This is a genomic window from Streptomyces sp. O3, from assembly GCF_054788135.1.
On sequence record NZ_JBTVYK010000004.1, the window covers coordinates 1 to 188,063 of the forward strand.

At 70.0% G+C, this 188,063-nt stretch carries 169 protein-coding genes, 1 tRNA gene and 3 pseudogenes; 105 read left to right on the forward strand and 68 right to left on the reverse strand.

Annotated elements, in window-relative coordinates; all coding sequences use genetic code 11:
• Window positions 1-78 precede the first annotated feature (78 nt).
• The 39 genes and pseudogenes from ACX6XY_RS03360 to ACX6XY_RS03550 all read left to right on the forward strand — a co-directional run.
• Window positions 79-1,131 (forward strand): annotated as a pseudogene (locus tag ACX6XY_RS03360) (dihydrolipoamide acetyltransferase family protein); the annotation flags it as partial.
• A gap of 47 nt (window positions 1,132-1,178) precedes the next feature.
• Window positions 1,179-2,075 carry an NTP transferase domain-containing protein gene (locus tag ACX6XY_RS03365; protein ID WP_460326134.1) on the forward strand — a complete coding sequence of 299 codons (897 nt, stop codon included), beginning with the start codon at window positions 1,179-1,181 and terminating at the stop codon, window positions 2,073-2,075.
• A 698-nt stretch (window positions 2,076-2,773) separates the two neighbouring features.
• Complete coding sequence (locus ACX6XY_RS03370; RefSeq protein ID WP_460326456.1) at window positions 2,774-4,090, forward strand: molybdopterin molybdotransferase MoeA; 1,317 nt, start codon at window positions 2,774-2,776, stop codon at window positions 4,088-4,090.
• Window positions 4,091-4,139: 49 nt separating this feature from the next.
• Window positions 4,140-5,240, forward strand: a complete 1,101-nt coding sequence (locus ACX6XY_RS03375; RefSeq protein WP_460326136.1) for a potassium channel family protein — start codon at window positions 4,140-4,142, stop codon at window positions 5,238-5,240.
• Between the two features lie 68 nt (window positions 5,241-5,308).
• Window positions 5,309-5,695 (forward strand): annotated as a pseudogene (locus tag ACX6XY_RS03380) (alcohol dehydrogenase catalytic domain-containing protein); the annotation flags it as partial.
• 100 nt (window positions 5,696-5,795) lie between these two features.
• Entirely contained in the window at window positions 5,796-7,562 is a 1,767-nt protein-coding gene (locus ACX6XY_RS03385; RefSeq protein WP_460326138.1) for a recombinase family protein, read from the forward strand.
• A 618-nt stretch (window positions 7,563-8,180) separates the two neighbouring features.
• Window positions 8,181-8,255 (forward strand) — tRNA-Leu (locus ACX6XY_RS03390).
• Between the two features lie 73 nt (window positions 8,256-8,328).
• Window positions 8,329-8,676, forward strand: coding sequence for an HNH endonuclease (locus ACX6XY_RS03395; protein ID WP_460326140.1), 348 nt, complete (start codon window positions 8,329-8,331; stop codon window positions 8,674-8,676).
• Between the two features lie 296 nt (window positions 8,677-8,972).
• On the forward strand, window positions 8,973-9,317 hold the full coding sequence (locus ACX6XY_RS03400; protein ID WP_460326459.1) for a phage terminase small subunit P27 family: 345 nt from the start codon (window positions 8,973-8,975) through the stop codon (window positions 9,315-9,317).
• A gap of 110 nt (window positions 9,318-9,427) precedes the next feature.
• Window positions 9,428-10,909: a terminase large subunit domain-containing protein gene (locus tag ACX6XY_RS03405; RefSeq protein ID WP_460326142.1), complete on the forward strand. Its 1,482-nt coding sequence runs from the start codon at window positions 9,428-9,430 to the stop codon at window positions 10,907-10,909.
• Window positions 10,910-10,977: 68 nt separating this feature from the next.
• Window positions 10,978-12,342, forward strand: a complete 1,365-nt coding sequence (locus ACX6XY_RS03410; protein ID WP_460326145.1) for a phage portal protein — start codon at window positions 10,978-10,980, stop codon at window positions 12,340-12,342.
• Window positions 12,305-12,922 carry an HK97 family phage prohead protease gene (locus tag ACX6XY_RS03415; RefSeq protein WP_460326147.1) on the forward strand — a complete coding sequence of 206 codons (618 nt, stop codon included), beginning with the start codon at window positions 12,305-12,307 and terminating at the stop codon, window positions 12,920-12,922. Before ACX6XY_RS03410 ends, ACX6XY_RS03415 begins: the two co-directional genes overlap by 38 nt.
• The gene (locus tag ACX6XY_RS03420; RefSeq protein ID WP_460326149.1) at window positions 12,922-14,097 is read left to right on the forward strand and encodes a phage major capsid protein; all 1,176 of its coding nucleotides are present in this window, start codon (window positions 12,922-12,924) and stop codon (window positions 14,095-14,097) included. The genes ACX6XY_RS03415 and ACX6XY_RS03420 overlap by 1 nt, the downstream gene beginning before the upstream one ends.
• Before the next feature lie 67 nt (window positions 14,098-14,164).
• Window positions 14,165-14,530 carry a hypothetical protein gene (locus ACX6XY_RS03425; protein WP_460326151.1) on the forward strand — a complete coding sequence of 122 codons (366 nt, stop codon included), beginning with the start codon at window positions 14,165-14,167 and terminating at the stop codon, window positions 14,528-14,530.
• Between the two features lie 9 nt (window positions 14,531-14,539).
• A complete protein-coding gene (locus ACX6XY_RS03430) occupies window positions 14,540-14,971 on the forward strand; it encodes a hypothetical protein (RefSeq protein WP_460326152.1) in 432 nt (143 codons plus the stop codon).
• Window positions 14,972-14,979: 8 nt separating this feature from the next.
• A complete protein-coding gene (locus tag ACX6XY_RS03435) occupies window positions 14,980-15,981 on the forward strand; it encodes a phage tail tube protein (protein ID WP_460326154.1) in 1,002 nt (333 codons plus the stop codon).
• A 42-nt stretch (window positions 15,982-16,023) separates the two neighbouring features.
• Window positions 16,024-16,452: an HK97-gp10 family putative phage morphogenesis protein gene (locus tag ACX6XY_RS03440; RefSeq protein WP_460326156.1), complete on the forward strand. Its 429-nt coding sequence runs from the start codon at window positions 16,024-16,026 to the stop codon at window positions 16,450-16,452.
• Window positions 16,453-16,454: 2 nt separating this feature from the next.
• On the forward strand, window positions 16,455-16,733 hold the full coding sequence (locus tag ACX6XY_RS03445) for a hypothetical protein (RefSeq protein WP_460326158.1): 279 nt from the start codon (window positions 16,455-16,457) through the stop codon (window positions 16,731-16,733).
• Window positions 16,734-17,009: 276 nt separating this feature from the next.
• Window positions 17,010-19,346, forward strand: a complete 2,337-nt coding sequence (locus ACX6XY_RS03450; RefSeq protein ID WP_460326160.1) for a phage tail tape measure protein — start codon at window positions 17,010-17,012, stop codon at window positions 19,344-19,346.
• Window positions 19,347-19,395: 49 nt separating this feature from the next.
• Window positions 19,396-20,193, forward strand: a complete 798-nt coding sequence (locus ACX6XY_RS03455; RefSeq protein ID WP_460326163.1) for a hypothetical protein — start codon at window positions 19,396-19,398, stop codon at window positions 20,191-20,193.
• A complete protein-coding gene (locus tag ACX6XY_RS03460; protein ID WP_460326165.1) occupies window positions 20,172-21,263 on the forward strand; it encodes a hypothetical protein in 1,092 nt (363 codons plus the stop codon). Before ACX6XY_RS03455 ends, ACX6XY_RS03460 begins: the two co-directional genes overlap by 22 nt.
• A 4-nt stretch (window positions 21,264-21,267) precedes the next feature.
• Window positions 21,268-22,074 carry a hypothetical protein gene (locus tag ACX6XY_RS03465; RefSeq protein WP_460326167.1) on the forward strand — a complete coding sequence of 269 codons (807 nt, stop codon included), beginning with the start codon at window positions 21,268-21,270 and terminating at the stop codon, window positions 22,072-22,074.
• 11 nt (window positions 22,075-22,085) lie between these two features.
• Window positions 22,086-22,328 (forward strand): hypothetical protein, encoded by a 243-nt coding sequence (locus tag ACX6XY_RS03470; RefSeq protein WP_460326169.1) that lies wholly within the window; start codon window positions 22,086-22,088, stop codon window positions 22,326-22,328.
• A 66-nt stretch (window positions 22,329-22,394) separates the two neighbouring features.
• Window positions 22,395-23,966 (forward strand): hypothetical protein, encoded by a 1,572-nt coding sequence (locus tag ACX6XY_RS03475; RefSeq protein ID WP_460326171.1) that lies wholly within the window; start codon window positions 22,395-22,397, stop codon window positions 23,964-23,966.
• A gap of 82 nt (window positions 23,967-24,048) precedes the next feature.
• A complete protein-coding gene (locus ACX6XY_RS03480; RefSeq protein WP_460326173.1) occupies window positions 24,049-24,969 on the forward strand; it encodes a peptidoglycan-binding protein in 921 nt (306 codons plus the stop codon).
• A 105-nt stretch (window positions 24,970-25,074) separates the two neighbouring features.
• The gene (locus ACX6XY_RS03485) at window positions 25,075-25,293 is read left to right on the forward strand and encodes a hypothetical protein (protein WP_460326175.1); all 219 of its coding nucleotides are present in this window, start codon (window positions 25,075-25,077) and stop codon (window positions 25,291-25,293) included.
• A gap of 61 nt (window positions 25,294-25,354) precedes the next feature.
• Entirely contained in the window at window positions 25,355-25,918 is a 564-nt protein-coding gene (locus tag ACX6XY_RS03490) for a deoxynucleotide monophosphate kinase family protein (RefSeq protein ID WP_460326177.1), read from the forward strand.
• Window positions 25,919-26,096: 178 nt separating this feature from the next.
• Complete coding sequence (locus tag ACX6XY_RS03495) at window positions 26,097-27,482, forward strand: hypothetical protein (RefSeq protein WP_460326179.1); 1,386 nt, start codon at window positions 26,097-26,099, stop codon at window positions 27,480-27,482.
• 292 nt (window positions 27,483-27,774) lie between these two features.
• Window positions 27,775-28,614 carry a hypothetical protein gene (locus ACX6XY_RS03500; protein WP_460326181.1) on the forward strand — a complete coding sequence of 280 codons (840 nt, stop codon included), beginning with the start codon at window positions 27,775-27,777 and terminating at the stop codon, window positions 28,612-28,614.
• Between the two features lie 58 nt (window positions 28,615-28,672).
• Entirely contained in the window at window positions 28,673-29,347 is a 675-nt protein-coding gene (locus tag ACX6XY_RS03505; protein ID WP_460326183.1) for a BRO-N domain-containing protein, read from the forward strand.
• A gap of 137 nt (window positions 29,348-29,484) precedes the next feature.
• Entirely contained in the window at window positions 29,485-30,198 is a 714-nt protein-coding gene (locus tag ACX6XY_RS03510) for a recombination directionality factor (RefSeq protein ID WP_460326185.1), read from the forward strand.
• 269 nt (window positions 30,199-30,467) lie between these two features.
• The gene (locus ACX6XY_RS03515) at window positions 30,468-30,653 is read left to right on the forward strand and encodes a hypothetical protein (RefSeq protein ID WP_460326187.1); all 186 of its coding nucleotides are present in this window, start codon (window positions 30,468-30,470) and stop codon (window positions 30,651-30,653) included.
• Between the two features lie 389 nt (window positions 30,654-31,042).
• Window positions 31,043-31,552 (forward strand): hypothetical protein, encoded by a 510-nt coding sequence (locus ACX6XY_RS03520; RefSeq protein WP_460326189.1) that lies wholly within the window; start codon window positions 31,043-31,045, stop codon window positions 31,550-31,552.
• 139 nt (window positions 31,553-31,691) lie between these two features.
• Window positions 31,692-34,124: a phage/plasmid primase, P4 family gene (locus ACX6XY_RS03525; RefSeq protein WP_460326191.1), complete on the forward strand. Its 2,433-nt coding sequence runs from the start codon at window positions 31,692-31,694 to the stop codon at window positions 34,122-34,124.
• Window positions 34,125-34,197: 73 nt separating this feature from the next.
• Entirely contained in the window at window positions 34,198-36,054 is a 1,857-nt protein-coding gene (locus ACX6XY_RS03530) for a DNA polymerase (protein ID WP_460326193.1), read from the forward strand.
• Window positions 36,055-36,456: 402 nt separating this feature from the next.
• On the forward strand, window positions 36,457-37,272 hold the full coding sequence (locus ACX6XY_RS03535; protein ID WP_460326195.1) for an RNA polymerase sigma factor: 816 nt from the start codon (window positions 36,457-36,459) through the stop codon (window positions 37,270-37,272).
• A gap of 305 nt (window positions 37,273-37,577) precedes the next feature.
• The gene (locus ACX6XY_RS03540; RefSeq protein ID WP_460326197.1) at window positions 37,578-37,832 is read left to right on the forward strand and encodes a hypothetical protein; all 255 of its coding nucleotides are present in this window, start codon (window positions 37,578-37,580) and stop codon (window positions 37,830-37,832) included.
• 675 nt (window positions 37,833-38,507) lie between these two features.
• On the forward strand, window positions 38,508-38,744 hold the full coding sequence (locus tag ACX6XY_RS03545; protein WP_460326199.1) for a hypothetical protein: 237 nt from the start codon (window positions 38,508-38,510) through the stop codon (window positions 38,742-38,744).
• A gap of 508 nt (window positions 38,745-39,252) precedes the next feature.
• Window positions 39,253-39,633 carry a hypothetical protein gene (locus tag ACX6XY_RS03550; protein ID WP_460326201.1) on the forward strand — a complete coding sequence of 127 codons (381 nt, stop codon included), beginning with the start codon at window positions 39,253-39,255 and terminating at the stop codon, window positions 39,631-39,633.
• A 570-nt stretch (window positions 39,634-40,203) separates the two neighbouring features.
• On the opposite strand, the gene ACX6XY_RS03555 is transcribed toward ACX6XY_RS03550, so the two are convergent.
• Entirely contained in the window at window positions 40,204-40,413 is a 210-nt protein-coding gene (locus ACX6XY_RS03555) for a DUF397 domain-containing protein (RefSeq protein WP_460326203.1), read from the reverse strand.
• Window positions 40,410-41,240: a helix-turn-helix domain-containing protein gene (locus tag ACX6XY_RS03560; RefSeq protein ID WP_460326205.1), complete on the reverse strand. Its 831-nt coding sequence runs from the start codon at window positions 41,238-41,240 to the stop codon at window positions 40,410-40,412. The genes ACX6XY_RS03555 and ACX6XY_RS03560 overlap by 4 nt, the downstream gene beginning before the upstream one ends.
• A gap of 418 nt (window positions 41,241-41,658) precedes the next feature.
• Between ACX6XY_RS03560 and ACX6XY_RS03565 the strand changes: the two genes are divergently transcribed.
• The 9 genes from ACX6XY_RS03565 (at window position 41,659) to ACX6XY_RS03605 (ending at window position 46,721) form a co-directional block, all read left to right on the forward strand.
• Window positions 41,659-41,871 (forward strand): hypothetical protein, encoded by a 213-nt coding sequence (locus ACX6XY_RS03565; protein WP_460326207.1) that lies wholly within the window; start codon window positions 41,659-41,661, stop codon window positions 41,869-41,871.
• The gene (locus ACX6XY_RS03570; protein ID WP_460326209.1) at window positions 41,868-42,101 is read left to right on the forward strand and encodes a hypothetical protein; all 234 of its coding nucleotides are present in this window, start codon (window positions 41,868-41,870) and stop codon (window positions 42,099-42,101) included. Before ACX6XY_RS03565 ends, ACX6XY_RS03570 begins: the two co-directional genes overlap by 4 nt.
• On the forward strand, window positions 42,091-42,300 hold the full coding sequence (locus ACX6XY_RS03575) for a hypothetical protein (protein ID WP_460326211.1): 210 nt from the start codon (window positions 42,091-42,093) through the stop codon (window positions 42,298-42,300). The genes ACX6XY_RS03570 and ACX6XY_RS03575 overlap by 11 nt, the downstream gene beginning before the upstream one ends.
• A 402-nt stretch (window positions 42,301-42,702) precedes the next feature.
• A complete protein-coding gene (locus tag ACX6XY_RS03580; RefSeq protein ID WP_460326213.1) occupies window positions 42,703-43,185 on the forward strand; it encodes a hypothetical protein in 483 nt (160 codons plus the stop codon).
• Between the two features lie 120 nt (window positions 43,186-43,305).
• A complete protein-coding gene (locus ACX6XY_RS03585; protein WP_460326215.1) occupies window positions 43,306-43,440 on the forward strand; it encodes a hypothetical protein in 135 nt (44 codons plus the stop codon).
• A gap of 89 nt (window positions 43,441-43,529) precedes the next feature.
• Window positions 43,530-44,282: a hypothetical protein gene (locus ACX6XY_RS03590; RefSeq protein WP_460326217.1), complete on the forward strand. Its 753-nt coding sequence runs from the start codon at window positions 43,530-43,532 to the stop codon at window positions 44,280-44,282.
• A 76-nt stretch (window positions 44,283-44,358) separates the two neighbouring features.
• Window positions 44,359-45,375, forward strand: coding sequence for an NAD(P)H-quinone oxidoreductase (locus tag ACX6XY_RS03595; protein WP_460326219.1), 1,017 nt, complete (start codon window positions 44,359-44,361; stop codon window positions 45,373-45,375).
• Between the two features lie 219 nt (window positions 45,376-45,594).
• The gene (locus tag ACX6XY_RS03600; RefSeq protein WP_460326221.1) at window positions 45,595-46,098 is read left to right on the forward strand and encodes a hypothetical protein; all 504 of its coding nucleotides are present in this window, start codon (window positions 45,595-45,597) and stop codon (window positions 46,096-46,098) included.
• Between the two features lie 68 nt (window positions 46,099-46,166).
• Complete coding sequence (locus ACX6XY_RS03605) at window positions 46,167-46,721, forward strand: bacterial proteasome activator family protein (RefSeq protein ID WP_460326224.1); 555 nt, start codon at window positions 46,167-46,169, stop codon at window positions 46,719-46,721.
• Between the two features lie 192 nt (window positions 46,722-46,913).
• On the opposite strand, the gene ACX6XY_RS03610 is transcribed toward ACX6XY_RS03605, so the two are convergent.
• On the reverse strand, window positions 46,914-48,599 hold the full coding sequence (locus ACX6XY_RS03610; RefSeq protein ID WP_460326225.1) for a protein kinase domain-containing protein: 1,686 nt from the start codon (window positions 48,597-48,599) through the stop codon (window positions 46,914-46,916).
• A 356-nt stretch (window positions 48,600-48,955) separates the two neighbouring features.
• Here ACX6XY_RS03610 and ACX6XY_RS03615 point away from each other — a divergent pair, with 356 nt between their 5' ends.
• Window positions 48,956-50,731 (forward strand): protein kinase domain-containing protein, encoded by a 1,776-nt coding sequence (locus ACX6XY_RS03615; protein ID WP_460326226.1) that lies wholly within the window; start codon window positions 48,956-48,958, stop codon window positions 50,729-50,731.
• A 58-nt stretch (window positions 50,732-50,789) separates the two neighbouring features.
• Here ACX6XY_RS03615 and ACX6XY_RS03620 read toward each other — a convergent pair whose 3' ends face one another.
• Window positions 50,790-51,206 carry a pyridoxamine 5'-phosphate oxidase family protein gene (locus ACX6XY_RS03620; RefSeq protein WP_460326461.1) on the reverse strand — a complete coding sequence of 139 codons (417 nt, stop codon included), beginning with the start codon at window positions 51,204-51,206 and terminating at the stop codon, window positions 50,790-50,792.
• A 226-nt stretch (window positions 51,207-51,432) separates the two neighbouring features.
• Window positions 51,433-52,092: a response regulator gene (locus ACX6XY_RS03625; protein ID WP_460326228.1), complete on the reverse strand. Its 660-nt coding sequence runs from the start codon at window positions 52,090-52,092 to the stop codon at window positions 51,433-51,435.
• 325 nt (window positions 52,093-52,417) lie between these two features.
• Between ACX6XY_RS03625 and pdhA the strand changes: the two genes are divergently transcribed.
• From pdhA to ACX6XY_RS03640, 3 genes are read left to right on the forward strand one after another with little or no spacing between them, the layout of a single operon-like run.
• Window positions 52,418-53,692: a pyruvate dehydrogenase (acetyl-transferring) E1 component subunit alpha gene (pdhA, locus tag ACX6XY_RS03630; protein ID WP_460326230.1), complete on the forward strand. Its 1,275-nt coding sequence runs from the start codon at window positions 52,418-52,420 to the stop codon at window positions 53,690-53,692.
• Window positions 53,693-53,694: 2 nt separating this feature from the next.
• Window positions 53,695-54,675 carry an alpha-ketoacid dehydrogenase subunit beta gene (locus ACX6XY_RS03635; protein ID WP_460326232.1) on the forward strand — a complete coding sequence of 327 codons (981 nt, stop codon included), beginning with the start codon at window positions 53,695-53,697 and terminating at the stop codon, window positions 54,673-54,675.
• A 31-nt stretch (window positions 54,676-54,706) separates the two neighbouring features.
• Complete coding sequence (locus tag ACX6XY_RS03640; protein ID WP_460326462.1) at window positions 54,707-56,191, forward strand: dihydrolipoamide acetyltransferase family protein; 1,485 nt, start codon at window positions 54,707-54,709, stop codon at window positions 56,189-56,191.
• A gap of 99 nt (window positions 56,192-56,290) precedes the next feature.
• On the opposite strand, the gene ACX6XY_RS03645 is transcribed toward ACX6XY_RS03640, so the two are convergent.
• Both ACX6XY_RS03645 and ACX6XY_RS03650 read right to left on the reverse strand, forming a co-directional pair.
• Window positions 56,291-57,124: a hypothetical protein gene (locus ACX6XY_RS03645; protein WP_460326234.1), complete on the reverse strand. Its 834-nt coding sequence runs from the start codon at window positions 57,122-57,124 to the stop codon at window positions 56,291-56,293.
• 206 nt (window positions 57,125-57,330) lie between these two features.
• Window positions 57,331-57,792, reverse strand: a complete 462-nt coding sequence (locus tag ACX6XY_RS03650) for an ATP-binding protein (RefSeq protein ID WP_460326236.1) — start codon at window positions 57,790-57,792, stop codon at window positions 57,331-57,333.
• A gap of 252 nt (window positions 57,793-58,044) precedes the next feature.
• Here ACX6XY_RS03650 and ACX6XY_RS03655 point away from each other — a divergent pair, with 252 nt between their 5' ends.
• Window positions 58,045-58,926 carry a helix-turn-helix domain-containing protein gene (locus tag ACX6XY_RS03655; RefSeq protein ID WP_460326239.1) on the forward strand — a complete coding sequence of 294 codons (882 nt, stop codon included), beginning with the start codon at window positions 58,045-58,047 and terminating at the stop codon, window positions 58,924-58,926.
• Window positions 58,927-58,930: 4 nt separating this feature from the next.
• The gene (locus ACX6XY_RS03660; protein ID WP_460326241.1) at window positions 58,931-59,122 is read left to right on the forward strand and encodes a DUF397 domain-containing protein; all 192 of its coding nucleotides are present in this window, start codon (window positions 58,931-58,933) and stop codon (window positions 59,120-59,122) included.
• A gap of 22 nt (window positions 59,123-59,144) precedes the next feature.
• On the opposite strand, the gene ACX6XY_RS03665 is transcribed toward ACX6XY_RS03660, so the two are convergent.
• On the reverse strand, window positions 59,145-60,440 hold the full coding sequence (locus ACX6XY_RS03665) for a helix-turn-helix domain-containing protein (RefSeq protein WP_460326243.1): 1,296 nt from the start codon (window positions 60,438-60,440) through the stop codon (window positions 59,145-59,147).
• A gap of 96 nt (window positions 60,441-60,536) precedes the next feature.
• Here ACX6XY_RS03665 and ACX6XY_RS03670 point away from each other — a divergent pair, with 96 nt between their 5' ends.
• Together ACX6XY_RS03670 and ACX6XY_RS03675 are read left to right on the forward strand one after the other, a co-directional pair.
• Entirely contained in the window at window positions 60,537-61,073 is a 537-nt protein-coding gene (locus tag ACX6XY_RS03670) for a glycine-rich domain-containing protein (RefSeq protein ID WP_460326246.1), read from the forward strand.
• 170 nt (window positions 61,074-61,243) lie between these two features.
• Window positions 61,244-61,921 carry a class I SAM-dependent methyltransferase gene (locus ACX6XY_RS03675; RefSeq protein ID WP_460326248.1) on the forward strand — a complete coding sequence of 226 codons (678 nt, stop codon included), beginning with the start codon at window positions 61,244-61,246 and terminating at the stop codon, window positions 61,919-61,921.
• A 264-nt stretch (window positions 61,922-62,185) separates the two neighbouring features.
• On the opposite strand, the gene ACX6XY_RS03680 is transcribed toward ACX6XY_RS03675, so the two are convergent.
• Window positions 62,186-62,614: a MarR family winged helix-turn-helix transcriptional regulator gene (locus ACX6XY_RS03680; RefSeq protein WP_460326464.1), complete on the reverse strand. Its 429-nt coding sequence runs from the start codon at window positions 62,612-62,614 to the stop codon at window positions 62,186-62,188.
• Between the two features lie 212 nt (window positions 62,615-62,826).
• Here ACX6XY_RS03680 and ACX6XY_RS03685 point away from each other — a divergent pair, with 212 nt between their 5' ends.
• On the forward strand, window positions 62,827-63,864 hold the full coding sequence (locus ACX6XY_RS03685; protein ID WP_460326250.1) for a hypothetical protein: 1,038 nt from the start codon (window positions 62,827-62,829) through the stop codon (window positions 63,862-63,864).
• 42 nt (window positions 63,865-63,906) lie between these two features.
• On the opposite strand, the gene ACX6XY_RS03690 is transcribed toward ACX6XY_RS03685, so the two are convergent.
• Window positions 63,907-65,322 (reverse strand): glycoside hydrolase family 5 protein, encoded by a 1,416-nt coding sequence (locus ACX6XY_RS03690; protein ID WP_460326466.1) that lies wholly within the window; start codon window positions 65,320-65,322, stop codon window positions 63,907-63,909.
• A 241-nt stretch (window positions 65,323-65,563) separates the two neighbouring features.
• Here ACX6XY_RS03690 and ACX6XY_RS03695 point away from each other — a divergent pair, with 241 nt between their 5' ends.
• Both ACX6XY_RS03695 and ACX6XY_RS03700 read left to right on the forward strand, forming a co-directional pair.
• Entirely contained in the window at window positions 65,564-66,256 is a 693-nt protein-coding gene (locus tag ACX6XY_RS03695) for a GntR family transcriptional regulator (protein WP_460326468.1), read from the forward strand.
• 101 nt (window positions 66,257-66,357) lie between these two features.
• On the forward strand, window positions 66,358-67,617 hold the full coding sequence (locus ACX6XY_RS03700; RefSeq protein WP_460326470.1) for an MFS transporter: 1,260 nt from the start codon (window positions 66,358-66,360) through the stop codon (window positions 67,615-67,617).
• Between the two features lie 77 nt (window positions 67,618-67,694).
• On the opposite strand, the gene ACX6XY_RS03705 is transcribed toward ACX6XY_RS03700, so the two are convergent.
• The gene (locus ACX6XY_RS03705) at window positions 67,695-68,519 is read right to left on the reverse strand and encodes a maleylpyruvate isomerase family mycothiol-dependent enzyme (RefSeq protein ID WP_460326252.1); all 825 of its coding nucleotides are present in this window, start codon (window positions 68,517-68,519) and stop codon (window positions 67,695-67,697) included.
• A 197-nt stretch (window positions 68,520-68,716) separates the two neighbouring features.
• On the opposite strand from ACX6XY_RS03705, the gene ACX6XY_RS03710 reads away from it, so the two are divergent.
• Window positions 68,717-69,526, forward strand: a complete 810-nt coding sequence (locus ACX6XY_RS03710; RefSeq protein WP_460326254.1) for a carbon-nitrogen family hydrolase — start codon at window positions 68,717-68,719, stop codon at window positions 69,524-69,526.
• 23 nt (window positions 69,527-69,549) lie between these two features.
• Here the strand turns inward: ACX6XY_RS03710 and ACX6XY_RS03715 are convergent, their stop codons facing one another.
• Window positions 69,550-70,041, reverse strand: a complete 492-nt coding sequence (locus ACX6XY_RS03715; protein WP_460326256.1) for an LURP-one-related/scramblase family protein — start codon at window positions 70,039-70,041, stop codon at window positions 69,550-69,552.
• A 42-nt stretch (window positions 70,042-70,083) separates the two neighbouring features.
• Between ACX6XY_RS03715 and ACX6XY_RS03720 the strand changes: the two genes are divergently transcribed.
• Window positions 70,084-71,883, forward strand: a complete 1,800-nt coding sequence (locus tag ACX6XY_RS03720) for an NHL domain-containing thioredoxin family protein (RefSeq protein WP_460326258.1) — start codon at window positions 70,084-70,086, stop codon at window positions 71,881-71,883.
• A gap of 23 nt (window positions 71,884-71,906) precedes the next feature.
• Here the strand turns inward: ACX6XY_RS03720 and ACX6XY_RS03725 are convergent, their stop codons facing one another.
• Complete coding sequence (locus tag ACX6XY_RS03725; RefSeq protein WP_460326260.1) at window positions 71,907-72,752, reverse strand: class I SAM-dependent methyltransferase; 846 nt, start codon at window positions 72,750-72,752, stop codon at window positions 71,907-71,909.
• Window positions 72,753-72,936: 184 nt separating this feature from the next.
• Here ACX6XY_RS03725 and ACX6XY_RS03730 point away from each other — a divergent pair, with 184 nt between their 5' ends.
• Window positions 72,937-73,542, forward strand: coding sequence for a TetR family transcriptional regulator (locus tag ACX6XY_RS03730; RefSeq protein WP_460326262.1), 606 nt, complete (start codon window positions 72,937-72,939; stop codon window positions 73,540-73,542).
• 310 nt (window positions 73,543-73,852) lie between these two features.
• On the opposite strand, the gene ACX6XY_RS03735 is transcribed toward ACX6XY_RS03730, so the two are convergent.
• The 3 genes from ACX6XY_RS03735 to ACX6XY_RS03745 are packed head-to-tail and all read right to left on the reverse strand — an operon-like array spanning window position 73,853 to window position 75,441.
• Complete coding sequence (locus ACX6XY_RS03735) at window positions 73,853-74,362, reverse strand: DinB family protein (protein WP_460326264.1); 510 nt, start codon at window positions 74,360-74,362, stop codon at window positions 73,853-73,855.
• 20 nt (window positions 74,363-74,382) lie between these two features.
• Window positions 74,383-74,580, reverse strand: a complete 198-nt coding sequence (locus ACX6XY_RS03740) for a DUF397 domain-containing protein (protein ID WP_460326266.1) — start codon at window positions 74,578-74,580, stop codon at window positions 74,383-74,385.
• A 9-nt stretch (window positions 74,581-74,589) separates the two neighbouring features.
• On the reverse strand, window positions 74,590-75,441 hold the full coding sequence (locus tag ACX6XY_RS03745; RefSeq protein ID WP_460326269.1) for a helix-turn-helix domain-containing protein: 852 nt from the start codon (window positions 75,439-75,441) through the stop codon (window positions 74,590-74,592).
• A 233-nt stretch (window positions 75,442-75,674) separates the two neighbouring features.
• Here ACX6XY_RS03745 and ACX6XY_RS03750 point away from each other — a divergent pair, with 233 nt between their 5' ends.
• Complete coding sequence (locus tag ACX6XY_RS03750) at window positions 75,675-76,109, forward strand: ATP-binding protein (RefSeq protein WP_460326271.1); 435 nt, start codon at window positions 75,675-75,677, stop codon at window positions 76,107-76,109.
• Between the two features lie 169 nt (window positions 76,110-76,278).
• Here ACX6XY_RS03750 and ACX6XY_RS03755 read toward each other — a convergent pair whose 3' ends face one another.
• The 5 genes from ACX6XY_RS03755 to ACX6XY_RS03775 form a co-directional block, all read right to left on the reverse strand.
• Window positions 76,279-77,583 carry a M18 family aminopeptidase gene (locus ACX6XY_RS03755; protein ID WP_460326273.1) on the reverse strand — a complete coding sequence of 435 codons (1,305 nt, stop codon included), beginning with the start codon at window positions 77,581-77,583 and terminating at the stop codon, window positions 76,279-76,281.
• Between the two features lie 338 nt (window positions 77,584-77,921).
• Window positions 77,922-79,748, reverse strand: coding sequence for an acyl-CoA dehydrogenase (locus tag ACX6XY_RS03760; RefSeq protein WP_460326275.1), 1,827 nt, complete (start codon window positions 79,746-79,748; stop codon window positions 77,922-77,924).
• A gap of 211 nt (window positions 79,749-79,959) precedes the next feature.
• The gene (locus ACX6XY_RS03765; protein ID WP_460326277.1) at window positions 79,960-80,910 is read right to left on the reverse strand and encodes a pirin family protein; all 951 of its coding nucleotides are present in this window, start codon (window positions 80,908-80,910) and stop codon (window positions 79,960-79,962) included.
• A 154-nt stretch (window positions 80,911-81,064) separates the two neighbouring features.
• A complete protein-coding gene (locus ACX6XY_RS03770; RefSeq protein ID WP_460326279.1) occupies window positions 81,065-81,550 on the reverse strand; it encodes an SseB family protein in 486 nt (161 codons plus the stop codon).
• A 107-nt stretch (window positions 81,551-81,657) separates the two neighbouring features.
• A complete protein-coding gene (locus ACX6XY_RS03775; protein ID WP_460326480.1) occupies window positions 81,658-81,927 on the reverse strand; it encodes a hypothetical protein in 270 nt (89 codons plus the stop codon).
• Between ACX6XY_RS03775 and ACX6XY_RS03780 the strand changes: the two genes are divergently transcribed.
• Window positions 81,860-82,849, forward strand: a complete 990-nt coding sequence (locus ACX6XY_RS03780; RefSeq protein WP_460326473.1) for an AI-2E family transporter — start codon at window positions 81,860-81,862, stop codon at window positions 82,847-82,849. The genes ACX6XY_RS03775 and ACX6XY_RS03780 overlap by 68 nt on opposite strands.
• On the opposite strand, the gene ACX6XY_RS03785 is transcribed toward ACX6XY_RS03780, so the two are convergent.
• Window positions 82,825-85,311 (reverse strand): ATP-binding SpoIIE family protein phosphatase, encoded by a 2,487-nt coding sequence (locus tag ACX6XY_RS03785; RefSeq protein WP_460326282.1) that lies wholly within the window; start codon window positions 85,309-85,311, stop codon window positions 82,825-82,827. The genes ACX6XY_RS03780 and ACX6XY_RS03785 overlap by 25 nt on opposite strands.
• Before the next feature lie 164 nt (window positions 85,312-85,475).
• On the opposite strand from ACX6XY_RS03785, the gene aspS reads away from it, so the two are divergent.
• The gene (gene aspS / locus ACX6XY_RS03790; RefSeq protein WP_460326284.1) at window positions 85,476-87,254 is read left to right on the forward strand and encodes an aspartate--tRNA ligase; all 1,779 of its coding nucleotides are present in this window, start codon (window positions 85,476-85,478) and stop codon (window positions 87,252-87,254) included.
• 147 nt (window positions 87,255-87,401) lie between these two features.
• Here aspS and snpA read toward each other — a convergent pair whose 3' ends face one another.
• On the reverse strand, window positions 87,402-88,046 hold the full coding sequence (snpA, locus tag ACX6XY_RS03795; protein WP_460326286.1) for a snapalysin: 645 nt from the start codon (window positions 88,044-88,046) through the stop codon (window positions 87,402-87,404).
• 232 nt (window positions 88,047-88,278) lie between these two features.
• On the opposite strand from snpA, the gene ACX6XY_RS03800 reads away from it, so the two are divergent.
• A complete protein-coding gene (locus ACX6XY_RS03800; RefSeq protein ID WP_460326288.1) occupies window positions 88,279-89,232 on the forward strand; it encodes a LysR family transcriptional regulator in 954 nt (317 codons plus the stop codon).
• 187 nt (window positions 89,233-89,419) lie between these two features.
• Entirely contained in the window at window positions 89,420-90,118 is a 699-nt protein-coding gene (locus ACX6XY_RS03805; RefSeq protein ID WP_460326291.1) for a hypothetical protein, read from the forward strand.
• Between the two features lie 79 nt (window positions 90,119-90,197).
• Here the strand turns inward: ACX6XY_RS03805 and ACX6XY_RS03810 are convergent, their stop codons facing one another.
• Window positions 90,198-92,300 (reverse strand): PhoX family protein, encoded by a 2,103-nt coding sequence (locus tag ACX6XY_RS03810; RefSeq protein ID WP_460326293.1) that lies wholly within the window; start codon window positions 92,298-92,300, stop codon window positions 90,198-90,200.
• 348 nt (window positions 92,301-92,648) lie between these two features.
• Here ACX6XY_RS03810 and ACX6XY_RS03815 point away from each other — a divergent pair, with 348 nt between their 5' ends.
• The 3 genes from ACX6XY_RS03815 (at window position 92,649) to ACX6XY_RS03825 (ending at window position 97,357) form a co-directional block, all read left to right on the forward strand.
• On the forward strand, window positions 92,649-94,067 hold the full coding sequence (locus tag ACX6XY_RS03815) for a VWA domain-containing protein (RefSeq protein WP_460326296.1): 1,419 nt from the start codon (window positions 92,649-92,651) through the stop codon (window positions 94,065-94,067).
• A gap of 185 nt (window positions 94,068-94,252) precedes the next feature.
• On the forward strand, window positions 94,253-95,983 hold the full coding sequence (gene metG / locus ACX6XY_RS03820; RefSeq protein ID WP_460326298.1) for a methionine--tRNA ligase: 1,731 nt from the start codon (window positions 94,253-94,255) through the stop codon (window positions 95,981-95,983).
• Between the two features lie 36 nt (window positions 95,984-96,019).
• Window positions 96,020-97,357, forward strand: coding sequence for a hypothetical protein (locus tag ACX6XY_RS03825; protein ID WP_460326300.1), 1,338 nt, complete (start codon window positions 96,020-96,022; stop codon window positions 97,355-97,357).
• A 6-nt stretch (window positions 97,358-97,363) separates the two neighbouring features.
• Here ACX6XY_RS03825 and ACX6XY_RS03830 read toward each other — a convergent pair whose 3' ends face one another.
• From ACX6XY_RS03830 to ACX6XY_RS03865, 8 genes are all read right to left on the reverse strand, one after another.
• The gene (locus ACX6XY_RS03830) at window positions 97,364-99,349 is read right to left on the reverse strand and encodes an FUSC family protein (protein ID WP_460326302.1); all 1,986 of its coding nucleotides are present in this window, start codon (window positions 99,347-99,349) and stop codon (window positions 97,364-97,366) included.
• Between the two features lie 113 nt (window positions 99,350-99,462).
• On the reverse strand, window positions 99,463-100,353 hold the full coding sequence (locus tag ACX6XY_RS03835) for an endonuclease/exonuclease/phosphatase family protein (RefSeq protein WP_460326304.1): 891 nt from the start codon (window positions 100,351-100,353) through the stop codon (window positions 99,463-99,465).
• A 310-nt stretch (window positions 100,354-100,663) separates the two neighbouring features.
• Window positions 100,664-101,314: a lipoprotein gene (locus ACX6XY_RS03840; protein ID WP_460326306.1), complete on the reverse strand. Its 651-nt coding sequence runs from the start codon at window positions 101,312-101,314 to the stop codon at window positions 100,664-100,666.
• Window positions 101,315-101,393: 79 nt separating this feature from the next.
• Window positions 101,394-102,245: an ABC transporter permease gene (locus tag ACX6XY_RS03845; protein ID WP_460326309.1), complete on the reverse strand. Its 852-nt coding sequence runs from the start codon at window positions 102,243-102,245 to the stop codon at window positions 101,394-101,396.
• Window positions 102,242-103,288, reverse strand: a complete 1,047-nt coding sequence (locus tag ACX6XY_RS03850; protein WP_460326310.1) for an ATP-binding cassette domain-containing protein — start codon at window positions 103,286-103,288, stop codon at window positions 102,242-102,244. The genes ACX6XY_RS03845 and ACX6XY_RS03850 overlap by 4 nt, the downstream gene beginning before the upstream one ends.
• 69 nt (window positions 103,289-103,357) lie before the next feature.
• Window positions 103,358-104,017, reverse strand: coding sequence for an NADPH-dependent FMN reductase (locus tag ACX6XY_RS03855; protein ID WP_460326312.1), 660 nt, complete (start codon window positions 104,015-104,017; stop codon window positions 103,358-103,360).
• Between the two features lie 98 nt (window positions 104,018-104,115).
• A complete protein-coding gene (locus tag ACX6XY_RS03860) occupies window positions 104,116-104,502 on the reverse strand; it encodes a hypothetical protein (RefSeq protein ID WP_460326314.1) in 387 nt (128 codons plus the stop codon).
• A gap of 83 nt (window positions 104,503-104,585) precedes the next feature.
• The gene (locus ACX6XY_RS03865; RefSeq protein ID WP_460326316.1) at window positions 104,586-107,927 is read right to left on the reverse strand and encodes an ATP-binding protein; all 3,342 of its coding nucleotides are present in this window, start codon (window positions 107,925-107,927) and stop codon (window positions 104,586-104,588) included.
• Window positions 107,928-108,048: 121 nt separating this feature from the next.
• Between ACX6XY_RS03865 and crcB (ACX6XY_RS03870) the strand changes: the two genes are divergently transcribed.
• From crcB (ACX6XY_RS03870) to ACX6XY_RS03895, 6 genes are all read left to right on the forward strand, one after another.
• Complete coding sequence (gene crcB / locus ACX6XY_RS03870; protein ID WP_460326318.1) at window positions 108,049-108,573, forward strand: fluoride efflux transporter CrcB; 525 nt, start codon at window positions 108,049-108,051, stop codon at window positions 108,571-108,573.
• Window positions 108,561-108,923, forward strand: coding sequence for a DUF190 domain-containing protein (locus ACX6XY_RS03875; protein ID WP_460326320.1), 363 nt, complete (start codon window positions 108,561-108,563; stop codon window positions 108,921-108,923). Before crcB (ACX6XY_RS03870) ends, ACX6XY_RS03875 begins: the two co-directional genes overlap by 13 nt.
• Window positions 108,920-109,294, forward strand: a complete 375-nt coding sequence (gene crcB, locus ACX6XY_RS03880) for a fluoride efflux transporter CrcB (RefSeq protein ID WP_460326322.1) — start codon at window positions 108,920-108,922, stop codon at window positions 109,292-109,294. The genes ACX6XY_RS03875 and crcB (ACX6XY_RS03880) overlap by 4 nt, the downstream gene beginning before the upstream one ends.
• 174 nt (window positions 109,295-109,468) lie before the next feature.
• Complete coding sequence (locus ACX6XY_RS03885) at window positions 109,469-111,202, forward strand: SLC13 family permease (protein WP_460326324.1); 1,734 nt, start codon at window positions 109,469-109,471, stop codon at window positions 111,200-111,202.
• An 83-nt stretch (window positions 111,203-111,285) separates the two neighbouring features.
• Complete coding sequence (locus ACX6XY_RS03890) at window positions 111,286-112,893, forward strand: sensor histidine kinase (RefSeq protein ID WP_460326326.1); 1,608 nt, start codon at window positions 111,286-111,288, stop codon at window positions 112,891-112,893.
• A complete protein-coding gene (locus tag ACX6XY_RS03895; RefSeq protein ID WP_460326328.1) occupies window positions 112,890-113,690 on the forward strand; it encodes a response regulator in 801 nt (266 codons plus the stop codon). Before ACX6XY_RS03890 ends, ACX6XY_RS03895 begins: the two co-directional genes overlap by 4 nt.
• A 1-nt stretch (window position 113,691) precedes the next feature.
• Here ACX6XY_RS03895 and ACX6XY_RS03900 read toward each other — a convergent pair whose 3' ends face one another.
• Together ACX6XY_RS03900 and ACX6XY_RS03905 are read right to left on the reverse strand one after the other, a co-directional pair.
• Window positions 113,692-114,150 carry an SPW repeat protein gene (locus ACX6XY_RS03900; protein ID WP_460326330.1) on the reverse strand — a complete coding sequence of 153 codons (459 nt, stop codon included), beginning with the start codon at window positions 114,148-114,150 and terminating at the stop codon, window positions 113,692-113,694.
• A 136-nt stretch (window positions 114,151-114,286) separates the two neighbouring features.
• Window positions 114,287-115,453: a PucR family transcriptional regulator gene (locus ACX6XY_RS03905; protein WP_460326332.1), complete on the reverse strand. Its 1,167-nt coding sequence runs from the start codon at window positions 115,451-115,453 to the stop codon at window positions 114,287-114,289.
• Window positions 115,454-116,059: 606 nt separating this feature from the next.
• Here ACX6XY_RS03905 and ACX6XY_RS03910 point away from each other — a divergent pair.
• The 3 genes from ACX6XY_RS03910 (at window position 116,060) to ACX6XY_RS03920 (ending at window position 118,425) form a co-directional block, all read left to right on the forward strand.
• A complete protein-coding gene (locus tag ACX6XY_RS03910) occupies window positions 116,060-116,776 on the forward strand; it encodes a DUF4097 family beta strand repeat-containing protein (RefSeq protein ID WP_460326334.1) in 717 nt (238 codons plus the stop codon).
• A 179-nt stretch (window positions 116,777-116,955) separates the two neighbouring features.
• On the forward strand, window positions 116,956-117,552 hold the full coding sequence (locus ACX6XY_RS03915) for a redoxin domain-containing protein (protein WP_460326337.1): 597 nt from the start codon (window positions 116,956-116,958) through the stop codon (window positions 117,550-117,552).
• A 12-nt stretch (window positions 117,553-117,564) separates the two neighbouring features.
• Window positions 117,565-118,425, forward strand: coding sequence for a cytochrome c biogenesis CcdA family protein (locus ACX6XY_RS03920; RefSeq protein WP_460326339.1), 861 nt, complete (start codon window positions 117,565-117,567; stop codon window positions 118,423-118,425).
• 15 nt (window positions 118,426-118,440) lie between these two features.
• On the opposite strand, the pseudogene ACX6XY_RS03925 reads toward ACX6XY_RS03920, so the two are convergent.
• Together ACX6XY_RS03925 and ACX6XY_RS03930 are read right to left on the reverse strand one after the other, a co-directional pair.
• A pseudogene (locus ACX6XY_RS03925) lies at window positions 118,441-118,750 on the reverse strand (hypothetical protein).
• Complete coding sequence (locus ACX6XY_RS03930; RefSeq protein ID WP_460326341.1) at window positions 118,747-119,286, reverse strand: hypothetical protein; 540 nt, start codon at window positions 119,284-119,286, stop codon at window positions 118,747-118,749. The pseudogene ACX6XY_RS03925 and the gene ACX6XY_RS03930 overlap by 4 nt, the downstream one beginning before the upstream one ends.
• Window positions 119,287-119,598: 312 nt before the next feature.
• Here ACX6XY_RS03930 and ACX6XY_RS03935 point away from each other — a divergent pair, with 312 nt between their 5' ends.
• On the forward strand, window positions 119,599-121,260 hold the full coding sequence (locus ACX6XY_RS03935) for a peptide chain release factor 3 (protein ID WP_460326343.1): 1,662 nt from the start codon (window positions 119,599-119,601) through the stop codon (window positions 121,258-121,260).
• A 306-nt stretch (window positions 121,261-121,566) separates the two neighbouring features.
• On the opposite strand, the gene ACX6XY_RS03940 is transcribed toward ACX6XY_RS03935, so the two are convergent.
• Window positions 121,567-121,947: a MerR family transcriptional regulator gene (locus tag ACX6XY_RS03940; protein ID WP_460326475.1), complete on the reverse strand. Its 381-nt coding sequence runs from the start codon at window positions 121,945-121,947 to the stop codon at window positions 121,567-121,569.
• 438 nt (window positions 121,948-122,385) lie between these two features.
• Between ACX6XY_RS03940 and ACX6XY_RS03945 the strand changes: the two genes are divergently transcribed.
• Window positions 122,386-123,882, forward strand: coding sequence for a SulP family inorganic anion transporter (locus ACX6XY_RS03945; protein WP_460326345.1), 1,497 nt, complete (start codon window positions 122,386-122,388; stop codon window positions 123,880-123,882).
• Between the two features lie 148 nt (window positions 123,883-124,030).
• Here ACX6XY_RS03945 and ACX6XY_RS03950 read toward each other — a convergent pair whose 3' ends face one another.
• Together ACX6XY_RS03950 and ACX6XY_RS03955 are read right to left on the reverse strand one after the other, a co-directional pair.
• Window positions 124,031-124,243: a DUF397 domain-containing protein gene (locus ACX6XY_RS03950; RefSeq protein ID WP_460326347.1), complete on the reverse strand. Its 213-nt coding sequence runs from the start codon at window positions 124,241-124,243 to the stop codon at window positions 124,031-124,033.
• On the reverse strand, window positions 124,222-125,067 hold the full coding sequence (locus ACX6XY_RS03955; protein ID WP_460326349.1) for a helix-turn-helix domain-containing protein: 846 nt from the start codon (window positions 125,065-125,067) through the stop codon (window positions 124,222-124,224). Before ACX6XY_RS03955 ends, ACX6XY_RS03950 begins: the two co-directional genes overlap by 22 nt.
• Before the next feature lie 136 nt (window positions 125,068-125,203).
• On the opposite strand from ACX6XY_RS03955, the gene ACX6XY_RS03960 reads away from it, so the two are divergent.
• Window positions 125,204-125,473 (forward strand): hypothetical protein, encoded by a 270-nt coding sequence (locus ACX6XY_RS03960; protein ID WP_460326351.1) that lies wholly within the window; start codon window positions 125,204-125,206, stop codon window positions 125,471-125,473.
• A 45-nt stretch (window positions 125,474-125,518) separates the two neighbouring features.
• On the opposite strand, the gene ACX6XY_RS03965 is transcribed toward ACX6XY_RS03960, so the two are convergent.
• A complete protein-coding gene (locus ACX6XY_RS03965) occupies window positions 125,519-126,298 on the reverse strand; it encodes a bestrophin-like domain (RefSeq protein ID WP_460326353.1) in 780 nt (259 codons plus the stop codon).
• Window positions 126,295-126,429 (reverse strand): hypothetical protein, encoded by a 135-nt coding sequence (locus ACX6XY_RS03970; protein ID WP_460326355.1) that lies wholly within the window; start codon window positions 126,427-126,429, stop codon window positions 126,295-126,297. The genes ACX6XY_RS03965 and ACX6XY_RS03970 overlap by 4 nt, the downstream gene beginning before the upstream one ends.
• Window positions 126,430-127,815: 1,386 nt before the next feature.
• Between ACX6XY_RS03970 and ACX6XY_RS03975 the strand changes: the two genes are divergently transcribed.
• A complete protein-coding gene (locus tag ACX6XY_RS03975) occupies window positions 127,816-128,277 on the forward strand; it encodes a DUF7144 family membrane protein (RefSeq protein ID WP_460326357.1) in 462 nt (153 codons plus the stop codon).
• An 18-nt stretch (window positions 128,278-128,295) separates the two neighbouring features.
• On the opposite strand, the gene ACX6XY_RS03980 is transcribed toward ACX6XY_RS03975, so the two are convergent.
• The 5 genes from ACX6XY_RS03980 to ACX6XY_RS04000 form a co-directional block, all read right to left on the reverse strand.
• Window positions 128,296-129,171 carry a geranyl diphosphate 2-C-methyltransferase gene (locus ACX6XY_RS03980; RefSeq protein WP_460326359.1) on the reverse strand — a complete coding sequence of 292 codons (876 nt, stop codon included), beginning with the start codon at window positions 129,169-129,171 and terminating at the stop codon, window positions 128,296-128,298.
• Window positions 129,172-129,216: 45 nt separating this feature from the next.
• Complete coding sequence (locus tag ACX6XY_RS03985) at window positions 129,217-129,342, reverse strand: hypothetical protein (protein WP_460326361.1); 126 nt, start codon at window positions 129,340-129,342, stop codon at window positions 129,217-129,219.
• Between the two features lie 293 nt (window positions 129,343-129,635).
• Entirely contained in the window at window positions 129,636-131,051 is a 1,416-nt protein-coding gene (locus tag ACX6XY_RS03990) for a family 2B encapsulin nanocompartment shell protein (RefSeq protein WP_460326363.1), read from the reverse strand.
• A 313-nt stretch (window positions 131,052-131,364) separates the two neighbouring features.
• On the reverse strand, window positions 131,365-131,538 hold the full coding sequence (locus ACX6XY_RS03995) for a DUF1272 domain-containing protein (protein WP_460326365.1): 174 nt from the start codon (window positions 131,536-131,538) through the stop codon (window positions 131,365-131,367).
• A 153-nt stretch (window positions 131,539-131,691) separates the two neighbouring features.
• Entirely contained in the window at window positions 131,692-132,711 is a 1,020-nt protein-coding gene (locus tag ACX6XY_RS04000; protein ID WP_460326367.1) for a rod shape-determining protein, read from the reverse strand.
• Between the two features lie 190 nt (window positions 132,712-132,901).
• On the opposite strand from ACX6XY_RS04000, the gene ACX6XY_RS04005 reads away from it, so the two are divergent.
• Entirely contained in the window at window positions 132,902-133,930 is a 1,029-nt protein-coding gene (locus ACX6XY_RS04005; RefSeq protein WP_460326369.1) for a DUF3533 domain-containing protein, read from the forward strand.
• A gap of 183 nt (window positions 133,931-134,113) precedes the next feature.
• On the forward strand, window positions 134,114-136,177 hold the full coding sequence (locus ACX6XY_RS04010) for a TerD family protein (protein WP_460326371.1): 2,064 nt from the start codon (window positions 134,114-134,116) through the stop codon (window positions 136,175-136,177).
• A 72-nt stretch (window positions 136,178-136,249) separates the two neighbouring features.
• On the opposite strand, the gene cpt is transcribed toward ACX6XY_RS04010, so the two are convergent.
• The 4 genes from cpt to ACX6XY_RS04030 all read right to left on the reverse strand — a co-directional run bounded on the left by cpt (window position 136,250) and on the right by ACX6XY_RS04030 (window position 139,813).
• Entirely contained in the window at window positions 136,250-136,783 is a 534-nt protein-coding gene (gene cpt, locus ACX6XY_RS04015; protein ID WP_460326373.1) for a chloramphenicol phosphotransferase CPT, read from the reverse strand.
• Between the two features lie 61 nt (window positions 136,784-136,844).
• The gene (locus ACX6XY_RS04020) at window positions 136,845-137,696 is read right to left on the reverse strand and encodes an ABC transporter permease (protein WP_460326375.1); all 852 of its coding nucleotides are present in this window, start codon (window positions 137,694-137,696) and stop codon (window positions 136,845-136,847) included.
• The gene (locus ACX6XY_RS04025; RefSeq protein ID WP_460326376.1) at window positions 137,693-138,637 is read right to left on the reverse strand and encodes an ABC transporter ATP-binding protein; all 945 of its coding nucleotides are present in this window, start codon (window positions 138,635-138,637) and stop codon (window positions 137,693-137,695) included. Before ACX6XY_RS04025 ends, ACX6XY_RS04020 begins: the two co-directional genes overlap by 4 nt.
• 180 nt (window positions 138,638-138,817) lie before the next feature.
• The gene (locus ACX6XY_RS04030; RefSeq protein WP_460326378.1) at window positions 138,818-139,813 is read right to left on the reverse strand and encodes a LuxR C-terminal-related transcriptional regulator; all 996 of its coding nucleotides are present in this window, start codon (window positions 139,811-139,813) and stop codon (window positions 138,818-138,820) included.
• Between the two features lie 289 nt (window positions 139,814-140,102).
• On the opposite strand from ACX6XY_RS04030, the gene ACX6XY_RS04035 reads away from it, so the two are divergent.
• Window positions 140,103-141,149: a LysR substrate-binding domain-containing protein gene (locus tag ACX6XY_RS04035; RefSeq protein ID WP_460326380.1), complete on the forward strand. Its 1,047-nt coding sequence runs from the start codon at window positions 140,103-140,105 to the stop codon at window positions 141,147-141,149.
• Here ACX6XY_RS04035 and ddaH read toward each other — a convergent pair.
• Together ddaH and ACX6XY_RS04045 are read right to left on the reverse strand one after the other, a co-directional pair.
• The gene (ddaH, locus tag ACX6XY_RS04040) at window positions 141,068-141,973 is read right to left on the reverse strand and encodes a dimethylargininase (RefSeq protein WP_460326382.1); all 906 of its coding nucleotides are present in this window, start codon (window positions 141,971-141,973) and stop codon (window positions 141,068-141,070) included. The two genes, ACX6XY_RS04035 and ddaH, sit on opposite strands and share 82 nt — an antisense overlap.
• Before the next feature lie 54 nt (window positions 141,974-142,027).
• The gene (locus ACX6XY_RS04045) at window positions 142,028-143,239 is read right to left on the reverse strand and encodes an AMP-binding protein (protein ID WP_460326384.1); all 1,212 of its coding nucleotides are present in this window, start codon (window positions 143,237-143,239) and stop codon (window positions 142,028-142,030) included.
• A gap of 188 nt (window positions 143,240-143,427) precedes the next feature.
• Between ACX6XY_RS04045 and ACX6XY_RS04050 the strand changes: the two genes are divergently transcribed.
• From ACX6XY_RS04050 to ACX6XY_RS04110, 13 genes are all read left to right on the forward strand, one after another.
• A complete protein-coding gene (locus ACX6XY_RS04050) occupies window positions 143,428-144,744 on the forward strand; it encodes a phenylacetate--CoA ligase family protein (protein WP_460326386.1) in 1,317 nt (438 codons plus the stop codon).
• Window positions 144,741-146,468, forward strand: a complete 1,728-nt coding sequence (locus ACX6XY_RS04055) for a prenyltransferase/squalene oxidase repeat-containing protein (protein WP_460326389.1) — start codon at window positions 144,741-144,743, stop codon at window positions 146,466-146,468. The genes ACX6XY_RS04050 and ACX6XY_RS04055 overlap by 4 nt, the downstream gene beginning before the upstream one ends.
• 96 nt (window positions 146,469-146,564) lie before the next feature.
• Entirely contained in the window at window positions 146,565-146,972 is a 408-nt protein-coding gene (locus tag ACX6XY_RS04060) for a hypothetical protein (protein ID WP_460326392.1), read from the forward strand.
• On the forward strand, window positions 146,969-147,265 hold the full coding sequence (locus tag ACX6XY_RS04065) for an acyl carrier protein (RefSeq protein ID WP_460326394.1): 297 nt from the start codon (window positions 146,969-146,971) through the stop codon (window positions 147,263-147,265). The genes ACX6XY_RS04060 and ACX6XY_RS04065 overlap by 4 nt, the downstream gene beginning before the upstream one ends.
• Window positions 147,262-148,278 carry a class I adenylate-forming enzyme family protein gene (locus ACX6XY_RS04070; protein ID WP_460326397.1) on the forward strand — a complete coding sequence of 339 codons (1,017 nt, stop codon included), beginning with the start codon at window positions 147,262-147,264 and terminating at the stop codon, window positions 148,276-148,278. The genes ACX6XY_RS04065 and ACX6XY_RS04070 overlap by 4 nt, the downstream gene beginning before the upstream one ends.
• Complete coding sequence (locus tag ACX6XY_RS04075) at window positions 148,275-149,777, forward strand: aromatic amino acid lyase (protein ID WP_460326399.1); 1,503 nt, start codon at window positions 148,275-148,277, stop codon at window positions 149,775-149,777. Before ACX6XY_RS04070 ends, ACX6XY_RS04075 begins: the two co-directional genes overlap by 4 nt.
• Window positions 149,774-150,997, forward strand: coding sequence for a 3-deoxy-7-phosphoheptulonate synthase (locus ACX6XY_RS04080; protein WP_460326401.1), 1,224 nt, complete (start codon window positions 149,774-149,776; stop codon window positions 150,995-150,997). Before ACX6XY_RS04075 ends, ACX6XY_RS04080 begins: the two co-directional genes overlap by 4 nt.
• Window positions 150,994-152,235 carry an ATP-grasp domain-containing protein gene (locus ACX6XY_RS04085; protein ID WP_460326403.1) on the forward strand — a complete coding sequence of 414 codons (1,242 nt, stop codon included), beginning with the start codon at window positions 150,994-150,996 and terminating at the stop codon, window positions 152,233-152,235. Before ACX6XY_RS04080 ends, ACX6XY_RS04085 begins: the two co-directional genes overlap by 4 nt.
• A gap of 95 nt (window positions 152,236-152,330) precedes the next feature.
• Window positions 152,331-153,578, forward strand: a complete 1,248-nt coding sequence (locus ACX6XY_RS04090) for an ATP-grasp domain-containing protein (RefSeq protein ID WP_460326405.1) — start codon at window positions 152,331-152,333, stop codon at window positions 153,576-153,578.
• A 5-nt stretch (window positions 153,579-153,583) separates the two neighbouring features.
• Entirely contained in the window at window positions 153,584-155,017 is a 1,434-nt protein-coding gene (locus ACX6XY_RS04095; RefSeq protein WP_460326407.1) for an amidase family protein, read from the forward strand.
• Between the two features lie 10 nt (window positions 155,018-155,027).
• The gene (locus tag ACX6XY_RS04100; protein ID WP_460326409.1) at window positions 155,028-156,302 is read left to right on the forward strand and encodes an MFS transporter; all 1,275 of its coding nucleotides are present in this window, start codon (window positions 155,028-155,030) and stop codon (window positions 156,300-156,302) included.
• Window positions 156,303-156,411: 109 nt separating this feature from the next.
• Window positions 156,412-158,007, forward strand: a complete 1,596-nt coding sequence (locus tag ACX6XY_RS04105; RefSeq protein WP_460326411.1) for an APC family permease — start codon at window positions 156,412-156,414, stop codon at window positions 158,005-158,007.
• Between the two features lies 1 nt (window position 158,008).
• Window positions 158,009-158,782: an SDR family NAD(P)-dependent oxidoreductase gene (locus tag ACX6XY_RS04110; RefSeq protein WP_460326413.1), complete on the forward strand. Its 774-nt coding sequence runs from the start codon at window positions 158,009-158,011 to the stop codon at window positions 158,780-158,782.
• Window positions 158,783-158,883: 101 nt separating this feature from the next.
• Here ACX6XY_RS04110 and ACX6XY_RS04115 read toward each other — a convergent pair whose 3' ends face one another.
• The 5 genes from ACX6XY_RS04115 to ACX6XY_RS04135 form a co-directional block, all read right to left on the reverse strand.
• Entirely contained in the window at window positions 158,884-160,860 is a 1,977-nt protein-coding gene (locus ACX6XY_RS04115) for an AfsR/SARP family transcriptional regulator (protein WP_460326415.1), read from the reverse strand.
• A gap of 188 nt (window positions 160,861-161,048) precedes the next feature.
• Entirely contained in the window at window positions 161,049-164,117 is a 3,069-nt protein-coding gene (locus ACX6XY_RS04120; RefSeq protein WP_460326417.1) for a helix-turn-helix transcriptional regulator, read from the reverse strand.
• A 140-nt stretch (window positions 164,118-164,257) separates the two neighbouring features.
• Window positions 164,258-164,449, reverse strand: a complete 192-nt coding sequence (locus ACX6XY_RS04125) for a hypothetical protein (protein WP_460326419.1) — start codon at window positions 164,447-164,449, stop codon at window positions 164,258-164,260.
• Window positions 164,450-164,518: 69 nt separating this feature from the next.
• A complete protein-coding gene (locus tag ACX6XY_RS04130; RefSeq protein WP_460326421.1) occupies window positions 164,519-167,668 on the reverse strand; it encodes a type 2 lanthipeptide synthetase LanM family protein in 3,150 nt (1,049 codons plus the stop codon).
• 175 nt (window positions 167,669-167,843) lie between these two features.
• Entirely contained in the window at window positions 167,844-168,995 is a 1,152-nt protein-coding gene (locus ACX6XY_RS04135) for a GDSL-type esterase/lipase family protein (RefSeq protein ID WP_460326423.1), read from the reverse strand.
• Window positions 168,996-169,279: 284 nt separating this feature from the next.
• Between ACX6XY_RS04135 and ACX6XY_RS04140 the strand changes: the two genes are divergently transcribed.
• The 6 genes from ACX6XY_RS04140 (at window position 169,280) to ACX6XY_RS04165 (ending at window position 176,160) form a co-directional block, all read left to right on the forward strand.
• Window positions 169,280-170,539, forward strand: a complete 1,260-nt coding sequence (locus ACX6XY_RS04140) for an NAD(P)/FAD-dependent oxidoreductase (protein ID WP_460326425.1) — start codon at window positions 169,280-169,282, stop codon at window positions 170,537-170,539.
• A 26-nt stretch (window positions 170,540-170,565) separates the two neighbouring features.
• Window positions 170,566-170,880 (forward strand): (2Fe-2S)-binding protein, encoded by a 315-nt coding sequence (locus tag ACX6XY_RS04145; protein WP_460326427.1) that lies wholly within the window; start codon window positions 170,566-170,568, stop codon window positions 170,878-170,880.
• Window positions 170,861-172,438, forward strand: a complete 1,578-nt coding sequence (locus ACX6XY_RS04150) for an FAD-dependent oxidoreductase (RefSeq protein WP_460326429.1) — start codon at window positions 170,861-170,863, stop codon at window positions 172,436-172,438. The genes ACX6XY_RS04145 and ACX6XY_RS04150 overlap by 20 nt, the downstream gene beginning before the upstream one ends.
• Window positions 172,439-172,628: 190 nt before the next feature.
• Entirely contained in the window at window positions 172,629-173,492 is an 864-nt protein-coding gene (locus ACX6XY_RS04155; RefSeq protein ID WP_460326476.1) for a dihydrodipicolinate synthase family protein, read from the forward strand.
• Window positions 173,493-173,593: 101 nt separating this feature from the next.
• Window positions 173,594-174,691 (forward strand): proline racemase family protein, encoded by a 1,098-nt coding sequence (locus ACX6XY_RS04160; RefSeq protein WP_460326431.1) that lies wholly within the window; start codon window positions 173,594-173,596, stop codon window positions 174,689-174,691.
• Window positions 174,692-174,756: 65 nt separating this feature from the next.
• Window positions 174,757-176,160 carry an aldehyde dehydrogenase family protein gene (locus ACX6XY_RS04165; protein WP_460326433.1) on the forward strand — a complete coding sequence of 468 codons (1,404 nt, stop codon included), beginning with the start codon at window positions 174,757-174,759 and terminating at the stop codon, window positions 176,158-176,160.
• A gap of 1,413 nt (window positions 176,161-177,573) precedes the next feature.
• On the opposite strand, the gene ACX6XY_RS04170 is transcribed toward ACX6XY_RS04165, so the two are convergent.
• From ACX6XY_RS04170 to ACX6XY_RS04220, 11 genes are all read right to left on the reverse strand, one after another.
• Complete coding sequence (locus ACX6XY_RS04170) at window positions 177,574-178,422, reverse strand: DUF6282 family protein (protein ID WP_460326478.1); 849 nt, start codon at window positions 178,420-178,422, stop codon at window positions 177,574-177,576.
• 1 nt (window position 178,423) lies between these two features.
• Window positions 178,424-179,134 carry an RraA family protein gene (locus ACX6XY_RS04175; RefSeq protein ID WP_460326435.1) on the reverse strand — a complete coding sequence of 237 codons (711 nt, stop codon included), beginning with the start codon at window positions 179,132-179,134 and terminating at the stop codon, window positions 178,424-178,426.
• The gene (locus tag ACX6XY_RS04180; protein ID WP_460326437.1) at window positions 179,131-180,267 is read right to left on the reverse strand and encodes an isocitrate/isopropylmalate dehydrogenase family protein; all 1,137 of its coding nucleotides are present in this window, start codon (window positions 180,265-180,267) and stop codon (window positions 179,131-179,133) included. Before ACX6XY_RS04180 ends, ACX6XY_RS04175 begins: the two co-directional genes overlap by 4 nt.
• Window positions 180,264-181,082, reverse strand: coding sequence for an alpha/beta fold hydrolase (locus ACX6XY_RS04185; RefSeq protein ID WP_460326439.1), 819 nt, complete (start codon window positions 181,080-181,082; stop codon window positions 180,264-180,266). Before ACX6XY_RS04185 ends, ACX6XY_RS04180 begins: the two co-directional genes overlap by 4 nt.
• A complete protein-coding gene (locus ACX6XY_RS04190; protein WP_460326442.1) occupies window positions 181,079-182,008 on the reverse strand; it encodes a beta/alpha barrel domain-containing protein in 930 nt (309 codons plus the stop codon). The genes ACX6XY_RS04185 and ACX6XY_RS04190 overlap by 4 nt, the downstream gene beginning before the upstream one ends.
• Window positions 182,009-182,040: 32 nt before the next feature.
• Window positions 182,041-183,492: an FAD-binding protein gene (locus tag ACX6XY_RS04195; protein WP_460326444.1), complete on the reverse strand. Its 1,452-nt coding sequence runs from the start codon at window positions 183,490-183,492 to the stop codon at window positions 182,041-182,043.
• A 66-nt stretch (window positions 183,493-183,558) separates the two neighbouring features.
• The gene (locus tag ACX6XY_RS04200; protein WP_460326446.1) at window positions 183,559-184,149 is read right to left on the reverse strand and encodes an antibiotic biosynthesis monooxygenase; all 591 of its coding nucleotides are present in this window, start codon (window positions 184,147-184,149) and stop codon (window positions 183,559-183,561) included.
• A 131-nt stretch (window positions 184,150-184,280) separates the two neighbouring features.
• Window positions 184,281-185,261 carry an NAD(P)H-dependent flavin oxidoreductase gene (locus ACX6XY_RS04205; RefSeq protein WP_460326448.1) on the reverse strand — a complete coding sequence of 327 codons (981 nt, stop codon included), beginning with the start codon at window positions 185,259-185,261 and terminating at the stop codon, window positions 184,281-184,283.
• A 165-nt stretch (window positions 185,262-185,426) separates the two neighbouring features.
• Window positions 185,427-186,440, reverse strand: coding sequence for a LysR family transcriptional regulator (locus tag ACX6XY_RS04210; RefSeq protein WP_460326450.1), 1,014 nt, complete (start codon window positions 186,438-186,440; stop codon window positions 185,427-185,429).
• 90 nt (window positions 186,441-186,530) lie between these two features.
• On the reverse strand, window positions 186,531-187,145 hold the full coding sequence (locus tag ACX6XY_RS04215; protein ID WP_460326452.1) for a TetR family transcriptional regulator: 615 nt from the start codon (window positions 187,143-187,145) through the stop codon (window positions 186,531-186,533).
• A gap of 151 nt (window positions 187,146-187,296) precedes the next feature.
• On the reverse strand, window positions 187,297-188,063 hold a 767-nt coding region (locus tag ACX6XY_RS04220), incomplete at its 5' end, for an HAD family hydrolase (RefSeq protein WP_460326454.1).

A 188,063-nucleotide genomic window follows, 5' to 3' on the forward strand; every position in this document is an offset into this window, starting at 1 on the left:
ATTTAAAGCACACGACGCAATACGAGATGACGTGTCGCGTGTCGTGGGCGCGGATTTGTGACACAGCGACCGGCCCCCGCGCGGGGCGCACCGGCCGCGCGGCCGGACGCCGGGCCGTCCGCACCGGCCGGACGGCCGGGCGCAGGGCCGGGCGCACTGGCCCGGCGGGACGCTGGAGCGGAGCGTCTCGACCAGGAGGGGCCGGTGCCGGTCATCTCGCCGCTGGTGCGCAGACTGGCTCGGGAGAACGGCCTCGACCTGCGCGAGCTGGCGGGCTCGGGGCCCGACGGGCTGATCCTGCGCGCCGACGTCGAGTACGCGCTGCGGGCGGCCCAGACGCCTCAGCCCGCCGGGACGCGCGCGGCGCGGCGGATGGAGCCCGCGGTCACCGGAACCGAGCCCGCCAGGGTTGAGCCCACCGTCGCGGCGGTCACCGCCGCGTCCGGGGAGCGGATTCCGCTGCGCGGTGTGCGGGGCGCCGTCGCCGACAAGCTCTCCCGCAGCCGCCGCGAGATCCCCGACGCGACCTGCTGGGTGGACGCCGACGCCACGGAGCTCATGAACACCCGCGCGGCCATGAACGCCGCGGGCGGCCCCAAGATCTCCGTACTCGCCCTGCTCGCCCGGATCTGCACCGCCGCGCTGGCCCGCTACCCGGAGCTCAACTCCACGGTCGACACGGCCGCCCGCGAGGTCATACGCCCTACCGAGGTGCACCTAGGCTTCGCCGCGCAGACCGAGCGCGGCCTGGTCGTCCCCGTCGTACGCGACGCCCAGGCACGCGACGCGGAGTCCCTCAGCGCCGAGTTCGGCCGCCTGACCGAGGTGGCCAGGGCCGGGCGGCTCACCCCGGCCGACCTGACCGGAGGAACCTTCACGCTGAACAACTACGGCGTGTTCGGCGTCGACGGCTCCACGCCGATCATCAACCACCCCGAGGCCGCCATGCTCGGAGTGGGCCGGATCGTCCCCAAGCCGTGGGTGCATCAGGGGGAGTTGGCGATACGCCAGGTCGTGCAGCTCTCCCTCACCTTCGACCACCGGGTGTGCGACGGCGGGACGGCGGGCGGGTTCCTTCGCTATGTGGCGGACTGCGTCGAACAGCCCGCGGTGCTCTTGCGCACCCTGTAGGCCGGACGGCTCCACACGGCCGCCCGCCCTGGGCCCATACTCGGGGGATGACCCCGTATGACGCCGTAGTGCTGGCAGGAGGCGCCGCCAGACGGCTCGGCGGCGTGCACAAGCCCGGTGTGCGGGTGGGTGGCCGGTCTCTGCTCGACCGGGTGCTGGCCGCCTGCGCGGATGCCGCCGCCACGGTCGTGGTGGCGGACCGCGGGCCCACCGCCAGGGCCGTGCGGTGGGCCCGCGAGGACCCGCCCGGCGGCGGGCCGCTCGCCGCGCTCGACGCCGGGCTGCGCGGAACGACCGCCGCGTACGTGCTCGTCCTCTCCGCGGACCTGCCCTTTCTGGGCGAGCCGACCGTCCGGCGGCTGCTGGCCACGCTTGACGCCGAGCCGGTCGACGGGGCGCTGCTCGTCGACGCGGAGGGCCGTGACCAGCCGCTGGTCGCGGCGTACCGGAGCGCGCCGCTACGCCGCGCGATCGCCGGGATCGCCGCCAGGCACAATGGTCTGACCGGGTTGCCGCTGCGCCTGCTCACCGCCGAGCTCGCGCTCGCCAGGGTCACCGGACCCGACGACTCCCGTGCCGCATTCGACTGCGACACCTGGGAGGACATCGCCGAAGCCCGCGCGCGGATCAGGGAGCATGAGCACGTGCTGAATGAATGGGTTGCCGCAGTCAAGAACGAACTGGACATCGACCTCGACGTGGACACCGCCGGGCTGCTCGACCTGGCGCGCGACGCGGCACACGGCGTGGCCAGGCCAGCCGCCCCGCTGACCACGTTCCTCGTCGGGTACGCCGCCGCGCGGGCCCAGGACGGCGGGCCCGAGGCCGTCGCCGACGCGGCCCGCAAGGCCGCGGCGCTCGCGGCGCGCTGGGCCGACGAGGCGGGCACAGCCGAGGGCGACAAGGCCGGAGCCCCGTCCGAGACGGGGCCGGACGCGAGATGACCGGGTACGACGCGCCGGACCACGGCCCCGCGGCAGCCGCCCGCCAGGCCAGCCAGCCCGCCCAGGACACCCCGGACGGCCGGGCTCCCCTTGACGGCAGCGGCCCCCGAGCCGGAAGGGACCCCTGGACCACGGACGACGGGAACGTCTGGGATGACGGGGACCCCTGGGACGGCCAGGACGGCGGGGGCCCCAGGGAGGACAGGGACGGCACGAGCCCCCGAGGGGGCAGGGACGGCCAGGACGTCTGGGACGGCAGGGGTAGCCAGGACGGCAGAGGCGGCAGAGGCGGCCAGGACCGCGCGGACCGCCGAGCCTCCCGAGACGGCAGGGACGGCAGGGACGGCAGGGACGATCAGGAGCTGGCCGTAGACGACGCCCTGGCCCTGGTCAGGGAGGCGCGCGCGGACGCCGAGCGGGCGCACCGCGCGTCGCGCGGCGGCCCCGGCCCACGCCCAGTCGACCAGCACATCAGCGCCCAGGACCCCCAGGCGCAGCGGAGTCGAGTCCAGGACCAGGACGCCCAGGGCCGCCGGCCTCAGGGCCACCGGCCCCAGGACGATCACGTTCAGGCCCACCGCGCCCAGGCCCACCGAACCCAGGACGACCCTGCTCACGGCCACCGAACCCAGACCCACCGAACCCAGACGCACCGCGCCCAGAGCCAGCCAGCTTCGCGTCAGCAGGGGGCGGCCAGCGTGCCCGCCCCCGCCTCTGCCCCCGCCTCCGGCCACCAGCACACACACCGCTCGCACGCCACCGGCACCTCCTGGCCCGAGGCCCGTAGCCGTGCCGCGGCAGCCGTACGAGCCGCCCGCGCCGCCGCACGCCCCACACCGGCACCCACCCCCACAGGGGAACCCGCACCCGCACCCGCACAGACGCCGGGACCGGGTCCGGGCGGGGGCACGCTGGTCCCCCTGGACAGCGCACTCGGCCTGGTGCTCGCCGCCCCGCTCACCGCGCTCACCGACCTGCCGTCCTTCGACACCTCCGCGATGGACGGCTGGGCCGTCGCGGGCCCAGGCCCCTGGACCGTACGCGCTGACGGCGTCCTCGCCGGGCACGCGCTCCCCGAGCCGCTCGCCGACGGCGAAGCCATCCGTATCGCCACCGGCGCTCGCGTCCCGCAGGACGCCACCGGCGTACTCCGCAGCGAGTACGGCCGCGCCGACGGCAACGGCAGACTGCACGCCCAGCGCGAGGTCGTACCCGGCCAGGACATCCGGCCGCGCGGCCAGGAGTGCCGCAGCGGCGACCAGCTGCTCCCCGCACGGACGCCCGTCACCCCCGCCGCACTCGGTCTCGCCGCGGCCGCGGGCTATGACGCGCTGCCCGTCTACCCCCGCCCCCGCGTGGAAGTCCTCGTACTCGGCGATGAGTTGCTCACCCAGGGCCGTCCGCGCGACGGCCTGATCCGGGACGCGCTCGGCCCCATGCTGCCCCCCTGGCTGCGCGCGCTCGGCGCCGAAGTCACCGCCGTCCAGCGGCTCGGCGACGACGCGAAGGCCCTGCGCCGGGCGCTCACGGACTCCACGGCCGACCTGGTGATCACGACCGGCGGCACCGCCGCGGGCCCCGTCGATCACGTGCACCCCACGCTGCGCGCCCTGGGTGCCGAACTCCTGGTGGACGGCGTCCAGGTACGCCCCGGACACCCCATGCTGCTGGCCCGCCTCGACGGCGACCGGCATCTGGTCGGCCTGCCGGGCAACCCGCTCGCCGCCGTCTCCGGCCTGCTCACGCTGGCCGAACCCCTGCTCCGTACGCTGTCCGGCGGCCGTGCGCCCGCGCCGCTGTGCACCCCCACCAGAGACGAGATCCAGGGGCATCCGTACGATACCCGGCTGGTGCCCGTCGCCCTCCGGGCCGATGAGGCCGTGCCCCTGCGCTTCAACGGTCCGGCGATGCTCCGCGGAGTCGCGGTCGCCGACGGCCTGGCGATCGTACCGCCCGGCGGGGCGCTGCAGGGCCAGGAACTGGAGATTCTGGAACTGCCCTGGGGAATGTGGTGAAGGTGCAGAACGAGGTGCGAGGCACGGCGATGAACGAGGAGCGTTTCACGTGAAACTCCCCGGCCATGATGCGATCGCGCGTCAAGCCGACGAGCACCTGACGACCTACAAGGTGAAGCTGCCGCGCCGGATCATGACGCACCCGCTGCGCCAGGTGGGCACCCGGCTCGCGATGGCGATCCTGGTGCTGCTGACCGCGATGTTCGTCGTCTACCTCGACCGTGACGGATACCGGGACGCCAATGCCGAGGACGGCGAGGTCACCTTCCTCTCCATCGCGTACTACGTCACCGTCAGCCTCTCCACGACCGGTTACGGCGACATCGTCCCGGTCAGTGAATCGGCCCGACTCGTCAATATCCTGGTGATCACCCCACTGCGCGTGATCTTCCTGATCATCCTGGTCGGAACGACCCTTGAGGTGCTCACCGAGCGCACCCGCGAGGAGTTCCGGCTCAAACGCTGGAGGTCCCAGTTGCGTGACCACACGGTCGTCGTCGGCTTCGGCACCAAGGGCCGTTCCGCCGTCCAGACCATCCTGGCCACCGGCCTGAGCAAGGACAAGGTCGTCGTCGTCGACCCCAACGCCAAGGTCATCGACGCCGCCACGGCGGAGGGCTTCGCGGGCGTCGTCGGCGACGCGACCCGCAGCGACGTCCTGCTTCGCGCCGAGGCGCAGAAGGCCCGTCAGATCGTCATCGCCACCCAGCGCGACGACACCGCGGTACTGGTCGCGCTGACCGCACGACAGATGAACCGCCCCGCGAACATCGTCGCCGCCGTCCGTGAGGAGGAGAACGCCCCGCTGCTACGCCAGTCCGGCGCCGATGCCGTCATCACCAGCGCCAGCGCCGCCGGACGCCTGCTCGGTCTGTCCGTCCTCAGCCCCCGCGCGGGCAACGTCCTGGAGGACCTCATCCAGCACGGCAGCGGGCTCGACCTCGTCGAACGGCCGGTGATAAAGGCCGAGGTGGGCAAGAGCGTCCGGGAGACCGATGACCTCGTGGTGAGCGTGGTGCGCGGTCACCGGCTGCTCGGTTACGACGATCCACTGGCCAGCCCACTGCAGTTGACGGACCGTCTGATCACGATCGTACGGGTCACGCCGACGCCCCCGGTGGCCCCGATCCGCCCGCCGAAGGACCTCTGAGCCAGTGCGACGGGCGGCGCGGCGGGCGGCGGGGCGGGCGGCGCGGCGGGACGAGTAGCCTCGCCGCCATGCATGCGATCACGATCCCGGAACCCGGTGGACCCGACGCGCTCGTCTGGGCGGAGGTCCCCGACCCCGTACCCGGCGACGGCGAGGTCCTGGTCGAGGTGGCGGCCAGCGCCGTCAACCGCGCCGACCTGCTCCAGCGACAGGGCTTCTACGACCCGCCGCCCGGCTCGTCCCCGTATCCGGGACTTGAGTGCTCGGGCCGGATCGCCGCGCTCGGCCCCGGTGTGAGCGGCTGGTCGGTCGGGGACGAGGTGTGCGCCCTGCTGGTCGGCGGCGGCTACGCCGAGAAGGTGGCCGTGCCGACCGGACAGCTGCTGCCGCTGCCCGAGAACACCGACCTGGTGACGGCGGCCGCGCTCCCCGAGGTGACCGCGACGGTCTGGTCAAAAGAGCATGTGAAGTCTCCCCCAGGGGGAGCGCCCGACCCCGCGTAAGGAACCCTTGCGCTCCCCCTCCCTGTAACCAAGGAGAGGGAGACCCGACCGCATGTCACCGAAGACCCTGAACGGGCACGTAGCGAACGAAGCGGCCGACGACCGGCCCCGCGCGGTTCTGTACGCGCGTCAGAGCAAGCTCAACGAAGACGGCAGCGACGCAAGCCCCCTCATGCAGTGGGAGGCAGGGGAAGCGCTCTGCGCGGCACGCGGGTACCGGGTCGTAAAGCGGTTCCGGGACGTGGGCAAGTCCGGTTGGGACCCCAGCGTTCAGCGCGACGGCTTTGACGACATGATGCAGTGGGTACGCGACGGCAAGTGTGACGTGGTGGTCATATTCACCTTGTCCCGACTGACCCGGATGGGTGCTCAAGAGGCTTTCGCCATTGAGAAGGTCATGAGGGACAACGGCGTTTCCCTGGTGAGCGTCCGTGAACCGTACCTAGACACCAGCGACCCTATCGGCGCAGGAATCTTCGCGATCATCGCCGGACTCGCAAAGCAGGAGTCCGACACCAAGTCGGCGTTCATCGTGAACACTAAAGAGCTTGCCAGAAAGGCAGGCGGCCACGTTTCCGGCAATGCGCCTTTCTGGGGCGAGAACGTGAAGGAGTTCACTCCTGATGGCGTGAAATATGTCAAGATCACGCCGACGGAGAGCGGACGCGCAACTGTTCTCGCTATGCGGGAAATGGCGGAGAAGCAGGGGCTTACGCCGGGGAAGATTGCCGAGAAGTTGACGAATGACCCTGAGCACCCGGCCCCCGGATGGCGAACTCCGCAAGGTGTGGCCCGTGTAGCCGCTCGCCGGAAGCGCGGAAACTTCAAGCAGCACCCGGAACCGCGTTGGACTCCGCAAGCCGTGTTGCGCACCCTTCGCGACCCGCGAATAGCGGGCATGGCCGCGAACCGTGTCACGTCGGACAAGTGGGAGATCCGGCGCGACGACAACGGCGACCCCATCCACGTGCACGACCAGATCATTACCCCCGCTGAGTGGTACGTCTTGCAGACGGCCATTTCCACGGAAGGCAAGAAGCGTCGGCCGTACCACGGCGGAACCTATCTACTGACCGGCTGGCCGATCATGTTCTCCTACTGCGGGGCCACCACAAGTACGACGATGACTAACGGAGTCCCCCGCTACCGCACTAACCGGGACGGGAGCGGCGCAAAGCGAATGGGCGTGACCCGCGTGAGCGTCCGCGTGGACGAGACCGACGAATACGTTGCCCGCAAGGTGTGGGCACGGCTGGTGAACCTGGACCCCACCAACGAAGACGACATGACACTCATGGCCGCCGTCTCCGAGAGGTTCGCCCGGCAGCAAGACACGGCAGGCGTAGCGGTCGAGTGCAACGAACTTGAGGCCCAACTCAAGCACACGGAACAGAGCCTCTTGGAGATCTACGCCGACAAGAAAGCCGGTCTCTACAAGGGCAATGTGGGTCGGGCAGCCTTCACGGAAGCCGTTCAGTCCATGCAGCGGACCGAAGAGGCTTGCCGGGCACGCATCAAGGAGCTTCGGGCGCAGCAAGTCAAGGCCGTCAAGGTGCCGTTGGACGACTGGCGAAAGGGCACGCCGGACGAAGACCCGATTGGGCCGGGCTCGCTCTGGTCTCGGTGGGGACTGATCAAGCGCCGGGAGTTCCTGAGCTTCTGGATTGACCACGTCGAGATTGGGCCACGTACGACGGGCAAGCTCAGGGACATTGCCGACCGCGTAACGGTCCACTGGGCTAAGCCGGAACCCGAAGCGGACGACGAAGGCGACCAGGGCGAGAGCGAAGCAGCGAGCAAGGAGCTGGTGAGCGCGTAGCGCTGGGGTGCCCCGGCGTGCGGGTAACACGCCGGGACTCTCCCAGGGTCTCAGACGGCCCTAGAGCCCCGTAGGCAGCCCCGGCAGGGACGCGAACCCTGCCGGGGCTCTCTCGTGCCCGCACGCGGGCGCTGACGGCCTCCTGAGCCCCGACGCAGCCCCGGTGAAGCCTGACCTTGCGGGGCCGCCCCATGTCCGCACGTGCGTATCCAGACTTGTCATGGTCATGACTCTGCGGAGAGTGCCCGTACAGCTACCGTGTGTGTCGGGTGTGCCGCTACAGCGAGGGTGGTGTGACGCTGTGACGACTGAACAGCTTTTTTAGGTACCCCTATGAAAACTCATTAAAAAGCCAGAGAGAGCCCCTCAATCGTCACTTCGTCACAGGGGGGAGAATCCGGGTCGGATGGCCAGGAAACCCGTGCGCTCTAGGAAACCCTTGCGCTCTAGTAGTAGTGAGAGCGGGAGTTACCGCGCACCCTTCCGATGCGAAACGGCGGACTGAGTGACTCGCTCTCACTCATGGGGGTTGGTGTACGGCGCACCCTGGACCAGTACCCACGGCTGCCACCGTGGGGAACACTCCGGTAGGTCCGGTTCGATTCCGGACCCCCGCGCGCTCGCCTGGCCCAATCGGCAAGAGGCGTCGCCCTTAGAAGGCGAAGGTTCCCGGTTCAAATCCGGGGGCGAGCACCTGTTAGGGCAGTGACTCACGTGAGTCACTGGTCAGTTCGCAACGCAGGGGGGCACCCCGGATGGGGGTGTCATGCGTACCCGTTGCCTGGACTGTCGAGAATGGGCCACCCATAAGGGCCGGTGCCATGCGCACCACAAGGCGTACGAGAATGGCCGTTCGTATCGGTCGCACCGTAAGCGCCGTGAGGCTATCGCCCGTGGCCACAACGCCGCTGCCCTACTGCGTAAGGCCGTGCGTCGCGCCAGTGGTGGCCGGTGCCGCGTGTGCCTGGGGTGGTACCTGCCTAGTCAGGTGGACATTGACCACGTGATCCCGCTCGCGCTTGGTGGCGAAGACGTTGACGGCAACGTGCAAGTGCTGTGCAAGCGATGTCATCGAACCAAGACGTCATTGGACTTCGGTAAGCGGCCGTTCTGACCCTCCGGGGAGGGTGGGGCGCTTCGGAAGTTCCCGGAGCGAGCCCGCTGGCGATCCCGGCCCAAGCTCGGAAAACGCGCGCTAAGTGTGACGCCGTTTTGGGGTGACCGACCCTTGCGGCTACTGGTCAAGACCCTGTTTGGGCTCACGAGAAAGGCACCCGTTAAGGGGTCGGTAAGCCCCCGGAAGGTGGTGTCAACGTGGCCCGAAGCAAGAGCCCGGATCTCCGGACGGGGAACGCCAACGCTGCCGCTGAGGCTGCCGCCCCGGTAGTGCATGAAGGTCGCGCACCGCGCGTGCCGTCTCATCTCAGGTCGGTTGGCCGTGACGTATGGCGCGCGGTCTGGTCGGCCGGTGGCGGCGCGTACTCGCCGGACACTGACAGGAACATCATTCTGCGGTACGCGGAGCTTCACGACCGGCGCGCGGCCTTGCTCGCTGCCGTCGACAACGACGGGCTCATGACCGTGGGCTCAACCGGTCAGCCAGCCGTTCATCCCGCCATGCGCTATGTGGAATCCACGGAGCGCGAACTACGCGCGATAGAGACCGTGATCGGCTTCACGCCGGAAGCGCGTATGCGGCTGGGCATTGTGGCGGCGGAAGCGCGCCGCGTGGCTGCCGGGCCGGAAGACTTCTAGGGGCAGTGACTCACGTGAGTCACTGAGTGGGGGTGATGATGGCCAGTCTTGATCCTGTCATCGCTCGCCATGTTCCCGCTGACGCGCCGTTCCCTAGTGAGGGCTACCGCGTGGCGAACTGGATTGAGAACTTCTGCAACCTCACTGGTTCTTTCGCCGGTCAGCCGTTCCGGCTTCTCGACTGGCAGCGTCAGCTACTCATTGACGCTTACGAACTTCGGCAAGACGTGTTCGGCAGGTGGATTCGCAAACATCGTATGGCCGTGGTCTGCATTGCCAGGAAGAATGGCAAGAGCACGATTGCCGCCGCGATCATGCTGTACCACCTGATAGCCGACCGTGCCGACGCTCAGCGCCAGATCATCGCTGCGGCGAATGACCGCAATCAGGCGCGCATGGTTTTCGACGCTGCCAAGTCGATGGTGAACGCGAGTCCTAAGCTCTCTGCTGTCTGCGATGTTCAGCGCGACGTGATCCGCTTCAAAGACTCGACTTACCGCGTGGTCTCCGCTGACGCCGGACGGCAGCAAGGGCTAAACCCGTCTGCGGTCTCGCTGGACGAATACGCGTTCAGCAAGTCGGCCGACCTTTTCGACGCGCTCACGCTGGGCAGTGCCGCCCGCAACCAGCCCATGACATGGGTGGTCAGCACGGCCGGACCCGACCCGGACGGCCCCTTTGCCAAGCTCTGCGAGCAAGGCGAGCGGGTCAACTCCGGTGAGGCGAATGACCCGACCTTGTTCTATCGGTCGTGGGGTCCGCGCATCGGGGAACAGGTCGACCACCTAGACCCGGCAGTGTGGCGCGCATGCAACCCGTCTTTCGAGATCCTGAACGAAGAGGACTTCAAGGCTGCCGCCCATCGGAGCACGGAAGCTAGCTTCCGTATCTACCGTCTGAGTCAGTTCGTGCGTGGTGCGTCTACGTGGCTGCCTCACGGCCTCTGGGACTCCCTTGCGGTAGACGACACCCTGAACCCCGGTGACGCCGTGGTGTTGGGCTTTGACGGCTCTTGGAAGGGTGACAGTACGGCCCTGGTCGCTACCCGCGTGAGTGACCTTCGCGTGTTCGTGCTGGGGCACTGGGAGGCACCGGCCGACGATGCGCATTGGCGGGTGCCCATGGCCGACGTGCGTGACGCTCTGCGTTCCGCGCTGGACGCGTACACGGTGCGGAACCTGGTCGCGGACCCGTACCGCTGGGAAGAGACCCTAGACAATCTTGAGGCCGAAGGGTGGCCGGTCGAAGCGTTCCCGACCAACTCTCTCAAGCGTATGGTTCCGGCGACTCAGGTCGTCTACGACGCATGCCGAGACGGCCGCCTCTCGCATGACGGGGACCCAGCGCTTGCCCGGCACATCGGTAATGCCGTTCTCCGTGAGGACAAGAACGGCGCACGCGTCACCAAAGAGCACGCTTCGAGTCGCCGGAAGATTGACCTAGCCATTGCCATGATCCTCGCCGTTCACGGTGCGGTCATGTGGCGCGAGGAGAACCCCGGCTTGGTTGATGCTCCCGTTGTCGCCACATGGGAAGACGACGGGGCTGTATTCGCCTTCGGCGGTAGCGCCGAATTCTTTGACGATCTATAGCACGGCTCAAGACCAGTGACTCACGTGAGTCACTGGTCTGTTTTGTGAGTCGCTGGGGGTGTACTCACATGGGGTTTTGGCGTGCTCTCTTCCGGGGGCAGTCGCCCGAAGTCGAGAAGCGGGCAACGTGGGATGACGCTTCGGACCTGTTTCCCGTTCCGGGCGTCATGTCCGCTGCCGGTCAGCGGGTGGACTCCAATGCGGCGCTTCGGGTGTCGGCCGTCTTCGGGTGCGTGCGTCTACTGAGCGAGACGATAGCCACGCTGCCGGTTGCGATGTACTCGCGCCGTGGTGGGGTTCGGAAGGAAGTCAAGTCGCCTATGTGGCTTGACTATCCGACCGCTGAGCCGGGCGGGCTTGGCCGGATCGACTTGCTGAGTCAGATTGTCCTAAGCCTGTTGCTCGAAGGTAACGCGTACCTTGCCGTTGTCTGGGACGGGCCGAACATCGCCGGGCTTGAGGTGCTGGACCCGTCGCGCATCGACACGCACACGGTGGTTATCGACGGACGACGGCGCAAGATGTTTTACGCGTCCGACTATGACGACGACGGAAACGAAGTCGCCCTAGGCTGGTACACCACCCGTGAGGTTCTGCATATCCCCGGCATGATGCTGCCGGGCGAGTTCACCGGCGTTTCGCCTATCTCGTTCGCGCGTGAGTCCATTGGGCTCGCGCTCGCGTCGCAGACGTACGGGGCCAAGTTCTTCGCCAACGGGGCCATGCCTGGCGCGATTATCGAAGTGCCCGGCGCAATGTCCGAAGAGGGGCTAGCGCGCGCCCGCGAAGCGTGGCGGCTTGCGAACTCCGGGGCGGAGAACGCGCACCGCGTTGCACTGCTGACCGAAGGGGCCAAGTTCTCTAAGGTCACCCTTTCGCCGGACGAAGCACAGTTCTTGCAGACCCGCCAATTTCAGGTTCCGGAAATCGCCCGGATCTTCGGCGTTCCGCCGCACCTGATCAGCGACGCGACGAACTCAACTAGCTGGGGTAGCGGGCTCGCTGAGCAGAACCAAGCCTTTGCGATGTTCAGCCTTCGCCCGTGGCTTGAGCGCATCGAAGCGGGCTTCACTCGGCTGATCTTCGCGGAGACGGCTAACCGTCAGCTCTTCGTCAAGTTCAGCCTTGACGGTATCCAGCGTGGTGCCCCGGCTGAGCGCATGAGCATGTACTCAATCGGTCTGCAACAGGGCATTTACAGCATTGACGAAGTGCGCGCGTGGGAAGACCTGGAGCCCCTGCCGGACGGCAAGGGAGAAACGCACCGCGTGCCCATGAACCTTGCCGACGTAGCCGACGAAGAGCCCGTCAGGCCCGCTGCCATCGAGCCCCCGCCCGTGGACGACACCCCTGCACAAGACGGGGGCGACACCGACGAAGAGGGGGAAAAGAAGGATGACGCCGGAACGAAGGAACCTGGCTCTACCGGCTGAGGTCAGCACCGAAGGCGACACCGTGACCATGCGCGGGTACGCCTACCGCTTCAACGAACTGAGCCACAACCTAGGCGGATTCCGCGAACGGATCATCCCCGGTGCGGGTGCCGACTCGCTCAAGGCAAACGACGTGATCGCCACCTTTAACCACAACGTCAACAACGTCTTGGGCCGGGCGAGTTCAGGCACGCTGCGGACCGGCGAAGACGCCGAAGGCGGCTGGTACGAGATCGAACTACCCGACACCACGGTTGGCCGTGACCTTGCCGAACTCCTCAAGCGCGGGGACGTGCGCGGGAGTTCCTTCACATTCCGCGTGGATCAGGGAGGGCAGCGCCGGGCGGCCGACGATGACCCGGAGACCGGCCTACCGGTACGGGAGATCACCCGCATGGACGTGGTGGAACTAGGCCCGGTTCTGAATCCCGCCTACCCCACCACTGACGCGGCGCTCAGTCGCTCCGTGGCGCTGACTCTCGGCATTGAAGACGACCCCAGTGACTCACGTGAGTCACTGCCCATCCACCCTGCGCGCTATCGGTTCGCGCACTTCTACTACAAGGGGGGTGTCCAGTAATGGACGCAACGACTCTCAGCGCGAACTTTGAGGCGCGCGAGAAGGCAGCGAACGAACTTCGTGCACTCACGGAAGAGTTCGCCGGTAAGGAGATGGACGCCGACGCTCGCGCCAAGGAGTCCGCTCTACTCGACTCGATTGCCGACTATGACGGCCGCGTGAAGCGTGGCGTTGACGCGCTCAAGGCCACGGAGTCCGTACAGTCCCTCATGGCCGGACTCAAGGGCACCGGCAGCAAGCGTGAGACTCAGGACAAGCTATCGGCTGCCGCTGATCAGCTTCGGTCGCTTGAGCTGGGGGAGGCTGCCACCTTCGCCCCGGAGAAGCGCGCCGTTGACACGACCACGGGCAAGAACGTCATTCCGCGCACCCTGTTCGGTCAGCTACTCGCCGAAGCGGTTGAGCGGTCTACCGTCATGCGCAACGGCGCTTCGCGGCTGACCACTTCGGGTGGCGAGCCGATTGACTTCACGGTTGTCACGGGCCGTGCGTCCGCTTCCATCGTGGGCGAGAACGGCCCGATTCCGGAGAGCAACCCGACAACCGTTCAGCGGCCCATGGGTGCCTTCAAGTACGCCTATGCATCGGTCGTCAGCACGGAGTTCGTACAGGACCAGGCGCTAGACCTTGTGGGCTTCCTGGTCGGGGATGCGGGTCCGGCGTTGGGTCACGGCATGGGTGAGCACTTCCTAGCCGGTACCGGCACCGGTCAGCCCATGGGCATTCTGAACGCTGCCCCGACTGCCGTCGCCACATGGACCGATGGCGCGAAGGACAACACCGTTTCCGACGCGCTCATTGACCTGTTCTATGAGCTTCCGTCGTCTTACCGGGCCAACGCGGTGTTCGTCGTGTCCGACAAGACCGCTGCGACTATGCGCAAGTTGAAGGATGCCAATGGCCAGTACCTATGGCAGAGCGCGCTAACGGCCGGTGCCCCGGACACCTTCAACGGTAAGCCGGTCGCCACCGACGTTGCGGTTCCGGATGACCGCGTTCTCTTCGCTGACCTGAACAAGTACAAGGTCCGTCTTGCCGGTCCGCTACGCGTTGAGCGGTCCGTGGATGCGAAGTTCCTGAACGACCAGATTGTTTACCGGTTCGTCCAGCGGGCGGACGGCCTTCTAGTGGATGAACGCTCCGCAAAGGTACTGACGGTCACTCCGAAGGCGTAAGTACGTTGAGGGGCACAGGGGCAGTGACTCACGTGAGTCACTGCCCCGCCCCGGTTAAGGGGGGGGCATGTCATACGCGACGGTTGAAGATGTCCGGTCGCTGGACGGCCTGGACGACGTGGAACTCTTCCCGAATGAGACGCTGACGGACGCTATCGCGTACGCGATTGAGACAGTCGAAAGCTACTGCGGGCGGAAGTGGGAGGGCACCGAAGAGGTGCCAGAAACGATCCGCTGGTGTGTGCGCACTCTCGCCCGTCAGTACTGCCTTGACCTTGTGTCACGCATCCCGGACCGGGCGCTACAGCTTCAAAGCGAGTTCGGCTCAGTCCAGTTGGCTCAAGCCGGTGGGACGTGGCGGCCGACCAGCCTGCCGGAAGTGAACGCGCAACTGAACCGGTACCGCGTGCGGCTCCCGTTCATCTTTATCTGAGGGGGGTTCGTGGCGCTGGTTTTCGACGCCAAGTTGGTTCTGTTCGATGCCCTCAAGGCTGCCGTTCCGGTCGGGGTGCAATGCACCTTCGCGGAGACAGGCAAGAGCGACCGGCGTCAACAGGTGTGGCTAGGTGCCACGGGAGACGAAGAGCTTACGGCCGTCGCCATGCGGCAGGGGCCGCGCAAGCCTACGGCCGTCACAAGCTACGTGGACGTTCACGCCCTGGTCATCACGCCGGGCGACCCGATAGGCGCTGAGAGGGCCGTATACGGCCTTCGTGACGCCATTACAGAAGCCTGCCGCTCCGTCGTTCCTGCGCGCGTGCCGGGCCTGCTCGATGTACGGCCGGAATCCTCCGAGAGCGAGACGGCCGAAAGCACTGACGGCGCGTATGCCGCGCTGACTGTCCGCGTGAGGATTCGCGGCCGGATCACCTAGGGGGAAACATGGCGCTGGACGCTGCCATAGGCATTGGCGAAGAGACGACTTACGGCACCGCCGCAACGGCCATGCTGGGCTATGAGGGCAAGTCCGACAGTTGGAAGACCACGCGCGAGTTCATCGAAAGCGTGGGGTTCCGCGCTGGTATGCAGACAGCACGGGCCGACCGGCGAAACGTGATCAACATGGGCGGTGAAGGCGAACTAGAGATTGACATTCTGGACGCCGGGGCCGCTGCCGTTCTCTCCGCTGCTTTCGACGCGTACGACGGGGGAACCCCCAACGCGTCCACGGGGCTTACCACGCACGTCTTCGAGAGCGGCGCTGACAGTGCGTCCCCCTCGTTCACGGCTCAGATGATCCGGCCGACCACTGACGGCAAGTCGGTTGCTTACAAGCACGTCGGGTGCGTGGTCACTGAGTGGGAGCTGACCGCTGAGGTAGAGAATCCCGTGACGCTGACGGCTACGTTCGACTTTCAGGACGTGAGCCATTCGGACAAGCCCGCTGACGCGCTGCCGATCACGTACCCGGAAGAGGCGTACGTCTACGACTGGACCCGCGCGGCAATCGCGCTCACCATCGACGGCGCGGCCGTCACCGTGGACGCCAACAAGCTGGAGCTGACCGGCGACCGTGGCATGAAGGTTGACCGGCGCTTCCTTCGCGGCAATGCGCTCAAGAAGTCCCCCGTACGTGCGGCCATGCCGACGTATCAGGGCTCTCTAGAGGGAGAGTTCACGAGTGACACGCTCAAGGTGTATGAGGCGTTCATCGGCGGCACGGTGGCGTCACTGGCCGTGGACTTCACGGGCCTGGTCCCTGGCGCGTCTATGCGGGTCGAGTGCCCGGCAGTCCAGTTCACCGGGGAGAGCCCGGAAGCGTCCGTTGACGACGTGACGGCTACCTCGCTCCCGTTCCGTGTGCTGGACCCTGGAGACGGCCGCTCAGCGGTCAAGGTCACGTACGTCGCCCCAACCCCCGGTTTCGTTCCGTCCGGTGAGTGACGAAGGCAGTGACTCACGTGAGTCACTGCGTGAGGGGGAGGCATGGCGGGATCGCGCTTCTCGGTTCAGGTCGAAGGGCTGAACCGTCTGAAGAAGACCCTTCGGCAACTCAAGGACAAGGACCTTTCCAAGAAGGTCCGCGAAGTCAACAAAGAGGCGGCGGAGATAGTCAGGCCGGAAGCTCAGCGAGGGGTTCCGCAGCACAGCCGCACACCGAAGGACAACAAGAGGTACCGGCCCGGCAAACTCGCCAAGTCGGTCAAGGTGGTCGCGTCGGCCAATTCCGCGAAGATCAAGGCGGGAACGGCTTCGCGCTCCCCTTATGCCGGGGCGATTCACTTCGGTTACCCGAAGAGGGGTATCCGGCCGAACCGGTTCCTGTACCGGGCTATGGCTCGCAACAGCGAGAAGGTTTCCGAAACGTACGGGCGTGAGATTTCCGCCGTACTCAAAGACAAGTTGGAGAGCTGAACATGGGTGCCAAGAAGCACGCGAGCACGGGCGACCTGGGTGACGTGCTGTCCCTGGATATCGACAGCCTTTCCATTGATGAGATCGACATCATCGAAGACATCATTGACGGCCCGCTGGACGCGCTTGCCAAGCCGGGCGCGCGAAAGGCGAAGCTACTGCGGGCCATGGCCGTAGTCATCAAGCGGCGCGATGACCCGGACTTCTCGGCAAAGGACGCGGGCAAGCTCCGAATCCAGTTCAAGCAGAAGCCCAAGGACCCTACCGCGCTCAGCGAGTAGTCACGTGCGCGCGGCTGGTCGGCCACTTCCGGGGGCTCACGTGGTCGGACGTGCGCGCGCTCTCGCTGAGGGACTTCAACACGCTGACAGACCAGATGGTTGCCGACGTTGAGGCACGACAGAAGGAAGAGCGTCGCGCGTCGCGCGGTCGCTCCGGGGGGCCGGTGCCGGGGGAGCGCCGAACCCCCGTCATGACGTAACTGTCACTCTGCGTATATCAAAACCCCCCTCGCCGGCCACCGCGGGATATACGCAGCGTAACAACTGGGGGGTTCCGTGGCTAAGCCGATCACGATTACGTTGCTGGGTGATCTGGACGACTTGAGCCGTTCACTCGATGACGGTACGCGGGACGTAACGGCGTTCGCGGACCAGGTTGAGGACGCGCTACGGGCAGCCACCGAAGAGGCGGGGCGGCTGGGGGACGAAGTCGCCAAGGGCGCTGACGACGCGGGTGACTCGCTGGGCGGCTTTGCGGACAAGTTCGGCGGTTTCGCTGCCGCTGCCGGTCTGGCCGTTGGTGCGGGGCTGGTCGCCGGAATCGCAGAGGCCATGGACCGGGAGGCCAGTAACGACCTTCTTGCCGCTCAGCTAGGCGCTAATCCCGCTGAGGCGAAAAGGCTGGGGGAGGCTGCGGGGGCGGTCTATTCGGCCGGATACGGCGAATCCATCGCGGACGCCAATGAGGCGCTGAAAAGCCTATGGCAACAAGGTCTAGTTCCTGCGGGTGCGACGGCCGACGAAATGGCCAACATCAGCAAGAAGGCGATGGACGTTTCCGCCGTGCTGGGGGACGACGTAGGCCCCACCACGAACGCCGTTGCACAGATGCTCAAGACGAAGCTAGCCAAGAACGCGGAAGAAGCCTTTGACATCCTCACGGTTGGCGCACAGAACGGCGCTAACAAAGCTGAGGATCTGGCCGACACGTTCAACGAGTACTCCACTCAGTTCCGGCGCGTTGGCCTGGACGGCAAGACAGCCCTTGGGCTGATATCCCAGGGACTACAGGGGGGCGCGCGCGACGCGGACCAGGTCGCGGACGCTATCGGCCAATTCGGGGAACGTGCCCTTGCCGGGGGCACGGCCACGGCCGACGCGTACAAGAGCATCGGACTCAACGCGGACACCGTTGCCGAGAAGATCGGCAAGGGGGGCAAGTCCGCCGAAGAGGCGTTGACGATGACCCTTGACGCGCTCAAGGGCACGACCGATGAACAGACGAAGTTGAACGCTGCGGCGGCGCTATTCGGAGACCCGGCGAACGTCATGGGCGATGCGCTGTACGCGCTGGACCCGGCTACGGCGGCGGCATCCAACGGGCTGGAGAACGTTGACGGGGCCGCCAAGCGGGCGGGCGACGTGATGCACGACAACGCGTCTCAGAAGGTCACGGCCTTTTGGCGTGGTCTCCAGACGCTGGCCGTTGACGTGATCGGCGGAACCGTGATTCCCGCCGTTGAGGGGCTGGGCGAAAAGGTCCTTGCGCTCGCCGGTTGGGTGGACGAGAACAGGACTCCGATTCTCACCGTGGCCGGTGTGCTGACGGCCGTCATGTTGCCCGCACTGATTCAGTGGGGGGTTCAGTCGGTCATTGCCGGGGGCAAGGCGGTCGGGGCGTGGGTCACCACTGGGGCAACCGCCACGGGCTCAGCGCTGACTCAGGTTGCCGCATCGTGGTCTGTGGTGGGCGGATGGCTCAAGGCGGGGGCTCAGGCCGTCATCTCCGGCGCGATCGTGGTCGGGCAATGGGTGGCCGGTGCCGCCGCTGCCGTGCTCAACGGCGCGATCATGGTGGCTCAGTGGGTGCTCATGGGCGCTCAGGCCATGGTTCAGGCTGCCCGCATGGCTGCCGCGTGGCTCATTGCCATGGGACCCATTCCGCTGATCATCGCTGCGATTGTCGGGCTGGCTCTGCTGATCTGGCAGAACTGGGACAAGATCAAGGAATGGACCGGAGAGGCTTTTGAATGGGTCTGGGACAAGGTCAAGGGCATCTTTGACTGGCTGGTTGACCTCTTCCTGAACTTCACCGGACCGGGGCTCTTGATCAAGCATTGGGACACCATCAAGAAGAAGACCCGAGAAGCCTTTCAGGCCGTGGGGCGATTCGCGGGTGAAGGTGTCCGCCAAGTCATCGACTTCTTCAAGGGGCTGCCCGGCGCTATCGGGCGCACCGCCGGATCAATGGCGAGATCCGCTCTCGGTATCGGGCGCAGTCTTGTCGACGGACTCAAGAACGGAATGAGCAAGCTAGGCGGGTTCGCCGCTTCGCTGGGCCGTGTCGTCACCCGTGCCATGAAGGGTGCGATGAACGGGGTTGTTGACCTTCTGAACTGGGCGATACCCAACAAGCTGGGCTGGGGCCGCCTCTCTATCGACATCCCGGACAACCCCATTCCGAAGATCCGGGCCATGGGTGGTCCGGCATCCGGCCTGACCAGGGTTGGTGAGCGTGGCCCGGAAGAGGTCTACCTACCGCGCGGCGCAACGGTGATGCCCAACCATGCGACCAGTGAGCGCGAGGGAGTGACGGTCAACGTGACCAGCGGCGCGGACCCGCACGCGATCGGGCGTGAAGTGGCATGGGCGCTTCGGATCGCGCCCCGGTAAGGCAGTGACTCACGTGAGTCACTGGGTCGGTTCTCAGGGGGGGGCAGGAATGGCGGAGCTGGAAGACTGGGTGTGCGAGTTCGGGGGGCTGGTAATGGGCCGTCCCGACTCCGCCATTTCCCTTGTGGCCGTCGACGGCTTGCTGTCGCTTCCGGATATCCGCACGGCGGATCTGACCCTTGTTCAGCGGCACGGGCTGTATCCGGGTGACGACTACATGAACGGCCGTGCGGTGACGCTGACGCTTGAGGTGTACGGCAGCACGCCGCAAGAGTTCTCCGAAGCGCTGAGCGCCGTCTACGCGGCCTTTCGCCCGGCCCAACGGGAAAGGCCCCTGCGGTTCCGGTTTCCCGGCGTGGCGGGCGGCCGGACGGCCTTCGTGAACGCACGCACCCGCAAGCGAAGCGCACCGCTTGACCTCAACTTCGCGCATCGGGTCTGCAACGTGGTGGTGGAACTCTTCGCCACCGACCCCCACATATACGGGGATGCGCTGGTCTCGATGACCCTTGACAGTCCGTGGGAAGGGTCGGAGCCCAAGCTGAGGTTCACTCAGGCCGGGTCGGTTCCGGCGCTTCCCGTGATCGTGCTGGACAACGCCAAGAACATTGTTCTGACGGACGAAGTGACCGGCCGGACCTTCGGGCTTACCTATGGCGGAAACGCCACCGTCAACAGCGAAACGCAGCGGGTCACATCGGATGCGGGGACGGACTTCACCGACCGTGTGACCCCTGGTTCGTTCTGGCCGGAATTCGAGTACGGAGACCACCGGCTGACCCTTTCGAGTGAGGCAGTCACGCGCGCCACCACGGCGCGCATCACGTGGCGGAACAGGTGGGTTTAGTGACGGCCGCTTACTCCGTCGTTCAGACGGATCTCAAGACGGGCAATGTCGTTGCGGTGCTGCCGGTGACCGGCATCAGCTTTACGCACTCGCTGAACGCTGCGGGCTCAGCGACGATAGGTGTTCCCCTCTTCGCCCCGGAAGCCGACCCGGAGTCACTGAGCCCCGGACTGAGCGGGCTTGTCGTCGTGCGTGACGGCTTGCCCGTGTGGGGCGGGATTCTGTGGACCCTTGCCGCTGACATCGCGGCGGGAACGCTGACGCTCAACGCGTCCGGCTATCACTCGCACTACCAGGGGCGGCACTTCGTCAACGGCTGGACGGCCAAGACGAAGGAACAAGCAACGATTCTCAAGGACTGGTTCGCCTACTTCAACGCGGACAACGGCATTGGCACCGACACCAGCCAGGTTGCGAGCACGGGCCACAAGCGCACCACGGTATGGACCCGCTACGAACTCAAGAACGCTGCCGAAGCAGTCGAAGAGCTTGCCGACAATATCGGCGGTTTCAATTTCCGGTACGTGCCTTACTGGGTGACTGCGGGCAAGCGGGTCGGGCATCGCTTCGTCATATCCAGCCGTTCCGGCGCAGCCGTCTCGCACACGCTGACGCACCGCGCGAACTGCAACGTGACCGGCGTCAGTTACGACAGTACGGCGCTGTGTACCGTCGCCTACGCGACCGGCGCTGACAAGGGCAACGGGGAAAAGATCGTTGGCATCTTCGAGAACCCATCACTTGCCGACCGGATGCCTGAACGCGTAGCCGTGGGCTCATATTCAGACGTCAAGGAAACCCTTACGCTCCTAGACAAAGCACAAGCCACTATCAACGCCGGGGCCGTACCGGTCGCCATTCCTGAGCTGACCCTTTACCCCGACCTGTTCAGCCCCCTTGACTTCGTGCCGGGCGATTACGCGGCCGTGGAAGTCGATGCGGGGTACGTGGCGCTGTATGACGAATTCGTGGTCACGGAGTGCGGCACCACGATTGACGCGAACGGAACCGAAACCATCAAGCTCGCCCTTGCCAGTAAGGAACTGTGGAGCAATGCCAACCCAAGCTAACGTCGTGCCCCCGTCCCTGGTCAACGAACTCTCCGAACTCAAGCGGCGCATAGCGGCCATTGAGCGAGCCCCAGCACCCGTCAACAGCTTTGACCGGTATCCGGCCGTCGAGTGGGCCGCTCAGGGCCGACCGGCTGTCGGCGGGAACGTCTGGTCATCCGTGAGCATCGCGAATGCTACGGGCCTCACGTTCGACCGTGTGGAATGCAAGTTCATTACAGACTTCCTTTACACCGGTAAGCGGGAAGCCGAAGTGCGGCTAGCGGCATTCCGGCATACCGGCAAGGCAGAACGAGAGATCGTCAGCGCGTCCAGCGTCCTCAACCTGACAGGCCGGACCGAACGGCGTGTTGGCTCAGTGGTCCTGCGCTGGGTGCACGGCATTCCCTTCGGATGGGACTACGCCGACGACACCACCATTTACACCATCGAGCTACAGCACCGGTACAAGGCAGGCCCGGAGCCCTACGAGCGAAACCGACTGCAAGTGTTCGGCATGTGGAAGCGCGAGAAGGACGAGCCCGCTGACACCGAAGGTGCCTTTGCCATCTCCGACGGCAACGGCGGGTGGCGCTGGGTCACCTACCAGGCAGGGGACAACCGCTCACTTGTCGGGTACGTGACCATTCCCGACCAGCCCAGCGACAACGACCGTTACGGCTCTTACAGTCTCAGCTCCATGCAGTACTGCGTCGGACTGCCGCAGGACCGAATTCCGGAAGCGAGCCCCAAGGGCTGGGCATGGGTCAAGAACAGCGGCGCTTCCTGGGGTCGTGACCCGGACATCACAGAGCCGTATTTCAGTGTGTAAGGAATCACCCCATGGACTTCGCCCGACTCTACGGAGCGGCAGAAATCGCCATCCCCATTCTCGTCTTTCTGGCTATCTCGCTGCGGAAGTTCCGCGCGGGAATGGAAGCGTCATGGAAGGAAGAGGCGGAAGCCTACCGAAGCAAGTCGGAACGGCAGTCGGAAGAGCTTGCCAGTCTGCGCGAAGAGGTCCGCGCACTACGGCGCGAGAACGCGGAGCTTCGCTCTCAGATCGCTGAACTCCTGAGCCGGTAACTGAACACGCACACTCGCAGAGCAGTGACTCACGTGAGTCACTGCTCTGTCTCACTAGGGGGCTGTATGGCGCTTGCGCTTCCGGAAGGCATTCCAACCGTGGTGGTCCACGGCACGTATCTGGGGCCGGACGGCCGACCTCTCACCGGGACGGTCACGTTCTCCGCCCCCGCATTGCTCACCTTCCCGCAGTCCGACGTATTCGTTGCCGGTCCGGTCGTAGCGAACCTCACGGAGAACGGCCGCTTTGAGGTTCGCCTACCGGCAACCGATGCGCCGGACATGAACCCTTCCGGCTGGTCCTACGTCGTCAAGGAGAATCTTTCCGGCGTCATCGGGGGCCGCACCTTCTCCATGCTGCTACCGGCCAGCGTGCCGGAAGTCGACCTAGCGGATATCGCACCTGCCGACCCGACCACCCCCACTTGGGTACCGGTTCCCGGCCCCCAGGGCGAGACGGGGGAACAGGGTCCTACGGGGCCGGTGGGACCGGCCGGACCAGTCGGACCCGAAGGCCCGAAGGGCGACCCCGGAGACGGCAACGTCAACACGGTGAACGGCAAGCTAGGCCCGGATATCACGCTGAACGCTGCCGACGTCGAAGCAGTCGCCAACAGTGGCGGATATTCGCGCATGGACGGAATGCTGCACATCGTCTATGCGGGCTCTAGCGCAGATGTGTTCAAGGCGTCCAACGCGGACCAGACGCTCTACACCGCAATCCAAAAGAATGCCGGGCTTATCGCTACCGCACCGGCCACGTTCAACGATGCGCGCGTTGGGGGTGCTGGGGCATCCTTCGGCGGTGGCTCAGGCGGAGTCATGGCGTTCGGCAACGCGGCCGAACCCCCGACACTCAACCCCACCGGGGCCGTCTTGTGGGCAGAGGGGGGAGCGCTCAAGGTCCGGCAGAGCGACGGGGCTTCCTTCCCCCTCGTTGACGCCGTGCCGTCTGCCGCTAGGGGTGCCGCCAACGGCGTAGCCTCCCTGGACGGTTCGGGCAAGGTACCGGCCACACAGCTACCGGCTATCAGCGGTGGCGCGGCGAACACGTGGACTCCGCAAAGCCTGGGGTTTCAGGCGTGGTCGGTCGACCCTGCCGCAGTAGCCAACCCGTCCGCGAAGGCGGCCGTGGTCGGACGCGTCTACCTGTGCGGTATCAACATCACAGAGGCGACTCAGGTAAACCGCGTGGTCATCTTCGCCCGTGGCTGGGGCGGTTCAGACCTCATTCCGGGAGCGCGCTTCTACGCGGGCATCTACAGCGAAGCGGGCTCGCGCGTCGCGACTTCCGGTCAGGTGTCCAACCTTCCCGCTGCCGGTCAGCTCGCGGGCACCGCCCCCGGCGCGAAGAACAACCACATCGGGGCCGTGCCGGTTCCGCTGACCGCAACTGCCACGCTGCAACCGGGCCGGTACTGGGCCGCATTCCTGGTATCCGCAGGATCGGCCACTGACTTCTATTACATGCACATACAGAACGAAGCCCCGTCGAACCCCGGAAACTTCTTTCTCGGCAGCACCTTTCAGCGGCACTGGTGCATTCCGAGCGGCCGGACATCATTGCCGACCACCGTCAACCAGGCCACGGGCGAAGTCGGGCTAGACCCGGCAATCATGGCGCTCGCCATGCTCTAGCAGTGACTCACGTGAGTCACTGCCCCCTCGCTCCGCCGAGCACGCCGGGCGGAGCTTTTCACTTCCCAAGGAGGCAAACCCCATGAAGTTCGTCACGCGCGCACAGTGGGGCGCACGCAAGCCCCGTAACGGCCATAAGGCCGTACCCGGAAACCGGGGCGTCAAGATTCACTATCTCGGCACCCGGTACGACACGGACGACCATTCGACGTGCGCGGCGTACATGCGCAAACTTCAGCGCTCACACATGGACGGCAACGGATGGGCCGACTTCGCGTACAACCTCGCCGTCTGCGAGCACGGATACGTGTTTGAGGGGCGCGGCAAGAATGCGCAGAACGCAGCGAACGGGAACACGGCACTGAACCGGGGTCACTTTGCGGTTCTCGCGTTCGTCGGCTCTTCCGGACACAACAGCCCCACGGCGGACCAGGTGGCCGGACTCAAGGACGCGATTGCCTATCTGCGTCGCCATGGTGCCGGTAAGGAGGTCAGGGGGCATCGCGACGGATACGCGACCGCATGCCCCGGACCGGCGCTGTATGCCCTGGTCAAGTCCGGAGCGCTTGCGCCCGACAAGGGGGCGGGCGGGGGCGGGGCGTCCGGCACGTACACCGTGAAGCGGGGCGACACGCTCTCTTCCATCGGTTCCCGGCTTGGGGTCAAGTGGCGGACGCTCGCTGACCTCAACGGCGTTCGCGCCCCGTACCTGATCAAGCCGGGCCAGAGGCTCAAGACCAGCAAGCCCAAGCCCGCATACCAGCCGTTCCCCGGAACGTCCTGGTTCAAGCGGTACCCCCGGAGTCCGATCGTGACGGCCATGGGCAAGCGCCTTGCGGCTGAGGGGTGTTCCGCGTACCGGTCTGGTCCTGGTCCTCAGTGGACGGACGCTGACCGGCAGTCGTACGCCAAGTGGCAGCGCAGGCAGGGATACCGGGGTGCCGACGCTGACGGCTGGCCCGGCAAGACCACATGGGACGCGCTGAAGGTCCCCCGTTCGTAACTCTGGGTGCATCCCGCGGGCCGCAAGAATCCATAAGAAACGGACATTCGGGCGGCCGGTGAGCCCCAGAATCCATACGCACAGTAACCTAAAGGAGATTCGCTCATGACCTTCGTCAAGGACCACGCAACCCGCCTCTACGCCGTACTGGTCGCCGTGCTCGCCCTACTCGCGCACTACGTGCCGTCGCTTCCGTCCGCTCTCATCCTGGGTGTTGCTGCGGCCGTTCTCGGTACCGGTGAAGCTGTCCAGCGCGTTGAGAACGGCAAGACCCTGGACGCGCTTGAGACGGCCGGAATCGTCGCCCGTCACCGCAAGCCGTAACCAGGGAAACCCTTGCGCTCCCGTGGATAGGGACAGCCGCTATCCACGGGAGGCAAGCCCCATGGGCTACCCGCACATCGCCCTACTTGGCCGCGCACGCTCAGGGAAGGACACCGTTGCCGCACGGCTGGTAACCCGACACGCGTACACCCGCGTTGCCTTCGCTGACCCGCTCAAAGACATGAGCCTGAGCCTTGACCCCATCGTTGCCTACGAGCCGTCCGGGTACGGCCCCCTGCCAACACGACTGAGCGCCGTTGTCCAGCGCATCGGATGGGAGCGCGCCAAGGATGAGTTCCCGGAAGTCCGCCGCACGCTACAGCGGGCCGGGCAGTCCATGCGCGAGCATGACGCCGGACACTGGCTCAGTCTCGCGCTGGACAAAGTGGCCGTGGCCGACACATGGAACCTGCCCGTGGTGGTGACTGACTGCCGCTATCCGAACGAGGCTGCGGCGCTCAAGGCGCGCGGCTTCAAGCTGGTGAGAGTCACCCGTCCGGGTGTCAGCAGTGGGGCCGACTCGCACGAGAGCGAGACCGCGCTAGACGGCCATCCGGCCGACGTGTCCATTGCCAACGTCGGTACGCTCGATGACCTCAACTCCCTTGCCGACGCGCTGACCTGAACGAACGTCACCCAATCTTGAGAGCCCCTTGCCTGCATCGGTGCAGGTAGGGGGCTTTCTTGCGTTTGAGGCAGTGACTCACGTGAGTCACTGCCTTGCGTGCGCGTGTGCGCGTGTGCCACTGTTGGCCCCGCAAGGCACCGCACGGGGCGGGGCCGGGACCAAAGGGGTAGGGAACATGGCGGCTGCCAAGCTCAAGCTGAGTGAGGTTCGTGGGGACGTCACCATTGGTAGCACCGGGGCCTACTCGGGAACGCCGCACGCGCTTCGTCTGGTTGATGGCAAGTGGTCCCCCTACTGCCCGACCCGCGCCAAGAGCCCGTTCAAGTCCTGGGGTGCTGCGCACGAACAGAAGGCGACTCTTGAACTGTGCGTGAAGTGCAGCGCGCTTGTTCCTACCGGCCCCGTGACCGTGGCGCATGAAGAGGTTGAGATTCCTGGTCTTGGCCGCACTGTCACCGCGAAGGTTGTTAAGCCCGTTGAGGGCTCCGAAGGCACCACCGACAAGAAGGAAGATGCCGCAATGGCTCAGACTGCGACCGCCGAGAAGACCGACCCCCGTGACGCTCAGGTTGAGGAGATCCGGGCGAGCATTGAGCGCCTGCCATCGCTGATCATTGAGGGCAACGCCGAAGGGGCGGAAACCCTCAAGGCGGAGATTGAAGCCGCTGTCAGCGTACTCAAGGGCAAGGGTGTCGCTGCCCTCAAGGCTCAGCTCCGCAAGGAGCGTGGCGAGAAGATCGAAGCGGCGGAGAAGGAGCGCGACACGAAGGGGGCGGAAATCGCCACCCGAGAGACCAGCACCGAAGCGGCGGAAGCCGACGAAGAGATCAAGAAGCTGGTTGCTAAGGGAAGTCAGCGGGTCAAGGAACTCGCGGTCAACAAGTTCAAGGGTGGCCACGAGATCGCGGAATACATCTTCGACATCCGCCGCCGCATCACGACCGTGGACGGCGTCCTTGACCTGAACGCGGACACTGACGCGGGCCGTCAACTCTCCGGCCGGGTGTACGACTCGCTGACTGAGAACCTGCCCGAAGAGGGCGAAGACGAAGCGGCCGACGCGATCCGCGCTGAGATTGGCAGCATCCGGAAGAGCGCCCGTAACGCCATGGTGGACGTGCGCGCCCGTTACCTCAAGTCGCTGGACCACTCGCCGGAAGAGGCGAAGCACTGGCAGCACGCCTTGGACGCTCACCCGGACCTCAAGCCGTCCGAAGCGGTCGCCAAGTTCCACGGCTACGAACTCCGCACCCGTGCCGAGATCGCCAAGGAAGCCCGCGAAGCGAAGAAGGCTCTTGAGGACAAGCAGAAGGCACTTGCCGCCAAGGTTGAAGCGGGTGAACTGAGCAAGGAGGACGCGGAAAAGCAGCTCGCGGAAGAACTGTCCGACGGCGAGAAGAGCGGGAAGGAAAAGGCCACCGAAGCTATCGAGAAGATCAAGAAGAGCGCCATCCGGATCGCGAAGAGCGCCAAGAAGACCAAAGACGAAGTTGAGCGGGAAGAGATCCTTGACGCGCTGATCTCCGCGATTGCCGATATCCGCAAGGAAGCGAAGAGCTGACCGGCCAACCGGCCACACGGGAAGTCCCCGACTCGGCACAGCGAGGGTCGGGAACTTCCCCTTGGGGGTGGCAGTGACTCACGTGAGTCACTGGGGGAGGCGGCAACGGGGACACCTTGAAGCCCTGAGCGCCCACCTGAGCGCCTTCTAGCCCCGTCCGGCCCCGTGGTCGGGCGGGGCTCTCTCATGCCCGCAGACGGCTGCTCAGAGCCTTGCAGCGGTAAGCGCGGGTCGCGCGGGAAACCCTTGCGCTCCCCAGTAGGTGACAGACACCTACACGAAGGGGGTACGCGTGGGACGCGTACGCACAATCCAGCGCGGCGGCAGTCGCTTCTACGTCCACCCGGAGCGGCCGGAAATCAAGGTGCCCGGCGTTACCAGCGTGGTCGGGATGCTGCCTAAGCCATTCCTGATGTTCTGGGCCGCGAAGATGACGGCCGAACTCGCCGTTGACTCACTGCCGTTCGTCGCACAGATGGCAGAGCGCGACCGGCAAGGGGCCGTTGACTACCTCAAGGGTGCAAGCCGTAGGTACACGAAGATGCGCGCCGACGTGGGCAGCGACGCGCATGACCTCTTTGAACGGCTGATCCGGGGCGAGCACGTCGGCAGGGTCCACCCCGACCTTGAGCCCTACCGCAAGAACTTCGTTGACTTCCTTGACGCCGTGAACCCCCGCCTTGAGCGGGCGGAAGATGTGGCGTGGTCGGATGAGCACGGATACGCCGGTTCCTTTGATGCCGTACTCACGGTGTGGCTGGACGATGACGGGAAGCCGACCCCGGACCGGTCCGGTACTCCGCACCTGCTTATGGCGGACTGGAAAACCAGCAAGGACACGTACCCCGACGTTGCCTTGCAGATGAGTGCCTACGCGCACGCCGACCGGATCATTGCGCCGGACGGCACGTCAGAGCCCATGCCGGAATTCGACGGGGCGGCCGTACTCCACATCACGCCCGAACAGTGGGCATTCAAGCCGGTCCGCGTTGACCGTGACGTGTTCTCGTTCTTCCTGGCACTCAGGAAGGTGTTCACGTGGGACCGCGAAGTTTCCAGGACAGTCATTGGCCGCGCCATCGCGAAGAGTGTGGGGCAGCTCACAACAGGAACTCAGCGCCGTGCCCGGTGACAGGAAACCCTTGCGCTCCCAGGGAGGTAGAAGCCCAACTACCACCCGAGAGGCAAACATGAACGCGCTTGAGGTATTCGAGTTCAACGGCTCCGATGTCCGCACGCTGACGCGCGACGGAGAACCTTGGTTCGTCGCTTCTGATGTGGCGCGCGTGCTGGGGTACAGCAACCCAAGTGATGCCATCACAAAGCACGTAGATGCCGAGGATGTGACGCGGGCAACCCTCGCGGTTCGCGAGGGTTCGAGAGTCGTAAGCCGTCAGCGCGCAATGGTCAACGAATCCGGACTCTACGCGCTGATCTTCGGCAGCAAGCTTCCCGCCGCGCGGGAGTTCAAGCGCTGGGTAACGGGAACCGTGCTGCCATCAATCCGGCACACGGGCGGATACGTACGTGACGACGCCACGGCGGAACAGCTTGCGGCGCTGACGGAACAGATTGCCTACCTTCAGCGTGAGGCGATCCCTCCTATGGTCTCGTGGCGCACGGCGGAGGAATTCAGGGGTGGGTACCTGCTTTCCGATGTGGCGAAGGGAATGGGTATCGCCGTGGGGATTCTCCGGGCGGTCATGGTTGCAGACCGGTACCTGATTGCGGACGACGGCGGGGGTCGCCGCAAGTACAAACCCACTCAGGAGATGCGGCGGCGCGGATACCTGACCGTTGACCAGGCGGGGACGGTCCACGTGACGCGTGCCGGTGCTGAGTTCCTGCGGGGGGTCTACGCGTAGGCGGGAAACCGCTGCGCTCTAGGCCAAGTAGAAGGGGCGGACGGAAGGCGGGCGGGTTGCAGTGACTCACGTGAGTCACTGCCCCGGAACCTCTCCCGTTCGCCCCTCTTCAATCCCCGATTTGGAGAGATGCCCGCATGGCGCTGCTGACCATTTTCGACACCGACCCGAACGCCAAGCCCAAGCCCAAGCAGGCGTTCAGCGATGACACCGTGGGGCGCTTTCACTCCGGGCGACAGGTGGACAACCTTCCTGAAGCGCTCTCGGAGTGGCGGATCACCACGGGTGATCCTGTGGTTGCTCAGGCCGTCGCTCAGCTCTTCGGGGGCGAGCCCATCGAGACGGACAGCACGGGCGAGAATTTCATTGACGTTTTCACCGACCGTGAAACCGTGCCTATTGTGCTGGACGGCCCGAAGGCCATTTACGCGGACCTGAAGCTCTGGAACCGAAACAAGCTGGTTCATCACTGTGACGGTTCCGCGTTCCTTTCTCCGGACGAGAAGGCCGGGCGGCCGTGCCACTGCCCGGAACTCTTCGCGGAGCGGAAGCAGGCAGCGAAGGACTTTCTAGGGCCGTCCCCCTCTATCACGGTGACGTTCCGTCTCGCTGATGACCCGGAGCTTGGCAAGTTCAAGTTCCAGTCCGGTAGTTGGGTCATGGCAAGTGTTCTCCACGAATACGAGAACGATCTTTCTGCCATCGACGGCCCCGCGCTCGCTGAACTGACCCTTGAGCTTGTGGAGTACACCATCAAGAAGGGCAAGAACAAGGGGCTGAGCGTCAGCTACTACAAGCCCGTAATCAAGGTGCTCAAGTCGTACAACGACGCCATCGCGGATGAGCGGTAAGCCCGTGACGAAGCTAGACCAGGATGCCCCGTACAACTGGGCACGCGCACTTAAGGGGGCGACCGACGAAACCGTTGCGTCGCCCCTTTGGGGGTTCCCGCCCGAAGCGCGCAAGGCGGTTATCCATGAGCGCCGAAGGCGCTTCGGCGTGAACGATGACGAAGGGCTGGACATTGGCTAAGAGGGGCGTTGTTACGGACTATGCAGGGGAAGAGATATACCCCGGTGACCTCATCAACTACGCGGCCCGGCAGGGGAACCGCGTACGCGTGTCCGACGCGATCGTTGAGAAGGTGACGGCCGTTCTTGAGGGGGGCCGACTTCGCCCCATGCTCAAGGTTCAGCCGACTGGTACGGAATCCGGCTTCACGAAGCGCCGAACCATGCGCGCCGAATGGATCAGCGCGGAACACGCGCGGCTCATCATGGCCAACGCCACGGGCGACGACGACTGACACGGACGCCAGGGCCGGACGGTACCCACTGCGGGCCGTCCGGCCCTTTCTTGTTGGCAGTGACTCACGTGAGTCACTGCGGAAGGGGTGGCATGGACGAAAGGTTGACGGCTGGCACTGCCCCAGCGCTGGGGGATGTGCGGCAAATGAGGAGCGGTGACACGGTGCGGCTCGCGCCGGGGGTCGAGAAGCGGCCCGACTGGTCTAGGTATATCGACGCGATCGGCGGGGCCGTCTCGCGCGGCGCTGACGTTAGGTGGGTGCGGTAATGGGGTTCTGGATTCTGGTAGGGGCGATATGCGTTCTGTGGCTCGCGCTCGCCGTGCTGGTCCTGTACGTGATCGGTTGGGCCGTTGAGTTGCTGGTCCGGGCGCTCTGGCGGTGGCTGCGTGGCTAACCCCAACAAAGCCAAGGGGACACAGTGGGAATCGGACGTGCGCAACTACCTCAACAAAGCGCTAGGGCAGGTGGACGAATACGGCAAGTTCCTTGACCCGTATGACGCTTGCAACGTCCGGCGACCCGCTCAGGAAGGGTCGGCCGACGTAGGCGACGTGCACGCCGTGCCGTTCGTCCTTGAGGCCAAGAACGTGAAGCGCCCGGCAGTGCCAACCTTCCTGCGGCAAGCGGAAGTTGAGGCAGTAAACGCGGGCTTCCCCTATGGGGTCGCGGTGGTCAAGGTGCCCCGGTTGAACGTCCGTCGCGGCAAGGTGCATTTCAGTGTCCGCACGTGGACGCGTGTGCGGCTCGCGCTGGGGTTGCCGTCCCGCATGTTTGCGGAGCGGTACGCGTTCGCCGCTTCGCTGCGGGGGCTGGACACGGGGAAGTGGTACGTGACGACGGAGCTTGAGCACTTCGCGCGGCTGCTGGGGGACGTACGCGCCATTCGTCACACATAGTGAATTCCGCGGCCTCGCCGGCACCTGGCGTACGGGGGTGAAACGGACATGCCGGGCGCCGCGGTAAGTACGCAGCGTTACGGCGGGCGGCGGGAAACCTCTGCGCTCCCTGAGTTAGTGACGAAGGGAGCGACAACCTATGAAGTTCGCTGACGTGCTCGCCCGGTTCGCAGACGTGACCGAAGAGGCGGACGCGGGATATCTGGCCGTGTGCCCGGCACACCAGGATTCGCGCCCGTCCCTCCGTATCTGGCGGGGCGACGATGACAAGGTGCGGATCACCTGCCGGGCAGGCTGCCCCACTGAGAGCGTGGTCAAGGCGGCAAACCTCACGTGGTCCGACCTGTTCAACGCCACCGGCCCCGGCGCGACCGTGCCGCGCGAGCGGCCCGCACTGGTCGGACCCGGACCAACGGCCGCACTTGCCATGTACGTTGACCGGTCCGCAGCGTGGCTGCACGACCCCGTGTCTCAGGTCGGTGCCGACGCGCTTGCCTACGCTGCCGAACGCTTCGGCATCGACGACGACACAGCCCGTGACTTGTCCCTTGGCGCTGACGACGGTTTCAGCGCCCCCAACTTCCCTTACCGGCCACGGGCGTTCACCAGGTACCCCCGGCTGACCGTGCCCCTTCTCGACTTCGCAGGGATCGCCCGTGGCTTGCAGGGGCGCGACCTGAGCGGGGCATGCCCTGGTCGCTGGGTCTCGCTCCGCAACCCCGAAGGGCAGCGCTGGGCACCGTACGGCGTTTTCCGGGGGCAGGGTGGCTACGGGGTCACCCTGGTCACTGAGGGGCCGGGAGACGCGCTCACAGCCGTTGCCGTGGGCTATGACGCCGTTGCCGTGCGGGGCGCGTCGCTCGCCAGCAGCCCGGACCTTGCGGCCGAACTCGCTGCCGGGCTCAAGGGCTCGCACGTCATCGTGGCCGGTGACAACGACGCTGCCGGGCGGGGCTTCTCTCAGCGCCTTGCCGAAGGACTGGCCGACCACGGCGTTGCCGTTCACGTCCTGGCCGTGCCCCACGCCGGGGAAGACCTGACGGACTGGCGTACGCGCGACCCTGACCGCTTCCCCTACGAGCTGCACCGGGCGGTTAGGCTCGCGCGCCCGGCGCTGGACTCAGCGGAAGCCAAAGCCGAAGCGGTCTCGGCAGAGCTGACCGACCGGACCGGCGCTGACGCGGTGTCCCGTGACCAGGGCGCAGAGGCGGCACGCATCCTTGCCGGACTCATCAACCGGTACGGCGAGAGCGACGCCATGAACGCTCATGCACTGGTTGCGTGGTGCGGGGGCCGCATCAAGTTCGCGCCGGGGCTGGGCTTCTACGTGTGGAACGGCCATATATGGGAGCGCTCAGAAGTCAAGGTTCGTCAGGAGATTCACCGCATGGGGGCCGCGCTGGTTCTGTCCGGGGAAACTCAGAAGGCGCGCGGCTTCACGATGACTTCGCGGATTCACGCCCTGATGACGGAGCTTCGCAGCGTTCCGACCGTGCACGTGGACGCGTCGGAGTTCGACAACCGGCCGGACCTGTTGAGCTTCAAGAACGGCACCGTGGACCTTCGCACGGGCCGAATGCGTCCTCACGACAAGGGGGACATGCTGACGTACCGGCTTGACCTCAACTTCAACCCGCAAGCCGAATGCCCACGCTGGGAACAGTTCCTTGCGGAAATCTTCCCCGGTAACCCCGACTTGCCTGGCTACGTGCAACGGCTCATTGGTTACGGCATTACCGGCAGCACGGCAGAACAGTGCTTCTGCGTCTTGTGGGGGAAAGGGGCGAACGGTAAGAGCGTCCTGACCGACACCCTTACGGCCGTCTTCCGCAGTATCAGCAAGACGACACCGTTCGCGACGTTTGAAGAGAAGCCGTCGGGCGGCATCCCCAACGATGTTGCCGCGCTGCGGGCGGCACGTCTGGTCATGGCGTCCGAAGGCGAGTCCGGCAAACCCATGAGTGAGGCCGTACTCAAGCGGGTCACCGGTAAGGACATGATCAGCGCCCGGTTCCTGCGGCATGAGTTCTTCGAGTTCAAGCCGACGTTCCTTCTCATGCTCGCCACCAACCACAAACCCCGGTTTCGTGGCCAGGATGAGGGGCTTTGGCGACGGATCAAGATGCTCCCTTTCAAGCGCTGGTTCGCTCCGCACGAGCGGGACTACGACCTTGACTCGAAGCTGATGCAGGAAGCCGAAGGCATTGCCGCTTGGGCCGTGCGGGGGGCCGTCGAGTGGTACCGCGACGGACTCAAAGACCCTGCCGTCATCACGCGTGCCAGCAAGGAGTACCGCGAAACGTCGGACGCGTTGGCGGGCTTCTTTCCCGGAGTCCTTGAGGCGTGCGACGACTCGCACGCGATGAACGGAACCGAAGCGTTCAACCGGTACTTGGACTGGTGCGAGGTAGAGAACCTACCCGCCAAAGAACGCTGGACCCGCCGCGCCTTCTACGAAGCGATGGAAGAGCGAGGCGTGACACGCATGAAGACCCGCACAGGTATTGCCCTGATTGGCGTGCGTGAGCCCGCCGCGCCACCTGCCGAAGGCCCCGGCATCTTCGCCAAGTAGCCGCACCCGCACACCCGTTGACCCCAGTGACTCACGTGAGTCACTGGGGTTCTTGCGTTGGGAGAGACCGCAAGTGCTCAACTATCGACACCCGGTTGCCGGTGACACGGTGACCGTGCACGTACCGGCAACCCGCGAAGAGCTTGACACGTTCGTGAACTGGGCTCAGCGCGCGAACGAGCGGGGGCCGATCGCGCTGGACACGGAGACCACTGGTCTTGACGTGTTCAGCGACGGGTACCGCTTGCGCACCGTTCAGTTTGGCGACGCGCATGACGCATGGGTCATTCACTGGGAGCGCGGGGGCGAGTTCCGCCGTGCCGCTCTTCAAGTGCTGACGAAGGCTCGCCGGTTCCATATTCACAACGCTGCCTTTGACTGGCTCGTCCTGGACCAGCACGCGGGCATACCGCTTGAGGATCTAGCGCCCCGGACACGGGACACCAAAGTCATGGCGGCTTTGGTCGACCCCCGCCAGCCGCAGGAAGGCGGCATTGGGACGGGCCTCAAGCCTTTGTCGGCGTACTACGTGGACCGGACGGCCCCGGACACTCAGGGAGACCTCACAAGCGTCTTCCGGTCTCTGGGGCTCACGAAGGCGAACGGCTTTGCCCAGATCGACCTAGACCACCCCACTTACAACTTGTACGCGGGCTTGGACGTCATCTTGACTGCCCGGCTTGAACCGTGCCTGACGGACGCGCTGACGCGCCTAGAGGTACGCGAACGGCTGGTTGAGTACGAACACGAAATTGCGCGTATCTGCGCTCACATGCAGCGCAAGGGCATGGTCCTTGACGAAGAGTTCACGCGTGAGCTTGATTCGGCACTCAGCGAGGATGCCCGCGAGAACGCCGACCAGGCCGCCCGGTACGGCGTCGACTCCGTCAACTCCAACCGGCAGATATCCGAAGCGCTCATTGGTATGGGCGAGACACTGACGGAGCGCACGGCCGGGGGAGCGCTCAAGGTCGACAAGGCCGTACTGCTCGCGCTCGCGGACATGGACTTGCAATGGAAGCCCCTAGGCGTCCGTACGCCGAACCCTCTCGCCCTTGCGGTACTCCGCAGCAAGCGGGCCGGGAAATGGCGCTCAGCGTACGCTCAGACGTTTCTAGAGACCGTTGACCGGGGCGGCAGGGTCCACCCGAATGTTCAGTCTCTCGCGGCCCGCACGGGACGTATGAGTATCACGCGCCCGGCGCTTCAAACCCTCCCGTCGTCTGACCAGATGATCCGGCGTTGCCTTCTCGCTGACGAAGGTCACGTCATGGTGAGCACCGACTTTCAGGCCGTCGAAATGCGCGTACTTGCCGCGCTCGCTGACGTGCGCCGGATGAAAGACGGCTTTCAGTCCGGCAGCTCTGATTTCGACATCCACATGTTTACAGCTCAGCTCATCAAGGGTGAAGGGGCCACGGTCAGAGACCGAAAGCTCTTCAAGGGGGCGGGATTCGGAAAGGTCTACGGGGGCGGCATTTCAACGCTCGCCCGGCAGACCGGTGCCAGCGAGGAAGAGATCAGGCGAGCGGTCAACGCGTATGACCGGACGTTCCCGGAGATCCGGCGAGCGTCGGCACGCTGGCAGCGGGAAGCGCGGGCAACCGGAATGGTCACCGTGTCCGCCACCGGCAGGCGGATGCCTCTGGATCGCGACAGGGCCTATGCCGTCGTGAACTACCAATGCCAGTCAGCGGCAAGGGACTTGCTCGGGCAAGCCCTACTCAACGCCGAGAGTGCCGGTCTTCTCGACGCTGCGCGCTTGCCAATCCATGACGAAATCCTCGCGTCGGTACCGGCGCGCGAGGCGGAAGAGTTCGCGCGGGAGTTTGAGAAGGCCATGACGTTTGACCTCTTCGGCGTGCCCATCGTCAGCAAGGCGGACGTGGGGGGCCGGTCATGGGGGTCTCTGTACGGGGCGGACTTCTGACAGGTGGCCAGTGACTCACGTGAGTCACTGGCCCCGTTACCTTCCCGTTACCTGACTCCTTCTCAGTGAGGAGACTCAACGGCCCTTGTACTACCCGCTGACGAGTCCTGGTCTCGCCTTCGGAACTCTCTACAACTAACCAAAAGACCAACGGTCTACCCCACCACAAACGCCGTTGTTGCTGTCCGTTTCGCTGCCTAGGTTCATCGCCAACGCAACGACGAAGGCAATGCGCAAGCCCCGTTCGAGCGATCCCGGACGGGGCTTTGCCATGCCCCCGCACGTCCAGACGCTTCGGTGACTTGAGGTCACTTAGGACTTCGCGCGCTCTGCCCCCGTTCCGGGAAACCCTTGCGCTCCCCAAGGAGTGCAAGCACCCACGGAACACGCGGAGCACTCCTAATGATCGACCTTTCCGAAGCTCAGATTGCAGCGGCTCAGGACAACGACCTTGAGGCCGTCACAGCAGTCGTCAAAGCCACGGAAGAGCGCGTACAGCAACTCTCATGGCGATACGCCACCGGTTCCGGCCGGACGGACCAGGACCTTGCCGAAGACCTTGCCCAGACCGGACGCATAGCCGTATGGGAAGCGCTGAGCCGCTTCAAAGGCACCACGGTTGCGGAGTTCTTCACCTACATAGACCAGACCCTCAAAGGGGTCATGAGCGACACCCGCAAAGAACAGACCAGGCAAGGCGTATCGCGCTCCGTCGCTGCCGACTTTGAACGGGCACTGTCCATAGCAGCGGGGGACCCGTACGAAGCGGAATTCCTGGCAGCCACGAAGGAAGCCATGGGCGACCGGCGCATGAGTGAGGAAATGGCGTACGCCGCCCGCATGAGCTATCAGGGGATTGAGTACCTAGATGCCCCCGTGAAGCACGCCGGGGCGTACTCGGACGGCTACGACGCCGAAGTCACATTGATGAACCTTGTTGAGGAATCCGGAGTACCGGCCGACCTTCTCGAACCGTCCGACTATGCGCGAGCCCGCCGCAAGAACACCACCGAGAAGGTTCACGGCACCCTCAATCAGATGGGCGACCAGCAGCGAACCGTACTCATGGCACTCGCTGGAATCGAACCAGTCGGCTACTACGGCACCGAATACGACGACGACCTTTCGGCCGACTACGGAATACCGCGCTACCGGGTCAAGGTAGCCCGCAACAAAGGCAAGGTCCGGTTCGCTGAACTCTGGACGGCCGCCGCGTGATCCCTGCTGACCTTTCAGGGGCCGACCCTAGACGCCTGATGTACGCCACTGCCCTAATTGACGTTCAAATGACTAGCAGTCGGCGCGAAGAGTGGCGGAAGGCAAGGTTCTGGTGGGACGAGTTCGGCTTGTTCGTCCCACTCAGCGAGCAAGACTGCCCGGACGAATGGGAAGTCACAAAGGCTGGTTACGCACGATTCCGTGAACGCAAATCCCGCGCAGCGAAGGCGGCGAGCGAAGCATACTGGCGACGCGTCTATGCGCGGTTTGGCCTGAAGCATTAGACCACTGACAGGAGAACCCCAGTGCTGAACGTAACCCGAGAGACGAAGGCCACTCTTGCCGCACGCAACGGAGGACGCGTCATCGCGTGGCACAACGACAAAGAACGCGGCACGCTGAGCCTGGCCGTGCCGGGGGATCGCGCCAAGCTCACCCCGGTTGAGGCACGCAACCTTGCCGCGTGGCTCATTGACGCCGCGAAGGCCATAGAGACCCCGGACCGCTCGCCGTTGCGTACGGCCACACTCCGTACGGGTGAGCGGGTCGCATCGTGGTAGGCAGTGACTCACGTGAGTCACTGCCCTTGGGGGCGCAGCAAGGGGCAGGGCGCAGCAAGGCTATTGAGTCCGGGGGCGGGGGCAGGGTGCCACACGTGACCGTGAGCCGCCCCTACGAGCCCTAGCGGGCTCTGCGGGGTGAATTCCGGGCGCTTTCAGCGCGTTCACCGGAATTCAGTCTGCGCAAGCGCAGACCGCTTTTCCCTGCGTCTTCGACGCGCACCGGGAAAAGTCAAAGCCCCTGCCCCTTCGGGGCGCACCGAGGCTTTGAGCACTCGTCCCCGCGTAGCTCCCTGTCCCCGTCCCCGGACACTGCCGGGCGAAGTGAAGGGCATTTGTTGTGAACAAGAGACTTGCGACTCTCGCTGAGACGCTGAAGAGCGCTACCTCCGAGCGGGGGTGGAAGTACGTAGGGCGAAGCACCTTCGTCCGCAAAGTGGAACACAGCACCCCGGACGGCACTCCTGACAGTTGGTGGCCTTTCCCGACTTACGACAGCTACGAACACATATCCGTCGTAGCCGTCAAAGACCGGCCAATCTCAGTGTTCTACCGAACAACACGGACTCCGTGGGTTCAGTGCTCTGAGCACAAGCTCAGCGTGAAGCGGGCTCTTGAAGTGCTCAACGCGGATAGCGCCGACGTGCACGAAGGACACAAGGGGGATTCGGAGTAATGCGCCTGCAAGTCTGCGACGACACCAACAACCGGCACATGGGTGAAGAAGAACTTGACCCCAACGCGTTTATAGGCGTGCTGGACATGGCCGAAACGGCTGAACGGCTAGAGCGCGGGTACGCGTTCCAGTTCGACGACGGCACGGTCTATGAACTCCGTGTGTGGGATTACGACGACTGCATATGGCATCAGCGGTACACATACCGAGACGGCAAGCTCAACGCGATTGGGTAACAAGCAAAGATCAGCCCCCGTAACCGTTTGGTTACGGGGGCTTTTCGCGTGCCCGAAATCGACAGCCCTACGGGCTGAGTCGCCCCTATGTGGCCTACGGCCACGGGCGACAACAGCGGAAGGATTGCCCCCAAGCGCCTTCGGCGCGGGCAATCCAAACATGCCCTCCGGGCATGGCGCTTCGCGCCCGAGCCCTCTAAGCGCCTTCGGCGCGGGCTCGACCCCTACGGGGTCAAGGAAGCCGCTACGCGGCAATCAGGGGCAGTGACTCACGTGAGTCACTGCCTGTTGGGAGCCAAAGGGCATGCGCATGTCACGCTACGTAACGTGAGTGATCGTTCACGCGTGACGGGATTCACAAAGGTGCAAGATCGTTAGGGGAATACAAAATTGCAGGTGGGGGCCGGTGCAACCATCTGACTGACTGGTTGGTCTAGTTGGTTGGTGCATACCAATGCGGCCGGTATACGCGCTTCCGTTTCCCGAACGTATGTTCTAGGGTTACGAAATGGCTACGCACAGTGCAGGGGACGTACTGGTGTCGGTCTGGGTGCCAGAGCTGGGGGACAACCGCCTTGCTTGGCACCCGTGTGCCGACTTGCCGCAACCGATGGGGGAGGAACGCATCACAACGTGCGACGACACGGGGGCTCTGCTCAGGGCGCAGGGGTTGCTAGCCGCGCGCTTGCTGCCGAAGGGGAAGTACGACGGCTTCCGGCTGCTGGTCCGCGACCACGGCTCAGGGGACCTAGTGGGGTCTTCTGAGTGGTACGTCAGCCCGGAGACAGGCGCGTACCTCCCCTATCCGGGGGGTGTCTGGTCGGCGTGCGACTACGGCCAGCACAGCCACCGCCAGGACGACGAAGAGCCCGGCGCGCTCGCAGCGTGACCGGCACCGACGACCGCCACCGACTCACCACGGGAGAAGCCGACGCAACTAGCGCCGACTCGCACCACCGCACCACTCAGGGGGTTTCATGTTCCACCGCCAACCCGCCCGCTCCGCACTCGCGTTCACCGCGACGGCTGCCGTCTTCGGTCTGCTGTCCGCGCTGAGCACGCCTAGCCGCAGTCCCCAAAGAGCGAGCGCTGAGCCCGCCCCTGAGAGTGCCGCAACGGCTGACGTAGCCACCCGTCCGGCACCGCCAGGAACGGCCCGTCAGCGGCCGTCTGCGGCCCCCGTGGCCCCGGCTGCCTCCGCCGCCCCGGACGGCAGCGACCAGGGCCAGAGCGAGCCGCGCAAGGACGCCGGGCTTGCCCGTGCGCTTGCCTGCGTGCTGCCGCCGCTTCCGTTCGCCAGTTGATCACGCAGGGTAAAGCCGCGGTGCCCGGCATGTCCGTTTCGCCCCCCAGTATCGGTTGCCGGCTGAGCCTCAAATCTCACATAGGGTAACGAAGAGCCCCGCCGCTCCGAAGGGGGTGGAGTGGCGGGGCTCAGTAGGGGGTGCGTGTCGGCCGGTCAGCCGTGCGACTTGGCGAAGGTGACCAGACCGGCGAAGCCTTCGGCGGTGAGGGAGAGGTGAGGGCCGTTCGGGTCCTTGCTGTCACGGACCAGGAACTCACCCGTGGCACGCGCGTAGTTGGGTGCCCATTCAATGCACTCGCCGCCGTTGCTCTGGCTGTAGCTCGAACTCGTCCAGTCGGGGCCTTCGGGAAGGTTGTAGGTCATGAGTAACAGTCCTTCGCAATGGTGTTGATCATGTCTGCTGTCTCGTCCGGCGGTGCAGCCATGGCGGTCAGCAGATCATAGGCGTCTTGTGCCGCCGCAACTTCGGCTTCCTCAGCCAGGATGTACCCCCGTGGGAAGCCGTCCACATGTACGACGTCCGCGCCTTCCTTGAAGGCGAGTAGCCCGAAGGGGCTGACTACCAAGTTGTTCGCCTTGCGGCGGGGAACGAGCTGCACCCTGTGCCGGGGGGTCTCGGCTAGGTCCCGTAGGTGGCCAAGCTGCGCGCGCATGGTCTCTGCGTCCCCAACCGGGTTGCGCAAGGCGGCTTCGTTCAGCACCAGCCACAAGCGGGCGGGCTGCTCTTCGCGGGTAAGGATGCGCTGCCGCTCCATCCGCGCCGTAAGCAAGTCTTCAAGGTTGGTCGGCCGACCGGTCCGCAAGACCGCTTCGGCGTAGGGGCGGGTCTGCACAAGCCCCGGCAGAAGCGTTGGGTGGAACATGCGCACCACTGTCGCCTTCGCCTCAAGCTCCACGTAATGCCGGAACCAGGGCGGGAAGGCGTACCGAAGCGCCAACGGCCAGAGCCGCACGAAGCGCCCGTTGGAGTTCGGGAACACCCCGTCGCATGTCTCTGCGAACTCCAACCCCGGTACCCGCTCGCCCTTCTCGATCTTGGCCACAAGCGAGTAACCGCAGTGCGCTTCCTTGCCCAGCTCCTTGCGGGACATGCCTAGCCGCTCTCGCTCAATGCGAACTTCGTTGCCGAAGTGCACCAGGGGCGAGGCTGACGGGTCCGTCACGTCATCGCTTTCGTCTTCGACGCTCACCTGATCGAACCCCCTTTGATCGTTGGACAGTTGGCAGTGTCCAAGGTTCCTACCTGTCGAGCGTACGCGCGGAGCGCAACCCTTGGGGTACAGACGGTGATGCCCCAACAGGAGCGACGCGAGTAGCAAAGGTTTCCTCCGTGGTCAATACCCCCCGGCAGCCCCGGCCAGACCTACCGAAGCGCCCCCAGCGCGACGACGTGTCGGAGCTGGACGCGGCCATAGCTCAACGCGCGTTCTACCGGCTGACCCCGGAAGAGGTAGACGCCGCTCAGCGTGAGCGCTGGGAGGACACACCAGACGAAGCGTGGTTCTCCAAGTGGGCTCCGCTCGCCCCTGGTGTCTACCGGGGGCCGTACGCCAAACCGACGCGGGCAATCCTCCGAGACGTTGAGGCCGGACTACGAAGGCGGTTGCGGTGACCAGCGAGACGACGACGGCCCCGGCGCTCCCCATGCCGGACCTTGAACCCGTGGCGCATCCCGACTGCCGCGTCTGCTACGCGGCACACCGTGGACGCAGCGCCGCGCGGGTACAGGAAGCTGCCGAACGGGTCCGACACTTCAACGGGATCATCGGGGCGCACCCGCACCGCGCCGACCAGGACGACGGGCAGGGGGCGGACGAGTGAACGTCGATGACCCCACCCACGGCGAACCGCCGATCCGGTCGGCGTTGACGTTCCCGCCGTGCGACTGCGGACACCCGTTGTGCCCCGACACGGTGAGCCGCACGGCCGACGACCAGCCGAAGCGCCCCCAGCACGACGACCGGTCGTCCAGCCCGGCCATGCAGCGCCTTCGCCCCCTGGTCGAGAAGGAGAACCAGCGTGCGCGCGGAGGTGCCCCCGGTGACCGCTGAGACGGTCGAGAAGACCGACGTGGACCCCTTCGCCGGAACGGCGTACGAGAACTCTCCGCCCGGTTGGTGGGACCAGTACGGGGGAGCGCTGGACGTGGCCTCTGGCGTGGTCTTCCTGCCCGGCCCGTTCCATCCTCCGTCGCCGTTCCACGCGGACGACTGCCCCAACTGCCGACCTTTGAAGGAGTGGCACCGGTGAAGCTCCCAACGCGCGTACAGGACATCAGAGTTGGCATGGTCGTCTATGACAGGCGCTACGAGATGCCCGCACGCGTCACCGGCCTACAGGGGTCCTGGGTGTGTCTGGCCCGGCCTACGGGGCTCGCGTGGAAGTCGCTTCGCGTCTCTGTCCGGCCCGGCACGGAGCGGCACGCCCGGCAGCTTCACGCGCTTGCCCAACTCCACGTTCAGCGCCAACGGGGCATGAACACCCCCGCCTAATCTCCGCCCCCTGCCGGAAGACTCCGTTTCCGGTTCCCCCACCGTCGAAATGATCCCGGCAGGGGGCGGGCTCAACCCCCGTCCGGCTGTCTGCGTGACGGTCGGCAGCCGGACGGGTCGCAAGTGCAGTGCTCCACTCCAACAAGGAGGAACACAGCAGATGACCGCACCGACCATGGAGCGGGTGTCAGCCCGCTCGCTCATCTCGGCAGAGTTCTTCACTCGGCTGAGCGCCCGAGTGCAGAGCACAAACAACCTGACACCGGAAATGGCCGCCCGAGTCACGGACCAGGCACTTGCCTATCTCGCGACGTGCGCGCAGAAACCCGCTGGGGCACCCTCGCTCAACATGTCCCGCGCGGTCGACGCCGGATGGCATGCGTTCCTTGAGTACTCGGCGCAGTACGACCAATTCTTTGCGTCGTACGGCTGGCCCAAGGTCCACCACAACCCATGCGACGGGTGGGGCGGCGCTACCTACCCGCCCGCTTCGGAAGTGCTGCCCTTCACGGTCGCAGCGATCGAAGAGGCCGGGTACGCCGTAGATCCCGAGCTGTGGACCGCTCACACGGACTGTGGCGACACGTGCGGAGACGACGGCGGGGGCGGTAACCCGCTGCCCACGTGTGAGCACAGCGTCTAGCAAGACCAGCCAGAAACCCTCAGCCCCCGCTCTGGCGGATCACTTCGCCAGGACGGGTCAGCAAGTGCACGACGGTCCGGGGACAGTCCCCGGAGCGGACGACTTGAGGAGGCGACAGCCTTGACGCTCAAGGAAGCACTACAGCGAAAGGCCACCCTGCGTGGTGGTGGCGACGACGACGGCGGCCACGGGTCCGATGACACGGACATTGAGGACGGCGACGGCGGGGGCGGCAGCGGTTCCCCCGGCCACTGACCGACACTGACCGACGGTGCCCCCGGTTTCGGCCGGGGGCATTGCCGTTCCTCGCTACGCTGCCCCTACCCGAGGAGAGGTGACCTACCGTGCATCTGCTCGCCATTGACTGGGACTTTTTCTTTCCCACCCCCGACGCAGGGGCACCCAAGGGAAATCACCCAGAGCTGTACGGGTGGCCCGTAGCCGAAGACGAACACCACACCGAAGTGGTTTGGCTCGAACGTGCGGAGCGCTTCAAGGCGGCCGGTGTGCCACTGCCAACCGTGAGCGGGTGGCAAGGATTCTGGGACCGATTCACGTTCACGGAGCGCGCTCCGCTGATCTACGCCGACAGCAACGCGTGGGCAGGCCAACTGTGGCCGTCCAACGTCGGAGGTGACGGCGCTTGGGAATCTGTCCACCTGTACGACGCACACCATGACGCCGGATACCGGCAGAACCATTCGAGTTTCGAGCACTGGAAGACCAGCGGCGATGGCATCCGCTGTGAAAATTGGATGTTGGCGCACGCGTGGGCCGGGGCCTCTCTACACGTCCATTTCCCACCCTGGCGGGAATCCATGGACCGGCCCCACGAGTCCCCACTAGTCGACGTAGCCATGTCCATTGACGACGGCACGCCACCCCCTGTGGACTTCTCGGCGGTCTTCGTGTGCCGCTCCGGGGCTTGGGTGCCCCCATGGGCTGACGAAGCGTTCACGGCCTTTCTGAGGGCCGCACCAATGCGCGCTGACATGCACCCTGGGAACAAGTGGGTTCACCCCCGCCCCGACCCGCTACGCATGGGGGAGATGAAAGCGGCTCTGCATGAGAAGGTGAACGACCTCACGGCCGACTAGAGCCCCCAAGCCGCCCCGTCCGTCTGCGTCCCCCCGTCGCGGATGGGCGGGGCTTCCTTGTGTGTAGCGTCGAAGTATGAAGGCAATCACGATCACCGAACCTGGTGGGCCGGAAGTGCTCACGTGGTCCACCGTGCCGGACCCTGTACCGGGGCAGGGGGAAGTCCTCATTGAGGTGACGGCCAGTGCTGTCAACCGGGCCGATCTACTACAGCGGCAAGGCTTCTACGACCCCCCGCCCGGCGCATCCCCGTACCTGGGGCTTGAGTGCTCTGGGCACGTGGTGGGGCTGGGGCCGGGTGCAGTGGGCTGGGAAGTTGGCCAACCCGTGTGCGCCTTGCTCTCTGGCGGGGGCTACGCGGAGCGAGTGGCCGTTCCTGCTGGTCAGGTGCTTCCCGTGCCGGATGGGGTGAGCGTGGCGGACGCTGCCGCACTGCCCGAAGTGACGGCAACAGTCTGGTCAAACCTCTTCATGGGGCATGGGGGGACTTGCATAAACTCCAACGTCTTTCTCATCTCTCACCTCCGCCCCGGTGAGACGCTGTTGGTGCACGGAGGGGCGAGCGGCATCGGCACTATGGCGATCCAGCTGGCCAAGGCCGTCGGCGCCACGGTGGCGGTCACGGCGGGCGGCCCGGAGAAGCTCGCGCGCTGCGCGGAACTCGGCGCGGACATCCTCATCGACTACCGCGAACAGGACTTCGTCGACGAGATCCGCAAGGCCACGGACGGCGCGGGGGCCGACGTCATCCTCGACATCATGGGCGCCAAGTACCTGGACCGGAACGTGAAGGCGCTCGCCGTCAACGGCAGGCTCGCGATCATCGGCCTCCAGGGCGGCGTCAAGGGCGAACTGAACATCGCCGCGCTGCTGGGCAAGCGGGCCGCGATCACCGCGACCTCGCTGCGGGGCCGCCCCGAGGACGAGAAGGCCGCGATCGTCGCGGCGGTACGGGAGCACGTCTGGCCGCTGATCGGCGCGGGCCGGGTCCGCCCGGTCGTGGACCGTACGCTGCTGATGCCCGACGCGGCCGAGGCCCATCGCGTACTGGAGGCGAGCGGGCACGTCGGCAAGGTGCTGCTCACCAGGTAGCTCGCTCACCAAGCAGCTTGCGCACCCGGTGACCACGTACCCGGCAGGCCGCTCAGCTCAGCCGGTGGCCGCGCCCCGCCTGCGGAGCGGGACAGCGGGGACCGAGATGCCGGAATCGCCCCCTCATGTGACGCTATCGGTACGGATCTCGGCGACTCGGAGGTCCGGCGACTCAGAGGTCCGGCGACTCGGCGACGCGGCACGGGAGGGGGCATCGACGTGACTTCCCACTCCAGCCGATGCCGTGGCCGGCTCTTCCGCCGCCCGCTGGGTGCCGTGGTCCCCGTGTCGTTCCTCGCCGTACTGCTGGCGCTGGGCCCTGCGTCGCCCTCCTACGCCGACTACGCCGAGCCTCCGGGACCGCCCGCACCGGAGGCGTCGCTGGCCGGGAGCGTCGCTGGTGCGGGGCGCGAGCGGCCTGGACGCCCCGACTCGCCGCACTCAACGGGCCCGGCGGCTCTCCCGACCCCGGACGCCAGCGACCCCGCGCCGCCGTCCGCCAGCGCATCCCCGTCTAGCGCATCCCCGTCCAGCGCGCCCTCCCGTACGACCTCGATGAACCTGGCGAACTCGTCGCGCCCGCCGTACGAGTCGTACGAGCCATCCGAGCCGTCCGACGCCGCATCGGAGCCTGCCCCGCACGCCCTGTCCCTCGGCGCCGGCCTGATGCTCATCGGCCTCGGCCTGGCCTTTCTCGCCCTGCGGATGCGCCGGGCACGCTGAGCATGGTGGATCACCGGTGAACGGGGGCACCACCGTGATGTGATGCAGGCGTGCGAGAGAATGGCGGCATGGAGATGCCGAGGAACGACAGGCCGCAGGAGAAGTCGCAGGAGAACCCGCAAGTCCTGGTCGTGGGACAGGACGGAATGGCCCTCGGTGGCGGCGGAGACGACGATTCCCGCGAGGTTCCGGTGACCGACATGGTCGAGCAACCGGCCAAGGTCATGCGGATCGGCAGCATGATCAAGCAGCTGCTTGAGGAAGTGCGCGCGGCTCCTCTGGACGAGGCCAGCCGCGTCCGGCTCAAGGAGATCCACCACAGCTCGGTCAAGGAGCTGGAGGACGGTCTGGCCCCCGAGCTGGTCGAGGAGCTGGAGCGGCTCTCGCTGCCCTTCACGGAGGAGACGACGCCCAGCGACGCCGAGCTGCGGATCGCCCAGGCCCAGCTGGTCGGCTGGCTGGAGGGTCTGTTCCACGGCATCCAGACCACGCTGTTCGCCCAGCAGATGGCGGCCCGCGCCCAGCTCGAACAGATGCGCCGCGCGCTGCCGCCCGGCGTGGGCCACGACGAGGACGAGGAGCACGGCCACTCGGCGGGCCGTACCGGGGGCCCGTACCTCTGACAGGGGCGCGTACGGAGGGGCGCGTACGGAGGGGCCCGTACCTCTGACAAGCGGCAAGAGAGCGCACCCGCAAAGCGAAAGGGGCCCGGCACGCGGACGACATCCGCGCGCCGGGCCCTTCAGCGTGGCCCGCGTCGGGCCCCTCAGCGTGGCCGATCGCCCGGCGTGGCTACCGCCCGGCGTGGCCGCCCGTTACTCGGGCTCGCCGGTCGAGACGGTGAGGGTGATCCGCAGGTTGTCGGGATCGACGTCGGTTCCGGGGACCGGGTACTGCTCCATCACGGTGCCCTGGCCGTAGGTGTTCTCGTCCTTCTCCGTCTCGTTGTAGTTCCAGGTCCCCTTGCCCGCCTGGATGCACTCCTTGACCGACTCGATGTACTTCAGCCGGAAGTTGGGCATCTTGATCTTGTCCGCGTCGTGCTGCCCCACGTCCGGCTCGGAGCACTTGGTCTTCTCGATCGTCCGGGCCTTGTCCGGCCCCTTGAACCCCGTCCCCGGCTTCGGCTGCTGAGGCTGCTGCGTCTGCTGAGAGGTCTCGCCGCCCCCGGCGTTGTTGTTCTTGCCGCCGCCGTCGTCGTCGCCGAGCGAGTCAGCCACCAGGATCCCGCCCCCGACCAGCACGATCGCACCCACGATCGCGCCCACGAGCATCGGCATCCTGCTCTTCCCGCCCCCGGCGGCACCCCCGCGCCCAGCGGGCGCGTGGTGGTACGGCGGCGGGGTCTGGGCCCCCGGCTGTGCGGCCGCGTAGGGCGTCGGGGTCGGCGCGGGAGTCTGGTAGCCGGGCCCCGGCTGCTGCGGGTACCCGTAGCCCTGCGAGGGCGCCGGGGTGGGGGCGCCGCCGTACGGGCTCGGCTGGTACGGGGTCTGGACGCCGCCGGGCCCGGTGGGCGGCGCCTGGCCGGTCTGGTCGAGCGGCGGGAAGACGGTCGAGCCGACGCCCGCGCCGCTGGAGCCCTGCGCGCCCGGCACGATGCTCGGCGCGGCGGCCTGGAAGGACTGCGCGACGCGCAGGCACTCGTCGCGCATCGCCTCGGCGGTCGGGAAGCGTTCGTTCGGGTTCTTCTTCAGCGCGCGGGCGACGAGCGCGTCGATGGCGGGCGGCAGCGAGCGGTTGATGGAGGACGGCGCGACCGGCTCCTCCTGGACGTGCGCGTACGCGATGGCCAGCGGCGAGTCGGCCTCGAACGGCAGCCGCCCGGTGACCAGCTGGAACAGCATGATGCCGACCGAGTACAGGTCGGAGCGGGCGTCCACGCCACGGCCCAGGGCCTGCTCGGGCGACAGGTACTGCGGGGTGCCGACCACCATGCCGGTCTGCGTCATCGAGGTGACGCCCGACTGCATCGCACGGGCGATGCCGAAGTCCATGACCTTGACGACGTTGCGCTTGGTCATCATGACGTTGCCGGGCTTGATGTCCCGGTGGACCAGGCCCATCTCGTGGCTGATCTCCAGCGCCGCCAGCACATCCGCGGTGACCTTGAGCGCCTTGTCGCTGGGCATCGCGCCGTACTGCTGGACGTCCCGGTCCAGGACGGAGCCGAGCGGCTGGCCCTCGACGTACTCCATGACGATGTACGGCATGGTCGCGCCGTCGAGGGCTTCCTCGCCGGTGTCGAAGACCGACACGATGTTCGTGTGCGTGAGCTTGGCCACGGACTGGGCCTCGCGCCGGAAGCGCTCGCGGAAGGACTGCTCGCGGCCGAGTTCGGAGTGCAGGGTCTTGATGGCGACCTGCCGGTCGAGCACCGAGTCATACGCCAGGTGGACGGAGGCCATGCCGCCTTCGCCCAGGAGGTCCCGCAGCTGGTAGCGGCCACCGGCGAGCGTCTGCCCCGTGTAGCGGCCCTGTGCGCCGCCGTCCTGGCTGCTCATGTCTGTGCGTCCCCCATCGGCGCGATAATGCAGGTTCGTCTCGGCGTCTTCGGCTCGGCGTCGTGGTCCGGTGCGGCCGTGGGCCGCCGCGGCCGTGATCCGGTGCGTCCAGACCCGTAGATCCCGAGTATTCCCAGCCAAGTCTGCCCGAGGGCCCCGGCACGTCAAGCCAGGTGCCCGTTCCGTGACCGTACGCGCAACAAGCGTCTCGGAAGCGTTACGCGCTCGGCACCCGATTTGCTGGTAACCCCTGGTAACGGGTTTGATGGCCGGTCCGCCTCGGACCGGCCGGCCCCGCGGAGGCTGTAGCGTGGCCGGACGCTAGTAGTTACGACAGGAAACGACGGCGAGGACCGATGGACCAGCAGCGCGCCCAGGGCCCGTCCGACCCAGAGGCGAGTGGCGGCGGCGGGTCGTCAGACGCCCCTGAGCTGTGGGGCAACGGTGGGCTGGTCGGAGACGGCCGCTACCGGCTGACCCGCAGACTCGGCCGGGGCGGCATGGCCGAGGTCTTCGCCGCCGAGGACGTCCGGCTCGGCCGTACGGTCGCGGTGAAGCTGCTGCGCACCGACCTCGCCGAGGACCCGATCTCCAAGGCCAGATTCACCCGTGAGGCCCAGTCGGTCGCGGGCCTGAACCACCACGCGGTGGTCGCGGTCTACGACTCCGGTGAGGACGTCATCGGGGCCAACACCATCCCGTACATCGTGATGGAGCTGGTCGAGGGCCGGACGATCCGCGACCTGCTGATCAACGCCGAGGCGCCGGGCCCCGAGCAGGCGCTGATCATCGTCTCCGGCGTCCTGGAGGCCCTCGCCTACTCGCACCAGCACGGCATCGTGCACCGCGACATCAAGCCGGCGAACGTGATCATCACCGACGGCGGCGCGGTCAAGGTGATGGACTTCGGCATCGCCCGCGCGCTGCACGGCGCGTCCAACACGATGACCCAGACCGGCATGGTCATGGGCACCCCGCAGTACCTGTCCCCCGAGCAGGCGCTCGGCAAGGCCGTCGACCACCGCTCCGACCTGTACGCGACCGGCTGCCTGCTCTACGAGCTGCTCGCGCTGCGCCCTCCGTTCACCGGCGAGACCCCGCTGTCGGTCGTCTATCAGCACGTTCAGGACATGCCGGTCCCGCCGTCCGAGATGTCCGACGGGGCGCCGCCGGAGCTGGACGGCCTGGCCATGCGCTCGCTGGCCAAGGACCCGGACGACCGGTTCCAGAGCGCCGAGGAGATGCGCGGCCTGGTCCAGTACGGGTTGCAGATGCTCCAGGAGCAGGGCGGGCACACCGGCACCTGGAACACCGGCCCGGTGGAGATGCACGAGAGCGGCGGCACCCCGGCGATGGGCGTCGGCGGCGCGGCGCCCGGCCACGCGGGCGACAGCGGCACGGCGGCCCAGCCGATGCTTCACGCGCCGGGCGACGGCGGCGGCTACGGCGGCTATGACGGGGGCTACCCGAGTGGCGGCTACCAGAGCGGCGGTGGCGGCCGCGGCAAGATGTGGCTCGTCGCGGTACTCGCGGTACTCGCGATCGTGGCCGGGGTCGCCTGGGCGATGCAGGGCGTCGGAGGCGGTGACGGCGGCGGTGCGAAGACCGACAACTCGCCGACGACGACCTCCGAGCCGACCAAGGACGACGAGGACAAGGACAAGGTCAAGGACGAGGAGTCCAAGGAGCCGACGGACGACCCGTCCACGCACAACCCGACCAGGCCGGGCGGCAGCGTGACGGGCGGCGGCAACGGCGGCTGGACCCCGCCCAAGACCATGGACCCGACCGAGGACCCGACGGAGGATCCGACGGAGGATCCGACCGAGGACCCGACGGACGAGCCCACCGACCCGACCGAGCCGACGACGGGCGGTTCCGAGGGCGGCACCACCGAGGGCGATACGACGACGGGCGGTTCCGAGGGCGGCACCACCGGGGGCGATACGACGACGGGTGGCTCCGATGACGGCGGCACCACCACGACGGGTGGCTCCGGTGACGGCGGCACCACCACGACGGGTGGCTCCGGTGACGGCGGCACCGGCGACAGCACGACCGGGGGCGATACGACGACGGGCGGCTCCGAGGACGGCGGCGGCACCACCGGCGACAGCACGACCGGGGGCTGACCCACCAGCCGGACTCCGTCCGCGGCCAGACCGCGTTCCCGACCGGGACCCCGTCCGCCTACCGCGCGGAGCCGCCCTCCAGCCGGTGCACGGTGCCGACCTGCGGCTCGACGCGCAGATAGACCGGGTCGAAGGCCTCGCCGTCGGCGAAGCGCGGGGCGGGCCCGAGAAGCCCCAGCTCATCGGTGGTCGGCTCGACGGCCTCACAGGCCCCCACGCACTGCGCGGACCAGGCCCCGTCCCCGTCGTGGTTCAGGCTGTCCGCGCCGTACGCCACGACGCCGCCCTGGCAGGCCAGGTGGTAGCCGAAGCCCCGATGCATACGGAGCAGGATCCGGCCGTTCCGTACGATGTGCCGGGCGACGGCCAGGAACGGGAGCGCCCGCATGCTCGTCGCGACGCGGCCGTACTCGACCCGGCCGAGCAGCTCGATCGCTTCGACCGCGTCGGCCGCGCGGCCTTCTGCGGCGTACATGGCGGCGGATCGGTCGACGGGCCTGACGGTGGACGTACCAGCGGCGGGGGACATGTCTCCCACCGTCGGCCACCGGCACCACGCCGTAACAGGGCCGCTGGCCCCCAGAACTCGGGACGTAAGTCCCGCATAAACGCTCAGCCAGGTCCAGCCCGCACCCAGCCAGGTCCAGCCCGCACCCAGCCAGGTCCAGCCCGCACCCAGTCAGGCCCAGCCCGCACCCAGCTCAGTGCCGCTCCGCCTGCATCCGGGCCACATACGCGGCCGCCTGGCTGCGGCGCTCCATGCCCAGCTTGGCGAGCAGGCTGGAGACATAGTTCTTGATCGTCTTCTCGGCGAGGTGCAGCCGCTCGCCGATCGCGCGGTTGGTCAGCCCCTCGCCGATCAGGTCGAGAATCCTGCGCTCCTGCTCGGTGAGCTTGGCCAGCCGGTCGTCGCCCTTGCCGCGGTCGCCGTCCCGCAGCCGTTCCAGGACCCGAGCGGTGGCCACCGGGTCGAGCAGCGACTTGCCCGCCGCCACGTCCCGTACGGCCGAAAGCAGCTCGTTCCCCCGGATGGCCTTCAGGACATAACCGGACGCTCCGGCCATGATCGCGTCGAAGAGGGCCTCGTCGTCCGCGAACGAGGTGAGCATCAGGCACTTGATATCCGGGTTCTGCGAGCGGATCTCGCGGCACACCTCGACCCCGCTGCCGTCCGGCAGCCGGACGTCGAGCACGGCCACGTCAGGCCGGGCCGCGGGGATTCTGACCAGGGCGTCCGCGGCCGTACCGGCCTCTCCGACGACCTCGATGTCGTTCTCGACGGAGAGCATTTCATGGACGCCCCTGCGGACCACTTCATGGTCATCCAGCAGGAATACGGTGATATTTCCCTCTTCGCGCACAGTGTCAGTCTCACACATTGGCTCTTCCCGTGCCGTAGGGGACCGGGATAACGTGCCCGTGTTCCGGCCACCTGCAAGGCTGTGACCAGTACCTGTTCACGACTTTCTCGATTTACTTGGAAATCCAAGCAAAATCGCAGGTCAAATGGGGTTTCGCAGATATGTGATGCACTGGGTAACGTGCCTTTCGCAGGGTGCTCGCCGGGACACCTGTCACGCCTGTTCCCGTCCGAGCCGCACCCACCCCCGTGCGCGGGCACGGATTACAGGCGAGCCGCACTGGTTCCCGGTCGATCCCGGGGACCGGACCGACGGAGGAGCACACGTGACCGTGGAGAGCACCGCCCCGCGCAAGCCGCGCCGCAGCAGTAGCGGCGGCACCAATAGCACCAGTAGCACCAGTAGCGGCAAGCGCGCGACCGCCGAGAAGACGACCGCCAAGAAGACGGCGGCCAAGACGACCGCCAAGAAGACGGCGGCCAGGAAGACGGCGGCGAGCAAGGCGGCGGAGAACAGCGCACAGCCCGAGCTCGTACAGCTGCTGACCCCCGAGGGCAAGCGCGTCGAGCACCCCGAGTACTCCATCGACCTGACCCCGGAAGAGCTGCGCGGCCTGTACCGGGACATGGTCCTGACCCGCCGCTTCGACGCCGAGGCGACCTCGCTCCAGCGGCAGGGCGAACTGGGCCTGTGGGCCTCGCTGCTCGGCCAGGAGGCCGCGCAGATCGGCTCCGGGCGGGCCACCCGCGAGGACGACTATGTCTTCCCGACCTACCGCGAGCACGGCGTGGCCTGGTGCCGCGGGGTCGACCCGGCGAATCTGCTCGGCATGTTCCGCGGCGTCAACCACGGCGGCTGGGACCCCAACAGCAACAACTTCCACCTGTACACCATCGTCATCGGTTCGCAGACGCTGCACGCCACCGGCTACGCGATGGGCGTCGCCAAGGACGGCGCGGACTCCGCGGTCATCGCCTATTTCGGTGATGGTGCGTCAAGCCAGGGTGACGTCGCCGAGTCCTTCACGTTCTCCGCGGTCTACAACGCCCCGGTGGTGTTCTTCTGCCAGAACAACCAGTGGGCGATCTCCGAGCCCACCGAGCGCCAGACGCGGGTGCCGCTCTACCAGCGTGCGCAGGGCTTCGGCTTTCCGGGCGTCCGGGTCGACGGCAACGACGTACTGGCCTGTCTGGCCGTCACCAAGTCCGCGCTGGAGCGGGCCCGTCGGGGCGAGGGCCCGACCCTGGTCGAGGCGTTCACGTACCGGATGGGCGCGCACACCACGTCCGACGACCCGACCAAGTACCGCGCGGACGAGGAGCGGGAGGCCTGGGAGGCCAAGGACCCGATTCTGCGGCTGAGGGCCTACCTGGAGTCCGAAGGGGCCGCGGACGAGGCCTTCTTCACGGATCTGGACGCCGAGAGCGAGGCGCTCGGCAAGCGGGTGCGGGAGGCCGTTCGAGCGATGCCCGACCCTGACCTGATGGCGATCTTCGAGAATGTCTACGCCGACGGGAGCGCGCTGGTCGACGAGGAGCGCGCGCAGTTCGCCGCTTACCAGGCGTCCTTCGCGGACTCCGGCGCCGAGGAGGCTGAGTAACCATGGCAGCTGAGAAGATGGCGCTCGCGAAGGCGCTGAACGAGTCCCTCCGCAAGGCCCTCGACACCGACCCCAAGGTCCTGATCATGGGCGAGGACGTCGGCAAGCTCGGCGGTGTCTTCCGGGTCACGGACGGTCTGCAGAAGGACTTCGGCGAGGAGCGGGTCATCGACACCCCGCTGGCCGAGTCCGGCATCGTCGGCACGGCGATCGGGCTCGCGCTGCGCGGCTACCGCCCGGTGGTCGAGATCCAGTTCGACGGTTTCGTGTTCCCCGCGTACGACCAGATCGTCACGCAGCTCGCGAAGATGCACGCGCGTGCGCTCGGCAAGGTGAAGCTGCCGGTCGTCATCCGGATTCCGTACGGCGGCGGCATCGGCGCGGTCGAGCACCACTCGGAGTCGCCGGAGGCGCTGTTCGCGCATGTGGCGGGCCTGAAGTGCGTCTCGCCGTCGAACGCGTCGGACGCGTACTGGATGATGCAGCAGGCGATCCAGAGCGACGACCCGGTGATCTTCTTCGAGCCGAAGCGGCGCTACTGGGACAAGGCCGAGGTCGACACGCAGGCCATCCCCGGCCCGCTGCACACCGCGCGGACCGTGCGGGACGGCTCGGACCTGACGCTGGCGGCGTACGGCCCGATGGTGAAGGTCTGCCTGGAGGCGGCGGCCGCGGCGGCCGAGGAGGGCAAGTCGGTGGAGGTCGTGGACATCCGCTCGATGTCGCCGATCGACTTCGACGCGATCCAGGCGTCGGTCGAGAAGACCGGCCGTCTGGTGGTGGTGCATGAGGCGCCGGTCTTCTACGGGTCCGGCGCGGAGATCGCCGCTCGCATCACGGAGCGGTGCTTCTACCACCTGGAGGCGCCGGTGCTGCGGGTCGGCGGGTACCACGCGCCGTATCCGCCCGCGCGTCTGGAGGAGGAGTACCTGCCGGGACTTGACCGGGTGCTCGACGCCGTCGACCGCGCGCTGGCGTACTGAGGAGAGCATCGTGACGATCCGCGAATTCAAGATGCCCGACGTGGGCGAGGGCCTGACCGAGGCCGAGATCCTCAAGTGGTACGTCCAGCCCGGTGACACGGTGACCGACGGCCAGGCGGTGTGCGAGGTCGAGACGGCGAAGGCGGCGGTCGAGCTGCCGATCCCGTTCGACGGCGTCGTCCATGAGCTGCGTTTCCCCGAGGGGACGACGGTGGACGTGGGCGAGGTCATCATCTCGGTGAACGTGGCGCCGGGGGCGGGCGACGCGGCTGCCGCGCCTGCCGCGCCTGCCGCTGAGCCGGTCGCCGCGGCCGCTCCGGCTGAGGCTCCGGCGGCTCCGGCGCCGGCGGCTCCGACGGCGGAGCCCGAGGCCGAGGCTGAGGCCGAGCCGGAGGGCCGCCAGCCGGTCCTGGTCGGCTACGGCGTGGCCCAGAGCTCGACCAAGCGCCGCGCGCGGAAGCCGGAGGCGGCGCAGGCGCAGGCCGCCGCGGCGGTCCAGGGCGAGCTGAACGGCAGCGCGCCGGTCGCCCCTTCCGGCCCCGCCGCCGGTTCGGCCGCGGCTCAGGGCGTACGGCCGCTGGCCAAGCCCCCCGTCCGCAAGCTGGCCAAGGATCTCGGCGTCGACCTGGCCCTGGTCGTCCCGACGGGCCGCGAGGGCACGATCACCCGCGAGGACGTCCACGCGGCGGCCGCGGCCGCCGTACCGGCCCCGGCCGCGCCGGTGACCGCGCCCGCCGAGCCCGTGTCCGCGCCCGCCCCGCAGGCGGAGCCGCAGCCCGCGGCCGTGGCCGCGGGAGCCGAGGCGGCGGCGGAGGGCCGCGAGACCCGTATCCCCATCAAGGGTGTACGCAAGGCCACGGCGGCGGCGATGGTCGGCTCGGCGTTCACGGCCCCGCACGTCACGGAGTTCGTGACGGTCGACGTCACCCGCACCATGAAGCTGGTCGAGCAGCTCAAGCAGGATAAGGACATGGCGGGAGTACGGGTCAACCCGCTGCTCCTCATCGCCAAGGCCCTGCTGGTCGCGATCAAGCGGAACCCGGACGTGAACGCGGCCTGGGACGAGGCCAACCAGGAGATCGTCCAGAAGCACTACGTCAACCTGGGCATCGCGGCGGCCACGCCCCGTGGCCTGATCGTCCCGAACATCAAGGACGCGCACGCCAAGACCCTGCCCCAACTGGCAGCGGCCCTGGGCGAACTGGTCTCCACAGCCCGCGAGGGCAAGACCACCCCGGCCGCGATGCAGAACGGCACCGTCACCATCACCAACGTCGGCGTCTTCGGCGTCGACACCGGCACGCCGATCCTCAACCCCGGCGAGTCGGCGATCCTGGCGGTCGGCGCGATCAAGCTCCAGCCGTGGGTCCACAAGGGCAAGGTCAAGCCCCGTCAGGTGACGACCCTGGCCCTGTCCTTCGACCACCGCCTGGTCGACGGCGAGTTGGGCTCCAAGGTCCTCGCGGACGTGGCGGCGATCCTGGAACACCCCAAGCGCCTGATGACCTGGGCGTAACTCACCGCCAGGAGCCCCGCCGCAGCGCGCTCACGCGTGCGCGGCGGGGCTCCGGCCCGCGCGGCCGAGCTCCAGCAGGAGGTACTCAACGGTCCGGCCTCAGCTCCAACTCGGCGAGGGCATATGCGGCTGCCCCGCCGCCAGCGGACGGCCGGTGTGAGCATCGAGCAGGACGCGATCGCCGACCGGCCGATCCAGCCGTACTGTCACCTTCTTCAGATTCAGCCTGTCGGGGCAGGGGCCGCCCCTGGCCCCTTCGACGGAAGCGGAGAGCACCACGCTGCCGCTGTTCTCCAACGCGTCCACCACCGGGCCGTCGTCACAGGAACCCTGACGTGCCCACACCGTGACGGTCCGTCCGCCCCCGGTCAGCTCGGCCAGTCGGTCGACGGGGTTCAGCTGTGCGGCTGCCTCAGCGGGCTTGATCGGTGACTGCGGAAGCTTCGACGGGAGGACCGCCGCCCGCCTGAGAGGGGAGGCATAGCCCTCCAGCGTGAACAGCCAGGCGGGGACCGACGCCGACCCCCGACTCGTGATCAGCGTCATCTCCCCCAGCCGCACACCGGTCACCGTCAGATGCTCTCCATCGCCGGGGCTGAGAGCGACGGAATCGTACGCCTGTCGTGCTCCCATCAGCGGACGCGTGAGCGAAGCGCCGTTCTTCCACACGACCCGACCCTCGTTTGGCGTGGAGGCGGGGAACTCACCCCGCCAGACGAGATTCTGGGTCTGGTACGCGCATGTGTACGCCTCATTCCGCAGGCCGCCCTCCGGAAGCTGGACCACGTCGGCCATGGGGTGGTAGCCGGAGCGCCACGCCTTGGCGGCAGGGGATCCGTCCCAAGCCGCCGCCACCTGCTGGGCACGGTCGCTCGACGCCGTTCCGCCGTCGCCCGCCGCTTGTTCGCTGCCGCAGCCGACGGCGGCGGCCATGCCCGAGGCGGACAGGACCGCCACGGTAAGCAGGCTGACGGCGTTCGACGCCCTGACTGACATGCTGGCCTCCGGGAGCGACGACGGCTTCACACACTGTGCCGTGGGTTCGACGCGGCCGAGCGGCTGCGGGTTTCGTCAGATCCCCCCACGATCGACGCCGTAACGCGGCCACCCGGACGGCCCGGAGCCCCGCCGCAGCGCGCTCACGCACGCACGGCGGGGCTCCGGCCCGCGCGGCCGAGCTCCAGCTCGGCGAACACGGTCTTCCCGACGACCCTCGGCACGCACCCCCACCGACTGGCGACCAGCGCGACCACCCACAGCCCGCGTCCGTACGTGTCGTCGCCGTCCGGGGTACGAGCCTGCGGCCGCCGCTCCCCGCGCGGATCGCTCACCTCGATCCGCAGCACCGAGCCCGCGACCGCGACGCGCACCCGGAACAGCCGGTCCCGCAGGCACCCGTGCAGCAACGCGTTGGTCGCCAGCTCACTGGCCAACAACGCGGCGTCCCCCGCGACTTCGGGATATCCCCACTCGGCCACCAGCCGCGCGATTCGTCGCCGTACGAGCGGCACGCTGCCGGTGCGCGGCGTGTAGTCGAGACAGTCCTCGCGGAGCACGGGACCACCGGGGTCGGGCTGGGCCCCTTCTTGCGCTGCGGTCATGAACCACGCACCTCCTCGTGCGATCGGCTCACCTCATACGGCACCGGGTCGCCGGTGGCGGTGCCGCGTGCGCAGGGCAGCGCGGTGCACTTCCGCCAACTGGTGTCGCTGTGCGAGCGGTTGAGTACTTACGGTAGCTTTCATGCTCCATCGCATTCAAGTTAGCTGCAAGAAATATCTACTCGAACTTGCTTGTGTGTCCTGGCGAGACGCCTGCACACTGATCCAGCACGTAGAGGAAGGTGGGGCGCTGTGGTCTCAGACCGGGCAGACCGAGGTACATCGGTATCGACAGTCCTGGCACGGCGACTGGGCGGAGAGCTGCTGCGTATGCGCGAAGCCTGCGGCATGAAGCAGCCGCAGGCGGCAGAGGCGCTGGCCGCGTCCGTGGCGAAGGTCGCGAAGATGGAGCGCGGTTGGGTGCCTATGCGTGACCCGGACATCCGGGCGCTCTGCCAGCTCTACGGAGTGGATGAACCCAAGGTCATCGACCGGCTGTTGGGCTTGGCGAAAGCCGACCGTGGCCGACGCAAGAAGAAGGGGTGGTGGAATCAGTACCCCGAACTGCGCGCCCTGACGGAGTACGTGGCCTTGGAGGACCTGGCCACCTATGTGCGGACCTACCAAGTCAGCGTACTGCCAGGCCTGTTTCAGACGCCCGACTACGCGCGTGCACTGGCCGTGGGGTGTGGTGCATGGGACGACCCTGACGAGATCGAACGGTTCGTAGAAGCGCGGCTGACGCGCCAGGCCAGGCTATCGGGCGAGGCACCGATCCAGGTGTGGGCAGTGGTCAGCGAAGCTGCCTTGCGTCAAGAAGTCGGCGGCAGGGAAGTCATGCGTGACCAACTGAAGCACCTGCTTGAGCTGATGAGGCTGTCCAACGTGAAAGTACAGGTGCTGCCCTACCTCGCTGGCGCACACGCCGGGATGGCGGGTGCGTTCAATATCGTCTCGTTCGCGGAACCCGGCGCGGTCGACGTGGTGCACCTGGACACCCCCTCGTCTAGCCTGTGGTTGGAGAGTGAACAGGACTCGGCACGCCACGGCGTCATCTTCGACAGAGTCGCCCGGAGTTCCCTGGCTCAGGCGGGATCCCGTTCGCTCGTTGAGCGCATCATCGAGGGGATCTAGCACGGTGTCCAAGTACGAGTTCGTGAAGTCCAGTTACAGCACAGGTAACGGCGAGTGCGTCGAAGTCGCTCGCAATGTGTCTGGCACTGTGGCTGTCAGGGACTCCAAGATCCTGAACGGTCCGGTACTCCGCCTCGCTCCCACCGCCTGGTCCGCCTTCACCGAGGACCTGCCCGCGCTCAGTCGTCGCCGGTGACGGAGCGATCTCGCCGAGCTTGTCAGTTCCGTACGCCGACAGCCACGGCCAGCTCACGTACACCCGTCACGCGAGGGTGCCGTGTGCTCAGCTCGTGGGCGATCTCCCGAATCGCTGGGCGGTCGCGGACCTCGCCCGGCGAGACGCGGAGCGCGGCGAGCAGCTCAGCGGTCGTTTGTTCGGGCTTCCCCCACTGCCACCACGCGCGACCCAGGTCGGTGTGCATCCGGCCCTTGCGTTCGGCCGTGGTGAACAGGGACTCGTGAAGCCCCCGGCCCGCTTGCAAGGCGGTGCCGGCGTCGCCAAGTGCCCAGTGAATACCTACCTCGTAGAGGCTGACAGCGGCCGGAGTGATAGGGAACAGTCGACCACTCGGAGCCGTTTCCGGAAGCCGTCGTGCTGCCCGCGACGCTTCCCGAATCATGGCCACCGCCTGATCACGGTCCCCGGCCCGCGCCGCTGTGTACGAAGTCGTGCACAACATCTGAGCGTACGCCGATGCCTGGGCATCGGTGGCCAGTCCGGTCGCCTCCACCTTGTTCGAGGCGTTCATGATGAGCCGTTGCGCGGCCTCGGACTGGTCTTGGTGGCGTAGCACGATGCTCAGCTCCCGAGCGGCCGCGGCAGATACGAGCGGCGAGCCGGACAGGTCGGCGTAGATGGTCGCGCGGTCGGCGGTGAGCCGCGCGCGATCGTAGCGGCCGATCTTGACAAGTACCTGTGCGGCCAGGCTGTAGCAGGCGGAGAGGCGTGCATGGGCGAGGTCGGAGCGAGCTTGGGCCGCGTCGTGTGCGTCGCCGAGCAGTCCGGGGAGCGCCTCCAGCAGGGCTGCGTGCTTCCCGGCGTCGAAGAGAGCCCGCGCCCGTGCTAGCCGGGTGTCAAGAGGGACAGCCGAACAGGTCGGGGCGGGCACGTTCGCGAGGGCCTCATCCACATCGGCGAGCAGCAGATGCGCGGGTGCCGCCAGTCCAGCGGCCGCGAGCAGGGTCCGGCGGCGCATTGGGTCCTCCTCGACGCAACGTGGACCATCCGCCGCAACCTTAGTGGGTTGGAGGGGTACGAGCCCGAGTGCCGCCGCCAGGAGATCTGAAGGAACTCCGACCGCCTGGGCGGCTCTGTGCAAGAGGCGTAGGTCAGCCGTTCTGCCACGTTGCTCCATACGTGAAACCGTGGCGATCGAGCACCCGACGCGGCGGCCAAGGTCGGCTTGCCGCCACCCTCGGTTGCCACGCCCCACACGGATAAGCCCTCCGGCATCGCGACGAGCGACGAGTGCACGAACCTTGGCGGTATCCCACAGCGGATCTATGCCGCGCATCGTCCCTCCCACTGGCCGGGGCCGGGCTCACCTCACGGTATCTCTGGCCCGACGATGCGGCGACACGCTTTTCATGCTCTGCAAATCTCTTGCGGAGTGCGGGAGTTGATCACTTATGGCGCGCTGGCCGTGGTGTCTTTGAAACACGGGCCGAGTTTGGTGGCCGGCCCGAACGAGACCATGGAGGTCAGCATGACGACAGCGATGGAGACCCGTGTCCGAGACCCTCGGGACTTCGTATCCCCTCAGGTGTGGGACCGCGAGATCGCACTCCTCGTACGGGATCACCCGTTCGATGAGGTGATGGCGAACCGGCTGTTCGGTCAGGCCGTTGCCTACCTGATCACCGCGATGGAAAAGTGGGGTCAGGGCCTGGAGATGTGTTGCGGTCGACTCGTCGACATGGCCGTTCACACGTTCATCCTCGACACCAGGAACTACCGGGAGTTCTGTCACCGACACTTCGACGGCCGGTTCCTGGAGCACATCCCTGAGATCGAGTTCAAGCACGACGGGTCGGTGGAGCGCACCGCGCGGATACTCGCTGCCAACGGCTTTGAAGTCGACTGGAAGCTGTGGGAACGCGACTACTCGAAGTGCGGGCCTTGCCGACCTGGCGAGAATTGCCACTGACGCGGACCTGAACAGGCTCGGGAGCGCCGCACTGCGCTCCCGAGCCGCCGTCTGTCACTCGGAAGCCCTTGCGGATGAAAACGCGCCTTCCAGCAGTGATCACGTGAGACCGGTGGGTACGGTGTCCAGCCTGACGGACGCCCCGAACCTGTGCCTTCCGGAGGAGTCGCATGTCTCACTCGTCACGGAATCTCCCCGAATACTGGGACGCCTACAAGCCCCACAAGGGAGACGGCGAACCCTCTGCCCCGGAGGCCGATACCTTCGAGTGGACGCAGCACCCCGGCCACGGTCCCGCCGCCGATTTCCTGGGCGAGCCGCGTACCGTGCTGGAGCTCGGCTCGGCGGAGGGCAGGGAAGCCGCCTTTCTCGCTCGCAGGGGCGTTGACGTGACCGCGTTGGACTTTTCTCCTGCCCAGGTGGAACGGGCGCGTAAGTGGTGGGGCCGTGTCGAGCATCTGAGGTTCGTCCAGGCCGAGGCGACGGAATTCCTCGCCAGCACTGAGGCGACATACGACGCGGTCTTCTCGATCTGGGGCGCCGTCTGGTTCACCGACCCGGACGACCTCGTCCCGCTCGTCGCCAGGAGGCTCAACCCCGGCGGAGTCTTCGCGTTCAGCCAGGCCGAGCCCATCGAAGGCTATTACGGACCTCAAGCGATGTACGGCAACGGGCTCGCGGGGCGCAAGCTCACCGTCCTGCGCTGGAACTACGCCCCGGAGACGTGGGACGACACCCTCAAGCGCAACGGCTTCACCGACATCGACGCCCAGGTCCTGGAGGCTCCGGACCCTGCGGATGTGGGCACGCTCCTTGTGCGCGCTCGTATCGTCGGCGGGCCTGACTAGCGCTGTTCCGGGAGGCCCGCTGGGGGCGGTGGCTTTGGTGCTGGTGTGGCGCCGGGCTCGCCAACGCCGTGCCGGGAAGGGGCCCGTGGATGTTGCGTCCACCTGGCGCGTTCGCGCTGGGCCGTCAGGGGTACGGGGGCATCCCGGCCGGGTGGTGTCGATCTGCCAAGGTGCTGGAGGGGGAGGGCCTGACCGCCCAGGACTTCGGCGACACCGCCATCAAGCGGCAGGCCGGGATCATCAGCCAGAACGACGCGCCCGTAGTCAGGAATCGACCGCGCCGCTCGCGCGTACAGGCGTCTCGTCTTCCTCTTCCGCCCCGGCGTTGTACCGCAGCAGGTACTCCGCGAACCGCTCCAGGTCCGGCGCGCCCCACTCGGCGAGGCGTTCCCGGAACGCCGCTCTGCGGCTGTCCGTGACCTGGGCGAGGACCCCCGCGCCCCGCTCGGTGAGGTGGAGTACCTGGACCCGGTGGTCGTCCGGGTCCAGGCGGCGTTCCACGAGGTCCGCCTTCTCCAGGGCCGCGACCTGCCTGCTGATCGTCGACTTGTCCAGCGTGTAGTACGCGGCGAGGTCCGTGGCCCGGCAGCCCTGCTGGTGCTCCAGGTGGCTCAGCAGGGTGAAGGACACGAGGGAGAGCTCGGGGTGCATGCGCGCGGCGGTGGCGCGGGCGCGCCGGGCGAACGCGGTCATCTCGCGCTGGATGATCTCGATGTACTCGTCGCGGCCGACGGCCTCGACGGCCTCGACGGCGTCGGCCCCGACGGCCTCGTCGGCCGCGCTCCGGTCGGGTGCTTGCTCGGCCACGGCTCCGCCTCTCTCGCTCGGTTCTCGCCTCTCCCTCAGTGGTTGTATAGTACAACATAAGCGATGGGTTGTATTTGCCAACTATCTGGAGGGTCTGTATGACGTCCACCCCCCGTGGCCCCCTGGGTCATGTCCTCGTCCACCTGGTCACCCCCCTGCTGATGTGCCTGGGCATGGGCCTCGCGTACATGAGCGCCTTCGTCACGCCCGAGCCGCGCGACCTGCCGGTCGCCGTCGTCGGCGCGGACGCGCGGGCGCAGGACTTCGCCCAGTCCGTACGGGGCGCGGCGGGCGACGCCCTGGACGTCCGTACGCTCCCCTCCCGCGCCGAGGCCGTCAGCGACCTGAAGTCCCTCGACATCGCGGGCGCCTACATACCGGACGCCAAGACGCCCGAGCTGCTGGTGGCCTCCGCGGGCTCCGACATGAGCGCGCTCGCGGCGCAGAAGGTCTTCACGCCTCTGGCCGCCGCGCAGGGCGCGCCCCTGAAGGTCACCGACGTGGCCGCGCCGGTGCGGGACGACCCGACCGGCCAGGGCCTGTTCTTCCTGCTCGTCGCCGTGAGCATCGGCTCGTACGCCTCCGTCGCCGTGCTCGGGGCCGCGGGTGGGGCGCTGCGGATGCGGGCGCGCGCGGGGCTCGCCGTGGGCGTGTCCTTCGCCGTGAGCCTGATCGGCGCGGCGCTCGCCGGGCCCGTCTTCCACCTCGCGCACCACGGCCTGTGGGGCGTGTGGGGCATGGCCTGGCTGTACTCGGCGGGCATCCTGCTCATCGGCCTCGGCCTGCACACGTTCCTGAAGCGGTGGACGACGCTGGCGATGATGGTGCTGTTCGTGATGCTGAACTTCACCAGCTCCGGCGGGTTGTTCCGGCCCGAGCTCCAGAACGGCTTCTACGGCTCGCTGCACGCCTTCTGGAACGGCGCGGGCTTCGTCGAGGGCGTGCGGTCACACCTGTACTTCGACGGCCACGACCTCGGCCGCAGCGTGCTCACGCTGGCGGCGTGGCTGGCGGCGGGCCTGGCCCTCACCGCCGTCGCGGCTCTGGCGGAACGGCGCCGCCGCCCGGCTCCCGAGCCCGTACGGGAGGCCGACGCGGAGCTGGAAGAGGAGATGGAGGAGGCCGTCGGCGTATGAGGCGACTGCCGGGCCGCCGCCCGATGAGAGGGTGGACGATCTTCAGCGTGGGGTGGCGGTGACGCGTACGTGGGCGCCGGGGCGGGCGTGGACGCGTACCGTCGCGTGCTCGCCCGGTGGCACTGACGTGGTGTCCGGGCGGGCTCGGCCGGTGACCTTGATGCGCCAGCCGGTGGGGGACGGGGGGAGGGAGAGTTCGGTTCCGGCTCGGGCAGCGCGCGCTGGGCGGGCCTGGTAGGTCAAGCGGTAGGTCGCCGTGGCCGGTTGCCAGTGGTCGGTGCGGACGCGGCCCGCTACCGCCGGGGCGTACGGGGCGGCCGTCTGCTCCTTGTTCGTACGGAAGCGGCCCTCGGCGTCCACCGCGCAGTAGCCGCCGCCGTAGCACCAGACGTAGCCCGCCCAGCCTGAGCTGTAGCGGTTGAGGGAGGAGAGGGCGTCGCGGTAGAAGCGGCCCATGTTCGGGAGCGTGTTGTTCAGGGGGCCCCATTCGCCCACCACCACCGGGACGCGGTGGCGGGTCGGGTAGCGGACGACCGCCGCCTCGTACGCCTCGATCCAGCCCGCGGACGGGTCGTAGTCCTGGCCCGCCTCCATCGCCGTGTTGTAGAAGTGCGGCGAGTAGACCAGTTTCGGGTCCTTGACGCGGCCGAGGCCCGTCGGGACCGCCTCGCCCACGATCGGCGTCGGCTCGATGAACAGCCAGTTGTCCCGGTCGACCGCGCGGACGGCCTTCGCCAGGCGCTGGTACATGGGCGTGAGGTGGTCGCGTTCGATGCGGCGGGCCGCGGTGGGCAGGTCCTCGCCGGGGCGTAGTTCGCCCATGGGCTCGTTGATCAGGTCGTAGCCGAGCACCGCCGGGTGGCCGCCGACGCGGGCGGCCAGGACCCGCCACATCCCCGCCTGGGCGCGCTGGAGGTCCGGGTCTTCGTAGAGGTGGGTGAAGGCGCGCTGCACGGCGGGCTCGAAGTACTCGGAGAACCAGTCGTCGGGGCGTGGCGTGAAGGGCAGGCCGTCGGTGCGGGTGGCCCACGCGGGGATGCCGCGGTGGTTGAAGGCGGGGCCGAAGACGTCCTGGTGGGCGTCGATCAGTACATGGATGTCGTAGCGCTGGGCCCAGTCCAGGATCCGTTCGATCTTGCGCAGGTAGCGCTCGCTGTACTGGCCGCGCCGGGGCTCCAGGTCGTCCCAGAAGACCAGCAGACGGGCGAAGTTGAAGCCCTGCGCGCGCAGGTCGCGGAAGTGCCGTTCGGTGATCGCGGACAGGGCTTGGTCGCCTCGGTTGGCCTTGTCCTCCACGTTCCAGCCGCGGAGGGTGAGTACGCGGCCGTGGTCGTCGGTCAGTCGGGGCGGGGTCAGTCGGGGCGGGGCCTGGTGCTGCCCTGGCCGCGCCGCGCTGGCCGCGCTGGCCGCACCGGCCGGGGCGGTGAGTACGGTCAGTCCGGTCAGTCCGGTCAGCAGGGCGCAGCAGATGAGCGCGCCGAGGGCGGAGTGGTACGCGCGGCGGGCTTGGGACACGGGCGGCCTCCGGCACGGTGAGCGGTCTGAGCGGGCTGAGCGGGCTGAGCCGTCTGGAGTTGGCGGTGTACAGCCAATCGGGTGCCGGGGTCTGACGGCAAGGGGTCGTACTCGTCCGCATCCCGGACGGGGGAGCCTCTCGTACCCATGTTGTATCTATGCTGTGCGCATGCCAGTAGCCCCCATGTCCGCGCCTGCCTCTGCCTCCGTTTCCGCCTCCGCCTCCGCTTCCGCTTCCGTGAAGCAGCCGCCCGCCGCCGAACGCGTCTACCAGCACGTCAAGCAGGGTGTGCTGGACCGCCGCTACGAGGGCGGCACGCTGCTCACCGAGGGCGAACTGGCCGACGCGGTGGGGGTGTCCCGTACGCCCGTGCGTGAGGCGCTGCTCAAGCTGGAGGTCGAAGGGCTGCTGAAGCTCTACCCGAAGAAGGGCGCGCTGGTGCTCGCCGTCTCCGCGCAGGAGATCGCCGACGTGGTGGAAACCCGGCTGCTGGTCGAGGAGTTCGCGGCGCGGAAGGCGGTTCCGGCTCCGGCCGCGCTACTCGCCCGCCTTGAGGAGCTCGTGGCGGAGCAGCGGCGGCAGGCCGCGACCGGCGACCTGGCGGCGGTCGCCGTCACCGACCGCTGTTTCCACGCGGAGATCGTCCGCAACGGCGGGAACGAGATCCTCTCCCGGCTCTATGACCAGATGCGCGACCGGCAGTTGCGGATGGGCGTCGCGATGATGCACGCCCACCCCGACCGGGTCGCCAAGAACATCGTCGAGCACGCCGAGATCCTCGAAGCGCTCAAGGCGGGCGACGCGGAGCTCGCGGCCGCCCGTGTCCGCGATCACCTGGGCTGGGTCAAGGTGCTGGTCCGGGGTGAGGCCGGGTGAGCGCGTCAGCGGCTGACGATTCGGGGTCCGACGGCGCGACGGGCGACGGCGCGGCGGGCGACGGCGCGGCGGCGTATGACCCGCCTGGCGGGCGGCGGGCGGTGGCCGTCTGGGCGATCGGCGTCTCGGTCTACTTCGTGGCCGTGACCTTCCGTACCTCGCTCGGCGTCGCCGGACTGGACGCCGCCGACCGCTTCCAGGTCAACGCCTCGGCCCTGTCCACCTTCTCCATACTCCAACTGCTGGTCTACGCGGGCATGCAGATACCCGTCGGGCTGCTGGTCGACCGGCTCGGCACCAAGCGGGTGCTGACCCTCGGCATCGTCCTGTTCACGACCGGGCAGCTGGGCTTCGCGCTGTCGCCCTCGTACGAGATGGCGCTGGCGGCGCGGGCGCTGCTCGGCTGCGGCGACGCGATGACGTTCATCAGCGTGCTGCGGCTCGGCAACCGCTGGTTCCCGGCCCGGCGCGGCCCGCTGGTCGCCCAGCTGGCCGGGCTGATCGGGATGGGCGGCAACCTCGTCTCGACCCTGGTGCTGTCCCGGCTGCTGCACGAGGTCGGCTGGACCGCGGCGTTCGTCGGCAGCTCGGCGGCGGGCCTGTTCGTCCTCGTCCTGACGCTGCTGTTCCTCAGGGACCATCCGGGCGGACGGCACGCACCGCCGCCCGCGCCGTCGGCACGGGAGCGCGGGGCGGGATTCGTACGCCGTCAGATCGCCGACGCCTGGCGGGAACCCGGCACCCGGATGGGCCTCTGGACGCACTTCACCACGCAGTTCCCGATGATGGTGTTCACGCTGCTGTGGGGGATGCCGTACTTGGTCGAGGCGCAGGGTCTGTCCCGTACCGCCGCCGGTGAACTGCTCACGCTCACGGTGCTGTCCGGCATGGCCATCGGCTTGGTGTACGGGCAGGTCATCGCCCGGCACCACGCGGCGCGCACCCCGCTCGCGGTCGGCACGGTCGGCGTGACCGCGCTGGTGTGGGCGGTGACGCTCGGCTATCCGGCGGACACCGCCCCGATGTGGCTGCTCGTCACGCTGTGCGTGACGCTCGGCACCTGCGGCCCGGCCTCGATGATCGGCTTCGACTTCGCGCGCCCCGCCAATCCGCCCGAGCGGCAGGGCACGGCGTCGGGGATCGTCAACATGGGCGGCTTCACCGCCTCGATGACGACCCTCCTCGCCGTCGGGCTGCTCCTGGACGCGACCGGCGACGACTACCGCGTGGCCTTCTCCTCGGTGTTCGTCCTCCAGGCGCTCGGCATCACCCAGATCCTGCGGCTTCGCCGCCGGGCCGCGCTTCGGGAGCGGGAACGCCTGGTGGCCAGCCGCGTCGAGACGGCGCATGTGCCGGTCTAGGCCCTGGACAGACCCCAGGACCAGCGGTCAGGTCACAGCGACACCGCTCACAGCGACACCACTCAGAGCGACACCGCTCAGACCGACACCGCGAAGCTCCGCACGATGGTCTCCGCCAGGGCCGAGTCGCCCTCGGCCTTGACGCGTTCGGCGACCGCCGAGGGCTTCACCCGGCCGCAGGCCAGCCGGTAGTACGTCTCCCAGTCCAGGCTCAGCGTCACCGCAGGGCCGAGCGAGGGCGAGCCGTCCACCGTGCCGCGCCCGTCGGCGTCGACCCGTACCGTGCGCAGGAACTCCACCGGGCCGCTCACGTCGAAGACCACGGCCGAACCCGCGGGCGCGGCCGCCCGCTTGGCGACCACGATCGGCAGTGCCTGGATCAACAGGTCTCGGGTGACCAGCGCGCCGGGCGAGTCCAGGTTCCCCGGCTTGCTCAGCGCCGTACGCAGGTCCTGCTCGTGGACCCACACGTCGAACGCCCGCTTCCGGGTGGCCTCTTCGAGCGTCTCCTCGTTGCCCAGCGGGCCGCGCACCAGGGTCGACGGGTCGCGGGACTCGTTCCGCAGCTGCCGCGCGCGCCGGATGACGGTGTACTCCAGCTCCGCGGTCATCTCCGGAGCGGTGTGGTGCCGCCGTACGTCGACCTGGACCTCCATGTACCGCTGGAGCTCGTTGGTCACGTGGTAGAGGTCGCGCGGCAGGGTGTGGATCGGCCGCGGGTCGCCGAGCATCTCGCAGTCGAGGCCGATGACATGGGAGACGATGTCGCGCACCGACCAGCCAGGGCACGGGGTCGCCCAGTTCCACTCGCTCTCGGCGAGGGGCTGCACCAGCTCGGATATCGCCTCTACGGAGTGGTTCCAGGCATCGGCGTACGTTTGCAGGCTGGGATGGAGACTCACAGGACGGGACCCCTCGGGCGGTTCGTTGACGCGGGCGGTTCGTAGGCACTGGCGGCCGCTGGCGGATCAGCGGCCGGACGACCAGGCGGCGTGGGAGGCTCGACGCCTAAGTTACGCTGCCCCGCGGTCCACCGGCAGTGCTTTCGTGTGACGATCGTAGGCCGTGATGACCGCTCGAATGCCAGGACGGTGGTACTGTGCGCGCCTCGCTCATCCAGATCGACGTAAGCCCTGACGAACCGGTTGATTCCCGCCGAGAGCGGGTCGCTTCCCTGATCCGCGAACATGCGCGTGAGGCCGGGGCGGACCTGGTCGTCCTGCCCGAGCTGTGGACCACGGGCGCCTGGGCGTACGAGTCGTTCGCCGCCGAGGCGGAGCCGCTGCGGGGGCCGACGTACGAGGCGATGAGCAAGGCCGCGCGCGACGCGGGCGTCTGGCTGCACGCGGGGTCGTTCGTGGAGCGGGACGTGCCGGACGGCACTCTCTACAACACCTCGCTGGTGTTCGCGCCGGACGGCGAACTCGCCGCCTCCTACCGCAAGATCCACCGTTTCGGCTTCGACGAGGGCGAGGCCGCGATGATGGGCGCGGGCACGGAACCCGTCACGGTGTCACTCCCGGCCACCACGTTCGGCCTGGCCACCTGCTACGACCTGCGCTTCCCCGAACTGTTCCGCGCTCTCGTCGCCGCGGGCGCCGAGCTGCTGGTGATCCCCGCGGGCTGGCCGGAGCGCCGCCGCGGCCACTGGACGCTGCTCGCCAGGGCGCGCGCCGTCGAGAACCAGGCGTACGTCCTGGCCTGCGGCACCGCCGGAACGCACGGGGGCGTCGAACAGGCGGGGCACAGCATCGTGGTGGACCCGTGGGGCGAGGTGCTCGCCGAGGCGGGGCCGGGCGAGGAGGTGCTGACGGTCGAGCTCGACCCGGCGAAGGTCGCGACGACGCGCGAGCGGTTCCCCGTACTGCGGGACCGGGTGCTGGGCCTGGACCCGCCCCCGAGCCGCTGACGCCCAGCCGCCCTGTCCCGGCCCTATTCTTCGCGCTCCCGCTCCGACAGTCGGATCGCGCACACCGTCACCGCGATCAGCAGCGCCGGATCGACGTCCTCGCGCACGACGTTGACACCGTACGTCTCGCGCAGCCGCAGCCAGCGGCGCGAGACCTCGGCCAGGAGTTCGCCGTCGTACTCGATGGCGAACTCCCGGTCGAGCACCTTGCCGCTGACGTCCAGCTCGCTGCCGTCCGCGAGGGTGACCCGGTAGTGGTTGCGCAGCAGCGAGAGCCGCTTGCGCCGCACCTCGGCCAGCGGCTCGTCGCCCCGCTCGATCACCATCGTGTCGCGCAGGGCCAGCAGCTTCTTGCGGATGTCGATGAGCACCCGTCCCTGCGGGTCCTTCAGCTCGAACGTCTCGCGCAGCCGCATCGCCTTCCCGTCGACGAGGAAGGCCTTGCGGCCCTGCTCGTCCTCGATCCAGTAGTCGTCTCCGATGCCGAAGACCCGGTCGCGTACGAGGTACCTCATGGGGGATGAGCCCTCCTCCGTGCGGTGTGGTTGGCTTGGCCTATGGCTAAGCGTGCACGTGTCCGGGCCCCTGAGCTGGTAGGCCGGGGCGGATGGCTCAACACCGGCGGCGAGGAGCTGAGCCTCGCCAAGCTCCGCGGCCGGATCGTGATTCTCGACTTCTGGACGTTTTGCTGTGTGAACTGTCTGCATGTGCTCGATGAGCTGCGCGAGCTGGAGGAGAAGCACCGCGACACGGTGGTGATCATCGGGGTGCACTCGCCGAAGTTCGTGCACGAGGCCGAGCACCAGGCCGTCGTCGACGCCGTCGAGCGGTACGAGGTCCACCACCCCGTCCTCGACGACCCGGAGCTGGCCACCTGGAAGCAGTACGCCGTACGGGCCTGGCCCACGCTGGTCGTCATCGACCCGGAGGGGTACGTCGTCGCCCAGCACGCGGGCGAGGGGCACGCGCACGCCATCGAGCGGCTGGTCGCGGAGCTGGAGGCCGAGCACGCGGCGAAGGGCACGCTGCGGCGCGGCGACGGCCCGTATGTACCGCCGGAGCCGGAGGCGACCGATCTGCGCTTTCCCGGCAAGGCGCTGCTGCTGCCCTCCGGGAACTTCCTGGTCTCGGACTCCACCCGGCACCAGCTGGTGGAACTCGCGGCGGACGGCGAGACCGTGCTGCGCCGGGTCGGCAGCGGTGAACGCGGCTTCGGGCCCGACGCCTTCAGCGAGCCGCAGGGGCTGGCGGCGCTGCCGGACGGGCGGGTGATCGTCGCCGACACCGTGAACCACGCGCTGCGGACCTTTGACCCGGCCAGCGGCGCGGTCGAGACGGTCGCGGGCACCGGGCGGCAGTGGTGGCAGGGCTCGCGTACGTCCGGACCGGCCCTGGAGGTCGATCTGTCCTCGCCCTGGGACGTGGCGTACTTCGACGGCCTGGTGTGGATCGCGATGGCCGGGGTCCACCAGTTGTGGACGTACGACCCGGAGGCCGGGACGGTCGAGGTCGCGGCGGGTACGACGAACGAGGGCCTGGTCGACGGCCCGGCGCGGGAGGCGTGGTTCGCGCAGCCGTCCGGGCTCGCGGCCAGCGCCGACGGCGAGCGGCTGTGGATCGCCGACTCGGAGACCTCGGCGCTGCGCTGGATCGACCGCGACCGGCGGGTGCACACCGCCGTCGGCACCGGCCTCTTCGACTTCGGCCACCGCGACGGCGCGGCTCAGCAGGCGCTGCTCCAGCACCCGTTGGGGGTGACCGCCCTGCCCGACGGCTCGGTCGCGGTCAGCGACACGTACAACCACGCGCTGCGCCGCTACGACCCGGCGAGCGGCGAGGTCACCACGCTGGCAACGGACCTGCGGGAGCCGTCCGCCGCCGTCCTCGTCGAGGGCGACATCGTGGTCGTCGAGTCCGCCCGGCACCGGCTGACCCGGCTGCGGCTGCCGGATGAGGCGGTACGGGTCGAGGCGGTGGCCCACCGTACGCAGCGCGCCGCGACGGAGGTCGCGCCGGGCGCGCTGCGGCTCGACGTGGTGTTCCAGGCTCCGGCCGGGCAGAAGCTGGACACCCGGTACGGTCCGTCCACCAGGCTGCTGGTGTCGGCCACGCCGGAGGAGCTGCTCGCGTCGGGCGGCGGCGCGGGTACGGACCTCGCGCGCGAGCTGGAGCTGAACCCGGCCGTGGCGGAGGGCGTCCTGCACGTCTCCGCGATGGCGGCGTCCTGCGACGACGACCCGTCGGTCGAATACCCGGCCTGCCATGTGCACCAGCAGGACTGGGGCGTTCCGGTCCGCCTCATCGAGGGCGGCGCGGACCGGCTGCCGCTGGTGCTGGCGGGGCTGGACGAGGGCTGAGGGCTCCGCCGCCGCCGACCTCGTTACTCCGGGCGGCTGGCGGTCAGCAGCCAGGCGGTGCCGCGCATCCGCAGCGTGCCGTCCTGCTCGTACGCGCGCAGGGTGTCCGTCAGCCGCTGGCGGGCGCGGCGCCGGGCCTCCTCGCTGACCTGGCTGGCCGCGTGGTGTCCGGGCCCGGAGTTCAGCATGAACGCCGCCGCGTCGTCGGCGTCCCGCCCCCAGGTGCCGTACGCCGCCACATGCGCCGCGTCGACGTGCGTGAACCCGGCGTCGGCGAGGAGCGTCTGCGCCCTGCCGCGCTCGGCCAGCGAGAACATCCCCGGCCCGCCGGGCGCGCCGAAGCCCTTCAGGGGCAGGATGTCGCGGAGCGCGGTGAGCGCCTGGAGCCACTGGTTGCCCTCGGGCTCCGCCGCGCAGATGAACGCGACCCGGCCGCCGGGGCGCAGGGCGCGGCGGATGTTGGCGAAGGCGGCGACGGGGTCGGCGAAGAACATCATGCCGAAGCGGCTGATCGCGACGTCGAACGAGTCCCGCGGCAGGGGGTGTACCTGGGCGTCACCCTGCTCGAAGGACACGTTGCCGACGCCTTCGCGCTCCGCGCTCTCGCGGGCGCGCGCCAGCATCGGCCCCGACAGGTCGAGGCCCTGGGCGCGGCCGCTCCCGGCCCGGCGCGCGGCGAGCCGGGTCGTGTACCCGGCTCCGCAGCCGACGTCCAGGACCAGATCGCCGTCCTTGATCGCGGCGGCGGTGAACAGCGGCTCGTTGAAGCCCTCGTTCACGGCGTCCCAGCGGTCCTGGTTACGGGCCCAGTGGGCTCCCTCGTACCCGTTCCACGCCTGCGCCTGCTCGGTGTTGGCTGTGTGCTGCATGAGTGGGCCTACCTCCAGTGGTCGTCGGCAGAGGTGCGCGCCGAGGCGCTAGAATGGGCGCCTGCCCAAACAGTATGGGCAATCGCCCAAACTGGCAACCGCGACACCGCGACACCGCGACACCGCGACACTGCGGTCGCTCGCGGCCAACCACGGCCAATCGCCGACAACTCACGGAGAACCCATGTCACCGCGTGGAGTAGCAGTCCCCGACATTCGCGAGCGGCTGTTCGACGCCGCGGAGCGGGTGCTGGCCCGCGACGGCGCGTCCGCCCTGACCAGCAGGGCCGTCACGGGCGAGGCGGGCTGCGCCAAGGGGATGCTGCACGCGCACTTCGACGGCCTGGACGCGTTCGTCGCCGAGCTGGTCCTGGACCGGTTCGCCCGTGCGGCAGGGCAGGTCGCCGAGCTTCCCGGACGGGCGGGGCGCGCCACCGTGGCGGACAACCTCGTAGCGGCCGCGCTCGCGCTGCCCGACGCCCTGGATCCCAGGATCGTCGGCCTGGCCGTCACCCGCCCGGCCGCCGCCGCGAGGTTCCGTGAGGCGATGGAGGGCGGCGCGCCCGGCTTCACCGCGATCCAGGACGCGATCACCGCCTACCTGGACGCCGAACTCCGCCTCGGTCGCCTCCCGGACGGCACCGACACGGCCACGGTCGCCCTGGCCCTCGTCGGCACCGTCCACCACCTGCTGATGACCGACTGGTCCGGCGATGCGCCGGCCCCCCGCGAGCAGACGGAGCGCCTGGTCACACTGCTCGTGGGCGCTGTCACCGGCGCGCGGTCCTGACCGGGTCCGAGGACCGCGCGCCGAGGCGTTTCGTGTACGACCAGATGACCGCGGTCATCAGGGCCGGGACGGCGAGCAGCGGGGCGAAGGCGAGGGCCCAGACGACCTGTGGCGGGCCCAGCGCGGCGCGGGGGCGACGGTGAGGGCGGGGCGGGGTGCGATCGCTGTCGTCATACGCCCATGCTCGCCTCGGCCTTGGCGACCGCGCTTCGTCCGCGACGGCGGATCGTCTCCGTCCTGAGGGGGGAGGGCACGCCCGTACAGGGAGGATCTGAGCAGGATGCGCCTCCTGGCGGTGGGTCGTGCCGGGTCAGGCGCCTACGGTGCCGTCGACGCCCTCGCGCAGGAAGTCCGCGTGACCGTTGTGGCGGCCGTACTCCAGGAGTACGTGCACCATCACCATCCGCAGCGAGACCTTCTCGCCCCATCTCGGCTGGTACCCGGCCCGGTCCAGGGAATCGGCCTCCCGCTCGATGCGGCGCGAGTGCTCGACCTCGCGCTGCCAGGCTCCGAACGCCTCGGCCCTGGTGGACGCGCTCGCGTCGTACGCCGCCTGGAAGTCGACCTGGTCGGACCAGACCATGGGCGCGTCATGGTCCTCGAACACCCGGCGGAACCAAGCGCGTTCTACCTCCGCCAGGTGCCGCACTAGGCCGAGCAGCGAGAGGGCGGACGGCGGCATGGACTGCCGTCGCAGCTCCTCGTCGGTGAGCCCTTCGCACTTCATGGCGAGCGTCGCGCGGTGGTAGTCGAGGAAGGCCCGCAGTGTGTCGCGTTCACCGCCGATGCGGGGCGGTCCGACGCGGTGGTCGCTCGTCACCGGTGCGGCTCCTGGCTGGGCTAGCGGCGGTTGATCTCGCCGGACTTGAGGGTGCGGAGGAGGTGGGCGAGCCCGGTGGGGGAGGCGGCCAGCTCAGCCGTGGGGGTGTCGCTCTCGCGGAGGCGAATGCCGCCTTCAGCGGCGGTGAGCTCTACGCAGTCGTTGCCTTCACCGCCTCCGGAGAAGGACGACTTCTGCCATGCGGCTGGGGTGGTCATGACTGTGCCTCACAGTTCCTTTGCCATCCGGTGGATGATGTCACGGGACGCCTCGGGGTCGAGCGACGTATCCTCCACCCTACGGAACAGCGTTCGAAAGTGGCGCAGCTGGGCCTCGGCGTCAATGAAGCCCGTTCCGTGCGGGGCGTCGCGTACCACGGTGTCCAACTGGGGTACTGCTCCGCCCACGTAGGCCATCGCGCTTCCGGCACCCGCGAAGTTGTCCAGGCTGAAGGGGATGACCCGTACGGTCACGTGGTCCAGCTCAGACAGCTCCAGGATTCGGGTGAGTTGGGCCTTGGATTCTGAGCGACCGTTCACCTTGATGCGGAGAGCCGCCTCGTGGATCACGGTCTTGTACGCGATGGGATTCGGCTGCTCGATGACCTCTCGGCGCCGTGTTCGGTGGCTCACCCGAGGTTCTACTTCGCTTGCGGGCAGTTCTGGTGCCATGAACGAGAAAAGGGCACGAGCGTAGGCCTCGGTCTGGAGGAGTCCTGGCACGTGGATCACTGCTACGTCGTGCCGGAACCTCGCGTGGTGGTCCAGTTCGGAGAGGTCTAGGAAGGGGGCGGGCAGAATCCCTCGGTACTCCTCCCACCAGCCTCGCGTACGGTCTGTGGCCATGGCGACCAGGCCATTGATGAGAGCGTCGTCCGTGCAGGCGTAATGGGCCGCGAGGCGACGTACGCGCTCCTCGCTCACGCCCGCGATGCCCGACTCGATCTGGCTCATCTGAGCCGAGTCCGCCCCGAGCAGTGCTGCCGCTTCGCGTGCCTTGAGCCCTGCGGCGTCGCGCAGTTTGCGCAGCTCGGCCCCCAGTCGGATCTGGCGTGCGGTGGGGTTTCGCCTGGTAGCCATGCGTAGCTCCTTGGGCCAACTCTCGTGTGGGAATGCCCCGTTCGGGTGTCAGATTACGTGAACGGCTTGCAGGGTCAAAAATTTTAGGCGTACCGTCAGTGACGCGTCGCAAACGCTGCGAGACCGGGAGCCCGGAAGCGCACCACCCCGTCATGCCGTGACGGCCGTGACACTGCCACCGCCCGTCGACCGCCGCGAACTCCCTCCACCCTTCCACCACTCGGAGTTCCGCCATGCCGAAAACCGACGACGAGTACGACGAAACCTGGGAGTACACCCTTCATATCCCGCACGACCCGGTCGCGGTGACGGTCTGCCGTCACACCCTCCGGCTGGTGCTGGCCGCGCACGGCCTGGCTCACCTCACCGAGCTGGCCGAACTGCTCGCCACCGAGCTGATCGGCAACGCCGTACGGCACACCAGGGGCCCGGCCGCCCTGAGCGTGCACAGGGCCGGCGGCATCCTGCGGATCTGCGCGTGGGACGCCGACCCGACCCCGCCCGCGCCGCCGCTCGCCCTGGCCCTCGCGCCGGGCGCGGACGCGGACGCGGAGCAGGGCCGGGGGCTGGTCCTGGTGCGTACCTGCGCGGACGGCTGGGGCTGGCACCCGCTGTCGTCGAGCGGGGACACGGGCAAGCACGTGTGGTGCGAACTCGCCGCCGCCTAGCCCGTTGAGCACGTCACACGGAAAGCGCACGTTGGAGTGGCGCGGGGTCGAGGTGCCGGAAGCCGTGCGGGACCGCGTGCGCTCGGCCAGGGACCTGCGGGCGTACCAGGTTGACGACACCGCTGAGGGGTGAGGGCCTGGAGCCGTCGGCTCCGGGCCGGGGCTCGGGTCAGCCCTCCAGGAACGCCGTCAGCGCGTTCGCCAAGAGGTACGGGTCCTTCGCGCCGCAGAGTTCGCGGGCGCTGTGCATGGAGAGGATGGCCACGCCGATGTCGACCGTCCGGATGCCGTGGCGGGCCGCTGTGATCGGGCCGATCGTCGTGCCGCAGGGCATCGCGTTGTTGGACACGAAGGACTGGAAGGGGACTTCGGCCTTCTCGCAGGCCGCGGCGAAGACCGCGCGGCCCGTGCCGTCCGTCGCGTAGCGGTTGTTGACGTTCACCTTGAGGATCGGGCCGCCGCCCGCGCGCGGCTGGTGCGTCGGGTCGTGGCGCTCCGGGTAGTTGGGGTGTACGGCGTGGCCGGTGTCGGAGGAGAGGCAGACCGTACCGGCGAAGGCGCGGGCCCTGTCCTCGTACGAGCCGCCGCGGGCGAACACCGAGCGCTCCAGGACCGAGCCGAGCAGCGGGCCGTCCGCGCCGGTGTCGGACTGGGAGCCGTTCTCCTCGTGGTCGAAGGCGGCGAGCACTGGGATGCAGGGGAGGGCCGACCCCGTCGATCCCGTCGCCACCGCTGCCAGGGCCGCCGTGCCCGCGTGGACGGACAGGAGGTTGTCCATCCGGGGGCCCGCCAGGAGTTCCTGGTCGCGGCCCAGGTAGGCGGGGGGCTCGATGGAGTGGGTCATCAGGTCCCAGCCCGCTGCCTCGCCCGCGGGCAGGTCGTACTCCTGCTCCAGGAAGCGGATCAGATCGCCCTCGCGGGAGTCGCCGAGACCCCAGACGGGCTGGAGGTGGCGCTGCTTGTCGAGCTTCAGGCCGTCGGACGTCACGCCGCGGTCGAGGTGGATGGCGAGCTGGGGGACCCGGAGCAGCGGGCGGTCGACGTTCACCAGGCGGGTCGAGCCGTCCCGCAGGGTGAGGCGTCCGGCCAGGCCCAGGTCGCGGTCCAGCCAGGAGTTGAGCAGCGGCCCGCCGTAGATCTCGACGGCGACCTGCCGCCAGCCCGCGCCGCCGGTGTCGGGCAGCGGCTTGACCCGCAGGTTCGGGGAGTCGGTGTGGGCGCCGACGATGCGGAAGGGGGTGTGCGCCGCCGCGCCCTCGGGGACGTACCAGGCGATGATCGCGCCGCCGCGCAGCACGTACTTGCCGCCGCTCGCGCCGTCCCACGCGGCGGTCTCGTCGACCTGTTGGAAGCCCGCCTTCTCCAGTCGCTCGGCCGCGTTCGCCACGGCGTGGTACGGCGTGGGGCTCGCGGCCAGGAAGGGGATCAGGTCGTCGGTGTGACCGCGGTCGAAGCGGGCGGCTGCTGTGCTCATGAGTTCACCTTAACGACGTGCGCGCGTGTATTTCGCGGCGATCTTCCGGCGCGCTCCGGGGCCCGCTGTGGCGCTGAGCACATCGGACCGCGTTCGCACGACGCCGCCCCCGCCGGTCGGTGACCGGCGGGGGCGGCGCTGGGTGGGGACGGGGGCGGCGGGTGAGGACGTGCGGTGCGGTACTCACTGTGGTGGACGGGGCGGGGGAGCGGAACCTGGAGGAATCCAGGGTCGGTTGGGGAACCTGCGGGTGCGTGGGTGCTGGGTGCGTGGATACGGCGACGGCCCGCCCCCTGGTGGGGAGCGGGCCGTCGGAGACGTGCGGTACGGGGCCGGTCTTAGAACGCGGCCTCGTCGAGCTCCATCAGGTCCAGGTCGACGCCCTCGGCGAGGGAGCGCTGGACGGCCACGCCCGGCAGGATGTTCGCCGCGAAGAACTTCGCCGCGGCGATCTTGCCGGTGTAGAACGCCTTGTCCTTCGACGAGGCGTTCGGGAGCTTCTCGGCGGCCACGGCCGCGCCGCGCAGCAGCAGGTAGCCGACGATCACGTCACCCGAGGCCAGCAGCAGGCGGGTGGTGTTCAGGCCGACCTTGTAGATGGACTTGACGTCCTTCTCGGTGCCCGCGAGGTCGGTCAGCATCGCGCCGACGATCGCCTCCAGCTCGACGGCCGCCTTGGCGAGCGCCTCGCGCGCCTCGGCCAGCTCCTCGCCGCCGGTGTTGACCGCGAGGAACTTCTTGATCTCCTCGGAGAGCTGGTTCAGGGCCGCGCCCTGGTTGCGGACGATCTTCCGGAAGAAGAAGTCCTGACCCTGGATCGCCGTGGTGCCCTCGTACAGGGTGTCGATCTTGGCGTCCCGGATGTACTGCTCGATCGGGTACTCCTGGAGGAAGCCGGAGCCGCCGAAGGTCTGCAGCGACTGCGCCAGCTGCTCGTAGCCCTTCTCGGAGCCGTAGCCCTTGACGATCGGCAGCAGCAGGTCGTTGAGGGCCTCCAGCGCCTTGGCGTCCTCGCCCGCGATCTCCTTCAGGGCGATCTCGTCCTGGACGGACGCGGTGTGCAGGACGAGGGCGCGCATGCCCTCCGCGTACGCCTTCTGCGTCATCAGCGAGCGGCGCACGTCCGGGTGGTGTGTGATGGTGACCTTGGGCGCGGTCTTGTCCATGAAGTTCGCCAGGTCGGGGCCCTGCACGCGCTCCTTGGCGTACTCCAGGGCGTTCAGGTACCCAGTCGACAGGGTCGAGATGGCCTTTGTGCCGACCATCATGCGGGCGAACTCGATGATGCGGAACATCTGGCGGATGCCGTCGTGCTTGTCGCCGATCAGCCAGCCCTTGGCGGGGTGCTTGTCGCCGAACGTCATCTCGCAGGTGTTGGAGGCCTTGAGGCCCATCTTGTGCTCGACGTTGGTGGCGTAGACGCCGTTACGCTCGCCCAGCTCGCCGGTCTCGAAGTCGAAGTGGAACTTCGGGACGAGGAACAGGGACAGGCCCTTGGTGCCGGGGCCGTGGCCCTCGGGGCGGGCGAGGACGTAGTGGAGGATGTTCTCCTCCATGTCGTGCTCACCGGAGGTGATGAAGCGCTTCACGCCCTCGATGTGCCAGGAGCCGTCGTCCTGCTGTACGGCCTTGGCGCGGCCCGCGCCGACGTCCGAGCCCGCGTCGGGCTCGGTGAGCACCATCGTGGAGCCCCACTGCTTCTCGACCGCGATCTTCGCGATCTCCTTCTGCTGCTCGGTGCCCTCCTCGAAGAGGATGCGCGCGAACGCGGGGCCCGAGGAGTACATCCAGATCGCCGGGTTGGCGCCCAGGATCAGCTCGGCGTAGGCCCAGATCAGGGACGGCGGGGCGGTGGTGCCGCCGATCTCCTCGGGCAGGCCCAGGCGCCAGTACTCGGAGTCCATGAAGGCCTTGTAGCTCTTCTTGAAGGACGCCGGGACCGGCGCGGTGTTGGTCTCCGGGTCGAACACCGGCGGGTTGCGGTCGGCGTCGGCGAAGGACTCGGCGAGATCGTTCTCGGAGAGCTTGCAGAGCTCCTCAAGGATGGTCTTGGCGGTCTCGACGTCCATCTCCGCGAACGGGCCGGTGCCGTACAGCTTGTCGCGCCCGAGCACCTCGAAGAGGTTGAACTCGATGTCCCGGAGATTCGACTTGTAGTGCCCCATGGCAACGGCTCCGTTTGGTATCGGGAGGCAGGGTCCTCGTCATGCTGTGCTGCTGCTATCGCGGGCTGCTCGCCCATGCGTACCAGCAAGTAGCTACGATGATGCTACCCGTCGGTAATAAGAATCAACCCCTAACCGGCATCTGTGACGGGTCTCGCGCTCGCGGCGAGGCGTGAGCGGGCGTGAGCGCGAGACCCAGGGGGTGGCGCGGTCAGGCCGCGGCCGGGATGGTGCCCAGGCGGCCGGACTGGAAGTCGTCGAAGGCCTGCGCCAGCTCGGCGTGGCTGTTCATGACGAACGGGCCGTAGTGGGCCATCGGCTCCCGGATCGGGCGGCCGCCGAGCAGGACGACCTCCAGGTCGGGGGTGTGCGAGTCCTGCTTGCCGTCCGCGCGCACGGTGAGCGAGGAGCCGCTGCCGAAGACCGCGGTCTGCCCGGAGTGGATCGGGCGGCGGTCGGCGCCGCCCGCCCCGCGCCCCGCGAGCACGTACGCCAGGCCGTTGAAGTCCTCGCGCCAGGGCAGCGTGACCTCGGCGCCGGGGCGCAGCGTGGCGTGCACCATCGTGATCGGGGTGTGCGTGATGCCGGGCCCCTCGTGGCCGTCCAGCCCGCCCGCGATCACCCGGAGCAGCGCGCCGCCGTCGGGCGAGGTCAGCAGCCGTACGTGGCCGCCGCGGATGTCCTGGTAGCGGGGGTCCATCATCTTGTCCTTGGCGGGCAGGTTCACCCACAGCTGGAGGCCGTGGAAGAGGCCGCCGGACGTCACCAGCTCCTCCGGCGGGGCCTCGATGTGCAGCAGCCCGCTGCCCGCCGTCATCCACTGGGTGTCGCCGTTCTGGATGGTGCCTCCGCCGCCGTGGGAGTCCTGGTGCACGAAGGTGCCGTCGATCAGGTACGTGACGGTCTCGAAGCCGCGGTGCGGGTGCCAGGGGGTGCCTTTCGGCTCGCCGGGCGCGTAGTCCACCTCTCCCATCTGGTCCATCATGATGAACGGGTCGAGGTAGTCGTACTTGATCCCGGCGAACGCGCGGCGAACCGGGAAGCCCTCGCCCTCGAAGCCGCTCGGCGCGGTGGTCACGGCGAGCACGGGGCGCGCTGTGGCGTCGGCGGGCGCGGCCACTCGGGGCAGGGTCAGCGGGTTCTCGACGGTCACTGCGGGCATGGTCGGTACCTCCTTGTGGTCCGAGTTTAGTTGAATCTCGAACTTTCCGCTGAGGGTAACGCGAAGAGCCCGGAGGGCATTCCCTCCGGGCTCGGGTGCGGCGGACGCGCGTGCTGTTTCAGCCGTGCATGCGACTTCAGCCGTGCATGCGACTTCAGCCGTACATGCGACGCATGGCGAAGTCGACCATCTGTTCCACGGCCTTCGCGTCGAAGACCATCCGGTGCTCGCCCTCCATGTCCAGGACGAAGCCGTACCCGGTGGGGAGCAGGTCGATCACCTCGGCGCCGGTGATCACGAAGTACTTGGACTCCTTGCCCGCGTACCGGCGCAGCTCCTTGAGCGAGGTGAACATCGGGATCACCGGCTGCTGGGTGTTGTGCAGCGCGAGGAAGCCCGGATTGTCGCCGCGCGGGCAGTAGACCTTCGAGGTGGCGAAGGTCTGCTGGAAGTCCTCGGGCGCCAGCGAGCCGGTGGTGAAGGCGCGTACGGCGTCCGCGAGGGACGGGGGCGACGGCTCGGGGTAGAGGGGTGGCTGCTGCTGGCCGTACCCGCCGGGCGTCTGCTGCGGCGGTGGCTGCGGTGGCGCGTACTGCTGCTGGGCGTCACCGCCAGTCGCGTGCTGGCCGTATCCGTACATGACCGCAAGGGTACTGAGTGCGACGGCCTGTTGGGCCCGGTCCCCCAGTCCTGGGGGGGGGCTCCCATGGCCCTCGGGGGCGCTTCCCTGGCTTCGGGGGCGCTCGCTCACCCGAGCGGGCGCGATCGGCGGGACGGCGCGCCGGGGGCGTGGTCGGGTGGGGGTGTGTCCCCCTCGTCCCCGTCGTCCCCCTCGTCCCCGTCGTCCCCGCTCCCGCCCCCGTCGTCGCGGTCGTCGGCCCGGCCGTCGGCCCGGTCGTCGTCGCCGGTTCCCGACGCGGCGCGGCGGCTCGCCGCCTGGTGCGGGGTCGTGCTGCTGGTGACCGGGGTCGCCGCGGTCGCGGTCTGGCTGTGCGTCGTCTTCCGCGCGGTGGTCACCCCTGTCCTGCTGGCCGTGCTCGGGGCGGCGCTGCTCGGGCCGCTGTACCGCAGGCTGGTCGCGCTCCGGGTGAACCGGTCGCTCGCCGCCGGGCTGACCTGCGCGGCCGTGCTCGCCTTCGTCGGCGGCGCGGTCTACATCGTGGTCAGCGCGCTGATCGACACCGGGGACGAGATCATCGCCTCGCTGAAGCGGGCCGCCGTGAGCCTCGCCGAGCACTTCGGCGCGGCCGGGACCTCGCTCGACGACCTGGCCTCCAACGCCAGGAACCTGCTCGCCGAGTTCGGCGGCACCGCCGCGTCCGGGGTGATCAGCGGGATCAGCGTGGTCGGCCAGATGATCGCGATGGCCGTGCTCGCGCTGCTGCTCATCTTCTTCTTCCTGCGCGACTCCGACCGCGCCGTCACGTCCCTGCGGGCCCTCGCGCCCTCAGACACCGGCGACACCCTGGAGGCCATGGGGCGGCGCGCCTTCGAGGCGGTCGAGGGCTTTATGCGCGGGACGACCTTCATCGCCCTGATCGACGCCGTGGCCATCACCGCCGGGCTGCTGATCCTGCGGGTGCCGGGGGCGCTGGGGCTCGGCGCGCTGGTGTTCGTCGGCGCGTACATCCCGTATCTGGGCGCGTTCATCTCAGGGGCGGTGGCCGTCCTGGTGGCGCTCGCGGACCGCGGGTTCGTGATCGCGCTGTGGGCGCTCGGGGTGGTGCTCGCGGTGCAGGTCCTGGAGGGCAACGTACTCCAGCCGATGATCCAGAGCCGTACGGTCCAGATGCACCCGGCGCTGGTGCTGCTGGCGATCACGGCGGGCGCGTCGGTGGCGGGTGTGCTGGGGATGCTGCTCGCGGTGCCGGTGACGGCGGCGGCGTTCGGCGTGCTCTCGGAGCTGCGGGCGCGTTATGGGGCGGGCGCGGCGCCGTGACCTGTCTCGGTCCCCGTGTCCGCCGCGTTCTCCGTGTTCTCCGTGTTCTCCGTGTTTCCCGTGAAACCTTCGCCCCCCGCGTTCCTTGCGTCTCCCTCGTTCAGCTCGAACCAGATGGACTTGCCCTCGCCGCGCGGGTCCACGCCCCACGCGTCCGCGAGCAGCTCCATCAGGACCAGGCCGCGCCCGGACGAGGCCAGCTCGCCGGGGTGGCGCTTGTGCGGGAGCTCGTCGCTGGCGTCGGCGACCTCCACGCGCAGGCGGCGGGCGCCCAGCTCGCCCCGCGCGTTCGCGATGACCAGGGCGTCGCCGTCGGTGTGCACCAGTACGTTGGTGATCATCTCGGAGACCATCAGGACCGCCGAGTCCACCTGGTCCGGATCGGCCCAGTCGTGCAGCAGCTCGCGCAGATGCTGCCGGGCCCCGGCGATCCGCTCCGGCTCGGCCTGCGCGACCGTCAGGACGGTGCGCCGCGGCGGGGCGGCGGCGCCGGGCGCGCGGACGCCCTCGGGGGTGCGGCGCAGGAGCAGGAGCGCGATGTCGTCCTCGCGGCGGTCGGCCAGCGGGCCGGTCGAGTGGTGTGAGGGCGGGCCGTGCACCGTCTGGACCAGCTCGTCGGCGAGCTGCTCAAGGCTGGCGCTCTCGTCCGCGTAGGGCTCGGTCCCGTACGCCTCGCCTCCGTACGGCCCGTCTCCGTACGCCTCGCCTCCGTACGGCCCGTCTCCGTACCGCGCCGCGCCGTGTGTCTCGTCGTACTTCTCCAGGGTCTCGCGCAGGCGTGCCCAGCCGGTGTCCAGGTCGTGGCCGCCGGTCTCGATCAGGCCGTCGGTGCAGATCATCATGGTCTCGCCGGGGGCGAGCACCATCCGGGTCGTCGGGTAGTCCGCGTCCGGGTCTATGCCCAGCGGCAGTCCGCCCGCCGTGGAGCGGGTCACCACCGTGCCGTCGGCGAGCCGGATCACCGGGTCCGGGTGGCCCGCGCGGGCGATCTCCAGGACCCCGGATTCCGGGTCGGCCTCCACGTACAGGCAGGTCGCGAAGCGCGGGTCGGCGGCGAGCGCCGACGGGTCGGCGTGGGGGCCGCCCGTGGAGCCGTACGTGACCGAGTCGGTGATCCCGGCCAGGAAGCGGGTGGCGCGGGAGAGCACGGCGTCGGGGCGGTGCCCCTCGGACGCGTACGCGCGCAGGGCGATGCGCAGCTGTCCCATCAGTCCGGCCGCCCGTACGTCGTGCCCCTGGACGTCGCCGATGACGAACGCGTACCGGCCGGAGGGCAGCGGGATCATGTCGTACCAGTCGCCGCCGACCTGGAGCCCGCCGCCGGTCGGCACATACCGCGCGGCGACGGACATGCCGGGTATCTCGGGGCCGAGCGCGGGCAGCATCGAGCGCTGTAGCCCCTCGGTCAGCTCGCGCTCGGACTCGGCGGCCCCGGCCCGCGAGAGCGCCTGGGCCAGCATCCGGGCCACTGTGGTCAGCACGGAGCGCTCGTCCGGGGTGAAGGAGACCGGGTACGTGAACGCCGCCATCCAGCCCCCGATGGTGCGGCCCGCGACGATCAGCGGCAGAAACGCCCAGGACTGGCGGCCGAAGCGCTCGGCGAGCGGCCAGGTGGTGGGGTAGCGGCGCTTGTACTCCTCGGGGGTCGTCAGATAGACGGCGCGCCCGGTGCGTACCACGTCGGCGGCCGGATAGTCGGTGTCCAGCGGCATGTCCACGAACGGGTCCTCGTCGCCCGGCGCGTGCCCGTGGTGTCCGATGACGGTGAGCCGGTCGCCCTTGACCCCGAAGACGCCGAGCCCGTCGGGCGAGAACCCCGGCATCGACAGGCCGCTGGCCACGCGCAGTACCTCGGCCGTGGAGCGCGCCTCGGCCAGTGCGCGGCCCGCGTCCAGCAGGAACGCCTCGCGGGAGCGCCGCCAGTCGCCGGTGACGGGGGTGCGGGCGGCGCTGCCGGGTGTCTCGCTGACCTCTTGCAGGGTGCCGATCAGTACGTACTCGCCGGTGCCGCGCGCGGTGCCGCGTGCCGTGCCGCGCGCGGTGCTGTTCGCGGCACTGTGCCCGGCGCTGGTTCCGGTGCCGCCGCTGGTGCCGCCGCTGTCGCCGTCGCCGACGACCGGCTTGGAGCGGCTGCGGACGACCCGCAGCACCCGGCCCCGCTCGTCCATGACGCGCAGCCGGGCCTCGGCGAGGGTGCCCTCGGCGAAGGCCAGCTGGGCGATGCCCTGCATCTCGGTCCAGTCCACGGCGTGGAAGCGGGCCCGGACGGCCGCCTCGGTCAGGGTGACCAGGGGCTCGGGCTCGCCGGGGGCCGCCCACTCGATGGGGACGCCTATCAGCCTGGCCGCCTCGGCGTCCAGGGTGAAGAGCCCGTCGGCGTTGTCCCAGCGCCACACGCCGGTCGCGATGGCGGCCAGGATGTTCCCCACGGGGGGCAGGGAACCCCGGTCGTCGGTACGCATTGCTTCACTGTAGAAAGGTCGGCGGGAATGCCGCCACTGATGCCAGGCGAGATCAGGGAGACTTGTCATGCATATGGCGGAAAGTTCGGGTGTGCCGGACGGTAGCCTGGGGTGGTTGATTCCCGCCTGTCTCGCGAAGAATGACGCGAAGAATTGGATGAACGATGCACCGGTACAGGTCCCACACCTGCGGCGAACTCCGCGCCTCCGACGTCGCCGCTGACGTCCGGCTGAGCGGCTGGCTGCACAATCGCCGAGACCTGGGCGGCATCCTCTTCATCGATCTGCGCGACCACCACGGCCTGGTCCAGCTGGTCGCCCGCCCGAACACCGCCGCCTTCGACGCCCTCGACAAGCTCTCCAAGGAGACCGTCGTCCGCGTCGACGGCAAGGTCCTCTCGCGCGGCGCGGAGAACGTCAACCCCGAGCTGGCCACCGGCGAGATCGAGGTCGAGGTCAGCGAGGTCGAGGTGCTCGGCGCGGCCCAGCAGCTCCCGTTCCAGATCAACCAGGACGACGGGGTCGGCGAGGAGCGCCGCCTGGAGTACCGCTTCCTGGACCTGCGCCGCGAGCGCATGCACCGCAACATCATGCTGCGTACGGCCGTGATCTCGGCCATCCGCCACAAGATGACCGCGCTCGGCTTCAACGAGATGGCCACCCCGATCCTGACCGCGACGTCCCCCGAGGGCGCCCGCGACTTCGTGGTGCCGTCCCGCCTGAACCCCGGCAAGTTCTACGCGCTGCCGCAGGCCCCGCAGCAGTTCAAGCAGCTGCTGATGATCTCCGGCTTCGACCGGTACTTCCAGATCGCGCCCTGCTTCCGCGACGAGGACGCCCGCGCGGACCGCTCGCCGGGCGAGTTCTACCAGCTCGACGTAGAGATGAGCTTCGTCGAGCAGGAGGACGTCTTCCGGCCGATCGAGCAGCTGATGACCGAGCTGTTCGAGGAGTTCGGCGGCGGCCGCCATGTCACCTCGCCGTTCCCGCGCATCCCGTTCCGCGAGTCGATGCTCAAGTACGGCAACGACAAGCCCGACCTGCGTGCCCAGCTCGAACTCGTCGACATCACCGACGTCTTCGAGGGCTCGGACTTCAAGGCCTTCGCGGGCAAGCACGTCCGCGCGCTGCCGGTCCCGGACACCGCGTCCCAGTCCCGTAAGTTCTTCGACGGCCTCGGCGAGTACGCGGTCGAGCAGGGCGCGAAGGGCCTGGCCTGGGTCCGCGTCGCCGAGGACGGCTCGCTCACCGGGCCGATCGCCAAGTTCCTCACCGACGAGAACGTCAAGGTGCTCACCGAGCGTCTCGGCCTGGTCGCCGGGCACGCGGTCTTCTTCGGCGCGGGCGAGTTCGACGAGGTCTCCAAGATCATGGGCGCGGTCCGGGTCGAGGCCGCCAAGCGCGCCGGGCACTTCGAGGAGGACGTGTTCCGGTTCTGCTGGATCGTGGACTTCCCGATGTACGAGAAGGACGAGGACACCGGGAAGATCGACTTCTCGCACAACCCCTTCTCGATGCCCCAGGGCGGCATGGCCGACCTGGAGGAGAAGGACCCGCTGGACATCCTGGCCTGGCAGTACGACATCGTCTGCAACGGCATCGAGCTGTCCTCCGGCGCGATCCGGAACCACGAGCCCGAGATCATGCTCAGGGCCTTCGAGATCGCGGGCTACGACCGGGACACCGTCGAGCACGAGTTCGCGGGCATGCTCCGCGCGTTCCGCTTCGGCGCGCCGCCGCACGGCGGCATCGCGCCGGGCGTGGACCGGATCGTGATGCTGCTCGCCGACGAGCCGAACATCCGCGAGACCATCGCCTTCCCGCTCAACCAGAACGCCCAGGACCTGATGATGGGCGCGCCGACCGAGCTGGACGAGTCGCGGCTGCGCGAGCTGAACATCGCCCTGCGCAAGCCGGTGGCGAAGCCGTCGTCCGGCGAGTAGTCCGCGGGGAGCAGCCGTCCGGCGCGTAGCCCGTCGGTGCGTAGTCCGTCAGCGCGTAGTCCGTTGGCGCGCAGTCCGTCGGTGCGTAGTCCGTACGCCGCCGAAGAGGCCCGGAGCCCCAGAGGTTCCGGGCCTCTTCGCGTTGCGCTACGCCGCGTTCTTCAGCGCCGTGGCCAGGCCGTTGGCCCAGAGCCGGTTGACGCGGGAGCGTTCGGCGTAGTTCGGGATCGCGTTGGTGCAGGACGGTCCTGGGCCGCCGCCCGACATGAGTTCGCTGCACGGGCCCGAGTAGCGGTCGGGCAGGCCCAGCACGTGACCGGTCTCGTGTGAGGTGACCCGCGTGGAGTCGTAGATCTGGTTCTGCCGGTAGTCCAGGAAGATGTACCCGCGGCCGTGGCCGTCCGTGTAGGCGTACGAGCCGCGCCGGTCGTTGCCTTCGTAGTACCGGAAGTCCGGGTTCGAGCCTTCCCGGAGCTTCACGTTGGAGACGGAGCTGTTCCAGATCTGGGTGCTGCGGGATATCTGCTGCCGGAAGCTGGGCGCGCCCGCCGCGCTGTAGGTGACGGTCACCTGCTGGGCGCCGGGGTTCGCGGCGTGCTTCTCAGCCACGGACTTGACCACGGCCTCGAAGAACGCCTTGTTGGCGGCGGCGTCTTCGGCGGATCCCGCGTACTGGGCGTACGCCGCGCCGTCCGCGGGCGCGGTGGCGGCGACGGCCGGGGCCGCGCCCAGCGCGCCGACGGCCAGGCCGAGTCCGAGAGCGGACGACAGCAGCGCTCGGGTAACTCTCATGTGGGGGGCTCCTACTCGTGTGGGGTGCGAGTGGTTACCCGAGAGTGTCGGGGAGCGGGGGCCCGTACGGATGATGGCAAGTTCCGATAACGCCGCGTTAGCGCCGGGTTGGCGCCCGCGTTGACAGCGCGTTGACAGCGCGTTGGCAGCGCGTTGGCAGCGCCTCAACTCCCGGTTTCTGGCGGGATTTAGGCGGGGCGTGATCGCGGAAGCGGTTCTACGCTCAACGTTCATGGAGCTTGAGGTGCGACACCTCCGCGCGGTGTGTGCCATCGCCGACACCGGCAGCCTGCATCAGGCCGCGCGTCAACTCGGCGTGAGCCAGCCCGCGTTGACCACCCAGCTCCGCCGTATCGAGGGGGCGCTCGGCGGTCGCCTGTTCGCCCGCGAGCGCACCGGGTGCCGTCCGACGCCGCTCGGCCTGGTGCTGCTCAGCCGGGCCCGCCCGCTGGTCGCGGAGATGCGGGAGCTGGTGTCCGAGGCCAGGGCGGCGGCCGCCAGGACCGGCGGGCCGCAGCTGCGGATCGGCTCGACGGCCAGCCGCGCGCTGCCCGGCTGGCTGCGGCGGCTGCGGATCCGCCTGGCGGACGCCGGGGCGTCGGCGTCCGTGTCGTTGCAGATGGACGTGTCGGCGAACGCCCTGTTGCGGCAGGTCGCCGACGGCCAGCTCGACGTCGCCTTCGTCCACCAGGTGGAAGGGTGCCCGCTGCGGATGCCGGAGGGGCTGCGGGCGCGGGTCCTGCTGGACCGGGAACCGCAGTTCGTCTCGCTGCCCGTGGATCATCCGGCCGCCCGGCGCCCTGTCGTACGGCTCGCGGAGCTGGCGGGTGAACGGTGGATGGTCGACCCGACCGTGGACGGCGAGCGGGACGGGCTGCTGCGGGTGCTGCGCGCCGCCGGGCTCGATCCCTGTGTGCTGCACGGGGACTACCTGACCGCCGCGGCGCTGGTCGCCACCGGCGAGGTGGTCACGGTCTGCCAGCCCACCTCCCGCGCGCGTCCCGACATGGCGATCCGCCCGCTGGAGGGTGACCCGCTGGGCGTACGGCTGCTGCTCGCGGCCCGTACGGAGGCGGAGCTCGACGGGGTGTACGGGGACCTGGAGGCGGCGTACCGGGAGGCCGCCCAGCAGTCGGCGGCGTACCGGGATTGGCTCATGCGAAGGCGAGACGACAGGGCCGCCTGACCTGGTCAGGGCGGGACTTTGGTCCTCTTTCGCTGCACTGTTTGACTGTTACGTACCCGTGTGCGGCTCTGTCGGGAGCCGTTACCTCGCCTACGCAGGACCCCAACATGACCCTCGTAGCTTGATGGTCGTCGCCGCTGCAAAGAGGCGCAGACAGGGAAAGTCCCGCTACGAGAAGGTCATCATCATGCGTGTCACCCGTCGTACCGTCCGTTCCGCCGCTATCGCCACCGGTGTCATAGCCGCCACGCTCGCCCTCCCGGTCGGCATCGCGTCCGCTGACTCGCCGACCGGCCCGGACCGGGGTAATCAGGAGCAGGTCCTGCCAGGCAAGGATGACGTCAAGCAGGACGACACGCAGGAGCAGGGCAAGCGCACGTTCGTCCGGCAGTACAAGGACCTCGGCGGTTCCGGTTTCGACGCGAAGGTCTTCCAGACCAAGAGCGGCTACGAGGCCGAGATGTGGGGCAAGGACCCCGCGTCCGGCAAGGTGATCCGTTGGGACACCCTCAAGCAGTCGGGCGACAAGGCGGCGTACGGCCAGCACAACGGCGCCCACTTCGTGCTCAACCCCGACGGCACCATGAAGGGGTGGGCCGAGGGCGGCAAGAAGCAGGACAAGAAGAAGGCCGGGACGGACACGGGTGCCAAGACCGGCGCCAAGACCGGTACCAAGACCGGTACCAAGACCGGTACCAAGACCGGTCGCCAGACCCAGCAGGGCAAGGCCGTCGTCCCGAAGGGCGGCGTCAAGGCCGGCGCCGAGGGGGTCGACTCGCGACCCGACACCGTGATGGTCGCCGCCGGTGGCGGCATGGCCGCGGCGGGGGCCGCGGGGCTCGGCTTCGCGATGCTGCGCCGCCGCCGTACGGACGGCGAGGGCTGACGGCCAGGCGATCTGACGGCCAGGCGAGAGGGGCGGCACCCCGTACAGCGGGTGCCGCCCCTCAACGCTCGTTGCCCATTCAGCAGCCGATACCGCGCCCGTCCTCGCGCCAGACCGCTACCACCGACGGGCGGACGATCTTGCCGGGGCCGTCCGGCCACGCCGACGCCGGGTTCTCCACCGTCGCGCCGCTGACCTCGCCCGGATGCTGCACCGCGACCAGGACCCGGCGGTCCTGGATGATCGGCCCGCAGGTCTCGGCGCCGGTCGGGACGGTCAGGAACTGCTTCAGCTCACCGCGCCGCGGGCCGTGCGTGGCGACGCCGAACAGGCCGTCGTGGCTGCCCAGCTTGTTGCCGTCGGTGGAGATCCACAGGTTGCCGTATGGGTCGAACGCCACGTTGTCCGGGCAGGAGATCGGGCTGACCTGGTCCTTCGGGAAGCCCGCGAAGTACGTTGACGGGTCCTCCGGGTCGCCCGCGACGAGGAACAGCGACCAGGCGAACCTGGTGCTGGCCGGGTTGTGCCAGTGCTCGGTGAGTTCGAGTACCTGGCCGTGCTTGTTCGCGTTGCGCGGGTTGGCCTCGTCGGCGGGGGCCTGGCCCTCCAGGCCGCGCTTGGAGTTGTTGGTCAGCGCCACGTACACCTTGCCGGTGCGCGGTGAGGGCTCGACGTCCTCGGGGCGGTCCATCTTGGTGGCGCCCACCTTGTCACCGGCGAGACGCGTGAAGACGAACACCTCTTCGGCGGTCATGCCGTCGACGTGCGAGACGGCGCGGCCGTTCGGGCCCGCGGTGGCCAGCGGAATCCAGACGCCGCTGCCGTCGAACTCGCCGTCGGCGGGCAGCGCGCCGGAGCCGTCGATCTGCTCGGCCGGGGAGTCGCCCGTCAACTTGGCGACGTAGAGCGTGCCCTCTTCGAGGAGCGTGAGGTTGTGCGCGCGGGCGTGACGGCTCCTGCCGCGCTTCATCCGCTTCGACGAGACGAACTTGTAGAAGTAGTCGAAGCGCTCGTCGTCACCGCTGTAGAGGACCGGGCGGCCGTCGCGGGTCAGGGTCGCGGTCGCGCCCTCGTGCTTGAAGCGGCCGAGCGCGGTGTGCTTGACGGGGGTCGAGTCGGGGTCGTACGGATCGAGCTCGACGACATAGCCGTGACGGTGCGGCTCGTTCGGCTCCTTGGACACGTCGAAGCGGTCGTCGAACCGCTCCCACTTGCGGTACGAGGCCCCGGTGGGCAGGCCGTAGCGCCGGTCGGTGGCGCTGGAGCGGCTGGCGTTGGCGAAGTACTGGTTGAAGTTCTCCTCGCCGTGCAGCGTGGTGCCCCACGGGGTGGTGCCGCCGGCGCAGTTGTTGAGGGTGCCGAGCACCTTGGTGCCGGTCGGGTCGGCGGAGGTCTTCAGCAGGTCGCTGCCCGCGGCCGGGCCCGCGACGCGGAACTCGCTGGTCGCGGTGAGGCGGCGGTTGACGTAGTGGCGCTGTACGGGAGTGAGCTTGCCGGTCCTGCGCTCCTCCTGCACGGCGACGACGGAGATGCCGTGCGCGGCCCAGGCGATCTCGACCTGCTCGCGGGTCGGGTCAGCGGAGTCGTACCCGGCGAACATCAGTTGCTCGTCCGTGTACTCGTGGTTGGCCACGAGCAGCTGGCGGCCGTGGCCGTACGGGAGCAGCGCCAGGAAGTCGCAGTTGTAGCCGAACTGACCGGCCTGGGCCTTGGCGGTCTGGTTCTCCGGGTCGAAGGCGGGCGCGCCGCGCAGGATCGGTTCGCCCCAGCGGATCACGACGTTCTGCTCGTAGCCCGAGGGGACGGTGACCTGGTCGGCGGTGTTGGGCGCGACGGCGTCGAAGCGCAGGCCGCGGGCGGCCCTGGAGCCGTGGCGGCCAGGGCCGCCGGGGTGACCGGGGCGGCCCGGACGGTGGCGCTCCGCCGTGGCCGCGGCGGCCTGGGAGGCCACGCCGGGCGAGGCGAGCGCGGCGGTGCCCGCGGCGGTGGCGACGGTCACCACGGCGGCGGCGCGCACCATCGAGCGGCGGGACAGCGCACCGGCCATGACGTCGCCGACGTATTCGTTGTCGCTGGTGTTCGGTACTTCCTGGAAGCAGGCGTCTCCGCAGCGGTAGCGGCACGTCAGGTCGGAGCGCCCGCCTGGGTGCGACGAACCGATGAGCGGCAGCAGTTTGCGCATGTTTCTCTCCATACGGGCCCTGCTGGGCCCTGTTGAGCGTTCTTCGGCGCACCCCGCGCCGACACCGTGTCGGGAACTGACGGCGGTGACGCTAGAGGCGTACGTGTGCGGGGCGAGGGCGCGGGGGTAAAGCGGAGGTGAACCCCCGGCGCACGGCGGTAGGTTGGCGCTGGGGGCGCGCGCGGTGTGCGCCGTGTCCACGCCTGGTTGACGTCCGGGGCGGGCCGCTGGGGTGACGGGCGGGGGCGACCGGCCGACCCTCCCCAAGATCCCGAATGGCGGCGGCTAACCTTACGTGTCCGCCCTGGCCAGGGATTACGGAATCAACTCACGCGAAGGGTTGCGCACATGGGCATTCTGGATCTCCTGCGGAACGCGTTCGGGCGGTCCCGCAAGGGGCGCGACGAAGCGGGCGCCGCCGGGGCCGTGCCGGAGGCTCGGAAGCAGGCGGAGCGGTCGGACGCGGCGGCGGACTCGGTGTCGGCGTCGACTTCGGTGTCGACTTCGGTGTCTGACTCGGACTTGTCGGCGTCGGCGTCGGCGTCGGCGTCGGCGGATTCGGGTTCGGATTCGGCTTCCGAGGGCGCGGAGTCGGGGTCCGGTTCGGTCTCGGTGCCGGGGCCCGCCACGGAGGCGCGTGGGGACGCGGCCGTCGTCGGTGCGGCTTCTGATGTGACGGTGCCGGGGCCGTCCGCCGAGCCGACGCCCGAATCGTCGCCCGCGTCACCGAACACGGTGGATGAGCTGGTCTCGGCCGCGTTCGACAACCCGTCGCTCGCCGCGCCGTCCACCACGTCGGTCCCGCGCCCGTCGACCCCGATCGACTCCGAGCCGGAGCCGGAGGCCACCGCGGAGCCCGAGCCGGTCGCCGTGGCCGCCGAGCCCGAGGCGACTCCCGAGCCCGAGCCGGTCGCCACTGCGGAGCCGGAGACCGCGCCCGAGTCGAAGCCCGTGTCCGAGTCGGCCGCCGCCGCCCGGACCGAGCCGGACCCCGCACCCGAGCCGGACCCCGCGCCCGCGCCCGAGCCCGTCGCCCCCGCCCCCGCGCCGAGTGCGTCGCCCGCGCCCGCGTCCGCGGCCGCGTACTCGCTCGACGCCGTCCGGAGCGCGGCCCCCGGCCTCGTCGGCGCTTACGAGGCGGCCGGGGCCGTACTGGAGAAGCAGGGGCTCGCCGGGACCCGCGCCGCCGTCTACCTGGTGCTCGACCGCTCCGGGTCGATGCGCCCGTACTACAAGGACGGCAGCGCGCAGAACCTCGGCGAGCAGGTGCTCGCGCTCGCCGCGCACCTGGACGACGACCACGACCACGAGGACGCCACCGTCAACGTCGTCTTCTTCTCGACCGAGGTCGACGGCACCGGAGTCCTCACCCTCGCCGAGCACGCGGGCCGCGTCGACGAGCTGCACGCCGGTCTCGGCCGCATGGGCCGCACCAACTACGACCGCGCCGTCGCCGAGGTCATCGCGCTGCACAAGAAGTCGGCCGCCCCGAAGCGCCCCGCCCTGGTCGTCTTCCAGACGGACGGCGCCCCGGAGTCGAAGACGGCCGCGACCGAGGCACTCGCCAACGCGGCCAAGCGGCACCGCGACGTCTTCTGGCAGTTCGTGGCCTTCGGCGAGCACGAGGCGAAGGCCTTCGACTACCTCCGCAAGCTGGCCGCGGACGACAAGGTCGAGAACGCCGCGTTCTTCCACGCGGGCCCGGTCCCCGGCGAGCTCACCGACACCGAGCTGTACGAGGGCCTCCTCGCGACCTGGCGCCCGTAAGCCGTACGTACAGCCTTATACGTACAAAGCTGTACGTACGAGCGCCGCCCCCACCGCCGCACCGGGGGCGGCGGCGTCGTCCACCCAGCGAAACGCAGGAGAGGCCGCCCCGGCCGGTCGGATACGATATTGACGTTCCGTAGACCAATTGATCACTGCACGTAGCGACTTGGGAGCAGCCTGCAATGGCTCGACACCTCATCACCAGCGCCCTTCCGTACATCAACGGGATCAAGCACCTGGGCAACATGGTGGGGTCCATGCTCCCCGCGGACGTGTACGCCAGGTACCTCCGCCAGCGCGGCCACGACGTGCTCTACATCTGCGCGACGGACGAGCACGGCACCCCCGCCGAGCTGGCCGCCAAGGAGGCGGGCCTGCCGGTGGCGGACTTCTGCGCCGAGCAGCACGACGCCCAGAAGGCCGTGTACGACGGCTTCGGGCTGCGCTTCGACTACTTCGGCCGCAGCTCGTCGCCGCAGAACGTCGAACTGACCCAGCACTTCGCCCGCAAGCTGCACGAGAACGGCTTCATCGAGGAGCGGGCGATCCGCCAGGTCTACTCGAACGCCGACGGGCGCTTCCTGCCGGACCGCTACATCGTCGGCACCTGTCCGCACTGCGGCTACGACAAGGCGCGCGGCGACCAGTGCGAGAACTGCACGCGGGTGCTCGACCCGACCGACCTGATCGACGCCCGCTCGGCGATCAGCGGCAGCAGCGACCTGGAGGTGCGCGAGACCAAGCACCTCTTCCTCCTCCAGTCCGAGCTCCAGCACAAGGTGGAGGAGTTCATCGACTTCACCGGCGAGGAGTGGCCGCAGCTTGCGTCGTCCATCGCCCGCAAGTGGCTGACCGAGGGCCTGCACGACCGCGCGATCACCCGCGACCTGGACTGGGGCGTACCGGTCCCGGCCGACGTGTGGCCGGATCTGGCCGCCGAAGGCAAGGTCTTCTACGTGTGGTTCGACGCCCCGATCGAGTACATCGGCGCGACGAAGGAGTGGGCGGACGCGGCGCCGGACGGCTCCCGCGACTGGAAGTCCTGGTGGGACGAGGGCGCGGGCGCCGACGACGTCCGCTACACCGAGTTCATGGCCAAGGACAACGTCCCGTTCCACTCGGTGATGTTCCCGGCGACGCAGCTCGGCACGCGCGAGCCCTGGAAGAAGGTCGACTACCTCAAGGCCTTCAACTGGCTGACGTACTACGGCGGCAAGTTCTCCACCTCGCAGAAGCGCGGCGTCTTCACGGACACCGCCCTGGAGCTGCTGCCCGCCGACTACTGGCGCTACTTCCTGGTCGCCAACGCCCCCGAGTCGGACGACTCGTCGTTCTCCTGGGAGCACTTCTCGGCCACGGTCAACAAGGACCTCGCCGACACCCTCGGCAACTTCGTCAACCGCGTGCTGTCCTTCTCCCGCAAGCGCTTCGGCGACGACGTACCGGCGGGCCAGGAGGCCGGTGAGGCGGAGCGGAAGCTCGGCGCCGAGATCGCGACCCTCCTCGCCGAGTACGAGTCCCACATGGACGCCCTCCAGTTCCGCAAGGCCGCGGCGGCGCTGCGCGCGCTGTGGTCGGCGGGGAACGCGTACCTGGAGGAGAAGGCCCCCTGGCTGGAGATCAAGACCGACCCGGAGGCCGCGGCGCTCACCCTCCGCACGGCGATGAACCTCATCCACCTGTACGCGGTGGTCTCCGAGCCCTTCATCCCCGCGTCGGCCGCGGCGATGCGCTCGGCCTTCGCGCTCACCGACGACACGGCGACCTGGGTGACCCCGGACGAGGCGCGCTCCCTGTCGGCCGTCCCCGCGGGCACGGCCTTCACGGTCCCGCCGGTCCTCTTCGCCAAGATCACTGACGAGGACCTGGACGCGTACAAGGACCGCTTCGGCGGCGAGGAGCCCACCGCCTAGGGCCTGATCCGCCGGACAGGCCGTACGCTCTCCCGGATGAAGAACGGGGACATAGCGGGGGCCGCCACGACGGCCGGGGCACGGGAGCTTTACGGCTCGGGGCGGCGGCTGGCGGCGCTCTGGGGGGTGCTGACCGTGGGCAGCCTCGGCTGGATGCTGCTCGCGATCGACGTGTACGCGGCCGTCGACACCTCGCGGCTGACGCTCGACGAGCAGTTCGCCGCCGCGGGCATGGGCATCGCGGGGGCGGCCGCCTCGGTGTGGGCCGTGCTGTTCCTGGCCGTCACCGCCCGCGGCGGCAGAGCGCTGCTGCGCCGGATCGACCACACCGCGCGGGCGTTCCGGCCCGACGACCTGTCCGCCGCGGAGCCGCTGCCGGGCAGACAGCGGGTGGCGTGGCAGGCGAGTGCGACGGCCTGGTGCCTGGGCGGCGGGCTCTTCGCGCTGGCGGCCTGGCCGCCGTCCGGCGACACGACGGCGGAGAAGTGGGCGGTGTCCACCGCGCTGCTGGGCGCCGCGGTGCTGATGACGGCGTACGGGGTGTACGGCCTGGTACGCCCCGCCGCCTACGGCCGCTGGGCGCGCGCCGAGGAGGAGGCCCGCTTCGCCAAGGCCTTCGTCGCCGACCCGGCCGGGGCGGCCAGGAAGCTGGCGGCACAGCGGCCGGTGCGGCTTCTGCCCAGCGTCAGGCGGGGGCGACAGGAGCAGATCCTCGGGTGCCTCGGCGGCACCTGGCACGCGCGCGTGACGCACGATGAGCCGCTGCCTGACGGGGCTATGCCGCTGCGGCGCCTGTGGCTGATCGTCTGCGCCCCTGCGCTCGTCTTCGGGCTGATCGCCCTGGCCGCGGGCGAGTCGTTCACGGAGAACGTGCTGAGCTTCCTGGTGATGGCGGGCGTGCTGTTCGCGGCCATCGGGCCGATGCTCGCCTACCACGTCGTCCGGCGCGCGGGGGCCGTCGCGGCGGCCCGGTCCGCGCGGCCGCCGCTGGACGACGTCTCCGATGTCGCCGTTCCGGCGCGCTGGATGGGCCGCAGGGGCCTGCTGGTGCTGCGCCGGGACACGGTGGAGCTGCACACTCCGGGCCAGTCGCCCGTCGAGCTGCCGATGTCGGACCTTGTCGCGATCGCCCGGCTGCACAAGAACCACTCGGTGGGGCTCGTCCAACTCGACGTGCTGCACGCGGACGGCGCCTGGAGCCGCCTCGACGTCGCCGACGCCGACCCCGTCCTGCGCGCGACGGCGGCCCGTGGCACCCGCCTGGTCCACGCCGTGCAGACCCGCTACGGCTGGTCCGTCGCCCGCCGCGCGGCCCCGGCCCCGGCCCCGGCCCCGGCCCCGGCCCCGGCCTCGGCCCCGGCCTCGGCCGGGTGAGGAGCGCTAAGCGTTCAGGTCAGGCTGGGGGTTGGCGATGGCCTGGGCGGCGCGTACCTCGTGGCGGAGGGGGGTGAGGACGTCGTCGGGGGCGGTGCCCTCGTACGGGAGGGGCGCCGTGCTCGGCGTTCGGGTGGGGGAGGTCGACTCGCGCAAGGTGTCGGCGAGTTGTTCCAGGGCGCGGCAGATCTCCGCGGAGTCCGTGGGGGCCGGGCGCGGCGCGCCGTGGCGGATGTGGATACGGGCCGCCGTGGTGGCGTCCACGACGCGTTCGACGGCGACGACCAGCGGCCACCAGGCCGCCGCCCGCGTCCCGGTCGGCGGCGGCTCGGTGAGGGCGCGCTGGAACTCTGTACGGAGAGCGGACAGGTCGCGGTAGAGGCGGCGGCGCATCCGGGCGCGGGCGGCGACGCTCGGGGTGCCGGGGGCGGCCGGGTCCAGGAAGGCGCACTCGACGTAGCGGGCGGTGTCCGCCACCGCGTCCGCGAGCCGGTCGCCGATCCGCGCGTGCCAGGACTCCGGCCAGAGCAGATAGCCCGCGATCAGGGCGATCGCACAGCCGATGAGGCTGTCGTACAGGCGGGGGACGATCAGGCCGACGCCCGCCTTGTTGAGTACGTCGGACAGGATGAGGATCACGGGGGTGATGGCGGCTGTCTGGTAGCCGTAGCCGCGCGGAGTCAGCGCGGGGATCAGCGGGGCGAGGAGGAACAGGACCAGGACGTCCCACCAGCCGCGCGGCACCTCCGCCAGCACCGCGGCCGCCAGGACGAGACCGGCCGCCGTGCCCAGCGCGCGCAGCACGGCCCGTGAGAACACCGAGCCGAAGTCGGGCTTCATGACGAAGGTGACGGTCAGGGCCACCCAGTAGGAGCGGTCCACCTGGATCAGGGACACCAGGGCCTGGGCCAGGCCGATGCACAGGGCCAGGCGCAGGCCGTAGCGCCAGGAGGCCGCCGAGAGGAGGACCGTGCGGGCGGTGCGGCGGACGCGTTCGCGCAGCGCGGCGGGGCGGCCCAGGCGGTCGTCCACATTGCCGGGGTCGGTGTCGGTCAGGGCTTCGGCGGCGTACCGGATGGCGTGGTTGACGGCGCGGGCGCCGGGGCCCGCGGGCTCGGGCGGCAGGCGTAGGTCGACGGAGCCGGTGAAGCCCGTCTCCACGGCGTGCGCGAGGGCGCGTACGGCCGTGGGCGCCTCGTCCGGCAGCGGGCGTCCGGCCAACTGGGCGGCGGGGGCCGCCTCGACGAGCGGGATCAGCGCGTTGAGCTGGCTGACGAGCCGGGCCAGCTCCTGATTGCGGCCGTGGTCGCGGGCCCGCCGCGCGAGCGTCAGGTCGTACGACTGGTTCAGCGACTGGGTGACGGCGTGGCGCGCGGCCGCGTACGCCGCCGGGGCCCGGCCCACGGCCTCCAGCAGCGCGGCCACCGCGCGGTAGGTGTCCGCGACGGCGGTGCGCTCCGGCACCCTGGAACGCACCGGCCAGGCCAGCAGCGCCAGCGCCAGGACGAGCAGCCCGCCGCCGCCGATCAGCAGCCCCGGCGCCCACCACGCGCCGGGCATCGGAAGTCCCGCGCCGATCACCGAGTTCAGCAGAAGCAGCAGCCCGGAGACCGAGGCCACCGCCCCGATCGTCGAGATCATCCCGGAGGCGAGCGCCACCGCCGTGACCACCGCGACGGTCAGCCACCCGTGCCCGTACGCGAGCGAGCCGAGCGTGACCCCGACCGAGCCGAAGAACTGCGGTACGGCGATGTTGTAGACCCGCATCCGGTACGCGGTCGCGGTGTCGCCGATGACCCCGGAGAGCGCGCCTATTGAGGCGATCGCCCCGTAGTGGGGATAGCCCGTGGCCAAGCCGACGGCCAGGGGCAGCGACATGGCGACGGCGGCGCGGACGATCGCGGGCCAGGGCGTCCGGGGCGCCGGTTTCGTCTCGAGGGTTCTGGCCAGCCACTCGGGCGGCGCGAGGCGGGGGGTGAACGCTCGGGACATACGCCCATTATGTGCCGCATGCGCGCATGTTCCGGTTGCGGGTGGTTACGGCTTGCAGGCGGTTACGGCTTGTGGGTGGTTATGGCTTGTGGGTGGTTATGGCTTGTGGGTGGTTATGGCTGGGGCGCGTGGAGGGTGAGGTCGGCCAGGAGGGAGCGGTGGTCGGTGTGGTCGAGGTCGATGAAACGTGTGGCACGCGCGGAGAAGTCCGCGCTCACCAGCACGTGGTCGATCTGTGCCCCGAGCGGCGGCGCGGAGACGGACGGCCAGCTCGGCGTACGGGTGCCGCCCGCGAGCCGGGTGCTGTCGCGCAGCCCGGTGTCCAGGACGCGGCGGAACGCGGCGTGGTCCTGCGAGGCGTTGAAGTCGCCCGCGAGGATGGTCGGCGTACGGCTGTCCCGTGCCGCGTAGTCGCGCAGCGCGGCCAGTTCGGAGCGCCAGGTGTCGAGGTCGCCGGGCATTGGCGGCATCGGGTGCGCCAGTTGGAGCCGCACCCGGTATCCGGCGACCTCGGCTATCGCGCCCGGCATCGACAGGGTGCCGGGTACGCCGTCGGCGTCCTTCAGCGGGTAGCGGCTGAGGATCGCGGAACCCTCGGCGCCGGTGGCCAGGACGATGCGGTGGTGCGGGTAGTCGGCCTCGGTGTGCTCCCGGAGCGCCTGGGCGCAGCCGAGGTCGCACTCCTGGACGAAGGCCAGGTCGGGGCGCTCGCGGCGGATGGCGGCCAGCAACTGCTGCGTCGCCTGGCCGAATTCGACGTTGGAGGTCAGGACGCGGAGTTGCGCGACGGGCGGTCCGGACGGCGGGTCGGCGCCGCCGTACGGCTGGGTGAACCAGGCCGTGACGCCCACCGCGATCGCGCCCCAGGCCATCCCCACCCGCCAGCGGGCCAGCGCGGCCAGCAGCAGGGCGACGCCCGCGGGGACGATCAGCCACGGGAGGAACGCGAGGAGTTGGGGCACGGGCGTGACGGCGTCGGTGTCCAGCGCGCGGCAGACGAGCACGAGACTGACGCCCGCGAGAGTGACTCCAGCGCCCCACCCGGCCACGCGCCGCGGGCCCGCCCGACGGGCGGCGGGGGCTGGGCGGTCCCCACCAACGGCCGCACTGCCTGTGCTGGCTGTGTTGGCCGCACTGGCTGTGCTGGCCGTTGTCGTTGCGCTGGCCGTGGTGTCCATGACCGTCGACGCTGTGGGGGTTCCCTGTGTCCCTGTCTCCAAGACGGCCCTTTCACCGAACGCTGCCAGGCACTGAACGGTGCCCACGGTAGGGGCGGCCGTGTATGGCCGTGATCAGCGAACTGTGCGGCCGTGGTCAGCTGAGGGACATCGTCTGCTGGGCCAGCCGGTACGCCGGGAGCATTTCCTCGTGTTCCTGGGTGTCCAGGCCGCCCAGGTCGAGGACGAGCGGGCCGGACGGCGTGGAGACGGCGAGTGCGCGCTCCTTCTTCGTCTCCTCCAGGATCTTGTTGGTGTAGAGGTAGGTGACCTCGACCGCGGGGAGTTCGCCCGCCTTGGTGTCGCGGTACTCGACCTGTTTGGTGCCGCGGCGGCTGCCCACGAACGTCTCCAGCACCTCGCGCGGGGCGTCGGCCTTCGCGTCCGAGGTCCAGACCCTGAGGAAGCCGATGTTCCCCGCGGGCTTGGCGTCGATCTCGCAGGCCAGTTCGACGGTCCCGCGCTTGCCCAGCGCGTCGAGTTCGCTCCCGTCGAGTACGACGGCCTTCGGCTTCCACTTCTCCACGAAGTCGAAGGTGACCGGCAGCGGGCAGGCGGAGTCCTGGCCGCCGACCGTGCCGCCCGAGACGACGGCCGCCGAGGTCGCGGACGTACTGCTGGACGCGCCTGGAGAGGCCTTCCCGCTGTCCGCCGAGGAGTCGTCCGCCCCCGAGGAGCAGGCGGTCAGCAGCCCGGTCGCCGTCAGCGCGGCCACGGCCGCCAAGAATCCGCCTCGTCCTGCTCGCATCACTGAAGTACCACCCTGCCGCCCTGAACACCTGAACTCGCCGTACGACCGGTCACGGTATACGAGACGAGAGCCAGCTCTACTTGCGGTTGTAGAGCCGCATGGTGATCGGACCGAAGATCAGGATGAACAGGGCCGACCAGCCCAGCGTCCACGCGATGTCCGCCGTCGGCCAGGCGCCCGTCATCAGTTCGCGGACCGCCTTGGAGGTGTGGGTGACGGGGCTGTTGTTCACGAACGTCTGCAGCCAGCCCGGCATCGTCTCCGGCTTGACGAAGATGTCGCTCAGGAACGTCAGCGGGAACAGCACCATCATGCTCACGCCCATCACCGACTTCTCGCTGCGCAGCAGCAGGCCGAACATCGTCCACACCCAGGAGAAGGCGAACGCGAAGACCAGCAGCAGGGCGACCCCGGCGAGCACACCCATGGCGCTGTCCGGGCGGTAGCCGATGATGATGCCGACAGTCAGCATCACGGCCGAGGCGACCGTGTAGCGCATGACGTCGCCGAGCAGATAGCCGACCATCGGGGCCGGGCGCCAGATCGGCAGGGTGCGGAAGCGGTCGAAAACGCCCTTCTCGATGTCCGTGTTGACGGCGACGCCCGTGTACATCGTGATCATCGTGACGCTCATCACGAGGATGCCGGGCAGCAGGTACTGGATGTACTCGCGCGGTGAGCCCTCGATCGCCCCGCCGAAGAGGTACGTGTACATCACGACCATCATGATCGGGAACATCGTCACGTCGAAGAGCTGCTCCGGGACGTGCTTGATCTTCAATATCGTCCGCCAGCCGAACGTCACGGAGGCGGACCACGCGCTCGGCCGCGGCGGCCGGTCCCTGGAGACCAGCAACTCGGCCAGCGAATCGCCCTTGACCGGGGCCAGTTCCTCGGGCTCGGTGGTGGTGGTCGTCGCGGTGCTCATGCCGCTGCCTCCTGGGTGTCCGTGTCCGTGTTCGTGTTCGTGTCTGCGTCTGTGGTGCTCTTGCTCTGGTCTGCCGTGCCGCGGTCGGTCAGGGCGAGGAAGACCTCGTCCAGGCTGGGTTGGCCCAGCGAGAAGTTGTCGACGGTGATGCCGGAGCGAGCCAGCTCCGACAGCGCGCGGGAGGCCTGTTCGGCCGCCCCTTGGCCGTTGTCCCCCGTCCCCACGCGCGCGGTGAGGGCCACCGGGTCGGGCTCCAGCTGGACTTGCGCGCCCATGACCGCCGTCAGCAGCCGCTCGGCCTCGGCCCGCTGATGGGCGTCGCGCAGGCGCAGATGCACGGAACCGGCACCGACGGACGCCTTCAGCTCACCCTTGGTGCCTTCGGCTATCACCCGGCCCTTGTCGATGACGGCGATGCGGGACGCCAACTGGTCGGCCTCGTCCAGATACTGCGTGGTGAGCAGCACCGTCGTGCCCTGGGCCACGACGGCTCGCACGATGTCCCAGACCTGGTTACGGCTGCGCGGGTCGAGTCCGGTGGTCGGCTCGTCCAGAAAGAGCAGGTCCGGGGTGTTGAGGATGGAGGCGGCGATGTCGATGCGGCGGCGCATCCCGCCCGAGTAGTTCTTGACCTGGCGGCCCGCGGCCTCGGCCAGGCCGAAGGCCTCGAGTAGCTGCCCGGCGCGGATGCGCGCGGCCTGCTTGGAGTGTCCCGTCAGACGGCCGAGCAGCACCAGGTTCTCGATGCCGGTCAGGTCCTCGTCGACGGAGGCGTACTGCCCGGTGAGGCTGACCAGGCCGCGTACGGTGTCCGCCTCCTGGACGACGTCATGGCCGAACACATGGGCCTCGCCCGCGTCCGGGCGGAGCAGGGTCGCCAGCATTTTCACGGCGGTCGTCTTGCCCGCGCCGTTCGGGCCCAGGACGCCGTAGACCGTGCCCGTGGGGACGGACAGGTCCACGCCGTTCACGGCGCGGGTCTCGCCGAAGGTCTTCACCAGACCCGCGGTCTCGATCGCCAGACTGGTCGTCTGCTTGCTCATGGTGCCGGTCCCTTCCGGGGTGGTCGTGCCAACAGGTCAGGCGGTGGCTTGAGAGTGGTCAGGGGGCGGTCAGGAGGTGTAGGGGCGGGTGGCGCGGGCCTCGCGGAGTGCCAGGCCCCACCACAGGAGCTGGTCGAGCAGGGCGTCGGCCGCCTGGCCAGACGCGCTGTCGGGGTTCGTGTCGGGGGTGCCGGTGGGTTCCTCGGTGAGATTGAGACCGACGGCGTTCCGCAAACTCATCGCATGCAGCTCGGTGAATACGCTGCGCAGTGCCTCGACCGCGTACAGTCCCCGGCTGCCGTGGCCGTAGCTGACGAAGCCGACGGGCTTGGCGTGCCACTCGTCGTAGGCGTAGTCGATGGCCTGCTTGAGCGAGGCCGGGAAGCTGCGGTTGTACTCGGGGGTGACGACGACGAAGGCCTCCGCGCGGTCGACGCGGTGGGTGAAGCGGGCCATCGCGGTGGTCGTGATGTGCGGATAGCGGGCGGGGAAGTCCGTGTACTCGACGAGGTCGATCACCTCGACGTCGAACTCGCCGCGCTGCGCCGCCCGCTCGGTGAACCACCGCGCCACGGCGTCGCCGACCCGCCCCTCGCGGGTCGAGCCGACGATCACGGCGACCCGGAGCGGAGCACCACCGCCGGTGTCCGGGTGGCTGGTGTCCGGGTGGCTGGTGTCGCTCAGGCCGCTGGTGTCGCTCAGGCCGCTGGTGCCGCTGAGTGTCGTCATCGGAGCCTCCTCTCACCTCATAGGCGCCAGAACGCGTCGCGCGCCCGCCAGATCGGATCTGGCGGCCGCGCGACACGGTCCGAGCTGAGGCCGAGTGCTCAGTCCTCCGTGGTGTAGAAGCGGTAGAACTGCACGGCGAACACGATCGCGGCGGCTCCCAGCGCCATCATCGTGGAGTGCAGGACCGACCGTCCGGACAGGCTGTAGAGGAAGCCGAAGGCCACGCCCGCGAACGCGGACCAGGCGATTCCCCGAAGCTCCCGCGTGAGCCGCGGCCCGGCCGTGCGCAGCGCGTACATGACGAGCGCGAAGAGAATCCCCGTCACCACGCCGAAGAGGACATTGCCCGCGGTGATCGCCTCCCGTGCGGTGCTGCGCTGGATGCCGGAGGTCCAGATGCCGTACACGATGCCGAAGATCAGCGGCACCGCCCAGGTCGAGGTGTGGATCGCGGCACGGGGCGCGGAAGGTGCGGCGTGTGCCATGACGGGCTCCTCTCTGCTCGCCCCCGTCACCTTCCAGGGCACACCGAGGGGCCGCGCCCGGCAACTCGGCGGGACGCGGCCGGTCAGAGTCGCCAGTAGATGGCACGCTCCGGGCGATACGCGCAGGTCAGGCCGGTGGACACCGAGTCGCGCAGATGGGCGGCGAGCGCGGGGTGCAGCGTGTCCAGCTTGCGCAGGGTGTCGCGGATACGGGCGGTCACCGTCTTGCGGGCGCGTTCCGCCTCGTCGCCGAGGCGGCGGGTGCGGCCGCCGAGTCCCGCGGCGGCGCGGAGTTCGGCCAGCAGCGCGGCGCGCTCGGTGTCGTACCGGGCGGCCCGCTGCTCGTCGCCGGACCGGGCGGCGTGGTCTATCTCCTCGTCCAACTGGTCGAGACGCCGCTTGTACTGCCGCTTGGCCTCCTCGTCGAGTACCGCATCCCCGCTCATGCTGTGCGCGGCGATCACCTCGGCGCCGCCGTCGGGCGCGAGCATCCGCACCGCGTCGATGCCGTCGCCAGGTCGGCTGAGCAGCAGCCGCAGGTCGCGCAGGCCCTTGGTGTCGGGCATATGCACCCGGTGGCCTTCGTAGGCGAGGTTCCAGACGGTGCCGTCGAACCGGAACTCATAGGCGGGGAGCGGTGCTCCGGCGGCTGGCGCGGCTGGCGCGGCTGGCGCGGCTGTCTCGTGGTCCGCTTCCGCTCGCTCGTGCCGCTCCCGCAGCCGCGCGGCACGGCGCAGTATCTGCCGCATCCCCAGGGCCTCCGCGTCCCGCTCCACATCGGCGAGCAGCGCGGCGGGGTCTTCGCCGAGCGCGGCCCTGGCCTGGGCGAGGCGTGCGCGGGATTCGACGGACCAGGGCTGGGCGCCGATGAGGTCGGCCGAGCGGTAGGCCGCAGTGAAGCCTTCGGCGGCCTGGGCCCAGCGGCCGAGCGCCGCGTCGCACAGGGCGGCCCAGTGGGCCATCGGGCCGCTGATGTCCCAGCCGAACATGGACACCGCCCACTGTCCCGCCCCGGCATACGGCGTCAGCGCCGCACGGGCCCGCTCGCACAGCTCCGGGTCGCCGGAGGCCGCCGCGGCCTGGGCCTGGAAGCGCAGCCGCAGGGGCAGGAAGCCGCGGTCGGACGACGCCCCGCCCACCAGGAGGGTGCGGGCGTACTCGACGGCCGCCTCGACATCACCGCCCACGCGCCTGGTGCCGTCGTCGCCCACGCGCCCGCCCTCGCCGTCGCTCCCGTGCCCCGTGCCGTCCCAGTCCGCGTCGGAGCGTTCGATCGCGGTGATCCCGGTGAGCAGCCGCGGGCAGGGGTGGTCCCGGCCCAGCGAGCCGCTCAGGTCGTCCAGGCCTTCGTACCGGCCCTGGAGCAGGGCGAGCGTCCACCGGTGGTGTTCCAGCAGCGCGAGCACGCCCTCATGCGGGTGGGCCCGGTCCACGTATCCGAAGGCCTCGGCGAGGAAGCTCTCGGCCTGCGCGAAGCGCCCCGCGAGCGCGGTGACGATGGACTGGTCGATCGCCGCGCTGACGCCGATCCGCGGCAGTTCGTGGCGCTCCGCCAGCGCCACGAACGCGTGGTACTCGTCCAGATAGCGCGGGTCGCCCAGTTCGAGCAGGGCCACCCAGTGCAGGGCCCGCGCGAAGCTCTCACCTTCGACGTCGCCGGCGCGTCGGGCGATCGTCGCCAACTCCTCCACCAGCGCGACCCGTTCCGGAGCGGTGCCGGGGCCCCAGATGGCGTGGTGCCTGGCCCAGAGGCTGAACCCCAGTGCCTCGTCATCCTCCTGATGGCGGGCCAGGACACTGGTTCTGATGCTGAGCTCCTGGGCGAGCTCCTCCGGCGTACGGTCCGCGGAAGCGCCCTCCCGCCCGGCCATCCGGTCGTAGGCCTCGCGCAACAGCGCGCCGCTGGGCCGCTTCTCGCGGGCGGCCGCGTAGCTGGTGTAGACGGTGAGGGCGACTCTGGCCAGCAGTCCGGGTTCGTCCAGGCTTCGGGCCAGCCGCAGCGCGTCGTCGATGGCGGCGTCCGTCTCGCGCTGGCTGCCGTAGCTCAGCAGCCCGTCGACGAGTCCCAGGGCGACGATCACGCGGCGGCCCTGGTCCTTCAGGCCAGCGGCGCGCTCCACCGCCCGTCGCTGGTGCGTCAGTTGCTCCTCCAGGGCGAGCCGTGACCCGGCGTCCCGCGCGGCTTCCTCGAGCAGCCGCACCGCCGTCTCGGGTTCGATCGCGTCGCCCGCGGCGTACGCGTGCCGGGCCCGGTCGGCTGGGAAGACCTTCGTGGCGAGCGCGGGCGCGGCCTCCAGGGTGCGGACCACCCGCGCGTGCCGAGCCTCGGCGGCGTCGCCCGACCGCTCGGCCTCGGCGGCGTCGGCCGACCGCCCGGTGCCGTCGGCCAGTTCCTCGTACAGCGTCTCGCGTACGAGATCGTGGACGAAGGCGTAGTGTCCGCCGCCCAGGGGCGTGACCAGCCGGGCCACCGCCGCTTGGCCGAGCAGCCGGTCTACCAGGGCCACCGGCTCGCCCTCGACCGCGGCGAGCACCTGCCGGTGGAACTCGCGGCCGAGCACCGCGCCCGTGGTCAGCAGCCGCGCCACCGGCCCCGGCAGCGTGCCGAGCCGCTGCCGCACGGCTTCCCGCACGCCCGGCGCGATCGCGTCCACCGGTGTGCCGGACGCCCACAGCCGGGCCGTCTGCTCCACGAAGAAGGGGTTGCCGCCGGTCCACCGGTGTACGTGCGCGGTGATCTCGGAGTCGGGCTCGCGCCCCGCGGTCCGCGCGAGCAGCGCCCCGGTCTCTTCGCGGCCGAGACCGGACAGGGTCAGGGTGGTCGCCTTCGTGGCCAGCGGCAGCATCTGCTCGCGCAGCGGATGTCCGGGGGAGTCCACCTCGGCGTCCCGGTACGCCCCGACCAGCAGCAACCGCTCGAACCAGGCGTGCCCGGCGGCGAACTCCAGCAGCTTCAGCGAGGCGCTGTCCGCCCAGTGCAGATCGTCCAGGACCACCACGACGGGGCGCTTGTGGGAGGCCGTGACCAGCGCGGTCGTGACCGCGTCATAGAGCCGGAAGGCCTCCGCCGGGTCCTCGCCGGGGCCCGCCTTCGCCCGCGCCTCGCCCAGCAGCACACCGAGCGCGCCGCCCGCGGCCTCGTCGGCGGCGGCCAGCTCCGCCTCGTCCATCGCCCGCCGCAGGCTTCGTACGACCTGCACCCACGGCCAGTAGCCCGGCGCGCTGTCGGACGCCCAGCAGGCGCCGGTGAGCACCAGAGCGCCCAGCCGCCGCGCCTCTTCGGCGGCCTCGCCCAGCAGCGTCGTCTTGCCGATGCCCGCCTCGCCCGTGACGAGCAGCAGGCCGCCGTGGCTCTCGGCGGCTCGGGCGAGCTCGGCGCGCAGGACGGCGACGGGATGGTCGCGCCCGATCAGTTCGGGGGTCATGCTCGAACGATAGGCCCACCCGCAGACACCCGGCTCACGGTTTTCCACAGGCTCCGGGTTATCCACAGGCTTGGGAAGCCCGCCCGGCCGAGCGGGCCCCGGCCGGATAGCCTGGCTGTTCATGGGAGCAGGACAGGCCCGAGTGACACACGGGTCAGCGGACGGGCCAGCGGACGGCGCTGAGGGCGGGCCGCCCGCCCCCCGCCGCCGCGCCTCGCCCCTGCGCGGCCAGGCTCCCGTCGTCGCCGCCGTCGCGCTCGGTGGCGCGCTCGGCGCGGCCGCCCGCTACGGCGCGGCCCTGCTCTGGCCGACCGCGCCCGACGCCTTCCCCTGGACGACCCTCGCGGTGAACGCGGTCGGCTGTGCGGTGATGGGCGTCTTCATGGTGGTGATCACCGAGGGCCGCCAGGTACACCACCTGGTGCGCCCCTTCTTCGGCACCGGCGTGCTCGGCGGCTTCACCACCTTCTCGGCCTACGCGGTCGACATCGAGCACCTGACCGACGTGGGCGAGGCGCGCACGGCACTCGCGTACCTGGCCCTGACCCTGCTGACTGCGCTCGCGGCGGTCTGGCTGGCGGCGACGGCGACCCGCCGCGTCGTCGTAGGGCGGGAACGACGAAGGGACGACGCATGCCGCGGCTGACCGGCACCGCACTGCGGGTGACCATCCTGATCGGAGAGAGCGACACCTGGCACCACCGCCCGCTGTACGCGGAGATCGTGCGCCGCGCGCGTACCGCGGGGCTCGCGGGGGCCAGCGTCTTCAAGGGCATTGAGGGCTTCGGCGCCTCGTCCCTGGTGCACACCCAGCGGCTGCTCTCGCTCAGCGAGGATCTGCCGGTGGCGATCCTGATCGTCGACAAGGAGGAGCGGGTACGCGCCTTCCTGCCGCAGCTGGACGAACTGGTCTCCGAGGGCCTGGTGATCCTCGACGACTGCGAGGTCATCCGGTACGCGGGACGTGAGAGCGAAGGGCGGGAAGCGGAACGGTGAACTGGCTGCTGGTCATGGTCGGCGGCGCGCTCGGGGCCCCGCTGCGCTACCTCACCGACCGCGTCGTGCAGTCCCGGCACGACACCGTGTTCCCCTGGGGTACGTTCGCCGCCAATGTCACCGGGTGCCTCGCGCTTGGGCTGATCACCGGCGCGGCGGTCGCGGGCGCCGCGTCCTCCCGGCTGCTCCTGCTGCTCGGTGTGGGCCTGTGCGGGGCGCTGACCACGTACTCCACGTTCTCGTACGAGACGCTGCGGCTGGCCGAGTCGGGCGCGCGGCTGTTCGCCGCGCTGAACGCGGCCGCGAGCGTGGTGGCCGGGCTCGGCGCCGCGTTCGTCGGGATCGCGGCCGCCGAGGCGCTCTGGCGCTGAGCGACGGCCCCGCTGGCGGCACTGAGTGCCGCGCTCTATGGCGGTGAAACGCCTGGTCAGGGTGCACGCGGACCCTTACGACCAAAAGAGCGACACCTCTGGTGTGTCATGTCACATTCAGCGAACGCACCGGTTTCCGACGGGCGGCCGGGGAGTTTCGCGAAGGGAATCGTGATGGCAACCACGCAGACGCAGACGCAGACGCAGACGCGGGCAGCCGGGAGCGCCGAGAGCCAGATGAGGCAGTCCGCGGGGCCGCGCCCCGGCGCCGACGGTCAGCACCTCCCGGTCAAGCGCATCTGGATCGGCCGACTGCTCGGCCCGGCGCTCGGCCTGCTGGTCTATTTCCTGATTCCGGCCGACGCCGACCTGTCGACTCCGGCGCGCACCTCGCTCGCCGTGGCGATTCTGGTCGCCGTCTGGTGGATGACCGAGGCGCTGCCGCTGGCGGTGACCTCGCTGGTGCCGCTGGTCGCGCTTCCGCTGCTCGGCATCTTCCCGATCGGTGACGCCACGGCCGCGTACGGCCATCCGATCGTCTTCCTCTTCCTGGGCGGCTTCGTCATCGCGCTGGCGATGGAGAAATGGCACCTGCACAAGCGCATCGCGCTGCTGACCATGCGGGCGATCGGCACCAGACCGCGTCAGCTGCTGCTCGGCGTGATGACCGCGACCTGGTTCCTGTCGATGTGGGTGAGCAACACCGCCACCACCATGATGATGCTGCCGATCGGCGTCAGCGTCCTGGCGATGGTCGCCGCGGCCCGGCGCGCGCACGCCGCCGCCCCGAAGGGCGCGGCGTCCGAAGCGGGTGCCGAGTCCGCGCCGGACGCCGAGTCCGCGCCGGACACCGAGTCCGCACCGGGCACGGGCACCGGGTCGGAACCAGGCGTCGGAGGAGACCCGGTGGCGGCGCTGGCCGCCGACGAGGACACCCGGAACTTCTCCGTCAGCATGATGCTGGGCATCGCCTTCGCCGCCACCATCGGCGGTCTGGCCACCCTGATCGGCAGCCCGCCGAACCTGATCATGACCGGCGTCATGGAAGAGACGTACAACGTCCAGATCAGCTTCGCCGACTGGATGAAGCTCGGGGTGCCGCTGTCCGCCGTCTTCCTGGTCGTCGCCTGGCTGTTCCTGACCCGAGTCGCCTACCCGACCCGGATCGGCGATGTGATGGGCGGCAAGCAGGTGATCCAGGACGAGCTGGACAAGCTCGGCCCGATGTCCCGCGGCGAGTGGACCGTACTCGGCGTCTTCGTCTCCACCGCGCTGCTGTGGATCTTCAAGGACCAGCTCAGCGACTGGGACGCGCTGACCTCCGTGCTGCCGTTCATGGCGCGGCTCAACGACACCACCATCGCCCTCGCCGCCGCGCTCGCCCTGTTCCTGATCCCCGTGTCGGCGAAGAAGGGCGTGTCGGCCATGGACTGGCGCACGGCGCAGACCGGCGTCCCGTGGGGCGTGCTGCTGCTCTTCGGCGGCGGCCTGTGCCTGGCCAAGGCGGTGCAGGAGACCGGGCTCTCCGCGTGGATCGGCGGCCAGCTGGACGGCCTGGGCGCGCTGCCCGTCGTCCTGCTGGTGGCCACCGTCTGCCTGATCATCCTGATGCTCACGGAACTCACCAGCAACACCGCCACCGCCACCACCTTCCTGCCGGTGCTCGCCGCCGTCGCCGTCGGTATCGGCGTCGACCCGATGCTCCTGATGGTGCCCGCCGCGATGGCCGCCACGTGCAGCTTCATGCTCCCGGTCGGCACCCCGCCGAACGCGATCGTGTTCGGCTCCGGCTATGTGACGATGCCGCAGATGATCCGGGCCGGGCTGTGGCTGAACCTGATCGGCGTCGTCCTCATCACCGCGATGACGATGCTGCTCGGCGGCTGGGCGATGGGCCTGTCGTTCTGACGGGATCCCCAACGGGATCCCCGCTGGGACCCCGGCGCGGTTCCTCCTGCTGCGCCTCCGCCCTGACCTGCGAGAATTGCCCTATGCGCAAGCGAATGAGCCTGGCCCGACAGCTCTTCGCGCTGCAGCTTGCGGTGATCCTCTCGCTGGTCGGGACGGCGGCGCTGCTGGTGTTCCTCGACGTACGCCGGGACACGCACGAGCACGCCGAGCTCCAGGTGCGCAACCTCGCCGCCGCGCTGGCCGAACTGCCCGAGGTCCGCACGGCCCTCCAGAGCCCCGACCCGTCCGCCGTACTGCGGCCGATCGCCGACTCCGTGGTCGAAGCGACCGGCACCGACTTCGTCGTCTTCATGGCCCCCGACCGGACCCGCTACACGCACCCCAACCCGGAGCGCGTCGGCGAGCCCTTCGTCGGGACGATCGGCCCCGCGCTCGACGGCCGGGCCTTCACCGAGAGCTACGAGGGCACGCTCGGCCCTTCGGTGCGCGCCGTGGTGCCCATCCGCGACGACGCGGGCGATGTGGACGCCCTGCTCGCGATCGGGATCCTCGAGGAGCAGATCGGCAGCGAACTCCGGCGCCGCCTCTACCCCGTCGGCTACCTCTCCGCGGCCGCGCTGCTGATCGCCGCCGCGGGCTCGTACGCGATCAGCCGCCGCCTGGACCGGCAGACCCTGGGCCTCGGCGCCGCGGAGATCACCCGGCTGTACGAGCACCACGACGCGGTCCTGCGCACGGTCCGCGAAGGCCTGCTGATCGTCAGCCCGCGCGGCGAGCTGGTCCTCGCCAACGACCAGGCACGCGAACTGCTCGGACTCACCGGCGACGCCGAGGGCCGCCGGGTACGCGACCTCGGCCTGCGGCCCCCGCTGGACGAACTGCTCGCGTCCGGGGAGCCCGCGGCCGACCAGTTGTGCGTCTACGGTGACCGGGTGCTGGTCGCCCACCAGGAGCGCATCGAGAAGGACGGCCGCGCCCTGGGCGCCGTCACCACCCTGCGCGACCACACCGAACTGGAAGCGCTGGCCGGTGAGCTGGACTCGGTCCGCGGTTTCACCGAAGCGCTGCGCGCCCAGGCGCACGAGTCCGCGAACCGGCTGCACACCGTGATCACCATGGTCGAACTCGGCCAGCCGGAGCGCGCCGTGGAGTTCGCCACGGTGGAACTGGCCTCGGCCCAGCAGCTCGCCGACCGCCTGACCGAGTCGGTGCGGGAGCCCGCGCTCGCGGCCCTGCTGCTCGGCAAGGCGGCCCAGGCCGCCGAGAAGGGCGTGGAACTGGCGGTGACCGAGGACACCGCGGTGGCCGAGCCGACGGCACGGGCGGTCGCGGCCCGCGATCTCGTCACCCTGGTCGGCAATCTGGTGGACAACGCGATCGACGCGGCGCTGGCCGCCGAACCGCCCCGCAAGGTCACGGTCACCGCGCGCACCGAGCCCGACGGCGGGCTGCTGGTCCGGGTGGCCGACAGCGGCTCCGGCGTGGACGGCGCGCACTTGGACGCCATCTTCACGCGGGGCTGGACCACCAAGTCCGCCGCCGGGGCGCGCGGCCGGGGCCTCGGCCTCGCCCTGGTCAAGCAGGTGATCAGCCGGTACGGGGGTGAGGTGGAGGTGGGCGCCGGGAACGGCGCGGTGTTCACCGTACGCCTGCACCCGCAGGACACAGACCGTGGAGAGGAAGCATGACCAGCGGCACAGGCATGACCAGCGACACCGGTGGCAGCAGTGGCAGCAGCGACACCGGTGGCAGCAGTGGCAGCAGCGACACCGGTGGCAGCAGTGGCTCCAGTGCGATCAGAACACTGGTCGTCGAGGACGACCCGCGGATCGCCGACGCGCACGCGCAGTACGTCGCGCGCGTGCCGGGCTTCACGGTCGCGGGCGTCGTGCACCGGGGCGCTGAGGCCCTGGACTTCCTGGACCGCGACCCCGTCGACCTGGTCCTGCTGGACTTCTACCTGCCCGACATGACCGGCCTGGACGTCTGCCGCACGCTGCGCGCCCGCGGCTGCCTCACCGACATCATCGCGATCACATCGGCGCGCGACGTGGGCACCGTACGCTCTGTGCTGGTGTACGGCGTTGTGCAGTACCTACTGAAGCCGTTCGGCTTCGCCGCCTTCCGCGACAAGCTGGAGCGCTACGCCGAGTACCGGGGTCATCTCCTGGACCACGGCGCGGACACCGCCCAGCAGGACCTGGACCGGGCGTTCGGGGCGCTGCGCGGCAGCGTCGGCGGACCGCTGCCGAAGGGGATGAGCAACCCGACCCTGTCCGCCGTGGTGGACCTGCTGCGCGAACTCGCCCCGCGCGGCGTCACGGCCACCGAGGCGGGCGGTCACCTGGGCATGGCCCGTGTCACCACGCGCCGCTATCTGGAGTACCTCGCCGAGCAGGATCTGGCCGAGCGCCGACCGCGCTACGGCAGTCAGGGGCGCCCGGAGAACGTCTACCACTGGAACGGTCCCCAGGCGCCGAAGTGACTCAGGCCGAGTTGGCCTGCGCCTGCTGCTTTCCCTGCTTGGCCGCCGCGGCCGTGCACAGCACGCCGAGCACGAACGTGAGGCCGCCGATGATCACATTGGTGAGGATGACGCCCGTGTCGGGGCTGCTGCCGACGACCCACGGCGACACGATCATCCACACGCCCATGGCGCACATGGCCCAGCTCAGGCTGTACATCCTGGCCGGTGTGACGGTGAACCCGAGCGCCAGCAGCCCTATCGCGATACCCATGATCAGGTTGTGCGTCGCGAGGGTGGGCTGGGTGGCGGCGAAGTGGACCGTCCAGGGGGATATGGCGCAGAACAGGCCGGTGAGGAACACCGGCGCGTCCACGAGTGCCACATCCCGACCACCGAGAACGCGGGCGTAGCGGTCCCGCATCTCGGAAACGTCGGGGTGGGCCGCGATGTCACTTCTGTGGTGCGAGACGTCGGCCATGACAATCGTCTCCTCTGCTTGTCCAGGCCTGACAGCACAGACCCGACCGCGCTGTGCGGTCCGCAGTCCAGCACCCCCATTCTGTCCTTATTTTTCCTTTATGGGTAGATCTGTACGGGGTGGTCTGGAGGTCCGTCTAGAGGTCCTTCGCGGGCCAGTCCAGCAGGCGCGCCCCGATCACCGACGTCTGGAGTGTGTACCGGTGCAGCGGGTCGGCGGGGTTGGAGCCGGTGAGCTGGTGGATGCGCTCCAGGCGGTACGTCAGGGCCCGCACGCTCAGGGCCAGCTGACGGGCCGCGGCCGCCGACACGCACCCGGCGTCGAAGTAGGCGACCAGCGTGTCCAGAAGCGGCTCCGCGCCGCCGCGCGCCTGCTGGAGCGGGCCGAGCACGGTCCGTACGAGATCGGCCATCGCCTCCCGGTCGCGGGTGAGTACGGGGTAGACCAGCAGGTCGGCGGCGAGCAGCACCGGATCGTCGAGGTCGAGCCGCTCGGCCAGGTCCAGCGAGCCGAGCGCCTCCTCGTAGCTGCGGACGACGCCCCCGGCCCCCTGGTGCGCGCGGCCGATGGCGACCTGCCCGCCGTCCGTGGCCGCGTGCGCCTGCTTGGCGAAGTAGTGGAGGACGTTGCCCTGGTCGCCGGGCGCGATGCAGACCAGTCTGCCGTCCTTGGTGGTGAGCATGATGGCGCGATCGCCGAAGCGGGCGATCAGCGCGGCCTCCACGCCTCGGGCGACCGGGTCGGTCTCGGTGTACGCGTCCGGTCCTGTGGCGACCGCGACCGCGTGCGCGTGCGAGAGGCGCAGCCCGAACCGCTCGGCACGCTCGGCGAGTCGGCCCAGGTCGCTGCGGCCGTGCAGCAGGTCGTCGATGAACTCGCGGCGGGCCGCCTCCTCTCGGCGTACGGCGATCCGCTGGGCCCGCTCGTATCCCTCGGCGAAGGCGTCCATGGCCTGTTCCACGGCGGCCAGCACGCTGTCGGCGGAGCCGGAGGTGCCCGGCCAGGTGGTGCGGGTCGCGGACAGGTGCTTGAGCAGCAGGGCGCGCAGCCCGAGGCCGTCCTCGGCGGCCTGCTCGCCGAGCCGCCGTCGGGAGTCGAGTTCGTCGCGGGTCAGCCGTCTGCCGGTGGCGGAGGCCTCGGCGAGGATCTCGGCGTAGCCGTCGAGGTAGCCGTTCAGGGGCTCGTCGTGTGAGCTGTCGCGTGAGGCGCCGCGGGAACTGTCCTGGGAACTGCCGCGGGGACTGTCCTGGGAACTCGCACGCGCCTGGTCGTGGACGGTCTCGGGCATCTGGTGTGTGGTCACGCGCTCCCCCTAGGTGCGCCGGTGGACTTGACTCCCGGCGTCAGTAGCGCGTCAAGACTGCCGGGCTTCGGCAGCGCGGGCAAGTGACGGGACGCCGTGGACCCGATCCGCGTGGCGGCCGACCGCTGCCGGAGCGCGGCAGTCGGTCGGCTCTCGTGGCGGTCCCGGCGCCGACACCCCTGTCGGTGCTCGACGCCGGGACCATCCCCCGTGCCCCCCCTGTTTCCCCCGTTCCCCCCTCGGGTTCCCCCGCTTCCCCCCAGGGGGCTCCCCACCTTCCCCCGAGCCCCCTCGGTTTCCCCCGTGGCTTCATTCTGGCAGTCAGTCAGCCTCGAACGCATTGCCGGAACCCGGCAATGTTTAACGCTTCCCTGATGCCGGATCGTCAGCGGCGGTGCTGCTGTGTGCTGTTGCCGGGGTCAGGGATGCCGGGGCGCGGCTTCAGGGAACACTCGGGGGTTTCCCCCATGCCGGGGCGTGGTGGCGGTCCGTAGTCTCGAAAGCGTCGTAGCGGTACGTGTCCGACAGGGGCCGGGCCGCTGAACCATGCCGGTACAGGGGGAACTGATGAGTCGGCTCGCGCGTCAGCGCCGTGTGATCGGGGCCGTGGCATTCGCCGTGGCGGGCGCGATCGGGCTTGGCGCCTGCGGTGTGCTCACGGACAAGAACTTCGAGGACGAGACCACGGTGTCGAAGCAGGACACCGCGAAGCTCGCCACCGTACGCCTGGACAACGGCAACGGCCGCGTCGAGGTGCGTGGCCGAGCCGACACCGACGAGGTGTCCATACGTCGGCATATCGGATACCGCGGCGACAAGCCGAAGGGGGCGTCCCACAAGATCGAGGACGGGGTTCTGGTGCTCGGCGGCTGTGGCGACGACTGCACGGTCGGGTACACCGTGGACCTGCCGGAGGGGCTCGCGGTGCGGGGCAAGACCTCGAACGGGACGATCAGCTTGTCGCGAGTGGGATCGGTGGGCGTGTCCACCGGCAACGGCGCCATCGAGCTGAGGTCGGTCACCGGCGCCGTCGATGTGCGGAGCGACAACGGCAGGGTCATCGGACGCGGCCTCACCGGCGCGTACACACGAGTGGAGACCAGCAACGGCAAGGTCGACCTCATCGCGGCCAAGGCGCAGGACGTCCGGGTCAGGACGTCCAACGGCAGCATCACCCTCAAGGTCCCGAACGAGACCTATCGGGTAACCACCAAGACCGGCAACGGCAGCAAGGAGATAGGCGTCGCCACCGACCCTGACGCCACGCACTCCGTGGACCTGACCACCAGCAACGGCGCCATATCCGTCCTGCCCGCGGACTGACCAGTTCCCCGGCTCCCCGCTCCCGGCTCCGGTTCCGGGTTCGCGGTGAGAGCTCGCCCGCCCGGCCCGCCCGTCCCTGATGTCCTCCGTTTGTCCGTCAGGGAATCGTAAGGTCGCCGGTACTCTCATTCGCGCCCGCATCGCCTTACCGTGCCAGCGTGATGACGACACGATCCCGGATGACACGATCCCGAGCGACCGCCGCCTGCGCCTTGCTGGTCTCCGCCGTGCTGGCGCTGACCGCGTGCGGCACGGAGACGGACAGCGACGGCGGCGCGTCCCCGGAGAAGCCGACGGAGTCCGCGGAGTCGGCGGAGTCGGCGGAGAGCCAGGCGGAGCAGCCCGCGGACGGCTCCACCGACGTCTCCGTCCCGGAGACGCTGCGCTTCACCGGGACGACGGTCGACGGGAAGCCCTTCGACGCCGCGACCCTGGCCGGGAAGCCCACGGTGCTCTGGTTCTGGGCGCCGTGGTGCCCCACCTGCAAGGGCCAGGCGGCGGAGACCGCCAAGGTCGCGAAGGACTTCGACGGCAAGGCGCACGTCGTGGGCGTCGCGGGCCTCGACAAACAGAAGGCGATGGCGGACTTCGTCTCGGACAACGACGTCGACGGCTTCCCGCAGCTCAACGACGAGCGCGGCGACATCTGGAAGAAGTTCGAGATCACCGAGCAGAGCGTCTATGTGATCCTCGACGAGGACGGTGAGAACACCTTCACCGGTGTGCTCCCGGCCGGGAAGGGACTCGCCGACAAGCTCGACACGTTGGTGGGGTGAGGGCGGCGAACGGTGTCTGATCTGCCTCTTGCCCTGGCCCTCACCGCCGGAATGCTCGCCGCGGTGAATCCCTGCGGCTTCGCCTTGCTTCCCGCCTATCTGTCCCTCCTCGTACTCGGCGACGACTCGCCCAGCCGGACGGTCGCTGTCGGCCGCGCGCTGGCCGCGACCGCCGCGATGACCGCGGGATTCACCGCCGTCTTCGCCCTGTTCGGCCTCGCCATCGCCCCGGTCACGGATCAGGTGCAGCGGCATCTGCCCTGGTTCACCGTGGTGTTCGGGCTGCTGCTCGCGCTGCTCGGCGGCTGGCTGCTGGCCGGGCGTACGCTGCCCGCGCTGCTGCCCAAGCTGCGCCGCGCGCCCGCCGTCACGCGGTCGGTGTGGTCGATGGGGCTCTTCGGCGGGGCGTACGCGATCGCCTCGTTGGGCTGCACCATCGCCCCGTTCCTGGCCATCGTGGTCACGGCGTTCCGTGGCGGCTCGGTCGGCGAGGGCGTGCTGCTCTTCGGGGCGTACGCGGCCGGGATGGGCGCGGTGGTCGGTGTGGCCGCGCTCTCGGTGGCGCTGACCCGTACGGCCAGGGTGTCCGGCATCCGACGGCTGGGCGCGAGCGCGTCGCGGGTGGGCGGGGCGCTGTTGCTGGTGGTCGGCGTGTACGTGGCGTACTACGGCTGGTACGAGATCCGGGTGTTGCGCGGCGGCCCGGTCGACGACCCGGTGATCAACGGCGCGGCGGTGGTGCAGCGCTGGCTCGCGGACGGTCTGGACACGGTCGGCGTCGCGTCGGTGGCGATCGTGCTCGCGGTACTGGTGGCGCTGGGGCTGGTGCACCGACGCCGCCGCGGTGTGGGCCAGCGGCCGCGGTCCGGGTGAACTGCCGGGTGCGGCTCAGGTGAGCAGGAACGCGCCTGCGGTGGCCGCGCCCGCCGCGGCCCCGGCCACCGTCTGTGCGACGGTGTGGTAGCGCAGCGCCACCCGCGACCAGCACACGGCGGCGGTCAGGCCGTTATCAGCCCGGCGCACAGCGCGCCGAGCAGCCCCCACAGCAGTCCTGTCCAGTCGCCCGCGGCCGCTAGGCCGATCCCGAGCATGCCGAAAAGAGGAGGACGTTGCGGGGTTGTAGGAGGTCGGTGACGCGCCGTGCGCGGGTGGTGGCGGCAGCGGTTGCCGGGGTGGGCGGTGTCTCTGTTGTGCTCATGGGCGGGGCGGCGTCCTGTCGCTGTCGCCTTGTGCGTCCCGTTCGGCCTCGGGCTTGGCCTCGGCCTCGGGCTTGGCCTCGGGCTTGGCCTCGGCCTCGGGCTTGGCCTCGGACTTGGCCTCGTCCAGCAAGGTCAGGGCGAACTGGAGTAGTTCCGGGGGGAGTCTGTCCTCGCCCAGGCCGCGTGCGGCCAGCCCGCTGATCTCCCCCGTACGCTGCTTCGCGAGGAACCGCAGTCCCGCGACCACGTCGTCGACGACCTCGGACTCCTCCTTGAAGAAGCGCCAGTCCACGCCGAAGCCGAGCCCGAGGCCCTTGAGGATCTCCTCGGACGGGTCGGTGACCTTCCCGGCGAGGATGTTGGAGAAGTAGCTGTGCGACAGGGAGCCTCCGCGCTGCCGCACGAGCTCCGCGAACTGCCGCCCCGAGACCCGCTGACCGGGGAAGGTCTTCTCGACCATGTACGCGACCTTCTGCCGCAGGGTCCGCAGCTCGGGTGTGTGCTCGCCGCACTGGTTCCCGCGACCGCCGTCCATCCCGACCCCCAGGCACGTAAACGGGCTTGCGTGCGCACTCTACGTCACTGTTAACTCGAAAAAACACGGCCAGGGGGCCACGAGGGGAGTCCCTTGCCCGTGGACGAGGTGTAGCCCTTCGCGACGGGGGATGCACGAAGGGCTACACCCGCATTATGGCAGCTCGTCAAGAGCCTCGCTGGAGCCCCCGGCGACTGGGGCGGTGACCGGCTCGTTCGTGGCTGCCGCTCGACGTTGGCCGTCGGCCGAACCTACCCTCACGTCAGGGTACTTTTGGGTGAGTCCAGGTGAGTACAGGTCGACGAGGAACGGATGGCGAACGTGGCGAACGCGGTCAATGCGGCGGGCTCAGGCTCAGGCCCCGGCCCCGGCCCCGGCGCGAGTGCGGCGGCGACTCAGGCGGCCCGGCGGCGTACGTTCGCGGTGATCAGCCACCCCGACGCGGGCAAGTCGACGCTGACCGAGGCATTGGCGCTGCACGCGCGGGCGATCACCGAGGCGGGCGCGGTGCACGGGAAGTCCGGCCGACGCGGGGTCGCGTCGGACTGGATGGAGATGGAGAAGGCGCGCGGCATCTCGGTCACGTCGGCGGTGCTGCAGTTCGAGCACCAGGACTGCGTCCTGAACCTGCTGGACACTCCGGGCCACGCGGACTTCTCCGAGGACACCTACCGGGTGCTGGCCGCCGTGGACTGCGCGGTGATGCTGATCGACGCGGCGAAGGGCCTGGAGGAGCAGACCCGCAAGCTCTTCGACGTGTGCCGACACCGCGGTATCCCGGTTATCACTTTTATCAACAAGTGGGACCGGCCGGGCCGTGAAGCCCTGGAGCTGCTGGACGAGATCGAGAGTGAGTTCCGGCTCAAGCCGACCCCGGTCACCTGGCCGGTCGGCGAGGCAGGATATCTGCGCGGGCTCATCGACGCCCGAGTGCCGCAGCAGATGCGGCGCTACACGCGCGCGCCCGGCGGCGCCCAGGCCGCGACCGAGGAAGTCCTGTCGGCCGAGCGGGCGGCGGTCGACGAGACCGTCGCCGTCGACTGGGAGCGCGCGACCGAGGAGCTGGAGCTGCTCCAGGCGGACGGCGCCGAGTACGACCAGGAGTCGTTCCTGGCGGGCAGGTCCACGCCGGTGTTCTTCGGCGCGGCCGTCTCCAACATCGGCGTACGGATGCTGCTCGACGCGGTCGTCGACCTCGCTCCCGCGCCCGGTGCGCGGGAGCTGGAGGGAGGGGGCGAGCGGCCGGTGGACGCGCCGTTCTCCGGGTTGGTGTTCAAGGTGCAGGCGAACATGGACCCCTCGCACCGCGACCGGACCGCGTTCCTGAGGGTCTGCTCGGGCGTCTTCGAGCGCGGCGCCACGGTGACGCGGGCGGCGACGGGCAAGGCCTTTGCCACCAAGTACGCGAACAGCGTCTTCGGGCAGGACCGTTCGTCGGTCGACATCGCGTATCCGGGCGATGTGGTGGGGCTGGGGAACGCGGGTGCGCTGCGGGTCGGCGACACGCTGTACGCGGAGACTCCGGCCGTGTTCCCGCCGATGCCGACGTTCGCGCCGGAGCACTTCGCGGTCGTACGGCCCGCCGACATCGCCAAGTCCAAGCAGTTTCGGCGCGGCATCGCGCAGCTGGATGAGGAGGGGGTCGTCCAGGTGCTGGTGTCGGACCTGCGAGGGGATCAGGCGCCGGTGCTCGCGGCGGTCGGGCCGATGCAGTTCGACGTGGTCAGCGCGCGGATGGCGGGCGAGTTCTCGGCGCCGGTGCGGCTGGAGACGCTGCCGTATCACCTGGCTCGGGCCACGGACGCGGCGGGGGCCGAGGGCCTGGGGCGGTCGCGGATCATCCGGGGTGAGGTGTTGACGCGGGTCCGCGACAAGGAGCTGCTCGCGGTGTTCCCCGACCGGTGGCAGGCCGCGTCCTTCGAGCGGGCCTTCCCTGAGGCGCGGCTGGATCCGCTCCTGGCCGCGCACGAGTAACGCCGCGCGCCGCGCGCCGTGGGGTGCGGGGTGCGGGCGCGCGGCGGTGCGTGCGTTCTGTTCGTTGTGGGTCGGGGGTGGGGTGGGGGGTACGTGCTCACGGCGACTGATAACCCGGAAGCTGCGAACCGCGTGCTGCCCAGGTCACAGTCCCCGCTCCGCTCGCACCCCCCACCCCACCCCCTCACGTGAGCTCCCCGGCTGCGGGTGGGTGGGGGGTGCGAGCGGCTGTGCGGGTGGGCGTACGTCCCGTCTGACTGTTGTGGGCATACGTTCCGCAGGGCGACACCCCGCTGGCGCGGGGTGCTACCGCGCGGCGAGGCGCGTGCGCAGGGTCGCCGCGAAGTCCTCCGCTGCGAGAAGCTGCGCCCGCAGCTTCTCGCAGCGGGCCTCGGTCACCTCACGGTACGTGTCCAACCGCTCCCGCAGCCGCGCCAGCTCATCCCCCGTAGGCGCGTCAGGCGCGGCGAGCCTGTCGGTGATCTCCAGCAGGTCTCGTGTCTCCTCCAGGGAGAAGTCCAGCGGTTTCATCCGCCGGATCACCATCAGGCGTTCGACGTCGGTCTCGGTGTAGAGCCGGAAGCCGCCCTTGCTGCGGGCGGAGGGGGTGACGAGGCCGACCTCCTCGTAGTGGCGGATGGTGCGCAGCGACAAGCCGGTCCGCTCGGCCACTTCGCCGATCTGCATCTGCCGCTGCTCAGCCTTCACCGGATCGTCTCCCTCTGGTCCTTCTGGTCCTTCTGGATTCCACAGCTTTTCAATTCCGTGTCGCGCATGCCATGCGTGAGATGAATCACAGGATCTTGAGGCCTCTTTACCTGCATTTCACAAGCTGTACGCCCCACTCTGCCCTCACGTCAGGGTAGAGTGTCGGGCGTAGCCGCCTCCGCCGTAAGGCTCTGGCAGGGGCGATATCGCCGCACAGAGGGTCCCGATCGGACCTGTCGGCGACTCCCAGCTTTCGGGCAATGATGCCCGACCGGGGGCCCGTTGGGGCCGCCGGGTATCCGGCAGGGCCCCCGATGTGGCCGGGCCGCCGGGGACTCCTCCCGTCAGCGGGCTGAGTCGTGTTAATAGCGCGTGTGCGTCCTGTGGTGACGTGTGCGCCCGAACGGAAACGGTTGCATGTCTTCACCCCTGTCTTTGTCCTCGCGTCTGTCGCGTCCTGACTGGCTGGCCTCGCCGAAGATCTTCCGTACGGAGGTGCTGGCGGGGCTGGTGGTCGCGCTGGCGCTGATCCCGGAGGCGATCTCGTTCTCGATCATCGCCGGGGTCGACCCGGCGATCGGTCTGTTCGCGTCGTTCACGATGGCCGTGGTGATCTCCATAGTGGGCGGCCGCAAGGCCATGATCTCCGCCGCGACCGGTGCGATGGCGCTGGTCATCGCCCCGCTGAACCACGAGTACGGGCTCGGTTACCTGATCGCCGCCGTCATCCTGGGCGGTGTCTTCCAGATCGTGCTGGGCGCGCTCGGCGTGGCCAAGCTGATGCGGTTCGTGCCGCGCAGCGTGATGGTCGGCTTCGTGAACGCGCTGGCGATTCTGATCTTCATGGCGCAGGTCGAGGAGATGTGGGAGGTGCCCTGGCCGGTCTACCCGCTGATCGTGGGCGGGCTGGCGCTGATGGTGTTCTTCCCGAAGATCACCACGGTGATCCCGGCTCCGCTGGTGTCGATCGTGATCCTGACGGTGATCACGGTGGCGGCGGGGATCGCGGTGCCGACGGTCGGCGACAAGGGGGAGTTGCCGTCGTCGCTGCCGGTGCCGGGGCTGCCGGATGTGCCGTTCACCATGGACACGCTGACCACGATCGCGCCGTACGCGTTCGCGTTCGCGCTGGTGGGGCTGATGGAGTCGCTGATGACCGCGAAGCTGGTCGACGACATCACCGACACCCACTCCAACAAGACGCGTGAGTCGCTGGGCCAGGGCGTCGCGAACGTGGTCACCGGTTTCTTCGGCGGCATGGGCGGCTGCGCGATGATCGGCCAGACGATGATCAACGTGAAGACGTCGGGGGCGCGCACGCGGCTGTCGACGTTCCTGGCGGGTGCGTTCCTGATGGTGCTGTGCATCGCCTTCGGTCCGGTCGTTTCCGATATCCCGATGGCGGCGCTGGTCGCGGTGATGGTCCTGGTGTCGGTCGCCACGTTCGACTGGCACTCGATCCAGCCGAAGACGCTGCAGCGGATGCCGGTCGGCGAGACCGTGGTGATGGTGGTCACCGTGGCGTGTGTCGTGGCGACCCACAATCTGGCGATCGGTGTGGTGGTCGGCTGCATCACCGCGATGGTGATCTTCGCGAAGCGGGTCGCGCACATGGCCGAGGTGTCCGGTGTCGTGGACCCGGACGGCAACCAGGTCGTCTACGCGGTCACGGGTGAGCTGTTCTTCGCGTCGTCCAATGACCTGGTCTATCAGTTCGACTACAAGGACGACCCGGACGACGTGGTCATCGACCTGTCCGACGCGCACATCTGGGACGCGTCCACGGTCGCCGCGCTGGACGCGATCGAGACCAAGTACCGGGACCGGGGCAAGAAGGTCACCATCGTCGGCCTGAACAAGCCCAGCGCCGAGATGCACGAGAAGCTCGCCGGACAGCTCACCGCCGGACACTGACCGGTCGCCTGACCGTCGATCGCCTGAGCGTTCGCGGCAGCCCCCGAGCTGACCAGCCGCCCTCCCTCACATCACGGAACCGTGGGGGAGGGCGGTTCGCGTCGCGCGGCCCCGGTCCCGACCCCGGTCCCGGCTGGCCGTCCGCGGCTCAGTGGGTGGGATCCGCGTGCTTGACGGACGTGACGAACGCCGACCAGGCGGCCGACTCGATGACGAGGGCGGGGCCGTGGGGGTTCTTGCTGTCGCGGACGGGGACGACGGCGGGGAAGTCGTCGGAGACCTCGACGCACTCGCCGCCATCCGGGTTGCTGTAGGAGCTCTTGCGCCAGGTGACGGAAGTCAGGTCGATGGTGCGTCGCACGGTGCTTCCTCCAGGATCTGCCCGATGAACTTCCGCGACTCGGCCGGAGACAACGCCAGGTCGCGCACCGCATCGTAGGCACGTTGCAGGCGCTCAACCGAGCCGTTTTCCTCGATGAGTTCGCCCCGGTGGGTGTTCTCGGTGTAGGCCACGGTGCGTCCGTCCGACAGTCGCAGCAACATCACGGCAGTGCTGACCAGTCCGTGCGGGCCAGCGGCCTGTGGGAGCACCTGGAGTGTGACGTCCGGGCGCTCGGCCATCTCGATGAGGTGCTCCAACTGGGGCCGCCACGCCCGCGCGTCTCGCAGCGGCGTACGCAGCACCGCCTCGGACAGGATCGTGCGGAAGTGCGGCGCGTGTTCCCCTTCGAGCAGCACCTGCCGTCCGATCCGCGCCTCGACCTGCCGGGTCAGCTCCTCGCCCTTGGTGCCGCTGGACGCGAGCAGTTCCCGCGCGTACTCCCTGGTCTGGAGCAGGCCGGGCAGGACGCTGACGGCGAAGTGCCACAGACTGACCGCCTCCGCCTCCAGCACCATGTACCGCCGGTACTGCTCCCGGAACTGCGTCGGGTCCCCGACCGCCAACTCCCAGAGGATCAGCAGCAGATCGGACGTCCCGTAGTGCTGGTCAAGCGCCTGTACGACCTCGGGGCCGCCGAGGGTCTCCCCGCTCTCCATCTTGCCGAACAGCGACCAGTCCCACCCCAGCACCTCCCCGAGCTTGCGCAGGCTGTCTCCGCGCTGCGAGCGGAGTAACCGCAGCTCCTCGGCGAAGCGTTGGCGTGGTTCCTGGCTGCGGCCGGTGATCACCCGTCTCGGCGGCATGCGCGCTCCTCCGTGGAAGGTGTGGAACTACCGTCGGGAGGCCGGGAAGTACAGCCCGCTGACGTGGTCCGTTCCCTGTTCCGGATCCATGCTTGTAATGCCTGGAATACCCAGAGTAGTGAACGGAAGAGGGCTGATGGCGAAGATTCGGGAAGCCGAGGAGGCGCGCGACGCGCTCGCCGTCGCGTTGAGTCGCGCGGGCATCCAGTTCCCGGCGATGGATGTACGTACGCCCCTGGCCGTGGGGGAGGGCGGTTACGCCCTGGTGAACCTCGGCGAGTGTTCAGCCCCTGTGGCCCGCGAGCTCGCGGCGGTCATCACGAAAGGGGCCTGCGGGCATCGGGAGACGGGGCGGCGTGACGGCAAGACGTACTGCCTGGCCTGCCGTCACCAGTTGTATCTGTGAGGGAAACGGCTTTGGGTACGCGCTCCGGCGGCGCGGGCGGCTGAGTCACGGTGTGCTGGATGCCGTCTCGGCCTCGGGGAAGTACCGGAGGAACGCGTCGGGGCCGATTCCCATGACAGATCCGAAGGGCTCCGACATGTGGCTGATGAGGAGGATGAGGAACACCGTGAGCGCGACCATGCCCATCACCATCGACACATGGGTCTTGTCCCCGCGTACGCGGAAGAAGAACAGGAAAGTGATCGACAGCGCGGCCCCGACGAAGATGGCGACCCACAGGATGGGGGAGAGCGTCTCCTCCGCGGCGTCCGCGCGCTCACGGCGGGCGTAGTCCAACTCGCCGAGTTGGCTCAGCATTTGCAGGGACGTGACCTGTTGCGCGGCGGTGGACTCCGCTGGCGGCAGTGCGGCGGGCCGCAGTTGTCGCAGCAGTCGCCAGCCCTCGTCGCCGAGCGGAGCGCGGTCCGCGAGCAGCGGCCACTCCTGTTGCACCACATGGGCCGCGTAGCGCTGCGCGATGTCGTCGATCTGCTTGTCCTGCTCGGGTGGCATGCCGTCGGAGAGGACCGTCAGCTGGTGCAGCGCGCCCGCTTCGATGTTCGTGAAGACGTCCGCGTCGTCGCGTACCTCCCACACGTTCACCAGGGCCAGGGCGAGCAGGAGCGCGTAGAGCAGCGAGACCATCATCGACATGTACTCGCCCGCTTCTTCCCCCTGGTCCTCGTCGTCGGCGACCGGCTGATAGCGACGCCACAGGAGGACGCCTGCGGCCACCGCGATCGCGGCGACGAGGCCGAGGGCGAGCATCTCGATCACATGGCTCATCCGTTGCCCCTTCCGTTGCCGCGCGGCGAGCGTGCGGTGACCACGGCCACGGGGATGAAGATCAGCATGAAGATCAGTAGGGCTGAGACGGTCGAGTTGTCGCGCAGCAGGCGATTGACTTGGGTGGGCAAGGACGGTGGCTGCGGTGCGGTGGCCTGCTGGGCGGGGGGTTCTGCCGTGTCCGCGCCTGGCGGTGTTGTGGGGCTGCTGTCTGCCTCTGCCTCTGCCCCCGCTTCTGTCGGTGCTTCTGCTTCCGCTTCCTCTGCTTCTGCGCCTTCTGCCGGTGCCGTCAGGGCTTCGGTGAGGAAGAAGGGGGGCAGTAGTGCGTCGCCGAGGGTGCCTGGGAGGGCGGGAAGCTCGGGAGGGTCTGCGGGATCGGGAGGGTCTGCGGGTGGTGCGGGTGGGCCGGGGGCTGGGGCTGGGGCTGGGGGTGGGCCGGGGGCTGGGGGAGCGGGTGTCGGTGGGGGCGGTGTGGGTGGGGGTGTGGTTGGTTTTGGCTGAGGGGGTTCGGGTGCGAGGGTGAAGCGGTCGCTGGCCGAAGCTCTCAGCTCCGGAGCAGGTACGAGGCTTCCGGTCGGGCCCAGCGTCTTGTGGCGGTCGCTTCCGCGGGCTGTGGCTCTGCTGGTGTAGGTTCCCGCCTTTGGCAGTCGCGGTTCGGACTGGCAGGTCATCTTTCCGCGCGGGGGCACGCTCTGTTCGGTGCCTCCCGCGCAGGTGAGCGGGGCGTCCGGGCTCGTCTCGGTGAGGCTGGTTCCGTGGACCGTCAGGCCCCCGGTGTTGGTGAGTACGTAGCGGACGCGGGCCCGGAGGCCGCCGGTGTCCCTTGCCGAGACGCTGAGGCTCAGGGCGCTCGCGATACCGCGGTAGCCGGAGCGTGCCGTTGCCGTCGGGGTCATGTTCAACGACGGGATGCGGGCGGTGACGCGGGCCTTTGACGGATGGTCTCCTGGCCGGGCCTTCGTGGTCGCCGTGCAGGTCACCCTGGTCAGGCCCCGCATCCAGAACGTGCCGTCGCCGCCGTCGCCGGGGCAGTGGATGTCTCCGGGGCTCACGCCAGGGTCCGTGAGCTTCACCCGGCGCAGGTCCGCCCCTGAGCGGTTGATGATCAGGTACCGCTTGACCACGCGGTGCCCCGCGCGGATGCCGGTCGAGTGAGCGGTGGCCGCTGGGCGGCCGTTCACGGTGACGCGGAGCGCGAGTGCGTGCGGGCCGACTCCGTCGGCTGGGGTGAGCTCGGGAACCGGCCCCGTCGCTTCGGCAGCGGCGGCCGGACCCGCCAGGAAGACCACGGCAGTGGCGTACGACGTCGCCAGTCGGATGCCGAGACGAAGACGCATACCGGCCGTGCCCTCCGTTATGTGTGATCATCACCTTTATCCAGGATGGGCCTTCTCAGCCGAGCTCCTTCGCTCCGACGTCGCGCGACAGGCCCAATCACCCGAATGGCCCGGCTTCGGTGGCCGGGCGGTTCCGCCAGCCGCAGGATCGGTGTTCCGTGGCAGAGAAGGGTGACGGCGATGACTGGGGAATCTGACGGGGGTTCGGCCTGGGCGTCCGGTGGAACGCTGTTCGCCGGTGTGCTGATGCTGGTGTACGGGGTACTCGGGGTGCTGCACGGCATCGCGGCCATCGCCGAGGACGACGTGTACGCGCGGCTCGGCGACTACGTGTACAAGTTCAATCTCACCGCGTGGGGATGGATCCATCTGGTCCTCGGCGTTCTGGTCGCCGTCGTCGGCTGCGGCATCCTCAAGCGGGCGGGCTGGGCCAAGGCTCTCGGCGTGGGCATCGCGTGTGCCGTCGTGGTCGTCAACTTCGTCTGGCTGCCGTATCAGCCGGTCTGGGCGCTCATCGCCGTCGCGATCGGCGTCTTCGTCATCTGGGCGCTGTGCACTGACACGTCAGACCGCTCCGATGGCCGACCCGGTGCCGGGTCCGGCGTCGGCGCCGGCACCGGGGCGTCGCCCTCCTCCCGCTGAACGGGCGGGGCGCGCGGATCAGATGCGGTCGGCGACGATGAGCAGGTAGTGGAAGCTGCCTTCCTTGTACGCGGTGAGGAAGGGCTCCTCGATGCCGGTGGCGACCGAGGACTTCGCGCGCAGCTCCCAGTACGGGATGGTGTCCGCGGTCAGGTCGATGACCTCGATGGGGACGAGGTTGTTGGCCGCGAGCGCCTTGAAGTACTGGCTGCGGGGATGGATGTTGCAGGTGTAGTGCTCGTCGATGCGGCTGACGGCCTTGGAGCGCAGGCCGGTGACGTCGTTGGAGCAGCCGGTGACGCAGACGTACCGGCCGCCGGGCTTGAGGAGCCGGGCGAACTCGCCGTACAGCTCGAAGAGATCGACGTACATGGTGGTCTCGTTGGTCCAGACGCCGCGGCGGGAGCCGGTGGCGAAGCCGGTGTCCAGCATGTTGCGGAAGTGGAAGCGGACCTTGTCGGCCACCTCACGCTGGGCCGCCTGGTCGTTGGCGAAGGCGACCTGCTGCTCCGAGATGGTGACGCCGTCGACCGAGCAGCCGAAGCGGGCGTTGGCCATGAAGCTGGTGCCGCCGCGGCCGGAGCCCGCGTCCAGCAGACGGTCCGTGCGGGAGACCGCGCCGAGGTGGTTGAGGAGGACGTCGGCCTGGGCGGTCTCCATCCGGTGGAGTTCCTCGATGATGCGCTGCTCGCGCTTGTCGGCGGGTTCGGTCAGGACGGACGCGTCGTAGTCGCCGATGCCGTAGTGGTGGTGGTAGAGGTCGTCGACCTCGCCGAGGCGGAGGTTGACCGGGTCTTTCTCGGCGTTCCAGTAGTCGGCGACGGACTTCTGGTACTCGGTGCGCAGGACGTCTTCCACGACGGAGGTTTCCAGTTCGGTGGAGAGCTTGGACATGGTGAGGGAGCCCTTACGTGAGAGGGGAGGGTGTGCGGGCGTCGGTCAGGTTGTGGAGTAGCGGGCGCTGCCCGCGTGCCATTCGCGGCTGCCGCCGAGCCAGGACCAGATGCCCGCCAGGAACCGGCCCAGCTCTGGTGAGCCGGTGGCCGTGAGCGCGGCGGCCTGCACGGAACGAAGCTGTTCTCGTGCCGGTGTATCAGGAACTCCCAGACCGGCGGGGTCTGTTGAGCCGTGTGCCAGACGCCCTCCTGGTTGTACGCGACGAACATGATCAGCCGCCCGAAGTCGGCCTTGCGGATCTTGTCCAACTGGCCGGGATAGCTCCCGATCTCGTCGGCCCACGCGACCAGGCGTTCGGTGACGGTCTCGCCGAGCGCGCGGTCGTCGCGGACGGCGGGCGGGCAGTGACACGTCATGGCCCGTCCCGGACGCGATGGCACGGGAGATGAGCGACACCGCCGTCAGCTCCCGTTCGCGCGGGAGACCTCGACGTTCTCCAGGACGCCCAGCGCGTCCGGTACGAGCACCGCGGCGGAGTAGTAGGTGCTGACCAGGTAGGAGATGATCGCCTTCTCGTCGATCCCCATGAACCGGACGTTCAGGCCCGGCTCGATCTCGTCCGGGATGCCCGTCTGGTGCAGCCCGACGACACCCTGGTCGTCCTCGCCCGTACGCATCGCGATGATGGACGAGGTGCAGGTCTCGGTGACCGGGATCTTGCCGCAGGGGAGCAGCGGGACCCCGCGCCACGCGGGCAGGTGATGGCCGTTCAGTTCGACGCCGCCGAAGTAGATACCGCGCTTGTTGCACTCCCGGCCGAACGCGGCGATCGCGCGCGGGTGGGCGAACATGAAGCGGGTGCCGCGGCGCATGCTCAGCAGCTCGTCCAGGTCGTCAGGGGTGGGCGGGCCCGAGTGGGTGGAGATCCGCTGGTCGAAGTCGGCGTTGTGGAGCATGCCGAACTCGGCGTTGTTGACGAGTTCGTACTCCTGGCGTTCGCGCAGCGCCTCGATGGTCAGGCGCAGCTGCTGCTGCGTCTGGTTCATCGGCTCGTTGTAGAGGTCCGCGACCCTGCTGTGCACCCGCAGCACGGTCTGGGCCACACTCAGCTCGTACTCGCGCGGCGCGAGCTCGTAGTCCGCGAACGTGCCCGGCAGCATGGCCTCGCCGATGTGGGACGAGCTGAGGATGATCTCGACCTCGCCGGACTTGTTGATGGGCTTGTGCCCGTTGGAGCCGGCGAGTTCGACGTGCATGCGCAGCGCCTCGTGCTGGCTCGCTACCGCCTTGTACGCGGTGAGGGGCAGCGCGAGCACGGTGACGCCGGTCGCCGCGCGCGCCGTGAAGTCCCACTTCTTGCCGCTTCCGGCGAGCACCTGACCGCCGAAGGCGTCGCCGTCGGCCATCATGCCGATGACGGTCTCGTCGCCGTAGGGGCCTTCGCCGACCTTCTCCACCTTGCCGTGCGCGATCAGGTAGACGTGGTCCGCCTTCTTGCCCGACCGGACGATCACCTGGCCCGGCTCGTACTCCTTCTGCACGAACTTCTCCGCGAGCGCGCCGAGCGCGTCGCCGTCCGTGAAGCCGCGCAGCAGGGGCAGTTCGCCCAGCTCCGCCGGGATGACCTGGACCTTCGAGCCGGTCTTCACGAAGGTGACCCGGCCGTCGCCGACGGTGTACGCGAGGCGGCGGTTCACCCGGTACGTGGCGCCCGGCACGTTCACCCAGGGCAGCATCCGCGACAGCCAGCGGGAGCTGATCCCCTGCATCTGGGGTTCGGACTTGGTCGTGGTGGCCAGATTCCGGGCGGCTGCCGTGCCGAGGCTCAGCTGCTCCTGCTGGTCTCGCACGGGTGGCGCGCTCGTGTCGACCGACATCACATACCTCTTCCTGTTGGCACAAACGATCGTTGAGGCAACACCTGTCGCCGTCACGCTGTGTAGGCAGGACTACCAGAGATGTGGTCGCGGTGAGTAACGAAACTCGGGGCGCGTGAACACGCGCGGGATCGGAATATGCGCCCTTCGCGCCCCGGATGGAAGGGAGTTGCCTGTTCGATGGCGGTGGGCGTCAAGGTGAGGGTGACGTCGCTCTGGGTGCGTCGCCGTCAAGGGATGTCACGTATAGTTATCGTTCGAGTGGGCGAATCGGTGTTCGGTTGCCTGTGAGGGGGCGTTGTGCCGGCGCTCCTCAGCGGCGGGGGCGGGGGACCAGTTCGCCGCCGCAGTTGGGGCACACGTGGCGCATGGCCTCGCTGCAGGGTTCGCAGTAGGTGCACTCGTAGGTGCAGATGCGGGCGGGCGAGTCCGGCGCCAGCGGGGCGCTCTCGCACCGCTCGCACAGCTCGCGCATGTCCAAGGCCATGGCTCCCCCTGGGGACTTCGGGTCGGGATCGGAGATTCGGGTTCAGTCTCCGTGCGGGGAGCGTGGCCGGAAAGCGCCGTCAGGGCCAGCTTCGCGTACGATCCGGCCATGCCGCTGGCTGCTCTCGTCTCTTTCGTCGAGGCGGCGTACCCGTCACGTCAGCGCGAGCGGGACGTACTCGGAGAGTTCGCGCTGGTTCCTGGCCGCGTTCTGGGCCAGCCGGTGGGCGCCCACGACGCCGGTGGCGCCGTCCAGGCCCACTCGGTGCACGGGTACCCCGACCTCGTCGCGGATGCGGCTCGCGAGCCCCGGCAGCCGGCCCCCGCGTCCGATGAGCAGGATCCCCCGTTCCAGTACGTCATGGGCGAGCTCGGACGGGCCGTCCTCCAGCGCGGACCTGACCAGCCGGGTCACGTCGTCGCAGACCGTGCCGGTCACCGCGGCGACCTCGTCCAGCGGCAGCCGCTGGGTGCGCGGCACCCGGTCGGTGAGGTCCTTGCCGCGTACGAGGATGTGGTCGTCCGCGCTGGTGAGGGCGGACAGCTGGAGCTTGGCGTCCTCGGCGGCCTCGTCGACGGTGGTGAGGCCGTGCTCGGTGCGCAGATGGCGGATCAGCGCCTGGTTCACGGACTGGCCGCCGCACTCGCCGGTCCGGGTCAGCGTGGCGTGGCCCATGCTCATCATGGACACCGAGGTCCGTTCGACGCCCACGTCGACCAGCAGTGCCCCGGTGGGCTCGTGCACCGGAAGGCCCAGGCCCACCAGGTCGGTCAGCGACTTCGGTATCAGCCGTACGCGGCCGAGCCCGGCCTCGTGGCAGACCTCGGCCAGGGCGCGCCGCTCCAGGGGCGTCGCCTCGTCCGGGACGCACACGGCGGCGTGACAGTCCTTCAGGGCGCTGAGCGGGCCGGTGTCGCGGAGGCTGGCGGACAGCAGCCGGATGGCTATCTGCTGGTGGATCACGGCCCCGCGGGCGACGGGTCGCACGATGTCCACATGGGTGGGGGCACGGCCGCGCATCGACTGGGCCGTGGCGCCGCGGGCCACCACCGAACCCGAGCTGTTCACGGCGGCGACCGACGGCACCGAGGTCACCTGGTCCTCGCCGTCGACGCACAGCCGCAGGGCGGAGCTGCCCAGGTCCAGTGCGAAAATCCGCTGTATTCGGCGCATGGCCGCTCCCTTTTGCTGCCTGCCCCCCGCCGGTCAGTCCCCCCGCCTCGGACCGATCCTGGCACCGCTCGTTGACGCGTGCGACCGGTGAGGTGCTTTGGAGTGGGTCAGCGGGCGGGCGCGCCGCGGGGGCGTACCGATCGGCCGCATCCAGCCAGCGCGTTCGCCGGGTCCCGCCGATGCTGGCCGTATGCACACGTTCCTGGGAGAGGTCAAGGACGCGGTACGGCCGCGGGCGGCGCTGCTGGTGCTGGGCGTGCTGGCGCTCGGCGTGCTGTTCATCGTCTCGTACGCCGGGGCCTTCCACGAGCAGCGGCCCAAGGACATCGCCTTCGGCGTGGTCGCTCCCGAGCAGGTGCGGGGGCAGACGGTCGCCCAGCTGGAGCGGCTGCCCGGTTCGCCGCTCGACCCGCGGGCCGTCGCCGATGAGCGGGCCGCGCGCGAGCAGCTCAAGGACCGGAAGATCTACGGCGCGCTGGTGGTCGACCCGACGTCCGACACGGACCGGCTGCTGCTCGCGAGCGGCGGCGGCTCGGCGGTGACCGACGCGCTCACGGAGATCGTCGCGCAGGCGGAGGCGGCGCAGCAGCGTACCGCCACGCCCGAGGACGTGTTCCCCGCGGACAGCGGGGACTCGCGCGGGCTCTCGGCGTTCTATCTGGTGGTCGGCTGGTGTGTGGGCGGCTATCTGTGCGCCGCGATCCTCGCGATCAGCTACGGCGCGCGTCCCGCCAACCGGATGCGGGCGACGATCCGGCTGCTCACGCTCGCCGTGTTCGCGCTGGCGCTCGGGCTGCTCGGGGCCGTGTTCATCGGCCCGGTCCTGGGCGCGCTGCCCGGCAGCGTCCTCGGCCTCGCGGGGCTCGGCGCGCTGGTGGTGTTCGCGTCCGGGGCCACCACCTTCGCCCTCCAGGGCATGGCCGGGATCGTCGGCATCGGCCTGACCGTGCTGATCATCGTGGTCGCGGGCAACCCCAGCGCGGGCGGCGCGTACCAGTATCCGCTGCTGCCCCCGTTCTGGCGGGAGATCGGCCCCGCCCTGCCGCCGGGCGCGGGCACCTGGGCGGGCCGCTCGATCGCGTACTTCGGCGGCCACGCGATCACCGGACCGCTCCTGGTCCTGGCGGCCTGGTGCGCGGGCGGCATCCTGCTCACGCTGCTGTTCTCGTCGCTCAAGACGGGGCGGGCGGCGGTCGAGGCCAGCGAGGTACGCCAGTGACTTCCGCTCCCCTGAGCGGGAGCACGCTCGCCCAGCCGGCATGAACGTCACTTCTCGCACTTTCCGGCGTGTCGGTGACATCGGAGACTAGGGTTCCCCTTCAGCAGGGATCGCCGATTGAGCAAGAGCCACTAAGAGATCGCCGAGGTATGTCCCAACGCGGTCACGCAGCTGGGGGGTTGTATGCACAAGCTGGTCAAGGGCGCCAATATCGCTTTGGGAGCGCTCGTTGACGATGTCGGATCCGTTCTCGTAAGCCTGAGTTGGAGCAGCCCTTCGGGAGAGGGGGACGCGGACGTCTCGGTCCTGCTTCTCGGATCCGGCGGCAAGGTGCGGAGCGACGCCGACTTCTACTTCTATAACAACCCGGTCGCTTCCGACGGCAGTGTCCAGCTCATCGGTAAGACACCGACAGCCGACGGCAACGAGGACCGTATCGGCTTCGACCTCACCGCGATGCCGTCCGACGTCGAACGCATCGTCGTCGCGGCGAGCAGATACGGCCGCCGCTTCGGAGATCTGAACGACCTGTGCATGACGCTCGCCGACGGAACGGGTGAGAACCTGCTCCAGTTCTCCACCGAGGACGCCGGGGACGTGAGCGCGTTCATCTTCGGTGAGCTCTACCGTCGCGGCGGGGAGTGGAAGTTCCGCGCCGTCGGCCAGGGATACGAAACCGGACTGGCGGGCCTGGCTACCGACTTCGGCGTCGCGATCGAGGACGACGCTGCGGATGAGGCGGCGAACGAGGAGGCGGCCGAAGCGGAGGCCGAAGCGGAGGCGGCAGCCGAAGACGCACCCCCAGCAGCGGCGATCCCCGCGCAGAAGAACCCCGAAGAGGACGGGACCGGCACTCAGCCGTCGCCCGGCGCGCAGGCGGCACCCGCACCGCAGGCAAAGACGGCCCCCCGGCCCCGTACCGCCCGCAAGAAGGTCACGCTTCCCAAGGCCGCGAAGAAGTCACTCGCCGAGAATGACTCCTGGCGGACGGCCCGGCTCTTTCCCGTGTCCGCACTCAAGAACGACAGAGAACGCGAAATGCGGGCCACGTCTGTGCTTTTGTCGGTCATGGCACAGGTTCCGGAGTTCGGCCGTCGGCTCACCGCGGCGTTCGGTGCTCCGGCCGGGCGTATGGAGACGTTCACCGAGGTCTCCTTGCCGAACGGAGACACCCCCAGGCGCCCCGACGGCGTGATCCGAGTCGAGCGGGCGGGCAAACTCTGGACCGCGCTCGTCGAGACGAAGACCAACGGCAACCCGCTCAAGGCAGAACAGGTCCAGGACTACATGGACATCGCCGCCCGGCGCGGATACGAGGCCGTGATCACGCTGTCCAACGACGTAGCTCTGGAAGGGGCACCTCTGGTCGACGTCAGGATCGACGGGCGGCGTAAGCACAAGGCCGCGCTCAGACACCTTTCCTGGGCCGAAGTAGCCCATCAGGCACAGATGCTGATCCGCCACGAGGGTGTGGGCAACGCTGCCCACGCCTGGCTGCTCCATGAGCTGCTGCACTACCTCCAGCATGACAACTCCGGTTGCCACGGCTTCCAGAACATGGGCCCCGCCTGGGTGCCGGTGCGCGACGGCATCGACAGCGAGACCCTGTCCCAGGGGGATCGCCGTGCCGTCGACGTGGTGGAGAGCTGGGAGCGTCTGATGCGGCAGGTCTGCCTGCGGCTGGGTGGGGAACTCGGGCAGAAGGTGCTGCCCGTCCAGCGCGCCAAGCGCGGCGCGGATCCCTCGGTGCGCCGTGTGGCGCAGGCTGACCGACTCTGCCTTGAGGGACGCCTGCACGCGGAACTACGAGTCGAGGCGACCCCCGGAATCCTTGCCATCACCGCGGATCTGCGCACCGGCAAGCTGCGCACCTCGATCGAGGTACCGGCCCCGTCGAAGGGTTACCCGCTCGCCAGAGTCAAGCGTCTGATCCGGCAACTCGCCGCGGCGCCTGCCGATCTGCATGTCGAGACGCTCGTGGAGGGCCAGGGAGCGGGGCCCCGTGGCACGTTGGAGCGGCTGCGGCCGGAACCCGCCGACATCCTGCCGAAGGACGGGGCGCAGATCACCGGATTCCGGCTGTCGCTCTTCAAGGGCATGGGCAGTACCAGGGGCAAGGCGGAGAGCGGCTTCATCCGCAGTGTGGACGACGCCGTGGACCGCTTCCATGCGGACGTGATGGCGCACCTGAACGGTACGCCGTCCCGGAGGCCGAGCCGGCTCGCTGAGGCGCAGCCGACCGGGTGAGGGGCGAGGGCGAGAAGCGCGAGCGCGGACCGCTCGCCCGGCCGCCGCGCACGTCGTGACCGCGTCCAGCTGTCAGGCGACGTGTGCGGCGATGGCGTGGGCGCAGGTCAGGGACTCGGTGTGGGTGGTGTCCACCTCCAGGTCGTAGCGCACGCCCTCGTGGACCGCACTCGCCTGCGACGCGGCCATGCCGTGCGCGCGATCCCCGCGTGCCACCTCGCGGCCAGCGGCGGTCTCGGGGGCGCAGCGGACGCCGACCCACAGCACGTCCAGTCCGTCCAGGGCCTGGTGCCACCGCTGCTGTGACCGCGCTCCGCCGAGGAAGACGTCGTCGATGACGATCCTGGCGCCGGCCCTGGCCATCGCCGCCACCCCCTCGGTCCAGGCGGCCTCCAGCGCCCGGAACTCCGCCCCGACGCGCACCTCGCCGTCCGGCCCGATCGCGATCCCCGCGTCCGCCTCCTTCAGCTTCGCGGGCAGGGCGTCGACGAACGAGTCGCACCCGAACACCAGCCACGGGTCCGGCAGTACGAACTGCAGGCACCGTACGATCCCGGACTTACCCGAGCTGGAGCCGCCGTTGAGGATGATCACCTGAGTCGTCACCACGCCACGGTACGGCGCGCTCCGCCCGGTGCGAAACGAATATCCGCGCCCCCGGCTCGCACTAGCCGACCCGCTGCATCGCCTTCCGGCGTCGTTCCGCCATCGTCGCCCCCGACTCGCGGCGGGCCATCCGGCGCAGCACGGGCGGCGCGAGCAGTAGCCCGGCGACCGCCCAGGCGCCCAGTGCGCCCACCGTCTCCAGGTGCCGCCAGGACTCGCCGATCTCGGTGGCGACCGCGTCGGCGGGCAGCAGCGCTGACCTGAGGCCGAGGCCGAGCCAGTACACGGGGAAGACCTGTCCGACGGGCCGCAGCCATTCCGGCAGCTCGGAGATCGGGAAGTAGATCCCGGAGATCACGACGAGCCCCATCACCGGGAGCATCAGCAGCCCGACGACGCGCGGACTGGACGCGGACGAGCCGATGACCGCGCCCATCGGCAGGGTCGCCAGGAGCCCCAGCGGCACCACCCACAGCAGCGTCAGCGCCGCGCCGCCGGCCTGCCGGGCCACGCCGTCGACCAGGAGCATCCCGACGGCGAACGGCAGCGCCATGGACGCGAGCGCGGTGCCCGACACCATGACGATCTTGCCGACCAGATGGCCGACCATGCCGTGCGGCACGGCCTTGGCCCGCAGCAGGGTGCCGTCCTCGCGCTCGGTCGCCAGCAGCTGCGCCGTGGTCATCAGCCCGGTGAACGCGAGCGTCATGCCCAGCATGCTCGGCAGCATGAACGCGCCGACCGAGATCCCGGCGCCCTCCACCGGCTCGTCGCGGGTCAGGGCCAGCGGAACGATCAGCAGTACGGTCCAGAGCACGTACCCGAACACGTCCTGACCCGTGGTGAACGTCTGCCGCAGCTCCGTCCAGCCGCGCCGCACTCCGACGCGCGCCGCGTACCACACCGGGCTCATCGCGCCCCTCCCTCTTCGAGCCCCGCGCGTCCTTCGAGTTCCCGCACCATCGTCAGATAGGTGTCCTCCAGGCTCGCCCGGCGTACTTCGAGACCGCCGATCGCCTCGCCGTGCTGTTCGAACAGCCGACGGACGAAGCCGGTGGGCTCGGCCGTCGACTCCTCGAAGGCGCGCCCGTCCCGCGTCCAGCGGACGGTGGCCTCGGCGGACGCCCGCCGGGACAGCTCGGCGGCCGTGCCGTCGGCCACGATGCGGCCGCCGGCCAGCACGAGGATCCGGTCGGCGAGCTTCTCGGCCTCGGCGAGGTCGTGCGTGGTCATCAGGACCGTGGTGCTCTCGTCCGCGAGCCCCCGCACCAGGCCGTGGAACTCGTTCCTGGCCTCCGGGTCGAGACCGGCCGTCGGCTCGTCCAGGAACAGCAGCTCGGGGCGGCCCACGAGGCCGACGGCCACGTCGAAGCGCCTGCGCTGCCCGCCGGACAGGGCGCCGACGCGGTGGTCGGCCTGCTCGGTCAGCCCCACGGCGGCGGTGAGTTCGTCGGTGTCCCAGGGCCGTCGCACGTCGGCGGTGGAGTACGGCGCGTAGTACGAGCCGAGATGGGCCAGCAGCTCGCGCACCCGCCACTTGCCGTGGTCGCGCCAGGACTGCAGCACGATGCCCAGGCGCGCCCGCCAGTGTTCGTCCCCGCGCGCCGGATCGGCGCCGAGTACGGTCACGTCACCGGCCGAGCGGATCCGGAAGCCTTCCAGGATCTCGATGGTGGTCGTCTTGCCCGCGCCGTTCGGACCGAGCAGGACGACGACCTCGCCTCGCCGGGCCGTGAAGTCGACCCCGCGCAGGACGTCCTGGTCGCGGTAGCGCATCCGCAGGCCGTGTACGGCGACGACCGCGTCGCCGTCGTCGCTGCCGGGCGGCGCGTGTGGCGTGTGCGCTGTGGGCATCGGTGTTTCCCCCGTCCGTGCTGGTGGCCGTTCTCCGGGAGCAGGGCCTGGCTTGAGGCCGTGCGGCTGTGCCGCCCCGTGCCGCCGTGGTGTCATCTCTGGTCAGGAGATGCGGCCTCCCGGACGGACACAGTATCGAACGGCTGTCGGTGGTATGCGTGCGCGATGTCCGCCGTGATGTCACTCAGGGGAGGAGAGGAAGTTCGTGGTCGCGACCAGATAGCCGAGCTGGGCACGACTGCTGCTGCCCAGCTGCGCCGAGATCTTCCGGACGTGTTCCGCGACGCTGCGGCGGCTGAGGCCGAGGCGGCGGGCGATGGATTCGTCTGTCTCGCCGGAGATGACTCCCCGCAGAATGGTGCGCTGGATATCGGAGGCGACCAGGGTCGAGCGGTTCTGGGGCCGCCCCGACACCACGGCCACTCCGCGTCTCCAGTCGCGGTTGAAGGAGTTCGCCAGGTAGCGGACCACGGCGGGGTGACGCAGTTCCAGGGCGGCGGTGCTGCGGTCGTCGGAAATCGGGAGGAACGCGACCTCTCGGTCGCAGATGATGAGCCGCTCGAAGACCTCGGTAAGGGTCCGCACTTCGGCACCGGCCTCGGTGACCTGGGCGATGTAGTTCAGGGTCGGCTGATGGGAGCGGACGGTGTGCTGGTACAGCGTGCGCTGGACGACCCCGCGGGAGAGCAGTCGCATGTCCCGCTGGAGGGCGGAAGCCAGGTGCGCGTCCGGGCGGCTGCCGCCCGGCTGGGCGGTGAGCAACTCCTGTCGGCACTGGTCGACCGCCGCTTCGAGCGCCTGGCTGATGGGCTCATCGCCGTGGTGCACGGTGAAGGGCGGCGCCTCATGGCGGCGCACCTCGGCATAGGCCGACTCGGCGACCGCGAAGGCGGCTTGCAGCGCACGCTCGACGCTTTGGTACTCGGCGACGCGTTCCCGTAGGGGACCGCAGGCGGCGTAGCGGGCCGTGGCGGGCGGCACCGCCTGGGCCGTGCCGGGCTCTCTCGGGTCTTCGGTCACCAGGCCAAGGGAGCGCAGGCATCCCGGCGCGTCATCGAGCGGATGGCCGGTTTCGGTGAGCACCTTCCGGTAGAAGCGCAGGCCGGACGGGCACGGCGCCCCGTCCTCCCAGCTGTCGCATATAGACCGATCTGTGCACCGCTCGCCATGGTTCATGAGCGTGCAGCTTACATTTGTGAAGTGGCTTGTTCGTGGCTGTGGGTGCTTCTTCAGGCACGATGGGCAGCGAGCCCGCTCGGGTTAGTGCATCGTGAAAAGGAGCGAGTAAGACCCATGCGTACCACCGTTGGAAAATCGTTCACCGCAGTGTCCGTCGCCGTTATGGCAGTGTTCGCGTGTGTGGGGTGGACCGCCCTGACGACGTCTCAGCCCCTGTCCGAATCGGTGGTCCTGGCCGACTCCGGCTGGGGTGGCGTCGAACCGTAGAAAGCGCGAGATTCCGCCGATGGATATTCGAGGTCTACGGTATTTCACTGCGGTAGCCGAGGAGCTTCATTTCGGCAGGGCGGCCAAGCGGCTGCACATCTCTCAGCCCGGACTCTCCCAGGCGGTGAAGAACCTGGAAAGAGAAATAGGCGCACCGCTTTTCTGTCGCTCGCGGCAGCGGGTGTCCCTCACGCCCCTAGGGCAGGCGTTGCTGCCCAAGGCCCGTGAACTGCTTGCCCATGCGGAGGACGTCGACGCCTTCGCCCACGGGCTGGCCGAACGGCACCATTCCACGCTGTCGCTCGCGTACACCGCTTCCGCGGGCCTGGGCCCGGCCTCGGAGCTGACGGCGGCCTTTCGCATCGCCCACCCCCAGGTCACTCTGCAGACGTCGAACGGCTTCAGCACGCTCAATCTGGACCGCATCCGGGCCCGGAGCGTCGATGTGGGGTTCGTGCGCCCGCCGATCGGGAGCTGCGAAACGGTGGGCTCACTGCTCGTGGGGCGGGAGGAGATCCTGGTCGGGCTCCCGTCCGGGCATCCGCTGGCGGGTCATTCCGTGGTTCCGCGGGGCGCGATCAGCGGGCAGCCGCTGGTCTTCTTCCCCCGTGAGGCGGGCGGTCTCTGGGAGTCGATCACCGAAGCCGTGTACGGGGCCGGGGACCGGCCCCGGATAGCCAAGGAGGAGCCGGACGAGGCGCGGATGCTGATGGCGGTCGCGGAGGGGGACGGGATCACGCTGGTGACCGAGGGATCGGTCGCCCTCCTGGATGTTCCGGGTGTCGTACTCCGCAGGCTGGAAGGCGCGCCGACCGTGCCGCTCGCCCTTGCCTGGCGCAGGGACAACGGGAAGTCCGCGCTGCGGCTCTTTCTCTCCTTCATGGCGACGGCGGCCGGGGCGGAGCGACGTACGGTCGCTCCGCCCCGGACCCACCTGACCCCCCGGACCCCCCGGACCTCCCGGACCCCCCGGACCTCATCGGTTCAGACGACGCATGCCGTGCGCGGCGGCTCCGTCGCCTCCGTCGTCGATGTCGGCTCAGTCGCCTCCGTCGTCGGCGCGTAGGAAGCCCCTCGGATCTCCAGGGTGCAGCACTTCGCGCTGCCGCCCGCCTTGAGGAGTTCGGAGAGGTCGACGCCGATCGGCTGATAGCCGCGCTCGGCCAGCTGCGCCGCCAGGTTCGTGGCCGCGGCGGGCAGGATCACGTTGCGCCCGTCCGAGACCGCGTTCAGGCCGAACACCCCGGCGTCCTCGGGGAGCACCCGGACGGCGTCCGGGAACAGGCGGCGCAGCACCTCCTGGCTGCCCTGTGAGAAGGACTCGGGGCAGTACATGATCTCGTCTCCGTCCAGCACGGCCAGAGCGGTGTCCAGGTGGTAGAAGCGCGGGTCGACGAGGGTGAGCCCGATCACGGGACGCCTGAAGTGCTCCTGCGCCTCCTGGTGGGAGGCGGGGTCGGTACGGAAGCCGCAACCGGCCAGCACCCAGCTGTCGGTGACCAGATAGTCGCCTTCCCCCTCGTTGATCCACTGTGGTTCCAGGACCTCCGGGAAACCGTTGTCCCGGAACCACTGTGCGTAGGCGGGCCCTTCGGCCGCTCGCTCCTCGTTGCGGAACCGGGCGGCCAGGACCCGGCCGTCCACCACGGTCGCGCCGTTGGCGGCGAAGACCATGTCCGGCAGACCGGGCAGCGGGTCGATCAGGTCAACGGTGTGACCGAGCTCCAGATAGAGCGCGTGCAGTCGCTCCCACTGGAGGATGGCGAGGTCGCGGTCGACCGGCTTGCCGGGGTCCATCCACGGATTGATCGAGTAACTGACCTCGAAGTGGGTCGGGCGGCACATCAGATAGTGCCGTGGACGAGCGGTGCGGGCGGTGTCGCGGGGCATGGGATCTCCTGAGGTCGGGCGGGGCGTGAGGCTGGGATCCGGACGGCTCGGTCGTCAGACCAGGGGCGAGTCCTTGACCAGCAGGGGTGTCTTGTTGGAGCGGTCGTTGACGGTGAACCGGTCCACCACGCGTACCTGAAAGGCGTCCGGAGCCTCGCTCTGGACCTCGTATCCGAGGCGGTAGACCTGGGTGAGCACGGTGTGCTGGACCCGGCGCTCGACGTCCGCGGCGTCGGCGCCGGGCGCGGTCCTGACCCTCAGCTCCATGCGCTCGTGCGCGGTCCCGTGGTCGAACAGCGCGATCTGTACATCGGATACGGAAGGTTCCGCCCTGGCGGCCTCGGCGATCTCCTGGGGCGTCACCAGAATGCTGAGGAACTTCAGCTGCGGATCGTCGCGCCCGATGACCCGCAGCGCGGGCTCGCTACGGCCGCAGGCGCACTGGGTGAACTCCCCCCGGTCCCCGATCCGGTAGCGGACCACGGGGTTGACGCACTCGGGATGGAGGTTGGTGACGAGGATCAGACCGTCGCTCAACTCGATGTGCTGGTACGGCACGAGATGGAAGGTGTCCAGGTCGCAGCCGGGGCCGTTGTGGCCGATGACCCACGTCTCGGTCGAGCCGTAGACACCGTACAGCTCCGCGTCCGGCAGCACACGGCGGGTGATCTCCAGGGCCCGCTCGCCGAACGGTTCGCCCGTCCACAGCAGCTTCCGGAAGGAGGGCGGCGTGCGCTCGGCGCGCTCGTAGAACTCCAGCAGGTGGGAGATCTGGCTCTGGGTGGCGTTGAGGGCGGTCGCGTCCAGCAGGTCCACGAAGTCCAGCCACTCGGACAGCTGCGCGTCGTCCACCGCGCCCAGCGGGACGGTCACGGCCCCCGCGTGGTGGGCCAGCGCGTTGAAGAAGTTGTGCGAGGAGCTCAGTCTGCCCGGAGTGTCGTAGTTGACGAGGACGTCTTCACGGTCGAGCGGGCTCCATGCGCCGGAGACCGCCTCGATCAGCTGACTGCTGGGAATCAGGCTCAGCTTGGGCGCCGATGTGGTGCCCCCGCTGCCCAGGACGATGGAGCCGTGCGGTCGGCGCCTGGCGCGGCGCAGCACGTCCGGGAGCGCGGTGCGGAAGTCGTCCTTGGTCAGTACGGGCAGGTCCGCCAGCGCGGGTTCGGCGAGCCCGCGTGCCTGCTCGTACCGCTCGCTCAGCGACGGCAGTTCGGCCATCCGGTCGAGCAGCGCGCCCACGGGTATCTCGGTCTCGGTCCTCGTCATGGGAACAGTAGGCGATGCCGCGGCTTGCGATGTCCAAGGAGAATCTCCACTCACGTAATAAGTGCCGCTTATGAAAAGCGATTCGAGATAGTTATTGGACTCGCCGACGGCGGGCATGACTGAATGCCTCACGGCACACAGAGTCGACGTGAGGCCGCAGATCCGCGGCGAGTTGGGGGACACCGGGCATGTTGATTCGCGATCGAGCAGGGCTGAATCTCCTGCAACTGGCTCAGGAGGAGACTCGCGAGACGCGCCGTGGAGAGCCGACCGAGGACTTCTACGGCCAGAAACTGGCCCGGTTGTGGGAAAGGGCCGCCAAGTCCCAGGCGTTCCAGGGGATTCCCGACTTCAGCTGGGAGAGTTTCCGGGCGCTGCCCGTCACCACCAAGGACGAACTGAAGGCGGACCCGTGGCGCTTCGCCGTCACGGAACTCACCGAGTCCGCCAAGTACTACGAGACCACCGGGACGTCGGGGCGTGTGACGCCTACCCCGCGGCTCCTGGAGGACATCGTCTGGAACACCGTGTCCGTGGCCGAATCCTGGCGGTCAGTGCTGCGGTCGAGCGACCGGGTGGCGATCCTGCTGCCCTCCGACATCGTGCCCGTGGGCGATCTGATCGTGTCCGTCTGCGAGTATCTCGGTCTTCCGCACACCAGGATGTACCCCTTCGCCACCGGCATCTCGGACTGGGACCGGATCTCCGCGCTGTGGACCACCCTGCGCCCGACCGTGGTCTTCGCCGCCCCCGGCGTGCTGATACAGCTCACCCGCCTCCTCCAGCAGCGCGGCACCCTGCCCGGACTGGCGGACTCCGTCGCCAAGCTGCTGCTGCTCGGCGAAGTGAGCACTCCGGCGCTCCGCCACCGGCTCGGGGACTGGTGGGACGCCGCCGGGTACGACGTGAGCTACGGCAGCACCGAGACCGGAACCCTGGCGGCCACCTGCGCGAACGGCAGCCTCCATCTGCTCACCGGCGCCCACTACTTCGAGTTCGCCGACGCCGACGGCGCCGTTCCCCTGCCGTCCGACGGGATCGGCCGCCTGGTGGTGACCCCGCTCAATCTCCACGCCCGTCCCCTGATGCGCTTGGACACCGGCGACGAGGTGGAGGTCAGCAGCGCCGACTGCGGTTGCGGCGACACCGGCCGCACCCTCGTCGTGCGCGGCCGCAGCAGTGACATGCTGCGCCTCGGCGGCGTCGACGTGACCCTCCTCGACGTCGAGGAGATCGTCTACGGGAGCACCGAAGCCACCGGCTACCTCGTCGAGACCGACGAGGCCGGGTCCTACGCCCGGCTGCTCCTGGAGCGCCCCTTCGGCGCGGACCGCGCGGCGGAGCCCGCCACCGCCGACGCGGTACGGCGCACGACCGTCGAGCGTCTGGGGCTGACCTGGGACGGTGTGACCTTCGTCAACACGCTTCCGTCGACGACCAAGAGCGGCGGATCACAGAAGAGCTGGAAGCGCACCAACGTACGAGTCGTGGAGCGTGCCTCGTGACCACGATCAGCCCCTCCCCGGCCAGCCTGCCCCCGGCCCGCCCGTCGCTCGCCCCCTCGCCCGTGGGCGGGGCCGTCCTCGGCGAGCCCGACCTCTGGTGCACCTACGCCGCCGTGCGCACCCTGGCCTGGCTCGGCCGCACCGCGGACGTCACCGCCCCCGAGGACACGGCCCGCTACCTGACGGGCCGTCGCAACGCGGACGGCGGCTACGCCTGGTCGGTCGGTATGCCGTCCGACGCCTGGGCCACCTTCTACTGCACCCAGGCACTCACCGATCTCGGCCGCCCGGTACCGGAGAAGGCCCAGGTGGCCGACTGGTTGCGCACCACCTGGTCCGGCGCGGCCTACGCCATGACGCCGGGACAGGCCCCCGAGGTCTGGGCCACGCACTTCTCCACCAGGACCGCGATCGGGCTCCGCGAAGCCGGAGTACCGGACCGGCAAGCGCTGCTGGACTGGCTGCGCGGACTGCAGACCGAGGACGGCGGGCTCAGCTGGACCCCCGGTCACGGCGCCCCCGATGTGCGCGCCTGCCACTACGGCGCGGCGGCCTGGGCGGCACTGAACAGCGAAGAGCCCGTCGACCCGCCCTGGGACGTACCGGGACTGGTCTCCTGGATCCAGGCCCAGCAGACCCCGGACGGCGGCTTCCGCTTCTCTCCGGACGCCGAGGTTCCCTGTCTGTGGGCCACCTACCGCTCAGTGGCGGCGCTGCGGGCGCTGGACGCGCTGCCCGCCCGCCCCATCGAGGGCTGGGTGCGCGGCCTGCGGGGAACCACCGGGGCGTTCGTACGGTGGAGCGGCTACCAGGTCGAGGACGTCTGGGCGTCGTTCTGCGCGGTGGGCGCGCTCATCGGAGTCGGGGCCGAGGTCGCCGACCTCGCCGACGACGTCGTACGCCGCATGAGCGAACTGGCCTGTCCTGGCGGCGGATACACCTACCGTGAACCCGAGCTGGCCGCCGACGCGCTGACCACGGCGGCCGCGGCGCTGACCGCGCCCACCGAGCAGACGGCCCTGGACCACCGGACCTGGCTGGAGAGCTGCCAACTGCCCAACGAGGCAGGCCTCATGTATATGCCGGGGCGGGGCAGCGAGATCCGCTGCACCCTCTGGGGGCTCACCGCCGGGGCTTTCGACGACCCCGAGCGGGACGCCGCCGAGCGCGCCGGGATCCTCGGCTGGCTGCGCACCCTGCAGAACCCCGACGGCGGCTTCGGATTCTGGGAAGGGCGCGGATCCGACCCGCTGTCCACCGCCGCCGCGACCGCCGTCGTCCACCGGCTGGGCGCGGAGATCGACACCGTGCTCGACAGCGCCGCCCTGGCCTCCTACGCCGCCTCGACGCCGACCGGGGCACTGCGTCCGGGCCTTCAGGTCCTGCGCATCCGCCACGCTCTCGGACAGCGGGGGCCCGAGGCCCTCCGCGAGCTGCTCGACCGGCACCGGGTACGGGGCGGTGGCTGGGCGAACACGGGCGCGCGGATGCCGGATCTGCTCTCCACTTACGAAGCGGTGGCCACATCGGACCTGTACGGCGTCGAGGTCGACCGTGAGCATCTGCGCCGGTTCACCGACCGGGTGCGTACCCGGCAGGGCACGGCGTGGACGCCGCTCGCCCCCGCCGGGGGCGGACCGCTCGCCGACTGCCTCGGCACGCTGCTGCACCGGCGCGGCGCGCTCGGTGCGCGGGACTCGCTGCCCCCGCTGGTCCTGTCCTGACCCCTGTGTCCGCCGATCTCTGCCAATCTCTGCCAATCTCTGCCGATCTCTGCTGGTCCTGCTGATCTCCGCCGATCCCCGCGCCGAAGGTTTCCCATGCCCACGATCGACATTCAGGGCCCCGCGCTGACGGTGCCCGCCCGCCGCGCGATCGCCGTGCGGCTGACCCGCTGGCTGACGGAACGAAGCGTCGCCGCGGGCCATGTGGTGGTGAAGTTCTCCGAACCGCCGCCTCAGACCGTCTTCACCGGCGGTATGCCCGTCGACGTGCTGCCGCACGACGAGGAGGGCCTGCACTACGCCCTGGTGACCGTGTGCGTCGGACCCGACCGCGACGAGGAGTTCCGCTCCGGGCTCGCGGACGAGATCGCCGGCGCCCTCGGTCTGACCGGGGCGACTCCACTGCTCTACATCGAGTTCCGCCCCACCGACCCCGGCCACGTCCAGTTGGCCGACCGAGGCCGGCTGAGGCGCGCCGACTCCCAGGAAAGGGACATCGCATGACCGCCGTTCCCACGGCTGACGAGATATCCACCCGCGTCAGGGCCGCACTCGACCCGTTGCTCGGCGACGCGCTGTCGGGCGTCGCGGACGACGCCGATCTGACCCAGGCGCTCGGCGACCGCTACGACAGCCTGACCGCCCTTGAGTGCGTCTCCCGTATCGAGGCTGAGTTCGACATCGAGGTCGACTTCGTGGCCCATGACGTCCGCTACAGCTTCGCGACCCTGGGCCGGATCGTCTCCTTCGTGGGCGATCTGCTGGAGGACCGCCTGGCACTCGGGCACTCCGCGTGAGCTCGACCCGCGCGGTTCTGGACGAGGACATCCCGTTCGCGACATCAGGGCACACCGGAGACCCGGTGCGCTGGTGGCGCAGCGCGGAGCAGCTGCGCACGGAGGCCGAACTGGTCGCCCGCACGCTGCCGGGACCGATCGAGCAGGTGGTCTGCTTCGCCCCGCCCGAGCACCTGTACGGCAGGCTCTTCGGGGTGGTGCTGCCCGAGCTGCGGTCCGTGCCCGTCCAGGCGGCCTGGCATGACCCGTCCGCCGTACCCGACTGGCGGCAGGACCTGCGCACGCTGTTCGTGTGCGTGCCGTCCAGCTGGCTGATCCTGCGCAGCCTGGCCCGGCGGATCGCCGGACTGCCCGGCGCCGTCGCCCTGCACGGCACGGGCCCGGTGACGCCCGCCGCGCGAGGCGTGGTGCGGGAGCTGGCCGGAGCGCCGCTGCGCGCGGTCGAGATCTTCGGGTCGACGGAGACCGGGGCGGTCGCCGTCCGGGACCTCGCGCCCGAAGCCAGCGCGGAGCGCCCGTGGCGCCTGCTGGACGACGTGGATGTCAGTGTCGGCGCGGACGGACGGCTGACCGTACGCGGCCCGCGCCTGGCACGCCGCGACGACGCGGTGCGCCCGCCCGCCGAGTGGGTGATGGACGACCTGGTGAGACCCACGTCGGCACGCGAGTTCACGCTGCTCGGCCGCGCCTCCCGACTGATCAAGGTCAACGGGGTGCGCTGCGACCTCGCACAGGTGGAAGAGGCCGTCGACCGGGCCTTCCCGGAAACCGACGTGGTGTGCGTGCCAGGCGTCGACCCGGTCCGCGGTGAACACTACGACGTGTTCCACACCGGCGGCGTGGCCGGTCCCGACGCCCGTGCCGTCTGGGACGTGCTCAGCCGGGCGCTGCCCGGATGCCCGCTGCCCCGCTCGGTGCGCCGCGTCGCGCGCATCCCCCGGTCCGCGACGGGGAAGCCGCTGGCGGGACCGCTACGGGACCGCCTCACCGGGCACGGGGGTGGTGCGGCGTGACGCTCGTACTGGACACGGACTGCGAGCTGACGGTGCGGCAGCTGCTCGGGGCCACGCGGGGGACGCACCGGCTGGTCCTGGAGCCGGCCGCCCGCGCCCGCATGGAGGCAGGCCGCACCGCCCTGACCGGCATCGCCGCGAAGCAGCCCGTCTACGGGTTGACCCAGGGCTTCGGGCCGCTCGTCGAATACGACGCCGACGCCGACGCGCTCGCCCAGGGCGCGGGGCTGCTGAACCATCTCACGGCAGGGCAGGGACCCGCCCTGCCGCCCGAGGTGGTCCGCACCATGGTCTGGCTGCGACTGCGCGGGATGACCCTCGGCCACTCCGCCGTAGCGGTCGACGTGTGGGAGGCGCTGGCCGAACAGTGGAACCGCGGGTTCACCCCTGTGGTGCCGCAGGACGGCAGCCTCAGCGCCAGCGGCGACCTGATACCCCTGGCACACGCCGCCCAGGCGGCGGCCGGTCAGGGCATGGCCTGGCAGCGGACCCCGGACGGCGGCTGGCGTCAGGAGCCCGCTTCGCGCGTGCTCGACCGGCTGGGTCTCGGCCCGGTCCGCTGGGACGCCCGTTCCGCGCTGGCCTTCGCCAACGGCACCAGCGCCTCACTCGCACGCGCCCTGCACAACCACCGGCGGCTCTCGGCGCTGGCCGACGCCGTCGCCGTGGGCACCGGGCGGCTGGCCGGGCTACTCGGCTGTAGTCCGGAACCGTACGACCACAGGCTCTCGGCGGTCCGCGGACAGCGCGGACAGCTGAGCGCGGCCGCCGTCATCCGCGAGGCCCGGCGCGCCGCCAGCCGCGACGCGTCGGCCGCACGCCGGCTCCAGGAGCCGTACTCGCTGCGCTGCGCGCCGCAGGTGGTGGGCGCGGTCCTGGACCAGCTCGGCTTCCAGGAACAGGTGCTGGTCGCGGAGGGCACGGGCTGCACGGACAACCCCGTCTTCGTCGACGGGCAGGTGCTGCACGGCGGCAACTTCCACGCGGCGCCCGTCTCGCTCGCCAGTGAGCAGCACATGCTCTGCGTCCACCAGTTGGCGTTCCTCGCCGAACGGCAGCTGGCCCTGGTCCTGGACCCGCGGCACAACGGCGGGCAGCCACCCATGCTGACGCCCGTTCCCGGACAGCAGAGCGGCTTCGCGGGCGTGCAGATCGCCGCGACCTCTCACCTGGGCGCGATCCGCCAGCGTGGCTATCCGGCGTCGCTGACCCCCGTCCCGACCAATCTCGGCAACCAGGACCATGTCCCGCTCGCCCTCAACAGCGCCAACGCGGTGGCCGAAGCGCTGGACCGGGCCTGGTGGATCACCGCCTCGCTCTGCCTCGCCCTCACCCAGCTCTCCCATCTGGCCGGACCGCTGCCAGCCGAGGGGTTCTGGAAACGGCTCGCGGAGAGCTGGACGCCCCTGGACCGCGACCGGCCGCTGGCCCAGGAGGTCGCGGACACCGCGGAGCGGATCGAGCAGCACTTCAGCAGCGGTCAGGAGGACCACCGATGACCAGTACGACTCCGGGGCTCAAACGCACCGCCGCACAGCAGCCCGAGTGGCCGTCCGAGCACGCCGTCGCACAGGTGCGGGAGGAACTCGCGGCCCTGCCGCCGCTGGTCGACGCCCCCTCCTGCGACCGGCTGCGCGCCGAACTCGCCCGCGCCGCGCGGGGTGAGGCGTTCGTGTTGCAGGGCGGAGACTGCGCCGAGCCCTTCGCCGACTCCGCCCCGGACCGGATCGGCGCCAAGGCCGCCCAGCTGACCGGGCTCGCCGAGCTGGCCGCACTGCGCTCCGGGCTGCCGACGGTACGGATCGGACGCTTCGCCGGGCAGTACGCCAAACCGCGCTCCCAGCGGACCGAGACCCTCGCGGACGGCACCGTACTGCCCGTCTACCGAGGCGACGCGGTCAACGCGGCCGCCGCCGACCCCGCCGCCCGCCGCGCCGACCCGGCGCGCCTGCGCGCCGCCTACGATCACGCGGCCCGATGCCTCGACGCGCTCTTCCTCGACGGCTGTCTGCCGTCCGCCCCGCGAACCCCCGACACCGGATCCGCGCCCCTGTTCACCAGCCATGAGGCCCTGCTGCTCGACCTGGAGGAGCCGCTGGTGCGTACGGCCCCGTCCGGGCAAGGCCGGTACGCCTCCTCGGCCCACCTGCTGTGGATCGGCGAGCGCACCCGCCAGCTCGACGGGCGGCACATCGAGTTCGCCCGCTCGGTCAGCAACCCGGTGGGGGTGAAGCTGGGCCCGGACGCCGCGCCGTCGGACGTCCGCGAACTCTGCCAGCTGCTGGCGCGGGGGCGGCCGCCCGGACGGCTGGTCCTGATCAGCCGGATGGGCGCGGACCTGACCACGTCACGGCTCCCCGCGCTGGTCGAGGCCGCCGCCCCGTTCGCGGGACAGGTGGTGTGGCTGTGCGACCCGATGCACGGCAACACGGTGCGCCACGTCTCCGGCCGCAAGACGCGCGTGCTGACCGACATGCTGCGCGAGGTCGAGGACTTCCACGCCGTGCTGCGGGCCCACGCCGTGCCGCCCGGCGGCCTCCACCTGGAGATGACCTGCGACGACGTGACGGAGTGCGTCGACGAACACCCCGCGCTGACCGTGCCGGACGCCCTGCCCCGCTACACGTCCGACTGCGACCCGCGGCTCGACGCCGTACAGGCACGGCGCGTGGTCGAGGCCGCCGCCGCTCAGCTACGCCGAAAGGACGCCGACGCATGACCACGCGTACGACCCGGCCCCACATCGTGGTGATCACCCGTTGGAGAGAGCGCTACGCCGAGTACGGGAGCTACCTCGACCACGCCGAGCACGCCGTCACCTACATCGCCACGGAGATCGCCCTCGCCGCGCTGCCCGCGGCGGCCGCCGACGTCGTGACGGTCGACAGGACCGATGATCTCGACGAGGTGCGGGACGCGCTGCGGCTCCTCGCGGAACGCCACGGGAGGCCCGCGCGGATCGTCGCGCTCAAGGAGGACGACCTGCTGGTCGCCGCCGCCCTGCGCGCGGAGTGGGACTGTCCGGGCGACCGCCCGGAAGACCTGCTCAGGTTCCGCGACAAGAAGGTGATGACCGCGCTGATCGCCGACGCCGGTCTGCCCGTGCCCGCGAGCGCCGAGGCCCCGGACGCGGCCGCCGTCGAGGAGTTCGCGGCGGAGCACGGCTGGCCCGTCGTGGTCAAGCCGCGTATCGGCAGCTCCAGCGCGGGGGTGGCGCTCCTCTCCGGGCCGCTGGAGCTCGGTCTCGTCGACTGGTCCGAGCCCCTGCTCGTCCAGCAGGTCAACGAGCACCCCATCTTTCACGTGGACGGCGTGTTCGACGGCACGGAGCTCACGTGCTGGCGGGCGTCCCGCTACGTCAACACCTGTCTGGGATTCCGGGAGGGAACCTTCCTGGGGTCGGTGGAGGAGGACGACCCCGTGCTCCTCAGGACGATCGGCGAGCACGCCCGGCGCTTCCTGGCGGCGCTCACCGACCGCCCCACACCCTTCCACCTTGAGGTGTTCGTGGACGCGGACAGCGCGGCGTGCTGGTTCCTGGAAGTGGGAGCCCGCGTCGGCGGGGCCGAGATTCCCTTCATCTGGCGCGAGCTGCACGGCTACGACCTGATGGAAGCGGCGTTCCGGATCCAGCTCGGGCTCCCGGCGGCCGCCCCGCGCGAGCACGCCGGAACCGGCGAGCGGGGCGGCTGGCTCCTCATCCCGGCGCCCGCAGCCCGGCCCTGCCGGATCACCGACGTCACCCCGATGACCGGGCGTGAGCCGGGCCCGTACGCCGAAGTCCTGCTCAGCGCCGGGGAGATCCTCCCGGCGGCGGACGCCTACTACGAGCATGTCGGCGGCAGATTCCGGTTCCGGGCCGCCGACGCGGGGTCCGTACTGCGGGCGCTGACCGACACGGCGGCGGCGTTCCGGGTGAGCGCGGAGCCCGTCGCCGAACTGGCCGCGTCCCGCTGACCGCCCGCCCTCTCCTCCCGCTTCACCGGGAAACCAGGAACCAGGAACCAGGAAACCCAGGAAACCCAGGAAACCCAGGAACAAGGAGAACTCCCATGTCCGTCAAGGGCTATGTGGTCATAGTCGACGCGTACCAACCCACCCGGCGCCTCGCACCGGAGTTCCGCAAGGCCGGATACGCGTGTGTGCGGGTCCAGAGCACCCCCGAGATCCCCCTGGTATACCGGTCCACCTTCAGTCTCGACGACTACGCCGACAACGTCGTGCACCAGGGCGACCTGGCGGAGACGATCCGCGCGATCTCCGCCTATGACCCCGTCGCGGTGGTGCCCGGCGGCGAGTTCGGCGTCGAGTTCGCCGACATCCTCAGCGAGGCGATGGGCCTGCCCTCCAACGGCACCGCGCTGAGCACCGCGCGCCGTGACAAGTACACGATGATCGAGACCGTCAAGGCGGCCGGAGTGCGCGGCGCCGAACAGCTGTTGATCACTGACGAGGCCGAGCTGCGCGCCTGGCACGAGCGGCTCGGCCGCCGCGCCGTCGTGAAGCCCGTCCGCTCCGCCGGGGGCGACGGCATCCACTTCTGCGACACCCCCGAGTCGTCCGTGGCCGCCTACCGGGCGCTCACCGGCAGCGAGAACTTCTTCTCCCAGAGCAACGAGGGGGTCGTCGCCCAGGAGTACCTGGTCGGCGGCGAGTACGTGGTCAACACCGTCAGCCGGGACGGCCGCCACCACATCACCGACATCTGGAAGACCACCCGGCTCACCGCGAACGGCGTCCTCGACCTGTGCGACTCCGTGCATCTGCTGGCCCGCCGCTCACCCGAGGGGGAGCAGCTCGGCGCGTACGCGACGCGGGTGCTCGACGCGCTCGGCATCCAGCACGGACCGGGCCATCTGGAGATCAAGCTGACCCCGGACGGACCGTGCCTCGTGGAGATCGGGGCCCGGATCGCGGGCGGTGAGATCCCGCACTACGCGCACCTGGGCACGGGGGAGTCCCAGATCGACTGGACCGTGGACGCCTATGTCGCGCCGGAGCGCTTCCACCAGCGCTGTGACACCGACTACACGATCCGCGAGCACTTCGTCTCCGTGGCGATGATCTCGCCGTATGACGGCACCCTCAAGTCCTACCGCCACCTCGACGTGATCGAGGGCCTTGAGAGCGTCCACGACGTACGCGCCCTGGTCGCGCCAGGCGGTCAACTGCGGCCCACCGTAGATGACATGACCTATCCGCTGATCGTCAACCTGCGCCATGAAGTACAGGAGGTCGTGCTGCGCGACTACGGGACCATCCGGCTCCTCGACGGTGAAGGGTTCTACGAACTCGCATGAGCGATATGAACACTCCGCCGACCTCATCCCTGTCCCCGCCGTCCGCGCCGCCTGCTGCCGAGGACGCGGTCCGCGCCTTCCTGGGACGCACGGATGACGCGCCGTCGGCCGATCCGCTGCCCGATCCGCTGCCCGGTCCGCTGCCCGAACCGCTCACCCTGCCGCTCGCCGAACGCCACCGGCTGCTGGCGACCGGGGAGCTGTCCGCCGACGAATGGCGCGAGCAGGCCGCCGCCTGGGCCCTACGGGCCGACCGCCGCTACCGGGCCACCGTGGAGCTGCGCGAACCGGCCGACACCGCACTGCGGCTCGGGGTGAAGGACACCGTCGACGTACGGGGGTTCGCCACCCGCCTCGGCCTGCGCCGCTACCGGCATCATCCGCGGGAGTCCGCCGCGGTGCTCGCCCCGCTGCGCCACGCGACGGTGAACGCCAAGGTGGTCACCACGGAGCTGAACATCGGCATCGGCTCGGGCTGTGTGAACCCGTACTTCCCGCGGATCGACCCGGCCGGATCCAGCACCGGCTCCGGAGTGGCGGTCGCCGGGAACATCTGCGACGTGTCGCTCGGCACCGACGTACTCGGCTCGGTGCGCTGGCCTGCCGGGCGCTGCGGCGTGGTGGGCCTGCGCACCACGCACGACCCGCGTCGGCTGCCGGGCGTTTTCCCGCTGTCGCCCTCCATGGACGCGGCGGGCTGGGTCGCCCGTACCGCCGACGACCTCGCCTTCGCCTGGCGGCACATGGGCCTGGGCGAACCCGGAACCGCCGGTACCCGCCTGCGCATCGGCATCCCGCGTGAGCTGCGCCGCGCGGGCCTGGTCGACCAGGAGGTCGCGGACTGTCTGGACCGTACCGCCGCGCTGCTGCGCGAGAGCGGGCACACGGTCTCGGACGCGGCGCTCGGGGAGATCTGGGAGTGCCGGGGGCAGGCCTGGGAGTTGTGTGCGCGAGATGCCTGGGACGGCTACCAGCTGTGGCGGTCACACATCGACGACGACCTGCTCGACTCGACCCGTGCCGCCCTGGAGGGCGGAGCGAAGGTCTCCGACGAGCGGTACGCGGACATCCGGAGGCGGCAGCTGCGCATCCGGGCGGCTTCTTCGGCGCTGTTCGCCGAACAGTCGGTGGACGCCTGGCTGTTGCCGCTGGATCCGGGGGTTCCGGCGGTCCGCGGCACGGTGCCCGCCGCCGCGTCGACGATCCCCGAGCCAGGAGACCCCCAGTACGAGCGGGAGATCGGGTTCACCCCGGTGGCCAGCTTCGCGGGACTGCCCGCGATCACCTTTCCGGCAGCCGTCTCCGACGCGTCCGGCGCACCCGTCGCGATGCAACTGGTCGGCGGAAGAGGCGCGGAGGGTTCACTGATCAGGGCCGCCCAGGACGCGGCGGCCGCGCTGGGCGACTTGGGCCTGCGTCCGCGCGGGCCGCGGGCTTGAGAGGACGAGCATGAGCGCACCACCCCGGACCAGCCACCGGCTGGTGCTGATCTATCTGGCCGTGTTCGGCGGCTACACGGGTCAGCAGATCCTGACTCCCATCCTGCCGCCGGTCTCGCGGGAACTCTCGCTCAGCGAGTTCCAGTTCGGGCTGGTGATGAGCGCGTCGGCCGCCGTGGTCGCGCTGGTCAGCCCGGTGTGGGGGCGGCGCGCGGACACCTGGGGCCGTAAGCCCCTGCTGTCCTTCGGGCTGTTCGGGGCGGCCGCCGGTCTGGTGGCGTTCGCCGTCTGCGTGCATCTGGGGCTCAACGGGGCACTCGGCCCCGCCGCCGTCTTCGTCCTGCTGCTGGTGACCCGCGGGCTGCTGTTCGGCGGCTCGCTGGCCGCGCTCCCGGTGGCGGCGCAGGCGTACGTCGCCGATGTGGCGACGGAGGAGTCGGAGCGGGTCAAGGGCATCGCGCGGGTCGGCGCGGCCCTCGGCCTCGCGCTGGTGCTCGGCCCCGGCCTCGGCGGCGTACTCGGCGACCTGGGAACGATGACCGCGCTCTACCTCGCGCCCGTCCTGATCGCCCTGGTCGGCTGTGCGGTGTGGCTCTGGCTGCCGACCGGGCCGCGGCCCGGCGGGGCCAGCGCGAAGCCGCCGCGGCTCAGTCCGCGGGACTCCCGGATCTGGCCCTACCTGGCGGCCGGGGGCGGGATCTTCCTCTCTACCAGCCTGCTCCAGATCAGCATCGGTTTCCTGCTCCAGGACCGGCTGGAGCTGAGCACCGCCGAGACGGTGGAGCTGGGCGGGATGACGCTGCTCGCGGGCGGGCTTCCGATGCTCGTCGTGCAGGGGCTGGTCATTCCCAAGCTGGGCTGGCGGCCGCTGCGGCTGATGCGCGTGGGGGTTCCGCTGACGGCGGTGGCCTTCGCGGTGATCTGCGTGGCCGACTCGCTGCCGGTGCTGCTGGCCGCGGTGGTGCTCTCCGGCACCGGGCACAGCCTGGCCATTCCCGGCTACAACTCGGCGCTGAGCCTGAGCGTCGGCCCTGACGAGCAGGGCGGCGTGGCGGGTCTTGCCGCCTCGGCGAACGCCACCACCCTGGTACTCGGCCCCCTGCTCGCGACCGCCCTGTACCAGGCGGGCCCCGCGCTCCCCTTCGTCGTGGGCGCCGTCGAGCTGGGTGCGCTGCTCGTCTTTCTGCTGGCTCACCCGGCACTGCGGAAGGCGGCCGCCGCGCCGGGACCGGAACCCGCGGCGGCCGATCCCGATCCCCTCCCGAGTCAGGAACCGGGTCGCTGAGCCCCTGCCCTGAACCACCCGCCCTGAACCACCTGCCCTGATTCGTCCGTTCCCTGTTCGGCGTTCCCCGTTCGGCGTTCCCCGTTCCTCTCGAAGTCTGGAGACTCCCGTGTCCGCACCGCCCATCGCGCCACCGCAGGGAGCGGCACCACCCGGCGCACCCGACCACGAGCCGGGCGGCCTCCGGCGCGAGCTGGGGCTGTGGGGCCTGACCGGTATCGCCTTCGGCGGCATGATCGGTTCCGGCTGGCTGTTCAGCGCCTACTACGCGGCGCAGACGGCAGGACCGGCGGCGCTGCTGTCCTGGCCGCTCGCGGGCGGCGCGATGATGCTGGTGGGACTGGTCCTCGTCCAGCTCGGCGCCACCCGCCCGCGCGCGGGCGGCATGGTGCGCTGGCCGCTGGAGGCGAACGGCCCCCTGGTGGGCACGGCGATCGGCTGGGCGGTGCTGCTCGCCGTGGCGAGCGCGTTGGCGGCCGAGGCGTCCGCGATCGTCCAGTACGCCCAGCACTACGTCTCGGGCCTGTACGTGGACGGGCAGCTCACCGCCAAGGGACTCGCCGCCGCGATCACCCTGCTCGCTCTGCTCGTCGTGCTGAACTGGTTCGGGGTACGGCTGTTCGCTCGGGTGAACACGGCCGTCACGGTCGTCAAGTTCGCCGTCCCGCTGATCACCATCGGCGCCCTGGTCGCCTCCGGCCTCGACACCGGGAACGTCGACACGGGCGGCGGTGTCGCGCCGTACGGCTGGTCCGCCGCGCTCGCCGCCGTGGCGAGCGCCGGAATCATCTACACCTTCAACGGGTTCGCCGCCCCCGTCGAGCTGTCCGCCGAGGCCCGCGACCCCCGAAGAGACCTGCCGCGTGCCGTCGTCACCGCGATCGCGCTGGCCATCGTGCTCTACACGGTGCTCCAGCTGGTCTTTCTGCTCGCCGTCCCGGAGGACCGTCTCACCGGCGGCTGGCAGGGCGTTGACTTCGACTCGCCGTTCGGGCAGCTCGCGCTCGCGCTCAATGTGGGCTGGCTCGCCACCGTGATCTACGCGGACGCGGTGCTCTCCCCGGCGGGCGCGGCGAACGTGTTCGTCGCCTCCGGCAGCCGCGAGACCTACGCCGCCGCCCGCAACGGCGTACTGCCCGCCTTCTTCACGGCCGTGCACCGCGGGTCCGGCGTCCCCCGCCGGGCTCTCCTCGGCAACTTCGCGCTGGCCACGCTCTTCCTGGCGCCGTTCCGGGGCTGGCAGGAGATCATCGGCGTCGTCGGGGTGCTCTCGCTGCTGACGTACTCCGCGTGCGCGGTCGCGGTCGGCACGTTCCGGGCCGGGGACCGGGAGGGGCGTTACTGGTGGATGCGGGGCATCGGGTGGATCGCTCCGGCGGGTTTCGTCATCTCCACCGAGCTGATCCACTGGGCGGGCTGGCACTATCTGCGTACGGCGGTGCCGCTGATGGCGGTCGCGCTGGTGCTGTTCGCCGTACGCAACCGTCACCGGGCGGCTCTGCTGCGTACCGAGGCGGGTGCGGGGCTGTGGTTCCTGGGCTATCTCGCGGTGCTGTTCGGCTCCGCGGCGGTCGGCTCCACGGGCGGCGCGGGCTGGCTGGCGGCTCCGTGGGATTCCGTCGCGGTGGGCGCCGCGGCGCTGTTCGTCTACCGGTGGGGCGTCCGTTCCGGCGCCCGCCGCGGCACTCTGGATCCGGAGGATTGACATGGCAAGGACCGTGGTGGTCAGCGGTGGAGGTACGGGCATCGGCCGTGCCGTCTGTTCCGCCTTCGCGGCCGATGGGGCCGAAGTCGTCGCCATCGGGCGTCGCGCGGAACCGCTGAAGCGCACCGCAGCCGAACTGACCGCGCGGCATGCGGAGCGCGGCGGCCGGGTGCGCGCTCTGACCGCGGATCTCGCGCTGCCCGCGGAGGCGGACCGGGTACGCGAGGAACTGGCCGCTTCCCACGGCACTGTTGACGTGCTGGTCAATTCCGCGGGCGGGAACGTCCTGATCGGTGCGGACGGCGGCGCGGGCGAGGGAGTGGCGGGCGCGGCCTGGCACTGGACCGAGAACTTCCGGTCCAACGTCCTGACCGCGGTGCTGCTGACCGAGGCCCTGCGGGGGCTGCTCGCCCGGCCGCGGGGCCGGGTCGTCATGATCAGCTCGATCGCCGCGTATCGCGGCTCGGGCGCGGGGTCCTACGCGGGCGCCAAGGCCGCGCTCCATCCGTACGTCTTCGATCTGGCCGCGGCCCTCGGCCCGGACGGGATCACGGTGAACGCGGTGGCGCCCGGTTATGTCGAGGACACCGAGTTCTTCGGCGCCGACGGCCCGCCGCCAGCCCGTCGCCGACTGCTCGTCGACCAGACGGCGACGGGCTGTGCGAGCACCCCGGACGACATCGCCCAGACCGTGCACTGGCTGGCCTCTCCGGGAGCGGACCAGGTGACCGCCCAGATCGTGCAGGTCAACGGGGGTGCCGAGCGGGGGCGTTGACGCGCCCGATCGTCCCACCCCTGTGGGCCGTCGCCCGCGGCGGGTCCCGGTGTCCCGGTGTCCCGGTTCGTCCTGGTCCGTCCCGGCTCCGACGGTGAGCCTCAGACGGTGAGCAACGGGCCCCTGTCCGGGGCGTCGCGGAAGCCTGGGGAACCGCGAAGTTCCTGAATATGCCGCATGTCACGCGCGTACAGCCGGACCAGGTGCGGCAGTTCGTACCGCGCCGCATGGGCGGTGACCTCGCCGCCGGGTGAGGCCACCACCCCGGCGTCGATGAGCGCCTCTATCACCCGTACGGCACGCCGCTCGTCGCATCCGAGTGCCCCGGCCGCCTCGGTCACACCGAACGGACCGTCCCCGGTGCCCGCGGCCAGCCGCGCCGCGTCCCGGCCGCAGCGCTCAGGCAGCGCCTCCCAGCTCCGGGCCAGCCGCCGCCGTACGGAGACGTCCCCGGCCGTCAGCTCGTCCAGCGCCCCGACGGGGTCGGTGAGCCGGTCCGCGAACTCCCGCAGCGGCACATGGCGCAGCACCGCCAGCCGCATCCCGCTCACCCGGATCGCCAGCGGTGACCCGCCGCAGGCCCGTACGATCCGCAGCGCGGCTTCCCGGTCGGCCCGGACCCGGCCCTGCCCGATGAGCCCGCCGAGCAGCTCCAGGGCCTCGGCGGTGCTCAGCGGCGGTACGTCGACACGGCGCACGGGCGCCAGACCGCCCAGTTGGCCGCGCGCGGTGAGCAGCACCCTGCCGTGGCCGCCGCCGGGGAGCAGCGGCCGTACGGCGGACTCGTCCGGCACGTCGTCCAGGACCACCAGAACGCGGTGCTCCGCCAGCCACTCCCGCCACGCCTCCGGTCCCGAAGGCCCCGCGGCCTCCGCGGTCTCCGAGGGCTCCATGTGCCTCGTGTGCCTCGCGTACCTCGTGTGCCCGGTCGCCGTGGCGAGTTCCGTGAGCACCGCATCCAGCGGGCGGGGCCTGCCCTCCGCGTCCCGCAGCGAGACGTGGAACCGCCCGTCAACGAACACATCGCCCAGCAGGTGCGCGGCCCGCACCGCCAGCGTGGTCTTCCCCGCCCCGACGGGACCGGACAGGAGCACCACGCCACCGGGGCCGTCGTCCTCCAACAGGTCGAGCAGTTCCCGCAGTTCCGCACCGTGCCCGGTCAAGTCCACAATGTCGGGCGGCAGGAACGTCGCGGGGCAGCGGCGGGCGGCGGCCGGAGCGCCCGTCGCCTCGGTGATCCCGGCGGCCCCGGCGGCCCCGGCGGCCCCGTCCGCGCCCGGCTCGCCGCCCGCGAGCAGCGCCTGGTAGCGGGCGGCTATGGCCCCGCCCGGCTCCAAGCCCAGTTCCCTGGACAGGAGTTGCCGGTAGTCGTCGTACGCGGCCAGCGCCTCGGCCTGCCGCCCGGACCGGCTCAGCGCACCCATCCAGGCGGACCTGAGCCGCTCCCTCAGCGGGTGTTGTTCCACCAGCCCGCGCAGCCGCTCGACGACCACCGTCGCGTCGCCCAGCGCCAACTCCGCCTCGGCCCAGCTCTCGCACGCCGCCAGACGTCGCAACTCCAGCCCGTCCGCCTGATCCGCCATCCGCGACGACTGCCGCAGGTCACCCAGCGGGGGCCCCTGCCACAGGTCGAGGGCCTGGCGCAGCAGCGGGAGGGAGACCTGCGGGCGCTGCCCTTCGGCGGCCCGTACCAGGGAGCGGAACCGCAGGGCGTCCAACTCGTCCTCGGCCACCCGCAGCACATACCCGCCGCAGGTGTGGGTGAGCCGCGGCCCGTCCCTGCCGTCGTCCGCCAGCAGCGTACGCAGGGCGCTGATGTACACCTGGAGGTTCTTGCGGGCCGTACGAGGAGGTTCCTTCGGCCAGACCGCGTCCGTCAACGTGTCGACGGACACCGGGCTGTTGGGGGCGCCGAGCAGTGCCGCCAGGACGACCCGCTGCTTGAACGGGCCGAGGGGCAGCTCCCGCGCGTCCCGGTGAACCGTGAGCGGCCCGAGGAGGGAGAACCGGAGCGTGCCGAGCGGCGCCGGGGGCCGCGCTACGTGTGGCGCCGGGGGCTGCGCGAAGGGACGGGGCATGGGCGAACCTCCGTGTGGGGCGTGAGGTTTGGCTACGCTCGATCCTCCGCCGCCGGGGCGCGTCACACATCGGGGCCGGGCCCGCACAGTCACGCCGCCCGCGTCCGCGTCCTGGGGGCAGGACCCCCACTTCGGCAGGAGCCGCCCCACCATGGACCGCGCCGAGCCCCCATGTTTGCGGCAGGGGTCTAGCCTTTCCCCGGCTCTCCCCGCTCCTCTTGCTCTCCCCGTTCCTCTTGCTCTTCCCGCTCCCTCTGCTCTCTCTGCTCCCCCTGCTCCGCCGAGAGCGCGCACAGCGCCGAGCGGTCCGCGCAGCCGGTCTTGGCCAGCAGGCTCGCCAGGTGCTTCTCCACCGTCCGGGGCGAGATGCACAGTTGCTGGGCGATCTGCTGATTGCCGGGCCGTTCCGCGAGCAGGACGAAGACCTCGTACTCACGCGGCGTCACCCCCGCGGCGCGCAGCCCGGAGGGTATCCGCTCCCGCCCGTCCCGGTGCTGCGGGACGCTCACCCCCGCCTGCCGCAGCACGGCCCGGCAGGCGCCGGCCACCGGCTGGACGCCCGCCGCGTAGAAGTGCTCCTCGGCGGTCCGCAGCCAGGTCACCGGCTCGCCCCAGCCGTCGGCCAGCGCCGCGTCAGCGGTCAGCCGCAACGCCAGGTGCCAGGCCTGCGGGAACGTCTCCGCCATGCGCGCGGACGTCTCCACGGCACGCGCCGCGCCTTCCGGGTCGCCTTCCCGGCCGCGCAGCACCGCGTCCGTCATGCCCAGGAACAGCCGGTTCCAGGCGAGCTGCGCGCCCGGCGACGCCATCGCCTCCCGGTACGCCTCCCGGCCGCCGTCGCCGTTCAGGACCCGCAGCAGGGGGCGGAGCCCGTACCGGCCGCTCAGATAGAAGAAACTGGGGTGCTGCCGCTCCCACGCCAGCGCCGCGTCGAGCTCGGCCAGTGCCCGCTCCCGGTCCTCCTCCAGCAGCGCGCCCACGGCCTGGCACAGCCCCCGTTGCAGGGGCACGAGCATCGACTCCCCGCCGCCCGCCCGGCGGAATCGGGTCAGTGCCCGCTCCCGGTCGCGGACCCGCCCCTGGTGGGCGGCGAGTGTGGCGTCGACCAGGAGCAGATAGCGGTGGGCCGAGAGGTTCTGCAGCCGGGCGCTGATCCCCGCCGACCGCTCGACGATCCCCCGCGCCCGGTCCCACCGGCCGCTCAGCACCGCCTGCATGGCCAGCAGCCCGTCGACGGTCTGTTGAAGGGCCAGCGATCCCAGCTCATGGGCCGCCGCGCGGGCGGTCTCCAGGCGGGTCGACTCGCCGGTCCGCATAAACGCGTTGGTGCCCAGCCGGACCAGGGCCTCGGCCCGGTACGCCGGGAGCCGGTGCCGCTCCGCGACCGCCAGCATCCGTTCCAGGCAGGTGTCGGCCTCGTCGAAGCCCCGCACGCGGGACAGCAGGGCGAGCAGCTGCCACGCCTGGCAGGCCACCGTGGGTCGCCCGAGCTCCTCGGCGGTCAGCGCGGCACGTTCGGCGGAACGTTCCGCCTCCTTCAGCCGCTCGCGGCTGTCCAGGTCGGACCCACGGCCCTGGCCGTCCTGGCTGTGCTGGCCGTCCTGGCTGTGCTGGTCGTCTTGGTCGTCCTGGCCCGGCAGCAGCGCCAGATGGCCCTCGACCACCGCGAGCGCCGCTTCCTGCTCCGGGCGCGGCGCGGGCCCCAGCAGGGCGCGGGCCGACCGGATCCGGCGGTACGCCTCCTCCTGCTGCTCCGCCATGGTCGCCACCCAGGCGACCTGGGTGTGCGCCTGGGCGTGCTCCTCCGCCGTGGGGGATCCGGCGGGCACCGGCGGCAGATCGTCGAGCAGGGCGGACGCCGCGTCGAGTTGCCCGGACTCGGCTCGGGCGATCGCCAGACTCACGGTGACCGCGTCCCGTTCGCCGTCGGCCGCCAGATTCCGGGCCCGCTCCAGCAGTACGGCGGCCGAGCCCGCTGTCCCGGAGTCCAGCATCTGCCGTCCGACCAAGGCGAGTTGCCGGGACGCCGCTACCTCGTCACCGGCCGCCAGCCGGAGCGCCGCCACCAACTGGCGTGTCTCGCTGGAGAGCTCGCCGCCTGACTCCTCGATGGTCAGGGCGGCGCGCCGGGCCAGGGCGGCCTGCTCGGCGGGCGGCAGGGAGGCCCTCAGCGCGTCCGCGGTCAGCACATGGCGGAATGTGTAGTGGTCGTGGGCGGCCCCGTCCGGAGCGATGATCCCCGCCTCGGACGCGGACCGCAGATGGGCGAAGAGCGCGCGGTCGTCGAACCCGGTCACCGCCTTCAGCACACTGATGGAGAACTGCCCGCCGAGCGTCGCCGCGATGAGCAGCAGCTCCCGTACGGGCTCGTCGAGCCGGTCCAGCCGCCGAGCCCAGCTGCGCACGACCCCCGTCGGCACGGTCGCCGCACCGTGGTCCGCGAGCCGCCACCCCTCGTCGGTCCGGCCCAGTCGGCCGGTGTCCAGCAGGTCGGCCAGCAGCACCTCCACCAGATAGGGGTTGCCGCCCGCCCGTTGCGAGAGCTGCCGGTGCGCGGCCGGGGGCACCTCGCCCGGTCCGGCGTCCAGGCACGCGTTCACCATGTCCCACACCGCGGTGTCGTCCAGCGGGCCCAGCTCCCGTACGGAGGCGGTGTTGCGGAGCTCCGCCGCGAGCGCCAGGTCCAGCGCCGGGCCGGGGTCCGGGCGGAGCGTCGCCACCAGCAGGACCGGCAGGTCCGCCACGTTGTCGACCAGGTACTCCACGACCGCGATCGTCTCGGTGTCGGAGTCGTGCAGATCCTCCAGCAGGATCACACAGCCCCGCTCCCGGCCGAGTACCGCCAGCAGCCGCAGAAGCGCCTCGGCCAGTTCGACCAGCGAGTTGGGGTAGCCCGGCGCTGCCGCTGCCGCCGCCGCGTCCCGCCACTCCGGTACGAGCCCGGCCAACGCGGGCCGGTAGGGCGCGAGTTCCGGGTCGTCCGGGGTGCCCGCCGCGCGAAACCGCGAGGACAGCGCCTCGATCAGCGGCCGAAAGGGCGCGACGAGCCCGGTGGACGTGGCGCGGCCGCGCAGCACCGGCATGTCACGGGCGTAGGCGCGATAGGCGCACTCGCCGACCAGCCGGGACTTGCCGATGCCCGCCTCGCCGACGAGGAACGCCGCCTGCCCCGCCCCCTTCCCCGCGCTGTCCAGGGCCTCGCTCAGCAGCCCTATCTCCGCGTCCCGCCCCACGATGGCCGACGACGTCATTCGCATGGGGCGCAGGCTACTTGATGCTTATTCACGCGCGTAGAGGCCCGGAGCACTCTCCGGGCCTCCAAGTGCCTGTCAAAGCACCCGATTTCGACAGGTCGCCGGGCGGCGACGGGCCGCCGGGCGGCGACGGGCCGCCGCGCTCAGAGGGGGAAGGTGCCGGTGGGGAACGTGTCCTCCGGACCGGCGCCGCACTCCGAGGTTCTGAGCAGGCGGCTGCGCAGGCCCAGCGCCCCGCTCGTCCCGAGCGTCACCTCGCCCACGGGGTGATCCTGGGACGACGCGTCAGCGCGGGAGCCGCCGTCGGCATAGGTCATCGAGTCACTGATCTGCATGGTTTCCGCCTGGCCCTTCGTAGTCGTTCGTTCCTCGGAACGGGTCGTTCCGCAGGACGTGTCGTTGTCTTACGCGGTGCTGTGCGGTGCGGGTGTCCGCAGGAGGAGCAACGGCGGTACCCGGTCCGGGAATCCGGCCCTGAGCAGTCCGTGGCCGACTCCCGCCAGCCCGGTCAGCAGGCCGGGATGCGGAACCCCGTCCGGGGCGCCGCACCGGGGGCCGGTCTCCTCGACGGCCGCGAGGAGCGCACCGGCCCGCCGTATCCAGTGCGGTCGCGCCTCGGGTACCGCACTGTGGCCGAGGAGTTCGAGCAGACCCGCCTCCCCGTGGCAGAGGCTGTCGTCGGGGGCCGGTCCGTCCCGGCACAGCTCGTCGACGGCCCGCCGGGCCCAGTCCGCGAGGTGCGGGTCGGCCAGGGCGCCCGGACCGTCCAGCACCGCGAGCGCGATTCCCGCGCGCCCCCGGCACCAGGCCGAGGCACGGGCGTCCGGCTGACGGCCGCCGCCCAGGGCGTCACCAGGGCCACTGCCCAGGGCGTCACCAGGACCGCCGTCCCAGCCGCCACCAGGACCGCCGCCCGGCGCGTCCCCCGCACCGCCGTCGTGTTCCGCGTCCACGGCCGCGCGCAGCGCGGCCAGCCCCGCGTTCCGGTACCGCGCACCGCCCCCGGCCTCCGCGAACCGGAGCAGCGCCCACCCCACACCGGCGGCCCCCGACGCGAAGCCCCGCCCGCCGCCGCTGAGGAGGTCGGCCGACAGCAGCCGGTCCGCGCAGGCCCGCGCGGCCCGCCACGGTTCCGGGCCGCCGCCCCCTGCCCCGCCCTGGTGGGCCGCCAGTTGAGCGACGAGGCCTCCCGCGGTACCCGAGCACACCCCGTGGTCCCGCTCCGCCCTGGCCGCGGCACCGGCCAGCCCCAGCATGGGGGACACCCACGCGCCGACCGCCGCGTCGTCCAGCAGCCGCGCCACCTCGGCCAGCGCGTACGCGATGCCCCCGAGCCCGGCCAGCGCCCCGGAGCCCACCGCGCCCAGGTCTCCCGGACGGTCGCGCAGCCCCTCCAGCAGCGCGGGCACCGGCACCAGCGCCGTACGGGCCGCCTCCGCGTAGTGCCCGGCTCCGGTGAGCGCCGCCAACTGGGCCAGGAACAGGGCCGGTCCGGTGTACCCGCCCGCCAGGTCGGCGGGCATGGGGCCGACCCGCCAGTAGCGGTTGTCCAGCAGCTCCAGACCGATCCAGTTGGTGCGCGGGCCGCCGCGGTACGCCAGGGACATCAGCCGATCCCCGACGGACCGGGCCGCCGACAGCAGCCGCTCCGGCTCCGGGGCGCGGTCCGCGGTACGGGTGCGCCTGCTTCTGGCGGGCCGGTGGGCGGGCGCGCGGGAGGTCGTCGCCAGTGTGGCCCGGACGATCCACTCCTGGTCCTGCCGGTCGACGGTGTCCCGCGCGGCGAGCTTTCCGGCGGCCCGCAGGAGTCCGGGCCGGTCGACGCGCGCCGCCGGGGGCCGTCCGGGCGCGCCCCACAGCCGGGTGCGGCCCGGCCGGGTGGTGAACAGCGGCACGTCGCCCGACCACAGTTGGGCGATCTCGTCATCCGCCAGTCCGGGGAAGGCGGCCGGGCCGAACACGTCGGTCCGCAGGGTCTCCAGGACCCGCTGCCGCTGTGCCGCGTCCTTCAGCAGGTCGGGGTGGGTCGACTCGTCGAGCAGCGTGCCGTACACCCAGGTGGGGCGCGGCACCACCCGTACCTCGTCGTCCGCGAACGCCGCCAACGGGCCGCCGGTTCGCAGCAGTTCCTCGTGTGCCGCGCTGATGGCCGTGTACCCGGCCCGGAACCCGGCGCACAGCGCGTCGGCGTGCGTCCCCGGTTCGACGGGCGCGCCGTCTTCCAGGTGCGGCCGGTTGGCGGATCCGCCGAGCCTCCCGGCCGTACGTACCAGACGCATCCGGTCGGTGCCCGCGTCGGCCCAGCCCGCCCGAGCCAGGGGGGACACCGCCTCGCGGCCGCCGCCGACCCCCGAGATGTCCAGTGCGCTCGTGTCTCCCACCAGCAGTTGGGGAAGCAGCCCGACGCGGTGCACGGAGTCGTGCAGGGCACGGGCGGCCGGGTCGTCGGTCGCGGCGTTCGGCAGCGGCGGGTGGAACAGCGTCTCCACGTCGACCAGCACCGGGTGCCCGCCGACGGCGATCAGGTTCTCGTGGTGCAGGTCGGTCCCGTCCAGCAGGTGCAGCAGCGCCAGCAGCGAGCCCTGGCGGCGGTAGAACTCCTCGACCTCCGCGGCCGAGGCGCAGGGCCGGGCCGTCACGTACTCCGCCCACCCGTACGGCCCCCGGTCGAGCAGGCGGAGCGTACGGAGGTCGGCCGCGCCCGGCAGCCCGTTGAACCAGGTGACCAGGTCGTTGAAGTGGCGGTGCACGGCCAGCGGGCGGGGCTTGTACACCAGCCGGGTCCCGTTCGCGAAGCGCAGCAGCGTCACGCTCCGGCCGCCCGCGTGCCGATCCCCGGCACCTGGCTCGACGCCCACCAGCGGTCCCGGAGCCGAGCCGGGCTCCCCCAGGAGACCGTTCGCCAGCAGACGGGCGTGGTCGTCCGCCAGCCGCTCCAGCATCTCCGCGACGGCGTCCGCCGCGTCGAGGGCCGTACGTCCCAGGAGACGCGCCAGCACGGGCCGTTCGGTCAGCAGGGCGGCCAGGCCGCGCCGGGAGGCGGTGCGCCGCAGGAAGTCGCGGAACCGGGTTCGTGTGTCGGTTCCGTGGAGCCGCCCGGTGGTCCGCGCCTCGTACAGCTCCAGGACCAGGGTGCGGGCCGCGATCCGGGCGAGAGTCCGGCTCAGCTCGCGCGCCAGGCCGTCGCGTACGGCGGGAAGGTCCACGAGCGGGCGTACCCGCTCGGGCACGGCCTGCTCCAGGCGGTCCCCCGCGCGGGCGGTGAACGGTGCCAGCACCCGCTCGAAGCCGGTCAGCTCCGGGTAGTCCACGTCGGGGATCACCGCCTCCCGCGGGGCGGCGAGCAGGGCCTGCCGGGTGAACTCCGCCCAGTCCGGGCACGGTCCGGGTCCCGTCCCGGAGTCCGGGGCGGAATCCGGAGTGGAGTCCAGGGCGGAGTCCGGGGCGGGCGGTACGGCGATGAGCCCCGGCTCCCACCAGCGCTCGGGAAGCTGTTCCTCCCCGGCGGCGGCCGCCCCGGCGCCCACCCCGCCCTGTGCTTCTTCGGCTGCCACCGCCCCTCCCCCCCTCCGCCATCGGATCGGCCCGTGTCGACCCGCTTCGGGCCGTGCTCGTCTGGCTGCCAGCCTGGTATGGGAGGCCCTTCGGGGCATGGGGGCCGGGCCCCCATCTTTTCCGCCCGGTACCGCCCGCGCCGCGGGGGTACCGGGCGGCGCTGGACGTACGGCCTCAGGGAAGCGCGGTCAGGTACATCCCGGATGCACCGGAACCCGCCGTGTTGCGGCAGCCGTGGTCACCGGTCGGCTCGGCGTAGATCAGGGACAGGCAGCGGCCCTGGCCGAGCTGCCCGTAGTAGTTGGGGTGCATGAACTCCTGTACGGGCCCCTGGGTTTCGTTGCCGTCGATCCAGCGGGCCCACTCGCTGGTGGCCGCCGACGGGGGCTGGTCGGCGCTCACCAGACGGCTCGCGGTGGCGCACACCTCGCGCCCCTGGAGCATGTCGCGCAGGTCCAGGAACTGCGCGCCCTTGGCCGCGGCGACCTCCCGCAGGCGGTCGGCGAGCTGCGGGACCAGCGAGTCGCGGGCCCAGTCGGAGTCCTTGTCCCAGAAGGGGCAGCCGCCGGTGCTGGCGCGTGACCAGCCGCTCTCCGGGTAGCGGTTCTCGTCGCCGCGCGGGATGGGGGACGGGTACGACTGAAGCACGACGCGGTAGTCGGAGGCGTCGTAGCCCGCGCCGGACATCACGGCGCGGATCTCGTCGAGGGACTCGCCGACGTCCGCCATCACGGTGTCGATCTTGGTGTCGACGACGGCCTGCTGGTCGTCGTGGCAGTAGGACCACCAGATGAGGTAGTCCTTGGCGCACTTCTCGATGATGGACGCGAACCCGAGGTCGTTGCCGCCGATGGAGAGGGCGATGACCTTGACGTCGTACGCGGCGGCGATGCTCGCGAGCTGGTCCGCCTGCGGGGCCTCGCCCTTGTACGCCTCGCCGCCGTTGACCGAGCGGAAGACGTTGCGGGTGGTCGCGCCGGAGCAGGCGATGTTGACGCGGGCCGGGGCCGTCCCGGCGGCGCTGTGCACCTCGGCCGAGTCGGAGCGGTGGCAGCCGTTCTCCGCAGTGGTCCCGTACACCAGGCTCGGGTCGTACGTGCTGCCGGTCCAGGCCCGGTCGGTCCCGTCCCGGCTCCCGCTGTCGGTGAGGCTGTTGCCCTTCCAGCGCCCGGCCTCGCCGGAGATATAGCTGTCCCCCATGGACACGATCGCCTCGGTCCCGGCTCCGGGGCTGGCGGCGGCGGCCCCGGACCCGGTGATGGTCGCGCCGAGGGCGGCGAGAGCGGCGAGCGTGAGGGAGAGGGCTGGGACGGACGTTCTGAGCATGCGAGACCTGCGAAAACCAGACACGGCGGAACTCCGTTGTTCGGCCACGCCAAGGGGCCGGATTCAGCCAGGAATCGGACAGGGAACCCGTGCTGCGGAAGCGCCCATGGCGGTGTGGCGTAGGGGTGGGGGTAAAGCCGCCGGCCGGTGGCATGCCGGAATCTCGCACGCCCGAACTTGTTACCGCTAGGTAGTGCGAGGTCTCTTTTCGGTCACGCGGACGCGCGCGCCGCGAGGGCGGCGGGGGGCTTGGCAAGACAGGTGCAATGTGAAATATTACTGATGTGCTCACGGGAAACTCTTCGTCGGATGTCATCGTCGTCGGGGCGGGTGTGGTCGGCGCCGCCTGCGCGTACTACGCGGCTCAGGCCGGACTCACCGTCACCGTGATCGACCGCGGACCGGTCGCGGGCGGCACCACGGGGGCCGGGGAGGGCAATCTCCTCGTCTCCGACAAGGAGCCGGGCCCTGAGCTCGAACTCGCTCTGGTGTCGGTTCGGTTGTGGCGTGAGCTGGCGGAGTCGCACGTGTCAGGGCCGTCCGCTGTCGAGTACGAGGCGAAGGGCGGCCTGGTGGTCGCCTCGTCCGAGTACGGGCTGCGCGCCCTGCGCGGCTTCGCCGCCCGGCAGGGCGCGGCGGGGGTGACGGCCCATGAGGTCCCGGCGGACGGGCTCGGTGAGCTGGAGCCGCATCTCGCTCCCGGCCTGGCGGGCGGTTTCCACTACCCGCAGGACGCCCAGGTGCAGCCCGCGCTGGCCGCCGCCCGACTGTTGAAGGCGGCGGGTTCGCCAGAGCGGGAGCGGGGGCGGGGGCAGGGGCAGGGGCGTGTGCGGCTGCGGCTCGGGGAGGAGGTGACGGGCCTGCTCACCGGAGCGGGCGGCGCCGTACGGGGTGTCCGTACGGCCACCGGCGAGGCGCATGCCCCGTACGTCGTGAACGCCGCCGGGACCTGGGGCGGCGATCTCGCCAAGTTCGCCGGGGTGGAGCTGCCGGTACTGCCCCGGCGGGGCTTCGTCCTGGTCACCGAGCCGCTGCCGCGCGTGGTGCGGCGCAAGGTGTACGCCGCCGACTACGTCGCGGACGTCGCCAGCGGCTCGGCGGCCCTGCAGACGTCCGCCGTGGTGGAGGGGACCGCGGCGGGGCCGGTGCTGATCGGCTCCAGCCGGGAGCGGGTGGGGTTCGACCGCTCGCTGTCGACCGAGGTGCTGCGGCGTCTGGCGCTCGGGGCCGCGGAGCTGTTCCCGGTGCTCGCCGGGGTGCGGGTGATGCGCACGTACGCGGGCTTCCGCCCGTACCTGCCGGACCATCTGCCCGCGATCGGCCCCGATGCGCGCGTTCCCGGACTGCTGCACGCCTGCGGCCACGAGGGCGCGGGGGTCGGGCTCGCTCCGGCCACCGGTCTCGTCATCGCGCGGTGTCTGACCGGCGGCGAACCGCCTGTAAGCATCGCCCCGTTCGACCCGGCCAGGTTCGGCGAGGCCGCTGCCGGCACCAGTCCCCGCCTCCACCCCCGTCCTCGTCCTCGTCCTCGTACTCGTCCATGAATCCCGTAGGAGAGAGGAGGCCCGCCGTGGCCCGTACCCCCGCCGAGCTGGTCGGGGCACAGCCCGAACCGCCCTTCGAGATCACCCTGGACGGGCGGCCCGTCTCCGCGCTGCCCGGACAGACCGTCGCCGCCGCGCTGTGGTCGGCGGGCGTACTCGCCTGGCGCACCACCCGCGTGGGCGGCCGCCCACGCGGCGCCTTCTGCGGCATCGGGCAGTGCTACGACTGCCTCGCCACCATCAACGGAACGCCCAACCGCAGGGCCTGTCTGGTCCCGGCGCGCCCCGGCGACGCGATCACCACCCAGGAGGGACACGGCCGTGCCGAGCTCAGCGTCTGAACCGTACGACTCCCCGCCGCCGCGCGACTCCCAGCCGTACGACTCCCCGCCGCGCGACTCCCAGCCGTACGATCTCGCGGTGATCGGCGCGGGGCCCGCCGGGCTCTCCGGCGCCGTCGCCGCCGCCGGACTGGGCCTGAAGGTAGCCCTGTTGGACGCCTCCGAGCACATCGGGGGGCAGTTCTACCGGCATCCTGCCGCCGCGCTCGGAGCCGTACGCCCCGAGGCCCTGCACCACGACTGGTCGGCCTTCGCCGCGTTGCGCCGGAGGCTCGCGGCGAGCGGCGTCAGCCGCCTGGCCGGACACCATGTCTGGTCTGTGACCGGCGAGTTCGGCGACTGGTCGGTGCACGCGGTCACCGGGGCCGACGGTGACGAGGAGCAGCCCGTACGGGTACGGGCCAGGGCACTGCTCCTGGCTACCGGGGCGTCCGAGCGTCAACTCCCGTTCCCCGGCTGGACCCTGCCCGGTGTGGTGGGGGCCGGGGGCGCGCAGGCGATGCTCAAGTCCGGGCTCGTGCTGCCGGGTAAGCGGGTCGTCGTCGCGGGCAGCGGCCCGCTGCTGCTCGCGGTCGCGGGGTCGCTCGCCGCCGCCGGGGCGCGGGTTCCCGCCGTGGTGGAGGCGTCCGGCTATCTGCGGTACGCCCGCCACCCCTGGGCGCTCGCCGCCAACCCGCACAAGCTGGTCGAGGGGGTGGTGCACGGGGGAGCGCTGCTGCGGCACCGGGTGCGGCCGCTGCTGCGCAGCGCCGTCGTCGAGGCGCACGGCACCGAGCGCGTGCAGGCCGTGACCGTGGCCAGGCTCGACCGCGACTGGCGGCCCGTGCCCGGCTCGCGGCGGCGCATCGCGTGCGACGCCCTCGCCGTCGGGCACGGCCTCGCCCCGCAGCTCGACCTCGCCACGACGCTCGGCTGCGCCACGCGCCGCACCGCGGACGCCACGGCCGCCCTCGTCCTGGGCGACAGCCAGGAGACGACGGTGCCCGGCGTCTGGTCGGCGGGCGAGACCGGCGGCGTGGGCGGCTCCCGCCTGGCCATCACCGAGGGTGCGTTGGCGGCACACGCCATCGCCGCGCGGTTGGTCGGGGGCGAGGGGGGCGCGGGGGGTGCGGGGGGCGCTGGGCCGTCGGGGCGGGCCGCGGGCGCTCGCCGGGGGCGGGTCGGGCGGCTGCGCCGCGACCGCGACCGGATGCGCGCCTTCGCCGACGCCATGGCCGTCGCCCACGCGCCGGGCCCCGGCTGGCCGCGGTGGCTGCCCGACGACACGGACGTGTGCCGCTGCGAGGAGGTCACCGCCGGGCGCGTCCGTGAGGCGGTCACCGACCTCGGCGCCGGTGACGCACGTACCGTCAAACTGCTGACCCGAGCGGGCATGGGCTGGTGCCAGGGCCGGATGTGCGGCGCGGCCGTGGCCTGCCTCGCGGCGAGCGGTGGCGGCGAGACGCCGCCGCCCGCCGAACGCCGCCCGTTCGCCGTACCCGTCACGCTCGGAGCGCTCGCCGGGCTCGCGCCGGACGCCGCGCCGGACGCCGTACCGGACACGCCGACGGACGACTGACTGGCCGCTGACCGACCGCGAAGCCGCGCCCACCCCTGGGTACCCCACACCACTAAGTGAAATGTCACACCGTATGAAAGGTCCGCCGAAAATGACCACCACCACCACCGGGAACTCGACCGGGAACCCCACCGGGACCCCCACCGGGACCCCCACCGCCTGGAACCCCGCCCGCCCCTGGCGCGGCATCATGGTCGCCACCGCGCTCCCCCTGCGCCCCGACCTCTCCGTCGACTACGACGCGTACGCCGAACACGTCGCCTGGCTGATCGAGAACGGCTGCGACGGCGTCGTCCCCAACGGTTCGCTCGGCGAGTACCAGACGCTGACCGACGAGGAGCGCGCCCGCGTGGTCCGCACCGCCGTCGAGGCCGCGGGCGGCGGGGCGCGGGTCATGCCCGGCGTCGCCGCCTACGGCAGCGCCGAGTCGCGCCGCTGGGCCGAGCAGGCCGCCGAAGCGGGCTGCGGCTCCGTACTGCTCCTGCCGCCCAACGCCTACCGCGCCGAAGAGGACGCCGTACGCGCCCACTACGCCGAGGTCGCCAAGGAGGGCGTCCCGGTCGTCGCGTACAACAACCCCATCGACACCAAGATCGACCTCACCCCCGCGCTGCTCGCCCAGCTTCACCAGGACGGGAACATCGTCGCGGTCAAGGAGTTCACCGGCGATGTGCGCAGGGCGTACGAGCTCGCCGAACTCGCCCCGGAGCTCGACCTGTTGATCGGCGCGGACGATGTGCTGCTCGAACTCGCCGTCGCGGGTGCGGTCGGCTGGATCGCGGGCTACCCCAACGCTTTCCCGGCCACCTGCTCCGCCCTCTACCACGCCGCGGTCTCCGGGGACCTGAAGACGGCTCTCCCGCTCTACAGGTCGCTGCACCCGCTGCTGCGCTGGGACTCCAAAACGGAGTTCGTCCAGTCCATCAAGCTGTCCATGGACATCGCCGGACGCTACGGCGGCCCGGTGCGTCCCCCGCGCACCCAGCTGACCGGCCAGGTCGAGGCGGGCGTGCGGGAGGCCACGGAGAAGGCCATCGCCGACGGCCACCACTGACCCGCGCCCGACCCGCGTCTGACCCCGCGTCTGACTCCGTGTCTGACCCCTCGTCTGACCCCGCGTCTGACTCGCCCCGCCCCCCTACCCGAGGAGCTGTCATGCGTACCCGCCATGTCTTCCACGCGGTCGACTCGCATACCGAGGGCATGCCCACCCGTGTGATCACCGGCGGCGTCGGGGTGATCCCCGGCGCCACCATGGCCGAGCGGCGGCTGCACTTCATCGAGCACCTGGACCACCTCCGTACGCTGCTGATGTACGAGCCGCGCGGACACGCGGCGATGAGCGGCGCGATCCTGCAACCGCCCACCCGGCCGGACGCCGACTACGGCGTGCTCTTCGTCGAGGTCTCCGGGCTGCTGCCGATGTGCGGCCACGGCACCATCGGGGTGGCCACCGTGCTGGTGGAGACGGGGATGGTGCCGGTCGTCGAACCGGTGACCACCGTGCGCCTGGACACCCCCGCCGGACTCGTCGCCGTCGACGTACGCGTCGAGGACGGCGCGGCGAAGTCGGTCACGTTCACCAATGTGCCCGCGTTCTGCGTGGGTCTCGGGCACAAGGCCGAGGTTCCCGGATACGGGACGGTGACCTACGACCTCGCGTTCGGCGGCAACTTCTACGCGTTCGTCGAACTCGACGATCTGGGGCTGCCGTTCGACCGGGCCCGCAAGGACGACCTGCTGGCCGCCGGGCTGGCGATCATGGACGCGGTCAACCGGTCGCCGGACCGTCCGGTCCACCCCGAGCGGCCGGATGTCGCCGGACTCAAACACGTCTACCTCGCGGCCCCCGGCTCAGACGCCCGCCACTCGCGGCACGCGATGGCCATCCATCCGGGCTGGTTCGACCGCTCACCATGCGGTACGGGTACATCCGCGCGCATGGCGCAGCTGCACGCCCGAGGCGAACTCCCCCTGGACCAGGACTTCGTCAACGAGTCCTTCATCGGTACACGATTCACCGGCCGTCTCATCGCCGAGACACAGATCGGCGGCGACGGCGGCCGCGGATCCGGAGAGGGCGGCCGCGGCGAGAGCGACGCGGGGAGCGGAAGCGACCCCCGCGAGAGCGGCGCGACCGCCGACGCGATCCCCGCCGTCGTCCCTGCCATCACCGGCCGCGCCTGGATCACCGGCACCGCCCAGTACTACCTCGACCCCGACGACCCCTTCCCCGGAGGCTTCCTCCTGTGACCCCGCCGACTCCCCCCACCTCCTCCACCACCTCCACCACCTCCTCCACCACCTCCACCACTCCCGTGACCTCCACCTCTACCGCCGCGACCGCCCACGCGACGCCCGTCGTCTCCCGCAACCCGGCCGACCCCTCCGACGTACTCGTACAGATCCCCGCGCCCGGCGCCTTCGCCGCGGTGGACGCCGTGGACCGGGCCCGCGCGGCCCAGCCCGGCTGGCTCGGCGGCGGCGCGGCCGCCCGGTCGGCGGCACTCGGCGCGGTCGCCGCCGCCGTCGAAGCGGCGGCCGACGAACTGGCCGCGCTCGCCGTACGGGAAGTGGGCAAGCCGCTCACCGAGGCCAGGGCCGAGGTCGCCCGGACCGCCGCGATCTGGCGCTACTACGCCCAGGCCCCCTACGAGCCGACCGGCGCCGTCCACGAACCAGCGGCAGGGGAAGGGCTGTTGCTGTCCCGACGCCGTCCGTACGGCGTCGCGGGGCTGATCACTCCGTGGAACTTCCCGTTCGCCATCCCGAGCTGGAAGGCCGCGCCCGCCCTCGCGGTCGGCAACGCGGCGGTGCTGAAGCCCGCCCCCGAGGCGACCGCCTGCGCCCAGCGCCTCACGGAGATCGTCCAACAAGCGTTGCCCGCCGGGGTGTTCACCGTCGTCCCCGGCGGCGCCAGCGAAGGGAACGCCCTCGTATCCGCCGCCGACGTGGTCTCCTTCACCGGTTCGAGCACCGTCGGCCAGGCGGTCGCCCGTGCCGCCACGGCGCGCGGCGTGCCCGTCCAGGCCGAGATGGGCGGCCTCAACGCCGCGCTCGTACTCCCGGACGCCGACATCGAGCAGGCGGCGGCCCACATCGCCGCCGCGATCGCCGGATACGCGGGCCAGAAGTGCACCGCGACCAGCCGCGTCATCGCGGTCGGAACGGCCGTCCAACCGCTGCGCGAGGCGCTGGCCGCCGCGCTGCGGGCTGTACCGGTGGGCGACCCGGCCGACGCCGCGACCGTATGCGGGCCGCTCATCAGCGAACACGCCCGCGACCAGGCCGCCGCCGCCGCGCACGGACTGCGCACGCTCGCTGGCGGGTCCGCACCGGACCGCGCTGGCTGGTACGCGGCCCCGACCCTGGTGGAGCAGGTGCCGTCGGGCCATCGGCTGCTGCGCGAAGAGGTCTTCGGCCCCATCGCCGCACTGCTGCCCGCCGACGACCTCGCCCAGGCGGTGCGGATCGCGAACTCCGTGCCGTACGGCCTGGTCACCTCGGTCCACACCCGGAACCTCGACACCGCCCTGCACGGACTCGACCGGCTCGACACCGGCATGATCCGGATCAACGCCCCGTCCAGCGGCGTCGACTTCCACCTGCCGTTCGGCGGCGCCAAGGCCTCCAGCCACGGACCACGCGAACAGGGCCGCGCCGCCCTGGAGTTCTACACGTCGAGCCGCACCTACACCCTGTCACCCGCGAAGGCGCCGTAACCCACCGTCGACGCCTTCGCCCGCGAGGCCGCCGCCACGCTGTTCCAGACGCAGGGCTACCACGCCGGCGATGGTGCTCGGCGACTGGGAGGTATCTGACCTGGGCCTTCGTCGTGGAGCGGGTGACGAGAATCGAACTCGCGCTCTGAGCTTGGGAATCGCATGATCCCAGGCAGGGTTCTCGCAGGTCAGCCCGGAGAGCCTGCCGCAGTGAGGGGTTGGCGTGGGAGCGCGTGGGCTCCCTGGTTGACCGCTGCGGACCGCTTCTACCGGTGCGGAAGTGGTGCGGGTGCGGTACAGCTTGGCGGCTTCCGCCAGGCGTTCCGGTGACTGCGATGGTCATCGGACTGTCTGCGGCGGTTAACTTCAGGTGCATGAGAGAGCACCGGTTGGTCGACAACAGGCAGAACGGCCCCTCCCGGACGTCGTACGGCTCAAGGCTCTGGGCGGGCACCGGTTGCCACTGAGTCTCTCCCGTCCGGTCCCGTACGACGCGTCCGAAGGCTTGGTCTCCGAAGTGGAACGCGAAGCCATAGGTGCGGGCGCGCTGAGCTGAGACAGGAGGGTCGTGCGGGCCTTCAGCACGCCGTCGACATCCACATCGGGGCCAGAGGGCCACTCTGGATGTGGCATCTGGGCTGGGGTGTGGAAGGTGTCCCCGAACACCAGGGTCCGCCTGTTGCCGGATGCCGAGACGATGTACGTGGTGTGTCCGGGGCTGTGGCCAGGAGTGATCAACGCGGTGACGCCAGGCTGTACTTCGTCTCCGTCGTCGAACCGCCGCAACACGCGGGACATCGGCACCATGAACCCGTCTCATGACGTGCTCCTACCTCGACCTCACCCCGCCAGAAGGGATCCCACTCCGCACCGGCCACCAGGTAGCCGGCACGTGGGAACGCCGCGGGAGATGCCGAGCGACTCGTCGAGGACGTTCCTGCCGAGGCCCAGCGGCTATACGACCCGAGGGGGCCAGGGACTCGGGGTGTTCTCCCCAGTAGGAGGCGGGGGCAGCGGGGAGGAACCCGGCGGTGTCCAGCTCCATGGCCCCGTCGACGATGTACGTCAGCCGGGTGTCTCCCACGGTGAGGGTACGTACGGCCGACTGGTTGCTCAGTGCGCCGACGTGTGCGGAGTGGTGTTCCGCAGCAGCCCCTTCGCTTTGCGGTGCGGCGGCGCGTACGACGCCCGACGTGATGCCCGCGAGCGGGCCGGACACCGCCGTCGTGGTGGCGAGCCCGGTGCGCAGCACTCCGCGGCGCGAGAGGGCGGGGGCGCGGTGTGCGTCTGTCATGACGAAGACTCCTACGGGGTTCGTACGAGGACGTGGGTGCGGTCACGTCGCCGCACCGCAGTTCCGCCCCCGGCCCCGGGAAGCGGGTCGAGAGCGGAACAGCGCACTGGCTCCGGTAGTTACGGAGCCAGCAGGCGAGCCGGATTCGTGGAGGTCAGTGCGCGGACCCGGTTCTCGTCCACGCCTGCCTCGGCGAACCATCTGGCGCTGAGCGCCAGCCACTCCCGCACATTCGGCTGGTCGGGCTGGCCGAGGTCCGAGCTGTAGACCATGCGGGGGTGGGCGTCGAGCACGGTCCGGAACTGATCCGCGTCGTGGTGGCCGAGCAGTCGGGTGAGTGACGTCAACTCCACGTACACGGAGTCCAATTGGGCCAGGTCGGCGAGGTCTGCTTCGGTCAGCCCGGACATCGGGTGCGTGGCATGCGTGAGGAGCAGCCGCGGTACTCCGAGACGTACCGCCTCGGCGACGACCTTCAGGGCCTCCTCCCGGTTGCAGTGTCCGGTGGCGAGTACCACCGGCAGGTCCCGGACGGCATGGAGCACTTCCCGTACCTCCGGGCGCAGTTGACCGGCCTCGTCCAGTACGCGCGCTCCCCGCCAGCGATCCGCGTCGAGGAGCGGGTGGAATGGGGTGCGATGCAGTGCGGTCGGGTGTGCGGGGCCTGTGAGAGTCGGAAGATGGACGACCAGCCTGGCCGGGCTGTCCGGCCCGTGCTCGTACACGGCCTGCTCGACGACACGGGGCCGCACACCCCCGACCAGATCGTTGAGCACCACCGCACCGGATACCGGCAGCCCCGCCTCGCGGGCTTCCCATGCCTGCGCCGCGGTGGAGCCCAGGTGGCTCTTGACCACCACCCAGCCGCCGATCTCGGCGTAGGCGCGGGCGGCCCGGCACGAGGTCAGCCGGCGTTGATAGAGGTCAGGACCGGCGTGGTAGTGGACGTCCACCACGCCGTCGCCCATGTCAATCACCGGTGTCTCCAGCCTTCTCCTGCCCTGTCCCTTCCCAGGGCTTGGCGTAGCCGTAGCGGCGGCGGGTTTCGTCGAGGCGCGCCCCGTCGGTGACCGCGGCGGCGATCGACTGCTCGGTGCGCTCCACGCGCTCGGCCCGGTCGGCGACCTCGGCGGCGTGCTCCGCGGGCACGACGAGTACACCGTTGTCGTCGGCGACGATCACGTCACCCGACCTGACGGTGGTGCCGTGGACGGTGATGTCCCGGCCTGTCGCGGCGAGTTGGACTCGGTTCTTGCCGCTCACCATCGTCACGCCGGTGCTGTAGAGGGGGTAAGCGACATCCCGGATCTCGGTGAGGTCGCGGGCCGAGCCGTGCAGCACAGTGCCGCGAATTCCGCGGCGCCGGGCCACGGTGGTCAGCAGTGAGCCCCAGTTGGTGCACTGTGTACTGCCACCGTTGTCGACCACGACGACCGAGCCGGCAGGCACCTCGTCGAGATAGTCGGCGGCGTTGCGGAACGAGCCGTCGGCCGTGTCCACGGGCTCGTAGCTGACGGTGTGGGCGAGACCGGCGGTCCGGGCGCCGGGGACGCGCGCCACGATGCCGGGGAGTACGCCGGTGACGCCGAGGCTGTCCAGAGCGTCGGATATCGAGGCGGTGTCCAGCTTCGCCAGGCGTTCGACGCTGGTCGGGAGCGTCGGGAGCGTCGGGAGCGTCATGAGGGGATCTCCTGTTGGGGGTGGTCGTGCGAGGGCTTGGCGGGGAGCTCCGCGGCGACCGCCGCGGCCGCCTGTGCGGTGCTCGCCGTACCCCCCAGGTCGTAGGTGACCGTGGTGCGGGCGCGGACCACCGTCCGTACCGCGTCGGTGAGTTGGCGGGCGGGCATGGGAAGGTCCAGGTGGGTGAGGAGCTGGGAGATGGTGAGCAGCATCGCCATCGGGTTGGCCCGGCCCTGCCCGGCCATGCCGGGCGCGCTCCCGTGGACGGGTTCGAAGTAGCTGCCCAGGTCACCGATGTTTCCGCTGGACGCGAGGCCGAGTCCGCCCATGACGCCGGCTCCGAGGTCGGAGAGGATGTCGCCGAACATGTTCTCGGCGACGAGGACGCCGAACCGTTCGGGCCTGCGGACCATCCACAGGGCGACCGCGTCCACGTTCAGGATCTCGGTCTCGATCTCGGGGTAGTCCGCTGCGATGAGTTCGAGCCGCTCACGCAGGTGGTTGCTGCTGTTGCGCAGCACATTGGGCTTGTCGACGAGGGTGAGAAGGCGGAATCCGTGTGCTTTCGCGTGCTCGAACCCGAAGCGCAGCAGCCGGTCGATGCCGAACCGGGTTTGGAGCCGCAGGGTGACGCTTGACTCCTCGGGCCCGGAGGCAGCGGCGTTGGGGTGGTGGCGTACGGCGTTCCACAGTGTGTCGTCCAGGTTGTGGAAGTCCAGTCCGGCGTAGAGGCCCTCGGTGTTCTCGCGGATGACGACGAAGTCGAACCGGCCGTTCTCCAGGTCGGTGACCGGGCGGACGTTGGCGAACAGGCCTAGGCGTTGGCGCAGTTGGAGCACCGGGGAGACGAAGCGCAGGCCGGTGCCCCGCAGGGGCTCGTCCAACTCGGCCTCGGCTTCGCGCAGCGGCTTGCTGGTGATCGCGCCGAGCAGACAGGCGTCTGCCTCGTCGAGGAGTTTCCAGGTGCGCTCCGGGACCGGGTCGCCTTCACTGCGCCAGCAGTCCCAGCCGATGTGGCCGAAGCGGAGATCCAGGGGAAGGCCGAGGCCGTCGACCGCCTCGAGGGCGGCGGACACCACCTCGGGTCCGATGCCGTCGCCCGGTAGTACGGCGATGGTTTTGCGTGCGGTCATGCCAGTCCGTTCTCTGCCAGAAAGGTTTCAATCAGGGAGGACACCTGCTCGGGGCACTCGGTGTGCGGCCGCATGCCGGAGTCGGGGATCACGGCGATCCGGTGGTGGGGTACGGCCGCGGTGTGTCTGCGGCCCACCAGTTGAGAGCTGCCGCCGACGATGCCGAGGACCGGGCCCGGGTGGCGTGCCAACACCGCCGAGACGTCGGTTCCGCAAAGCAGCCGCATACCGCCCGCGATCCGCCGGGCCGCAGTGGCCGGGTCATCAACCCCGGCCAGCAGGCTGTCTGTTGGCTTTTGACGGCCCGCCTCGGCCGGCTCGACGCCGTGGCACGTCACATAACGGTCGAGCAGGCGCAGGGATTCGGCGAGTTCACCGTCCGCCGCGAGTGTGGCGATCTCGGTGAGCCGGGCGTCGAGGAGGGCATCGGTGACCGCGGGACCGGACACCAGCAGGGCGGCCGTTTCCGGCGCGAGCCGGGCGAGCAGCGCCTGGGCGAGTGCACCGCCGAGGGCGTTGCCGCAGATCAGCTCCGGTTCCCCGAATCCGTCCTCGTAACCCGTGAGAAGCCGGTGCCAGCGGTCGGCGAACTCCTCCATGGTGGTGATCGATTCGTCCCAGGCGGCAAGGGTGTCGACCACGCGTACCCGCAGTCCCGCGCCGGTGAGGGCGCGGATGACCGGAGCGAAGAAGGCGCCGCCGTCCCACTGAGGGATGACGGGCGCGAAGACGAGGGCCCGCGGCGGGCGTGCCGTGCCGGCGGCGGACTCCGGGGTGAAGTCCGCCGCCGGCACGGCTGGTGCGGTGGCCGTCACCGGGCCACCGAAAGGGTGCGCGCGGTGGACAGGCCCTCGCGGTGCCCGCCGAGCAGGCTGGCCCGGTGCTCGACCGACAGGTCGTACCGACCGAGCAGCAGATCGGGTAGCGGCAGCGACGGGGTGCCTTCGGGGATGCTCGCCAGGAGCAGGTCGGCGAGCTCCAGGGCGGGGGCGAGCTGCAGGCGGTTCCCGTCGGGGGCGACCCGGTCCAGGTGGGCCAGCCACTGCTCGGCGATCAGATTGCCCGGTCCCTTGCCCATGCCCTGGATCGACGAGTCCATCCAGGTCGCGCCGTTGTCCATGGCGGCGATGGCGTTGGACAGGGCGAGCCCGAGGTTGTTGTGCGCGTGCAGGCCGACCTCGCCCTCGACGACCGACTTGGTGAGGGTGGTGAGCTTGGCGGCATCACCGGGAGAGAGGCTGCCGTTGGAGTCCGCCAGGTACATCACCTCGGTACCGGCGTCCGAGGCGGCCACCGCGAGCTCGGTGATCGTACGAAGCGAAAGCTGGCTCACCCGGGCGAGGTTGACGCCCACGGTGAACCCGAGTTCCCTGGCCTGGCGGATGTGGCCGAGGCCGGGCTCGGGGTCGGTGGGCGGCAGGACGATACGGACCAGGCGGGCGCCGGCCGCGTACATGTCCGGCAGGTCGGACTCGGTGATGTTCTTGGGGTGGAGAATGACGGCGACCTTGTCCGGGCCGATCTCCTGGGCCATCGCGGATATGTAGTCGTCGTCGCCGCGCCCGGTGAGACCGAGGTTCGGTAGCGGTGCGAACGAGCCCTTGCGATAGGCGATTTCGACCCAGTCGAAGCCCGCGTCGACGCTCAGCCTCGCGTGCTTGAGTGCGTATTCGAGCGGGAAGTTGAAGCCGTTGCGATATCCCCCGTCCCGAAGAGTGACATCGATATTGACGATACTCATGGATCCTCCAGCGGCTGTCGGAGTGTGAAGGGCTATGCGGCGGACTCAGTGGCATCGGCTGCCGAGGCGGCCGCGTGCCGCGCGACGAGGCGTCCGAAGACCAGGGACCGCAGCACCGAAGTGGCAGGCGGGTAAGCGTGGTAGTAGAGGCCGGTCGCCTCACCGGCCGCGTACAGGCCCGGAATCGCGGCGCCGGACGGCGTGACGACACGGCCGTCGAGGTCGGTGCGGACGCCTCCGTAGGTGAAGCAGATGGCGGAGGTGACCGGGACGCCGATGAACGGCGGGGTGTCGAGGGGAGTGGCCCAGTTGGACTTGGGGGGTGTGATGCCGACCGTGCTCTTGCCGTCGAGCCGGGACGGGTCGAACTCTTGGGGCCCGGTTGCCGAGTTGAACTCCGAGACCGACTTCTCCAGGCCCTCCGGGTCGATGCCGAGCTTCTCGGCGAGCTCTTCGAGGGAGTCGGCCTGCTCCGGCGGAACGTCGCTGAGCAGGGAGTTCATGATGCCGGGGATGGCCAGGGTCTTGCCGTCGGCGATCCAGTACGCCTCCTGCTCCTGGTTCTTCCAGATCTCGTGGCCGACGTGCTCAAAGGTGTTGTCCCAGGTGTCCCGGCCCTCGTCGAAGAACCGCTCCAGCTTCTTGTTGAGGAAGATGCCGGCGGCGAAGCCGTAGAGAACGGCGTCGGCGGACTGGGTGCGGCGGTCGACGGGCTCGGCGTGGATCATGTCGAACTGGCCGGCGGTGTCGGCGCCGAGATCGAGGGCCATGCGCAGCGCGTCACCGCGGTTGTTGGCGATACCCGGGGCGATCAGCGGGAGTTCACAGGCCCGGTCGCCGATGTAGCGGGTCAGCGTCTCGACATTGCCTTGGAAGCCGCCGCAGGCGAGGACGACGGAGTGGCCGCTGAGGCGCTGGGTGTGCCCGTCCCGGCCGCGGATGACGACGCCGTCGACGGTGCCGTCCTCGGCCGTGCTCAGGTGCAGTGCCTCGGTCTCGTAACGGATGTCGACGCGCGGGTCGTTCTCCAGGGCGGCAGCGAGGTTGCTGACGATGGAGGCGCCGCCGCCGCGGGGTGCCGCGGGCGGGACCATGGACGGGGTTCCGCCGTCGAAGGTGTGCGGCAGCGGGAAGTCGTCGAAGGCGAGCTCGACGCCATGGCGCTCGATGAACTCGATGGTGGCCGGCGTCTCCCGCTCGACGGTGCGGCAGTAGTCGACGTCGGCGAGCCCGCCGGATACCCGGCTCACGTGCTCGGCCCAGTCGGTGTCCAGCTTGCGGTCCTCGGTGATCCGTAGGAAGGCGCCGGTCCAGCGGGTAGCCCCGCCCCGGTCCTCCTTCGTCGACCGCTCGAGAACAGCTATCCGGGGCGGTTTCCTGCGGTCGGCGGTGGCCTCGGCATAGGTGACCGCGGTGGCGAGTCCGGCGGCGCCGAAGCCGATGACGATGAGGTCGTAGTCGGCCGCTGAAGTGGATTCGGGCATATGGCTCTCCTGAATGTCTGCCTGCGTTACGGGAAGGGGGAAGAGGGAAGGGGGAAGCGGGGCGGGTCAGCGGTTCGGGCTGATTACCCGGCTGGTGCGGTAGAGGCGGAATTTGCCGCCGGTCGTCGTCTCGGCGAATTCCTGGTAGCGCCGCTTGAACTCCGGGTCCTCGAAGATCGCGTCGAACTGCTTCTGAGAGGCCCAGGCGGCAAGGTTCACCACGGCGTCGTCGTCGACACTGGTGAGGAGGCGGGCGCCGCGGAAGCCGTCGGCCGTGGCCGCGACATGGTCGACGGTGGTCGCGAGGGCGTCGACGCTCGCTTCGGCGTCGTCGGTGGTGGCCACGTTGATGAGGAACACCGCATCGTCCGGGACCGGCGAGGTCACCACGCCGGGGCTGGCGTTACGTCCCTCAAAGGAGCTGCGCTCATACGCGGCGATGCCGTCCCGGTGCCACGGATCGGACTCGATGAGCTCGTGGACCTCGTCCTCGGTGAGGTCCGCGGTGACGATGACGGCACCGCCGTCCGGCCTGGGTCCGCTGAGCAGCACGCGGCCGAGGTCGGAGTGGGTGCGCAGCCACTGCTTGTGCCCGGCCATGTTGGCCGTCACTACGTCGCGCGGCTTGAGGTAAGTCAGGGTCAGTACGTGAATCATCGGAACCTCTTGGATGCGAAGGGCATTCACCTGCGCCGGTCATTCCGGTGCGAGGAGAGTGCGAGGAGAATCCCCATACGGCGTGGATGCGAATGAGGTGGGAAAGCGAGGGGCTGCGAAAGGCGCGGCGCTCAGCCGCGCGGGCCCGCACCGAGCCGGTCGAGGATCGACTCAGCTTCGGCGACCACACCGTGGACCACCTGGGCGGCCGGCTGGATATCCCGTACGAGATCGAGGACTTCACCCGCGAACATCGCGCGCTGGCTGGTGTCGTCCTGGGCGACGGCGGCCACCCACGCGGGCTCCACGTCGGCTCGCCGCGCGGCGAGTTCCTCGTCGCGGCCCGTCCAGGTGCGGGTGAACTCGTTCGCTATGGAGCGGGCTTGGTAGACGGTGTCCCACGGAATGCCGCGGACCACGTCGAAGGAACGGGTGCGGACGGTGTCGGCGGTGTTCTTCGCTACGAGGTTGGTCTTGAACCCGGGGGTGGCGAGCGACTCCTCCGTAGCGGCGAAGCGGGTGCCCATCATGACGCCGTCGGCGCCGAGCGCGAGTGCGGCCGCCAGGCCCCTGCCGTCCGCTACGCCGCCCGCCGCGATCACCGGGACGGCGCCGCCCACGGCGTCGATCACGGCGGGGATCAGCGGGAACGTCGCGAGCTTCTTGTGATGCCCGCCCGCCTCGGCGCCTTGCGCCACGAGCGCGTCGGCACCGGCCTCGGCGGCGACGGCGGCCTGCTCGGGGTCGTGGATCTGCACGACGGCCAGAGCGCCGCTCTGCCGGGCCTCGGTGACGTAGCGGCGGATCTGCTCCGCACTGCCGAAGGACAGGGCGACCACCGGGGGTGCGTAACCGAGCACCTTGTCCCACAGACCGGGGCGCTCGTCGAGGGTGAACATCACGCAGCCCGCGCCCCATACGCCACCGGCCTCGGCGGTCGGGGCCACGTGCTCCTCGATGAAGCCGGCGTCGCCGTAGCTGACGCCGACAAGTCCAAGGCCCCCGGCGGCGGTTACCGCGGCGGCGAGTCGGCTGCCGGACACCGATCCCATGGGTGCACTCACCATCGGGTGCTCAATTCCCAGCAGCTCGGTCAGCTTTGTGGTGATCACGCATTCTCCCTGGAAAGGAAACTCGATCGGTTCGATCTCTCTGCTGCCAAACGCTATTGGCTCGAAAAGGCCTCGTCCAAGACGAGAAATGCGTGGCCGATATGCCTGTTGCCCTATGGCTCATGGAATGAGAAGAGCGGGTGCATGGCCGTCAAAGGCGGCTCCCTATAGCTGGGTTGTACTCCAGGTCGCCCGCTGCCCTGCGGCCGTCCGGCGGACGGCGGCGGAGAGCCGGTGCAGCGCGGAGCTCTGCGGCGTACCGGCGGCCGCGACCAGGGCGAGCCGTTCGTGCGGTACGGCACCGCCCGCCAGCGGACGCCAGGCGAGCTGGGTCACTCCCCGCACAGCGGACTCCGGCCGTAGCGCCACGAGGTCGGGGGTGGAGCGCAGGGTATGTGCGAACAGGGCCTGCTGATCGTCGCCCATGGTGTACAGCTCCGGCTGCCACCCGAGGGCCGCCAACTCTCCCAGCACGGTGTCCGACTGGCCCGGCAAGCAGCCGGTGTCGTACCAGAGCAGCCGTTGCTCACCGAGGTCGCCCGCCGTCAGTGAGAACTTGGCGACCAGCGGATGGCGGCTCTGCAGGACCACGCCGAGCGGTTCGTCCCAGACCGTTGCCGTGGCCAGCGCGGGCCCGGCCGCGGTCGCCGCCGTCGGCAGCCGCACGATCCCGAAGTCGAGCTCTCCGTGCTCGAGCAGCTGCAACTGCTGCCCGGAATCCATCGAACGCAGCCGCAGCCCGCGGCCCGGGCCACCGGACTCGGGGCTGTCACCGTGGCGGCGAAGGCCCTGTTCGATCCCGCTGAGCACCTCCGCGGGCACTCCGTCGCACACCCCGACGGACCAGGTGGCGGGTGCGGGCGTGGCGGCGGCGATGGCGGAACGCAGCTGGCCGGGAATGGACCGCACCCCGCGCAGGAACGCCCGGCCCCCTTCGGTGAGTTCAACGCCGCGCGAGCTGCGGCTGAACAGCGGCACACCGATCCGGCGCTCGAGGCGGCGGATCTGCTGGCTCAGACTCGGCTGGGCGATGTGCAGTTCCAGCGCGGCGGCCGAGACGGTGCCGGCCCGCACGACGGCCAGGAAGTACCGGAGGTGCCTCATGTCGATGTCGTCGACGTCGTCCGACAGCAGGGGGACTTCGTGCGGGGTGATGGCCCGCTCATCGGTGACGGTCATGCTTGCTCCTTTTCGAGTGCCGGAAGGCAGCGCCACTAAGGCAGCGCCGCTAAGGCAGCGCCAGTGAGGCAGCGCCACTAAGACAAGGGCTTAAGTTCCTCCTGGAAGGTATGTTTTGAGGTCGGCCCCCGGTGCGAGGAGGCCGAGCAGGGTCCGCCAGGCGGCTTCCCAGCGGGGCAGTGGGTCGTGCTGCGGCTCCTGCCATGACATCTGTACCGCGCCGTGCACTGCCACCAGCATCAGCTCCGCGGCGAGTTCTGGCAGTACGCGACATGGCGGACCCTGCCGCTGTGCGCGCTCGACCAGGGTCACGAAGTGCTGCCGGATCGCCTCGGGCGCGTCCGGCGGGATCCGGGCCAGGGCAGGCCGGTCCACGGCCAGCCGAAGCACGGCCCGCAGCCGGACGTCCGTACGGAGTCGGCGGACGAGTTCGGAGCCGAACCTCTCCAGCGCGACCGCCCAGTCCTGGTCCGGGTGTTCACCGGCGGACGGGATCGTCCGCCAAATGTCCGCGGACCGGGCCACCAGGGCTTCGGCGAGGTGCTCCTTGGAGGTGAAGTGACCATAGAGGGCGCCTTTGGTCATACCGGTGCGCAGTGCCACCGACGTCAGGGTCGCCTCGGCGTAGCCGTATGCCGCGAACTCTTCGGCGGCGGCGTCCAGTATCCGGTCGCGGGTGCGCCTGGCTCTCTCCTGGGTTGCCATCGCGTCCCCTTTCGGGCCTGTGGGCGTTCTGTGGGCGGTTCATAAATATACCTTCCAGAAGGGATGTTTTGTGGGTCTGGGGATGACAGCGACCAGGCGGGGCAGCGGTGTTGGGTCGGACCCCAGCGCCCGGCCCAACACCGATGCCACGTCAACTCGCCCCGCAGTCTCCTGGCTTGGGCCCGGCGTCCGACGGTAGGACCAGCCAGCCCGAGCGCCGGGCCTGCTTGGCCAGCACCTGGTCCGCCCCGATCACCGTCGCGTTCCCGGTGGCGCGCAGCATCGCGAGGTCGCTGCTGTGGTCGCCGTACGCATAGCAGTCGGCCGGGTCCACGCCGAGGCGCCGTGCGAGCCCGGTCACGGCGTCGGCCTTGGCCGTGCCGATCATCGGGTGGCGCACCTCGCCGGTGAGGATGCCGTCGTCGGTGTACTGCTCGGTGCACAACACCTGGTCGGCGCCGAGGTCCTGGGCGACGGGCGCCAGGATCGGCCACGACGAACCGGATACCAGGACCACGCCGTGCCCCGCTTCGCGGTGCCGAGCCAAGGCCCGCAGCCCGGCCGTCACGTAGGGGCGGGGGCGGTTCCGGTATGCGGCGTACCACTGCCGGGCGGCCTCTTGGACATCGGTGAGCGGCACACCGGCGAAGCGCCGGTAGTACGCGCGATTCTGTTCGGCCCGTGCGGCGCCCGAGCGGACCAGGGTGGCCAACTCGTCGTCCGCGCGCGGGTCCGGACCGGTCAGCCGGGTCCAGTGGTTCCAGAAGTCGAGCATGGTCTTAGCGGCGAGCAGCGTCTCGTCGACGTCGAAAAACGCGATCCGGGGGACCTGCCGAGGTCTGTCCGTCGTGCCCGCGTCCGTCGTGCCCGCGTCCGTCGTGCCCGCGTCCGTCGTGCCCGCGTCCGTCGTGCCCGCGT

What these genes read in the sequence shown, in the direction of transcription:
- ACX6XY_RS03365 (WP_460326134.1), top strand. Translation starts at nt 1,179, where the DNA reads ATGACCCCGTATGACGCCGTAGTGCTGGCAGGAGGCGCCGCCAGACGG.
- ACX6XY_RS03385 (WP_460326138.1), top strand. Translation starts at nt 5,796, where the DNA reads ATGTCACCGAAGACCCTGAACGGGCACGTAGCGAACGAAGCGGCCGAC.
- ACX6XY_RS03395 (WP_460326140.1), top strand. Translation starts at nt 8,329, where the DNA reads ATGCGTACCCGTTGCCTGGACTGTCGAGAATGGGCCACCCATAAGGGC.
- ACX6XY_RS03410 (WP_460326145.1), top strand. Translation starts at nt 10,978, where the DNA reads ATGGGGTTTTGGCGTGCTCTCTTCCGGGGGCAGTCGCCCGAAGTCGAG.
- ACX6XY_RS03415 (WP_460326147.1), top strand. Translation starts at nt 12,305, where the DNA reads ATGACGCCGGAACGAAGGAACCTGGCTCTACCGGCTGAGGTCAGCACC.
- ACX6XY_RS03420 (WP_460326149.1), top strand. Translation starts at nt 12,922, where the DNA reads ATGGACGCAACGACTCTCAGCGCGAACTTTGAGGCGCGCGAGAAGGCA.
- ACX6XY_RS03425 (WP_460326151.1), top strand. Translation starts at nt 14,165, where the DNA reads ATGTCATACGCGACGGTTGAAGATGTCCGGTCGCTGGACGGCCTGGAC.
- ACX6XY_RS03435 (WP_460326154.1), top strand. Translation starts at nt 14,980, where the DNA reads ATGGCGCTGGACGCTGCCATAGGCATTGGCGAAGAGACGACTTACGGC.
- ACX6XY_RS03440 (WP_460326156.1), top strand. Translation starts at nt 16,024, where the DNA reads ATGGCGGGATCGCGCTTCTCGGTTCAGGTCGAAGGGCTGAACCGTCTG.
- ACX6XY_RS03445 (WP_460326158.1), top strand. Translation starts at nt 16,455, where the DNA reads ATGGGTGCCAAGAAGCACGCGAGCACGGGCGACCTGGGTGACGTGCTG.
- ACX6XY_RS03455 (WP_460326163.1), top strand. Translation starts at nt 19,396, where the DNA reads ATGGCGGAGCTGGAAGACTGGGTGTGCGAGTTCGGGGGGCTGGTAATG.
- ACX6XY_RS03470 (WP_460326169.1), top strand. Translation starts at nt 22,086, where the DNA reads ATGGACTTCGCCCGACTCTACGGAGCGGCAGAAATCGCCATCCCCATT.
- ACX6XY_RS03475 (WP_460326171.1), top strand. Translation starts at nt 22,395, where the DNA reads ATGGCGCTTGCGCTTCCGGAAGGCATTCCAACCGTGGTGGTCCACGGC.
- ACX6XY_RS03480 (WP_460326173.1), top strand. Translation starts at nt 24,049, where the DNA reads ATGAAGTTCGTCACGCGCGCACAGTGGGGCGCACGCAAGCCCCGTAAC.
- ACX6XY_RS03485 (WP_460326175.1), top strand. Translation starts at nt 25,075, where the DNA reads ATGACCTTCGTCAAGGACCACGCAACCCGCCTCTACGCCGTACTGGTC.
- ACX6XY_RS03490 (WP_460326177.1), top strand. Translation starts at nt 25,355, where the DNA reads ATGGGCTACCCGCACATCGCCCTACTTGGCCGCGCACGCTCAGGGAAG.
- ACX6XY_RS03495 (WP_460326179.1), top strand. Translation starts at nt 26,097, where the DNA reads ATGGCGGCTGCCAAGCTCAAGCTGAGTGAGGTTCGTGGGGACGTCACC.
- ACX6XY_RS03505 (WP_460326183.1), top strand. Translation starts at nt 28,673, where the DNA reads ATGAACGCGCTTGAGGTATTCGAGTTCAACGGCTCCGATGTCCGCACG.
- ACX6XY_RS03510 (WP_460326185.1), top strand. Translation starts at nt 29,485, where the DNA reads ATGGCGCTGCTGACCATTTTCGACACCGACCCGAACGCCAAGCCCAAG.
- ACX6XY_RS03525 (WP_460326191.1), top strand. Translation starts at nt 31,692, where the DNA reads ATGAAGTTCGCTGACGTGCTCGCCCGGTTCGCAGACGTGACCGAAGAG.
- ACX6XY_RS03535 (WP_460326195.1), top strand. Translation starts at nt 36,457, where the DNA reads ATGATCGACCTTTCCGAAGCTCAGATTGCAGCGGCTCAGGACAACGAC.
- ACX6XY_RS03545 (WP_460326199.1), top strand. Translation starts at nt 38,508, where the DNA reads ATGCGCCTGCAAGTCTGCGACGACACCAACAACCGGCACATGGGTGAA.
- ACX6XY_RS03550 (WP_460326201.1), top strand. Translation starts at nt 39,253, where the DNA reads ATGGCTACGCACAGTGCAGGGGACGTACTGGTGTCGGTCTGGGTGCCA.
- ACX6XY_RS03555 (WP_460326203.1), bottom strand. Translation starts at nt 40,413, where the DNA reads ATGACCTACAACCTTCCCGAAGGCCCCGACTGGACGAGTTCGAGCTAC.
- ACX6XY_RS03580 (WP_460326213.1), top strand. Translation starts at nt 42,703, where the DNA reads ATGACCGCACCGACCATGGAGCGGGTGTCAGCCCGCTCGCTCATCTCG.
- ACX6XY_RS03595 (WP_460326219.1), top strand. Translation starts at nt 44,359, where the DNA reads ATGAAGGCAATCACGATCACCGAACCTGGTGGGCCGGAAGTGCTCACG.
- ACX6XY_RS03605 (WP_460326224.1), top strand. Translation starts at nt 46,167, where the DNA reads ATGGAGATGCCGAGGAACGACAGGCCGCAGGAGAAGTCGCAGGAGAAC.
- ACX6XY_RS03610 (WP_460326225.1), bottom strand. Translation starts at nt 48,599, where the DNA reads ATGAGCAGCCAGGACGGCGGCGCACAGGGCCGCTACACGGGGCAGACG.
- ACX6XY_RS03615 (WP_460326226.1), top strand. Translation starts at nt 48,956, where the DNA reads ATGGACCAGCAGCGCGCCCAGGGCCCGTCCGACCCAGAGGCGAGTGGC.
- ACX6XY_RS03620 (WP_460326461.1), bottom strand. Translation starts at nt 51,206, where the DNA reads ATGTACGCCGCAGAAGGCCGCGCGGCCGACGCGGTCGAAGCGATCGAG.
- ACX6XY_RS03635 (WP_460326232.1), top strand. Translation starts at nt 53,695, where the DNA reads ATGGCAGCTGAGAAGATGGCGCTCGCGAAGGCGCTGAACGAGTCCCTC.
- ACX6XY_RS03640 (WP_460326462.1), top strand. Translation starts at nt 54,707, where the DNA reads ATGCCCGACGTGGGCGAGGGCCTGACCGAGGCCGAGATCCTCAAGTGG.
- ACX6XY_RS03645 (WP_460326234.1), bottom strand. Translation starts at nt 57,124, where the DNA reads ATGGCCGCCGCCGTCGGCTGCGGCAGCGAACAAGCGGCGGGCGACGGC.
- ACX6XY_RS03650 (WP_460326236.1), bottom strand. Translation starts at nt 57,792, where the DNA reads ATGACCGCAGCGCAAGAAGGGGCCCAGCCCGACCCCGGTGGTCCCGTG.
- ACX6XY_RS03665 (WP_460326243.1), bottom strand. Translation starts at nt 60,440, where the DNA reads ATGCGCGGCATAGATCCGCTGTGGGATACCGCCAAGGTTCGTGCACTC.
- ACX6XY_RS03675 (WP_460326248.1), top strand. Translation starts at nt 61,244, where the DNA reads ATGTCTCACTCGTCACGGAATCTCCCCGAATACTGGGACGCCTACAAG.
- ACX6XY_RS03680 (WP_460326464.1), bottom strand. Translation starts at nt 62,614, where the DNA reads ATGACCGCGTTCGCCCGGCGCGCCCGCGCCACCGCCGCGCGCATGCAC.
- ACX6XY_RS03685 (WP_460326250.1), top strand. Translation starts at nt 62,827, where the DNA reads ATGACGTCCACCCCCCGTGGCCCCCTGGGTCATGTCCTCGTCCACCTG.
- ACX6XY_RS03695 (WP_460326468.1), top strand. Translation starts at nt 65,564, where the DNA reads ATGTCCGCGCCTGCCTCTGCCTCCGTTTCCGCCTCCGCCTCCGCTTCC.
- ACX6XY_RS03715 (WP_460326256.1), bottom strand. Translation starts at nt 70,041, where the DNA reads ATGAGGTACCTCGTACGCGACCGGGTCTTCGGCATCGGAGACGACTAC.
- ACX6XY_RS03720 (WP_460326258.1), top strand. Translation starts at nt 70,084, where the DNA reads ATGGCTAAGCGTGCACGTGTCCGGGCCCCTGAGCTGGTAGGCCGGGGC.
- ACX6XY_RS03725 (WP_460326260.1), bottom strand. Translation starts at nt 72,752, where the DNA reads ATGCAGCACACAGCCAACACCGAGCAGGCGCAGGCGTGGAACGGGTAC.
- ACX6XY_RS03730 (WP_460326262.1), top strand. Translation starts at nt 72,937, where the DNA reads ATGTCACCGCGTGGAGTAGCAGTCCCCGACATTCGCGAGCGGCTGTTC.
- ACX6XY_RS03740 (WP_460326266.1), bottom strand. Translation starts at nt 74,580, where the DNA reads ATGACCACCCCAGCCGCATGGCAGAAGTCGTCCTTCTCCGGAGGCGGT.
- ACX6XY_RS03745 (WP_460326269.1), bottom strand. Translation starts at nt 75,441, where the DNA reads ATGGCTACCAGGCGAAACCCCACCGCACGCCAGATCCGACTGGGGGCC.
- ACX6XY_RS03750 (WP_460326271.1), top strand. Translation starts at nt 75,675, where the DNA reads ATGCCGAAAACCGACGACGAGTACGACGAAACCTGGGAGTACACCCTT.
- ACX6XY_RS03755 (WP_460326273.1), bottom strand. Translation starts at nt 77,583, where the DNA reads ATGAGCACAGCAGCCGCCCGCTTCGACCGCGGTCACACCGACGACCTG.
- ACX6XY_RS03760 (WP_460326275.1), bottom strand. Translation starts at nt 79,748, where the DNA reads ATGGGGCACTACAAGTCGAATCTCCGGGACATCGAGTTCAACCTCTTC.
- ACX6XY_RS03765 (WP_460326277.1), bottom strand. Translation starts at nt 80,910, where the DNA reads ATGCCCGCAGTGACCGTCGAGAACCCGCTGACCCTGCCCCGAGTGGCC.
- ACX6XY_RS03770 (WP_460326279.1), bottom strand. Translation starts at nt 81,550, where the DNA reads ATGTACGGATACGGCCAGCACGCGACTGGCGGTGACGCCCAGCAGCAG.
- ACX6XY_RS03785 (WP_460326282.1), bottom strand. Translation starts at nt 85,311, where the DNA reads ATGCGTACCGACGACCGGGGTTCCCTGCCCCCCGTGGGGAACATCCTG.
- aspS (WP_460326284.1), top strand. Translation starts at nt 85,476, where the DNA reads ATGCACCGGTACAGGTCCCACACCTGCGGCGAACTCCGCGCCTCCGAC.
- snpA (WP_460326286.1), bottom strand. Translation starts at nt 88,046, where the DNA reads ATGAGAGTTACCCGAGCGCTGCTGTCGTCCGCTCTCGGACTCGGCCTG.
- ACX6XY_RS03800 (WP_460326288.1), top strand. Translation starts at nt 88,279, where the DNA reads ATGGAGCTTGAGGTGCGACACCTCCGCGCGGTGTGTGCCATCGCCGAC.
- ACX6XY_RS03805 (WP_460326291.1), top strand. Translation starts at nt 89,420, where the DNA reads ATGCGTGTCACCCGTCGTACCGTCCGTTCCGCCGCTATCGCCACCGGT.
- ACX6XY_RS03810 (WP_460326293.1), bottom strand. Translation starts at nt 92,300, where the DNA reads ATGCGCAAACTGCTGCCGCTCATCGGTTCGTCGCACCCAGGCGGGCGC.
- ACX6XY_RS03815 (WP_460326296.1), top strand. Translation starts at nt 92,649, where the DNA reads ATGGGCATTCTGGATCTCCTGCGGAACGCGTTCGGGCGGTCCCGCAAG.
- metG (WP_460326298.1), top strand. Translation starts at nt 94,253, where the DNA reads ATGGCTCGACACCTCATCACCAGCGCCCTTCCGTACATCAACGGGATC.
- ACX6XY_RS03825 (WP_460326300.1), top strand. Translation starts at nt 96,020, where the DNA reads ATGAAGAACGGGGACATAGCGGGGGCCGCCACGACGGCCGGGGCACGG.
- ACX6XY_RS03830 (WP_460326302.1), bottom strand. Translation starts at nt 99,349, where the DNA reads ATGTCCCGAGCGTTCACCCCCCGCCTCGCGCCGCCCGAGTGGCTGGCC.
- ACX6XY_RS03840 (WP_460326306.1), bottom strand. Translation starts at nt 101,314, where the DNA reads ATGCGAGCAGGACGAGGCGGATTCTTGGCGGCCGTGGCCGCGCTGACG.
- ACX6XY_RS03845 (WP_460326309.1), bottom strand. Translation starts at nt 102,245, where the DNA reads ATGAGCACCGCGACGACCACCACCACCGAGCCCGAGGAACTGGCCCCG.
- ACX6XY_RS03850 (WP_460326310.1), bottom strand. Translation starts at nt 103,288, where the DNA reads ATGAGCAAGCAGACGACCAGTCTGGCGATCGAGACCGCGGGTCTGGTG.
- ACX6XY_RS03855 (WP_460326312.1), bottom strand. Translation starts at nt 104,017, where the DNA reads ATGACGACACTCAGCGGCACCAGCGGCCTGAGCGACACCAGCGGCCTG.
- ACX6XY_RS03860 (WP_460326314.1), bottom strand. Translation starts at nt 104,502, where the DNA reads ATGGCACACGCCGCACCTTCCGCGCCCCGTGCCGCGATCCACACCTCG.
- ACX6XY_RS03865 (WP_460326316.1), bottom strand. Translation starts at nt 107,927, where the DNA reads ATGACCCCCGAACTGATCGGGCGCGACCATCCCGTCGCCGTCCTGCGC.
- crcB (WP_460326318.1), top strand. Translation starts at nt 108,049, where the DNA reads ATGGGAGCAGGACAGGCCCGAGTGACACACGGGTCAGCGGACGGGCCA.
- ACX6XY_RS03875 (WP_460326320.1), top strand. Translation starts at nt 108,561, where the DNA reads ATGCCGCGGCTGACCGGCACCGCACTGCGGGTGACCATCCTGATCGGA.
- ACX6XY_RS03885 (WP_460326324.1), top strand. Translation starts at nt 109,469, where the DNA reads ATGGCAACCACGCAGACGCAGACGCAGACGCAGACGCGGGCAGCCGGG.
- ACX6XY_RS03890 (WP_460326326.1), top strand. Translation starts at nt 111,286, where the DNA reads ATGCGCAAGCGAATGAGCCTGGCCCGACAGCTCTTCGCGCTGCAGCTT.
- ACX6XY_RS03895 (WP_460326328.1), top strand. Translation starts at nt 112,890, where the DNA reads ATGACCAGCGGCACAGGCATGACCAGCGACACCGGTGGCAGCAGTGGC.
- ACX6XY_RS03900 (WP_460326330.1), bottom strand. Translation starts at nt 114,150, where the DNA reads ATGGCCGACGTCTCGCACCACAGAAGTGACATCGCGGCCCACCCCGAC.
- ACX6XY_RS03915 (WP_460326337.1), top strand. Translation starts at nt 116,956, where the DNA reads ATGACACGATCCCGAGCGACCGCCGCCTGCGCCTTGCTGGTCTCCGCC.
- ACX6XY_RS03930 (WP_460326341.1), bottom strand. Translation starts at nt 119,286, where the DNA reads ATGGACGGCGGTCGCGGGAACCAGTGCGGCGAGCACACACCCGAGCTG.
- ACX6XY_RS03935 (WP_460326343.1), top strand. Translation starts at nt 119,599, where the DNA reads ATGGCGAACGTGGCGAACGCGGTCAATGCGGCGGGCTCAGGCTCAGGC.
- ACX6XY_RS03940 (WP_460326475.1), bottom strand. Translation starts at nt 121,947, where the DNA reads ATGCAGATCGGCGAAGTGGCCGAGCGGACCGGCTTGTCGCTGCGCACC.
- ACX6XY_RS03945 (WP_460326345.1), top strand. Translation starts at nt 122,386, where the DNA reads ATGTCTTCACCCCTGTCTTTGTCCTCGCGTCTGTCGCGTCCTGACTGG.
- ACX6XY_RS03955 (WP_460326349.1), bottom strand. Translation starts at nt 125,067, where the DNA reads ATGCCGCCGAGACGGGTGATCACCGGCCGCAGCCAGGAACCACGCCAA.
- ACX6XY_RS03960 (WP_460326351.1), top strand. Translation starts at nt 125,204, where the DNA reads ATGGCGAAGATTCGGGAAGCCGAGGAGGCGCGCGACGCGCTCGCCGTC.
- ACX6XY_RS03965 (WP_460326353.1), bottom strand. Translation starts at nt 126,298, where the DNA reads ATGAGCCATGTGATCGAGATGCTCGCCCTCGGCCTCGTCGCCGCGATC.
- ACX6XY_RS03975 (WP_460326357.1), top strand. Translation starts at nt 127,816, where the DNA reads ATGACTGGGGAATCTGACGGGGGTTCGGCCTGGGCGTCCGGTGGAACG.
- ACX6XY_RS03980 (WP_460326359.1), bottom strand. Translation starts at nt 129,171, where the DNA reads ATGTCCAAGCTCTCCACCGAACTGGAAACCTCCGTCGTGGAAGACGTC.
- ACX6XY_RS03990 (WP_460326363.1), bottom strand. Translation starts at nt 131,051, where the DNA reads ATGTCGGTCGACACGAGCGCGCCACCCGTGCGAGACCAGCAGGAGCAG.
- ACX6XY_RS03995 (WP_460326365.1), bottom strand. Translation starts at nt 131,538, where the DNA reads ATGGCCTTGGACATGCGCGAGCTGTGCGAGCGGTGCGAGAGCGCCCCG.
- ACX6XY_RS04000 (WP_460326367.1), bottom strand. Translation starts at nt 132,711, where the DNA reads ATGCGCCGAATACAGCGGATTTTCGCACTGGACCTGGGCAGCTCCGCC.
- ACX6XY_RS04005 (WP_460326369.1), top strand. Translation starts at nt 132,902, where the DNA reads ATGCACACGTTCCTGGGAGAGGTCAAGGACGCGGTACGGCCGCGGGCG.
- ACX6XY_RS04010 (WP_460326371.1), top strand. Translation starts at nt 134,114, where the DNA reads ATGCACAAGCTGGTCAAGGGCGCCAATATCGCTTTGGGAGCGCTCGTT.
- ACX6XY_RS04020 (WP_460326375.1), bottom strand. Translation starts at nt 137,696, where the DNA reads ATGAGCCCGGTGTGGTACGCGGCGCGCGTCGGAGTGCGGCGCGGCTGG.
- ACX6XY_RS04025 (WP_460326376.1), bottom strand. Translation starts at nt 138,637, where the DNA reads ATGCCCACAGCGCACACGCCACACGCGCCGCCCGGCAGCGACGACGGC.
- ACX6XY_RS04030 (WP_460326378.1), bottom strand. Translation starts at nt 139,813, where the DNA reads ATGAACCATGGCGAGCGGTGCACAGATCGGTCTATATGCGACAGCTGG.
- ACX6XY_RS04035 (WP_460326380.1), top strand. Translation starts at nt 140,103, where the DNA reads ATGGATATTCGAGGTCTACGGTATTTCACTGCGGTAGCCGAGGAGCTT.
- ddaH (WP_460326382.1), bottom strand. Translation starts at nt 141,973, where the DNA reads ATGCCCCGCGACACCGCCCGCACCGCTCGTCCACGGCACTATCTGATG.
- ACX6XY_RS04045 (WP_460326384.1), bottom strand. Translation starts at nt 143,239, where the DNA reads ATGACGAGGACCGAGACCGAGATACCCGTGGGCGCGCTGCTCGACCGG.
- ACX6XY_RS04050 (WP_460326386.1), top strand. Translation starts at nt 143,428, where the DNA reads ATGTTGATTCGCGATCGAGCAGGGCTGAATCTCCTGCAACTGGCTCAG.
- ACX6XY_RS04060 (WP_460326392.1), top strand. Translation starts at nt 146,565, where the DNA reads ATGCCCACGATCGACATTCAGGGCCCCGCGCTGACGGTGCCCGCCCGC.
- ACX6XY_RS04065 (WP_460326394.1), top strand. Translation starts at nt 146,969, where the DNA reads ATGACCGCCGTTCCCACGGCTGACGAGATATCCACCCGCGTCAGGGCC.
- ACX6XY_RS04080 (WP_460326401.1), top strand. Translation starts at nt 149,774, where the DNA reads ATGACCAGTACGACTCCGGGGCTCAAACGCACCGCCGCACAGCAGCCC.
- ACX6XY_RS04085 (WP_460326403.1), top strand. Translation starts at nt 150,994, where the DNA reads ATGACCACGCGTACGACCCGGCCCCACATCGTGGTGATCACCCGTTGG.
- ACX6XY_RS04090 (WP_460326405.1), top strand. Translation starts at nt 152,331, where the DNA reads ATGTCCGTCAAGGGCTATGTGGTCATAGTCGACGCGTACCAACCCACC.
- ACX6XY_RS04095 (WP_460326407.1), top strand. Translation starts at nt 153,584, where the DNA reads ATGAACACTCCGCCGACCTCATCCCTGTCCCCGCCGTCCGCGCCGCCT.
- ACX6XY_RS04100 (WP_460326409.1), top strand. Translation starts at nt 155,028, where the DNA reads ATGAGCGCACCACCCCGGACCAGCCACCGGCTGGTGCTGATCTATCTG.
- ACX6XY_RS04110 (WP_460326413.1), top strand. Translation starts at nt 158,009, where the DNA reads ATGGCAAGGACCGTGGTGGTCAGCGGTGGAGGTACGGGCATCGGCCGT.
- ACX6XY_RS04115 (WP_460326415.1), bottom strand. Translation starts at nt 160,860, where the DNA reads ATGCCCCGTCCCTTCGCGCAGCCCCCGGCGCCACACGTAGCGCGGCCC.
- ACX6XY_RS04120 (WP_460326417.1), bottom strand. Translation starts at nt 164,117, where the DNA reads ATGCGAATGACGTCGTCGGCCATCGTGGGGCGGGACGCGGAGATAGGG.
- ACX6XY_RS04125 (WP_460326419.1), bottom strand. Translation starts at nt 164,449, where the DNA reads ATGCAGATCAGTGACTCGATGACCTATGCCGACGGCGGCTCCCGCGCT.
- ACX6XY_RS04135 (WP_460326423.1), bottom strand. Translation starts at nt 168,995, where the DNA reads ATGCTCAGAACGTCCGTCCCAGCCCTCTCCCTCACGCTCGCCGCTCTC.
- ACX6XY_RS04155 (WP_460326476.1), top strand. Translation starts at nt 172,629, where the DNA reads ATGGTCGCCACCGCGCTCCCCCTGCGCCCCGACCTCTCCGTCGACTAC.
- ACX6XY_RS04160 (WP_460326431.1), top strand. Translation starts at nt 173,594, where the DNA reads ATGCGTACCCGCCATGTCTTCCACGCGGTCGACTCGCATACCGAGGGC.
- ACX6XY_RS04170 (WP_460326478.1), bottom strand. Translation starts at nt 178,422, where the DNA reads ATGGGCGACGGCGTGGTGGACGTCCACTACCACGCCGGTCCTGACCTC.
- ACX6XY_RS04175 (WP_460326435.1), bottom strand. Translation starts at nt 179,134, where the DNA reads ATGACGCTCCCGACGCTCCCGACGCTCCCGACCAGCGTCGAACGCCTG.
- ACX6XY_RS04180 (WP_460326437.1), bottom strand. Translation starts at nt 180,267, where the DNA reads ATGACCGCACGCAAAACCATCGCCGTACTACCGGGCGACGGCATCGGA.
- ACX6XY_RS04190 (WP_460326442.1), bottom strand. Translation starts at nt 182,008, where the DNA reads ATGAGTATCGTCAATATCGATGTCACTCTTCGGGACGGGGGATATCGC.
- ACX6XY_RS04195 (WP_460326444.1), bottom strand. Translation starts at nt 183,492, where the DNA reads ATGCCCGAATCCACTTCAGCGGCCGACTACGACCTCATCGTCATCGGC.
- ACX6XY_RS04200 (WP_460326446.1), bottom strand. Translation starts at nt 184,149, where the DNA reads ATGATTCACGTACTGACCCTGACTTACCTCAAGCCGCGCGACGTAGTG.
- ACX6XY_RS04210 (WP_460326450.1), bottom strand. Translation starts at nt 186,440, where the DNA reads ATGACCGTCACCGATGAGCGGGCCATCACCCCGCACGAAGTCCCCCTG.
- ACX6XY_RS04215 (WP_460326452.1), bottom strand. Translation starts at nt 187,145, where the DNA reads ATGGCAACCCAGGAGAGAGCCAGGCGCACCCGCGACCGGATACTGGAC.